At 61.3% G+C, this 178,917-nt stretch carries 173 protein-coding genes, 1 tRNA gene and 18 pseudogenes; 104 read left to right on the forward strand and 88 right to left on the reverse strand.

Going from position 1 to position 178,917, the window contains the following annotated elements; all coding sequences use genetic code 11:
- Window positions 1-262: 262 nt before the first annotated feature.
- From ABIA90_RS42370 to ABIA90_RS42385, 4 genes and pseudogenes are all read left to right on the forward strand, one after another.
- The gene (locus ABIA90_RS42370; protein WP_247314859.1) at window positions 263-682 is read left to right on the forward strand and encodes a hypothetical protein; all 420 of its coding nucleotides are present in this window, start codon (window positions 263-265) and stop codon (window positions 680-682) included.
- A gap of 17 nt (window positions 683-699) precedes the next feature.
- Window positions 700-963: pseudogene (locus ABIA90_RS42375) on the forward strand (efflux RND transporter permease subunit); the annotation flags it as partial.
- A gap of 130 nt (window positions 964-1,093) precedes the next feature.
- A complete protein-coding gene (locus tag ABIA90_RS42380) occupies window positions 1,094-1,738 on the forward strand; it encodes a c-type cytochrome (protein ID WP_354121984.1) in 645 nt (214 codons plus the stop codon).
- A gap of 81 nt (window positions 1,739-1,819) precedes the next feature.
- Window positions 1,820-2,431 (forward strand): class I SAM-dependent methyltransferase, encoded by a 612-nt coding sequence (locus tag ABIA90_RS42385; RefSeq protein WP_354121983.1) that lies wholly within the window; start codon window positions 1,820-1,822, stop codon window positions 2,429-2,431.
- A 99-nt stretch (window positions 2,432-2,530) separates the two neighbouring features.
- Here ABIA90_RS42385 and ABIA90_RS42390 read toward each other — a convergent pair whose 3' ends face one another.
- The 3 genes and pseudogenes from ABIA90_RS42390 to ABIA90_RS42400 all read right to left on the reverse strand — a co-directional run.
- Window positions 2,531-2,878: an ATP-binding protein gene (locus tag ABIA90_RS42390; protein WP_247314865.1), complete on the reverse strand. Its 348-nt coding sequence runs from the start codon at window positions 2,876-2,878 to the stop codon at window positions 2,531-2,533.
- Window positions 2,830-3,282, reverse strand: coding sequence for a histidine kinase dimerization/phosphoacceptor domain -containing protein (locus tag ABIA90_RS42395; protein WP_354121982.1), 453 nt, complete (start codon window positions 3,280-3,282; stop codon window positions 2,830-2,832). The genes ABIA90_RS42390 and ABIA90_RS42395 overlap by 49 nt, the downstream gene beginning before the upstream one ends.
- Window positions 3,283-3,382: 100 nt before the next feature.
- A pseudogene (locus tag ABIA90_RS42400) lies at window positions 3,383-3,643 on the reverse strand (PAS domain-containing protein); the annotation flags it as partial.
- A gap of 87 nt (window positions 3,644-3,730) precedes the next feature.
- Between ABIA90_RS42400 and ABIA90_RS42405 the strand changes: the two are divergent.
- The 3 genes from ABIA90_RS42405 to ABIA90_RS42415 all read left to right on the forward strand — a co-directional run bounded on the left by ABIA90_RS42405 (window position 3,731) and on the right by ABIA90_RS42415 (window position 4,910).
- Complete coding sequence (locus ABIA90_RS42405; RefSeq protein WP_354121981.1) at window positions 3,731-3,970, forward strand: hypothetical protein; 240 nt, start codon at window positions 3,731-3,733, stop codon at window positions 3,968-3,970.
- A 316-nt stretch (window positions 3,971-4,286) separates the two neighbouring features.
- Window positions 4,287-4,487, forward strand: coding sequence for a hypothetical protein (locus tag ABIA90_RS42410; RefSeq protein ID WP_247314869.1), 201 nt, complete (start codon window positions 4,287-4,289; stop codon window positions 4,485-4,487).
- A gap of 18 nt (window positions 4,488-4,505) precedes the next feature.
- Entirely contained in the window at window positions 4,506-4,910 is a 405-nt protein-coding gene (locus ABIA90_RS42415) for a hypothetical protein (RefSeq protein ID WP_354121980.1), read from the forward strand.
- A gap of 254 nt (window positions 4,911-5,164) precedes the next feature.
- Here the strand turns inward: ABIA90_RS42415 and ABIA90_RS42420 are convergent.
- Together ABIA90_RS42420 and ABIA90_RS42425 are read right to left on the reverse strand one after the other, a co-directional pair.
- Window positions 5,165-5,392: pseudogene (locus ABIA90_RS42420) on the reverse strand (adenylate/guanylate cyclase domain-containing protein); the annotation flags it as partial.
- An 82-nt stretch (window positions 5,393-5,474) separates the two neighbouring features.
- A pseudogene (locus ABIA90_RS42425) lies at window positions 5,475-5,600 on the reverse strand (hypothetical protein); the annotation flags it as partial.
- A 170-nt stretch (window positions 5,601-5,770) separates the two neighbouring features.
- Here ABIA90_RS42425 and ABIA90_RS42430 point away from each other — a divergent pair.
- Window positions 5,771-5,872 (forward strand): annotated as a pseudogene (locus tag ABIA90_RS42430) (thiaminase II); the annotation flags it as partial.
- 473 nt (window positions 5,873-6,345) lie between these two features.
- Here ABIA90_RS42430 and ABIA90_RS42435 read toward each other — a convergent pair.
- Entirely contained in the window at window positions 6,346-7,344 is a 999-nt protein-coding gene (locus ABIA90_RS42435) for an AraC family transcriptional regulator (protein WP_354121979.1), read from the reverse strand.
- Window positions 7,345-7,636: 292 nt separating this feature from the next.
- On the opposite strand from ABIA90_RS42435, the gene ABIA90_RS42440 reads away from it, so the two are divergent.
- The 12 genes from ABIA90_RS42440 (at window position 7,637) to ABIA90_RS42495 (ending at window position 17,525) form a co-directional block, all read left to right on the forward strand.
- Window positions 7,637-8,116 (forward strand): helix-turn-helix domain-containing protein, encoded by a 480-nt coding sequence (locus ABIA90_RS42440; protein ID WP_354121978.1) that lies wholly within the window; start codon window positions 7,637-7,639, stop codon window positions 8,114-8,116.
- A 56-nt stretch (window positions 8,117-8,172) separates the two neighbouring features.
- Complete coding sequence (locus ABIA90_RS42445; protein WP_354121977.1) at window positions 8,173-8,322, forward strand: hypothetical protein; 150 nt, start codon at window positions 8,173-8,175, stop codon at window positions 8,320-8,322.
- Entirely contained in the window at window positions 8,310-9,290 is a 981-nt protein-coding gene (locus ABIA90_RS42450; protein WP_354121976.1) for an HlyD family secretion protein, read from the forward strand. The genes ABIA90_RS42445 and ABIA90_RS42450 overlap by 13 nt, the downstream gene beginning before the upstream one ends.
- A 257-nt stretch (window positions 9,291-9,547) precedes the next feature.
- On the forward strand, window positions 9,548-10,228 hold the full coding sequence (locus tag ABIA90_RS42455; protein ID WP_354121975.1) for a hypothetical protein: 681 nt from the start codon (window positions 9,548-9,550) through the stop codon (window positions 10,226-10,228).
- Window positions 10,229-10,498: 270 nt separating this feature from the next.
- Window positions 10,499-11,941 (forward strand): DUF1254 domain-containing protein, encoded by a 1,443-nt coding sequence (locus ABIA90_RS42460; protein WP_354121974.1) that lies wholly within the window; start codon window positions 10,499-10,501, stop codon window positions 11,939-11,941.
- Between the two features lie 259 nt (window positions 11,942-12,200).
- Window positions 12,201-13,166 (forward strand): helix-turn-helix domain-containing protein, encoded by a 966-nt coding sequence (locus ABIA90_RS42465; RefSeq protein WP_354121973.1) that lies wholly within the window; start codon window positions 12,201-12,203, stop codon window positions 13,164-13,166.
- Between the two features lie 360 nt (window positions 13,167-13,526).
- Complete coding sequence (locus ABIA90_RS42470; protein WP_354121972.1) at window positions 13,527-14,270, forward strand: outer membrane protein; 744 nt, start codon at window positions 13,527-13,529, stop codon at window positions 14,268-14,270.
- A gap of 80 nt (window positions 14,271-14,350) precedes the next feature.
- On the forward strand, window positions 14,351-15,067 hold the full coding sequence (locus ABIA90_RS42475) for an outer membrane protein (RefSeq protein ID WP_354121971.1): 717 nt from the start codon (window positions 14,351-14,353) through the stop codon (window positions 15,065-15,067).
- Window positions 15,068-15,093: 26 nt separating this feature from the next.
- Window positions 15,094-15,570, forward strand: coding sequence for a DUF992 domain-containing protein (locus tag ABIA90_RS42480; RefSeq protein WP_354122500.1), 477 nt, complete (start codon window positions 15,094-15,096; stop codon window positions 15,568-15,570).
- Between the two features lie 55 nt (window positions 15,571-15,625).
- Window positions 15,626-15,982: an HdeA/HdeB family chaperone gene (locus tag ABIA90_RS42485; protein ID WP_354121970.1), complete on the forward strand. Its 357-nt coding sequence runs from the start codon at window positions 15,626-15,628 to the stop codon at window positions 15,980-15,982.
- 51 nt (window positions 15,983-16,033) lie between these two features.
- Window positions 16,034-16,183 carry a DUF992 domain-containing protein gene (locus tag ABIA90_RS42490; protein WP_502916683.1) on the forward strand — a complete coding sequence of 50 codons (150 nt, stop codon included), beginning with the start codon at window positions 16,034-16,036 and terminating at the stop codon, window positions 16,181-16,183.
- A gap of 4 nt (window positions 16,184-16,187) precedes the next feature.
- Window positions 16,188-17,525, forward strand: a complete 1,338-nt coding sequence (locus ABIA90_RS42495; protein ID WP_354121969.1) for a TAXI family TRAP transporter solute-binding subunit — start codon at window positions 16,188-16,190, stop codon at window positions 17,523-17,525.
- Between the two features lie 665 nt (window positions 17,526-18,190).
- Here ABIA90_RS42495 and ABIA90_RS42500 read toward each other — a convergent pair.
- The gene (locus ABIA90_RS42500) at window positions 18,191-18,688 is read right to left on the reverse strand and encodes a winged helix-turn-helix transcriptional regulator (protein ID WP_354121968.1); all 498 of its coding nucleotides are present in this window, start codon (window positions 18,686-18,688) and stop codon (window positions 18,191-18,193) included.
- A 206-nt stretch (window positions 18,689-18,894) separates the two neighbouring features.
- On the opposite strand from ABIA90_RS42500, the gene ABIA90_RS42505 reads away from it, so the two are divergent.
- From ABIA90_RS42505 to ABIA90_RS42555, 11 genes are all read left to right on the forward strand, one after another.
- Window positions 18,895-19,533, forward strand: a complete 639-nt coding sequence (locus ABIA90_RS42505) for a 2-hydroxychromene-2-carboxylate isomerase (RefSeq protein ID WP_354121967.1) — start codon at window positions 18,895-18,897, stop codon at window positions 19,531-19,533.
- A 61-nt stretch (window positions 19,534-19,594) separates the two neighbouring features.
- Window positions 19,595-21,142, forward strand: a complete 1,548-nt coding sequence (locus ABIA90_RS42510; RefSeq protein WP_354121966.1) for a class I adenylate-forming enzyme family protein — start codon at window positions 19,595-19,597, stop codon at window positions 21,140-21,142.
- Window positions 21,143-21,187: 45 nt separating this feature from the next.
- Window positions 21,188-21,925: an SDR family oxidoreductase gene (locus tag ABIA90_RS42515; protein WP_354121965.1), complete on the forward strand. Its 738-nt coding sequence runs from the start codon at window positions 21,188-21,190 to the stop codon at window positions 21,923-21,925.
- A 12-nt stretch (window positions 21,926-21,937) separates the two neighbouring features.
- A complete protein-coding gene (locus ABIA90_RS42520) occupies window positions 21,938-23,119 on the forward strand; it encodes an acyl-CoA dehydrogenase family protein (protein WP_354121964.1) in 1,182 nt (393 codons plus the stop codon).
- Between the two features lie 23 nt (window positions 23,120-23,142).
- Window positions 23,143-24,273 (forward strand): acyl-CoA dehydrogenase family protein, encoded by a 1,131-nt coding sequence (locus ABIA90_RS42525; protein WP_354121963.1) that lies wholly within the window; start codon window positions 23,143-23,145, stop codon window positions 24,271-24,273.
- A 15-nt stretch (window positions 24,274-24,288) separates the two neighbouring features.
- A complete protein-coding gene (locus tag ABIA90_RS42530) occupies window positions 24,289-25,479 on the forward strand; it encodes an acetyl-CoA C-acyltransferase (protein ID WP_354121962.1) in 1,191 nt (396 codons plus the stop codon).
- Between the two features lie 19 nt (window positions 25,480-25,498).
- Complete coding sequence (locus ABIA90_RS42535) at window positions 25,499-26,509, forward strand: NAD(P)H-dependent flavin oxidoreductase (RefSeq protein WP_354121961.1); 1,011 nt, start codon at window positions 25,499-25,501, stop codon at window positions 26,507-26,509.
- Window positions 26,510-26,606: 97 nt separating this feature from the next.
- Window positions 26,607-27,767: an iron-containing alcohol dehydrogenase gene (locus ABIA90_RS42540; protein WP_354121960.1), complete on the forward strand. Its 1,161-nt coding sequence runs from the start codon at window positions 26,607-26,609 to the stop codon at window positions 27,765-27,767.
- 73 nt (window positions 27,768-27,840) lie between these two features.
- Window positions 27,841-29,040 carry an ABC transporter substrate-binding protein gene (locus tag ABIA90_RS42545; RefSeq protein WP_354121959.1) on the forward strand — a complete coding sequence of 400 codons (1,200 nt, stop codon included), beginning with the start codon at window positions 27,841-27,843 and terminating at the stop codon, window positions 29,038-29,040.
- A 599-nt stretch (window positions 29,041-29,639) separates the two neighbouring features.
- Entirely contained in the window at window positions 29,640-29,903 is a 264-nt protein-coding gene (locus ABIA90_RS42550; protein WP_354121958.1) for a hypothetical protein, read from the forward strand.
- 33 nt (window positions 29,904-29,936) lie between these two features.
- A complete protein-coding gene (locus ABIA90_RS42555) occupies window positions 29,937-30,611 on the forward strand; it encodes an SDR family NAD(P)-dependent oxidoreductase (RefSeq protein WP_354121957.1) in 675 nt (224 codons plus the stop codon).
- 989 nt (window positions 30,612-31,600) lie between these two features.
- Here the strand turns inward: ABIA90_RS42555 and ABIA90_RS42560 are convergent.
- Window positions 31,601-32,770: an MFS transporter gene (locus ABIA90_RS42560; protein ID WP_354121956.1), complete on the reverse strand. Its 1,170-nt coding sequence runs from the start codon at window positions 32,768-32,770 to the stop codon at window positions 31,601-31,603.
- A 24-nt stretch (window positions 32,771-32,794) separates the two neighbouring features.
- Entirely contained in the window at window positions 32,795-34,186 is a 1,392-nt protein-coding gene (locus ABIA90_RS42565) for an FAD-binding oxidoreductase (protein WP_354121955.1), read from the reverse strand.
- A gap of 114 nt (window positions 34,187-34,300) precedes the next feature.
- Between ABIA90_RS42565 and ABIA90_RS42570 the strand changes: the two genes are divergently transcribed.
- The 6 genes and pseudogenes from ABIA90_RS42570 (at window position 34,301) to ABIA90_RS42595 (ending at window position 39,146) form a co-directional block, all read left to right on the forward strand.
- Entirely contained in the window at window positions 34,301-35,884 is a 1,584-nt protein-coding gene (locus tag ABIA90_RS42570; RefSeq protein WP_354121954.1) for a winged helix-turn-helix domain-containing tetratricopeptide repeat protein, read from the forward strand.
- Window positions 35,885-36,634: 750 nt separating this feature from the next.
- Window positions 36,635-37,177 carry a hypothetical protein gene (locus ABIA90_RS42575; RefSeq protein ID WP_354122501.1) on the forward strand — a complete coding sequence of 181 codons (543 nt, stop codon included), beginning with the start codon at window positions 36,635-36,637 and terminating at the stop codon, window positions 37,175-37,177.
- Between the two features lie 78 nt (window positions 37,178-37,255).
- Window positions 37,256-37,459, forward strand: a complete 204-nt coding sequence (locus ABIA90_RS42580; RefSeq protein WP_354121952.1) for a hypothetical protein — start codon at window positions 37,256-37,258, stop codon at window positions 37,457-37,459.
- A 34-nt stretch (window positions 37,460-37,493) separates the two neighbouring features.
- A pseudogene (locus ABIA90_RS42585) lies at window positions 37,494-38,054 on the forward strand (superoxide dismutase); the annotation flags it as partial.
- Window positions 38,031-38,450, forward strand: a complete 420-nt coding sequence (locus ABIA90_RS42590) for a thiosulfate sulfurtransferase GlpE (protein WP_354121992.1) — start codon at window positions 38,031-38,033, stop codon at window positions 38,448-38,450. The pseudogene ABIA90_RS42585 and the gene ABIA90_RS42590, both read left to right, overlap by 24 nt.
- Before the next feature lie 99 nt (window positions 38,451-38,549).
- Window positions 38,550-39,146: a 3-keto-alpha-glucoside-1,2-lyase-like domain-containing protein gene (locus tag ABIA90_RS42595; protein WP_354121951.1), complete on the forward strand. Its 597-nt coding sequence runs from the start codon at window positions 38,550-38,552 to the stop codon at window positions 39,144-39,146.
- Window positions 39,147-39,169: 23 nt separating this feature from the next.
- Here ABIA90_RS42595 and ABIA90_RS42600 read toward each other — a convergent pair whose 3' ends face one another.
- Genes ABIA90_RS42600 through ABIA90_RS42610 form a run of 3 tightly spaced genes read right to left on the reverse strand, consistent with a single transcriptional unit; the run spans window position 39,170 to window position 41,608 of the window.
- Entirely contained in the window at window positions 39,170-39,976 is an 807-nt protein-coding gene (locus ABIA90_RS42600) for an ABC transporter permease (protein WP_354121950.1), read from the reverse strand.
- Entirely contained in the window at window positions 39,973-40,569 is a 597-nt protein-coding gene (locus ABIA90_RS42605) for an ABC transporter ATP-binding protein (RefSeq protein WP_354121949.1), read from the reverse strand. The genes ABIA90_RS42600 and ABIA90_RS42605 overlap by 4 nt, the downstream gene beginning before the upstream one ends.
- 4 nt (window positions 40,570-40,573) lie before the next feature.
- Window positions 40,574-41,608: a Cj0069 family protein gene (locus tag ABIA90_RS42610; RefSeq protein ID WP_354121948.1), complete on the reverse strand. Its 1,035-nt coding sequence runs from the start codon at window positions 41,606-41,608 to the stop codon at window positions 40,574-40,576.
- A gap of 306 nt (window positions 41,609-41,914) precedes the next feature.
- Here ABIA90_RS42610 and ABIA90_RS42615 point away from each other — a divergent pair, with 306 nt between their 5' ends.
- From ABIA90_RS42615 to ABIA90_RS42650, 8 genes are all read left to right on the forward strand, one after another.
- Window positions 41,915-42,775: a chromate resistance protein ChrB domain-containing protein gene (locus ABIA90_RS42615; RefSeq protein WP_354121947.1), complete on the forward strand. Its 861-nt coding sequence runs from the start codon at window positions 41,915-41,917 to the stop codon at window positions 42,773-42,775.
- Entirely contained in the window at window positions 42,772-44,163 is a 1,392-nt protein-coding gene (gene chrA, locus ABIA90_RS42620) for a chromate efflux transporter (RefSeq protein WP_354121946.1), read from the forward strand. The genes ABIA90_RS42615 and chrA (ABIA90_RS42620) overlap by 4 nt, the downstream gene beginning before the upstream one ends.
- Before the next feature lie 53 nt (window positions 44,164-44,216).
- The gene (locus tag ABIA90_RS42625) at window positions 44,217-44,453 is read left to right on the forward strand and encodes a PepSY domain-containing protein (protein ID WP_354121945.1); all 237 of its coding nucleotides are present in this window, start codon (window positions 44,217-44,219) and stop codon (window positions 44,451-44,453) included.
- 15 nt (window positions 44,454-44,468) lie between these two features.
- Window positions 44,469-45,380: a DUF1259 domain-containing protein gene (locus tag ABIA90_RS42630; protein ID WP_354121944.1), complete on the forward strand. Its 912-nt coding sequence runs from the start codon at window positions 44,469-44,471 to the stop codon at window positions 45,378-45,380.
- A 27-nt stretch (window positions 45,381-45,407) separates the two neighbouring features.
- The gene (locus ABIA90_RS42635; RefSeq protein WP_354121943.1) at window positions 45,408-46,004 is read left to right on the forward strand and encodes a superoxide dismutase; all 597 of its coding nucleotides are present in this window, start codon (window positions 45,408-45,410) and stop codon (window positions 46,002-46,004) included.
- Window positions 46,005-46,216: 212 nt separating this feature from the next.
- On the forward strand, window positions 46,217-46,612 hold the full coding sequence (locus ABIA90_RS42640) for a hypothetical protein (protein WP_354121942.1): 396 nt from the start codon (window positions 46,217-46,219) through the stop codon (window positions 46,610-46,612).
- A 109-nt stretch (window positions 46,613-46,721) separates the two neighbouring features.
- On the forward strand, window positions 46,722-47,876 hold the full coding sequence (locus ABIA90_RS42645; RefSeq protein WP_354121941.1) for a YncE family protein: 1,155 nt from the start codon (window positions 46,722-46,724) through the stop codon (window positions 47,874-47,876).
- A 25-nt stretch (window positions 47,877-47,901) separates the two neighbouring features.
- The gene (locus tag ABIA90_RS42650) at window positions 47,902-48,717 is read left to right on the forward strand and encodes a hypothetical protein (protein WP_354121940.1); all 816 of its coding nucleotides are present in this window, start codon (window positions 47,902-47,904) and stop codon (window positions 48,715-48,717) included.
- Between the two features lies 1 nt (window position 48,718).
- Here ABIA90_RS42650 and ABIA90_RS42655 read toward each other — a convergent pair whose 3' ends face one another.
- A complete protein-coding gene (locus ABIA90_RS42655) occupies window positions 48,719-48,952 on the reverse strand; it encodes a hypothetical protein (RefSeq protein WP_354121939.1) in 234 nt (77 codons plus the stop codon).
- Window positions 48,953-49,331: 379 nt separating this feature from the next.
- On the opposite strand from ABIA90_RS42655, the gene ABIA90_RS42660 reads away from it, so the two are divergent.
- The gene (locus ABIA90_RS42660; protein ID WP_354121938.1) at window positions 49,332-49,568 is read left to right on the forward strand and encodes a hypothetical protein; all 237 of its coding nucleotides are present in this window, start codon (window positions 49,332-49,334) and stop codon (window positions 49,566-49,568) included.
- A 790-nt stretch (window positions 49,569-50,358) separates the two neighbouring features.
- Here the strand turns inward: ABIA90_RS42660 and ABIA90_RS42665 are convergent.
- From ABIA90_RS42665 to ABIA90_RS42690, 6 genes are all read right to left on the reverse strand, one after another.
- Window positions 50,359-51,831, reverse strand: coding sequence for an MFS transporter (locus ABIA90_RS42665; protein ID WP_354121937.1), 1,473 nt, complete (start codon window positions 51,829-51,831; stop codon window positions 50,359-50,361).
- Window positions 51,812-55,087: an efflux RND transporter permease subunit gene (locus tag ABIA90_RS42670; protein ID WP_354121936.1), complete on the reverse strand. Its 3,276-nt coding sequence runs from the start codon at window positions 55,085-55,087 to the stop codon at window positions 51,812-51,814. Before ABIA90_RS42670 ends, ABIA90_RS42665 begins: the two co-directional genes overlap by 20 nt.
- A 3-nt stretch (window positions 55,088-55,090) precedes the next feature.
- Window positions 55,091-56,251 (reverse strand): efflux RND transporter periplasmic adaptor subunit, encoded by a 1,161-nt coding sequence (locus ABIA90_RS42675; RefSeq protein WP_354121935.1) that lies wholly within the window; start codon window positions 56,249-56,251, stop codon window positions 55,091-55,093.
- 11 nt (window positions 56,252-56,262) lie between these two features.
- Window positions 56,263-56,544 carry a metal-sensing transcriptional repressor gene (locus ABIA90_RS42680; protein ID WP_354121934.1) on the reverse strand — a complete coding sequence of 94 codons (282 nt, stop codon included), beginning with the start codon at window positions 56,542-56,544 and terminating at the stop codon, window positions 56,263-56,265.
- Between the two features lie 100 nt (window positions 56,545-56,644).
- Window positions 56,645-57,703 carry a nickel/cobalt efflux transporter gene (locus ABIA90_RS42685; protein ID WP_354121933.1) on the reverse strand — a complete coding sequence of 353 codons (1,059 nt, stop codon included), beginning with the start codon at window positions 57,701-57,703 and terminating at the stop codon, window positions 56,645-56,647.
- 5 nt (window positions 57,704-57,708) lie between these two features.
- Window positions 57,709-57,987, reverse strand: a complete 279-nt coding sequence (locus ABIA90_RS42690) for a metal/formaldehyde-sensitive transcriptional repressor (protein ID WP_354121991.1) — start codon at window positions 57,985-57,987, stop codon at window positions 57,709-57,711.
- A 48-nt stretch (window positions 57,988-58,035) separates the two neighbouring features.
- On the opposite strand from ABIA90_RS42690, the gene ABIA90_RS42695 reads away from it, so the two are divergent.
- Window positions 58,036-58,458 (forward strand): hypothetical protein, encoded by a 423-nt coding sequence (locus tag ABIA90_RS42695; RefSeq protein ID WP_354121932.1) that lies wholly within the window; start codon window positions 58,036-58,038, stop codon window positions 58,456-58,458.
- Window positions 58,459-58,867: 409 nt separating this feature from the next.
- Window positions 58,868-59,107 (forward strand): annotated as a pseudogene (locus tag ABIA90_RS42700) (DUF6538 domain-containing protein); the annotation flags it as partial.
- Here the strand turns inward: ABIA90_RS42700 and ABIA90_RS42705 are convergent.
- The 8 genes from ABIA90_RS42705 to ABIA90_RS42740 all read right to left on the reverse strand — a co-directional run bounded on the left by ABIA90_RS42705 (window position 59,080) and on the right by ABIA90_RS42740 (window position 70,680).
- Entirely contained in the window at window positions 59,080-59,610 is a 531-nt protein-coding gene (locus ABIA90_RS42705; protein WP_354121931.1) for a hypothetical protein, read from the reverse strand. The pseudogene ABIA90_RS42700 and the gene ABIA90_RS42705 overlap by 28 nt on opposite strands.
- 232 nt (window positions 59,611-59,842) lie before the next feature.
- Entirely contained in the window at window positions 59,843-60,709 is an 867-nt protein-coding gene (locus tag ABIA90_RS42710; protein WP_354121930.1) for a DUF7007 domain-containing protein, read from the reverse strand.
- Window positions 60,706-61,182, reverse strand: a complete 477-nt coding sequence (locus ABIA90_RS42715; RefSeq protein ID WP_354121929.1) for a UCP036055 family protein — start codon at window positions 61,180-61,182, stop codon at window positions 60,706-60,708. The genes ABIA90_RS42710 and ABIA90_RS42715 overlap by 4 nt, the downstream gene beginning before the upstream one ends.
- Window positions 61,183-61,272: 90 nt before the next feature.
- Window positions 61,273-62,949, reverse strand: a complete 1,677-nt coding sequence (locus tag ABIA90_RS42720) for a ParB/RepB/Spo0J family partition protein (RefSeq protein WP_354121928.1) — start codon at window positions 62,947-62,949, stop codon at window positions 61,273-61,275.
- Between the two features lie 254 nt (window positions 62,950-63,203).
- Complete coding sequence (locus ABIA90_RS42725; RefSeq protein ID WP_354121927.1) at window positions 63,204-68,297, reverse strand: helicase-like domain-containing protein; 5,094 nt, start codon at window positions 68,295-68,297, stop codon at window positions 63,204-63,206.
- Between the two features lie 166 nt (window positions 68,298-68,463).
- Window positions 68,464-69,069, reverse strand: a complete 606-nt coding sequence (locus tag ABIA90_RS42730) for a DUF1419 domain-containing protein (protein WP_354121926.1) — start codon at window positions 69,067-69,069, stop codon at window positions 68,464-68,466.
- Between the two features lie 321 nt (window positions 69,070-69,390).
- Complete coding sequence (locus ABIA90_RS42735; protein ID WP_354121925.1) at window positions 69,391-70,299, reverse strand: DUF3991 and toprim domain-containing protein; 909 nt, start codon at window positions 70,297-70,299, stop codon at window positions 69,391-69,393.
- Window positions 70,300-70,503: 204 nt separating this feature from the next.
- Window positions 70,504-70,680 (reverse strand): hypothetical protein, encoded by a 177-nt coding sequence (locus tag ABIA90_RS42740; RefSeq protein WP_354121924.1) that lies wholly within the window; start codon window positions 70,678-70,680, stop codon window positions 70,504-70,506.
- 622 nt (window positions 70,681-71,302) lie between these two features.
- On the opposite strand from ABIA90_RS42740, the gene ABIA90_RS42745 reads away from it, so the two are divergent.
- Entirely contained in the window at window positions 71,303-71,689 is a 387-nt protein-coding gene (locus ABIA90_RS42745; protein WP_354116204.1) for a response regulator, read from the forward strand.
- Window positions 71,690-71,726: 37 nt separating this feature from the next.
- Here the strand turns inward: ABIA90_RS42745 and ABIA90_RS42750 are convergent, their stop codons facing one another.
- From ABIA90_RS42750 to ABIA90_RS42795, 10 genes and pseudogenes are all read right to left on the reverse strand, one after another.
- Complete coding sequence (locus ABIA90_RS42750; RefSeq protein WP_354121990.1) at window positions 71,727-72,935, reverse strand: sensor histidine kinase; 1,209 nt, start codon at window positions 72,933-72,935, stop codon at window positions 71,727-71,729.
- Between the two features lie 311 nt (window positions 72,936-73,246).
- Complete coding sequence (locus ABIA90_RS42755) at window positions 73,247-73,771, reverse strand: hypothetical protein (RefSeq protein ID WP_354116205.1); 525 nt, start codon at window positions 73,769-73,771, stop codon at window positions 73,247-73,249.
- Window positions 73,772-73,845: 74 nt separating this feature from the next.
- Window positions 73,846-75,738 carry a response regulator gene (locus ABIA90_RS42760; RefSeq protein ID WP_354121923.1) on the reverse strand — a complete coding sequence of 631 codons (1,893 nt, stop codon included), beginning with the start codon at window positions 75,736-75,738 and terminating at the stop codon, window positions 73,846-73,848.
- A gap of 29 nt (window positions 75,739-75,767) precedes the next feature.
- Entirely contained in the window at window positions 75,768-77,249 is a 1,482-nt protein-coding gene (gene kaiC / locus ABIA90_RS42765) for a circadian clock protein KaiC (protein ID WP_354116207.1), read from the reverse strand.
- Window positions 77,246-77,536, reverse strand: coding sequence for a circadian clock KaiB family protein (locus ABIA90_RS42770; protein WP_354116208.1), 291 nt, complete (start codon window positions 77,534-77,536; stop codon window positions 77,246-77,248). The genes kaiC and ABIA90_RS42770 overlap by 4 nt, the downstream gene beginning before the upstream one ends.
- Before the next feature lie 169 nt (window positions 77,537-77,705).
- Complete coding sequence (locus ABIA90_RS42775; RefSeq protein ID WP_354116209.1) at window positions 77,706-78,377, reverse strand: helix-turn-helix transcriptional regulator; 672 nt, start codon at window positions 78,375-78,377, stop codon at window positions 77,706-77,708.
- A 592-nt stretch (window positions 78,378-78,969) separates the two neighbouring features.
- Window positions 78,970-80,169, reverse strand: a complete 1,200-nt coding sequence (locus ABIA90_RS42780) for an IS256 family transposase (protein WP_354121922.1) — start codon at window positions 80,167-80,169, stop codon at window positions 78,970-78,972.
- Window positions 80,170-80,969: 800 nt separating this feature from the next.
- A pseudogene (locus ABIA90_RS42785) lies at window positions 80,970-82,289 on the reverse strand (beta-ketoacyl-ACP synthase).
- Window positions 82,286-83,140: pseudogene (locus tag ABIA90_RS42790) on the reverse strand (beta-ketoacyl synthase N-terminal-like domain-containing protein); the annotation flags it as partial. The pseudogenes ABIA90_RS42785 and ABIA90_RS42790, both read right to left, overlap by 4 nt.
- Complete coding sequence (locus ABIA90_RS42795; protein WP_354121919.1) at window positions 83,109-83,843, reverse strand: spermidine synthase; 735 nt, start codon at window positions 83,841-83,843, stop codon at window positions 83,109-83,111. The gene ABIA90_RS42795 and the pseudogene ABIA90_RS42790, both read right to left, overlap by 32 nt.
- A gap of 268 nt (window positions 83,844-84,111) precedes the next feature.
- Between ABIA90_RS42795 and ABIA90_RS42800 the strand changes: the two genes are divergently transcribed.
- The 3 genes from ABIA90_RS42800 to ABIA90_RS42810 are packed head-to-tail and all read left to right on the forward strand — an operon-like array spanning window position 84,112 to window position 85,821.
- Window positions 84,112-84,432, forward strand: coding sequence for a helix-turn-helix transcriptional regulator (locus ABIA90_RS42800; protein ID WP_354116215.1), 321 nt, complete (start codon window positions 84,112-84,114; stop codon window positions 84,430-84,432).
- A 42-nt stretch (window positions 84,433-84,474) separates the two neighbouring features.
- A complete protein-coding gene (locus ABIA90_RS42805) occupies window positions 84,475-85,368 on the forward strand; it encodes an SMP-30/gluconolactonase/LRE family protein (protein WP_354122502.1) in 894 nt (297 codons plus the stop codon).
- 54 nt (window positions 85,369-85,422) lie between these two features.
- Window positions 85,423-85,821: a DUF983 domain-containing protein gene (locus tag ABIA90_RS42810; protein ID WP_354116217.1), complete on the forward strand. Its 399-nt coding sequence runs from the start codon at window positions 85,423-85,425 to the stop codon at window positions 85,819-85,821.
- 13 nt (window positions 85,822-85,834) lie between these two features.
- Here ABIA90_RS42810 and ABIA90_RS42815 read toward each other — a convergent pair whose 3' ends face one another.
- From ABIA90_RS42815 to ABIA90_RS42870, 12 genes are all read right to left on the reverse strand, one after another.
- Entirely contained in the window at window positions 85,835-86,056 is a 222-nt protein-coding gene (locus tag ABIA90_RS42815; RefSeq protein ID WP_354121917.1) for a hypothetical protein, read from the reverse strand.
- A 90-nt stretch (window positions 86,057-86,146) separates the two neighbouring features.
- A complete protein-coding gene (locus ABIA90_RS42820) occupies window positions 86,147-86,395 on the reverse strand; it encodes a hypothetical protein (protein WP_354121916.1) in 249 nt (82 codons plus the stop codon).
- A gap of 187 nt (window positions 86,396-86,582) precedes the next feature.
- Window positions 86,583-86,942, reverse strand: coding sequence for a DUF983 domain-containing protein (locus tag ABIA90_RS45660; protein WP_502917527.1), 360 nt, complete (start codon window positions 86,940-86,942; stop codon window positions 86,583-86,585).
- 104 nt (window positions 86,943-87,046) lie between these two features.
- Entirely contained in the window at window positions 87,047-88,645 is a 1,599-nt protein-coding gene (locus ABIA90_RS42830) for a phosphoenolpyruvate carboxykinase (protein WP_354121914.1), read from the reverse strand.
- A gap of 22 nt (window positions 88,646-88,667) precedes the next feature.
- The gene (locus ABIA90_RS42835) at window positions 88,668-89,420 is read right to left on the reverse strand and encodes a methyltransferase domain-containing protein (RefSeq protein WP_354121913.1); all 753 of its coding nucleotides are present in this window, start codon (window positions 89,418-89,420) and stop codon (window positions 88,668-88,670) included.
- A 632-nt stretch (window positions 89,421-90,052) separates the two neighbouring features.
- The gene (locus ABIA90_RS42840; RefSeq protein ID WP_354121912.1) at window positions 90,053-90,586 is read right to left on the reverse strand and encodes an NADH-quinone oxidoreductase subunit B family protein; all 534 of its coding nucleotides are present in this window, start codon (window positions 90,584-90,586) and stop codon (window positions 90,053-90,055) included.
- Between the two features lie 13 nt (window positions 90,587-90,599).
- A complete protein-coding gene (locus tag ABIA90_RS42845) occupies window positions 90,600-92,111 on the reverse strand; it encodes a hydrogenase large subunit (RefSeq protein WP_354121911.1) in 1,512 nt (503 codons plus the stop codon).
- 18 nt (window positions 92,112-92,129) lie between these two features.
- A complete protein-coding gene (locus ABIA90_RS42850; protein WP_354121910.1) occupies window positions 92,130-93,581 on the reverse strand; it encodes a hydrogenase 4 subunit F in 1,452 nt (483 codons plus the stop codon).
- Window positions 93,578-94,240 carry a hydrogenase-4 component E gene (locus ABIA90_RS42855; RefSeq protein WP_354121989.1) on the reverse strand — a complete coding sequence of 221 codons (663 nt, stop codon included), beginning with the start codon at window positions 94,238-94,240 and terminating at the stop codon, window positions 93,578-93,580. The genes ABIA90_RS42850 and ABIA90_RS42855 overlap by 4 nt, the downstream gene beginning before the upstream one ends.
- 5 nt (window positions 94,241-94,245) lie before the next feature.
- Window positions 94,246-95,202, reverse strand: a complete 957-nt coding sequence (locus ABIA90_RS42860) for a respiratory chain complex I subunit 1 family protein (RefSeq protein WP_354121909.1) — start codon at window positions 95,200-95,202, stop codon at window positions 94,246-94,248.
- Window positions 95,193-97,208 carry a hydrogenase 4 subunit B gene (gene hyfB / locus ABIA90_RS42865; RefSeq protein ID WP_354121908.1) on the reverse strand — a complete coding sequence of 672 codons (2,016 nt, stop codon included), beginning with the start codon at window positions 97,206-97,208 and terminating at the stop codon, window positions 95,193-95,195. The genes ABIA90_RS42860 and hyfB overlap by 10 nt, the downstream gene beginning before the upstream one ends.
- Window positions 97,209-97,257: 49 nt before the next feature.
- Window positions 97,258-97,527 (reverse strand): helix-turn-helix domain-containing protein, encoded by a 270-nt coding sequence (locus ABIA90_RS42870; protein WP_354121907.1) that lies wholly within the window; start codon window positions 97,525-97,527, stop codon window positions 97,258-97,260.
- A gap of 154 nt (window positions 97,528-97,681) precedes the next feature.
- Here ABIA90_RS42870 and ABIA90_RS42875 point away from each other — a divergent pair.
- Window positions 97,682-98,315 (forward strand): annotated as a pseudogene (locus ABIA90_RS42875) (FAD-binding protein); the annotation flags it as partial.
- A gap of 358 nt (window positions 98,316-98,673) precedes the next feature.
- On the opposite strand, the gene ABIA90_RS42880 reads toward ABIA90_RS42875, so the two are convergent.
- From ABIA90_RS42880 to ABIA90_RS42890, 3 genes are all read right to left on the reverse strand, one after another.
- Window positions 98,674-98,865 (reverse strand): hypothetical protein, encoded by a 192-nt coding sequence (locus tag ABIA90_RS42880; RefSeq protein ID WP_354121906.1) that lies wholly within the window; start codon window positions 98,863-98,865, stop codon window positions 98,674-98,676.
- Between the two features lie 356 nt (window positions 98,866-99,221).
- Window positions 99,222-99,455: a hypothetical protein gene (locus tag ABIA90_RS42885; protein WP_354121905.1), complete on the reverse strand. Its 234-nt coding sequence runs from the start codon at window positions 99,453-99,455 to the stop codon at window positions 99,222-99,224.
- A 33-nt stretch (window positions 99,456-99,488) separates the two neighbouring features.
- Window positions 99,489-99,689: a hypothetical protein gene (locus ABIA90_RS42890; protein ID WP_354116230.1), complete on the reverse strand. Its 201-nt coding sequence runs from the start codon at window positions 99,687-99,689 to the stop codon at window positions 99,489-99,491.
- Window positions 99,690-100,011: 322 nt separating this feature from the next.
- Here ABIA90_RS42890 and ABIA90_RS42895 point away from each other — a divergent pair, with 322 nt between their 5' ends.
- The 3 genes from ABIA90_RS42895 (at window position 100,012) to ABIA90_RS42905 (ending at window position 101,310) form a co-directional block, all read left to right on the forward strand.
- Window positions 100,012-100,281, forward strand: a complete 270-nt coding sequence (locus ABIA90_RS42895; protein WP_354116231.1) for a helix-turn-helix transcriptional regulator — start codon at window positions 100,012-100,014, stop codon at window positions 100,279-100,281.
- A 68-nt stretch (window positions 100,282-100,349) separates the two neighbouring features.
- Window positions 100,350-100,625, forward strand: coding sequence for a hypothetical protein (locus ABIA90_RS42900; RefSeq protein WP_354116232.1), 276 nt, complete (start codon window positions 100,350-100,352; stop codon window positions 100,623-100,625).
- Window positions 100,594-101,310, forward strand: coding sequence for a tyrosine-type recombinase/integrase (locus tag ABIA90_RS42905; protein ID WP_354121904.1), 717 nt, complete (start codon window positions 100,594-100,596; stop codon window positions 101,308-101,310). The genes ABIA90_RS42900 and ABIA90_RS42905 overlap by 32 nt, the downstream gene beginning before the upstream one ends.
- A gap of 407 nt (window positions 101,311-101,717) precedes the next feature.
- On the opposite strand, the gene ABIA90_RS42910 is transcribed toward ABIA90_RS42905, so the two are convergent.
- Entirely contained in the window at window positions 101,718-101,945 is a 228-nt protein-coding gene (locus ABIA90_RS42910; protein WP_354121903.1) for a hypothetical protein, read from the reverse strand.
- Window positions 101,946-101,964: 19 nt separating this feature from the next.
- Entirely contained in the window at window positions 101,965-102,807 is an 843-nt protein-coding gene (locus ABIA90_RS42915) for an NAD(P)/FAD-dependent oxidoreductase (protein WP_354121902.1), read from the reverse strand.
- Between the two features lie 213 nt (window positions 102,808-103,020).
- On the opposite strand from ABIA90_RS42915, the gene ABIA90_RS42920 reads away from it, so the two are divergent.
- The 3 genes from ABIA90_RS42920 (at window position 103,021) to ABIA90_RS42930 (ending at window position 104,633) form a co-directional block, all read left to right on the forward strand.
- On the forward strand, window positions 103,021-103,536 hold the full coding sequence (locus tag ABIA90_RS42920; protein WP_354121901.1) for a YciE/YciF ferroxidase family protein: 516 nt from the start codon (window positions 103,021-103,023) through the stop codon (window positions 103,534-103,536).
- A gap of 76 nt (window positions 103,537-103,612) precedes the next feature.
- Window positions 103,613-104,128, forward strand: coding sequence for an inorganic diphosphatase (locus tag ABIA90_RS42925; RefSeq protein WP_354121900.1), 516 nt, complete (start codon window positions 103,613-103,615; stop codon window positions 104,126-104,128).
- A gap of 325 nt (window positions 104,129-104,453) precedes the next feature.
- Window positions 104,454-104,633, forward strand: a complete 180-nt coding sequence (locus ABIA90_RS42930; RefSeq protein WP_354116236.1) for a hypothetical protein — start codon at window positions 104,454-104,456, stop codon at window positions 104,631-104,633.
- 156 nt (window positions 104,634-104,789) lie between these two features.
- Here the strand turns inward: ABIA90_RS42930 and ABIA90_RS42935 are convergent, their stop codons facing one another.
- On the reverse strand, window positions 104,790-105,398 hold the full coding sequence (locus ABIA90_RS42935; protein ID WP_354121899.1) for a cysteine hydrolase family protein: 609 nt from the start codon (window positions 105,396-105,398) through the stop codon (window positions 104,790-104,792).
- 2 nt (window positions 105,399-105,400) lie between these two features.
- A complete protein-coding gene (locus ABIA90_RS42940) occupies window positions 105,401-105,964 on the reverse strand; it encodes a phosphatase PAP2 family protein (protein ID WP_354116238.1) in 564 nt (187 codons plus the stop codon).
- Between the two features lie 455 nt (window positions 105,965-106,419).
- Here ABIA90_RS42940 and ABIA90_RS42945 point away from each other — a divergent pair.
- From ABIA90_RS42945 to ABIA90_RS42960, 4 genes and pseudogenes are all read left to right on the forward strand, one after another.
- Window positions 106,420-106,636: pseudogene (locus ABIA90_RS42945) on the forward strand (divalent metal cation transporter); the annotation flags it as partial.
- Between the two features lie 41 nt (window positions 106,637-106,677).
- Window positions 106,678-106,833, forward strand: coding sequence for a hypothetical protein (locus ABIA90_RS42950; protein ID WP_354121897.1), 156 nt, complete (start codon window positions 106,678-106,680; stop codon window positions 106,831-106,833).
- Window positions 106,834-106,865: 32 nt separating this feature from the next.
- Window positions 106,866-107,207, forward strand: coding sequence for a DUF3147 family protein (locus ABIA90_RS42955; protein WP_354121896.1), 342 nt, complete (start codon window positions 106,866-106,868; stop codon window positions 107,205-107,207).
- Between the two features lie 5 nt (window positions 107,208-107,212).
- Complete coding sequence (locus ABIA90_RS42960; RefSeq protein ID WP_354121895.1) at window positions 107,213-107,635, forward strand: DUF3147 family protein; 423 nt, start codon at window positions 107,213-107,215, stop codon at window positions 107,633-107,635.
- A 364-nt stretch (window positions 107,636-107,999) separates the two neighbouring features.
- On the opposite strand, the gene ABIA90_RS42965 is transcribed toward ABIA90_RS42960, so the two are convergent.
- Complete coding sequence (locus tag ABIA90_RS42965; RefSeq protein ID WP_354121894.1) at window positions 108,000-108,797, reverse strand: IS110 family RNA-guided transposase; 798 nt, start codon at window positions 108,795-108,797, stop codon at window positions 108,000-108,002.
- A gap of 710 nt (window positions 108,798-109,507) precedes the next feature.
- On the opposite strand from ABIA90_RS42965, the gene nhaA reads away from it, so the two are divergent.
- Both nhaA and ABIA90_RS42975 read left to right on the forward strand, forming a co-directional pair.
- A complete protein-coding gene (gene nhaA / locus ABIA90_RS42970) occupies window positions 109,508-110,848 on the forward strand; it encodes a Na+/H+ antiporter NhaA (RefSeq protein WP_354121988.1) in 1,341 nt (446 codons plus the stop codon).
- 779 nt (window positions 110,849-111,627) lie between these two features.
- A pseudogene (locus tag ABIA90_RS42975) lies at window positions 111,628-111,827 on the forward strand (hypothetical protein).
- Window positions 111,828-112,207: 380 nt separating this feature from the next.
- Here ABIA90_RS42975 and ABIA90_RS42980 read toward each other — a convergent pair.
- The 3 genes from ABIA90_RS42980 to ABIA90_RS42990 form a co-directional block, all read right to left on the reverse strand.
- The gene (locus tag ABIA90_RS42980) at window positions 112,208-112,465 is read right to left on the reverse strand and encodes a rhodanese-like domain-containing protein (protein ID WP_354121893.1); all 258 of its coding nucleotides are present in this window, start codon (window positions 112,463-112,465) and stop codon (window positions 112,208-112,210) included.
- Window positions 112,466-112,697: 232 nt separating this feature from the next.
- Entirely contained in the window at window positions 112,698-113,900 is a 1,203-nt protein-coding gene (chrA, locus tag ABIA90_RS42985) for a chromate efflux transporter (protein ID WP_354121892.1), read from the reverse strand.
- A 22-nt stretch (window positions 113,901-113,922) separates the two neighbouring features.
- Window positions 113,923-114,225, reverse strand: a complete 303-nt coding sequence (locus ABIA90_RS42990) for a PadR family transcriptional regulator (RefSeq protein WP_354121891.1) — start codon at window positions 114,223-114,225, stop codon at window positions 113,923-113,925.
- A gap of 103 nt (window positions 114,226-114,328) precedes the next feature.
- Between ABIA90_RS42990 and ABIA90_RS42995 the strand changes: the two genes are divergently transcribed.
- The 4 genes and pseudogenes from ABIA90_RS42995 (at window position 114,329) to ABIA90_RS43010 (ending at window position 116,148) form a co-directional block, all read left to right on the forward strand.
- Window positions 114,329-114,547 (forward strand): hypothetical protein, encoded by a 219-nt coding sequence (locus ABIA90_RS42995; RefSeq protein ID WP_354121890.1) that lies wholly within the window; start codon window positions 114,329-114,331, stop codon window positions 114,545-114,547.
- A gap of 40 nt (window positions 114,548-114,587) precedes the next feature.
- Window positions 114,588-115,061 carry a DoxX family protein gene (locus tag ABIA90_RS43000; protein ID WP_354121889.1) on the forward strand — a complete coding sequence of 158 codons (474 nt, stop codon included), beginning with the start codon at window positions 114,588-114,590 and terminating at the stop codon, window positions 115,059-115,061.
- Window positions 115,062-115,184: 123 nt separating this feature from the next.
- Window positions 115,185-115,313 (forward strand): annotated as a pseudogene (locus tag ABIA90_RS43005) (MFS transporter); the annotation flags it as partial.
- Window positions 115,314-115,884: 571 nt separating this feature from the next.
- Window positions 115,885-116,148 carry an MFS transporter gene (locus tag ABIA90_RS43010; protein ID WP_354121888.1) on the forward strand — a complete coding sequence of 88 codons (264 nt, stop codon included), beginning with the start codon at window positions 115,885-115,887 and terminating at the stop codon, window positions 116,146-116,148.
- Window positions 116,149-116,153: 5 nt separating this feature from the next.
- On the opposite strand, the gene ABIA90_RS43015 is transcribed toward ABIA90_RS43010, so the two are convergent.
- Window positions 116,154-117,641 carry a multicopper oxidase family protein gene (locus tag ABIA90_RS43015; protein WP_354121887.1) on the reverse strand — a complete coding sequence of 496 codons (1,488 nt, stop codon included), beginning with the start codon at window positions 117,639-117,641 and terminating at the stop codon, window positions 116,154-116,156.
- 145 nt (window positions 117,642-117,786) lie between these two features.
- Between ABIA90_RS43015 and ABIA90_RS43020 the strand changes: the two genes are divergently transcribed.
- Window positions 117,787-119,268 carry a multicopper oxidase domain-containing protein gene (locus tag ABIA90_RS43020; RefSeq protein ID WP_354121886.1) on the forward strand — a complete coding sequence of 494 codons (1,482 nt, stop codon included), beginning with the start codon at window positions 117,787-117,789 and terminating at the stop codon, window positions 119,266-119,268.
- A gap of 12 nt (window positions 119,269-119,280) precedes the next feature.
- The gene (locus ABIA90_RS43025; protein ID WP_354121885.1) at window positions 119,281-119,643 is read left to right on the forward strand and encodes a VOC family protein; all 363 of its coding nucleotides are present in this window, start codon (window positions 119,281-119,283) and stop codon (window positions 119,641-119,643) included.
- Window positions 119,644-119,929: 286 nt separating this feature from the next.
- Here ABIA90_RS43025 and ABIA90_RS43030 read toward each other — a convergent pair whose 3' ends face one another.
- From ABIA90_RS43030 to ABIA90_RS43060, 7 genes are all read right to left on the reverse strand, one after another.
- The gene (locus tag ABIA90_RS43030) at window positions 119,930-121,162 is read right to left on the reverse strand and encodes an arsenic transporter (RefSeq protein ID WP_502916686.1); all 1,233 of its coding nucleotides are present in this window, start codon (window positions 121,160-121,162) and stop codon (window positions 119,930-119,932) included.
- 51 nt (window positions 121,163-121,213) lie between these two features.
- The gene (locus tag ABIA90_RS43035; protein ID WP_354121987.1) at window positions 121,214-122,497 is read right to left on the reverse strand and encodes an MFS transporter; all 1,284 of its coding nucleotides are present in this window, start codon (window positions 122,495-122,497) and stop codon (window positions 121,214-121,216) included.
- A gap of 52 nt (window positions 122,498-122,549) precedes the next feature.
- Window positions 122,550-123,155, reverse strand: coding sequence for a hypothetical protein (locus tag ABIA90_RS43040; protein ID WP_354121883.1), 606 nt, complete (start codon window positions 123,153-123,155; stop codon window positions 122,550-122,552).
- 44 nt (window positions 123,156-123,199) lie between these two features.
- On the reverse strand, window positions 123,200-123,835 hold the full coding sequence (locus ABIA90_RS43045; RefSeq protein WP_354121882.1) for a hypothetical protein: 636 nt from the start codon (window positions 123,833-123,835) through the stop codon (window positions 123,200-123,202).
- 196 nt (window positions 123,836-124,031) lie between these two features.
- A complete protein-coding gene (locus tag ABIA90_RS43050; RefSeq protein ID WP_354121881.1) occupies window positions 124,032-125,402 on the reverse strand; it encodes a sigma-54-dependent transcriptional regulator in 1,371 nt (456 codons plus the stop codon).
- Window positions 125,387-126,334 carry a sensor histidine kinase gene (locus tag ABIA90_RS43055; RefSeq protein ID WP_354121880.1) on the reverse strand — a complete coding sequence of 316 codons (948 nt, stop codon included), beginning with the start codon at window positions 126,332-126,334 and terminating at the stop codon, window positions 125,387-125,389. The genes ABIA90_RS43050 and ABIA90_RS43055 overlap by 16 nt, the downstream gene beginning before the upstream one ends.
- Window positions 126,331-126,840 carry a hypothetical protein gene (locus tag ABIA90_RS43060; protein WP_354121879.1) on the reverse strand — a complete coding sequence of 170 codons (510 nt, stop codon included), beginning with the start codon at window positions 126,838-126,840 and terminating at the stop codon, window positions 126,331-126,333. Before ABIA90_RS43060 ends, ABIA90_RS43055 begins: the two co-directional genes overlap by 4 nt.
- Before the next feature lie 300 nt (window positions 126,841-127,140).
- Here ABIA90_RS43060 and ABIA90_RS43065 point away from each other — a divergent pair, with 300 nt between their 5' ends.
- The 3 genes from ABIA90_RS43065 (at window position 127,141) to ABIA90_RS43075 (ending at window position 128,564) form a co-directional block, all read left to right on the forward strand.
- Window positions 127,141-127,527 (forward strand): response regulator, encoded by a 387-nt coding sequence (locus ABIA90_RS43065; protein ID WP_354121878.1) that lies wholly within the window; start codon window positions 127,141-127,143, stop codon window positions 127,525-127,527.
- 380 nt (window positions 127,528-127,907) lie between these two features.
- The gene (locus tag ABIA90_RS43070; RefSeq protein ID WP_354121877.1) at window positions 127,908-128,090 is read left to right on the forward strand and encodes a hypothetical protein; all 183 of its coding nucleotides are present in this window, start codon (window positions 127,908-127,910) and stop codon (window positions 128,088-128,090) included.
- Window positions 128,091-128,306: 216 nt separating this feature from the next.
- On the forward strand, window positions 128,307-128,564 hold the full coding sequence (locus ABIA90_RS43075) for a response regulator transcription factor (protein WP_502917528.1): 258 nt from the start codon (window positions 128,307-128,309) through the stop codon (window positions 128,562-128,564).
- A 311-nt stretch (window positions 128,565-128,875) separates the two neighbouring features.
- Here the strand turns inward: ABIA90_RS43075 and ABIA90_RS43080 are convergent, their stop codons facing one another.
- The gene (locus tag ABIA90_RS43080) at window positions 128,876-129,757 is read right to left on the reverse strand and encodes a helix-turn-helix transcriptional regulator (protein WP_354121876.1); all 882 of its coding nucleotides are present in this window, start codon (window positions 129,755-129,757) and stop codon (window positions 128,876-128,878) included.
- A 74-nt stretch (window positions 129,758-129,831) separates the two neighbouring features.
- Here ABIA90_RS43080 and ABIA90_RS43085 point away from each other — a divergent pair.
- A pseudogene (locus ABIA90_RS43085) lies at window positions 129,832-130,324 on the forward strand (peroxiredoxin-like family protein).
- Between the two features lie 64 nt (window positions 130,325-130,388).
- Here ABIA90_RS43085 and ABIA90_RS43090 read toward each other — a convergent pair.
- The 5 genes and pseudogenes from ABIA90_RS43090 to ABIA90_RS43115 form a co-directional block, all read right to left on the reverse strand.
- A complete protein-coding gene (locus ABIA90_RS43090) occupies window positions 130,389-131,600 on the reverse strand; it encodes an MFS transporter (protein ID WP_354121875.1) in 1,212 nt (403 codons plus the stop codon).
- 112 nt (window positions 131,601-131,712) lie between these two features.
- On the reverse strand, window positions 131,713-132,195 hold the full coding sequence (locus ABIA90_RS43095; protein ID WP_354121874.1) for a cupin domain-containing protein: 483 nt from the start codon (window positions 132,193-132,195) through the stop codon (window positions 131,713-131,715).
- Window positions 132,196-132,245: 50 nt separating this feature from the next.
- A pseudogene (locus tag ABIA90_RS43100) lies at window positions 132,246-132,560 on the reverse strand (oxidoreductase dimerization domain-containing protein); the annotation flags it as partial.
- Window positions 132,491-133,633, reverse strand: a complete 1,143-nt coding sequence (locus tag ABIA90_RS45665) for an FAD-dependent oxidoreductase (RefSeq protein ID WP_502917523.1) — start codon at window positions 133,631-133,633, stop codon at window positions 132,491-132,493. The pseudogene ABIA90_RS43100 and the gene ABIA90_RS45665, both read right to left, overlap by 70 nt.
- Window positions 133,634-133,726: 93 nt before the next feature.
- On the reverse strand, window positions 133,727-134,221 hold the full coding sequence (locus ABIA90_RS43115) for a DUF302 domain-containing protein (RefSeq protein ID WP_354121871.1): 495 nt from the start codon (window positions 134,219-134,221) through the stop codon (window positions 133,727-133,729).
- Between the two features lie 228 nt (window positions 134,222-134,449).
- Between ABIA90_RS43115 and ABIA90_RS43120 the strand changes: the two genes are divergently transcribed.
- Window positions 134,450-134,731, forward strand: coding sequence for a hypothetical protein (locus ABIA90_RS43120; protein ID WP_354121870.1), 282 nt, complete (start codon window positions 134,450-134,452; stop codon window positions 134,729-134,731).
- An 84-nt stretch (window positions 134,732-134,815) separates the two neighbouring features.
- The gene (locus ABIA90_RS43125) at window positions 134,816-135,532 is read left to right on the forward strand and encodes a peroxiredoxin-like family protein (protein WP_354121869.1); all 717 of its coding nucleotides are present in this window, start codon (window positions 134,816-134,818) and stop codon (window positions 135,530-135,532) included.
- Between the two features lie 42 nt (window positions 135,533-135,574).
- Here the strand turns inward: ABIA90_RS43125 and ABIA90_RS43130 are convergent, their stop codons facing one another.
- Window positions 135,575-136,462, reverse strand: a complete 888-nt coding sequence (locus ABIA90_RS43130) for a LysR family transcriptional regulator (RefSeq protein WP_354121868.1) — start codon at window positions 136,460-136,462, stop codon at window positions 135,575-135,577.
- A 191-nt stretch (window positions 136,463-136,653) separates the two neighbouring features.
- Here ABIA90_RS43130 and ABIA90_RS43135 point away from each other — a divergent pair, with 191 nt between their 5' ends.
- The 3 genes from ABIA90_RS43135 to ABIA90_RS43145 all read left to right on the forward strand — a co-directional run bounded on the left by ABIA90_RS43135 (window position 136,654) and on the right by ABIA90_RS43145 (window position 139,044).
- On the forward strand, window positions 136,654-137,478 hold the full coding sequence (locus ABIA90_RS43135; RefSeq protein WP_354121867.1) for a 3-hydroxybutyrate dehydrogenase: 825 nt from the start codon (window positions 136,654-136,656) through the stop codon (window positions 137,476-137,478).
- A 68-nt stretch (window positions 137,479-137,546) separates the two neighbouring features.
- Window positions 137,547-138,698: a patatin-like phospholipase family protein gene (locus tag ABIA90_RS43140; RefSeq protein WP_354121866.1), complete on the forward strand. Its 1,152-nt coding sequence runs from the start codon at window positions 137,547-137,549 to the stop codon at window positions 138,696-138,698.
- A gap of 106 nt (window positions 138,699-138,804) precedes the next feature.
- On the forward strand, window positions 138,805-139,044 hold the full coding sequence (locus tag ABIA90_RS43145) for a DUF2798 domain-containing protein (RefSeq protein WP_354121865.1): 240 nt from the start codon (window positions 138,805-138,807) through the stop codon (window positions 139,042-139,044).
- 80 nt (window positions 139,045-139,124) lie between these two features.
- Here ABIA90_RS43145 and ABIA90_RS43150 read toward each other — a convergent pair whose 3' ends face one another.
- The 4 genes from ABIA90_RS43150 to ABIA90_RS43165 are packed head-to-tail and all read right to left on the reverse strand — an operon-like array spanning window position 139,125 to window position 141,668.
- Window positions 139,125-139,643 carry a DoxX family protein gene (locus tag ABIA90_RS43150; RefSeq protein WP_354121864.1) on the reverse strand — a complete coding sequence of 173 codons (519 nt, stop codon included), beginning with the start codon at window positions 139,641-139,643 and terminating at the stop codon, window positions 139,125-139,127.
- A complete protein-coding gene (locus ABIA90_RS43155; protein ID WP_354121863.1) occupies window positions 139,640-140,422 on the reverse strand; it encodes an HvfC/BufC N-terminal domain-containing protein in 783 nt (260 codons plus the stop codon). The genes ABIA90_RS43150 and ABIA90_RS43155 overlap by 4 nt, the downstream gene beginning before the upstream one ends.
- Window positions 140,412-141,320, reverse strand: coding sequence for an MNIO family bufferin maturase (gene bufB / locus ABIA90_RS43160; RefSeq protein ID WP_354121862.1), 909 nt, complete (start codon window positions 141,318-141,320; stop codon window positions 140,412-140,414). Before bufB ends, ABIA90_RS43155 begins: the two co-directional genes overlap by 11 nt.
- Before the next feature lie 42 nt (window positions 141,321-141,362).
- A complete protein-coding gene (locus tag ABIA90_RS43165) occupies window positions 141,363-141,668 on the reverse strand; it encodes a BufA1 family periplasmic bufferin-type metallophore (protein ID WP_354121861.1) in 306 nt (101 codons plus the stop codon).
- Between the two features lie 320 nt (window positions 141,669-141,988).
- Between ABIA90_RS43165 and ABIA90_RS43170 the strand changes: the two genes are divergently transcribed.
- The gene (locus ABIA90_RS43170) at window positions 141,989-144,100 is read left to right on the forward strand and encodes an adenylate/guanylate cyclase domain-containing protein (protein ID WP_354121860.1); all 2,112 of its coding nucleotides are present in this window, start codon (window positions 141,989-141,991) and stop codon (window positions 144,098-144,100) included.
- A 265-nt stretch (window positions 144,101-144,365) separates the two neighbouring features.
- Here ABIA90_RS43170 and ABIA90_RS43175 read toward each other — a convergent pair whose 3' ends face one another.
- From ABIA90_RS43175 to ABIA90_RS43190, 4 genes and pseudogenes are all read right to left on the reverse strand, one after another.
- Window positions 144,366-145,229, reverse strand: a complete 864-nt coding sequence (locus ABIA90_RS43175; protein ID WP_354121859.1) for an NmrA family NAD(P)-binding protein — start codon at window positions 145,227-145,229, stop codon at window positions 144,366-144,368.
- Between the two features lie 158 nt (window positions 145,230-145,387).
- Window positions 145,388-146,198 (reverse strand): annotated as a pseudogene (locus ABIA90_RS43180) (alpha/beta fold hydrolase).
- 736 nt (window positions 146,199-146,934) lie between these two features.
- A pseudogene (locus ABIA90_RS43185) lies at window positions 146,935-147,399 on the reverse strand (nitrilase-related carbon-nitrogen hydrolase); the annotation flags it as partial.
- A gap of 677 nt (window positions 147,400-148,076) precedes the next feature.
- Complete coding sequence (locus ABIA90_RS43190; protein WP_354121858.1) at window positions 148,077-148,517, reverse strand: hypothetical protein; 441 nt, start codon at window positions 148,515-148,517, stop codon at window positions 148,077-148,079.
- A gap of 139 nt (window positions 148,518-148,656) precedes the next feature.
- Between ABIA90_RS43190 and ABIA90_RS43195 the strand changes: the two genes are divergently transcribed.
- From ABIA90_RS43195 to ABIA90_RS43210, 4 genes and pseudogenes are all read left to right on the forward strand, one after another.
- Window positions 148,657-148,839 carry a hypothetical protein gene (locus tag ABIA90_RS43195; protein ID WP_354121857.1) on the forward strand — a complete coding sequence of 61 codons (183 nt, stop codon included), beginning with the start codon at window positions 148,657-148,659 and terminating at the stop codon, window positions 148,837-148,839.
- Window positions 148,840-148,935: 96 nt separating this feature from the next.
- Complete coding sequence (locus tag ABIA90_RS43200) at window positions 148,936-149,136, forward strand: hypothetical protein (RefSeq protein WP_502916682.1); 201 nt, start codon at window positions 148,936-148,938, stop codon at window positions 149,134-149,136.
- Window positions 149,137-149,791: 655 nt separating this feature from the next.
- A pseudogene (locus ABIA90_RS43205) lies at window positions 149,792-150,245 on the forward strand (thiaminase II/PqqC family protein).
- Window positions 150,224-150,310: transfer RNA gene (locus ABIA90_RS43210), tRNA-Met, on the forward strand. Before ABIA90_RS43205 ends, ABIA90_RS43210 begins: the two are co-directional and overlap by 22 nt.
- Before the next feature lie 51 nt (window positions 150,311-150,361).
- On the opposite strand, the gene ABIA90_RS43215 is transcribed toward ABIA90_RS43210, so the two are convergent.
- The 3 genes from ABIA90_RS43215 to ABIA90_RS43225 all read right to left on the reverse strand — a co-directional run bounded on the left by ABIA90_RS43215 (window position 150,362) and on the right by ABIA90_RS43225 (window position 151,808).
- A complete protein-coding gene (locus ABIA90_RS43215) occupies window positions 150,362-150,763 on the reverse strand; it encodes a hypothetical protein (protein WP_354121856.1) in 402 nt (133 codons plus the stop codon).
- 227 nt (window positions 150,764-150,990) lie between these two features.
- On the reverse strand, window positions 150,991-151,182 hold the full coding sequence (locus tag ABIA90_RS43220; protein WP_354121855.1) for a hypothetical protein: 192 nt from the start codon (window positions 151,180-151,182) through the stop codon (window positions 150,991-150,993).
- A 449-nt stretch (window positions 151,183-151,631) separates the two neighbouring features.
- Entirely contained in the window at window positions 151,632-151,808 is a 177-nt protein-coding gene (locus ABIA90_RS43225) for a hypothetical protein (protein WP_247458543.1), read from the reverse strand.
- 214 nt (window positions 151,809-152,022) lie between these two features.
- Between ABIA90_RS43225 and ABIA90_RS43230 the strand changes: the two genes are divergently transcribed.
- The 11 genes from ABIA90_RS43230 to ABIA90_RS43280 all read left to right on the forward strand — a co-directional run bounded on the left by ABIA90_RS43230 (window position 152,023) and on the right by ABIA90_RS43280 (window position 170,017).
- Entirely contained in the window at window positions 152,023-152,685 is a 663-nt protein-coding gene (locus ABIA90_RS43230; RefSeq protein WP_354116245.1) for a response regulator, read from the forward strand.
- Window positions 152,686-152,742: 57 nt separating this feature from the next.
- Entirely contained in the window at window positions 152,743-154,512 is a 1,770-nt protein-coding gene (locus ABIA90_RS43235; protein WP_247314875.1) for a hybrid sensor histidine kinase/response regulator, read from the forward strand.
- 293 nt (window positions 154,513-154,805) lie between these two features.
- Complete coding sequence (locus tag ABIA90_RS43240) at window positions 154,806-158,759, forward strand: autotransporter domain-containing protein (RefSeq protein WP_354121854.1); 3,954 nt, start codon at window positions 154,806-154,808, stop codon at window positions 158,757-158,759.
- Window positions 158,760-158,828: 69 nt separating this feature from the next.
- Window positions 158,829-159,002 (forward strand): hypothetical protein, encoded by a 174-nt coding sequence (locus ABIA90_RS43245; RefSeq protein ID WP_354116247.1) that lies wholly within the window; start codon window positions 158,829-158,831, stop codon window positions 159,000-159,002.
- 91 nt (window positions 159,003-159,093) lie between these two features.
- A complete protein-coding gene (locus ABIA90_RS43250) occupies window positions 159,094-159,825 on the forward strand; it encodes a sulfite exporter TauE/SafE family protein (protein WP_247314876.1) in 732 nt (243 codons plus the stop codon).
- Between the two features lie 1,197 nt (window positions 159,826-161,022).
- Window positions 161,023-162,291: an NHLP bacteriocin system secretion protein gene (locus ABIA90_RS43255; protein WP_354121853.1), complete on the forward strand. Its 1,269-nt coding sequence runs from the start codon at window positions 161,023-161,025 to the stop codon at window positions 162,289-162,291.
- A gap of 12 nt (window positions 162,292-162,303) precedes the next feature.
- Window positions 162,304-164,520, forward strand: a complete 2,217-nt coding sequence (locus tag ABIA90_RS43260) for an NHLP family bacteriocin export ABC transporter peptidase/permease/ATPase subunit (protein ID WP_354121852.1) — start codon at window positions 162,304-162,306, stop codon at window positions 164,518-164,520.
- Between the two features lie 38 nt (window positions 164,521-164,558).
- Complete coding sequence (locus ABIA90_RS43265) at window positions 164,559-167,411, forward strand: NHLP bacteriocin export ABC transporter permease/ATPase subunit (RefSeq protein WP_354121850.1); 2,853 nt, start codon at window positions 164,559-164,561, stop codon at window positions 167,409-167,411.
- A gap of 63 nt (window positions 167,412-167,474) precedes the next feature.
- On the forward strand, window positions 167,475-167,984 hold the full coding sequence (locus ABIA90_RS43270; RefSeq protein ID WP_247314881.1) for a cyclic nucleotide-binding domain-containing protein: 510 nt from the start codon (window positions 167,475-167,477) through the stop codon (window positions 167,982-167,984).
- Between the two features lie 125 nt (window positions 167,985-168,109).
- Window positions 168,110-168,289 (forward strand): hypothetical protein, encoded by a 180-nt coding sequence (locus ABIA90_RS43275; protein ID WP_247314882.1) that lies wholly within the window; start codon window positions 168,110-168,112, stop codon window positions 168,287-168,289.
- Window positions 168,290-168,658: 369 nt separating this feature from the next.
- A complete protein-coding gene (locus ABIA90_RS43280; protein ID WP_247314883.1) occupies window positions 168,659-170,017 on the forward strand; it encodes a tyrosine-type recombinase/integrase in 1,359 nt (452 codons plus the stop codon).
- A gap of 99 nt (window positions 170,018-170,116) precedes the next feature.
- On the opposite strand, the gene ABIA90_RS43285 is transcribed toward ABIA90_RS43280, so the two are convergent.
- The gene (locus ABIA90_RS43285; RefSeq protein ID WP_354121849.1) at window positions 170,117-171,088 is read right to left on the reverse strand and encodes a GlxA family transcriptional regulator; all 972 of its coding nucleotides are present in this window, start codon (window positions 171,086-171,088) and stop codon (window positions 170,117-170,119) included.
- A 166-nt stretch (window positions 171,089-171,254) separates the two neighbouring features.
- Window positions 171,255-172,211 carry a GlxA family transcriptional regulator gene (locus ABIA90_RS43290; RefSeq protein WP_247314885.1) on the reverse strand — a complete coding sequence of 319 codons (957 nt, stop codon included), beginning with the start codon at window positions 172,209-172,211 and terminating at the stop codon, window positions 171,255-171,257.
- Window positions 172,212-172,358: 147 nt separating this feature from the next.
- Here ABIA90_RS43290 and ABIA90_RS43295 point away from each other — a divergent pair, with 147 nt between their 5' ends.
- From ABIA90_RS43295 to ABIA90_RS43330, 8 genes are all read left to right on the forward strand, one after another.
- Entirely contained in the window at window positions 172,359-173,231 is an 873-nt protein-coding gene (locus ABIA90_RS43295) for an alpha/beta fold hydrolase (protein WP_354116252.1), read from the forward strand.
- A 301-nt stretch (window positions 173,232-173,532) separates the two neighbouring features.
- Window positions 173,533-173,676, forward strand: a complete 144-nt coding sequence (locus tag ABIA90_RS43300; RefSeq protein ID WP_247314888.1) for a hypothetical protein — start codon at window positions 173,533-173,535, stop codon at window positions 173,674-173,676.
- Window positions 173,677-173,718: 42 nt separating this feature from the next.
- Window positions 173,719-174,093 (forward strand): hypothetical protein, encoded by a 375-nt coding sequence (locus ABIA90_RS43305; RefSeq protein WP_027568291.1) that lies wholly within the window; start codon window positions 173,719-173,721, stop codon window positions 174,091-174,093.
- Between the two features lie 162 nt (window positions 174,094-174,255).
- Window positions 174,256-174,654 (forward strand): hypothetical protein, encoded by a 399-nt coding sequence (locus tag ABIA90_RS43310; protein WP_354121848.1) that lies wholly within the window; start codon window positions 174,256-174,258, stop codon window positions 174,652-174,654.
- Between the two features lie 114 nt (window positions 174,655-174,768).
- The gene (locus ABIA90_RS43315) at window positions 174,769-175,779 is read left to right on the forward strand and encodes a nitrilase-related carbon-nitrogen hydrolase (protein WP_354121847.1); all 1,011 of its coding nucleotides are present in this window, start codon (window positions 174,769-174,771) and stop codon (window positions 175,777-175,779) included.
- Window positions 175,780-175,913: 134 nt separating this feature from the next.
- The gene (locus ABIA90_RS43320) at window positions 175,914-176,735 is read left to right on the forward strand and encodes an alpha/beta fold hydrolase (protein WP_247314893.1); all 822 of its coding nucleotides are present in this window, start codon (window positions 175,914-175,916) and stop codon (window positions 176,733-176,735) included.
- 87 nt (window positions 176,736-176,822) lie between these two features.
- The gene (locus ABIA90_RS43325; RefSeq protein WP_247314895.1) at window positions 176,823-177,761 is read left to right on the forward strand and encodes an NmrA family NAD(P)-binding protein; all 939 of its coding nucleotides are present in this window, start codon (window positions 176,823-176,825) and stop codon (window positions 177,759-177,761) included.
- Between the two features lie 265 nt (window positions 177,762-178,026).
- Entirely contained in the window at window positions 178,027-178,530 is a 504-nt protein-coding gene (locus ABIA90_RS43330; RefSeq protein WP_354121846.1) for a DUF8737 domain-containing protein, read from the forward strand.
- Window positions 178,531-178,917: the final 387 nt, after the last annotated feature.

The following is a 178,917-nucleotide window of genomic DNA, read 5'->3' on the forward strand; positions in this document are numbered from 1 at the left end:
AGCTCCGACGACCCGAGCGCTACCAGCAGAGCACGCCGATCAAAGGGGTCCCTTTTGGATGCCGCTAGGGGGTCCCAGTCGAACGCCGATTGACAAGGAGCAGCTCGAGTGTGCGACCCACATCCGATGGAACGGCCGCCGCCCGGACCGATTGATTTGTACGGAAGGGCCGCTCTCAAGGAGCGGTCATCCGTTCGGCACGATTTGAGCGCGCTGTGACTCCGGTGGACATCGCTGGCGGCAACGTCAAGGAGGAATAGCCATGAGCGACCAAGTGCGGCAGGCCATTCATCGGACGGCGCGGATGCTCGCCCTGTACCTCGTGCTCGGCGGATCCGGCCTGGGACTCCAAAACCAGGCGCTCGCAGGCTCCCGCTTCGACGGGACTTGGAATCTGGTCTTCGTCACCCAGCGCGGCGCTTGCGACTCGACCTACAATTTTACGGTCAATGTCGTGAATGGCAACGTCAGCCACCCGAACATCCTGACCTTCAGAGGCCGTGTGACGCCGTCCGGGGCCGTTCGCGCCTCGGTCAGAGTCGGACAGAAGTACGCATCGGGATCGGGCAGGCTGTCCGGAGCGTCGGGCAGAGGCATCTGGATGCGGTCGCGCGGACGGGTCGCGCTGTGCAGGCACTTGGACCGCGCAGAGGAATTGATCCGACGCTCCGGACAGCCTTGAGCTCGACTAATGTTCGTGGAATGACGGTGGTCGCCATCGTGGCCGGCCTGCTGCCGATCATGTGGAGCACCGGCACCGGATCCGAGATCATGCAGCGCATCGCGGTGCCGATGATCGGCGGCATGACCTCCTCGACGCTGCTGACGCTGATCGTGATCCCAGCGATCTTCGGGCTGATCAAGGGCGTCGGTCTGCCGCCCGAGTCGCCCGCGGAAGTTGTGCCTCTGCCGCCGATCAGGTCCACACGGCGTCGGGAGCCGATTCCCGAGCGAGCCGAATGAGGTGAACCATGATGAACGACATGACGTCAGGAATGATGGGAGGAATGGGGCTCACGTTCGCCCTGGTCGTCATCGTTCTGGTCTTGGCGGCTGCGGCGCTGATCAAATATCTCTCCAAGGGAGATTGAGGATGCGTCGTCCCGTTCTTGCAGCATTGGCTGCCACCCTGATGTGCTCACCTGTTCTCGCGGAGCAGGATGCGGCCGCGCGAGGCGAACGGGATTTCCGGGCCTGTATGCCCTGTCACTCCCTCGAGCCGGATCGGAACATGACCGGCCCCAGCCTCGCAGGCGTGTGGGGCCGCAAGGCGGGTAGCCTGCAAAGCTTGGAGCGCTACTCCGACGCGCTCAAGTCGTCCGGAATCATTTGGGACGACCGCTCCCTTGACGCCTGGCTGACTGCCCCGGATCGCATGGTGCCGGGCAACGAAATGCCTTTCAATGGCATCAAGGATGGCCGCGCCCGTGCCGATCTGCTCGCGTTCCTTAAGGAAGCCACGAAACCCGGCGGCCCGGCCCAGCGGAATGCCCAGGCTCCGATGGGCAGTATGGGAGGCATGATGGGCGGAATGATGGGTGGGGGCGGCCGCGATCCCAACTTGAAAAGTCTCGATCCGAACATGCAGGTTAAGGCGATCACCTACTGCCACGACACCTATCGCGTCACCACCGCGGACGGCAAAACGCGCGCATTCTGGGAACGCAATCTTCGCATGAAGACGGATTCCGGCAAAGATAGCCCGCAAAGCGGCGCGCCTGCGCTCGTGCGGGAATGATGGGCGACCGCGCCGATGTGATTTTTGCCGCGCCCGCCGAGATCAGCAAGACAATCGAACCGCACTGCTAGGAGATTCCCAATGGGCTTCTACAACGACGTCATTTTGCCGCGGCTCTGCGATCTTGCGATGCGGAACAAGGATCTACTGCCCTACCGCGAGCGGGCGATCCGTGCGGCACGGGGCCGGGTGCTCGAGATCGGCATCGGATCTGGCCGCAATCTCCCCTTCTACGGGCCGGCCGTGAAGCAAGTCGTGGGGCTCGAACCCGGTCCGAAGCTCCTCGAGATGGCGCGCCACGCCCGACAGCCGGATATTCCCGTCGAATTCGTCGAAGCTTCGGCCGAGGCGATTCCGATAGAGGACCGCAGCATGGATACCGTTGTGACGACCTGGACTATGTGCAGCATCCCGGATATCGACCGCGCTCTCGCGGAGGCCCGCCGGGTGCTGACGCCGGGCGGCAAGTTGGTCTTCGTCGAGCACGGCCGCGCGCCCGAACCGCGCGTGCGGTGGTGGCAAGATCGCCTGACGCCCGCATGGAGGCGCATCTCAGGCGGTTGTCATCTCAATCGAGACATTGCTGACGTGCTTCGCAGAAACGGCTTTGATATCGAAGTGATGCACACCGGTTACATGAATGGACTGAAACCTATGACCTTCATGTATGAGGGCCAGGCGAGCCCTCGTTGATGCCGCCATCGATTCGGGCAAATGGCGTCCCCAAGCCCGCCGAACTTTCAGTTGTTCTCGCTGGCGGACGATCCCGACGGACTCTGGGTCGCGCCAACATTAGGAAGGATTTCGCGCCACGAGCTTTCGATCGACATTCATCGTCACCCGAACGCCCCGGCCGGGCGCGGACTCGACATTGAAGTCCGTTTTCGCATTTTCCTTCAACGTTTGAACAATAAGTGCGCCGATCTTTCCCGGAACCGGCCAGCAAATGCCTTCCGGCAATCCAACTCCATCGTCCGCGACGAAGACGCGATACCGGTTGTCGCTCCGGCGCAGACATTCGATCGTGATCACGCCCTGTTCGCGACCATCGAATGCACGTTTGAAGGAGTTGGTCAGGATTTCATTTACAACTAGTCCGACCGACAGCGCGGTGTTGACGGAGACAGGCGCATATTCCATTTTCTGCTCGAGCCTAATTCCTCGACGGCGCAGGTGTTCATGACCGCGGCGGCGATCTGGCTCAAGTAGTGGCCGAGGTCGATCTCATCGCCGGCGCCGTCGTTCGAAAGCGTCTGGTAAAGCAGATGCAAGGACTCGATGCGACCGGCAAGCGTCTGCAGGTTGACCTTTTCGCCCCGTCTTTCGTTGCGGGCCTCGAGCCGCATCAGCGCGACGATCAGTTGAAGATTGTTCTTCACGCGGTGCTGCAGTTCCCGGAGCAGGATATCCTTGTCGCGAATCTGCCGTGCGTACTCCTCCCGTTCCGCGCGCGCCCTGTCGGTTATGTCGATCAGCGCGGCGATGCGATAATTTCTCGGTCCCGTCCTCGTTTTGAATGAGACCGGAGAACGCTTCGACGACAAGCGCCCTTGGGTGCTCCGCCCGGAAGGTGCCGAGAAACTCTTCTTCGCTTTTCAGCACGGACAGATCCAGCGTGACGTTTGAATCGTTTTCGTCCCTGAACCCAGCCAGAATCGACCAGCCCTTGCCGCGGCAATCGTTCACGTCCTGGCCGATTAGAGTTTCAAATGCTTTGTTCGCGTAACAGATGCGCTGATCGCCGCGAAAGAACTTCGACACCACGATGGCAATGGGGATGCAATCGAGGAACTGCTTGAACTCTTCCGTCTCGAGCGCCCTCGAGAGTTCCGCCGAGTCGAAGAGATCGTTGATCTGCTGCGCCGTGGTTTCCGATGGCTCTGGATCGGGTTGCTCGGATGACATGATCGGTCCCTTTCTTCAGCCCCATGGCGCTGCTGAGGCGGCGGCACTATGGCCAGCATCTTTACCGGCGCCGGTGGGAAACGGCCAATGATGGCACAGGTGAGGGACCGGCGTCGCCTGCGTAATCGGGAACGGAAAGTCATCCCCTCGACGACCGGAATGACCGAACGACTCATGCACGAAAGCAACAATGGCGACGTTTGGGCGCGCGCGTGCGATCTGGCCTCGAAGCCGTCCGACGTGAAACACCAGGCCGTTAGCGAGCGGTCCGCCGCGAACGGAGCCGAGGAGCAGGGCTCGTATACCATTGCCGCTCGGTCGCACTGAGTGGCCGGCCTGCGCGCCAGCCCCGGTGGCTGCGAAGTCGAACAGAGGGTGCTCCGCCGGTGGCCGCCCCACCGCGCTTCACGAGCTTTCGATTGCGCTCTCCCGGAGGTTGCGCTGAATGAGAGCAATATTGCGAACCGGTTTTCAGCGCAGGTCCGCCGGTAGAGACGACCTTGTCCTCCGTGGTTTCGGGACTGGGTCGCCTGTCTTTGGGGGAATTGGGGCAGCTACTCTGACCGCTCACCTTGTTCAAGATTCCGAATCCCAAAATCGAAAAATTGCGCTAGGATCGGGCTTTCCCGCATAGGGGCATTTCATGTTCGACACCTCCACCACCGCGCTTTTGCGCGCGGTTCTCGACGAAGTCTGCGAGAGCGTTTCGCGCCGCGAGATCGGAGCGCGCACCCACGTCGCCACGAAGATACTGGAAGCCGCCGCCCGCGGAGAGGTGTCGCCCGAAACTCTCAAGCAGGTCGGGCGTCAAGCTCTCTCGCAAGCCCCGACCATGTGGCGCTGACCGGGCGAGGAGGCGGGGGTGAATTTTCAGGTCACGGTGCTGAAGATCCTGGTGAGCTACCCGGATGGATTTGCCGTGATGGCCGACCTCAAGCGCGACATGGCGATCCTGGCGACCAGCGGTCGGGACTGGGCCGACCGCACCAAGCGGCTGGCGGCGCGCGTGCCGGACCTGGACATCTTTTCGCAAGGCCTCGTCGCGCGCGAGAGTGGCGGCTGGAAGATCACTGCCGAGGGGCGGACGGTGCTGGAACTCATGGAGGCGCGCCCGGTCGCCGACCTGGCGATAGAGACGGTACCGGCCGTAGATGCGCCGTTGCCGCCGCTGCCGCAGCCGGCCGAGCGGGCGAAGCGCCGTCGCGAACGTCGCGAGCGTGCGCGCGAGGCGCGTGAACGGGCCCGGGCGAACGCTTCCTCTGCGTAATGGCGCCCTGCAGACGTTCCTGGATCGAAGCCGTAGGTCATTGCGGCGAGAGAGCGACGCGAGCCATCGCGACTTAACGCAGCGCGCATCGTGCTCTTGTACTCTCGCAACAGGTTCTTCCGTGAGAACCGTCGGCCTTCGCCTCGCCGCATTGCTGCGATCGCGTATGTCGGCATGGGACTGATTGTTATGCGATGGACTTCCATCTTTTGACCGATGCCCTTCAGGTTTTCGTAGTTGCGCGACACCGAGCTTGATTTGACGATATCACCCACGCCTGGCGCCTCCATCACCGTTGCACTGATGCAAACTTCGTCGACTTCTGCGAGACCTTGCACGCGTGCGGCGATATTCACGTCCTGTCCGAAATAGTCGATCCGGTCGTTGAGCGTCACCGCAATCGCCCGCCCCCTGTGGACACCGACCTTGAGGCCCAGCGGTCGCGAAGCAGTCCGGTTGAATCGCGACAGCTCTTCGATCATCTCGATGGAGGGCGCACACCGCGTCCTGGGGACGCTCGAACCCGGCCATGACCGCGTCGCCAATCGTCTTGATAATGGTGCCGGATCGCTCACTGATGATCCTGTTCAAGATCTCGAAGTGTTGGCGAACCAAGAAATACGCGTTCACATCACCAACGCTTTCATACAGCGGGGTCGACTGCTTCAGATCGGTGAACAGAAAAGTCATGTCTGAGACTTTGATGCTCTCGCCCTCATCCACCAGCTGCGCCTTGTAGAGTTCGCGGAAGCTCGGGGTGAGCAGCAACCGCTTGCCCGAAAAAAACGGTTCATATTCGACCAGATGGGGCGCGAAACCGAAGGGATACTGGACGAACCAGAAGCGGCCGCGATCGCCGGCCGGCCCGCGAGGCAGAGTTGATTGCGATCTTCAAGGAAGCCACCCGACTCGAGGCAGACTTCTGGGAGATGGGCTGGCGCGCGGGCCAGCGTGTCGAATAGCCCCTTTGGTAGTTGTCAGGCTCATAACCTGAAGGTCATAGGTTCAAATCCTATCCCCGATTTGAACCTACCGTTCGACAAGGTTTTGAGTTTTAGGCGGACGATCGGAGGAAATATCGCAGATTCGCTCCGTGTGGGGAAAGGCGGTAGGGTCTTCCGCCACCAATCTGCGATATTGCTTGCGATCCTACGACTTTCAGCGATTTCGTGCGCCCGTCGAAGTGGGCTGACCTCCATCAACGCGACCAAATCGTCCCACGACTCGAGGTCTTACGGGAACGTTGAGCCCCACTTGATATTGCCGGTGGCCGTCCACCAAGGCGTCGGTTCGCAACTGTAATATCTTTGGTTTTGCATGCGGCGACAGGCCGAGGCCTCACGCTCAGCAGCGGACATATGCTGCCGAAAATTACCAGTATACGCCGATCGAAAGCCGAGCTTCGCGTTGGAAGCTCATATCACGGGACCGACGCCTATTGCGGCTTCCATTTGCCGCGAAACTCTCTCGGTGTAATTCCGGAAAATCGACGGAAAGCGCGAGTGAAATGCGCAGGGTCGGTGTAGCCCGAGGAAAATGCGACATCGATAATCTTGGCATTCGTGTCGCGCAGAAGTTTAGCGGCATTCTCAAAGCGGACGCCATCGAGCAAGTCAGAATATGTAACGCCCGCGCTTGAAAGTTTGCGCTGAAAGCTCCTGATGCTGATGCCGGCCATCTCTGCGATTTCTGCGATAGTTGGAATTCTATCGTCCAGGTAGGACGGCAGCATCAATTTGACTGCTGAGACGATTTCGTGGCCGGACGGCCCAACGTCGTCGCTATGTGAAGGCGCCGACGTCTCGACGGCGAGATTGGGGAGATCCAGAAATGAAACGGGAATATCGATCCACGAGGAATCCTGATCCGACATGAAGCGGGTATTTTGCCAGAACGACCGAGTCTCAAGGCTCGGTTCATAGCGGGCCTCGAAGGCCATGGTCGCCGGAACCCAATGGGGGCCGGAAAATTGCCTTACGATCTGCATCATGTAAACATTCTGAAGCCACTGCGAATGCTCAAGATGCGGCATCTTGGCCGTGCCCGCGATCTTGCTGCAAATTCTCACGTGATCGCCGTTGCGCTCCAGCCACACACTCACAGTCGTGTCTTCAAGCGACGCCCATTTGCACAATTGCCGCAGGGCAACAAGTAGCGTCGGTGAGAAGCGGATGATGGCGCGCATCTTTTCGCTCACGTGGCAGAATTGCAGCCGGCGCGCAGCTTGAAATCCAATGTCTGTGATGGCTTGCGACCGCTGTGCGGCTTCCGCGAAACGTACCGCTTGCAGGATTGGGATATAGCGGTCGGCCTTCTCTTCCAAAGAAGCTGGAAGGCGAAACTTGGTCAGCAACGCTTCTGTTGGAGCCCCGATCTCGTCACAAATGGCAGCGACAGGAATGATGAATTGGCAACGGGTCAAAGGAATGGTCATTTTCTGTCTTTCGTGCAGAATTTGAGTTTCGGCGGCCTCTCCCGTTTCGAGATGCGGCTTGGCTGAACTGTCGAAAGCCTAACAGTTCTCGGTTGGCGCGTATTGCAAAATGTTGCCAGATGCATTTGGAGGCGGAAGGGGGGAGGGTCTGGGTTGACCGCTGGGAGCAGGCGCGCTGTTCGGTTTCGGCTTGGCGGCTTATGGCAAGACCGCTCACGATTCCCCACTCATGCTCCAGCAAGAAGAAGGCTAGACGAGGCGTCACGGCTCTTCACCAGATGTCTTCGGTCCCATGAAGCCAGTTCAAATACCTTCCCGATACTCGGTGCGGGCAGCGATTGCTGCCTCACTGTGTCACGGTGACGCAGCCCTTCTACACACAGCACTCCAACTGGGGTTGAGCCCGCGCTCGTTGCAGCGTCATCTCGCCGGAATGGGCACCAGCTACAGTGACTTGGTTGCGGAAGTGCGCCTCGATACAGCCTGCTTCCTGCTTCTAGATTCCAACGAGCGTATATCGGACATCGCCTTGCGCCTCGGCTATGCGGGAACGAGTAGCTTCAGCCGTGTCTTCATGCGTTTGACAAAGATACAGCCTGTCATCTATCGGCGGCAGCGAGCTGTTCAAAGAAATGACAAGTCCCGACTCGGCAAGGAGCCGCATGCGGGCAATCAGCAGAAGCCGTCGCGACTGGCGCGAAATGGCAAGACATCTTCCCAGCCAAGCCGGAGTAACGTCGTGCGCCCTAGACAAGGGAAAAAACCGTTCTAATGGCACTGACTGAAGAACGTTAGCGTCAGCCCGCCACCGCTACGACAGGACAAGCGATGTTCATCATTCTCGTCAGCTACCTTGTCTTGATTTGGCTGGCATTTTCGAAGTTCAAGCTGATACGCCTGACCTGGTCGTCCGGAGCCGTCGCGGCCCTTGCAGGCATTGCCATTCTCGCCGTCTTCACGTCTTCATGGCGATGCTGAATTATCTCAGCCCGAACGGGCGCGTCGTGGTCGTATCACGTGTCGTGGAGGTGACGCCGAACGTCAGTGGCGAGGTGATTGCGATCCCCGTCAAACCAAACGTGCCGATAAAGGCCGACGCGGTCTTGTTCGAAATTGACCCGACGCCGTTTCGATACAAGGTCCGTCAGCTTGAAGCTGCACTAATCGCCGCTCAGCATCAGGCTGAGGTGCTGAAGGCGAATTACGATCAGGCCAATGCCGACGTGGCGGGTCTTGAAAAGCAGGTCGCCTTTCATGAAAAGAGGCTGAACGATATTGCCTCCCTGACGAACAGCGGAGCCGCCACGTCGTTTCGTGAACAGGATACGCGCGAGCAACTCGATATTACGATTGCCCAGTTGCAGTCCGCAAAGGCGCAACAGCGGAGCGCGAGGGCCTCGTTCGAATCGTCGATCGGCGGTGTCAACACCACCGTGGTGCAGACTCATGCGCAACTCGATGACGCAAAATGGGAGCTTGAGCAGACGACGGTCAAGGCGCCCTCGGACGGCTACGCCAGCGTCGTGGCGCTCGCGGTCGGTGCGCGCGCCCTGCGGGCGCGTGCGGCGATGTCCTTTATCGTAGAGTCCGACATTTCCATTGTCGGTGTGTTTTCGCAGAATGGCTTTGGCACCATCAAGCCCGGCGCGCGGGTGAGACTCGTTTTCGACAACGACCCTGGACGCATCTACGAGGCCAGGATCACGGAGATTCCGGAGGGGGTCGGGCAGGGGCAGATTGCGGTATCAGGGACGCTCGCTCGTGTCGGATCAATCGGCGGTACGAGCGCGTATCCCGCGGTGATTTCGCTTCCAGCGGACGCCAACCGCTCCATCTTGCGCCTCGGTACGTCGGGCGCGGCGACAGTGTTCGCCGAAAATGCGGGTCCCATCGGGCTCATCGCCCGTATCGTGCTCTGGGTCCGGTCCTATGCGGCTTATCTGTAAGAATTCGATAGCGATCCGGCAGCAAGAATTAGCGAAGGCCGCAGCCATTGGCGTGAAATGGCAAGATATCGTCCCCGGTTGCCGCGAAATAGCGGCGTGAAAACCACTTCCCGGTGCTCACCGGATGCCGGCAACGATGGTCTGAGTTGGGGCGGAGAGCATGACACGGGACACAGGGATCCGGCAGCCGAGGGGCCCCGTTTGAGGGCACGACTTCGGCCTGCCGCCGTGCGGACAGGATATAGAAAGGTGAACCAATGACGATACAGCGTGCCGCTCTTCTCGCCATTGCCGCTGCTGGCATGGCGTGTGTGCCGACGTTCCTTTCCGCTCAATCGGCAGCCGAGCCGAAGCCGCACATGCCGTTGGAGAAATCCATCGGACAGTCGAAGCCCGAGGTCGTTCCGTCGTTGTTTGTTCTCAACTCCAAGGGCGCCAGCCTGAAGGATGGAAAGCTCGTTCTCGCCGGAGTTTCTCCGAGTGCCATCGTATTTGCGGATCGCCCCGTGCGGGCTGCCGGACATGATCTGACGGCGCGGATCGTCGAGGATTGGGGCAACGGCAGCGACAATTTCGCAAAGGATCCGCCGAACGCTACGGTGTCCGGATTCAAGAAGGACGGATCGGCTGTCTTCGACGCGGTGGTTGTGCTGAAGTCGCCGAAGCTCGAAGGCGACAAGCTGACTTTCGACGTCGATGTGCTCGAAGGTGATCTGGCAGGAGCGGATGGGCCGGCATCGATCTTCATCGACATCATTGGCCGGCCGCTGACGCCGCTGTCGTTTGCTGGTGTCGCCCGCAGAACGGCCTGGCGCGGCGCTTACTATCGCGGCGCTGCTGTTGCTGGGGCCGCGGCTGTCGGAGCGGCTGCTGTGGCTGCCTATCCTTATTACTACCCGCCGCGCTGTGGCTATTATCCCTATCCGCCTTGCTACTAGGGATCCGCGCGACAATTCGAAATGACCTGATGGCAAGCGCAGGCGGGGCGTCGCTATCATGAGTATACTGCAATCTTGCAGGTTCTTCGCTAGCGCGTCGATCGCAAGCGCGAATGTGCCGGTCGCAGGCGTGACTGCCGGCTGCTGCGCAAGACCGAGGCCGCGGCCAATATGTTGGTCGGTACATCACCATTAAACCGCAATGGATTTCCTGACATCGACTGCGGATAGTTTCGAAAACTCAATCGAACAGCAAAGGAGCACCGGAAAATGTTGACGAAGCGAGAGTTACTTCGCTCTACCGCGGCGATCGCCGCGCTCGCCGCCATGACGGCGAAGTACAGCCCGGCAGTTGCGCAGAACAAGGCCGATTGGCCCAGGCTGTTGGAGGCCAAGGACATCGCCGAGGAAGGCTTCATCTACGGTCTGCCGATCGTGATGAACTATGCCATCATGTACGAGTACGCGGTAGATCGGAATTCAGGGCAGTTCAAAGCGCCGTTCAACCAAATCAAGAACGAGCCCAACGTTTACACCTACAAGGACACGGCAATCGTCACGCCGAACAGCGACACGCCTTATTCCTTCGTCTGGCTGGATTTGCGGGCGGAGCCGGTGGTGCTCTCGGTGCCGGCGATCGACCCGAAGCGCTACTACTCGGTCATGCTCTGTGACGGCAACACCTACAATTACGGCTATATCGGTACCCGAGCCACAGGGAGCGATGCAGGCGACTACATGGTGGTCGGGCCTGACTGGAAGGGTGATACCCCGGCGGGCATCAAGCAGGTGTTTCGCTCGAGCACAAAGTTTGCCCTCGCGGGCTATCGCACCCAGCTCTTTGGCCCGGATGATCTCGACAACGTCAAGAAGGTGCAGGCTGGCTACAAGGTGCAGATGCTCTCGGCCTATCTGAAGCAGACGCCGCCAGCGGCCGCGCCAACCATCGAATTTCCCAAGATCGACAAGGAACTCGTGAAGACCAACTTCTTCGATTATCTCGACTTCGCTCTGCAATTCGCGCCGGCGCAGGGTAATGAGAAGGAGATACGCGTCAAGCTGGCGCGCATCGGCGTTGGTCCTGGGAAGAGCTTCAACTTCAAGGACCTGCCAATGGAGCATAAGCTGGAGCTCGGCCTCGGCATGAAGGAGGGCCAGCGAAAGGTCGACGAGGCCGTCGCCAATGCAGGCAAGGCGATCAATGGCTGGCGGGTTAGCGGTCTCCCAGGAGATAGCGCCCACTACAATGGCGACTGGTTGAAGCGTGCCGTCGCCGCTCAGGCCGGCATTTATGGCAATGACCCGGCGGAAGCGACCTATCCGTTCACGCGGGTTGACAGCGACGGCCAGACGCTTGACGGCAGCAAGCACAATTACACACTGACCTTCCCGGCGGGACAACTGCCGCCGGTGAACTCCTTCTGGTCGGTGACGATGTATGACGGCAAGAGCCAACTCCTGGTCAAGAACCCGATCAATCGCTACCTCATCAACTCTCCGATGTTGCCGGCGATGAAAACGGACGCAGACGGTTCTCTGACGCTGTACATTCAAAAAGACAGCCCCGGCGCGGACAAGGAAGCAAATTGGCTTCCGGCGCCGGCTGACAAAATCTATCTCGTGATGCGCCTGTACTGGCCGAGGCCCACGGCACCTTCGATTCTGCCGCCCGGCAACGGCACCTGGCAGCCGCCTGCTATCAAGCGTGTTTGATGGCATCTGGACCAGTCATGCGGCCCTGAAGGTTGCTTGAGCGTCCGAACTCGTACTGGCGTCGTTGGCCGGCGCGAGTCCGAGCGTGACTCACGGGCTCTCAAGCACAATCGGAAGGGAAGATGGTGAGCAACGGGCGGAGCGCTGATCCTCGCGGCAATACTCGGCTTGGCGGAACAATCGGCGCCCACAGATCGACCTTTGCGCCTGCGCAGACAGCGAAGGAGCCCGCAGGAAACCGGGTGGGAGGACTCTTCCGTTGGCGGCTGCTAGCGACGTAGCATCACACAGCCTTAGCTTTGACGAATATTCCGACATGGTTGTTGGAGCGACGGGGAATTTCCTGCTGACTAGTGCCAGTCAAGCTCCCTGGTCGGTCGATCATTGCAAATTGGGCTCGATCGTCTTGCAGTTTGGCCTGGAGGGTGGCTCCAAGATCTTGCACGGCATTTCGTGTCCAGATGCTTTGAGCTTTATCTTTCAGGATGAGAAAATTGCTGATCGCCTGATTTTTGATGGTCAAATCCTTCAGCCTCACGACTTCGTGGTGCTTCCGCCTCGGAGCGAGTTTACGTTCGCGTCGTGCGGCATCCATCGTTGGATGTCGATTTCGATGCCTGTTGGGCTCTTTGAAACATTTGTTATCAGGACCGGAAGAAGCGATCTTACATGGCTCGAGAAAGAGAAGTGCGCCATTTCGTCCCCGAAACAATTTCTCAATTGCTTGACTGCGGCAACAGCGAGCACAGCGACCCTCGTGCGCAAGGAGCAAGCGCCGACGCTCCACGGATTTGGTATTGATCGGTTGTTAAACGCATTGATCGGTGCAATTGCGGGCTCGGACAACGAAATGTGTCTCCCAACGGAGAAGTCCCGATTGTCCAGCGACACCGTGGCAAAAGCTTTGAAGTATGCCCGTGGTCAGAAATGGGGAGGGCTTCAGGTTGCTGACCTGGCCCTCGCTGCTGACGTAACAAGCCGGACGCTGTTGAGGACGTTCCGGCAGCAGCTGGGCGTCGGGCCGGCAAGCTATCTTAAGCTACGTCAACTCAACAAGGTCCGCCGTGCACTCCGCGGAAAATGTGTGCCGTCAAGTAAAGTCACAAACATCATGAGCGAACACGGCGTTACTGAATTCGGTCGTTTTGCCTCGGAATACAAAGCCCTTTTTGGAGAGCGCCCATCGGAGACGGTGGCGAGGTCGCGGGTGCAAAGAGCGGGATGACGCGATGCGCTTGAGCCGGCATCATCGGCCGCAGCGCGCAAATTCGCTAAGTGCAATTCGCGCCTCCGAGCGCGCCTAAAAGAAGCGCGGACGCAACCGCCTGCGAAATGGCATTCGACCACATGGTAGGCCGCCTTGTTCAGTGACCGGTTTCCGACGAAGCATGTGGCTTCAAGACTGGCCTTGAGGTCGGTTGATGCTGCCGAAACGGAAGCGTCGCGCTGCAGTGTACCGAATTTGCAACGGGCCAACTTCTTTCGAAGGTTGTCCGATTTTACATAGCGACCGGTAGTTGACCCAAATACTTTCGGTACAGGCCCGCGAACTTGCGGCTGATGTGTGTTTCCAAAGGATTCAAAAATGAAAAAGATCGTACTCGCCGCTGCTGCGTTCGCTGCATTCGTAGCCCCTGCGTTCGCTGCCGACCTGCCGCAGCGAACTTACGCCCCGGTCAAGGCCCCCTTGATGGCTGCGGTCTACGACTGGACCGGCTTCTACATCGGCGGTAACGGCGGCTATGGAACGAGCCGTAATTGCTGGGGTGTCGTACCGGCAGGTGGCGCGGTCATTCCCGACGGTTGCCACAGTCAGTCGGGAGGCGTCATCGGTGGACAGGTCGGCTACCGTTGGCAGGCTGGTCAGTTTGTGTTCGGTCTGGAAGGCCAGGGCGACTGGGCAAGCATGCGCAGTTCACACGTGAGTGTTGTTGATCCGCTTCTTGCCGATTCTTCCAAGGTTACTAGCTTGGGCCTTTTCACCGGCCAGGTTGGCTACGCCTGGAACGCAGCGTTGCTGTATTTGAAAGGCGGCGCGGCGGTGACGAACAACAACCTTCTTCAAGCGACCACGTTTGGAGGCGTTGGCCTGAACTATGCGACCTCAACCCGTTGGGGCGGCGCCATCGGCGTTGGGTTCGAATACGGCTTCACGCCGAACTGGTCGGCCGCCATTGAATACGATCGCTTGATCATGGGTAATGCCAACAATTCCTTCTCGGTACCGGCAGGCGCTGCTGCTGTGGTCAATCGGATCAGCCAAGATGTGGATCTGATCACCGTGCGAGTGAACTACAAATTCGGTGGACCCGTCGTTGCGGCATACTGATCTTTGCTAGCTAACGCAAAGGCCGGCTTGGCAGCTGGCCCTCGTCGGCCTCTTGGCCATTTTGGAGCGGAGTTTTCGTGATGAACGACATGAAGAAGTTTATTATTGGAGCAGCGTTTGCTGCAGTCAGTGCTACCGGCGCCTTTGCGGCAGACCTTCCTGTGCAGGCCTATAGGAGCGCGCCCGTGGTGGCCCAGGTCTATAACTGGACCGGCCTCTATGTCGGCGTGAACGGAGGTTACGGCTGGGGCTCGCAAGATCCGCTGACGCTCGTCTCCAACAGGTTCGACCGTACAAGCTTCAATATCAGTGGCGGGATGCTCGGCGGCACCATGGGCGCCCAGATCCAGCAGGGATATGTGGTGATCGGCCTCGAGGGTGATCTCGATTGGGCGAACATCAAGGGCAACGGCATCTCAAATCCGGCTATCGCTGGCATCGGGCAGGGTATTACGCTCGATATCGCGTCCAAGGTCAGCGCCATTGGAACGGCAAGAGCACGCGTTGGCGTCGCTTTGAATAACTCGCTGTTCTACGTAACCGGCGGTGCGGCATTTGTGAAATCGAGCGCCAATGGCACCTCAGTTGCGGGCTTGCCTTGCGGTACGCTTGGTGTGCTCCTGAATTGCGCGGCCTCCGCCTGGCGCCCTGGCATCGTTGCAGGCCTGGGCATCGAATATGGCTTCACACCTAACTGGTCCTTGAAGGGTGAATATCTTTTCACGCAGGTGGTCGGCACGGGCGTAAGCACTGACAAGCTCAATACCTTCCGCGGCGGCATCAATTATCGATTTTGAAATGGAAGATGCGGGGAGGGTTTATTATGAGTCCTAAGGCATTGGCTCTTTGTGCAACGTTGGTTGCACTTGCCGGTCCTGCTTCGGCCCAGACGCCGACATGGACCCAGACTGGTATGCTTAGCTGTAGGCTTAACCCGAGCATTGGCTTCATTATCGTTGGACACCAGTCGATGGAGTGCCGCTTCGTGCCATCCATGCCCGGTCCCCCACAACTTTACGAGGGTGCCCTCAACACGGTGGGAATTGATATTGGGATCATCGGTGGCGGCGTCTTGGCGTGGGGCGTTCTGGCGCCCAGCGCCGGCGTTCCTGCCGGCGCTCTGGCTGGCACCTATGTTGGTGCAAGCGGTGATGTGGCGTTGGGCGTTGGTGTTGGGGCAAACGTTCTGGTCGGCGGATCCAACAGAAGCTTCGCACTGCAACCTGTGTCAGTCGAGGGCTCGGTCGCGCTGGATGTCACACTTGGTCTGTCAGCGCTTCAACTGCGATCGGTTCCTTGAGCAAAGCGCGCCTGCCGCGGAACACCCAAGTCGAACAAGAGATAGAGGATTCAGAATGCGGTATTGTTACCTTCTTGCAGTTGCTATGACAATCGCTTGCTCCGGTGCTCTCGCCCAGACGCCGCTGTCGACCTACGTCGACAGCAACGGCTTCATCGATGTGCAGAAACTGACATGCGCCCAACTCGCGGGCACCTACCAGGAAGACGCGGACGCCCTGACGTCCTGGTACAGCGGTTGGTACAACGGTCTGGCCAAGAAGCACTACCTGGATCTCAGGAAGGGAAAGGTCGTGGAGCATGAGGTGATCCAGTACTGTAAGGCAAATCCTGACAAATTCATCATCGAAGCCATCGCTGTCGTATTCAAGGATGAGCGGGCGAAACTGGGAGTTCGGATGAAGGCCGATTGAGAGAAGAGCGCCATTCGTTAGGTCTAGTGTTCGATGATAGGAGACCTGCTGATGTTGCCCATTGCGAAGCGTACAGTTGCCAACGGGCTATTTGGTGGTTCAAACCGCACCATTGCACTGCAGCCGCTCTCGGTGGAGGGGCAGGCGGGCATCAATGTTTCCTTGGGGGTATGCGGCCTGATCCTGGCGTTCGTATCGTGATGTCATGAGCACGCTCGCAATCAATCTGTGGCCGCGATGGCTCAGGATATTGATTGTCGGAGCAGCCACGGCCGCGGCGATCGGCAGCGGATGGTTCGCGTATCGGTACTTCGCAAAGCCTGTTGTGCTCACCGTGGCTGCCGGGTCGGCCGATGGCGAGTCGCTGGCGCTGATCTCGGCGATATCAGCGCGCCTGTCGGCGTCGAACTCTCATGTCCTGTTGAAGGTCAGCGATGCCGGAAGTTCAGCGAAGGCCGCCGAATTGTTGGCGGCGGGCAACGCCAATCTTGCAGTCGTTCGCGGCGACACCAGAGGCCTGGCGGACGCGCGGAGCGTTCTGGTCCTGACCCATGGGGTGGTCCTGATCGTGACGCCCGCGGCTGTCAGCGCCGACAGCCTCGGTGACTTGCACGATACGACCATTGGTGTCGTCGGCGGCGCCGTCAACGCTCCGACAGTTGAGGCCCTCAAGCAGGTGTATCAATTCGACCGCGCCAAGGTCACCTTTCAGAATGTTGCCATCAACGACGCTGCGGCGTCGCTCGCATCAGGAAAAGTTCACGCGTTGCTGGCCGTTGTTCCGCTAACGGAGAAATACCTCGCCAAAGTCAGGCAGTTCTTTCACCAGGAACGCGCTAAAGGGTCGGGGCCAAAACTGATCGAAATCGAGTCGGCTGGCGCGGTCGCCAACATCGCGCAGTATTACGAGAGCTATGACATCCCGAAGGGCACCTTGCGGGGCGCTCCGCCGGTTCCCTCCGATGACCTGACGTCGCTGCGCTTGTCGTATTTTCTCGTCGCCAACAAGTCAGTCAATGTCGACGCCATTACCGATCTGGCGCAGTCGCTGGTCGATGCAAAACGGGATCTGCTGTCACAGTTTCCGATATTGTCCCAGGCCGCGGCGCCGAGCACGGATGCGGACGCGTTGATCCCGATCCATCCGGGGGCTGCGACCTATTACAATGGCAACCAGCAGAGCTTCTTCGACAAATACGATGACAAGCTTTACTACGGGTCGCTGCTGCTCGGCTCTCTGATCTCCATCCTCGTGGCAGCCTGGCGTTTCGCCCGCTCAGGCAGCGGACCGGAAAGTATGCTGGAGCCGCTTTACGAGCTTGGCAACGAAATCAGGATGGCGAAGAGCGAGGCCGAACTGGACCAAATTGAACGGAGAATTGACGGCATCCTCAAGACTGAACTCGCCAGAAATGCAGGCGGTGAGGGCGCCGACGGCGCCGAGATGGCCGCGCTAGGTCTTGCCTCTCAACGGCTCCAATATCTGATGAGCCATTGCCGGATCCGGCTCGGCCACACATCGGCTCGCCCGGCGAGCAACTAGCGCGTGCACGAACACTCACCCTGCTGGGCAAGCGCCGCATCCTTGATCTGGATCAGCGCGGGCGGCGACTATACTCCGGCCGCCATGTCGGCTTGCTCGTCGCACGAGCCGTGCCAGGCATACTTCCCCGTCCGTGCAATAGGGATCGCTTCGCCGTTCCGGCCATCAAACGTGGGATCGATTCCTTCCATAGATGACCGTCCGTTCCGAAAAAGCGGCGGTGTCCTCAGCGTTTGATGGACGATCGATAAAGGCATTCCGACAAAGAGAAATTCTGTAGTGATCTCAATCGCCTGGAAAGCGGGCAAAACGTCCGAATGAGTGCTGAAAGCACTCCGGAAATTCGAAGACTTCCAAGCTGAATACCGCAAGTCGCAGGGATCTCAAGCCGCTGACTCGAAGAGTAATTTGAGATGGTTGCAGGTCCGGGATTTGAACCTGTCGGAGACGCAGGCAGGCTTTCCGCCTCTCGAGACTCGACCAACGTACGTGCGTCGCCGGCCACAAGGGCCGTCGTTGTCGCACTGGCAAGCACCTCGGTTGGTGTTGGAACTCCCGACCGATACCTGAACTCCTCGTTCTGGTATTCGTGCGTCTCGCCAAGCAGAAGAGCAGCCGCTACATCGAAATCTATCAGGCCGCTGATGCATTTGTTCGGCCGGCTGTCATTTCGTCTCGTGCGCGACGGCCTTCGCACGCGCAGGTGAGGATTTCCGCGCGCCGGGGCCCGGATGCACGTGGACGGCTTTTGCGCTCAGCGGCTCACCGCATTCGGAGCAGACCATGACGGGGTCGAACATCTTGTGGCAGTTCTTGTGTTCGTGCAGCAACGGCCGTCCGCGCGAGTCGACCATGTGGATGTTGCCCCAGTGCACGATCGACATGATGATCGGATAGAGGTCGAGACCCTTCTGCGTCAGGATGTATTCGTAGCGCTTGGGTGCATCCTGATAGGGAATTTTGCGAAGCACCCCGAAGCGAACGAGTTTCTTCAGCCGGTCGGCTAGCAGGTGCCGGGTGACGCCAAGCGACGACTGAAATTCGTCGAATCGGCGAATCCGAAGAAAACCTTCGCGCAGGATGAGCAGGCTCCAGCGGTCGCCGATGACCGCCACGGTGCGGGCCAGCGAGCATGGCTCCTCTTCGAGAGCATCCCATTTCATCAACGTCTCCGACGAATCTGCGGCATCTACGAGAGTAAATTTTAAATCAGAACTCGCTGCATTTCAATAGGATGCGGCATTTTCCGCGAGATTTTCGATGTTGAATGATGATTATCATATTGACAGTTCTAAACTAGAACTTTAGGACTCGCGCAACGGTCAATCAGGTGGCGAACGACCACCGCCATCGAAGGGAAGGGCGTTCCATGGCAGCTCCGCTCAAGGTCGAGTTTCACTTCGATTTCGGCAGTCCCAACGCCTACCTCGCCGAGCTTGCACTGCCCGCCATCGAGCAGCGAACGGGAGTCAAGTTCGACTACGTGCCGGTGCTGCTCGGCGGCGTCTACAAGGCGACCGGCAACATGTCGCCCGCGGAGTCGCTGCGCGGGATCAAGAACAAGCCGGAATACAATGCGCTCGAGACCGAGCGCTTCCTGCGGCGTCACAACATCACGACGTTCAAGTCGAACCCGTTCTTCCCGGTCAACACGCTGATGCTAATGCGCGGCGTCGTTGCGGCCGATTTCGAGGGCCTGTTCGAGCCCTATTTCCGCGCTGCGTATCACCACATGTGGATCGAGCCAAAGAAGATGGACGATCCGCAGGTCTTCCGCGAAGCGTTCCTGTCATCCGGGTTGGACATCGACCGCATCACCGCCCGCGCCCAGCAGGACGACGTCAAGAAGAAGCTGATCGAGAATGCAAGCACTGCCGTGGCGCGCGGTACGTTCGGCTCTCCGACGTTCTTCGTCGGCAGCGAGATTTACTTCGGCAAGGACAGTCTGCGCGATGTCGAGGATGAAATCCTCGCGCAATCGACCGCGCAGCAGCGCAAGAGCGCCTGACCGCGCGGGAGGCATCCAGAACGAACCGAGCCCGCAAAGGGCCTTTCAACGGGAGGTGTCATTGTCGAACTGGCAGCAGGCTGCGGCCGAAATAACGAACGCATTGCCGCATCGCATCCATGAGGTGGTGGACCACTATGTTGACGCCACACCTGACCGAACGGCTCTGATCGAAGACAATGCCACTCTGACCTATCGCGAACTCGACCGGGCGGTTGGTGCCACGGCGGACGCGCTCCGCGCGCTCGGTATCCGCGCTGGCGATCGCATGATGATCGTCAGCGAGAACTCGATCGCGCTCGCCTGCCTCCTGTTCGCTGCAAGCCGCCTCGATGCCTGGGCGATCGTCGCCAATCCGCGGCTGTCGCCGCGTGAGCTCGATCAGATCAGGGATCACAGCGGCGCCCGGCGCATGTTATTCACGGCCGAGATTTCCGAAGAGGCGGCCGCGCACGCGATGCGTTACGACGCTCGGGTGCAGGACGTCGGGCCGCTCCGCGACATCGGCGTTTCTGCCCTGAACCGGGAGACGCAGGCCGAGCCGGTCGAGGCCGACGGCGCGCGGCAAGTGGCGGTCCTCATCTACACGTCCGGTACGACCGGAACGCCGAAGGGCGTCATGCTCACGCACCGGAACCTGCTGTTCTCGGCCAGGACCACGGCGACCTTGCGCAACATGACGGCGGACGACGTGCAATATTGCGTATTGCCGATCTCGCATATTGTCGGCATCTCGCTGCTGACGATGACGCTGATGGTCGGCGGCGTGACCCGGCTGGTTACCAAATACAATCCCGCTGCACTGGCCAAGGCGCTGGCCGAGGAAGGCATCACGCTTCTGAACGGCGTGCCCGCCACCTACCAGCGGCTGCTGGAATACATGCAGATGGCGGGCTTACAGAGGCTGGAGCGCGGTGCGCTGCGTCTGATGAGCGTCGCCGGCGCCCCGCTCGACCTCGAACTCAAGGCGAGGGTCGAGAACGAGCTCGGTCTTCCGCTCGGCAACGCCTTTGGCATCACCGAATGCTCGCCCGGCATTTCCGGTGTGCGGCCCGCGGCGCCGCGCAGCGACAATTCTGTCGGCACCCTCGTGCCGGGTATCGAAGCCAGGATCGTGGCGCGGGACGGCGCTATCGTGACGAACGGCGAGATCGGCGAGCTGCATGTCCGCGGACCGAACGTCATGCGCGGCTATTACCGCGCGCCCGACCTCACGGCGAAAGCGATCGACCCGGACGGGTGGTTCAACACGGGCGACCTCGCGCGCTTCGAGGGCGATGCGATGTTCATCGTTGGCCGCACCAAGGAGATGATCATCCGTTCTGGCTTCAACGTCTATCCGGCAGAGATCGAGGCGGTGCTCAGCACCCATCCCGACGTGGTGCAATGCGCCGTGGTCGGGCGGCCGGTCGTGGGCAATGAAGAGATCGTGGCCTTCGTCCAGCTTCTCAAAGGCTCGTCGGCCACTGCGCAGGACGTGATGGCGCATGTCGCGCCGGAGCTCACCTCCTACAAGCGGCCGTCAGAGATCATCCTCATGGACGCGCTGCCGGCCACTTCGACTGGCAAGCTCCTGAAGCACAAACTGGCGGAATCGCTGCGCAACTGAAGCGGGCGAGATCGCCTCAATAACTCACAAGGCTGGAGAAGTCCCTTGCAGAAGAGAAACAGGACGGTTGCGGTGATCGGCGCCGGCGACTTCATCGGCGGCGAGATTGCCAAGAAGTTCGCCTCGGAAGGCTTCACGGTCTTTGCTGGTCGGCGCAACGGCGACAAGCTCGCGCCCCTGGTTGCGGACATCGAGGCCGCCGGCGGCGAGATCCACGCCCGCTCGCTCGATGCGCGCAAGGAGGAGGAGATCATCTCCTTCCTCAATGACGCCGACAAGCAAGCGCCGCTCGAGGTCTGCATCTTCAACATCGGCGCCAACGTCAACTTCCCGATCCTCGAGACCACCGAGCGGGTGTTTCGCAAGGTCTGGGAAATGGCCTGCTACTCCGGCTTCCTTGCCGGGCGCGAGGCAGCGCGGCTGATGCTGCCGCGCGGAGGCGGCAACATCTTCTTCACCGGCGCGACTGCGTCCTTGCGCGGCGGTTCCGGCTATGCCGCCTTCGCCAGCGCCAAGTTCGGCCTGCGGGCCGTCGCGCAGGCGATGGCGCGCGAACTCGGACCGAAGAACATCCATGTCGCGCACCTCATCATCGATTCCGGCGTCGATACCGAATGGGTGCGGCAGCGCCGGCTCGAAGCGCTCGGCCCCGATGCGCTCGACAATCCGGACCTGTTGATGCCGCCCGCGTCGGTGGCCGCGTCCTATTGGCAGCTCTACCAGCAGCCCAAGAGCGCCTGGACGTTCGAGCTCGAGATCCGTCCCTTCGGCGAGAAGTGGTAGGGAGCGCATCCGATGGAGCTCGCGCTATCCCCTGAAGACGCGGCGTTTCGCGACGAAGTCCGCGCCTTCATCAAGGACAATTATCCGGCCGCGATGCGCGTCCCCAATCCGGAGACCGACCTTTCCAAGGAGCAGATGCTGCTATGGCATCGCATCCTGCACAAGAAGGGTTGGATCGCGCCACTCTGGCCCAAGGAGCACGGCGGGCCTGGTTGGTCGATCACCCGCCGTTTCCTGTTCGAGCAGGAGACCAGCCGTGCCGGCACGATGCCGCCCCTGGCGTTCAGCGTCACCATGGTCGGCCCGGTGATCTACACCTTCGGCAATGAGGGGCAGAAAAAGAAGTTCCTGCCGCGCATCCTGTCGGGCGAAGACTGGTGGTGCCAGGGCTATTCCGAGCCGGGCTCGGGCTCGGATCTCGCCACCGTCCGCACCAAGGCGGTGCGCGACGGCGACCACTACATCGTGAACGGCCACAAGACCTGGACCACGCTGGCCCAGCACGCCGACTGGATCTTCTGCCTGGTCCGCACCGATCCGACGGCCAAGCCGCAATCCGGCATTTCGTTCCTCCTGATCGACATGAAGTCGCCGGGCGTCACCGTGCGTCCGATCATCACCATCGACGGCTCGCACGAGGTCAACGACGTCTTCCTGGAGAACGTCCGCGTTCCCGTCGAAAACCTGATCGGCGGGGAAAACAAGGGCTGGACCTACGCAAAATTCCTGCTCGGCAATGAGCGCACCAGCATGGCCGGGATCGGCCGCTCGACGCGCTACATCGAGCGGTTGAAGGAGATCGTGAAGGCCGAGATTCCGGAGGACGATCCGGCGCATCTGGAATTCATCAGGGACATCGCCCGCGTCGAGCTCGACGTGCTGGCGCTGGAAGCGACCGAGCTACGCGTCGTGGCCCAGATGGCGCGCGGCATCGATCCCGGGCCGGCGGCTTCGCTGTTCAAGATCCGCGGCACCGAGATCTTCCAGAACATCACCGAATTGACTCATCGCGCGATCGGCAATTACGGCCTGGCGATCCGCGAGCATCCGGTCAGCGCCAACCATTTCATGCCGGGTCCGGACTACGGCCACACCGCGGCGGAGAAATATCTCAACGCGCGCAAGCTCTCCATCTACGGCGGATCGAACGAGATCCAGCGCAACATCATCGCCAAAGCAGTGCTCGGTCTCTAGCAATAGCGCCACAAGAGGATCGGATGGATATCCAGTTCACGGAAGAGCAGGAATTGTTGCGGTCCAGCGTCCAGCGCCTGTTGCGCGACAAGTATGATTTCGATGCGCGCCGCAAGATCGTCGCGAGCGAGGACGACATTGGCCGCAAGCAATGGGCGGAATTCGCCGAGCTCGGCCTGCTCGCCGCGCCGTTCTCGGAAGATGTCGGCGGGCTCGGGGGCGGACCGTTGTCGACCATGATCATCATGCAGGAGTTCGGCCGCCATCTCGTCGTCGAGCCTTTTGTCGAGACGGTCGTAGTGGCCGGTGGCTTGATCGAGCAGGCGGGTTCCGACAGGCAGAAGCAGGCCTACATCGCCGACATTATTGCGGGAGCGAAGCTCTGGGCACTGGCCTGGACCGAGAAGGGCTCGCGCTTCGATCTCGCCACCGTGACCACGACGGCGCGCCGGGACGGCAACGACTATGTTCTCACCGGCGAGAAGACCGCGGTGCTGGCCGCACCCTGGGCGGATTATCTCATCGTCTCCGCCCGGACCTCGGGCCATCGTCATGATCGCGGCGGCGTCAGCCTGTTCGTGGTCGATCGCCGCGCCGCGAACCTCGATCTGCAGAGTTTTAGGACCATCGATGGCCGCCAGGCAGCCGAGGTTAGCCTTCGGGGCGTGCGCGGGGAGTTGTTGGGCAAGGAGGGCGAGGGCGTTGCCGCGCTGGAGGCCTGCCGCGACCGCGCGATCGGCGCGCTCTGTGCCGAGGCGGTCGGTGCGATCGGTGAGCTGAACGCGGCGACGCTGGAGTATTCCAAGACGCGAAAGCAGTTCGGCGTCACGATCGGCAGCTTCCAGGTCCTGCAACACCGGATGGTCGACATGTTCATCGCGCATCAGGAGGCGCTGTCCCTGATGCAGCATCTCAGCCTCAGCCTTGGCGAGGATGAGGCCGGCGTCTCGCGGCTCGCCTCGGGCGCCAAGTCCAAGATCGGCTATGCCGCAAAATTCGTGGCCGATCAGGCCGTGCAGTTGCACGGCGGCATGGGCATGACCGACGAGCTCAATGTCGGTCATTACTTCAAGCGGATCTCTTCCATCAATATCCAGTTCGGCGATCCCGCCTACCACGTGTTGCGTTACGCGCAGCTCGACGCGGCCGCCTGAGACAGAGAGGCAAGCATGTCGTCACCCGAAGCAGTCATCGTCTCCACCGCACGCACCGGCGTCGGCAAGGCCTATCGCGGCGCGCTCAACAACACTGACGGACCGACGCTCGCCGGCCATGTCATGGCCGAGGCGGTGAAGCGCGCCGGCATCGCGCCCGGCGAGGTCGAAGACGTGGTGATGGGCTGCGCGATGCAGCAGGGGACCATGGTGATGAACGTTGCGCGCAAGGGCGCGATCCGCGCCGGGCTTCCGGTGACCGTTGCCGGCACGACGATCGACCGGCAGTGTGCGTCCGGCCTGCAGGCAATCGCGGTGGCCGCCCGCTCGGTAATGCTCGACGGCGTCGAGATCGCGATCGGTGGCGGCATCGAGTCGATCAGCCTGGTGCAGAACGACCACATGAACCGCTTCCACGCCGTCGACGATGAGTTGATGGCGATGAAGCCGGAGATGTATATGTCGATGCTGGAGACTGCCGAAGTGGTCGCCGAGCGTTACAAGATCGGGCGCGACAAGCAGGACGAGTACAGCCTGGAGTGCCAGCGCCGGGTCGGCGCCGCGCTGCAGGGCGGCCGCTTCAACGACGAGATCGTACCGATCACGACCAGGATGGCCGTGGTCGACAAGGACACCAAGCAGGTCAGCTATCAGCAGGTGACACTGAGCCGGGATGAAGGTCCGCGGCCGGAGACCACGGCGGACGGCCTCGCCAAAGTCAAGCCGGTGTTCGAAGGCAAAACCATCAGCGCCGGCAACGCCAGCCAGCTTTCGGATGGCGCTTCGGCCTGCGTGATCATGAGCGACAAGATCGCGGCACAGAAGGGTTTGAAGCCGCTGGGCATCTTCCGCGGCTTCGTCGCCGCTGGCGTCGAGCCCGACGAGATGGGCGTCGGCCCGGTCGCGGCGATCCCGAGGCTCCTCAAGCGCCACAATCTCAAGATCGACGACATCGATCTCTGGGAGCTCAACGAAGCCTATGCGGTGCAGGTGATCTATTGCCGCGACAAGCTCGGCATCGATCCCAACAAGCTCAACGTCAACGGTGGCTCGATCGCGATCGGCCATCCCTATGGCATGACGGGTTCGCGGCTGACCGGCCACCTCCTGATCGAGGGCCGGCGGCGCAAGGCGAAATACGGCGTGGTGACCATGTGCATCGGCGGCGGCATGGGTGCCGCGGGCCTGTTTGAAATCGTCCACTGATCGGAAACGGAGTTTTGGCGTGAAAACAGCAATCACTGAACTGTTCGGCATCCAGCATCCGATCATCCAGGGCGGCATGCATTATGTTGGCTTCGCCGAGATGGCGGCGGCGGTGTCCAATGCCGGCGGCCTCGGCATCATCACCGGCCTGACGCAGAAAACGCCGGAGCTCCTCGCCAAGGAGATCGCGCGCTGCCGCGACATGACGGACAAGCCGTTCGGCGTGAACCTGACCTTCCTGCCGACGCTGTCGGCGCCGCCCTATCCGGAATACATCGCAGCCATTCGCGAGGGCGGGATCAAGGCAGTCGAGACCGCGGGTCGCAGCCCGGAGGCGTACATGCCGGCGCTCAAGGCGGCCGGCATCAAGGTGATCCACAAATGCACCTCGGTACGGCATTCGCTCAAAGCCGAGAAGATCGGTTGCGACGCCGTCAGCGTGGACGGTTTCGAGTGCGGCGGCCATCCCGGTGAGGACGACATCCCGAACATGATCCTGCTGCCGCGGGCGGCGGATGAGCTGAAGATCCCCTTCGTGGCTTCCGGCGGCATGGCGGATGGACGAAGCCTCGTCGGGGCGCTCGCGATGGGCGCCTCTGGCATGAACATGGGTACCCGCTTCGTCGCCACCAAGGAAGCCCCGGTCCATGACAATGTGAAGCGGGCGCTGGTCAAGGCGACCGAGCTCGACACCGTGCTTGTCATGCGTGCGCTACGCAACACCGAGCGGGTGCTGAAGAACAAGGGCGTCAACGAGCTGCTCGAGATCGAGCGTGAGAAGGGCGCAAGCCTGAAGATCGACGACATCCTCGACCAGGTGGCTGGCGTCTATCCCAAGGTGATGGTCGATGGCCAGATGGATGCGGGTGCGTGGAGCTGCGGCATGGTGGTCGGGCTGATCCATGACATTCCGACGGTCAAGGAGCTGATCGATCGCATCATGGCGGAGGCCGAAGCGATCATCCGCCAGCGGTTGACCGGCTTTCTCGACGGCGAGATCGAGACGCAGCGGGCGCGCGCGGTCGCCTGACGAGCGGCGAAGAGCACGCCAAGACCGGGGATAGCTGGCGGCGTCGGGATGCTGACGCCGCGGCGGTGCGGAGAGAAGTAAACCAGGGAGGAAGAGCATGCCCGTCGTTGGTAGCCATCAATATCCCACCATGGAATCCGTGATCTACGGCAAGCCGGCGGCCGAGGCGCTGCGGGAGGAGGCCGAACGGCTGGGCGCCAAGCGCGTCTATCTGATCGCGAGCCGCACGCTCAACACCACGACCGACGAAATCGAGAATATCCGGACGGCGCTCGGTGAACGCCATGCCGCGACCTTTGACGGCGTGCCGCAGCATACGACCCGGGACGTGGTGACGCAGATTGCCCGGCAGGCCAAGGATGCCCAGGCCGACCTGGTCGTCGCTATCGGCGGCGGCTCCGTGGTCGATGCGGCAAAGATCGTGCTGATGTGCATGGAGCACGAGATTTTTGGGCCGATGGGGCTCGATGGGTTCGAGACCACGCCGGACCGCCGCTTCGGGCCATTCCGAACCCCGAATGTGCGGATGATCGCGATCCCGAGCACGCTCTCCGGCGGCGAATACAATTCGGGTGCGCTGGTCACCGACACTAGCCGCAAGCTGAAGCAGATATTCAATCATCCGATGATGATGCCGCGAAGCATCATCCTCGATCCCGCGATTACCAAATACACGCCGGAGAAGCTCTGGCTGGGTTCCGGCACACGCGCGATGGACCATGGCATTGAGGCGATCTGCTCCAGCCGTCCCAATGTGCTCGTCGATGCCGTATGCCAGCAGGGATTGCGCTATCTGTACGACGGGCTTCGGCGCACCAAGGACAATCCAAACGACGAGGCGGCGCGGCTGAGCTGTCAGTTGGGGTCCTGGATGTCAGCCTTCGGCTTGCAGTCGCGCGTTCCGATGGGCGCCAGCCATGCCATCGGCCATGTCCTCGGCGGGACCTGCGATGTTCCGCATTATTTCTGTACGGCGGTGATGATGCCGAGCGTGCTGCGGTACAATCTGCCGGCCACGCAAACGGCGCAGAGATCGGTCGCCGCCGCACTCGGCGCGCCCGGTCGCGATGCGGGCGAAGCCTTTGCAGCCTTCATCGCGGAGCTCGATCTGCCGCGGCGGCTCGCCGACGTCGGCGTAGCCGAGGACCGTTTCGAGCTCATTGGCAAGAACGCAATGTTGTCGATCTTCACGCGGGCCAATCCGCAGCCGATCCGTGAGCCCGGCGACATCGTCAAGATACTCAAGCTGGCGGCCTGACGCGGCCGCTGAATGTCTGTCACGCCTTGCGGCAAGCACCACGTGCGTAAATCAATAGTGGAGGGAATCTGCGATGTCCTGGAGCACGCGACTCGCCTGCGCACTTGTGATTGCGATTTCTACTCCTTGCTGGGCAGGCGATGCGTCGGGTGTCACACCGACGAAGATCAAGATCGGCGGCATATTTCCCCTGAGCGGACCGGCGTCCTCGATCGGTCAGGTCGGACAGGGCGTGCAGGCCTACGTGCAATCGATCAACGATCGCGGCGGCATCAACGGCCGCAAGATCGACTACGTCATGATGGACGATGCCTACAGCCCGCCCAAGGCCTTCGAGCACGCGCGAAGGCTGGTGGAGAGCGACGAGGTCGCCTTCATGTTCAGCCAGCTCGGCACGGCGGGCAACTCGGCGGTGGCCAAATATCTCGCTACGAAGAAGGTGCCGACGATTGCGATCGTCACCGGCGCGAGCAAATTCACCAACGTCAAGGACTATCCGCTGACGACCACAGGCCTCGTCAGCTATGACACCGAAGGCAAGATCTACGCAAGATACCTGACGCGTGCATTGCCCGCGGCGAAATACGCAATCCTCTACCAGAACGATGATCTCGGTCGCGACTACGTCAACGCCTTCAAGGCGGTGCTGGGCGCGGATTTCGACAAGCGTGTGGTCACCGCCAGCTACGAGGTCACGGAGCCGACGGTCGACTCGCAGGTCGTCGCACTCAAGAGTTCCGGCGCGCAGGCACTGTTCGTGGCCGGGACGCCGAAATTCGCGGCACAGGCGATCCGTCGCGCAGCCGAGACCGGGTGGAAGGCGACGATCCTGATCAACTTCCCTTCGTCTTCGGTCGCGGGCACGCTGAGACCGGCGGGCCTGGAAAACTCCATCGGAGTCATCGTCGGGACCCCGAACAAGGATCCGAATGACCAGAAATGGACTGACGATGAGGCGGTCAAGGCCTATCGCACCTTCTTCGAGCGATATCTGGTTGGCTCCGACATCACCAACACCAGCTATCTGACCGGGTACCAGCAAGGCATGGTGCTCGAGCAGATCCTCAGGCAATGCGGCGACGATCTTTCGCGCGAGAACATCATCAAGCAGGCAAAGTCGCTGAAGGACTTTGTTTTGCCGACCGCCTTGCCCGGCGTCAGGATCAATACCAGTGAGAGCAACAACATGATCTGGACGCAGCTTCAGCTTCAGCGCTGGACCGGTTCCCGCTGGGAGCCGTTCGGCGACATTCTCGACGCAAGCTCGGAGTAGAGCATCCGGCTGCTCCGACGCTTAGGCCGTGAGGACGAAGTTCATCAGGAGAAATCCACGATGGCCGACTTGCGCATATTCTCCTATCTGCCGAACCCGCCTGTCTGGAAGGCAACCATTGCCGCACGGTTCTGCGGTGTGGATGTCGAGGTCAGAGGGGCGCCCGCCAGGGAGCTCAAAGGCTGGCTGTGGGATTATGACGCACGTCCTCTGGTCGAGGAGGAACGCCAGTCGCTGTCATCTCTCGCACGAACGGGGCGGGTCGGGCTGACCGGCGCGCAGCTCTTCAAGACCGATGCTTTTTTGGCGGCGCAGCCGTTCGGCAACGTGCCGGCCGCCTTCGGGCCTGCCGGCAAGGTCGGAATCTTCGAATCCAACAGCATCATGCGTGCTGTGGCGCGCCTTGGCGAAGCGACGTACCAGCTCTACGGAAGGGACGCCTATGAAGCGTCCAGGATAGACGGCTTTCCCGATGTCAGCCTGGTCTTTGCGAGGGACAGATCTATCTCCTTGCGCTGTCGGCCGGCACGGTCGATGCGACCATTCACGCGCGCGCGAAGGAGGCGTTTGCGATCTATGCGTCGGGGATCGAACAGGCCTTGTCGCCGCGGCGGGATACGCTGGTGGGGAACGGGATCACGTTGGCCGACATCTGCTTTGCCGCCGAACTTGCGCTGTTCGCGAACGAGCATGCGTGGGTTGAACAGTTGAACAGACTGAGCCTCGACAAGATCCTGCACGCCGGTGTTCGGAGTGAGTACCCTCTGGCGTTCGCTCATTTTGACCGGCTCGTCGCGCATGAGCACTTCCGTCCTGATCTCGGGCCATATGTCGAGAAGTTGCTGTCCAGGGCTGCGGCGTAAAGGCCGCCGGCTGCACGAAGGAGGTCTGCCCGCATGACCGCGCCAGTTTGCCTAATCTCAGGTGTCGGCCCCGGTACGGGCTCGGCCCTTGCCAGGAAGTTTGCAGAGGGCGGCTATAGCGTAGCGCTGCTCGCGCGGAACGAGGAGCGTCTTGCGACGCTCGAAGCGCAATTGCCTGGCGCGAAGGGATTTCGCTGTGATGTATCGGATCCCGCGCAGGTGGATGCGGTGGCATCCGCTGTGGAGCGTGATCTCGGGCATCCCGCCGTCGTCATCCACAACGCCGTCGGCGGTGCCTTCGGCACCTTCCGGGAGATTGACCCGGCGATCCTCAATCGCAATTTTCAGGTCAACACGATGGGGCTTTTGTTCCTGGCCCGGCGATTTACCCCAGCGATGGTCGCAGCCGGTGCGGGGTCTATCATTGCGACCGGCAACACCTCGGCGCTACGCGGCAAGGCCGGCTTCGCCGGCTTTGCGCCGACCAAGGCGGCGCAGCGGATTTTGGCGGAGTCCATGGCCCGGGATCTGGGGCCGCAGGGAGTCCACGTTGGCTATGTCGTGATCGATGCCGTGATCGACCTCGAATGGACGCGAAAGCGGTGGCCGGAGCGGCCGGACGGCTTCTTCATCAAGCCGCAAGCGATCGCCAGCGAGATCTGGCACCTCGTACACCAGGATCCAGGATCGCAGCGCATGGTCGTTTAACGTTGAAATTCGGCCCTTCGGCGAGAGCTGGTAGCGGGCGTGCAAAGCAGCAAGAGCCGATCTAGCGCGATCGAGCTGTCGCGGCTCCTTCTGACACAATCTGCGGCCCGTCCACCCCTCCGGTCTGCCATCATGATCCAGCTGTTCCGACAAGACGAAATTCCACTGCGGGTTCAATGAAGGTTTATTGACGCATGTGTCGGAACGACCGTTGATTTTCAAACTAAATCACACCTCTCTTTCATCAGCGGGTCCTAACTGCGCTTTGCCTTTGTTTCTGCACCCTTCACACCAACGAGATACTGCGCACAGACCCACTGGTACAGGTCGCCTACGTGCGCGTCGTAGATTTGAATATCGGGGCGAGCAAATCGGACATCTGCGCGATCAGAGTGGTCACCATTTCAAGCGCGCCAGCAGAACTCGAGCCTGCGAGCGCGGATCGGTGTAGAAACCGCTATGGAAGACGTTGAGTCTAGCGGTCGTCCGGCGGCTGATCGCTAAAGGGAACAACACCACGGTCGGGGTTCGAGTCCTTCCCCCTTTGCTGAAGGCGGTTGACGCCTCGCGGCCAATCGACCGCGTCACGGTAGCGTTGGTCAACGTGATTGAATGATCGCGATGCAACGTTTTCGTTGAAAGCGCGATCGACCTGCGGGCCGTTGCAAGTTTGCCTATCGCTTTTCCGATGCACATTCGGATTTGCTCTCCGCCGCAAATCGGTCGCTTTACGAGTAAGGCGGAGAAATCAGAGTTTTCATCCTGTCGTCAGCAGCAGTGTGTTTGGGCCGCTCCACCCCTGCGACCCGTCGAACCCCGCGAGTTGGCGTAGGTCCCCGCCCAGGCAGCCTCCTACTCGGCCGGCGCAAAGCGCGACAGCAACGCCTAGACGAAATGGCGGTCAGCCTCGGCCCAGTATCGGCTTGCTCACCTCGACAATGATGGAACGTCGGCTGAGGCGTTAACTCACAGGCTTCCGTCCCGCGCGTTCAAGTCGGTGAAACGGCCGGCCGATACCGGCCGATACGGCGGAAGAGCCACAGGACGGCAGGGCAAGCCAGGAGCACGACGGCGCCGAAGTCGAGCGCGGCGCTCGCGGAGCCGACCGACGTGGAGAGCTTTCCTCCGACCGCCGGTCCAGCCAGCATGCCGGCGTAGAAGACCGTGTAGAATACTCCCATTCCGATCGGCCGCGTCTTCTGCTCGAGCACACGCGCAGGCAGGCTCATGATCGCACCGGCGGGCAAGCCGCAGAGGATTCCAAGGGCAACGACGATGGGAAGCACCGTGCCGCTTCGCGACAGGAGAAGTGTCAGGAGGGCGAAGGCGATGCAGCCTGTGACGAGGATGGCCTCGCCGCGCTTGGTCCGATCTGCGAGGAAGCCGCCGAAGGGAACCGAAAGCGCGGCGAGCCAGAGCACGATACTGACGGTTGATCCGGCTGCTGCACTGGACCAGCCTTGTTCAACGAGCATCGATGGGCCGAAACTGAAAATCATCGCAAACCCGATATTGTAAAGACACCAGATCAAGCCGGCGGCAATCACGGCGCAGATCGTGTCGGCGGTCAGGTTACTGCGCTCGCCTTCGACCGCAACGGACGCATCTGGCGCGCGATAGACTAACGCGATGAGGCAGAGGCCGATCAGGATCAACCCTGCGACGGCAAGGTTGACGGCATGGAGCCCGAGCATGGCTCCGATTGCCGGCAGCAGCATGAGAGAGAGTGCGATGCCAGCCGGCCAAGAGTTGATGAAAATGGCCATCGCAGTGGCGATTTCCCGACCGGCAAACCAGTCCGCGAGCATCTTGGTCATCAGAACGTTCAGGAGAACACCGCCGATGCCGGCAGTCAGCCGGCCAGCGATCTGCACGCTCCACGACGTTGACGCGGTCATCAGCAGTTCGCCTGCCAGCATCATCAGGAGTCCGGCAAGGACCGTCACCTTGTCGCCGTAGCGGCGGCCGATCTCGCCGCCGGGCAGCGCAAGTACCGCGCCCGGCGCAAAATAGAGCCCGATAAGAACACCGATATCGGCCAGACTCGCATCGAGACTCTGGCCGAGCTGTGGCGCGACGGCCGCGACGCTCTGAAACTGAAAGGCGATGGCGGCACGAGCGACGAACAGGGCAGCAAGAATGGTCCAGCGGCTTCGCATTTGGATTTTCCCCGACGCCGTGAACTATACCGTTGGCTTGATATTCTGGTTCAGGCGGAAGAAATTAGTCGGATCGTATTTGTTCTTGAGCGCGACAAGGCGTGCGTAATTTTCACCATAGGCGTCACGCACCCGGTCCTCGCCCTCATCACCCAGGTTGTTGGCATAGACGCCCCCGGTCGAATAGGGCCTAACGGCGCTCCACAGCTCGCGCGCCCAACGCACGTTCGCGTCGTCATCGGCCGGATCGTCCCAGATCGCGATCGGAAAGCAGTCGAACGCCGCATCGCGGTTTGCGTAGGGTGAGTCCGATACCGGAACCCGTGCAATTGTGCCGCCGACGTGCTGGAAAACCAGCAAAGACGAGGTGTTGGGGGCTATCGCATAGGCGTCGAGCAGCGCGTCGATCGCACCAGCACTGATCTCGCGCAGGAACTGCGCCTTCCAGTAATAGCGACGTCCTCGCGGAAACAGGGCATCGCCGCTCGACTGAATCTCAACATAAGGGACAGTTGCGAGGCGCGTCTCAACGGGCGAGCCGAATTTGGCGATCGGTGAAAGGGCGCGCTCACCGTCATGATGCGAACCAACATAGCAACCGGAGATGCTGAAGAACCGATCGCCCGACGGCAGCCTTACGAGGGCTGCATCGACGTTTATCTCGTCGGCAGCGCTTCGGGCGAATTCATCATAGAACCGCATGGCCTCGTGCGCCTGATCGTAAGGATGAAGCGCTGACGCGACGAGCAGTGACCTGCCGATCGCATGCAACTGGTATTCGAACGCAGTCACGATGCCAAAATTGCCGCCGCCGCCTCTTAAGCCCCAGAACAGGTCGGGGTGTTCGGTCGCACTAGCCCGTAGGATCTTTCCCTCGGCTGTCACCACGTCGGCGGCAATCAGGTTGTCGCAGGTCAGTCCGTATTTGCGTCCGAGCTTGCCGAAGCCGCCGCCGAGCGTGAGTCCCGCGATGCCGGTATCGCTGTTGACGCCCATGGTGGTCGCCAGGCCGTGCTCTTGTGTCGCCCTGTCGAATTCGCCCAGATCGAGGCCTGCCTCCGCGCGCGCGGTCCGACGGACCGGATCGACGTCGATGCGTTTCATCCGCGACAGGTCGATGACCATGCCGCCGTCACAGACCGACAGGCCAGCGACATTATGGCCTCCGCTGCGAACGGCCACCGGGAACGCGCGGGATCTCGCGAACGTCACGGCCTCAACCACATCCTGGGCATCCGCGCAGTAGGCGATCATGGCCGGCTTTTTATCGATAGCGCCATTCCAGACCTTGCGCGCCTCGTCGTAGCCGGCGTTCCCCTCGATGACCACATTGCCCTTGAGCCGTAGCTGTGGGGTGGACCGAGGTTCGGAGTGCGATTTGCCCATCAAGTCGTCATATGTCTGCCGCCGCTCCATCCGATTTGCTCCGCGCCACCAATGCCCATGCCATCATCTCACGGAGCGCCAAATCGTTTCCTGAATCCGATCGGAAAAAGTTGCAAATTTCGCTAAAAATGGTGTCTCTAGGCAATGGCGACGATCTACGCGTTTGGTCCATTTCGTCTTGAGGCAGACGCTGACACGCTGTTTCGCGGGGCCGAGCCGGTTGCTCTCGGAGGGCGAGCGGTCGCGCTACTTCGGCTGCTTCTGGAAAAGGCGGGTAAGCCGGTTGCCAAGGACGCATTGATGGAGGCGGCCTGGCCGGGGCTGGCGATCGAGGAAAGCAATCTGACCGTGCAGATAGCGGCTCTGCGCCGGGCGTTTGCAGCCGTCGAAGGGGGCAGTACCTGGATCGAGACGCTGCCGCGTCGCGGTTACCGCTATGTCGGCCCGCCGGCCACCAACTTGTCCGATGCTAGCCGGCAAACATGGCTCCTGTCCGCGACCTCCGACAAACCATCGATCGCCGTGCTGCCATTCTTGAATTTGAGCGGCGATCCCGCGCAGGACTACTTTTCCGACGGGATCACAGAAGACATCATTACGGAATTATCGCGTTTCCGGTCCCTCCTCGTCGTGGCCCGCCATTCCAGCTTCGCTTACCGGGCCAGGTCGTCCGACATCAGAGAGGTCGGCCGCCAACTCGGCGTGCGATATGTAGCGGAAGGGAGCGCGCGCAGGATTGGGAAGCGGGTGCGGGTGACCGTCAAGCTTCTGGATGCTGCGAGCGGCTTCACCCTTTGGACCGAGCGCTACGACCGCGAGATCGAAGACATATTCGCCATCCAGGACGAAATCGTAGGCAAGATCGTTTCGGCGCTGCCCGGCCGGCTTGAGGACGCGGGCCGCGAGATCGCGAGAGGCAAGCAGACCTCGAACATCACGGCCTACGATCTCGTCCTATTGGGGAACGAGAAATGGCGTCAATTGACCGTCAGGAGCATGGAGGAGGCGCGAGGCTACTTCCAGAAGGCCATAGGGCTCGATCCAGCCTATGCTCGCGCTCACGCCAATATTGCCTGGACGGTAGTCTGCGCCGCGTTTCTGGAATCACCCGCCGCGCCCTCGCTGGATGAGGCTCGTAGCGAGATCGAGATCGCGCTCGATCTGGATGAGCACGACGCCTGGTCGCACAGCGTCTTCGCACAGCTTCTTTTCCTGCAAAACCGTGATCAAGAGGCCGAGACTCATTTCAAACGCGCTCTGGCGCTCAATCCGAACGACGCTGATGTCGCCGCCGCTTTTGCAAATATTCTAATCTACTGGGGGCACTGGCAGGAAGCGCTTACATGGATCAAATCGGCCAAACGGCTAAACCCATTTCCACCCAATATCTACCATTGGTACCACGCGCTGGCTCTTTATTCGGCTCGCGAATACGAACAGGCGATCAAAGTTCTCAGGGAAGCGCGATCGAGCGACCGCTGGTCGCGCGCGCTCCTTGCGGCGTGCTACGCGCAAACAAATCGACCGAGAGAAGCAAGTTTCGAAGCGGACGCATTCGTTCGAGAGAGATATCTGGAATTGACTGAGAATGGTGAAGCTCTGCCCCTAAACACGCTCGAACTCGCTCGGATGCGCGCCGATAGGTATAGAGATCCCATCGACCGGGATCATTTTCTCAACGGACTTCGCAAAGCCGGCCTAAGTGATGGACTCTCCAACCTTGTATAGCGCCAACGTTGTTGGCAACGGCGACGGACGTTGCGGAGAGTACTCCGATCGAGTGACGCACCTTTTGCGCTAGTCGCCTGATGGCAGCGTTGTCGATGACGGTCCATTGGACGGGACAGACTTTCGTCGAAGGCGGAATTCCATTTCCGGCGGTAGCTCAAACGGTGGGTTTTGGTCTAAGAAGATCGAAAATGCATTATCTTTCAATGGGGATTGACTGACACTCTCTCCGCCATGTGTACGATTTTGTGCGCCAACCTACGATTTTTGGGCGCTTTCGTGCGCGATAGCGCGCTCTTGGGCCTCGACGCTTGCGCGGGGCACAATAATGCAGGACTGGATGCTCATACATTTGTGGTTCAGGACAGAACGCAACCGTGCGATCAGAACGGCCGGACACTCTTAGTTTCAGGAGTCATCTCGAACAAGTCGCCGCAGCGCTCGGCGTCGTTTCTGGTGCGGTGCCGCTTCGGAGTTGCGAGGGGCCGCTTCTGGCGCAAATCGGACATTCACGCGTACCGTTCTCTCAAATTTGTTTTCACTGATCATTATAGAAGATGCTGCGCGGTAGCGCCGCTTGTGCTCATCAAACTTTTGCGTGCAGCGGTGATAAGGAACATCTTTGGCGATAACAGCTATGTTGCATTTATCGCTTTGCTGAATTATGACGTCTTTAGGGGAATTGCAGTCTCCCCTTGAGGCTTCGGTCCAAGAACTGTGCATCGCTCGACTTGTCGAGGAATTGCACACATGGACGAAACCCGGCCTCCCATTCCTCCCATTGATTTTCTTTTGCGGTCTGCTTCTGAGCGGACGTCTGCGGATGTCGCTCCGCCACCAATGGCGTCGGCCAGGTCCGACGAACCCTCGGCTGTCGGGTGGCAAACCACACCCCGAGCCGGCAACGCCTCCCTTCAGGGGCGCAAAGCCGTGAAGACGTGCTCTTCCCTCTGCCTGCTGCCGATTTGCGTGCTCTTGTTTGCGTGCGGACCGACGGCATCGCGCAGTTCGGCCGATGCCATCATGTTCGATATGGCAGAACGGCTTGCCGATTTCGATTTCATCGCCTCAGGCGACGGCGGCCCTGGCAATTGGTCGGTCGTTGATAACGACGCCGGTCGTGGGTTGGCGCAGACCGGCCCCGAGCCAAATGAAAACCGTCTGGCGTTCGCCTTTTACCGGCCCTTCTCCGAACGTGACGTCTACGTGTCGACGCGCTTCCTGACCAATACCGGCAAGAACGACCAAGCGGCCGGCCTGGTCGTTCGGTTCAGATCGCCTGGCGACTACTAGGCCGTTCGCGCCGACGCGCTCGAGAACAAAGTCATCCTGTATCGCGTCGCCGCCGGGCGGCGAGAAATTATCGGAGGCATGGACGTCAACGTGTCGGGCGAGGCGCGGCATACGCTCGGTGTCGCTGCCAACGAGCACCGCCTCACGGTATTTTTCGACGGCAAGGAGCTTTTCGTCGCGAACGACAGAAGGTTTCCGGGTCCTGCCGGGAAGGTCGGCTTGTGGACCCAGGGCGACAGCATGACCCTGTTCGAAAGCCTCGAAGTATCAACCATCCATTAGTTGAAAAATCCAGACGACCAAAAGGAGAATTACGATGCGCTACCAACTGGCACCGCTTCATTGTCGTCCCTGGACGTTGAACGGGATCTCCGCACGCCTCATCGAAAGCCACTACGAAAACAACTACGGCGGGGCCCTCAATCGCTTGAACACCATCTCCGAGGAGATTGAGCGCCTCGATCTCGGTGACGCTCCCAACCCGACTCTCGCCCGGCTGAAGCGCGACGAGATTGTCGCGCTCAACTCGACGCTTCTGCACGAATTGTATTTTGCAAGCCTCGGCGGCGACGGACGCGTCGTGCCGGACGACCTTGCAAGCGCGATCGCAAAGGATTTTGGATCGGTGGATCGCTGGCGCCAGGAGTTCGTCAGCATCGCGTCCGCGCTGGCCGGCGGCTCGGGTTGGGTGCTGCTGACCTATGTTCCGCGAGACGGTCGGCTCATCAATTAGATCGCGTCGGAACACAGTCAAAGCATCGCTGGCGGCGTCCCGATCCTCGCCCTCGATATGTACGAGCACGCCTTCCACCTGGCGTTCGGCGCGAACGCCGGCGCCTACGTAGCCGCCTTCATGCGCAACATCGATTGGTCCGCCGTGAAGCAGCGCTACGAGGATGCCAGCAAGGTCGCGCCACCGCGGCCCCTCGAGCAAAAGGAGTTTGCCGACGTACCGTCGATCTCCGTCGAGGAAGTGCGGGAGATGATGAAGTCGGGGACGCCGGTTCAGATCATCGATACGCGCCCGAAGCACTACACCACGAAAGCCCAGGACATCATGGACGGAGCCGTATGGCGCGACCCCGAACGCCTCGACGATTGGATCGGCACCTTGTCGAAGACCGAACCCGTCGTCACGTTCTGCGTCTACGGCTTCCACATCGGGTGTCAGACGGCTTCGGCACTACGCAAGGCGGGATTTGATGCCCGGTACATGGCGGGCGGACATTACGCCTGGAAGGCAATCAAGGGCCCGGTGAAACTCTTCGAGTGACCCGGTCGGTCCGATAGCGCGGGTACCCGCCCAATGCCTTACCTTCAACGCCGCAGCGCCATCATCGCAACCATGCTTTTCTTCATTGGAGTGAGTGACATGTCAAACCATGCGATCAGCTTCGAGAGCACGCAGACGGGTGCCGCCCCCGAGGGGTGGACCTCGACCCTCACGGGATCGGGCGACCCAAAATGGACGGTCGAAAGCGACGAGACGGCGCCGTCGAAATCGAAGGTGCTCAGGCAATCCGGCCGGGCGACGTACCCGCTGCTGCTGAAGAACGACAGCAGCATCAAGGACGGCTTTGTCGAGATCAAATTCAAGGCCGTCGCGGGATCGCAGGACCGCGCCGCCGGTATCGTCTGGCGGGCAAAGGACGCGAACAACTACTACGTGACCCGGGCCAATGCCCTCGAGGACAACGTCGTTCTCTACAAGACCGTCAACGGCGTCCGAAGCCCGCTCGACATCGTCGGCCGCAAGGGAGGATACGGAACCGATGTCAAGGTTCCGGCCGACACCTGGCACAGCCTGCGCATCGACTTCAGCGGCTCGCGCTTCCGCGTCTCCTTCAACGGCAAACAACTGTTCGAGGTCGAGGATTCAACCTTCGCCGGCGCCGGCAAGATCGGGCTGTGGACCAAAGCCGACAGCGTGACGCTGTTCGATCAAATCACCTACGGCGAAGCGAAATAGGCAGGGGAGAGTGACCGGCGCTTTTAAGCGGACTTTTCAGCGGGAATTCGATCGAGGCGTAATCGATGTCGGTGATCGGTGAACAGGCGAGCGCCTCCCATCACAGCAGCGAGGGTTCCCAATCCTGTTCCACCGGCGATCAAGAACATGATTAAGAGCTGATATTTAACAGCGTCTACTGGTTCGAAGCCCGCAAGAATCTGGCCGGTCATCATACCCGGCAGGGAAACAAGGCCGATCGCCGCCATGCTGTTCATGATCGGCATGAAGCCGCTTCTCAACGCGTCCCGTATGACCGGCAGCAGGGCCTGATGCCGGGTGCCGCCGAGTGCGAGACAAGCTTCTACGGCGGCTCGTTCGCGCACCAGGCTATTTGTCAGTGCGTCCAGACCCAGGCTTATCCCGGTCATGGTGTTGCCCAGGATCATGCCCAACAAAGGCAGCGCATAGCGCGGGTGATACCAGGGATCCGGGCGCAGCTCGGTCAAAAGTGCAAACATCGTGACGGTACCGGCGGCGAGCAGCGTGCATCCCGCGCCCAAGCCGTAGCTCCAAATGGCCGGTAGGCGCCGCTTCTGCCGCGCGACGATCTCCCGCGAGGCGAAGAGAACCATGATGAAGGCGGCGAGGGCGGTCCAGAGCGGCGACACCGCAGCAAACAAGAACGTCAGCACGTATCCAACGAGAACGAGCTGAAGCACCATCCGCACGGTCGCGATGGCCAGTTGTTTTTCAAGCTTGAGGCGGAGGACAAGCGAGAGAGCGCCGTCCATGACGACAAGGAGGGCGGGCAGCACCAAATCACCGTATGCCAGTTGGATGTAGGTCACGGCCGATTTTCCACGATGCTACCATCGGCACTCATCGCAAATATTCTCGCCCCGATGCGGCGGGCTTGAGCGTTGTCGTGGGTGCTCCAAACGACGCTCGTTCCATCCGCAATGCGTTCGGCTATCAAGGATTCCACGGCCGTAGCGGATGCAGAGTCGAGCGCCGAGGTTGGCTCGTCCAGCAGAAGCACGCGCGATCGCAGCATGAGCGCCCGCACAAGCCCCAATCGCTGTCTCTCGCCGGTCGAAAGTCTTTGGATCGGCCAAGGTCCGCAGTTGTCCGGTAGCCCTAAGCGCGTGACCAGGGGTAGGGCATCATCCCAGACCGTGAAGTGCTCCTGCACGATGTCCGACCACCAGCCAGGCTCGGCGGCGAGGTAGGTCACTCGCTTTCGCCAGGCGGGGGCCGGCATCGCCTCCCTGAGCGCTCCGTCCAGCTTGACAGTTCCCTCGTTGGGATCGAGATCCGCGATGGAGCGAAGCAGCAAGGTCTTCCCGACCCCGGAAGGCCCTTGCAGGGCGACGCATTCGCCGTCCTGCAAGTCGAATGACACGGAGATGTGCAGGCGCTTGAGCCCGCTGACCGTCAGCATGGCGTCAATGCTTGCGCTGCAAGCGGTCGGCAACTCGCCTCGCGATCTCCGCCGGCGCCTCGCCCGGGTAAGGATGCACCGAGCTGACGTTGATCTCACCGAGCACGTAGCTGTTGCTCCCATCAGCCTGGACGGGGCCGAGCATGAAGTCGGCGTCCCAGATCATGGGCAAGTCGTCTTGCGCGATATCGAGCAACGAGGTTAGCTGCGGCGTCCACTCGTCCTCCATCAACCGACGCAGCCGCTGGAAGCGCGGGTCTGCGTTGGACGAATAGAGCCGTGGTCCAGCCTCGGAACGCGCGGCCGGCGAATCGACCAAGGCTTTGACTTTGTGGTGGCCGAAGCCGGCGCAGCGATCGCCTGCCATGTAGCAACGCACGACGCCCTCGCTCAGGCGAGGCTGGAACGGTTGGTCGATCACGCTGCCGTTCTCGAAATACTCCGCGCAGCGACGGAGAAAATCGTCCAACGACAGTTCCTCGGGCGTGTCCTTGGTCGCGTCCAGCACCCTTATCGTGGAGGAGGCCGGCAGACTCTCGACCTTCCAGACGCCTTGGCCGCCATTGCCCCGGTTGCGCTTGATCACGCGCGGACCGGCGGCGAGCCGCGTCGGTAACTCGGCGCGCATCGCCGCAGCGGTTTGATACAGCGCCGTGTCGCTTCCCCAGCCCATCGAGCGGGTACGGTACAGAACCTCCTTGGTGCCCATCTTCAGGATGACATCGGGATGGGCACTGACCCAGACGCCATGCGCCGCGACGTCCCGCAGCAGGGCGTCGAGAGCGGCGCGGTTTCGGCCATCTTGAATGGGGTTGACCCAGACGAGCACTCCATCCACTGTGAGCAGTTGTTCCCGGACGGCGTCCGCAAAGCACTCGTCGTAGATCGTGGGACGCGCATCGACGCCGACGGCGGCGAGCGCTTCGAATACGTCAACAAAGCGGCTGATTTTCGGGGGAGTATCTCGACGCGCGACGGCATCTCCTCGCGAGAGGATGGCGACGGTACGTCGGGGAGAGGGTCGTTTTTCGGTGTCCATGCGCGAGCTCCACGAATTGCGTGCTGCGCAGAGCTTGGACCGAAGTCTCACGGGGAGTCTGCTTTTCCCCTCGGAGACACTCTACGTGAATCCGTCCGGACGTTTCAAGATGTCCGCCGCGGCGAGCCGTCGAATGGCCTCGATGGTGCCAGCAGGCTGTTCCGAATCGTGGTTCCGATAGGGATTGAAATCTTCGTGACGTCGTCTCGATGATTCTCGGAGCGCTCGCGAAGACGCGGGTTGACAGTCCGGCCGTCTGGGCTTTTATTCGGGGCTCGGGGATGTGCGATCTCCCCGCGAGGCGACATGCCCAAGTATCGCGTCCTGGATCACCAAGGGCGCAGCATGTCATCATCATACACCACGATTTCACCCGACAAATTGTCTCGACTGATAGGTACGGCGGCGGCGCCGACGCTTGTCGACGTTCGCATCGACGAGGACTTTTCGGCCGACCCGCGACTGATTCCGGGGGCCGTGCGGCGCTCGCACCTCGACGTTCAGGATTGGGCGTCTCGCCTGACGGGCAAATCGGTGGTCGTGGTCTGCCACAAGGGCAAGAAGCTCAGTGAAGGCACCGCGGCATGGCTGCGGTGCAGCAACGTCGCCGCCGAAGTCCTCGAAGGCGGCCACGTCGGCTGGAAGGAAGCGAACCATCCGACTGTTCCGGCCAGCAAGATCCCTAAACGAGACGGGCGAGATCGCACGGTGTGGGTCACGCGAGCTCGTCCGAAGATAGACCGGGTCGCCGGCCCATGGCTGATCCGCCGTTTCGTCGATCCCGCCGCCGTTTTTCTGTTCGTGACGCCTGCAGAGGTGGACGCCGTGGCCGAACGCTTCGACGCCACGCCTTTCGACGTCGAGAACGTGTTCTGGAGCCATTGCGGAGAACTCTGCACCTTCGACGTGATGGTCAAGGAGTTCGGTCTGTCGACGCCGCCGATGGAGCGGCTCGCGACGATGGTCCGCGCCGCCGACACCGGACGTCTCGATCTCTCTCCGGAGGCGCCCGGGTTGCTCGCAGCCTCGCTCGGTCTATCGCGCATGTTCGACGACGACCTCGAACAGTTGAATGCCGGCTTTCTCCTCTACGACGCGTTCTACAGATGGTGTCGCGACGCGACGAAGGAGACCCACAACTGGCCGACCAACAAGGTGAAGCAATGACCGATTTCGCGGCAAACCAGAAGGTCGGCGCGCAGGAGCACGCGCACGGCATCTCCTTCAATGAGGCGCTTCTCGTCTGGATGCGGGTCGCGATCCTGAGCTTCGGAGGGCCGGCCGGCCAGATCGCGGTCATGCATCGCATCCTGGTCGAGGAGAAAAACTGGATTTCAGAGAGCCGATTCCTTCATGCGCTGAACTACTGCATGCTTTTGCCGGGTCCCGAGGCGCAGCAGCTCGCCACCTACATCGGCTGGCTGCTACACCGGACCACGGGCGGCATCGTGGCGGGAGGTCTGTTTATCCTGCCCGGCATTTTCGCGATCATGGGGCTCAGCTACATCTATGCCGCCTACGGCAATGTCGGATTCGTCGAGGCGTTGTTCTTCGGCCTCAAGGCGGCGGTGCTCGCCATCGTGATCCAGGCCGTGGTCCGCGTCGGCAAGCGCGCGCTCCGCAATCCGATCATGGTTGCGCTGGCGGCTATCGCCTTCGTCGCGATCTTCTTCTTCGGGGCGCCGTTTCCGCTGATTATCGCCGCCGCCGGCCTCATCGGCTTCGTCGGCGCCCGGCTTGGCCGGCCGGAGTTCGCTGCGCTTGAACATGGCGGCAAGAACTCCGCCGTGATCGACAGCATGCTCGGCGAGGGGTTGCCTGATCACGTCACGCCAAATACCGCGCGCACGCTTCGAGTGGGCGCCGCCTGGCTTGCGATCTGGCTCGTTCCCGTTTTCGCGATCCTCATCGCGCTGGGGCCGAACGACGTCTTCAGCCAAATCGCGATCTTCTTCAGCAAGATGGCGATGGTGACGTTCGGCGGAGCGTACGCCGTGCTCGCCTACGTCGCGCAGCAGGCCGCCGAATACTATCACTGGGTGACCCCGCGGGAGATGCTCGACGGTCTCGGCATGGCGGAAACGACCCCCGGGCCTCTCATTATGGTCGTTCAGTTCGTGGGCTTCATCGCCGCCTTCCGCGAGGCGAGCGGGTTGTCGCCGATGCTGGCGGGAACGCTCGGCGGACTTCTGGCGACCTGGGTGACGTTCGCTCCCTGCTTCCTCTGGATCTTCGTCGGGGCGCCGTACATCGAGGCGCTGCGGGGCAACAAGGCGCTCGCCGGCGCGCTCTCGGCCATTACCGCCGCCGTCGTCGGAGTGATCCTCAATCTGTCGATCTGGTTCGCGCTCCACACGATCTTTCGACAGACGGTCGCAGTGCACGAATTCGGGCTGTCGTTCGACGCGCCGGTGCTGACCAGCATCGACTGGCCGGCGCTCGCCCTGTCGCTCGCGGCAGCCACGGCCATTTTCCGCTTCAAGGTCGGGATGCTCGTCGTTCTGGCCGCTTCCTGCATCACGGGGGTTCTGTTGCGCTTGGTGGGCGTCATCTAGGGGCAGCACAGACCGACTTCACCTGGGGCTGGGACATGACCAGGAGAACGAACATGCGGACACTGACGATATATCGGGTAGCCACCTTGCTGGTGGTGATGGCGGGGCTGTCGCCTGCCCATGCCCTGACTCAGGAAGAGCTCGTCGCCAAGATTCAGGCGGCCGGCTACTCGCAAGTCAGCGACATCAAGTCGACCGCGGAAGGCACCACCGCGAAGGCGGTGAAGAACGGTAAGGAAGTGCGGCTCGTCGTCGACAGCAGCGGCCAGATCAAAGAACAAAAAGACTGAGCAAGGAACATCGCGATGAGAATAGCAATCTTGGCAGTGATCGGCATCGGCGCTTGTATCCTAGCGCCGACTTCGGGACCGTTCATCCCGGCGGCCCATGCGCAGAACGTCGACTGGCAGAAGGTCGATGAGACGCTCGGCCGCAAGCCCGCCATCTCGGACGACGTCCACCGCTTCGGTTTCCCGCGCACAGACCTCGCGGTGACTCTGGACGGAGTGACGATCAAGCCGGCGCTGGCGCTGGGCGGCTGGGTCGCGTTCAAGCCCGCACATGGCGGTGCCATGGTCATGGGTGACCTTGTACTGCTCGAAACCGAGATCAATCCCGTGATGGCGAAGATGATCGCGAGCGGTCTCGAGATCACCGCCGTGCATAATCACCTGCTGCGGGCGAGTCCGGCGACCTTCTACATGCATGTCGCCGGCCATGGAGACCCCCTCAAGCTCGCCTCGGCCATCCACGACGCCCTGGCCGAAAGCAAGACGCCGCTAACCGTCCCGGCGCCGGCGAGCCCGCCGCCCGCCGTCGATCTCGACACGGCGAAGCTCGACCAGATCATCGGCGTTAAGGGTCAGGCCAATGGAGGCGTCTACCAGTACAACGTGAAGCGGCGCGATCCGATCACGGAGGACGGCATGCCATTGACCCCGGTCGGCGCCATGGGCGTCGCCATCGGCATCAATTTCCAGCCGACGGGGGGAGGCAAGGCGGCCATCACCGGCGATTTCGTCCTGACCAGCGACGAGGTCAATCCAGTCATCCTGGCGCTGCGGACGCACGGCATCGAGGTGACGGCGCTGCATAGCCACATGCTGGACGAGCAACCGCGGCTTTTCTTCATGCATTTCTGGGCGAACGATGATGCGGTCAAGCTCGCAGAAGGCCTGCGCGCGGCGCTCGACAAGACCGCCAGCACGAAGAGCTGAGCCAAAGAGCGAACGGAGGATTCGAAGATGCCCTACCAAGCCAAACCCATGCCGTTCGATCCGAAATCGATCAGCGGCATCTCCGAAAAAGTGCTCGTCAGTCACTACGAAAACAACTACGTCGGCGCCGTCAAGCGGCTAAACGCCATCGGGGCGCAGCTCGCCGAACTGGACTTCGCCCAGGCGCCGAATTTCGTGATCAACGGTCTGAAGCGTGAAGAGCTGATCGCGTCCAACTCGATGATCCTATATGAGGTCTACTTCGACGGGCTCGGCGGCGCCGAGAGCCCCAGCGGTGCTCTCGCCGACGCGATCACGCGGGACTTCGGCAGCATGGCGCGCTGGCGAGCGGAGTTTTCGGCGATGGGTAAGGCGGAAGGCGGGGGTTCGGGGTGGGTGATACTTTCCTACTCACCCCGCGACGGACGGCTCGTCAACCAGTGGGCCGCCGATCATACGACGACGCTCGCCGGCGGTCGTCCGGTCCTTGTGCTCGACATGTATGAGCATGCCTATCACATGGATTTCGGCGCAGCTGCAGCGCGCTACGTCGACGTCTACATGGAAGCCATCCGGTGGGACAACGCTGCCGGACTGTACGAACAGTACACCAGGCAAACCTGAGAAGCACATGATGAGGAGACCACTAATGCGAAATCGAATTGCAGGGCTGTTCGCGCTGGCTGCTCTGTTTGCAGGCGGACAAACTGTCCAGGCGCAGACCTGCAAAGTGTGCGCCGAGCAGCGGGCCGCATGCATGAAGAACTATGCGGGACCGGCATGCAAGACCGAGTACCAGATGTGTCTCAAGTCCTGCAAAAAGTGAGGGCGGTCCGGTGAGCAACTTGGCTACGACGTGTCTCATCGCGGCACTCGCTACCGGTGTGGGCGGCTTGGTCGCCCTCGATGGCTTTGTCGCGGCCGAGACCCTTCGGACGTTGACCGGAGGGCAGATTCGCAAGGCCTTCACGGGAAAGCAGCTTACGGATGAGGTTCACTATCGGTTCGTCTATGAGGGCGATGGGACACTGCGGAGTTACTCGATGGGTGTGAAGCAGGTCGGCAAATGGCGTATTGAGAAGGATGAGCTCTGCCTCTTTCTCAAAGAAACGGAAGATAGCTGCTATCGGGTTACGCAGAGCGGCAAACACTTCGAATTGACGCCGACCGGGCTTGGCGGACCACTCGACGGTATCTTGGAGCCCGCATTTCACGGTGATGGTGACAGGTGATGACGACGACAACGACGAGCATCGAGCGCGGTAGGATGGGCGAGCTTGTGCGCTATTTCCTTCGACTTGGCTTCTCGGCTTCGGCGGTCCCGTGGCCCGGGTCGGCCAAATGGAGCGCGAGCTCGTCGACGGCAAAAAGTGGCCGACCAAGGGGCAGGCGCTCGAGGCTATCGCAATCTGCCGGTCGGTCGGCCTGATCGCCTATCCGGTGCTGCAACCCGACTTCGGTGACGGTGCACTAGGTGAGCGCAAGGGAGCACAGATGTCCCGCTGGTTTCGGTTATTGGTCGTGGTGCTGACCGGCATTGTGCTCGACGGTACCGCGACGTCCGCTCAATCGGAAGACGGCGGCCCCCTTCAACTTGAGGCCAAGATCCCGCTCGGCCACGTGCGTGGGCGTATCGATCACATGGCGGTTGATCTGAAGCGACAACGATTGTTTGTCGCCGAGCTCGGCAACGACAGTGTCGGTGTCGTCGATCTCGCCACGCGGAGCGTGATGCGCCCGGTATCCGGGTTCAGCGAGCCTCAAGGTGTTGGCTATGAGCCGTCTACCGATATGCTTTTTGTAGCCAATGCGGGGGACGGCTCCGTCCGAGTCCTCGACGGCAATGACTATAAAGCGAGGGGGCAAATAGAGCTGGGCAGCGACGCGGACAACATCCGCATCGATGCGGCTGCGCAACGCGTCATCGTCGGCTATGGCGATGGCTCATTGGCATATCTCGATGCCACGACCCACAACAAGGTCCAGAGCACATCGCTGAAAGCGCACCCGGAAAGCTTCCAACTCGATCCGAACTCCGGCCGAATTTTCGTTAACCTTCCCAATGCTCGCGTCGTGGCGGTGGTGGACCGGAAGTCCGGAAAGCAAGTCGCGAACTGGCCAGTAGACAAGGGCGGCAACTATGCGATGGCTATCGACCTCGAGCGAAATCGGCTCCTCTTGGCGTTTCGCAATCCGCCGGCGCTCGGCGTTCTGGAGCTAGCCGACGGCAGATCGATCTCGACCGTCGACACCTGTGGAGATGTCGACGATCTCTTCGTCGATGCCAGGCGCAACCGCACGTATGTTAGTTGCGGCGAAGGTTACGTCGATGTGTTTGAAACCAACGGCACGGCGTACCAGAGAATCTCGCGCGTTCCGACCGCAGCGGGCGCGCGAACGTCGCTATTCATTCCGGAGTTGAATCGGTTGATCGTGGCCGTCCGAGAGAGCTTGGCTGAACCCGCTGCGATCTGGATTTTCAAGCCGGTACCCTGAAGAAGCTGGCAGCCGGGAGTTCGGCATGTCCATGCGCAATCGACTTACGCAACGGACCTCGAAGGGCCTTGGAGGGGCATGGGTCGCCGCGCTGTGCCTGATGATGTGGTCCCGGCCCGTATCGGCGTATCGTCCGTTCGATGGCACCGATGCCGCGGTCGCGGCGAAGGGCGAAGTGGAAATCGAGCTACAGCCTGCCGGTCGCTTACGTGATGAGAGCGGCACCAGCTTGATCGCACCGGCCGCTGTGATCAACTATGGCTTGACCGCTGATTGGGAGGCCGTGCTCGAAGGCATTGGTCAGACGCCGCTTTCGCCATCTGGATCAACGAACGTGACCGCTGCGGGAGCGTTCCTGAAGCACGTACTGGTGCCGGGAAGCCTCCAGGATAAGACAGGCCCGAGCGTTGCGACCGAGTTCGGTGTCCTGTTGCCCGACAGTACCGGCGCTTCGGGTGTGGGCGCAAGCTTGGCCGGCATTGTCTCCCAACGCTGGGACTGGGGAACGATCCACCTCAACGCCGAGACCGCGTTGACCCGCGATCATCGCGCTGATGTCTTCGTTGGCGCGATCCTCGAGGGACCCTCGAGCTGGACAGTCCGTCCGGTCGCGGAAGTCTTCTACGAAAATGAATTCGGCAAGATGGCGACGGTATCCGGCCTAGTCGGCTTAATTTACCGAGTGAGCGACAATCTCAGCTTCGACGTGGGCATCCGTCACGCGTCAACGAACGGGCACCCCGTGAACGAAGTCCGGGCCGGTCTGACCTTCGGCTTTCCGCTGTCAGTTATCGGAGGGCGCGCCTCGCATCGAGGCCCATCGCCGGGCTTGCCGAGATAGCTCAGCGATCCAGACGATCAGGATGTGCACGCCAGTCGCGGCCGACGGTCTCATGATCCTTGTCCGCGCCGACGGACCCAACATTGTCGCGATTGCCTTCCTGCGCCTTCCAGTCTCGGCCGATCGTCTCGTTCGCGGCGCGGTTCCGGTCCTGTTCGCGAGCCTGATCCGCCTGCGCGGGCGTTTGCGCTGGTTGCACCGCAGTTTGTGCCTGCGTCGGTACCGTCATTGCCATAAACGCGAGTGCGCCTACGAATGTGGAGAGCGTCGAAGTCGGTATTGAACTCTTCATGGAAATCTCCTCGCTTGGTCCTTGAAGCTAACGGAACGGTTTCGAGTTTGTTCGAGTTTCACGCAGAAGATTCTCTCGGTGCGACGCGTCTGGGGATCACGGGATCACGATGTGCACCTTGCCGTGCTCATCCGGTACTGTTACCTTGAAGTTCCGGGGACGGGCAGACTCCCCGACAGACGGCTTCCGTCCAAGCTCTGCGCAATGCTCGGTATTCGAGGAGATTGCGCATGGACGACCACCTCCCTGACCATAAATCGAGTTGGACGCGCGTGCTTTCGTAGCGCAACGAGCGAGCCGCTCATGTGTCAGCGCAGCGCATTTGCGCAACCGCGCATTCGAAGCCTTCCCGCCGGATGGACGTCCATCCAAGCGTTTGGGGGCCCGACCAATGGATGGTCTTTTCTTCGTCTTTGCTCTCGCAGCGCTCGTCGGCGGCCTCGTTAGCGGTTTTTCCGGATTTGCGATGGGCTTATTTGTGTCGGGCGTGTCGCTGCTGTTGTTCGCGGGTGCGTCGTTGATCGCATCGACGCTGCCTTTGTCCTTCCACCCGTTCTAGAGAACCACATGCCCCTGAAAACGCATGGCGTCATCGCCATACCGAACGGCTTGAACAGCGACTTCGATCACGCCGCGTTCGCCCCGAAGACACGCCGAGTCTTTATCGCCCACACCGTGCGAGACTGCCTCGAAGTCATCGATCACGACTCGCAGTCGCACGTTGCCACCTGCCGGGCTTTCCTGGGGCCGCCGGGGCGGTCGCTGACGAGGGGGAATTCTCGCGACCAACCGCGGTGCCGCGACGATCACGTGGCTGGACGCTGCGACCCACGAACTTAAAGGCGTCTTTCCGTAAGGGCAGCGGCCCAATGGTGCCGCCCTCGTCAAGCGCAAGGGCATCGGGATCGTGGCCTGTATAGGCGACGCCCAGCAAGGTCCATCGCTGCAATTCATCGATCTGAAGGAGATCAGGCAGCGGGCGATCGACCTGCCGGGTCGCCCGCGGTGGTGCGTGACCGACGCTGCTGCGGAGCGGGTTTTCGTCTGTATCCGTGAGCCATCGATGATCGTGAGCGCTCGACTGCCCGATCTCGGCGACGTCATCCATTGGCCGCTGCCATCAGGCGGCGCCACGGATTGGATATCGATCACTTCAACCACAGGCTACGCTGCCTGCGACGACGGCGCCCTGGTGGAGGTCGACAGCACCTGCGGAAAAATTATGAACGTCTGGCCGATCGCCGGCCCTCCCGACGTGACGTTCTTCAACCAACACTCCGGTCGCGCACACGTTGCGATCGGAGAGCCGGGCGTGATCGAGACGATCGATCCGAAGACTGGTGAACATATTAGGACCCCGACGGCATCGGGAGCACACACCACGGCTTTCGTGGCGCCGGATCGGCTCTACGTGATTTCGCCGAGCCACGGGGTGTCATCGTGCTGGAGGACACCTGACTTTTCATGGCAATGGCGGACATACCGGCGCTGGCGCGTTGGATCACGGCCGCCGCATGTGGAGATCGTCGATGACGAACGCGTGGGCGTGGTTCTGCTTCTCGCTTTCCAGGTGCGGATGATCGGGAGGCAGGTTTGCGTGTTCGTGCCTGATCACGTCCGGATCCGCTGCGGGGCCGCCAAGCGAGGCCCGCGCCGGCGAGCGCGACGATGGCGAGCGCAAACAACGTCCCAGCGAGTCCGATCGCCGGGCCTAGCCAGCCCGCGAGAGGGTAGGTCAGCAGCCAGCACAGGTGCGACAGCGCGAACTGAGCGGCGAACACGGCCGGTCGGTCCGCAGCGCCGGCCGACCGGCGCAACAGGCGCCCGGACGGCGTCATGACGGCCGAGTATCCGATCCCCAATAGTGCCCACGTCGGCAGAAGCGCGTACCTGACGCCTCCGTTACCTCCGGATATCGTCATGATCGATCCGAAGACGACCAGCACTGCAGCCAGCATTCCCGCCGACGAGAGCATGATCCTTCGGTCGGGCAGCCGATCGAGCAGGCGAGGCAGCAGGAGCGCGGCCGCCATCGAGCCGCCGCCGAAGCAGGCGAGTGCGAGCGCGACGTTGCCGTCAGTTCCGCCCAGCGCGCCCTTCACCAGGACCACGGTGTTGACGAATACCATCGATCCAGCTGCGGCGACGGCGAGATTGAGCGCCAACAAGCCGCGCAAGCGGGGCGTCGCCAGGTAGATGCGCATGCCGCGCGTCGTATCGTCGTAGAAGCCGTGGCGGCGACGCGTTGCCGGCGCTTGCGGAATCGTTACCGAGACCACCAGCGCGGCCGAGCAGAAGAAGCCAATCACGGTTCCGAAGAAGAGCCCGTTGAAGGTGACCAGGGTCAGCAAGGCGGCCGCAAGCGTCGGGCTCAGAAGACTTTCCAAGTCATACGCCAGGCGGGACAGAGAAAGCGCCTGCGTGTAGTCGCGCTCCTCCGGAAGCACGTCCGGGATGGTCGCCTGAAATGTCGGAGTGAAGGCGGCAGACGCGGACTGCAGCACGAAGATGAGGACGTAGACCTCCCAGACTTGGTCGATGAAGGGCAGCGCGATCGCGACCGCGGCACGGGTCAGGTCCATCGCCACCAGGAAGGTTCGCCGCGGCAAGCGGCCTGCGAGACCGCCTACGACCGGCGCGACGAGCACGTAGGCGACCATCTTGATGGCGAGCGCCGTCCCCAGCACCGCCCCGGCGTTCTCGCCGGCGATACGGAACGCCAGCAACCCCAGCGCTACGGTCATCAGTCCCGTCCCGATCAACGCGATGACCTGGGCGGCGAACAGATGACGGTAGGTGCGGTTAGCAAGGACTGACAGCATGGGCCGTTACTCCGCTGCGCGGTCGTGGATGAGGGGCGCGACCGAGCCGCTGCGCCTGCCCGCCCGCGGCGGGGACGGCGAAGCGGGCGTACAACGCGGGTAGAACGACCAGCGTGAGCAGGGTCGCGGTCAGGAGCCCGCCGATCACGACGGTCGCCAGCGGCTTCTGGACCTCGGCGCCCGTACCGGTCGCCAGCGCCATCGGCACGAATCCGAGAGAGGCGACGAGCGCCGTCATCGCGACGGGTCGAAAGCGGGTCAGCGCCCCCTCGCGGATCGCCGTTCTGTGATCTACCCCCTCGAGGATCAGCCGCCGGATCTGCGTCAGCATGACCAGACCATTCAGCACGGCCACGCCGGACAGCGCGATGAAGCCGACGGCCGCCGAGATCGAGAAGGGCATACCGCGAAGCCACAGCGCAGCGATTCCGCCGGTCAGCGCGAGTGGAACCGCGCTGAAGACGAGCGCCGCGTCCCGTGCCGAGCCCAGGGCCCCGAACAGCAGCATGAATATCAGCGCAAAGACGCCGGGCACGACGAAGACGAGGCGCTGGCGCGCGACCGCGAAGTTCTCGAACTGGCCGCCCCAGGCGAGATAGCTACCCGGCGGCAGCTTCACCTGTTCGGCGACCTTCGCTTGCGCCTCCGTCACCAGCGAGCCGATGTCCCGACCTCGGATCTCGGCCGTCGCCACCACGCGGCGCTTGCCGTTCTCGCGACTGATCTGGTTGTAGCCGACGGTCTGATCGAACGAGGCGACGTTCCGGAGCGGGATGGACGCCGCGGGTGCGTTCGGATTCGCATGCGGGAGCGGGACCGGCAGCTCCTCGAGCGCCGGGATGCTGTCCCGCAATTCGTCCGGAAGCCGCACCACGATCTTGAAGCGTCGGTCGCCCTCGAAGACCAGACCGGCGTCGGTGCCTCCGATCGCGGTCGCGATCAGGTCCTGCACCGAGGCCAGACTCAGGCCTCGCCGCGCGATCTCCCCCTTGTCGATATTGATATCCAGGAACGGGAGACCGGTCGTCTCCTCTGTCTTCACGCTCTCGGCGCCGTCGATCTTGCGGATGACGTCGGCGATCTGGCCGGCGGTCTTCTGCATCCGCTCGAAGTCGTCGCCGAAGACCTTGACGGCCAGATCCTCGCGCACGCCGGCGATGAGCTCGTTGAACCGCATCTCGATCGGCTGCGAGAAGCCGATCCTGTTGCCGGGCAGCTTTGCGGTCACCTCCTCTATCTTCTTGATCAGATCTCCCTTCGTCATCGAAGGATCGGGCCATTCGTCCTGCGGCTTGACGATGATGTAGGTGTCCGACGAGGACGGCGGCATCGGGTCGGCGGCAAGATCGGGCGTGCCGGTGCGCGAGAAGACGAACGAGACTTCTTCCAGCGTGCTGATCTGCTGCTCGATGAGAAGCTGCATCCTCTGCGACTGCGCGAGCGCGGTCGACGGCACGCGCTTCACCTCCATGACGATGTTCTTCTCGTCGAGGGTCGGGGTGAATTCTTGGCCGAGACGCACGAACAGGAGCACGGCGCCGACGAAGAGAAGCCCGGCGCCGGCGACGACGGGCAACGGCCTTGCGATCGAGCCCGCGAGGAGCGGGGCGTACCAGCGCTTCAGCGTCCGGACGATGACGTTCTCGCGCTCGGTGACGCGTCCGCGGATCGCGATGGCGACGGCCGCGGGGACGAACGTCAGCGAAACGACGAAGGCTACGGCCAGCGCGATCATCACGGTGAGCGCCATCGGCTCGAAGGTCTTGCCCTCGACGCCGGAGAAGGCGAGCAAGGGCGTGTAGACCAGTATGATGATGATCTGACCGAACACGGAGGGACGGATCATCTCGACGGTGGAGGCCGTCACGGTGTCCAGGCGCTCCTGCAGCGACAGGGCGCGGCCGAACTCGCGTTGGCGCTCCGCGAGGTGCCGGAGGCTGTTCTCCGCAATGATGACGGCACCGTCGACGATGAGGCCGAAGTCTAGCGCACCGAGGCTCATGAGGTTCGCGCTGATCCGTCCCTGCAGCATCCCGCTCGCTGTGACGAGCATCGTGACCGGTATGACGAGGGCGGTGGCGAGTGCGGCGCGGAAGTTTCCCAGCAGGACGAAGAGCACGGCGATCACCAGGAGCGCGCCTTCCGCGAGATTCTTGGCGACCGTGTGAATCGTCGCGTCGACCAGTTGGGTGCGGTTGAGAACCGTGTGGGCGTAGATTCCTGGGGGCAGCGTCCTGCCGATCTCCTTGATCTTGGTGTCCGCCGCGGCCGCTACCGTCCGGCTGTTGCCGCCGATCAGCATCAGCGCGGTGCCGAGAACGACTTCGCGCCCGTCGACGCTCGCGCTGCCGGTTCGGAGTTCTTTTCCGATCGCGACCTCGGCAAGGTCCCTGACGCGGACCGGCACGCCGCCACGCGTCGCGACGACGATGTTCTCGATGTCTTCGATGTTCTCGACGCGGCCGGCGGCGCGTACCACGTATCCTTCCCCGTTCTGTTCGATGTAGTTCGCGCCTCGGCTGGCGTTGTTGGCCTCGATCGCGTCGATGACTTGCTTCAAGGACAACCCGTAGCCAACGAGCTTCGCCGGATCGGGCTGCACCTGGTACTGCTTGACGAAGCCGCCGATGGCGTCGGCGCCGGCGACGCCGGGCACGGTCTTCATCTGCGGCCGGACGATCCAGTCCTGCACGGTCCGGAGGTAGACGGTGCGCTGGAAGTCGTCGGTCAGTCGCTCGCCTTCCGGAGTGAGGTAGCTCCCGTCGGCCTGCCAGCCTGGCTGCCCGTCACGTATCGGGGCGTGGGTGCCCGGCTTTTCGTATTCAACGGCCCACCAGTAGATCTCGCCGAGGCCCGTCGAGACCGGACCCATCCGGATGTCGACGCCGGGCGGCATATTGGCCTTGGCTTCGTTGAGACGCTCGGAGACGAGCTGCCGCGCGAAATAGATGTTGGTCCGGTCGGCGAAGACTGCGGTGATCTGCGCGAAGCCATTGCGCGAAAAAGAGCGTGTCGACTCCAGACCGGGCATGCCGGCGAGCGCCGTCTCCAGCGTGACCGTGACCTGCTTCTCGATCTCGACCGGCGTCAGTGCGGGCGCCACCGCGTTGACCTGCACTTGGACGTTCGTGACGTCGGGCACGGCGTCGATGGGAAGCTTGGTCAGCGACCAGAAGCCGGAGGCAGCCGCGGCCAAGGTGATCAGCACGACAAGCCATCTACGGCGCACTGAGAATTCTACGATGCGTTCGATCATCGCTCAGTCCTCGTCGCCGGGCTTGGATACCTCCGCCTTGAGCGGGAAGGTGTTCGAGGCGGCGACGGTCTCGCCGACAGCCAGGCCGGAGACGATCTCGACGACCGGTCCGTCCCGTCCGCCGAGCACGACATTGCGCGCTTCGAAACCGCCCTTGGTCCGGACGAAGACGGCCTTGCGCCCAACGACGGTCTGGATCGCGGCGAAGGGGACGGCGACCGCCGCATCATGCCTTTCGACGGCAATGTTCGCCGTGACGAAGGAGCCGGGGCGCCATCGGCCGCCGGCGTTGTCGAGCGAGACCACGACGCGGGCCGTGCGCGTGTCCTTGTCGAGTAGCGGGCTGACGAACGTGATCTTGCCCGAACCGGTCTCCGCGATTCCACGTACGGCCACGGCGACATCCTGGCCCTCCCTGACCAGGGGCAGGTCGATCGACGAGACCGCCAGTTCCACCCAGACCCGGCTGAGGTCGACGATGACGAAGAGCTCGGTCTCCAGACTGTCTCGTCCGACCGCGGTGCCGAGTTCCACCTTTCGCTCGACGATGCGTCCGGAGATGGGGGCGCGGACGTTCTGGCTGCGCAACGTCCCATCCGGCGCCTGCGGTAGACCGGCGATCTCCGCATCGCTGACGCCGAGCGCCATCAGCTTCTGGCGAGCGATGCCGAAGCGCATTTCGATCTGCGCCGCCGCGTTGCGCGACTTGATGTACTGCTGTTCGGGGACGGCGCGGCCTTCCCATAGCGATTTGTCGCGCGCGGTGAGGTCCTGCTGCAGTTCGTTCGAGAGTTTGGTGGAGAGAAATTCGCTTTTGGCGTCGGCGACCTCGCGGCTCTCCAGAACGCCCAGGATTTCGTCTTTCGCGACGTCGTCGCCGATGTTCTTCCGCAAATCCGCGACCGTGCCCGAAACTTTGATGGAGACGTGCGCGACCCGGCCTGCATCGGGAACGATCGTGCCGGGGACCGTCAGCCGCTTGGCAATCGAAGCAGGCCCCGCCTGACGGACTTCGATGCCGGCGAGCTTGATGCGTTCGTCGTCCATGACGATGGCCGCCCGCTTCGCGGAACCCGACTGCGCGCTTGCCGGCACGATGGCGCCTGCAATCGCCGCAAGCGTCACGACGAGAATCGTGGAAGCCGTCCGTACACGCAGGACCATTTGCTGCTCCGCTACAGGTAGCGCGAGATCGCCTTGAACTCGGCGAGAACGCTCTTGGTCGACTTGCCCGACCCGCCGTTGGCGGCAGCGTCCAGGCAGTTGTCGACGTGATCGTGGATCAGGGTCTTCTTCGCCTCGGAAATCGCCTTCTCGACGGCGTGCAGTTGCTGCGCCAGGTCGAGACATGGTCGACCATCAGCGAGCATCGCGATGACTTTCTGGAGGTGCCCGTCGGCCCGCTTCAGCCGCTTGACGATTTCCGGGTGGCTTTCGTGGACGTGGTCCTTGCTCATGGTCCGATATCCTATCCTCTGGGAGGGGATACCTGAGACCAAAGGTTCCTGCAACGAGCCCGTGGGGCCGCTCGGCACGGCAAATCGACGCGGCCGCGGTTCAGATCATCAATTCGTGCAGGCCCGACCAGCCCGTGTAGAGGCCGACCAGGACGATCAACGCGGCGGAAACATAAGGCGCGCGATGCGCGAAGCGGCTGAAACCACTCCAGTGGCGTTCGACGTGCCGGATGCTGAGAGCGGCGACGACGCCTGCGGATACCATCGTGATGGCCAGGCCGATGCCGAAGCAGAGCACCAGCACGAAGCCGAGGCTGAACTGCTTCAACTGGATGCAGAGCAAAAGAACGGTGATGGCCGCCGGGCACGGGATCAGGCCGCCGGTGAGACCGAACAGTACGATCTGCGGCGTGGTGACGGTGCGTCCCGCGAAGCGCTTGCGGATGTCGGCGGCATGAGCGCGGGCGTGCGCGTCGTCCTGTTCGCCGAGATCCATGTGGTCGTGATCGTGCTCCTCGAACAGCACCTCGGCGACGTCGCCGGCGAGCGCGAGGCGCGCCTTGAAGGCGTGCGGCTCCGGTATCTCACCGAGGCTTTCCACGTATCCGTCGCGGTCGGCGAACGCGAAGGTCTGCTCGGTGCCGTCGGCGCGAACGGTCGTCACCCGGACGTCGGCGGAGGATAGGCCGCCGGCCTTGCTGCGGATCCGCCAGCGCGGCGGAACGCCTTTCTCGAAGATCTCGATCGACAGAGTCCGGCCCGCGAGCGTGACGACCTGCGGTTCGTCGTGATGATCGTGAGCGTGTTCCTCGTTCTGCTCATGCCAGGTGCGCCAAACCATCCAGGCGGCGACCCCGAGGATGACGGCCGCGGACACGATCTGAAGATAGGCTTCGCTGCGTTCTCCGGAGAGATCTTGGCCGAAGTAGAGGCCGAGAAGGGCGATCGCCCAAACGACGGCGGTGTGCGAGGTCGTCGCCGACAGCCCGAGAAGCACGGCCTGGAAGACCGTGCCGCGGATCGCGACAATGAAGGCGGCCATCATGGTCTTGGAGTGACCGGGCTCAAGCCCGTGCAGCGCGCCGAGCAGGATGGCGCTGGGGACGAACAGCCAGGTGTGTGCGCTGCTCTGCTGGAGCAGTTGCGACAGATCGATCATGCGATTCACTTCAGGTAGGTTCTGACGACGTCGATCAAGTCCGCGGCGCCCTTGGCCTTCTCGGGATCCTTCTCTCGATCCGGATCCACGACGTGATGCCGGATGTGGTCTTCGAGAAGTTCAGTGGTCAGACCGCCGACGGCGCCCCGGACCGACGCGACCAGCATTAGGACATCCGTGCAGCCGAGTTCGGCCTCCAGCGCACGCTCGATGGCCTCCAATTGTCCTTTGATGCGTTTCACCCGCGCCAGGAGCTTCGATTTCTGCTTGATCGTATGTGACATGACCATAATATAGGGGGGTATCCTATTGGCGTCAAGTTGGAGCGGTCCATGGCGATCGGATCGTGGTCTGGGAAGTTGAGTCTGGGACTACAGCGTGTTTCGATACTTCGGTCGTCGGCACGCGGTGCTTTGCTGTATTGCGCCCTTCTGATGTGTTCGACACTCGAGGCCAACTCCAGAGGCAGCGGCGTTGGCAAAGACGACCCGTGGAATCCCCATCACATCGACGGGCTGCCCGCCGAGGTCAGGCAGTACATCGCCGCGATTTGCAGAGGGCCGGCTGCCGCCCAGCATGATTTCGCCACCTACCTCCCTCAAGAGAAGCGCTGGCGCATCAACCTCGAGTACCTCCACTGCGACGGTCTGGAGGACAGATATCGGCAGGGTGGTCAATGCTTGGACGTCGACTTCGTCGAGGTCGGGTCGCACTTTCGTCTCGCCAGCAAGCAATACAGGAGCTGCGGGTTCTGAGCAGGACGTTTTACGGTCGTCGCAGGTCCAACCACGCCAGCGTTCTCTTACTCCGCGCCACGTTGCCCTGCGAAGCCGCGCTATGGCTCTTTCATGGCGTCGACCGCCGGCGGAAATTTAAGGGTTGGGCCAGAACTCGAATGAGTCACTAGATTCGGCGACTGACGGCGATCAGGCCGTGCGGTGCCACTGCAAATTGCCTTTGGCTAGTCGCTTGACGGCACTGTTTTCGATGACCGATTTATTGGACGGGCTTTTGTCGAAGGCGAAATCCCCTTTCCCGGTAGCTCAAACGGTGGGTTTTGATGTAGGAAGGTCGAAAATGCTTTATCTTTCAATGGAGATTGACTGACACTCTCTCCGCCACGGACCCGCGCAAGCGCCTTGGAAGAATCCGCGCAGCAAGGTCTGGTGGTTTCGTCGCCGCGTTCCCTCGAAGTACCGAGTTCTCGGGCTTCCCGCCGAGATCAAGCTCTCGCTCGAGACCAAGGACTGGGACGATGCCGACGATCTGTGTCAGAGCATAAACCTCGATATCGAGCGTCGCTGGAAAGCCGGTCTCGAGAATCTAGAAAGACCGCCGATTGACACTCGCGCTCCAATTGGTGGGCCCTTCGCCTCTCACCGCCACGCAGCGGAAACGCGATGACGCGTCCGAAACTGGGCGATCGCCGTCTCCTGCCGATCGAGCTTGCGCGTGAGAGCGTCGATCTCGCCGCGACGAGCCAAGGCGAGCTCCGCGACATGCTGCTGAAACAGCCGCTCATCCGCATTCGTCCAGCTCGATGCGTTACGGCCGCGCTGCCTTCGCTTCGTCCGGTCGGTGATCGTCAGCCGTTCGGCCCGTGACGCGATCTGGCGCTCGATGAGGCCGAGACGGCGCTGCGTCTCGGCTTGCGCGGCTTTCATGCGCGCGAGTAGGAGGCGTTGGTCTTGACGCTCAATCATCGCTCCGTCCTCACGGGCCATAGAGGAGGCGGACTCGTCGGGAGTGTTGTCGTCCGGGAGGGACACCGCGGCGATGGATGAAGCGACGTCGTCGCCAGCGACGCCCCGCGCCGAATCGATGCCAGCGTGCTTGCGCATGCCTGGCGTAAGGATGCCGTCGAGTGCGTAGGCGATGGCGCTCTCGGGATAATGGTGCACGTGCATGAGGAGATCGACGGCGACAAGGCATTCATGGCTGAATCTCCTTTCTGTCGACGTCAGCCGGGCAGGGCTTCGGCGCGTGGATGGATACGCGCACGGCGCACCTCCAAGCATCGGTGCCGGTGAAATGCCGTCGGAGCCGCGGATGCCAGACGACGAGGACCGGCGTTTCGCCGTCCTCGGCAGTGGCCGTGCGCCAGCCGAAAGCTTTGGCAATGAGGCGCCATGGCATGGATCACCTCCATCCGACGATGTCGGAGGGGCCGCCGTAGACCTGGTGGCGCGCCTCATCGATCACGAAGCCGAAGCGGCTGACCTGATATTCGTCGGAAGGGACGAGGAAGCGACGCTCCTCAGTCCCGGGCCCGCGCTTGCCGCCCGGCGTGGCGACAGTTTCGACGAAGCCGGCCGCGTGCTTCGAGGTGATAGCCGACACGACGATCCAGTCCCGCGCGTGCGCCTGCTCAAAGGCGCGGCGGTCCTTTTCGTAGAACTCGCCCGGCTTGAGGATCGCGCCGAAGATCGTCTCCCAGGCGTCCGGCCAACTGTCCTTGATCGTTCTCTCGGCGCAACGGCGTTCGAACGCCGTGAAGACATGCGGGAAGGTGATCGCCACGATCGCCCATTCGGCATCTTCCTCGTACCAGCCACCCTTCGAGCGAAGCATGGGGTGGACCTTGCGGTTTCGCTGGGCCGAGAGCTTGAAACCGCCGTGCCCAGCCGCGGAATGCGCCGCAACGCCTTCAGCGTAGACGGTCGCGCCCTGCGAGGCGCCCCAAGGCGTGTGGTCGCGCGAATGGACTTCGACGCGACCGAGCATCCTGCGCTCGCGTTGATGCTCGGCGTTTTCGAGCACGCGGGCGCGGAATGCGACCTCGTCGGCGAGCTCACCGGAGTGTCCGTAGAAATTGGAGCGCGTCCATTCGCCCATCGGGCGAGAGATGCGCCAGCCCGTCACGAGAAAATGCCGGCCGTCACGGATCGGCGCCATCGCAAAGGCCGTCTCGCCGACAAGCGCGACGAGAAGGCCGTCAGCGCTGCGGCCAAAAGAGACGCCCTGGGTTTCTGGGGCTTGGTCGGAAGCGGGAGACAACGCGTTCATGCCGCGGTCCTCCCCTCGATGATGTCGGCGCCTGCCTCGTCGGCCGTCACTTCTTGCAGCACGGCGTGCGGATAGCCGTGGCGTGTCAGCCACTCCTTCGCGTCCGCCTCGTTCGTGGCGAGATAGACGAGTTCGGCGTCATCACCGGCGCGGTCGAGCACGCGGACCGAGCCGATGGCTGGACGTTCGACGACGGTGAAGTGGAGCTTCGACTCGAGCGAAAACGTCCGGTGGACGCGGATGGCGATGACGCCGCCGGCGCCATAGTCGACCTCGTGCAGGGTGAAACAGGCCGACAGCGAGACATTGCCGACGCCTCGTCCGCCCCGCTTTCGGATCAGGCGGCCCCCGCTATTGCTGGACTGCCAGGCGGCGAGTTTCTTCCTGAAGCGCGCCGGCGGCTGCGGCGTTCCGTCGGACCAGGCGATAATCGAGCCGATGGGTGCGTTGTCGAAGATCGTGTGCGCGGACATCGTGTCCTCCTCAGTTGCGTGTGCGTGGAAACAAAGCCGCCGCCGGCTGGGCCGGCGGCGGTGGATCATTCGAAGAACAGGCGCGTTCCTCTATTCGGCCGCCTCCCTGAATGCCTCGGTTTCTTCGTCAGAGAGGTCATCTCCCATGCCGGCGGCGTCCTCTTCAGCCTCATCGGCGTCTGCCGGCGTCTCGCTCGACGATAACCATTGCGAAAGCTTCACGGCGTCCGGCGCGAAGAGCGCTGCGGGATGGACGAAGTGGCCTTCCTTGAAATGCTCAACGAGGGCAGCGCGCGTGTCCTTCACCCGCTGGCGCGGCAGGACTGGCGTCTCCTTGCACGACGCCTCGAGCGCTGTGCGCGACAGGCAGGAGAGGAAGTTCTCCGTGCCCATGTTCGGCAGGAAGGTGTCCGCGCCAATCACCTCGCCGGCGACGCGGGCGACGATGCCGCTATTGGTAGCGTTCTCCCGGCACGAGAATACGTCGACCAGCATGGTGCGCGCCGCGACACGAAGCGTGTCCATGTCGAAGGAGAGCTTGCCGGCGCCGTCGAACAGTGCCGCCGCGTTCTTCGCAAGCCGGCTGTGGCCGTAATAGGTCCCGCCGCTTCCCGTCGTCACGGACACGTTCTGGCCTGCGAAGGCGAGGATCAGGAGCGCCATCAGCGTGTCGTCCTCGATCGGCGTCCGGCCGAGCGCCTCGCGCAGCGCGTCGGTGCGGTAGTCGCCGATCATCTCGACGCCCTTGCGCGTCACGTCGGGACGTGGCTTCGAGACTTCGCCGACATCGTCCGGAGCGTTGTCAGAACCGGAGCCGGTCTTACCCTTCGGATTCTTCGCCGCAGGCATACGGTAGTGCACCGTCTGCACGCGGCCGTCGCGGTCGAGATACATCGCGGTGCAGTCCGACTTCGCCGGCTTGCCGTGGACGCGCTCGGCCTTCGGCGGCAGCTTCACCTCGCCGTAGTTGGTGGTCTCGGCGATAATGTCTTTCTTCGGCAGGTTGGCCGCCATCCACTCCTGCTGCGCGCCGAGGAACGCCTCGACGTCTGTGGTGTAGCGGCTGTCTTCGTCGGCGGGAGCGAAGAGATCCTCGACCCAATGAATGCCGTAGGCCTTCGCGAGGTCGTCGCCGAAGCTGGCGTGACGAGCAAACATCCGGGTCTTCTGCAACGCCTGTGCGACGCTCCACCACGAGACCTGCGGATCAGCCTTCGACGGCTTGTGCTTCTTCCAGACCTCCTTCTGCTCATCGAGCGAGGCGGCAGCGATCGTGCGGAGCTGGCGCTCGTCGGGCATGTCGCCCTTGGCCATGTGGTCGAGCATCGCTGGCAGCACGTTGGCCAGCAAACGAAGTTTCCTGATCTGACGCACCGGCAGCGCGAGCGCGACGCCGATCGCCTCCTCCGTCCAAGCGAGCGCGACCAGACGCTCGATTGCGCGCCACTGGTCGATCGGGTTCAGCGCCTCGCGGGCGATATTCTCGACCATCGAGCGCATGGCGCCGTTATCGTTCGCCGCCTCGTCGACGAGCACGTCGATCTCCTCGAGGCCGGCGGCGATCGCCTGCTTCACGCGGCGGTGGCCGGCATTGATGACGTAGCCGTTGCCGCCGCCTGTCTCAGGCGTGATGACTGGCGGCTGGACGATGCCGACGGCCTTGATCGTGGCGAGCAGTAGAGCGTCGGCCTGGGGAGTCGATTTCGTCTGGCGCATGCGCTCGGGGTTCTCCTTCAGCGCGCGCGGATCGACCTTGATCAGTTGCATGGGAAGGCTCCTTTTGGGGTTGCGGACCGGCGTCGCCGGCCCTTGCTCGTCTTCTTCCCGAAGACACCCCTGGGCCCTGCGGAGCGGACGGGCCGGTGCAACTGCGGCCGTGCATCCCTGGCCGGCAGGCCGAGCGGGGCAAAGCCCTGCGCAGGACGACGGGCAGGGATCGCGCAGGCGGCGGTTGAGCGCCAGCGTCGGCGGCCCGCCCGATCTGCGAGCGGGCCTTCTCCCTTCCTCTCTCCTCCCTTTTTTCATGCGGCCGCGGCCAGCTCACCAGAGCTTTCGCTGTCCTCCGCCAAGGCCTTCTCCACCTCGCCCAACTGCCGGCGCTTTTCGGCAAGCTCGCCGGCGAAGGCGAAGTCCCCGCCATCGCGGGACTCGTAAGACGCAAGCCGTCGGCGGGCGTCGGCGAGGCGCTGGCGATAGCGCTCCCGTTCGCCCTCGAACTCGGCCAGCGCGTGCTCAAGACGGGCGATTGCGCCGATCGGCGTGACCGTCACCGGCAACTCGATCTCGTACTCGGCGCCGGTTCGCTGCAGCATGGTGGTGTAGCGGTAGCCGTCGTGACCGATGCGCTCGCCGCTGTACGCGACGCCGAAGCCTCCGATCGAGGCGATGACGGTCTCGCCCTCGTACTGAAGCTGCACCAGCGTCAGGATCTCCTTCATCAGCGCGCGGCCAGCGAGCTTGCGCTCCGCGTAGGGCGTTCCGGTCACCGCCGCGGAGAAGGCGTCACCGGCGGTCGGGACACGACGCTTGATGTCCCGGCCGATCTCGCCGATGCGACGGCTGGAGAGCTCGATGTCGCACTCGGCCTCGCGCATCTGCCGCCGCACAGCGTGCTGGTGGTCGATGTGCGCAGCCCTCAGCCGTTCGAGCCGCGCGATGTCGGCTTCGAGGCCAGCTTTCTGCATCAAGCGCGGGTCACCCGACGCGATCGCCTTTGCCATGGCGAACTGGTTGGCCTGGCTCTCCCCCATGTCCTCGAGCCGGCGGATCGAGGTATCGCCGGAGAGCGCGGCGGCGATAAAGCGGGCCTTGCGCTCGTTGTTCTGCCACATCTGCGCATCGAGGCTGCCTTCGGTCCCATAGGCGAAGATGTCTATCTCATCGTGCTGGTTGCCCTGCCGCACGATGCGGCCCTCGCGCTGCTCGATCTGCGACGGAAGCCAGGGCACGTCGAGGTGGTGCAAAGCCTTCAGGCGAAGCTGCGCGTTGACGCCGGTGCCCATCGTATCAGACGAGCCGATCAGGAAGCGGACCTTGCCGGCGCGCACATCACCGAACAGGCGCTGCTTCGCCTCCGACTTCTTGTAATCCTGCATGAAGGCGATCTCGCCCGGTGGCACGCCGAGACGGACCAGCTCGTCGCGGATCCAGCGGTAGGCGGAGAAGCCGCGGCTCTTCTCGACGCTGATGGTGCCGAGATCGGAGAAGATCATCTGCGCGGCGCCGGGCAGCTCGAAGGGCTTGCCATCCGCGCGCGTGTAGCTGCTCTCGGCTGTCTCGCTCCAGATCCGGAAGGCGTTGCCGACGAGCAGATTCAGCTTGTTGTCGGCCTCGTTGTCGCCATCCGGATCAACCAGACGCAGGTCGATTGCAGCGTGGCGGCCGTCGGTGATGACCGAAAGCAGGATGTCATCGCCAGGCTCCGGTGCGCGGTCGCGCTCCTCGATCGCCTTGATGCGCTCGCCGAGCCGGGCCTGGTAGCCCTTGAACGCCGGCGATGGCTTCGCGGTAAGGATCTGCCGTTTGCCGGTCGAGACCGCCGGCACCTTTACGCACTGGCGTAGGTCATCCGGCATCACCACGTCCGCGAAGGAGCGGAACATAGCGATGAGCTCCGGCACGTTGACGAACGTGGCGAAGCGCGTCACGGGCTTGTACTTCCCGGAGGGCTGCAGCTCAAGTTCGGTCGTGACGTCGCCAAATGTGCTCGCCCAGGCGTCGAACTCGTGCAGGCCGCGCTCGACGAGCGCCTCGTAGCCGAGGTAGCGCTGGACCGAGAACATCTCGCCGAGCGTGTTGGTGATCGGCGTGCCAGAGGCGAGCACGAGCGCGCGGCCAGGGTTCTTCGTCTCGATGAAGCGGGATTTGACGTAGAGGTCCCAGGCGCGCTGCGAGCCGTTCGGATCCACGCCCTTCAGCGTCGACATATTGGTCGCGAAGGAAAGCTTCCTGAACTCCTGCGCCTCGTCGACGATGATCTGGTCGACGCCAATTTCGGAGATGGTCAGCAGGTCGTCCTTGCGGATCGAAAGCGATTCCAGGCGCTCCCGCAAGCCCTCCTTCAATCGCTCGAGGCGCTTGCGCGAGACGCGATCGTCACTTTCGACCTTGGTCAGCAGTGCTTCGTAGAGCTCGAGTTCGTCCTGGATCAGCTGCTGCTCGAACGCCGACGGCACCGCGATGAATCGGAACGCGCTGTGCGTGATGATGATCGCGTCCCAGGTTGCAGTTGCCGCGCGCGACAGGAAGCGGTGTCGCTTGTCCTTGATAAAATTGGTCTCGTCGGCGACGAGGATGCGGGCGTTCGGGTAGAGCGCCAGGAACTCGCGCGCGGCCTGCGCCAGGCAGTGCCCCGGAACGACCAGCATCACCTTGGCAACGAGGCCAAGCCGGCGCTGCTCCATGACGGCGGCGGCCATCGTCATGGTCTTGCCGGCGCCCACCGCGTGCGCCAGGTAGGTCGAGCCGGCCGAGATGATGCGCCAGATGCCGCGCTTCTGGTGCCCATAAAGAACGAAAGCGCCAGAGGCGCCCGGAAGCTTCAGGTGCGAGCCATCGAAAGCTCTCGGCGCAATGTTGTTGAAGCGGTCATTGTAGACGCGCGCAAGACGGTCCGTGCGATCGGGATCGGACCAGATCCAGCGCAGGAACGCGTCCTTGATCTTCGAGAGCTTCGTCTTTGCGGCTTCGGTGTCGACGACATTGAGGACGCGGCGCTCGCTGTCGCCATCCTTGACCGTGTCGAAGATCTGGGGGACGCGGCTGTTCAGCGCGTCGGCGAGAAGCTCGCCGGCGTGCCGGCGGTCGGTGCCCCACTCCGACGTGCCGGCCGCCATCCAGGCAAGCTGACGTGCCTCCACGGTCCACGATGCGAGCTCCGGCATGTGGTGGATTCTGATCTCGGCGTCCATGGTTTCCTTCACGAAGGCGACGACATCGGCGGCCGGAATCCACGGCGCGCCCAGACGCGCGGTGATGTCGGAGGGCTTAAGGTCTGCGGGCTGCACGCCTTGCAACGCCGTAAGGTTCGGCTCGTAGGAAGGGTCGAGCGCGGCAGCGGCCTCCGCAATCTTCAGCTTGTCCCGCACGTGGCCAGAGAGGTAGGCGTCGGCCGTCTGCCACGAGCCGTCAGCGGGGTCGCGAAAGATGGCGCTGCCGAGTTCGGCGACGACGTCGTCGCGGTCCCGGTGCAGCAGCTCGGCGATGTGGTCGATGTCGACGCGGCCGCGCTCGTTAAGGACGACGGCGAGCGCGTCTGCCGCGCTGGTGATTTCCGGGGCTGCCGGCGGCGCGATCACCCGCTCAGTGAAGATCGGCCCGGGCTTCGTGGTGTTGGTCTCGAGGTCGTAGTCCTCGATCGAGGCGACCAGCCAGCAGTCGGGGTCGTCGAGGAAGGGCTGGATGTTCAGCCGGCGGTGCGTTTCGCGCACCTCGCCGGTCTCCTCGTCCTCGGCGGTCGAGACCTTCGTGAAGTTGATCGGGCCGAAGTCCCGAACGAAGTTCGACCAGGCGATGCGCAGCCTGACCTGGGCGTCCTTCCACGGCCGGTCGAGCTCCTGCGCCTTCAACACCTCGCGCACGGCGTCGCGGACCGGAATCAGCTTCCGGATGATGCGCACGTGCTTTTCCGGGATGCCGTCGGCGCTGCGGCCCTTGCGCGCTTTCACCGCGACCGGGTCGCCGTCCAGGACCTGCATCAAGCCGTGGGCCTTGTCGAAGAAGTAGCTGCCCTCGCGCACGTGGCTATCAGCAGGCCACTCGGCGTCAGATGGACCGCCGGCTTCTTCCAGGTCGGGATCGATCACCTCCGGCTCGCCGTCGTAGACGGCTTCCGGAAGGAGGTCGATCGCGGCTTTGAGCATCGCTTCGAGATCCTCGTCCTCGCGCGGCAGGCATGTGTAGGCCTCGCCGAAAGGACCGGACGCGAGCGCGTGCGCGCCGAGCACGAAATCCGGGCGCTGCGCGAACCATCGGTTCACGCGGATCGCGCTCTCGTCTTCCGCCGCCAGCCGAACCTCGTCGAGGTCGAGCCACGACAGGTCGCCTTCCGCGTCGCCGATCTTGCGCTTGCGGAAGAACAGGATGTCGACGACGACGTCGGTGCCGGCGCTGGCGCGGAAGCCGCCCTCGGGCAGGCGAATGGCTGCGATCAGGTCGGCCGACTTCGCGATGTGCTGACGCGCCGATGCGTCCGCCTTGTCCATCGTGCCGGAGCTCGTGACGACGGCGGCGAGGGCGCCGGGCTTCAGGAGGTCGATTGCCCTTGCGATGAAATAGTCGTGCAGTCGAAGGCCCATCGACCTGTACAGGCGATCCGAGCGCACGGTCCGGTCCGAGAATGGCGGATTGCCGACGGCGAGGTCAAAACTCGCCGGCAGCTCGGTGCGCGCGAAATCGCCTGTGACGATCCGCGCCCGCGGCTGCAGCAGCCGGGCGATGCGCGCGGTGACGGGGTCGAGCTCGACGCCCGTGACGTGGGAGGTCGCGCGTAATTCGTCCGGCATCAGCGCCGGAAACAGCCCGGTGCCCATGCCCGGCTCGAGCACGCGGCCGCCGCGCCAGCCGAGGCGCTGCAGGCCCGACCAGATCGCGCGGACGATGAACTCAGGCGTGAAGTGGGCGTACTGGGTGCACCGCGCAAGCGAGGCGTAGCCGGCGTCGTCGACCGCGTCCTCAAGGTCGGCGCCGATCTCCCCCCAGCCCTGCGCGAACTCGGATTCACCCGGCTTGCGGAAGACGCCGTTGGCGAGCTCGGAAGCGCCGAAGCCCGTGAAGCGGATCAACTGCCGCTGCTCGTCCGGCAAGGCGGGCCGCTGCTCCGCCTCGATCTGCGCGGCGAGCCGGATGGCGGCAACACTGTCGCGGGCGCGCTGCTTCCAGCCCGTTGCCAGACCGCGCTCGCTGGCGAGGTGGACGTTGTCGCCGCGCATACGCGTCTTGGGCGCACAAGGCCGCACAGGTGCGAGCGCCGGCGCGGCGGCGGCCGGCGGCGGCGGGTCGCGGTCATGGTCGTCGCCGTCCAAGTCGGCGGCGAAGGCGGTGACGCCGAGGCCGAGGCCCGACGAGAGGGCGGTGATGCCGAAGAGGTCGATGGTGAAAGGGTCGTCCTGCGCCATTGGAAATGTCCTTCTGCTGGGCGCGCGCGACCGCGCCGCCGTCGCGAGCTGCGGCGGACGGCACGGCGTTGCGGGATTGACGAGAGAGCCGGCGGGAGCCCGGGTGCCGAATTGCGCAGCCCGGCGCAGGGCCGGGCTGTTCGCAGCTTGAGGAGAGCGGGTCCGGCTAGGCCGCGACCGCCTCCGGCAGGTGGCGGAGCTGCACCGGCAGTTTCGCTGCGATCTCCATTTCGGTGAGGTCATCCAGCAGCTTCAGCGCGGTGCCATGCTGGCCAGCGTAGACGAGCACGGTGCGGCGGCCGCGCACGGCGGCGGGCCAGCGCTCGCCGGCGTAGCCGCGATAGTCGTCATGCGTGCTCGACCAGATGTGCTCGAGCCGCTCTTCGCGCGTCATCGCGCGGACAGGACGCGACTCGCGCTCGATGATCGCGGCCTTCATCCGCTCCGGCGACGCTCTGTCCGACAGGTCGCAATAGCCATGGAACCAGCGCATCTGGCCGTCAATCGACAGGGACAGGAAAACGCTTGTCACGCTTGCCGTCATGAATTCGCGCATTGCGAACATGTCGCCTCGCATCCACAGTGGCGGCAGGATCTCGAGCGTGTAGTCATGCTCGGACTCAGCAATCTGGAACCACTCGCCGGCGAAGAAGTGTCCTGCCTCGCCCTCGGCCATGGCCGGATTGCCCCGATGGCGGTTGAACATACGGTGCATCTCGTGGCGCGTCGCGACGCCTTCGAAGATTTTGCGAATGGTGGGTAAGATGTGCATTGGCGGCTCCTCTTGGCCTGGCCGGACTGAAGCGCGAGCGATCCGCCTGATCTCCTCGTCACTTCAGTCCTTCATCACACCTCCTCGGCGGCCGCCTCACCGGTCCGGCGAGTCAAGGGCCGCGGAACGCGGGCGAAGCTCACCCTTGACGCGCCGGCCGGGCATGTGGCAGCGGTTTACCCCCTTCGTTCTTTCTCCCTCCTTATTTCGGACTTCCTGTCGCATCGCTCAGGGGCATAGCCCCGCCATTGCGATCATGCGGGAGCCTTCGCCGCGCCGCCCGCGAGTTCGCGCGTCGGGCGGGCCTCCGGCATCGATTGCTCAGCTGTTCTCCAGTCTCTTCGCCAACTCCATCAGATCCTCATTCCAGTCGCCGGCGCACGGTCGCAATCGCGCATACTGCCCGCTCGTGTCCGCGGCGATGGCACGAACGCGATCGGCGTAGATGTCACCCTGTCGATTGTTGTCGGTTGCTGCCACAAGCCGGGCGTTGGCGCGCTTGGCCAAGCTGCGGATGGCTTCCTCGGTCGCCGGCGACCAGCCACCTCCGGTGCTGACATAGAGGGTATCGGGGAGTCGGACCTCGATCGCGGCAAGGCTCATGGCATCGATGGCCGCCTCAGTGATGCAGATCCGCTCGGACCCGGGCGGTCCGAAGCGGAACAGATCCTTGGCGCCGTCACTGGCGAAGCCGCGCCATGCCGGCCCACGCTCCTCCCAGCCCGTGAGCGCTCCAGCAGAATCGCTATGTGCCGCCCACATGCTGCCTTTTGGCCCCTCACGCAAACGATCGCAGGCGACCGCCTGCTCCACGATTTCAGCCGGCAGCCCGCGTTCATCGGTGAGATAGCGCCAGGCTCGCGAGCCCGAGCGCGGCTTGAAGCGATGTCCCCACCGCTCAGCAATAGACTCAAGCACCTTCAGCCTTGCCGGACGCTGCCACGCCGGCGTGCTGGGGACGAAGCCAATCGTATCGGCAACACGGTCGCATGCGTCAGAGAAACCTACAGATCCAAGATGTCCGGCGAGAGAAAATACGTCCCCTTTCGCCGGCGACAACGGGTCGAACCAGCCGCGCCCTCCGTGGATGACAATGATGATATTGCTGTCGCGGCGATACTTGATCGCGCGTCGGGTGCTTTCCTTGACATCGACCTTCCAACCGTCCTTCTCCAGCAGGGCCGCGCAGCCGACCTTTTGGCGCAGCTCTTCGATTTCTCTCTTGTCCATTTGTCTGCACCGGACTCGCGCAAGGGAGTCCGCCTCCTTCTTCTGTTGGTCTCACTCGCTCCTAGACTTCCGGAACATCCCCGACCGGCCGCGAAGCCTGCCGATTGCAAGGGCGCGCTGACCAAGGGCCAGTCGTCGCATCGTCCGACGCGGCGAAGCCTCCCTTGCAGCCGGCATGGCGCCAGCGGCAGCCGGTCACCCGGCTCAATGAGCCGGGCTCCAGGGGTCGTACTCGTGAACGATGGCGTCTTGATCGCCGTCGTACTCGCTGGAGACCATCACGCTAAATTCGTTATCAGCCTGGAAGAGAATGACCGGCACCATGAGCGTGCGGGCCAGATCGAAGGCGTGGTTCTGAGCGAGAGTGAGATTGTGCGACATTGAAGGCTCCCGTCTTGCGGCGGGGACCATCCCCGCTCGACAGGCGCCGACGTGTTCGGGGGCGGCTGCGGTCACCTCGAGAGGCGAAGCCGGAGAGGTCGCACGCTTGCGTAGCGAACCCCTTGCGGGTTGATCGTGGAAGGCCGCACCAGAACCAAGGAAAGCCCATTCGAGAGCGGGGTTGGTACTTCACCGGGAGCATGAGCCAAAACGCACATAGTTGGTCCCGCGGATAACCCAAGCGCAGGCTGCTTCGCGAATTGTTCATTCAAAGTATTGAAGGTCGTCGGCATCGCGCGCACACATGGATTAGATTCCGTGCCTATTACCTGAGTTTTTCGGATTGGGCCAAAGACGAGAGCTGCGCGATCGTCCGGAATTGAGAGAGCATAGCCGGGTTATTTTTTGGCATACTTTCGAGCCGCCTGCAGGCCCTTCGCCAGGGCTTGATTTCTCAGGGCAAGGATCGGTGCCGCCAGCAACTCGGCGCAGGGGCCTACCGCGCTCGAGGGGCGAGGGCCGAGCATGGAGACCGTCTTGTGTTCACTTTTGGACCTTTCTAAGGGAACCGATCCTTGTGTTTCGAGTCATCCCGCAGGCAATGAAGCCCAGGAGCTGGTGCTTGGATCAACCCCTTCCCATTCTGGTGGTCGAAGACGACCATTTGGTCCAAGAGATCGTCAAAGACGCTCTCATCGAAGGCGGCTTCGAAGTTGTGATCGCTTCCTCCGGCGAGCAGGCAATGAGTTCGCTCGATGCGAGCAAGCCCAAATACCGCGCCCTGGTAACTGACATCAAATTGGGTGGGAAGATCGAGGGTTGGGAAATCGCGAAGCGTGCCAGAGAAATCGATCCGGCGCTTCCGGTCGTCTACATGACCGGCGACAGCGCGGACAATTGGGCTGCCAACGGCGTCCCCAACAGCATTCTTCTGACCAAACCCTTCGCGCCGGCGCAGCTCATCACCGCCGTTTCCCAGCTTCTCAACACCGGCACGTCCACCACTTAGGGGCGCCTTAACGCCTGTCGCCCAAACCGATCGCTCGTTATGAGAGAGAGGTGTCGAGTGGCACGTCGAGTTGAATTGTAGCGCCCTTTGGTTCGGTCGCGGACACAGTGATACGCGCGTCAAGCTGGCCGACGAGGCTCTTGATCACCTTGAAGCCAAGGCTCGCGCGAGGCTGGTCAAAGTCGAAATCTTTCGGGAGTCCGATGCCTTGATCGGATACCTCGACATGAAGGTCTTGGCCGCGCTGTTCCCCGGAGACGCGGACCTCGCCCGAACCCGAAGGGTAAGCATGCTTGGCAGCGTTGGTCACAAGCTCATTAATAAGGAGTCCGAGCGGTATCGCCTTGTCGGCTGAGACCATCAGATGGGCGAACTTGCAGCTTACGTTGTGGCCTGGCGAGGTTTCCTGCAGCTTGTGGCAGAGCTCGCCAGCGAAGTCGGCGATGTCAACAAAGCCGATCTGGTTGCTTCGCCAGAGATGGTCATGCACCTGCGCTATCGTCGTGATGCGCGAAGCAGCGTCGCTGAGCGCGTTTTGAACGTCCTTCTGCGCGTTGTGGCCCTGCACGCGCAACAGCCCGACGACGGACGCCAAGCTGTTCTTGACGCGATGGCTCATCTCGCGCGTCAGCATGGCCTGATACTCCAGGGAATCGCGGAGTTGGGCGTCGGCATGTTGCCGCTCGATGGCGATGCCGAGCAATCCGGCGAAACCCGCAAGGAAATCAGCATCGGCAAGGTCGAACTGGCCTGCATCGGGACTGTCGACTTCGAGTACGCCGAACGGCAGATGGCCTTCGCCGCCTCGCGCGATCAGGACGTTAATAGCCCGTTTGACGCCATGGTCCGCCAACAATCTCGGCGTGCGGAACCGGGTTTCTTCCTGAAGGTGGTTCGAGATCACGATTTGCCCGGTATGGAACGCGTACCCCGCTGGCGATTCCATATCGATCCCAAGAGAGACGTTGCCTATCGTTTCCGGCGCCCACCCGACGCCTGCACACACCAGCAGCCGTTTTTCGTCCGGCATATATTTCAGGACCTTCGCAAACGGAGCATCGAGACCTTGCGCGCACAGTTCGGTGGCACGCTGGAGGATCTGTGTGATGTCGCGGGTCTGCAGGGCGGAACGTCCGAATTCGCCCAGCAGGGACTGCTGCCGCAAACGGTACGGAAGCTCCTCTCTCGACCTCGCGGTCGATGCCGCCGGAGAGGATACCGACTCCTTTCCCGGTGAGATGGACATAATTTGCCAGTCCTTATTGCCGATCTCGACCAAGGTCGAGCGCCTGGACCCTAGCATGCCCAGGTTTGGCGGACACAGGAATCCGGCGGGAGCGTTGCAAGTCGCCGCCCCCGGGCTCGTTAGCGCTGGAAAATCAACCCGAACAAGGGTGGGAGAGTCGGAAACCCACGTCGAGAAGCAAAATCGTCAAGTGCCGAACATCTCCAGGCTCAAGCATGCCTTCGAGTTAGGTTCTTGCATATCGGACTCACCGTTGTGGCCGAATAGATGAACGGCACGACAACGACGGCTCGCGCTCAGCGTCGCTCTATTTAAGGCTTCCGGTCGGGTGCCACGAACGGATTGGTCTCTGCACCCTCTCGACTATTTTTCTCGAAACAAGCTTCGAGACGCTCAAACGCTGCAGAACTGCCGTCCAGCGGGATACGCAGCGTAGCGCCCTCTCCGCGGACATCTAGAACGTTAGCGGATCGAAGTTTTCCGTTAAACGGACGATCGGCAAGCGCGACCGTCACACCCTTCGTTTCAGCGAGGGCTTTGGCTTCAACGGACTGCGAACCCGCGACCAAGCGGACGGGGTAGGCTTTACCCCGATCGAGCTTCCATTTCGGGGAATCCAGAAGAAGCAGAAGCCCGTCTTGAGTCCGCGTAAAGCTGATGCCGAGGCCGCCTGTTGAACGATTCATGACACAGGAATCGAACTTGTCGGCCTTGTAACTCGTCGCAATTTCCCACGAGCCAACGGTCACGGTCTGGCTGTTCTGGGATTGAGCGACGGACGACGAAGTTGGACAGATGGAAATTACCAGAAGTGAAAGTGCAAGCACCGTGCGCATGGCTTACCCTCCATTTTACGGGTCCTGGATCTTTGCGTTCGTCCGAAGCGAAGGGAAAAGGCCTTCTAGCAACATCATTGTTTTGACCATAACCGAATGCCAAATCTTTGAAGCGCGGCCAGGAGTTCCTTAGGAACAAATGGCTTTGACAGAACCGTCAATCGGTCATCCTGTGCAAACCGACTACGAACGTTATCGTCGGCATAACCGGTCGCAAGGACAATGGGCAGGTCAGGCCGGACTGCGCGAATATCTGCGATCAATTCATCGCCGCGCCGATCAGGCAATCCGAGGTCGATAATAGCGCCGGCAAGCTCGTCCTGCTCAGCGCGAAATTTGGCCCATCCCTCTGAGGCGCTGGCGGCTTCGATGGAAACGCATCCGGCGTCAGCGAGAGTGTCTGCGACAAACATTTGGAGCAGAAACTCATCCTCAACCACGAGAATTCGAGTTTCTCCCCGCTCTTTATGACGATCTAGCAATTCCCGAATTCGCGTTGCGAGTGCGGAGTAGGAGAAGGGCTTGCTGAGCAATTCGATCTGGGCATCGAGCCTGCCCTCGTGGACCAAGGCGCCGGCGGCATAAGCCGTCGTCATTAATATTTGAATGGAGGCGTGGATCGCCCGAGCGCGTTCCGCCAACACGCGTCCATCCATTCCACCCGGCAGTCCAAGGTCGGTAAACATCAGGCAAATGTCGTTCTCACGCCTAAGAATATCCAACGCGGACGCGCCATCGATGGCTTCGAACACCCGATAGCCCAGTTCCCGCAGGCTGTTGGCCGCGTAGTTACGAACGTCCGCCTCGTCCTCAACGACAAGGATCGTCTCGCTTTGTTTGCCGAGCGGCACAGCAATTGCTTGGGGCTCGGCAATAGGGGTCCAGGTGGGAACAGCCGCATCTAGGACCTTCGGCAGATAAAGTTTGGCTGACGTGCCGATACCCGGTTCGCTGTAAAGCTTCACGTGGCCGCCGCTCTGTTTGATGAATCCGTAAACCTGGCTCAGCCCCAAACCTGTTCCGCGTCCACCGGTCTTTGTCGTGAAGAACGGCTCAAAGACCTGCTGGAGCACATCGGGCGTCATGCCCATTCCCGTGTCTGTAACGGTGATGAGAACGTAAGATCCTCTGCTGACATCGATATCGCTCGTTGCGTACGCAGCATCGATCTCGACATTGTCCGTCTCGATCACAAGTTGCCCGCCCGATGGCATCGCATCTCGCGCGTTGACCGCAAGATTCAGAATTGCCGCTTCGAGTTCGGTCGGATCGATTTCAACGCTCCAGGCGTCTTCGACCAATCTGGTCCGCACGACGATCTGCTCGCCCAGCGTACGTTGAAGTAAATCGGACATCCCAGAAACAAGAAGGTTGACGTCAAGCAACTGAGGTTCGAGCGGTTTCCGCCGCGCAAAAGCCAGCAACTTCTCCGTGAGCTTTGCCGCCTGTCGCGCGCCGCGGCTGGCGTTTTCGAGCGCGCGTGACAAGGCAGGATCGGTGATGGCGCATCGGCGCTGAACGCTTTCCAGATTGCCAAGCACGACAGTCAGCAGATTATTGAAATCGTGCGCTATCCCAGCCGTCAGCTGTCCGACCGCCTCCATTTTTGCCGAATGCCTCAGACGTTCCTCGGCTGCCTTGCGGGCCGAGACATCTCGAAGGCTTGCAAGGCGGACAGGCTGACGATCCCAGGTTGTTTCGACGATCCGAATTTCTGCGTCAATTTGATCGCCATCCGGCTTGTGAATAGCGATCTCGGCCGTGTCTCCGGCGATAAACGGTATTCCGATCGGACTCCCGATTAATAGCTCGGCGTGCCGCCCGAAAATCTCCTCGGCAGCGGGGTTGGCAAACAAGACATTCCCGCCCTCGTCAATGACAATAATCCCATCGGCATTCTTCTCGACGAGGAATCTGATCTCGGCTTGATCGATGCCGCTACGAGACTTGGCATCCGCACTATTCATGGTACCGACCTTGCCGTGGGTTCACCGCTTCATTGTCCAACGTCATCATTGGTGAACACATTTGGCACGTCTTTGAAGGTTTCGCCAAAGTGCATACCGGCACCGTCGATTGTGAACTTCCGAATTTCCTTGGCATGTTCGCTGCCACGCATCTTCAGCACCATAAGACCTCGATGCATGGTGTTCTGCTCCTGGATGTAGCGCAGCAAGATGATGGAATCAGTCAACGTCGAAATGTGTTGCTCGCTGACGCTCTCGCCGCCGATGAGGGATTTGCTGGTGGCGGTGCAAAGCCCGGCGATTTCGCGCTTCTTGATGAAGGAGGTGAGGCTGATCAGAAATTCGCGGAACCCGGTATCTGGAGCGATCCGTTCCAATGCCGACAGGCTGTCCACGGCGATTCGGTTCGGCTGGAATTCATCGACCAGGCTCTGGATCGTAAGCAGATGATCGGGCAGCCCCTGAGCCTCGGGATAAAGACAGACGATTTTGAGCTTTCCCGCGGCTTCCATCTGGGCAAAATCGGCGCCCCAGCCGCTCGCGTTGCGGAAGAGCTGGCCTTTGCTTTCCTCGTATCCAAACAGAATGGCTTTCTCTCCGGCTGTTACGCCCCCGGCGAGAAAATTGGTGACGAGCAGGGTCTTGCCGGTGCCAGTGGCCCCGCTCACTAGGGTCACGCTATCGCGAAAAAGCCCGCCCCCGCACATTTTGTCGATTTCAGAATTTCCGCTTGTGACACGCACCGTGCTCGATTGCTGTTCGAGACGAAGCGAGGAAAGCGGGACGGCGACGACGCCTTGGTTCGCCAGCAGGGTGAAGGGTGCCTCACCCTCGGCGTGGTGGCTCCCGCGCATCTTGAGGACTTCGATGGTGCGGCGACGCTTTTCTCGATGAAGCACGTTGCGCAAGATGACAACGTTATCAGCAACGAATTCTTCCAAGCGATGTCGAGTGATCTCTCCATACTCACTGTTACGTTCCGCCGTCATAAGCACGGTGAGGCCGGTCTTTTTGAGGGCGCTGCTAATATGAAACAGCTCGCGGCGAAGGATCTTCGGGTCGCCAATAAAATGGTCAAAAAGTTGAGTAAGCGAATCGAGAACGACACGCTTGGCATTGACCGTCTTGACCGCGTGCTGAATGCGTGAAAGCAGACCAACCAAATCGAAATCGCCGATAATCAGTTCGTCGCTTGCTGGTGGGCTGGCGTCCACAAACCCCAAGCGGCCTTCCTTACGCCATTTCGCGAGTTCCCAGCCAAATCCCAGCATATTGGCTTCAATATCCGCCGGAGGCTCCTCAAACGTTACAAGCACGCCATTCTCACCAAACGTGGTAATTCCGTGAGCGAGAAATTGCGTGGCAAAGACTGTCTTGCCGCTCCCGGGCGTGCCGCCAACCACGGTGGTTCGGGCGCGAGGCAATCCGCCCATGACCAGTTCATCGAAGGCCTGAACGCCGGTCTGCACCCGATCCAGCACGGCAGCAACGTCGACATCCTCGGTGGTCATGCTTTTTTTCCTTCAGATTCGATACCGAGAAAATCGAGCACTCTCTCCACGTCGCTGAGATCACCGATTATCCGCCGCGGGCGAACAGGGTGTTCAAAAGCGAGGGTCGGTGTGGCGATGATCGCAGCTTGCTCGGCTAGTTCTGGATTCTTGAGCACATCGACAATTTCGACTTCCAGCTCGTTGTGCGACTTTGCGACGTCTCGCAGGCGCCGCAAATTCTGCTCCGCTCGGCGAGAGGTCGCTGACGGTCCGGCGATGTAGAGTCGAAGCACGAGGTTGGTCACGTCGGAATCGCCTTCTTGGCGCTGAAAACATCGGGCGTCGCCGATGAAGCCGCAGCGGACCTCGCACCGCGCGTGCGGACCATGGCGGCACTTCCGAATGCCACCGTGAGTCGTCTTAGAAGACACGGTGAGCCCGCTTCCGGCAAGAGAGAGAGAAATACCAACCCTACTAGTAGAGTCCGCCGCCTTGTGGCATTTGGCCCGGGCGTCTCGACGAACGTCGCGGGCTCAACGCGTCGTCTCTTGTAACCGCACGCTCGCGCGCCCAGATAACGGCCGCACTACGGCGGTTTACGCCAATTTTGCGGTACAGGGACGCAATATGATTGCGAACCGTGTTCTGGGAAAGATGGAGCGTCTCGCTCATCTGGGAATCGCTTCGCCCTTCGCAAATTAGCCACAGCACTTCGCGTTCCCGGCCCGTTAAAATATCAATGTCGGACGATCGCGGGGCCGATCGCGTGCCTTGGCGCAGAGCGCTGAATTTCTCGACGATCATACGGGTGAGCCAGGAGCTGTCGGCCATGATGGCCTCAATCGCGGCGATGAACTGCCACGGCTCCTTTTGATCGCCGGTCTGTTGAATGACGCACACCGGGCGCGGCTCATTATCAATCATGACGTCGGCGGTCGTAATGAAGCAATCCAGCGCCGGGCGCTCAGACCTGCGTATTGGCAACTCAAGCTTATGGAGGCCACCGTTAAGCCGACGGCGCAAGTTGTCGTCGATCCAGACGATTTGTCCTGAGGCATCTACAAGAATGGCGCCATCCCCGAGAGCAGAAGCGATTGGCTTCAACTCTTCATCATCTCGCGCAAAATCCTTCGTCACCTGGTCCATGACGGCTCCCTGTGTTGATAAATGACAGGAAAGAATTGGAATGTGCCGAGATAACTTTACGAGGCTAAACTGGTTCCGACCTACTAATTCCCTAGTAGATCGGAACTATTTCCGGTCTAACGGCACGGAGAAGGGCAAATCTCAATCGCTGGCCGCCCACTATCTTTGAGCAATCGGTGGACAGGCGTGAGAAATGGCCTTCAACAATTCGCTCGCTTCGGGCCAGAAATTCATTTGCGACGATCAACGCGCAAATGGTGGACTGCATTGTTGCCGCCACACGCCGCGATGGCTTAATTTACCGCAGCCTCCAGCCCGTCTGAGCTCCTGGCAAAGGGGCCTTGAGGTCGCGCACGGCTGGCTTTCGACGCCGTAACGTCACTGAACCAAGCTCCCAACGAGGCTGATTCAAGGTGGCGGTTATATTCGTTTCGGCTAGGCTAGAATCGGATGAGAACAAACGGTGACGAACACCGATGTACGCGGAAGGGCCTATTTTTCAAGGGCTTCCGAGCACTGCGCGGAGATCGTGTCCCGTTGCGTGGTGTAGCTGGCGGTGGGTCACCGCGTTCACCGGCAAGAGCCGGGCAGGTCAGCTGGCGATCGCCGGAAGGCTGACGGTGGGATCATCGCTCAACGGCGCGATGGTTTCCAGCGTCATGTAGCGGGCGCGCTGGACGGCCCATTCATCGTTTTGCTCGAGCAGGATCGCGCCGATGAGGCGGACGATGGCGTCTTCATTGGGGAAGATGCCGACGACCTCGGTGCGGCGCTTGATCTCGCCGTTGAGGCGCTCGATCGGATTGGTCGAGTGCAGCTTGGTCCGGTGTTGCGGGGGGAACGTCATATAAGCGAGCACATCGGTCTCGGCCTCGTCGAGGAAGCCGGCAAGCTTGGGCAGCTTGGGGCGAAGCTGGTCGGCGACCTTGCGCCACTGCGCTGTTGCGGCCTCGGCATCGTCTTGGGCGAACGCGGTGGCGATGAAGGCAGAGACGACGCGCCGCCCGCTCTTGCCGGCATGGGCCAATGCATTGCGCATGAAGTGCACGCGGCAACGCTGCCAACTGGCGTTGAGCACCTTGGCGACGGTGGCCTTGATGCCCTCATGGGCGTCGGAGACGACCAACTTGACGCCACGCAAGCCCCGGCGGGCGAGCTTGCGCAGGAACGCCGTCCAGAACGTCTCGGCCTCGGAGGGACCAATGTCCATGCCGAGCACCTCGCGTCGGCCGTCGTTGTTGACGCCGACCGCGACAATCACCGCGACCGACACAATGCGCCCGTTCTGGCGCACCTTCACGTAGGTGGCGTCGATCCACAGATACGGCCAGTCGCCCTCGATCGGCCGGGCGAGGAACGCCTTCACCTTGTCGTCGATCTCCGCGCAGAGCCGGCTCACCTGGCTCTTGGAGATGCCGCTCATCCCCATCGCCTGGACGAGATCGTCGACCGAGCGGGTAGAGACGCCCTGCACATAGGCTTCCTGAACCACGGCGGTGAGTGCCTTCTCGGCCATCCGGCGCGGCTCCAGGAAACCCGGGAAGTAAGAGCCCTTGCGCAGCTTGGGAATGCGCAGTTCGACCGCGCCGGCGCGGGTCTCCCATATCCGGTCGCGGTAACCGTTGCGCTGGGCCAGACGCTCGGGGCTCTTCTCGCCGTAAGCCGCCCCGGTCTGGCTTTCGACCTCGAGCTCCATCAGCCTTTGGGCAGCAAAGCCGATCATCTCGCGCAACAGATCGGCATCAGGGGTCTTCTCCACGAGCGTGCGCAGGTTCATCATATCGTCGGTCATCGGTGGTTCCTCGGTTGCGTTGGCGTGTCGCAACCCGATCCTACCGGAGAACTGCCGGTGACCACCGCAAAGCCGCCCGCCCGCTACGGCGCTAGTTGAGGCGCGCGTCCGGGCGGCTTTGCTCTACCGAGCTACACCACCGCCGGGGACACGACCCTGCGCGCGGACGGCTGCGGACGCTTTGGAACGGGCTTGAACAGCCTAGTTGGCGCCCCTGGCCGTCAATCGCTTAATACCATAACCGATTGAATATAAAGCAATTTTTGTCTTCGTGTTCGGGCGATACCAACAGGAATACCAACAAACTGACGCGCTGTCTTAGCTAGCAAAAATAATTCGCGCGCTCCCTAGCAGCAGGGCATGAGCCAAGTGGCGAAATCCGCCTCGTCCTTCGTGCGCGCTTTCTTGGCGATACTGGTGTTGGAGCTAGAGGCCATGGTGGTCCGATTGGTTCGCCCGCCCAAACTCGCCGGCGTTATGGCGATCGTTGGACAGTTCGCTTGGGCTTAGTGGTCGGCCGCGTCTACCAATCTTAGCCATTCCGCTGCCATCTCGCGCAGAATCTTACGCGATTCCCGATCATTTGTTTGTCTCGCTAACTTCACGCAATGCTCGGCGTAGCCGACGTATTCCTCGCGTTTTTCAATTGTCGGAATTGACATGGATGACCTCGCTCGATCTTGCGGTAGTCCGCGCCATACGCTGTCAAGCTTCTCGAACTTCATCAGCATTCTTCGAGCCCCCACCTCCGAATGTGTAAGATGATCGGACGCTCAATATTTGCCGAGTCTCCCGGATGTCTACCCCGGCTCACGTCGCATGATGAGCGATACATTTTGGCCGCCGAATCCGAACGAGTTCGACATTGCCGTAGCGACCCGCGCGTCTCTTGCCTTGTTGGGCACGACGTCAAACGGAATTGCCGGATCCGGAACATCGTAGTTGATGGTGGGTGGAATGCGCTGGTGTTCCAGCGTCAACAGGGTGAACACCGTTTCTATGATACCGGCGGCAGAGAGTGTGTGTCCGATCATCGACTTGTTGGACGAGACGGGGATCTTGCGGGCATGATCGCCAAAGACGGCGGCGGCGCCGAGATATTCCATCTTGTCGTTCTCTGGCGTACTGGTTCCGTGAGCGTTGATGTAGTCGATCTGATCGAAGGTCATGCTTGCATCGGCGAGAGCGTTGCGGATGCAATCGGCGATCGGAACTCCGTCCGGTTTGGGACGGGTACGATGGAAAGTGTCCGCCAATTCACCGCAGCCGGCGATCACGCCCAAGATTTTCGCGCGGCGTCCAGGCTCTCCAGCACGAGCGCGCCGGCACCTTCAGCCATCACGAATCCTTGCCGGTTCTTCGAAAAGGGCTTCGATGCGCTGCGCGGGGTCATCGTTCTGAGTGGATAGCGCCGACAGGAGGGAAAATCGCACCATTGCCTCGGCATTGATGGAACCATCGGTTGCGACGCAAAGCGCGGCGTCGGTTTCTCCGCGCCGAATGGCCTCGACGCCAAGCTGGATCGCTGTTGCCCCCGACGCGCAGGCCGTTGAGACCGAGATGGGCGATCCTTTTGTGCCGAAGGTCTCACAGAGGTGGTCAGCAACCGAGCCGAACAGATAGCGAGCGTGGACGTGCGTGAAACGCCCGCCGCCGCTGGTCTGGAGCAGGATGTCGTAGTCTATGGAGCCTGATTCGCTGGAGGCTCGCGCGATTTCTTCGCGTTGCGGCCACTCGACTTCGACCGGCGCCAGACCGAGAAACAACGGGCCTGGAAAATCACCCTTTCGTCCAATTCCCGATTGGCCGACAGCCTCTTCGATGACGATATCCGCCAGACGCTCGGCCAGCTTTGTCGACGAGAACGGCTTCACCTCGACGAAGTCGATAGTGCCGGCGATACGCGTCTTCAAACCATGGGTGGAGAACCGCCGGATGGTGCTTATTCCAGACTCTCCGGCGGTAATTTTCGCCCAATTCTCAGCCTTGCCTTCGCCAAGCGACGTGATCACGCCCATACCGGTAACGACGACGATGGGACGATTGTGGCCGTCACGCGTCTTCGTCTTCGCGCTCCGCAGCTTTGTGGATGCCAAGCCGGTTTCAAGGAGTGCCGTCATGCGACGGCCTCTATGAGCGCCATTCCCTCTCCGCGCCAATGACCGACGCCGATGGCCACTATCTGGGCCGGCATCACGCCGATCTCGGTCTCTCGGCCGGATGTGTCGTTTGGAGGGACCAACGCGCCGCGGGACACGCTCAACGAAGCAAGCGCCAATGCTAACGGGAATTGCGCTTCGCTGAGATGTCCGAAGGACGTGCCGATCGCGCGGACGGGGACATCCCCGTGTGCCGACAGGAAGGCTGCTTCTTCCTCGGTGGCAATGGCAGCGCCGGTCGCTGCCGTGTAGATCGCGGTTGAATCTTCGGTGATCCTCAGGGACGCCCAGAGGCCTTCCAGAACGCCTTCGACTCCGCCCGCGGCAGATCGAGAGGAATGACCGGAGACGACGTTGACGAGCCGTGCAAACGGCTTGGCGCCTCGGCGCTCCGCATGAGGTCTCGACTCAAGCACCAGAAATACGCCACCCGATCCCAAAGCAAAGCCACCGCCGGTCCGCGACCAGACCGATGCGAAGTCCTTCTTGAGATTGAAGCCGCCGCATTCGTAGAGCATCAGCATTTCCTTGCGCTCGCCGTTGTGCGCGGCGCCGACCAAGGCAACCTCGCTCTGTCCGGAGGCGATCTTCGCCCACGCAATCCGGACGGCGTCCACGCCGGCGGCTGCCTCGCCCATAAAGGTCCGCGACGATCCGGACACACCGTGGACGATCGATATGTTGCCGGCGAGCAGATTGGATAGCTGCGTTCCCCCAGGGAGGAGACGAGCCCGACGCCTGTTATCCACGTCTCGTGTCGGTCTGCCGAAAGCTGCGACATTAGCGCAATCCACAGGCAAGATCGCGGCTTCGCAATCTTCCGCGGCGGATTGCCCAGCGTTCATGGCTATGGCGCATCACGCGATCGAGCGCCGCCCGTGAACCCAAGGTCTTCTCGGGGATGCAGGCGATGACGGCGTTGCGATCCTCGATGAATTGCTCGTCGACAATCCATGTCCGCAGTTCTTCACCGGCGAGCCTTGCTGCGATCCGGTCGGGTGTCGGATCAATGTCGTGGGCGACCATTACGTTCATCACGATCCGGCCGCCCGGTGCCAGGCGGGCGCGGATGGCGTCGCAGGTCTCCGCATCAAACTCTTCCGTGAAACGGAAGCCCGGTCCACCGACGTCGATCGCAATGCCGTCGTAATATGCGCGGTCATCGAACACGAATTTTCGAAAGTCGGAGACGATGCATGGCAATTCGTCCGGAAGATCGAAATACCTGTGCGCGAGCACGAAACTGATCGGGTTGATGTCGACGATGGTCAATCTCTTGCCGAGACGCCACAGCCGTGTCGCAAGATTTCCGCCGCCACAGCCCAGGACGAGGACTTGTTCGGAGCGGGATAGGAGTTCGTCCATGAGCTTGACATAGGTGAAGACGCTTTCGCCGTCGGGCGTTGCCTGACTTTGCCTTACGCCTTCTTCGAAGTACACGCGCGTACCGTCCCAAGAACATTCGACGATATCGATCTGTCCGTTCTTTCCTTGATAACGCCCCAGCAGTTTCACGGCAGGCAACTATCCTAAGATTAGAGTATCAGAATACATGCATTAAACATCTCTTATCATGTAATTTGCGGGGCACCAACGATTTCGGGTCCTGCTGGTAATGTTTCCGCATTCTCCGATAGAAATTCGATACAAGTCTCCGGCCGCAATCCAGTTCACGCCATTGAGAATTCGGCAATGATATATTCTTTATCTAGATTGATGCTTGAGACAGTAATTTGGATGGTGTAGATCTCTCCATGAGAAACTTACCGGAGCTCGCCATTTCATGATCACGGCCAACCAACTTAGGGCCGCCCGCGCGCTTCTGAATATTGACCAGCGGCAGACGGCCGAACTCGCTGATCTTTCAGTCCCCACCATTCAACGCATGGAAGCAAGTGACGGAGTTATCCGCGGGAACGTCGATTCTTTGATGAAATTGGTTTCTGCATTGGAGAATGCCGGGATCGAATTGATCAATCCGGGAGGGCAGAGTTCGGCCGGTGGTCGAGGCGTCCGTCTCAGGGAGCACGTCACGAAGCCGAAAGTGAAGAACACGAAGCAGCCCAAGCCTTCTTCGCCGCGGACTTTGGAACGGGCGCGATGACCCCCCGAGCCATCCGAATGATGGGTTTCTCGATCGAGGATGATGAAAACGCTGAAGACAAGTGTACTCGCAAGCGGATTCTCGCGCCTTAAGGCACCTAGATGGCATCTGGGCGCCTTATGGGTGTCCGACGTACGCGCCGGAAAGATCTTCCGCATCGATCTGGACGGCAAGGTTACGATCGTCGCCGACGTACCAGATCGCCCCTTCGGGCTGGGCTTTTTGCCCGACGGTAGCTTATTGGTCGCCTCGATGACCCGGCGGCTGATCCTGAAACTCGGTGCTGAGAAGCCCGTGATCCATGCCGACATGGCCGATGTCGCATCTGGGTATCTACGGGACCTAGCCGTCGCTCGCGATGGAAACGCCTATGTGACGTCTTTCGACGCGGATGCAACAGGACCCGACGGCTTCGCGTCGGCTCGGGTCCTTCTGACAATGCCGGACGGCAATATCCGATCGGTTGCCGACAACATCGCACATCCGAACGGATTGGCAATCACAAGTTCGCATAACCTACTGGTTGCGGAGACGCTCGGAAATCGGCTTCTCGAGTTCAAGATCGGCAGCGACGGAGGATTGCTGCATCGAAAAGTTTTCGCCGACTTCGAGGGGATGAGCCCACTCGGCATCTGCGGGGACGCTGAAGGCGCCGTCTGGGCGGCTGCCGCCCGACAGTCGCTTTTTGTCCGTGTGCAACCGGGCGGGCGGATCACACATCGCGTTCACGTACCGGGCCGGCATGCGGTCGCATGTCAGTTGGGCGGACAAGACGGCCGGACGCTTTTCTGTCTGACGGTAGCCGCCAATCTTAACGACTATCCCAATCTTTACGACTATCCCAACCGTCAGCAGGCGGCCCGCGTCGAGATAGCGACGGTCGACGTGCCGGGAGCTGCGAGTTCGGTACGGTTGGCGGAAATTGGCTCGCACTAGCGTTTCGAGTTGGCTTGCTCAGTCACCACCCAATCGAAACGCAGAAAGCTGACGATGGACCTCTCGGCCGAAAAGATCTCGGAAAAAACGCCATCGCCATATACCGCTGGCCTTCTGTGTCGATGTCCGCGTTGCGGCAAGGGAAAGTTGTTTGAGGGGTTCCTGACCCTGAAATCAAAGTGCGACGTGTGCGGCCTCGATTTCAGCTTTGCCGACGCCGGTGATGGGCCTGCCATATTCGTCATCATGATCGCCGGCGCCATTGTCGTGGGAGCCGCTTTGGTCACCGAGGTCAAGTATCAACCGCCGTACTGGGTCCACGCGGTACTGTGGATCCCGTTGATCCTGATAGTCACGCTATGGCCCTTACGAGGCCTGAAAAGTCTTTTGATCGCGTTGCAGTATCATCACAAGGCGTCGCAGGGAAAGCTCGTTCCGCGAGCCGAAGAATAGCTGCCTTAGCGGATCATGCATCGACCGGCGGCGCCTCCCGCGCCACAAGCCATATATGCTCGGCCCCACTGACATTCACACATAGAATTCCAAGGGCGGTAAGCACATCCGGCCACATCGTCCCTGATGCCCAGGTCAAGAGGACGGCTAGAACGATGACGATGTTCATGACCGCATGATTGCGAATGTCGGAGAACGAACCGGCCAAATGCGCGAACAGGCCGTGCTTGGACAAGATAGGCGATGTTGGTCAGCAGGAACGCCGAGGCGGTTGCGGCCAACGGCGTCGCGGACGGGATCGCGGCGCCGCAACAGTTCGCCGCGATCATCCAAAGCAAAAACCGGTCGGAATGAGAATGATCGTTCTGGAGAATCGGGCAAATGTCTCCCGGCCCGGCATGCTCCGGTTGTATCCGGACGACATCAAGACGCTCACGCTCGTTGCTTCGAGAAAGGCGATGCTGTCCGAAAACAGCGACGCCGATCGAGCTTCGATGGCCAATATCAATTCGAGGCGGAAAAATAAAGGTTGGCCGCAACCAGAAGCGGAAAAGAACTCAAGGCCTTGCTTCACGTCTTTGTTTCCAGCGATTTCGGGCGGACCTTAAGCTTGCCTGTTTACGCCGCGACGCGGGACGATACTACCAAGTCAAAGCTCGAGCGAGATGTGAGGAGATTGGTAATGTAGAAGAATCGAACTCGCTTCTCGATATTTCGCTCCCCCAAACGAAGAAGCGACGAATTTTGTGCTTCCAGTCGCGTCATTCGAAACCCGGAGCGTTCATCGCCCAGATTGCCGCGATGAAGATGGTTTTCGCACGCGGCAGAATAGTCAATGTTAGCGCCGCCGCAGTCAGCGGCCAGACTGTTATGCTCACCCGAAGAGGCCAGCGAAACGTGGTCTCGGCATATAACGCCGACGGTACGACCAAATGGCCGACGACGAGGATTGTCAGCCAAGCCGGTCCGTCGTCGGCGTGAGGTCTTGCCGTAGTGCTCGCCGCAGGAGGTGCAGTTTTCCACCTGATGCAGATAACTCCGGAAGAGCCTCCCCTGACCGCACGCGGGACACTTTCCGGCCACTGCCCGAGCGACCGTCGGCCAGATGCGCACAGGCAAATGTGAACCGCTCGCGGACATCCGAGTTAAGTTACCCCGGCTTGAGGGCGATCGGGCAGGGAACCCGAGCACTGATCGGCTGAGGTGCTTTTCCTTCCGTTAGAACCTACGCTGACACCGCGACCACCATGACGTCCGCTTGAACGACGCTTTTGAACTTCGCAAAATTGTCCTGGAACATCTGGACAAGCTTAGCCGCAGCGGCGTCGTACGCCTCCTTGTCGTCCCATGTCTCCCGGGGCTTCAAGATACGGCTGTCGATACCCTTGACCGATGCTGGTACCTGAAAGCCAAAGTGCTTGTCGGTGTAGAATTCGCCGTCGTTGAGTGTGCCGTCGAGTGCGGCCGTCAGCAGAGCACGGGTCACCTTGATGGGCATCCGTTGTCCCACCCCGTATTTCCCCCCGGTCCAACCGGTGTTCACCAGCCAGCAGTTTACGTTGTGCTTGGCAATGAGCGAGCGCAACAGATCGCCGTAGACCGAGGGCTGCCGGGGCATGAACGGGGCACCGAAGCAGGTCGAAAAGGTGGCTTCAGGTTCGACCACGCCCTTTTCCGTTCCAGCGACCTTGGCGGTGTACCCCGACAGGAAGTGAAACATGGCTTCCGCCGCGGTCAGCTTGGCAATGGGGGGCATCACGCCGAAGGCGTCCGCAGTCAGCATGACGAGATTCTTCGGATGCCCGGCGCGCCCGGTTTTTGAAGCGTTGGGAATGAAGTGCATCGGATACGCGGCACGCGTGTTCTCCGTCTTCGAGCCATCGTCGAAATCGCAGACGCGCGTGATCGGATCGAAGGCGACGTTCTCCAGGACCGTTCCGAAGCGCTGAGTGGTCGCATATATGGCCGGCTCGGCTTCAGCACTCAGCTTGATTGCCTTCGCGTAGCAACCGCCCTCGAAATTGAAGATGCCCTTGGAGCCCCAACCGTGCTCGTCATCACCGATCAGTGTGCGTCCCGGATCAGCGGATAGAGTTGTTTTTCCGGTTCCAGACAAACCGAAGAAGATGGCCGCATCATCCTGCGGGCCGACATTTGCGGAACAATGCATCGGCATGACATTGTGAGCGGGAAGAAAGTAGTTCAACGTCGTAAACACGGCCTTCTTGATCTCGCCGGCGTACGAACTTCCCCCTATCAAGACGATCTTTCGTGAAAAATCGATCGCGATCACTGTATCGCTGCGAACGCCATGGCGCTTGGGATCAGCCTTGAAGGTCGGGCAGCAGTAGATCGCGAGCTCCGGCACGAATGTCGAGAGTTCGCCGCGGTTGGGTCTGAGCAACAGAGTGCGGATGAAAAGCGAGTGCCAGGCAAGCTCCGTGAAAACGCGCGTAGGCATTCCAAATTCCGGATCGGCGCCGGCGCGTAGATCCTGAGCATACAACGTCTTGCCGGCGGAGTGAGCAATGAAGTCCTGGTACAGTCGCGCAAATTGCGCGGGGGTCATCTTGCCGTTGTTTTCCCACCAGATGGTCTGCTCCGTCTGGTCGTCACAGACAATATACTTGTCTTTTGGGCTGCGGCCGGTGTGCACGCCGGTTTCGGCGCAGAGCGCACCGCCGGAGGTGAGCTGCGCTTCACCGTCCTTGAGGGCGCATTCGTACAGTTCGGGTTCAAGGAAATTCCAGTTCACCCCTTTGAGATCTCTGAACCCGAATTTGTCTGCCCCGAATTCCGGGTTGCGTGTGCCTTGTTCTAACATTTCGTTTCTCCCTGGGCGCGGGTTAGGACGTGCAAGTGTCGACGACGACGGGCCTATTGTCATGCCAGGGCTGACGCGGGCGCCGCAACGTCCAACCACAGCCGACGGTTTTGGAAAGCTTCGCTATGTAGCGCCGATTGGCGGCCCGGCGCCGCCTCGGCAGGCAGGCGATGAGGACATTTCGGTTTAGACGACCCGGATGGTCGAATATCCATGAAGTCATGTGACCTTCGGACAGATCGCTGCTGATCATGTCAGGCGCAGCGTCAAAATCGGTCGCGACAAGCATGTTCAGGATTGCGCGTCCGCTGGGTTTCAGCCGAGCCGTGATCGAATGACAGGTTGCCGGATCGAACTGCTCCTCGAAGCAAAATCCGGGTCCGCCGACGTCGATCGCTATGCCGTCAAAAATACGCGTCTCAGCTAAGAGATACTCCCTAAAATCCGCGACGACGCAGGGAATTTCCTTCGGCAATCCGAAGAAGCGCTTGGCGATGTCGAAGCTGACTGGGTTGTGGTCGACCACGGTCACGCTCTTTCCTTGGCGTGCCAGCATCGTCGCGAGGTTACCTCCACCACATCCGAGAAGCAGGACACTGTTGGCGTCGCTGAAAAACGCTTCCATTATCTTTACGTAGGGGAATCTACTCTCCCCGGACGTCGAGCTTTGGCTCTGGAAAATTTCGCCTTCGCGATAGAAGCGGTCGCCCGTCTGTTCGCTTTCCCAGATCGCGATCTCACCCAGCTTGCCTTTGTAATTGCCGATGATCTTCAAGGCTACTCTCGTCAAATGTGATGTGTTGTACATCAGTAGCGATCGCCCATAGATGTATACATAACGATCATATTTTCGTCTAGTCGCCTCTCCGATGCGACGAACCGTTAGTCCCGAGATTCAGCGTCACCTTCTAGATCAGTGCGTGGCGTCGACGGCGGCATGCGCGTTAGCTCCGAAACTGGCCACGCAGACGCTCAATAGCGCCGACCACAATATGGGCGCAGCCGCGTGGGGGCCGAGATGCCAGGTCATCGAGACCAGGATGCCCGGAGGCGGCTGCAGGGCAAGCGATGCGCACCCGATGGACGCAAAAAAGAGACAGATGGCGAGCGTACTGGCTGTTCGATCAGGCTCGGAGGTCGACATCAGGCGCGATGCGTGGTGGATTCGCGTGCTCGTCAACGTAACGTAGCGGTGCTTCGTCAGAGCGACCCCCGCAGCGAGCACCACGTAGATCAATGGCAGCAACGAGACCACTGACAACATCGGGGCGCGACTAGACGTGCTGGAACCATCATCCCGATATTGTGCGAAAAGGAATATCAACGGCGTCATCGCAAGGACTATTCCGGTTTGAACGCACCCTGCGATCAAGCCGGCTTGGAATAGTCGAAGGCGTCCCCAGAGCCTCAAGTGGAAGCGGCGCTTTTGGCCGCTCGATCGAGCAGGGCGAGAAGGCCCTGCAAGATCATGGTGGGCGGCGGAGGACAACCGGGAATATGAAGATCGACGGGAACCACTTGCGAGACCCCTCCTACCACTGCATAGCTGCCGGCAAAGCAGCCGCCATCCCGGGCGCAATCTCCCACGGCAACGACCCACTTCGGGTTGGGGGTCGCATCGTAGGTGCGCTCCAACGCGTCGCGCATGTTCTTCGTCACCGGTCCGGTTACCATCAACACGTCGGCATGACGCGGCGACGCAACGAACCGGAGACCGAAGCGCTCGACGTCGTAGTAGGCATTGTTCAATGCGTGGATTTCAAGTTCGCATCCGTTGCAAGATCCAGCATCGACCTCGCGTATCGAGAGGCTTCGGCCGAGACGCCGTCGCGCCGCGCGACCGACGGCAGTGGCGAGCTCGGTCACCGCGGCGTCGTCCGGTGACGGTGCTTGCTCGGTGAACGGCCGGCGAAACAGGCTCTCAAAAAGCAGCTTGCGCATCTGGTGCCGTTCCTCAGAGATCGTGGCCCGAATAGGAGCAATTGAAGGATTTGTTGCAGAGCGGGAAGTCGGCGATGATGTTGCCCTCGATTGCGGCCTCTAGAAGCGGCCATTGAAACCACGACGGGTCGCGCAGATGGCATCGTTCGACCCGGCCATCCCGCAAGCGGAGCCAAACCAGGACGTCGCCGCGAAATCCCTCGACGATCGCCATGCCTTCCCGGACTTCCCGCCGGTGCCCCGCATGCGTTCCCAGCGGGCCATCGGGAAGCTGGTCCAATATTTGGTCGATCAGCAGAAGGCTCTGTTCAACCTCGCGCACGCGGATCCAGACGCGCGCGTTGACATCCCCCTCGTTCAGGACCGGGACTTCGAAGCGCAGCGCGTCATACGGTGGATACTTAAGTGTGCTTCGCGCGTCGAAGGACCGACCGGATGCGCGGCCTATGTAGCCTCCAGCGGCATACTGCTTGGCCAATGCGGGCTTAAGCACGCCCGTATCGACCGTGCGATCCTGCAGCGATGCCGTATTGTCGTAGAGTTCGACCAAAGCAGGAAACCGCCGGCGGATGTTATCCAGCGCCGCCTGGATGGTCTCTCTCCCTTCATCGTTAAGGTCGCGGGTCACGCCACCGGGCACGATAATATCCCGCATCAGCCGATGACCGAATGCGGTATGGGATGCGCGCAGAATGCTCTCTCGCAACACGCTGCACAGAGCGTGCATCAGTGCGAAGGACGCGTCGTTGCAGATTGCGCCGATGTCGCCGAGATGATTGGCAAGCCGTTCAAGTTCAGCGAGCAGCGCTCGCAGCCAAACCGCGCGATCGGGTACGACAAGCTGTAAGGCTGCTTCGGCCGCTCGCGAAAACGCAAAGGCGTAGGCGACTGTGCTGTCGCCTGATACGCGTCCGGCGAGCTGGACAGCCCGTTCAAGATTGGCTCCAGTCATGAGGCCCTCGATACCCTTGTGGGTGTATCCCAGCCGTTGTTCCAGCCGGACCACGGTCTCACCGCTTGCCGTAAACCGAAAATGCCCGGGTTCGATAATTCCCGCGTGCACCGGACCGACCGCGACCTGATGCAGGCCGCCGCCTTCCGCCGGCAGGAAATGATAGGGCGACGCCTTCGACAATGCGTTGATGCGGTTTCCCAAGGGGAAGTGAACGGCCCAACAACCGTGATCAAGCCACGGACGAGTGTCAGGCAAGCCTTCCGCTGACAATCCAAACAGATCGTTGATGGTGTGCTCCAATCGAAGCGCCGGAGGGTGGTGTTTGCCGACTGAAGGATAAGCGCGGTCGGGGCAATCCAGGCTGACGGTGGCGACTTCTGCCGTATGTCCATCCATAATCGCCATGTGCACCGTTGAGGGTTCTCCCCAAAGGCCGAGTAGGCTCCAGCGTCCATGTGCCAGCTCGCTTGCCGCAAATGTCCAAACGGAAGCATCGACTGTAGCTCGCGGCCACGGGCTGTGTTGTTGGACCGGGCGGCCCTCCAGCATGAGATCGATCAGCGATGGCATATCCTGTTGATCTCCAAACTATCCAAGAAGGCGAGCCACGTGTTGGAACCAGGTGACGAGCGGCGCTGGAAGATAGATTCCCGCGATCAGAACCAGCGAGAGATGGGCAAACATCGGCACATAGGAAGCCTCGGCTGACTTGGTGCTGCCGCGAGGTTCTCCAAATGCGACGCTTGTCAGGCGTAACGTCAAAGCGCCGAACGCCAACAACAGCCCGAACACCAGTACAATCGCGAGCAGCGGCTGGCGTGCGAAGGTCGAGCTTACGACCAGGAATTCGCTCATGAAGATGCCGAGCGGCGGCAAGCCCGCGATCGCGACGACGCCCGTTACCAGACCCCAGCCGAGCGCCGGATGGGTCACGGTCAAGCCCCGGATCCTGGAGATTCGCTGCGTGCCCTTGATCTGCGATATATGTCCGACGGCGTAGAAGATCGCGGACTTGGTTAGGCTGTGCATCACCATGTGCAACAGCCCTGCGAAATTGGCGAGCGGGCCGCCCATGCCGAACGCGAACACGATGATGCCCATGTGTTCGATCGAGGAATAGGCGAACAGCCGTTTGATGTCGCGTCGGCGGTAGAGCATGAAAGCCGCGAAGACGAGCGAAACTAGGCCCATCGTCACCATAAGGGGACCAGGAGCGATCGCTGCCGGATGGGCGGCCAGCAATATCTTGAAGCGCAATAGCGCGTAGAGCGCGACATTCAGCAGTAGCCCCGACAGTACCGCCGATATCGGCGTCGGACCTTCGGCGTGGGCGTCGGGCAGCCATGCGTGCAGCGGCGCCAGACCGACCTTGGTGCCGTAGCCGAGCAGCAGGAATATGAAAGCGACGTTGAGAAGCGCAGGATCGAAATTCGCGGCATGTTGGATCAGAAGTGTCCAGACCATGCCGTCCTGACCCTCGCCCATGACCGGACGCGCTGCCATGTAGATCAAGATCGTGCCGAACAGGGCGAACGCTATTCCGACGCTCCCCAGAATGAAATATTTCCATGCCGCTTCCAGAGCGGCGTGGGTGCGATAGATGCCGACCATCAGCACTGTGGTGAGCGTCGCAATTTCCACCGCGACCCACATCAGGCCGATATTGTTCGACACGAAAGCTAGGTTCATGCCGAACATCATGGTCTGATACATGGCGTGGTAGAAACGCAGATAAACCGGTGTCAACCGACCAGTCTCCAGTTCATGCGCGATGTAGCTGGCGCTGAAGATGCTGGTCGTGAACCCCACGAAGGTGTTGAGTACGATGAAGACGATGTTCAGATCGTCGACGAGCACGTACGGCCCCGGCGGCGGACGTTCGATGACGAACAACGAGAGGGCCGAAAGAAATGTCGCCAAGCTCGCCACGACGTTCAACCTCGCCGTCAGCCGGTAACCCGGCAGTATGGCCAGCAACGCTGCCGAGCCGATCGGAATTATCAGGATAGCCGCCACCGGATCGAAGGAAGGTACGTTCATCGCCGTTCGCCCCGGTAGTCGTCGAGCGCAGAGACATCAACGGAATCGAAACGTTCGCGGATCCGGAATAGGAAGATGCCGATGACGATGAAGGCGATCAGGATCGAGAAGGCGACGCTGATCTCGACCACCAGCGGCATGCCCTTGGCGCCGGTTGCCGCCAGCACCAGCCCATTCTCGAGCGACATGAATCCGACGACCTGGCTGACGGCGTTGCGACGGGTCACCATGACCAGAAGTCCGAGCAGTACGACCGACAAGGCAAAAGCGAGATCCTCGCGCGCCAATGGATCGGCCTCCGCGGTCACCCGCAGCATCAGCACCATGGAGAGGGCAACCAGTGCCATCCCGGCCAGCATGGTCGGGCCGATCCCCACGGCCGCCTCGATGTCGCGATGAATCCCAAGCTGCTTGACGATGCGATGCAACGCCACCGGAATGACGATCGCCTTGAAGACGAGGGCGATTGCAGCCGTGATGTAAAGATGAGGAGCGCTCTGGACAAAGGCCTGCCAAGCGACGGAAAGCGCGAGCACCAGGGCGTGAAGCGCAAAAACGTTGAGAAGCGAATAAAGCCTGTCCTGGTACAGCATCATGAAGCTGATCAGGACGAGCCCGCCAGCCAGCGTGTGCGAGACGTCGAAGGAGAGGCTGTGCATCTGCATCAGAAGCTCTTTGACACGAACAGGAGGAGGGTGCCGAGCAGGCCCAGCATGAGGGCCGCACCGAGAAATTGCGGAACGCGAAAGACCCGCATTTTTGCCGTGGCGGTCTCGAACAGTGCGAGGAAAAAGCCGGCAGCCGCGAGCTTGATGAGGTAGGCGGCGGCGCCGATGGCATAGGACAACGGACCGGTACCGAAGACTGCTATCTTCCAGGGTAGGAACACGCACGCGATTAGCGAGATATAGAGCAATAGTTTGAGGAAGGCGCCGAATTCGATCATTGCCAGATGGCGACCGGAATATTCGAGAACCATCGCTTCGTGCACCATGGTGAGCTCCAGGTGCGTCGCCGGATTGTCGACCGGAATTCGCGCGTTCTCCGCGAGTGCCACCATGATGAGCGCGATCAGCGCCATTCCCAGCGATACTCGTAAGCCGACATAGGACGAGGCCATGAAATTCGCGACCGTCGAAAGTTGGGTCGAGCCGGCAACCAGGGCCGTGCAAAATACAAACAGCAGCATTGCCGGCTCCGCAAGCGCCGCAATCATGACTTCGCGGCTGGAGCCGATGCCGCCAAAACTGGTGCCGACGTCCATCCCGGCGAGCGCAAGAAAGAAGCGTGCACTTCCCAGCAGCGCCACGATGGCAATCAGGTCCGCCGTCCAGTTGAAGAGGAGGCCGGTGGCGAACGTCGGCACCAGGGCGGCAGCAACCCAGATCGCAGCAAAGGTCACGTAGGGCGTCACGCGGAACAGCCAGGAGGCGTTGTCCGCCAGCACCACTTCCTTGCGGAGCAATCGCAGGAGGTCCCGATACGGTTGAAAGACCGACGCTCCCTGTCGACGCAGCAGGCGGGCCTTCATCTTGCGCACAAAGCCGGTCAGCAGCGGCGCCAGCAGCAGCACCAGAAGCATCTGCATGCCTTGCACAAGAATGTCCGACATCACGACCATATCGCGAGGACCAGAAGGAGTGTGACGAGGGTCGCAAAAACCAGACTGAGATACCGCCGGATGGTCAGGAACTGCAGGCGATTGAGTTTATCGGCAGAGAAGCCAACCACGTCTGCTATCGGCTCATACATTCGCTCCCAGATCAGATCGTGCAATTCGATTCGCAGGCGCGCGGGCCTGATATCCCCGGGGGGCGGCATCTCGACATGATCGCGAGCGTGGAACACGAGCGTACCGAAAACGCGGCGAATAGGCTGAGCGAAGCTTCCGGCCGAATATTGGGCCGCGGGTGTCGGATCGGAAAAGCCACAGCCCCAGGCCGGCCCCCGCCTTAACGCACGAGAGGCAAAGCGATGAATAAAGACGACGGCCGCCGAGGCGGATATCGCGATGAACACCATAACAAGCAGCCCGTTGTATGAACTGCGACTCTCCGCAATCGGCGCGATCGAAAGCCAGGGTTCGTTGGCCTGGATCGGCATGCGGCCCCCGAGGATTTGTAGCGTGATCGGCGAAAGCGCGTCGATCACCGGCCCCGGCAGAATTCCGGCCAGCAAGCAAAGTGCGGCGAGGATGAACATTGCCGAAAGCGAGTAGCGGTCGACTTCCTCCGCGGTTTCCGCCGCCACGTCGCGCGGACGCCCGAGAAAGGTCACGCCGTAGGCCTTGACGAAACACGCCGCCGCCAACGCAGCAGCCAAGGCCAATAGAGCTCCGACCGCAGGCACGGTGATCTTCAGCGCCCATTGCGGCAACTCCGGGCTCTGCAGCACGGCCTGGAACATGAGCCATTCCGAGACGAAACCGTTGAACGGCGGAAGCGCTGAGATCGAGACACAGCCGACGAGAACGGCGAAGCTTGTGTACGGCATGCGATGAATGAGGCCACCCAGCTTGTCCATGTCCCGCTCGCCGGTCACTGTCAGGACGGCGCCGGCGCCGAAGAAAAGCAGACTCTTGAAGAAGGAGTGATTGAGAACGTGAAACAGAGCCGCCGCAAACGCGAGCGCGGCCAGTAGTTTCAGGCCGTTGGCCTGGAAGGCCAATGCAAGGCCGAGGCTTGCGAAGATGACGCCGACATTTTCGATCGTACTGTAGGCGAGCAGACGTTTGAGGTCCTTTTCCATCATCGCATACAAGATCCCCATTACGGCGGTGATGCCGCCAAGAGAAAGCACGATCACGCTCGCCCACCAGCTCGGCTGCCCCAGTAGATCGAATACCACGCGAATAAAGCCGTAGATCGCGACCTTGGTCATGACGCCGCTCATCAGTGCCGAAACGTGGCTCGGAGCCGCGGGATGAGCGAGTGGCAGCCAGACGTGCAGCGGCACCAGGCCGGCCTTTGAACCGGCGCCGAGCAACATCAGGATCAACACCAACGTGGCCACGTAGGGCGTATGTTGAGCCGTGCGAATGGCGACAAATTCGTAGTCCCCCGCCGGCCCCGCCAAAAGGCCGAAGGCCAGCAGCAATGTGAGCGTGCCGAAGCTCGCCATGACGAGATAGACGTAACCGGCTTTCGCGTTGCCCGGTTCACGATGGTGCGCCATTACGAGCGCCCAGGACGCGAGCGACATGAATTCCCAACAAAGCAGATAAGAAAACGCATCACCCGCCAGCACCACAAGATTCATGCCGGCTAGAAAGGCCGGAAAAAAGGGAAGCACGCGCTGCGGCGTCGGCTCGTGGTGGCCGTAGCCGAGGCCATAAACACTTGCCGCGGCTCCTCCGAGATTGACAACGATAAGGAAAAACGAGGCCAGCGGGTCGAGGCGGAAATGGGAGCCAAGCCATGGCAATCCGATTGGGAGGGTCAGATCGGAGGCGCTCGCCGTGGCGCCAAGCAACCAGTGGATGGACCCAGTCAACGCGATCGCAGACGCGGTCAACGTCGCGCTATAGATGATGGCCGTGGCCGTCTTTGAGCGGCTCAGAACAATCGCCAGAACTGCCGATCCAAGCAATCCGGCAACACACAGCATTTGGACAACGACAGCCGACATTATGTGCGCGCCTTCCTTCCGCTTGACGCTTTGTTTTCTGTCCGATTGTTCAAATAGATTTTTCCGATCCGGAGTTGAGTTTCAGCCGCACCCCGCGTCCCTCGGCGTTACTGACCGCCCCCTCGTCGATCAACTCAATGCCGGCGGCGTCGAGGGCTGTAATCAGCTTCACCAGCGAATCGACATTGCCCCGAACCATCGCCTCACTAGCCTCCATACGTTGGATGGTCGGCACCGATAGCCCGGACATTTCTGCGAGCCGGCGCTGATCGATACCGAGGAGCACCCTGGCCGCCCGCAGTTGAGCCGCTGTGATCACCGGATTGCCCCATCACCCCGTTTTCGACGACGACCAAGCGTCATCCTTGCATCCTAACTAGTCATGTTATATTGTCAATTAGTGATATCTAAAACATCTAATCTAAACGTTCCGCGAATTGCCGGCACCCAATCCTGGTGCGTCGAGGGACAGCATGAGTTCGACAACCGCTTACGAATTTATCGACCATACATTTGATGTGGTCGTCGTCGGTGCCGGGGGAGCCGGTTTGCGGGCCACCCAGGGCGCTGTCGAGGCTGGCTTAACGACCGCCTGCATCACAAAAGGTGTTTCCGACACGCAGCCATACGGTCGCGGCCCAGGGTGGCATTGCTGCCAGTCTCGGCAACCTCGGCGAAGACAGTTGGCAATGGCATATGTATGACACGGTCAAAGGAGCCGATTGGCTCGGCGACCAGGACGCCATCGAATATATGTGCCGGCAAGCCGTCCCCACCGTCATCGAACTGGAGCATGCGGGGATGCCCTTCTCCCGCGCCAACGACGCATGGTCAATGATGGATGGAACGCTGCATCGCTTCCGAGCGCAGACCGTCATCCGGGCGACCGGCGGTTACGGCAGGATCTACTTTTCCTGCACGTCGGCGCATACCTGCACCGGCGATGGAGGCGGCTTAGCCTTGCGTGCCGGCCTGCCGTTGCAAGACATGGAATTCATGCAGTTTCATCCGACTGGCATCTATGGGGCGGGCTGCCTCATCACAGAAGGCGCGCGCGGCGAAGGCGGCTACCTGGTGAATTCCGAGGGCGAACGTTTTATGGAACGCTAGCCTTCCGCCCGGGATCTCGCATCACGCGAATGCTAGCGCGACCATCGAACTCTCCACGCCTTTTTGCGCACGGTCTGGCCTGCGCGCCGGGGGCTGCAATCCGATTATCCGCAACGGCGCTCTTCACGTCCTCCTCCTCAGGGAGTCCTCGGTGGACAACCTCGGCAAGTGGGCTGCACGCCACGACCCAGCTGGCGTCATGCGCATAGAGTACGCCCGCTCGGTGTGGGCGAAGCGGACTTCGGATGACGACATCCTGCTCGGCGCCCGACAGTAGCAATATCCGCACGACCGCCGAAGCCCGCCTCACTCGTTGGGGCGGGCTATTACTGTCCCAGCAAGACAGCGCCGCACTTCAACGGGTCGAGGCTGCCGGTATTGTACCAATCACGCGCATGTCCTCGTTGCGCACCGTGACAGAGCGCCCGGTTTCTTGAGCGATCTTTCTAGCCGCTTTCATCGCGGCATTCTCATCTATGTATTCGAGCAGGATGATGCTGCCTTGCCCCGAGAACGCGGCGGGGTTCGATACGACCAAAACTATCACGGCCGCCTCCAAGTTCGTCACGGACTCAAGATCAGCATCGACGCAAGGATGGCCGAAAACATGAACAGACCAAAGATGGCGATTTGAAACAGTCGCTCGGCCTTCATTTGCGCTCCCTCGCAAATCTCTTCGATCTGCGAAACGCAGAATGGCGCGATCAGTTCCGAAGGACCTGAACACCTAACAATACCACGCCGCCTGCTTGAAAAGATTGCAGACGGCGCTGGCCTTAGCCCCAGGAAGGCGATGCAAAATCCTGGCAGAAGGTGGGTCTTACCGGGGCGAGGGAAGGTTCACAGAAAGTTTGGCGATCAGAGGCAGGCCGCGGATGCCCGCTCCAGCGGCGGCTCGGGGCCTCATCCATCCAGCTTGTAAACGTCGCCTGGCTGAAGGTTGAGTTCCTCGAACATTTTCTGCTGCTTCGGCGTCAGGGCAACATTCAACACTTCCGCAGTCGAACCTTCTGAGGCGGCGGCGAGGACCAATGTGAGCGCCTGGCCTGGCTTGGCCAGCGCAATCCAAATCTGGGTTTCTGTGTCGTCTGCAGTCACTTCAACGACAGTAAATGCGTTGCCAAATGATTCTGCCATGACCGGCTAACAGGCGTGCCTGCTTTCCTGATCTCAATCAGGAGGCCGCAATCCCGGCGAGGTCAACCATTCGCTCAGGTGCGAGCCGGTTTCGGCCTGTCTGGCCTTTCTCAGAATGAGATCCCGTTCGAGACCTGGCGGAAGCGCTTTGGCTTCTTCGCGGAGGCGCTTCGCTTCTTTAGCAAGGCGAGCTTCAAGAGAGATGGTTTGCTTGAAACGACGACGTTGCTGCATGGCACACCCTCGTCTTTACGGGTCCTAACCGTTGGGGTTTGAATTCTCGATTCCTAATATGCCGACGCCGGGGCACCGGTTCCTAAATTCAGTTTGGGCTATTTGCCGGCTGCGGCCTGACCCCAGTCCCGCCACGCCGCAGCGGCCCGCGTCTTAGCCGGCGCGGGCCTTCTACTTTTTTGGAGTGCAAGTAACGAATTGTTATAAATCGATTACAATGTCGGTTTGTGCCGCATTTGTTCGAGGCGACCGTGTATAAACCCAGCAAGTGCGTCGGCTCCAGCCGGCGAGGTTTACAGAGCAACTACTCAGGGGCGCGATTTTGCCCATTCCCGCCAACGATAACAACCGCGTTCAGCCGCGCGGCCTGCGCCGTGCAGAGGCTGCGCGGTACCTCGGAATCTCTCCCAGCCATTTCGACACCCAGCGCAAGGCCGGTGCAATCCCGGCCCCTCGCCAAATTCTAGGTGTAGTATTGTATGACAGGCGGGAATTGGATTCTATTTTCGGCGGCGCCCAGCCGGCGGCCGCCAATGACAACGCATCTGACTATTGGGACAAGGCGTGCGGCAGCGAAAACCCAAGTATGTGAATGAATAGGTGGATAGACATGGGCAACCCCGTGTCTACCTGCGCCGGCCGGGCAAGCCTCAACTCGCATTGCCCGCGCTGTTGTATTCGCCCGAATTCTGGACGGCGTACCGCGCCGCGATGAGCACCGACGCGCCAACGCCGGAGGTGCGGCGTATCAAGGCCGGCACGATTGCTGCCGCTGTCAAAGGGTACGGCGACAAGGATAAGGGGTACTACGGCAGCGCCGAATTCAAGGCGCTGGCCGAGAGCACGCAAACCACTTATCGCAACGTCCTGAACCGTTTCGTGGACAAGCACGGCGACGGCCCGATTGCTGGCCAAGCACGTCAACAACCTGATTGACGCGATGGCAGACACGCCGAGCGCCGCAAGCAATTTCAGAAAACGCCTTAAGGCCGTGATGGACTATGCGGTATCGGCTGAGATGCGCAGCGATAACCCGGTTGTTGTCGCCAAGCGCGTGAAACTCAAAACCACCGGCCATCGCACCTGGACGGAAAAGGACATCACCGCGTTTCGCGGGCGCTATAAAGTCGGCACACCGCTACGGCTTGCCTTCGAGGTGCTATTGCATACCGGCCTGCGCCGCTCCGATGCCGTGCGGCTTGGCTGGGAGCACCTGACGAAGGACGGCTTCGTCATCACCACCAAAAAGAGCCAAGGTCATGTGGAGTTATGCATTCCGGTGCACACCGACTTGGCCCGCTACATTGCCGACTGCCCGAAGGATGGCCCGGCCTTCATTGCAACCATTCACGGCCGAGCGCACAGCGAGAAAGCATTCTCGGCTTGGATTAGCGAGGCTGCGGCGGACGCTGGCCTGCCTCCACGCTCCTCTCCGCAAGGTGTGCGCAAGGCTGCGTGCCATCGCTTGGCTGAATCCGGAAGCACAGCGCTCGAAATCATGAGCATTACCGGCCACACAGATATCCGCGAAATCGAGCGCTATTGCCGCGCCGCTGCGCAGGGGTTTGGCAGTTGCGGCGATGGCGAAGCTGCAAGCCGGTTTCGATATCAGATTGCCTAACCCATCAGAGAAGTTAGGCAAAACTGCCCGCAAATCATTGAAATCATTGACGACAAAATCTAAATGGCGATCCCAGCAGGACTCGAAGCTGTTCCAGTGCAGATGACAACCGATATGCGTGCAGCTTGCCGAATGAAGGTGCAGTTCGCCGGCCTTGTCCCTGTAGGCGGCGATCTTTTCGAAACCCCGACGCAAGATTGCACCCTCACCCGGCTCGATCTCCCGAAGGGAGGTGATTTCACCGGGTGCCACATACTCCGCGAGATTTTGTGGGACGGTCAGGTTCTCGCGTAGGAAATTCCTGGCGGCCGCAAGCGGCGTACGATCCGGCGCATAAACAGACCTCCAGGGGCTGTCCTCGCCGAGAATAAGGGAGGTGTTCAGCATCGCCCCCATCACACCATGCGTCAGCCCTTGACCCGAGTCGCCCATCGCGAGGTAGATGCGCTGGCTGCCAGGCTCGAGGCCGATGAAGCCGGCATAATCACATAATCAATGGTATCGAGAACCTGACCTGACCAGCGGTGTGTGACCCTGCCAAGGCCCCGGATCAATTCGCGGGCCCAGCTTTCCAGCCGGGCAAAGCGCTGGTCGGCGTCATTTGCCTCGCCGCTCTTGCGGTCTTCGCCGCCCATAAGGACGAGATCATGATCGTCAGGACCTGGCTGCAGCCGCACGTAGTGATAAAGGATCCTCAGTGTCCCAATAGAGCGCGTCGGGGAGTTCGCCCCGTGCAATCGCGAAAGCTAGCACGTAAGTGTGGTAAGGAGCGACCTTGGAATGCAGTTGAAAGCGGTCGGCAATTGAGGCATTGGTCGCGACCACGGCGTGTCCGGCCGTGATCTGCCCTTGTGCGGTTCGGAGCGTGACGGCGCCATCCCGTTCGGCAACCTCTTCGACCGGGCTGTTAGCGAAAAAACGGACGCCGCTGGTCGCGCAAACCGCGGCCATGCCGGCGAGATATTTGAGAGGGTGGAAGGTCGCCTGGCGCGGATACCGCAGCACGTGGCGATTCTCGCATCCCTCGAGTGGAACGCCGACTAGGCGGTGGACGGGCGCGCCGACCTCGCGCACCGCTTCCAGCTCCTCATCGAGAACATCGGCCGGCATGCCGTGGCCCTGAAAGAGATACCCTTCCAGACGTCGAAAGTCACAGGCGATCTTTTCGCCCGCCTGGATTTCCTCGATACGATCGACGGCCGCCGCCTGACTTTGGTAGAACAGCTTGGCGATTTCCGCACCACGCAGCTTCCTGAATTCGCTCATCAGATCATCGCAAAGCGGCGCAAGACGCGCCGAGGTACGGGCCGTCATGCCGCTCGCGATGCCCTTGCGGTCGATGACGATCACCGACTGACCACGCTTGAAGAGTTCATAGGCGGTCGACATGCCGGCAACCCCGGAGCCGACAACGGCCACATCACAATGCACATTGCCTTTGAGCGCATTCGCCTCCGGCAATATCTCGGCATCCATCCATAGCGAGGTGCTGACCATGCAAAACTCCACAAAAAGGCAAACGCCGGCTTCATGTGGGGGTTCCTTTCTGCCCGCGCGGCAGGCCGTCGCTAATTCGTTCTTGCGGCGGGAAATTAGCCAATCTGGAAGCCGCGCGAGGGACAGTCCTTGCGCCGCCGGTGATAGCATTGGCTCAGAGGAACAAGGTTCGCACGCGCGCGTTCCCTCGCTTTAAGAACGAGGAGCGAAGCCATGGGATTTTTCACAAAAGACATCAAGACAATGGATGACCTGCTCCTGCACGGCTTGCAGGACATCTATTACGCCGAGCAACAGATCACCAAGGCGCTGCCGAAAATGATCGAGAAGGCGACCAACCGCGATCTGGTGACAGGCCTCAATATCCATCTGGAGGAAACCAACAAGCAGATCGAGCGTCTCGAAAAGGCTTTTGAGAAGCTCGGCAACGCGCCGAGCGGCACGCAATGTCCGGCGATCGACGGTCTGATCAAGGAAGCGAACGAGACAGCCGGCGAGATCGAAGATAAGACGGTGCTTGATGCGGCGATCGTCGCGAACGCGCAAGCCGTCGAGCATTACGAGATATGCCGCTACGGCACGCTGATTGCCTGGGCGGAAGAACTCGGCCACGACGATGTCGTGCGCTTTCTGACCACGAATCTGAACGAAGAGAAGGCGGCGAACACCAAGCTCAATACCGTCGCACTGCGCAAGGGCGTGAACAAGAAAGCGTCCACCGCCGCGTGATGCAAAGAGCCTCGCGGAAGCGATTTCGCCAGGCCCGCCCTCATTGTCGATGCGAAAGGCGTAATCGACTGTTGCCATGACAGATCTGACGAAACTACCGAGTTGGGCCGACGACAACAGCATCTTCGCCGTGGTCGAAACGCCACGGGGCAGCTCGTGCAAGCTCGATTTCGATCCCAAGCTTGGTGTTTTTGCCCCGGCGAAACCGCTGATGGCAGGTCTGACTTATCCTTACGATTGGGGCTTCATTCCCTCGACCAAAGCCGAGGATGGCGATCCGCTGGATGTGCTGATCTTGCATGACGCGCAGACCTATCCGGGTGTCGTGCTCCGCTGTCGCCCGGTCGGCATTCTCGAAGTCGAACAAAAAGGCAAAGGCAAGAAAGAGCGAAACGATCGGGTGTTTGCGGTGCCCGACCGATCGCCGCTCGAAGCGGATCTCAAGGATATCCGCAAACTTCCTACCCATGCGCGCGACGATCTTGAACAGTTCTTTCGGGCGACGAATGCGCTTGAGGGCAAGGAGCTGAAATTTCTCGGATGGCATGGTCCAGGCCGGGCGGCCAAAGCCATCCGGCGCCTGGCCCGCTAGAGGCGTAGGCTTGCTGAACACAGTCTGATGCTTACCGCAATCGGGGTTCGTCCGAACCCTTTGCGTGGTTCGCTTCTGTGAAAGCGCTGAGCGTCGCAGCGCGCCTCTCATAGTCCTCAGCCAGCGCCTCGATCTTCGCAGCCGCATCTCGATCATTGATGGATGCAGCCAAACGCCGACATCGCGAAGCCTCCTCAAGCAAACGGGTACGTTCGTCCGGCATTTCTGCTTAACATGCAGGCCGGCGACTTGTTTCAGGTCTCGGAAGGAACGTTTCGCCTTCTGTCAGCTTGGTGGGATCGGTCTATTTACGTGCGTAAATCTCATGTTTTCAGCCAACGGTTCATCCAACGACCACAGCCGCGCGTTAGGTTACCGAAAGCTTGCCATGGCAGAGCAGGATCGCGCCAAGGCAGCTATCCTCAATCGCATCGCGGATGAAGCGGAACGCGGCGTGCTTTGCACGGCAACTGCCGCGCCGCTGCGGCCGGCCACGCAGAATTAAGCGTCGATAAGGCCGACGGTTGCCCTTGGTACCCCGAGAGGACCCAGTCGGCGGTCGGAGCTGCGCGCTGTCACGCTTCTCAAATACCTAATGGGCAATACTGGATCACGATCGGTTCGTGATGAAATCCCGTCGACTTCTCGTCGGGAACCGTGGTCAGTCGTCGACGATCCAGCTCGCAATGATACTGACAACTGGTGCCACCTCGATCTGCAAGCTGAAACGCCGGGTATAGAGATTGATCAGCGCGTCGTGGCTTTCATCGGACGAGCTGCAGAGCGCATCCTCCGCCAGGATGACGCGGTAGCCGGTATCGACGGCGGCCAGCACCGTCGCGAGCACACAGACATCGGTTTCACCGCCAGAGACGATCAATGTCTCGACATGGTGCTGATCGAGGAAGGCTTGCAGCCGGCTATTGGAAAAAGCGCAGTAGGCTTGGCGATCGATTACCGTGGCAGGCGGCACGAAGCGCGCCAAAGGAGGCACGAGCTCAAGCAGCCTCGGATCGACCTGGTCGCGTGTCACGCATTCCCATTTCTCGTAATAGGCTTTCCAGACGCCCCGCGCCTCGGCCTTGTTGCGGACCGGAATGAAGCGCGTGAAAACGGTGCGCTGCGGGGCATGCGCAGTCAGCTTGAGCGCTTGCGGTAACGCACGTTCCATCCAGGGCGTTGCCCATGGGGCACCCGGGGCGAACAGTCCCTGCATGTCGATGCAGAGATGAATGGCGTGCGGACCGGGAGATGCGATCAGTTGGCCCATGACTAGCCCGATCTTCCCTGATGGCCAAATCCCATCAACCGCCGCAGCATGCGCTCGAGCGCGGCCCCCATCGCCAGACCCGCAAGCACGTCGCTTGCCCAGTGGGCCAGCAGGAGCACGCATGTCGACACCAGAACCGCCCCGATGGCCCACACAAAATTGCGCGTAGTGCGCGGCAGGACCGTGGCGGCGGAAGCGAGCGCTCCAACATGCACGGCGTGGCCCGATGGGAACGCATCGAGAGCGCGGCCGGAAAGCGGGATACCATGCAGGTGGCCGCGCACGGTGCGCCGGTCCGGCCGCACCTGATCGAAGTGCGCTTTCAAAAGGTGAGGCAGCAGAACCGTAGTGAACGTCGTCAGCAGCACATGATTGCTTGCGTGACGCTGTGGGAGCGGTTTGGCGCGAGACCAGAGCCACCATCCCAGGGCGAGCGCTGTCAGAACATGTTCGTCTGCTCCCCACGTCAGGGCGGCCGAGATCCGTTCCGGCAGCGGACGGGTGTTTCGCGCTATCGCGCGCGCGAGTTCGATATCGGCGGGTAGTGGACGCACTCTTACAGTCATCGACTGTCTCTGCCTCCCTTCACACACTCACATTACCGCCCTGCAGCAATTACCGAAAAAACGATCGGAAAGGTAGAGCCCTCAGTCTTTCAATCAGCAGCCTCGAAAACCGTTCCCTGACAGGAACCGTGCGCAGGAGGGATGCGTTGGAAGCGAAGGAAATCAATTGAGGAGAGTGCCATGGGCTTTGGACGAGGCGCATTGTTGTGGTTGTTGGGCGTACCGCTGCCGATCATTCTGTTGCTCGCGATCTTCTGGCACCATTAGAGTTAGTAACCACACGAGGACCATCGAGCTGGATGGGCCGGCGCAGATATGACCAGCGCATCCAGAGCTTAGGCTGCGCGGGATTTCTAGTCCTGCATCGAGCGTTGAGTCCGAACCGGTGAACCCCTCACTGCTTCTCGGCGTGGCCAACGGGACCCTCCTGGGGCTGCCCCAATCCCGAGGAGCACATGGCAAGATCCGACGCGAAAGAGATGAAGGCGCAGAGCAGCCTTCTGAAGCGGCTTGGTCCCGGGCTGATCACGGGCGCATTGGACGACGAACCGTCAGGTATTGGTATCTACAGCCAGGCCGGCGCGCAGCTTGGCTTTGGCATCGGCGGACGATGCTCCTGAGCTATCCCTTGATGGCGCGGCAATCCAAGAGATTTCGGGCCGCATTGGTCGCGCTTTACTGGAGCGCGGTTATCAACGGGGTGCTGGCTCGTGATGACCATGCTGATGTTGCTGGTCAGGAGGCGTGACGTGATGGGAAAGCTTGTTGTCGAAGGCTGGCTGTACTGGCTCGGCTGGGCATCAACCGCGGCAATGGCCCTTTGTATCGTTGGCATGGCGATCAGCATGCTGATGCCAGGATCGTGCTAGATGCCGCTCATCGAATCGAAGAGCACGGGGGAATGGTGGACTACGCGCTGCGCTTTCTGATTGGCGGTTTGGTCGTCTCGCTGTTTGCAGCGATAGGCGACGTACTGCGCCCCAAGAGCTTTGCGGGATTGTTTGGCGCCGCGCCTTCCGTTGCGCTCGCGACGCTGGGCCTTGCATTCTGGAAACATGGCGGCGAATACGTTGCAATCGAAGGTCGCTCGATGGTCCTCGGCGCTTTCGCGCTCACAGCTTACAGTCTTGTTGTCTGTCAGTTGCTGATGCGGGCCAACTGGTCCGCGCCGAAGGCCACCCTCGTCGCTCTCGCGATCTGGCTTGCGGTGGCGGCAGGCCTCAAGCAAGTTCTGATTGGGTGATGGTCATGGTGGTCCATTTCAAGTTATCTGCGCTAAGGCAGGGACGGCCTTACGAATATGTCGTGCGTTTTGTATTGGGCGGACTGGCGACCGTCGTGGCGGGCCTTGTGGCCGATTGGGCCGGGCCGGTGGCCGGCGGGCTAATGTTAGCCTTTCCAGCGATCTTCTGCGCGAGTGCCACCTTGATCGAAAAGCATGAGCGCGAGCGCAAGCAACAAAAGGGCCTGCGTGGCGAAGAGCGCGGCAGGAGTGCGGCGGCGCTTGATGCCGCCGGGGCCGGCTGGGGAAGCCTGGGCCTTGCTTGTTTCGCGCTCGTGATCTGGTGGCGGGCGTCCGACTCACGGCCCGCCCTCTGCCTCGCCGCTGCTTCGCTGATCTGGTTCGCAGTCGCCGTCTTAATGTGGCGCCTGCGGCGCGAATTGCGCTAAGCGGCGCTCTCGTCATTCGGTGAAGGTGCCGGATTTCTCATCAAGGTTGAGCGCGGGATCCGGCTGTCTGAGCTCACGCTCAGCTTCAAACCAGAACTGGTTCTGTTGCCCCTCGGTTTGCCGGCAGCCTCCCAAAGCTCGTGGGCGCGCGGGCGTATCTCTGCTCCTCTGTTGGCTTTTCCAGGCTGTCCTTCCACGATCGTTGCGCAAGCGCAACGCGACCATCCGTTGTGGGTGTGATTCGGCGCAGGGGTCAGGCCGTTGCAGGTATCGGCAGTAACGTTTTGAAGGCAATTAACAAACGCCGGTCGAGATGGGGTCACCGTCGGCGCCGATCGGGACCCCCACCCCAACATAGATTCCCCTATTCGCCACAAAGGATTATCGGCGTTAGTTCAAGGGGCTCAGTTCGACGCCGATTCACAGCAAAATTTCTTGCCGACTTGAACCCGCGTGCATCCACGACCTTGATCGACAGCAGCGTCGCGCCGATCGGACCAACGCCCGGGATAGCCGCCAGCCGTCGGCTCATCTCGTTACTCCGGTGTAATTGCATGAGCTTCTTGTCGAGCTTGGCGATCGGGTCATCGACGCGCGCCAGTTCTGTTGCCAAAGCGTCCACCAACTCCTTCGTCAACTCGGGGACTGTCGCGTCAGCCCGAATGTCGATCAGCAATTGTTGGAGCCACGAAAGCCCCTTGGGCGCTGTAAAGCCGAACTCCGCAGCGTAGCCGCGGATCGAGTTGGCGAGTTGGGTTCGCCTGCCGATGAACTGGTTGCGCACGCGCGCCAGCATCTGTGCACCTTGCTGCTCGGGGCTTTTGACAGGCACAAAGTTCTTGCGCAGTTTCGGCCGGCTTGCCACCTCGCAAATCGCCTCGGCGTCCGCAGCGTCGGATTTTCCGCGCTGCACATACGGTTTGACATATTGCGGCGGAATCATCGCCACCTCATGCCCGAGCGATTGCAGCTCCCGCGCCCAATAGTGCGACGCCCCGCAAGCCTCCAGTGCGACAAGCACGGGCGGCAAACGACTGAAGAACTCCAAAACCTGTCCGCGCCTCAACTTACGCGGTAAAACCGGCTGCTCCGTCCCGTCAACGCCATGCAGCTGAAATACACTCTTTGACGTATCCAAACCGATGCGAACAATCGTTTCCACGGGCGGCTCCTTCGTTTGGGGTCAGGGACGACCTCATCTTGCCACGCACTGTGGCGGAAGGGGGCCGTCCACCCCAACACGGGAGCCCGGTGCGGCACTTGCCGCACGCGCTCAAACGAAAAGCCAGGGAGACTAAGTTCAGGGACTGGGTGTCTGCGCGTCAAAGATTCGAACCAAAGGCGCCCAGTCTGTCCCTCGCGGGCTTCCGGTTGGTCATTGCTGACCACGCCATGGGGCTTCCCGTGTTGCGTACGCTTTCCTTGTGTACATGCTGTCGCCACTACCCCGGCGCAGCGGCTGGGCGTACTCTTCGCTCTGCTTCACCCAGCCGTATCAGCCTTCCCCGAAAGGGTTGTCGGGTCGGCCTGCGCATCGTCCTTTTCGAGGATTGCTCAGCGTTCACTCGCGTTACGGCCTGCACACTCGCGCTATCACCAATTCGTGACACGCTAATCGAAGGCTTCAGCCACTTCGTTACCTCCATGACTGCTCCGATTGCTTCCGGCTGGAGCGGTTGCCGGGTGGGGTTCGCACCCACTGGAAAGCGCCGCCTTGTCACGGCGCACACCCAGAACAGACATTGCTGACCGATCACTCCTGCGAGGTTGAATTGTCGCCATCGCCATGTATAACGGCGTTCGGGTGCTCGCTGCATGGAGCAGCGACAGGCTGAGCGATGGTCGGGCCGCCACGCGGAAGGCGTGCGCCCCATGAATGATAGCCCTTCATTTGACGATCTGCCGAAACCCCAGCGGCTCGCGGAACAGGCCCTCAGCACCCTTCATCGGTTCCTGCATGTCGAGGCCGTCAGCGGTGCCGCGCTTCTCGTTGCCGCCGCCGCTGCACTAATCTGGGCCAATTCTCCGTTCGCTCATAGCTATTACGCGTTTTGGGACCTTCCGCTCACAATCGGTGTCGGCGAGTACGTTTTTTCCCGGTCGCTGCATTTCTGGGTCAACGACGCGCTGATGACAGTCTTCTTCCTCGTCGTGGGCATGGAGATTCGGCGCGAGGTCTATGAAGGCGCACTGAGCAGACTCGACCAAGCCATTCTGCCGCTGGTCGCCGCGACTGGTGGCGTCATCGTTCCGGCGCTCATCTATCTGAGTCTCAACAGCGATCCGGCTAGAGGGCAAGGCTGGGCCGTGCCAACCGCGACAGACATCGCCTTTGCCGTCGGGGTGCTCGCGCTGCTTGGACGAACGATCCCGGTCAATGTGCGGGTCTTCCTACTTGCTCTGGCAATCATCGACGACATCATTGCCGTACTGATCATTGCCCTCTTCTACACCGCCAGTCTTCAGCCTGGCGGTTTCATCATCGCGTCAATTGGCGTTCTCGCGGCTTTAGGATTTCAGCGGATCGGCATCGGTTCCGCGCCGTTTTACATACTGCCCGGCTCTTTGGTTTGGATTGGGTTCATGATAGCTGGGATCCATCCAACCCTTGCAGGTGTCGTGCTCGGGCTAATCACTCCGGCACGCGCCATACCTATGCGGGAGCCGCCGCTGGAAGTCGTGTCGCGAGTGCTGAAACAGTTGCGAAGCAGCGATGCGGTGAAGGCAAGGGATCCGCACCTGTTGGAGCAACCGCTGCGAGACCTTCGCGTAGCTCACCGCGAGTTATTGCCGCCGGTGTCACGGGTGCAGATGGCAATGCATCCGTGGGTGGCTTACGGTGTCATGCCGATCTTCGCTCTCGCGAATGCCGGCGTCAGCTTAACGGGCGCTGATCTCTCCGCAGGGGGCCATCTGGTGATGATTGGCACTGCGCTTGCTCTGGTTGCTGGGAAACCGCTTGGCGTTGTCGGCGCGACTTGGATCGCGGTACGACTGGGCTGGTGTCGCCTGGCTCCTGGAGTTACGTGGGGTGGCGTCTGTCTGGTCGGCCTGCTGGCTGGTATCGGTTTTACCATGTCGATCTTCATCTCGATGCTCGCCTTCTCCGATCAAGGATTATTGAGGGCGGCGAAACTGGGCGTACTCTTCGGTTCGCTTGTCGCCGCCACACTCGGCCTTGGCTGGGGCGCGACCTACGTTCGACGTCAGTGAAAGCAGCTCAAATGTCTTTCAAAGCTCCCCGCGTATCGTTTGTATCGTTTGCCGTCGAGATTCTGCCCTCTGGGGTTACCCAAGTGATGATCATAGAAACTGGCTTGCACCTAAATCCGAAGCATTCCTCATACAATAATTCCGCCGTGGAAGCTCTCATTTCGGCCGCGCAGCAATATGTTAGCGCCAACATAGAAGGTCCTGCCGCTATTCGGCTTGTTTCGACTCAAAGCGGGGAGATCTGACTGTCTGCTACCGCTGTTCGTCAGGCATTGGCTCTATAGGCTTCGCTATCTCGTCAAAGGTTTGATCCGCCAGTAGATCATCAATGAAACATGATGAACTCATATTCTTGCTTTCAGTAGTCATGGGCCTCCTTGTGATCGGCTACTCGCTCTACGTTCTCTATTTCATTTTCGGTTGAGAATGGACCTTGTGGTTCCCTTGTTGCGATGTTTGGAGATGTCGGCTGTTGTGCTCATCGCTTCCGTTGACTCGATGCAGCTACATGTCGGTTCATAAGGGCAGACCGGAAGTTTGCGGCCGAGCGCCAAACCGCCGCTCAAGACCCAGAGCTGACTTTCTTAGTCTGTTCTTGAAACGTGCCGACGCTATGTTCCCATACACAGGGCGGGCGCTGGCCTGTTTCCGACCTCAGTGGCCTAGTTTGAAAATCACGGTGGCCTGATTTGAAATGTTCACTTCGGAACTGAAGGCCGCTCATCGGCATATTAGGAATCGGAATTCAAACCACACGGTTATGACCCGAGGTAGTGCCCATGCAGACGCGCCGACGATTTAAGCAAACCGTTTCCCTTGAAGAACGCGTTGCCGAAGAAGCCAAACGCCTCCGCGAAGAAGCCGAACTCCTGCACCACGGACCTGTACGTGAAGCCGCTCTCCGCGAGGCCCGCCAAGCCGAAACCGGCTCTCACATAAGCGATGGCTGAGATCGCCCGGGCTACAGCCACCAAAATAGTAGGCCCCAGGCAGCCGCGAGTTGCCCCGCGTATATCCGAACGCGGCCGTTTGTGGTCATTCGCAGTCTACCCGCTAGAAAGACCATGTAGCCCAAAGCAATGAGCCGATCACTGTGTGCGGCGGGGATTATGGGCGCGCGGCCGTTTGGGGGCACATTGCCAACCACAAGCAGCGAAGCGAACTCTTCAGCGGTTAGGGCGTCTGTTTTCCGGGCCATCCCTCACACTGAACCGCATCGACAATCCCGCCTGTTCAATTTTGCTCAAGACAGGATCGCCTTGGCCCATTTCGGACCCTTTCCTTAGTCCCCCGGATGTCTGCTATCAGGGTAGACTGAGAAATGATGTCTGCGCGGCCAGCCCTTCGGCCGGTCATGCTCTAGTCTCGGGCATAGACCCGCGACCGGAGCCACCGTTGGCTAGCGTCTCCGCACATTCGGGTAACGATCGTTGCCGCATCTGGGTCACAGGCGGCTTCCGAAACGAACCCGCGCAGGCCTTCGCGGTTCTGAATCGCCGGCCATCCGCCGTTGAGGATGAGCGCCGTGGCGCCGAAATATTGCAGAATGAACCAGACCCGCGCCGCCTCGGTCATGCGCCCATCATCATAGACGATAGCCGGCACCGAGCCGTCCACTCCAGAGCACCTATCGCTGTTTTCCAATAGCCAGTGTTCTCGAAGGAGGCCTCACCAGATTTCGCCGCAGCTTCCCAGACTTCGATCGGTACGCGGGCGGCATCTGACCGATGCCCCGCTTCGAAACTCGTTATGTCCCGCACGTCGAGGAGGCGAATCTTGCCGAGACCGGAAAGTGCAGCGGGTTCAATTACGGGGTCACTGGGCATGGAGTCTCCACAGAGCATGACGTTCAGATCATTCGTGACAAGGGACCGGCAAACGCCAAAAGCACCACCACGACCCAGGGCGGCCACTTCCAAACTGTGAGGAGCAGGAAGCCCGCGAGCGCGAGGGCAAAATCGCGCGGCGTCAAAACCGCACTGGTCCAGACCGGGTTGTAGAGCGCCGCACCGAGAATGCCGACCACGGCTGCATTGGTGCCGCGCATGGCGGCCTGAGCGGCGGGCCGTGTGCGCATCGCATCCCAGAACGGCAACATGCCATATACGAGCAGCATGCCTGGAAGGAGCAGTGCGACGAGGGCAATTGCTGCACCGGCAAAACCGTTCGGCGGAGGACCGGTCACTGCGCCAAGATAGGCGGCGAAGGTGAAGAGTGGTCCCGGCACGGCCTGAGCCAGCCCGTAACCTGCCAGAAACGTCTCGTTGCTGACCCATCCCGGCGTGACGACCTCGGCCTGAAGCAGAGGCAGCACGACATGGCCGCCGCCAAAGACCAGCGCACCCGATCGGTAGAACGCGTCGAACAGCGCGAGCGCCTGCGCGCCGGTCACGCGCACGACGATCGGAGGAATCAAGAAAAGTGCGGCGAATAGAACCAGCGCAATAATGCCTGCGCGCCGGGTCACCGGAAAATTCAGATGTCCGAACACCGGCGCGGCTTCACCGCGGCAGAGCCAAAGGCCCGCGCAAGCGCCGAGCGCGATGGCCGCGATCTGCCCGAACGATCCAGCGAAAATGACAACGATCCCAATCGCGGCGAGCGCGATGCCGGCGCGGGTGCGATCGGGGGTGAGGGTTCGCGACATGCCCCAAATGGCCTGCGCGACCACTGCGACCGCGACCAGCTTGAGCCCGTGCAGAAAACCTTCAGCAACCGGCCCCGTAAACACGGCGGCGCCCATCGCAAAAGCGAACAGGATCAGCGCCGAAGGCATGGTGAAGGCGAACCAGGCCGCAAGCCCGCCCAAAAGTCCGTTGCCGCGCTGAATGCCGAGGGTAAAGCCGACCTGGCTGGAGGCCGGGCCCGGTAGGAACTGGCAAAGCGCGACCAGATCAGCATAGGACGTCTCGTCCAGCCATTTGCGGCGTTCGACGAACTCGTGGCGGAAATAGCCGAGGTGCGCAATCGGGCCGCCGAAAGATGTCAAGCCCAGCTTCAGGAAAGCCGCAAACACCTCCGCAACCGAGCCCTTCGCAGATTCGCGGCTCATCGGGCAGCTCCGGCAACGAACGTCAGTGCTTCATGGCCTCGCCGGTGAACTCGCGAACCCGGACTTTGGCGAGCGCCAGTCCCTGTTTGCCCAGCTTGGTTGCCTTGTAGAGCTTTCTGGCGATACGTCCCTCGCGCTGCACGCGCGACGTCAGATACCCCTTGCGTTCCATCGCATGCAGCATCGGGTAAAGGGTGCCAGGGCTGAGACGGTAGCCGTGGTGCGCCAACTCGTCGATCATCCACTGCCCGTAGATTTCGTGTTCCGCGGCGTGATGCAGAATATGCAACCGAATGAAGCCGGTGAGGAGATCGTCGAATTTCATTGCTCAAATTCATGTGATTCGGCCCCAATATCGTCCAACGATATCGGGAACCGATACTGTCGCCAAGCGTTTCCGCCATCAGCGTAACGCAAGGAGAACGATAATGGCTTCAGCGCCCGACCGAAACCCACAACATCACACCCAGAAGATGAAAACCCGCCTGCAGGAGACCGTCACCCATTTGCGGGAAGACATCCAGAAGGTCGACGAACCGCAGCTCAAGGCAATGTTTGAGACCTCAGCCGAGGTGCTCGGCGGCCTGATCAAGGCTTTCGGCGATTACGAAAAGAAGAACGAAGCGGCCTGGCGCAAGACCGCATAAACGATCTCGCCCTATTCACACCGCGTTGGCGGCACTGAAAATGACGATCAGGTCGGCTGACCTTTCCAGCACCAACGTTTCCGGCTGGACCATCCTGGTGCGGCTTCTGGTCGGCATTGTCTTCCTGCCGGAAGGGATTCAGAAGCTGGCATTCCCGGATCTTCTGGGAACGGGACGCTTTGCCAAGATCGGGATTCCCTTCCCCGATTTGATGGGGCCTTTTGTCGGCGTCGTCGAGACCGTATGCGGCTTGCTCATCATCATTGGGTTCTTCACCCGTCTCGCGGCAATTCCGCTGATCATCATCATGATCGTGGCCCTGATCTCGACCAAGCTTCCGATCCTGCTCGGACATGATGTCGGGATGTTTCACATCGCCAGCGACATCAAGCGCACCGGTTTCTGGAGCATGATGCACGAAGCGCGCGCCGATCTCACAATGTTGCTCGGCTGCATCTACCTAGCCATTGTCGGTGCCGGGCCGTGGTCGGTCGATTGGCTGAGGAAGGAATAGCGCGCCATGGTCAGATCGGGCCTCAGTTCGTCGTCCGCCTTCAACTTCGTGCTGACAATGGGGGTCGTGAACCTGTTCGGCGACATGACCTATGAGGGCGGTGGGGCCATCAACGGCCAGTTCATGGCGACGCTCGGCGCCAGCGCTGCCGTCGTCAGCATCACCGCGGGGCTTGGAGAATTTCTGGGCTACGCCATACGCTCCGTCTCCGGCTATATCGCAGACAGGACCGGGCGCTACTGGCTTGTCACGTTTGTCGGCTATACCATCAACCTGCTCGCCGTTCCTGCAATGGCGCTCGCCGGAAACTGGCAGGTCGCTGCCCTTCTCATCCTTGCTGAACGCATCGGCCGTGCCATTCGCAAGCCTACGGTCGAAGCCATGCTCTCCTATACAACGGGCAAGCACGGCAAAGGATGGGTGTACGGCGTGAACACAGCGCTCGATGAGACGGGTGCCACGCTTGGCCCCCTGATCATGGCGCTGGTGCTTTTGTTGCACGGCGATTATCGGACCGGCTACGCGCTGCTTTTGGTTTCGAGCGTGTTCACGCTCGGTGCGTTGACCGTTGCGCGCATCAACTTTCCCGTTCCTTCGCGTCTGGAAGAGGGAAGAACGGCACGAGCGGGCGGGTTAAGTCGATCCTATTGGCTGTATATGGTAGCGGCAGCCTGCTTCGCGGCCGGGCTGATGAGCTACGAACTGGTCGCTTATCACCTGGTCACGGCCAAGATCGTCACCGAAAACTGGATACCGGTCTTTCTAGCGTTTTCGACGGCATGCGGCGTGATCGCCAGTCTCGTTCTCGGCGGTTCTGGTCGGAATGGTGTTCTGGGGTATTGGATACGCAGCGCAGGACACGTTGCTCAAGGCACTGGTGGCCGGCGTGCTGCCCGAAGGCAAACGCAATCTGGCGTTCGGTCTGTTTTATACAGGGTATGGAGTGGGGTGGCTGATCGGCAGCGTCGCGACAGGGCTGCTGTATGACCAATCGCGGGGGGCACTTGTCGCGTTCGCAGTAGCCACCCAGCTCATCTCCCTGCCTCTGTTTGCAATCGCTAACCGACAGGAGCCATCGTCGCGCTAAGGCGCTCAGGTTGTCGCATAGGTGATCAGTCCAGCAAAACCCTCGTCCATGTGGTCTTGATGATGGCAATGGAACAGTGTGTCGCCGCGATCATTGGCCACGAAGTCGATCTCCGCGGTGGAGTAGCGCGGCATGCTGATCGTGTCCTTCATTAGCCCCGATGTGGTCTTGTCACCAACCTTGGTGACCTCGAAACTATGTCGATGCAGGTGAACGGGATGCTCATCGCCGCTGTTATTGTTCATAACCAGGCGATAGCGCTTGCCGCGCTGCACTTTGAATAACGGATTGGTATTGGGCCAGGATTTGCCGTTAATGGTCCAGCGGTTGTAGCCGCCACGGCCTCCCGGGATTTTCTCGAACTTCAGATTGATGGTCTCGTCCGGCGCCGCGGCCGGATTGCTCCGACCAAAGGCGGTGTAGTCCCATGCCGCTTTGGAGAGAGGAGACCAGACCGGGCCTCCGCTTCGATTTTCGTACTCGACGACAACGCCCATACCCATGTTGCGGTCATCATCGTCTGTCGATCCAAAAACCCAAACGCCGGGATTGTTCATTTCAACGATGACGTCCGCACGCTCGGCCACGTCCATCTTCAACACATCCACGGTTGTTGGCGCGGGCACGGGATTGCCGTCCAGTGCGATAACGGTGAACCGATGTCCCGACAGCGCCAGTGAAATGCCCATGCTGCCGCTGGCGTTCAGCATTCGGAACAGCACCCGCTCGCCCTGGCGCACACGGATTGGCTCACCGTGCCCCAGCATCCGATCGCCGAGAGTAGCCGAACGATACATAGCCTCCAACCCGTTATCGGGTGGCGGCCCCTTGTGCATGTCCTGCATACTCACCCAGGAGCCTTCCCAATGATGGGCGGCGAGCATGACCTCGCGGTCGTATCGACCGCGATCGCCCGCCGCTGGATCGATAATGAGGAAGCCGAACTCGCCGGAATACGTGCTGCGATTGAGGTCCGTCATCGCCATGGCGTGGCTGTGGTACCATCGCGTGCCCGAGGGTTTGGGTGCGAAGCTGTAGAGCAGCGACTCCCCGGGCGCGATGATCGGCGACCCCTCTTCGATGGCGCCGTCCTGAAGCGGCGGGACGAACAGCCCGTGCCAGTGGATCAGGTTGGGATAGCCGGAATCGTTGATGACATTGATGGTTACTGGCATGCCCTCTTTTAGTCGGAGCGGCGGTCCCGGAACCGTATTGTTGTAGCCTGTGGTCTGGATGACCCTGCTCGGCCCTATTTCCAGAGAGATAGGGGCAATCCGGATGGTATGATCGGCAGAGCTCTGCGCAGCTTGTGCGCAGCAAGACCGGTTCGCGACCGCTGCCAAACCCGCAGTACCGGCTCCCAGCAACAGTGCTCGACGACTGAAGCGCGTTTCCCGCAAAAAACGGTGATCGACTGAGTGCTGGGGCAGCCGGTCGGCGGAGGATGTCATCCTGCTTTCTCCCTCGTCAGGCGAAGAAACATCTGCCATCATTATCGGTTTCCGATACCGTCAGTCAAAGCACGAGACGTTTACTGGCCGCTCCCCAATAGTGCGCCCAAAATGCTGATGGCCCCTTATGTGGTACCATCTCATCGTCACGTTGGTTCGAATGGAATAGAGGCGAGTTCTGCAATCGATGCTGACCCGACGCCAATTTACAAATGGATCTGCCGCAATCGTATCGGGCGGTCTCGTCGGCGGAGTCATCGGCGCTCACGTCGCGCAAAGCGAGTCGGTGCGCTTCAACACGCGCTTGCCCATTCCTCTGCTGATCGATGCGGCCAAGCAAGGCAACGCAGTAAAACTGAAGGTCGCGTCCGGACGGCATTCCTACCTCCAGGGCAAGCCGACACGCTCCTATGGCTATTCGGGACCCGTCCTCGGACCGGTCATCCGCCTGCGCCGTGGCGATGAGGTGGAGATGACGATCGAGAATGCGCTTGACGTTGATACGACAGTCCATTGGCACGGGCTTCTGGTGCCCGGGAATGTTGATGGCGGACCGCATCAGATCATCAAGTCGGGCAGTATGTGGCGCCCGAGACTCAGGATTGAACAGCCAGCTTCAACTGCATGGTTTCATCCCCATCTGCACCATGACACGGCCCGGCAAATCTATATGGGTCTCACCGGACTGATCATTGTCGACGACGGCTCGGACATCAGCCTCGGTCTGCCGCACACATACGGGTTGGACGATTTATCCATAATCATTCAGGATCGATCGTTCGATACCGACGGGTCGCTTTTGTACGATCGCGATCCCGATCCTCAAACGATCCAGTATGGCAGCCGGGGCAGCACCATCATCGTCAATGGCGTGGTTCGTCCCGTCGCCCAGGTCCCATGCAGTTTGGTGCGGCTACGAATTCTCAATGCAGCCAACGCGCAAAATTTCGACCTGCGGTTCAGCGACGGTCGCGAGTTTCGTGTCATAGCGTCAGACGCCGGATTCCTTTCAGCGCCGGTCGCGGTGAAGCAGCTCAGAATTTCTCCCGCGGAACGATTCGAAATCCTAGTCGATTTCGCCGACCGCAAACCAGTCATGCTTGAGACCGGCCCTGACACACTCATGGGTATCTTTGGCGCGGTGTCGCCGGACGGGAGCGCCGCGTTTGTCTCGATCCTGCGCTTTGAACCGACGGCGGCGGCGGCAACAGTAAGAGATTTTCCGACGCATCTAGTTGAGCCTGCTGCAGCCGATTCAGCCAAGGCCGTTCGCCGCCGCCAGTTCGTGCTGGACAGCGGGATATGCGGAGGTCAACGACCGACGGAAATGGGCATGCTGCCCGGCATGTGCATCAACGGCAAGACCCATGATCTGGCCCGTATTGACGCCGAGACCCAGCTTGGCACACTTGAAGCCTGGGAAATCGTCTCGGTCGGCATGGCTCATCCGTTTCATGTGCACGGCGCGTCATTTCGGATTCTGTCGCTGGCGGGCGCGCCACCTCCTGCTCATCTAGCGGGGTGGAAGGATGTGGTTCTCGTCGAGGACAAGGCCGAACTTTTGGTTGCCTTCAATCACCCCGCGACGCGGGAGCATCCTTTCATGTATCACTGTCACATTCTTGAGCACGAGGATGCCGGGATGATGGGGCAATATGTCTGCGCCTGAAAGGAGGCCAAAATGAAAAACGTAAGCGTCCGCTACATTGTGGATGACGTCGCCGCGTCGATTGAATTCTACGTCACGCATCTCGGCTTCACGTTAGAGCAGGATGCTCGGCCGGCCTTTGCCTCCGTTATCCGCGAAGGCCTTCGATTGTTGCTGAGCGGTCAAGGTAGCTCCGGAGCGCGCCCCATGCCGGATGGCCGGCGTCCGGTCCCCGGTGGCTGGAACCGGATCCTGCTTACGGTTAGCGATATCGAGGCGGAAGCAAATCGACTGCGCACAAGCGGGCTGGGCTTTCGTAACGAAATACTGAAAGGGGTAGGCGGTTCGCAACTTCTGCTCGACGATCCGTCGGGCAATCCGATCGAACTGTTTTAGCCGGGGCATTAATGTGTGCGGGGAACGCGCTGCACGGGATTCGGCATATCGTCCCGCTACCATCAGACCGTTCCTCGAACGACTGTTCTGTTCCGATGACAGAGTTGCTGTCCTAGTGGCGAAGATGTTGAGTGATGATAGCTGGGGATAGCATCCGACTGGGCTCGAAGGGTGTCAGACCATGGTTGAACAATCGATGGCACCCTTTCCTCGGCGAGCACGGTTTTTCCGGTAGTTGTCGGTTTTTGGTGCGAAGGCGCGGTTGGTTTGGCGAGCACTTGACCACTCACCAGATCGCGGCGGCCAAAGCGGCGAGCAGCGCTGGCGGCGCCACCAACAGACCGAGCCGCAGGAAGCGCCAGGCGCTGACATCCATCTTCTCCCGGCGCAGGGCCACCAGCCAGAGGATGGTGGCGAGTGAACCCGTGACCGACAGGTTGGGTCCGAGATCAACGCCGATCAGCATTGCGCTCATCACGGATGCAGGAAGGTGATCGTTGGTCGCTACCGATCCTGCGACCAGGCCGACCGGCAGATTATTCGCGATATTGTCGGCGATGCTAGTGGCGATGCCCACTGCCCATGCCGACTTTGCTACGGAATGGTCGACCGAGCCGCGAAGCATCTCACTTAGATGCGAGATCGCACCGATGCGCGTCAGGGCTTCCACCATCACGAACAGGCCGGCCACCAGCGGCAGAACACTCCAGGAAACACCCTTCAACACGGGCCACGGTGATTGACGGCTCAGCAAGAGCACGGCGACAGTCGTGGCCACCCCGCAGATGAACGTCGGCAATCCCGATCGAACGTCGAGCGCGGAGGCCCCGATGAGCACGATGCCGATGGTGGCGATACCGCAGGCGGTCAGCCGACCGCCCCGGCTGAGCCGGGCGTGCGTCACCCGGCGTTCAATGTTTTCGGCTTTCAGCGCGCGGTGCTGAGTCAGCCGCAGCACGACATAGGTGACCGCGATCGACGCCACGGAAGGCAGCGCGAACTGGCGCAACCATTCTGCCAGATGCGGCATGCGTTCGCCGAACACCACCAGATTGGCGGGGTTCGAGATCGGCAGCACGAAGCTCGCCGCATTGGCGATGAAGGCGCAGACGAACAGATAGGGCAGTGGCGAAGCCCCTGCGGCACGGGTTGCCGCATATACCGCGGGCGTCAGCACGATGGCTGTGGCGTCGTTTGACAGCAGGACCGTGACGATCGTGCCAACCAGGTAAACCAGCAGGAAGAGCCGCTGCGGCGAGCCCCGCGCGTATTCGACCGCGAGCCCCGCAAGGTAGTCGAACAGGCCCTCTTGCCGGGCGAGTTCCGCGATCAGCATCATGCCGGTTAGGAATAGATAAACGTCGAGACCCTTGCGGATTCCATCGAGCGCGCCGTCCCAGGGCAGAAGCCCAAAGAGCACCAGCGCAACGGCGCCGGCCAACGACCAGATGGCTTCTGGCAGGCGAAACGGCCTGACGACGACCCCCGCGGTAGCCAGGATGATGATGCTCGAGGCGATGGTTGTTTGGTACGCAGCGACTAGCAAAGGAGACCTCGATGGATGTGGTGACTACTCCGCCGCGACGCCGGTGGTCGATCCCGCCACCCGCTGCCAACGACGCGACCTTCGACTAAAATTGCGAGTTTCCGGCAAGGTCAGGAAGCAAATCGCCGCTCCAATGGCCGCCACCGCGCCGAGCGTGAGGAAAGCTGCGCTATAGCCCGCCCCGACGACGACCAGTCCCGAAAGCGATGTCGAGAGCGCCGCGCCTATGCTCTGTGCCGTGATGACCGCGCCTTGCGCGACGTTGAACCGCCCGGTGTTGCGCATGAGATCGGCGACGATGACCGGAAAGATAGCGCCGAAAATTCCAGCTCCGACGCCGTCGAGAAGTTGCACCCCGACGAGCCAAGCGGGATTGTCCGACAGGGTGTAAAGCGCGCCACGGATGGGCAAGATCAGGAGCGCGGCGAGGAAAAGCCGCCTGTGACCCCAGTCATCGGCTTTCGCACCGACCAACATCGCCATCGGCACCATCATGATCTGAGCCGCAATGATGCAGGCCGACATCAGGCTGGTGCCGAGATTCTTGTCCTGAAGCGCAAGCTTCTGGCCCACGAGGGGCAGCATCGCTGCATTCGACAGGTGGAAAAGCGTTACGCAGACTGCGAAGATCAGCAGCGGCCGGCAAGTCAGGAGGACGTTTAGCCCGGCTGGTTGGTCTTGCACCTGCGCGGTCCCAGGCCCGACGTCGTGCAGCCCGCGCGCGAGGTCATGGTCGATGGCGCTTTCCGGTATCGCCCATACGCTTACGATGCTAGCGAGCGACATCATGGCCAGAAGGTAGAAAACGACGGTCGGACCGAACAGGTAGGCCGAAAGACCTGCGATCGCGGCGGCCGTAGCATTGCCGGCGTGATTGAAAGTCTCATTGCGGCCGATCCGCGCGGTAAAGGCACGATGGCCGACGACACCCAGCGACACGGCGGCAATCGCTGGCGGGAAGATCACGCCCGCCGCGTGCGCAGCGCCTTGCGAGATCGCGACCGCCCAAAAGCTCGGAAACATCGGCAACAACAGCGACGCCAACGTTACGACCAGGGCGGCAGTCACCATAACGAGGCGCTTGGCTTTCGTTGTGTCGATTAGCGCGCCCGCCGGTGTCTGCGCGACGACACCAGCAAGGCCAGCGATTGACATCACCATGCCGATCCGGGCTTCATCCCATTTTTGCTCGGTCAAGAGATAGATCGCGAGATAGGGCCCCAGCCCATCGCGAACGTCGGCGAGGAAGAAGTTGGCGGCATCAAGCGCGTGGTTTGCTTGTCGGTTCTGATTGGCTCTTTGCGCCATTTGGCAAACCTCGAGGTGATTCCGGCATCTTCTCCCGACGGGCATGCCGGCTTTAGCCGTGTGCCGCGTGATCGTGCTTAGGATGCTTGGGCTTCGGCCTCTCGACCGGCCGAAGCTCATCCATTGCGATGCCGATCGCTCCCACCGCGATGACGCGACCGTGCCCGGTCTCAACGCCATCGCCGCTCGCGGCAACTCTTGCGCCCGGCGCGAGCAGTACGGCAATCCGCTCGGCCTCCTTCGGACCGATGCACAGAATGTCGCCGTCGGTCAGAAGCGCGCCGCGAAGGTCGCCCTTCGGACCGAACAGCGAGAGCCGCACGATTCCTTCGACCTTCATTTTTCGATGGTCCGGCTTGCGGGATTTGCGGTCGTGAGGCGGACCCTTATCAATGATCTGCGCTCCGTTCTCGGCACTAACGGCCACTGCCGCAATGAGCTTCGCGCTGCGCGGCCGCACGCCGCGCACGCCGACCTTTCCGCCGATCTTCACATGGCGGGTGAGCTCGTCTTCCAGGTGCGGGGGCGTGTGAACGAGGATGGGCGCGTGTTTGTAGTCCTGCATGACAAAGCCATCGACCTCGCCATGAGAATTGAGGATGAAGCGTTCGACAGTGCCGGCGACTTCCGGCAGGCTCTCGGGGTCAATCCAGTGCATCAGTGTCTCCTGTTTGGTCTGTTGAGTGCGACTTGCCGGTGTGATCAGCCCCGCGGCGGGGCAGGCGGCCCAAAGCCGGGCGGCGGGGGAGGCGGACCGGGCCGGTCGGGGCCGTCCTTGGGGCCTCGTGGCGGACGAGGCCCGGCGAGTTCGGTCATCTGATCCGGCGAGCTACCGAGTGCGCGCACGTCGATCACCCTGCCAAGTGCGGTATCGAGCATGTCGCCGCGGACGGAAACCATTTGTCCCGGCCGCAGCCACCCTTCGAAGCGCTCTGCCTCGGGTGGGGAAAGGCGGAGCACGGTGCCGTCCTCGAGCAGCGCCCCATTCACTTCACCCCGCTTGCCGTGCAAGGTCGAGGCAATCCTGCCGCTGACGGCTTGTGTGTCCCCGCCGCGATCGCGGCCGCCGCCCGGCGGTCCGTTGTCGACGACGCTCTTGCCGGTCGCGACATTCGTGATCGCCGTTGCATCGATCAGCGGAATGGCGCGTGCGCGCAGCCCCCTGATCGAAACCGCGTCGCCCGGCCGGATAGCGAAGACGATCTGCCCAGTGAGATGCGGCGGCAGCTTGACTTCCGTACCGTCGATCAGAATCAGGCCGTCGACGTCGCCGCGCGGGGTAAGCGTGTACTGTCTGACCGTGCCTCGTGTTTCCGGAAGCTGCGAGGAATCCCACACTGTTCCCACGGTCTAAGCGCAGGGGCTCGCACCCACCGCGGTCGTGGCGAGAAGCGCATACCGCAGCATACGTGTTTTGTTCATCTGAAAACTCCCTCAAGTTTGCGACGAAGTCGCCGATGCCTAGGGTTCAGCAACCGCCGTGCCAAGCGATGACATCGTTGATTTTGAAGGAGTTTTCTTGAGCGCGGCGACTTTAGCTGTCGTCTTTCCCGACGGGGGGTGTCGCCTTTCCTGACGGCTCGCCGTCAGCGAGACCATAGCGCTGCATCTTGGTGTAAAGCAGCTGGCGGTTGATGTTGAGACGGCGCGCGGCTTCCGTCCGATTGCCGCCGCAGGCTTGGAGCGCTGTTCGGATCATGATCTCTTCCAGCTTTGCCACGGCTGCAGGCAAGTCGGCCTCGAGCTGAGAGGTGGCCGTCGGGGATTGTCCTCCCCCCGCGCCGGTGTCGATATCCAAGGCATCGATGATGTCGCTCCTCGTCAGCACGCAAGCGCGTTCGATGACGTTGCGAAGCTCCCGAACATTGCCGGGCCAATCGTATCGCGAGAGCGTCTCGATTGCTGCAGGGGTTAGCTGCTTGCCCGAAGATCCGAACGAAGCGGCGAGAAGAAAATGCTCGGCCAGCGGCATGATATCGGAGGGCCGCTCGCGCAACGGCGGAATCGCGATCGGCACGACATTAAGGCGATAGTAGAGATCCTCGCGGAATTGTCCGGCTGCCACGAGCTTTGACAGGTCCCGGTGGGTTGCCGCGATCACGCGTGCGAAGATCGGGACCGGCTTGCCGCCGACGGGTGTGATGATCCGCTCTTGCAGGGCACGAAGAATTTTCGCCTGCATGGCAAGAGGCATGTCGCCGATCTCGTCGAGAAACAGTGTTCCGTTCTCAGCATCGCGGAAGGCGCCGGCGCGGTCGCTGGTCGCGCCGGTGAACGATCCTTTCACATGGCCGAACAACTCGCTTTCAAGCAGGTCCGCGGGGATCGCAGCGCAGTTGACCGCAACGAACGGATGATCCTTGCGCTGGCTATGAACGTGCAGAGCGCGAGCCACCAGTTCCTTCCCCGTACCCGTCTCGCCACGGATGAGAACCGTGGCCTGGCTGTCGGCGGCAAGGCCGATCGCTTTCTGCACACGCCGCATGCCGTCACTCAGCCCGACGAGCGCGTCTGGGCTGCTTTGCCTCGTGCTGAGCGCCGAACGCGTGCGCGAAGGCAGGCGATCGAGCAGGGTTCTCAGTTCGTCTCGTCCGATCGGCTTGGTGAGATGGTCGAAGGCGCCGAGCCGCATGGCTTCGATCGTGTTCTCGGCGCTCGCAAATGCGGTTAGCACCACGACCGGCGGCGCAGCGGCCTGCGAACGTATGCGGCGGAGAACGTCGATCCCATCGAGCCCGCCCGGCATCCTAAGATCAAGGAGCACGGCATCGATTGCCCCCGAGAGGGCAGCCAGTCCTTCTCGGCCGGAGGATGCCGTCCGGGGCGTGTGGCCGAGATCGGTCAGCGTCTCCGATAGCCCATCCCGCAGGGCTGCGTCGTCATCGATGATCAGGACGGTCGCCATGGCACTTCGATCTCAAAGGTGGCGCCGCTGTGACTGCGGGCAAGCCGGGCATCTCCATGGTGGGCGCGGGCGATTTCACGGACAATAGCAAGCCCGAGCCCCGTCCCGTCTGGCCTGGCCGTTACGAACGGCTCGAACAGGCGGTCGCGAACCTCCTCGTTCACGCCCGGGCCGGTATCGCTCACGCGCAACAATAGCTTGTCTCCTTGACGAAGAGCATCCACGCAGACCCGTCCGCCGCCGGGCGTATTCTGGATGGCATTGAGGATCAGATTGTCGAGAGCCCGCTGCATCTGAAACGGATCAAGCTGAGGTAACGGACTATATTGGTCCTCGGTTCCAGCCTTCAAGGACAGCCCCTTGGCAGTTGCCAACTCCCGGTGGCTCTCCAGGGTGCTCTTCAGGAAGGACGAAAGTTCGACATCCGCAAGTTTCGGCTCGCTGGCCTGGGTCATTGCAAGAAGATCGTGTAACAGACGGTCAAGCCGGCCCACCTGGTGCAGGATTGCTTCGAGCGCATTCGCTTTTCGGGCGTCATCGCTGGCGGCGAGCGCATTCTCGGCTTTCAGCCGCATCGCCGCAATTGGGTTGCGGATTTCATGGGCAAGCCCGGCAGAAAGCCGCCCGACGGCGGCAAGGCGCTCGGCACCGGTGGCGCGCTGTCGCTCGTGCGCAAGCCTCTCGCCCGTGTTGTTCAATGCGTCCACCAGCCGGTCGAGTTCTTGTTCGCCCGTCCGCGGTAGCGTCGGAAGATCGACCAAACCGCTCTTGCCTTTGCCGAGCGTGTCCTCAATCAGCGCGATCTTGCGCGACCAAGAGAGCAGCACGCGCGCGAGCCATAGCGCGGAACCGAAGATCGTCAGGACCAGCACGGCCAGACCCGTGAGCAACTGCTTGTAGGCGGGCCCTTCGGCTGTAAACGTTCGAGTCATGGTCCAGGCCGTAACACCTTGGAGGGGCCCTCGCAGCGGGCACGCCTGCACCAGCAGTACTTGTGACCGACCGGTTTGGCGAATGATGGCGGGGCGGCCGACCGCAAGGCTTCTGCGTTCACCTCGCGGATGGTGTCCGATTCCGCTGCCGGAAGGTCGGTCTTTGGGCCGGTGCCTTCATAGGTGGGGAATGCATAAGCGAGCGACCCTGTATCGGCCTGCCAGACTCCGCCCTCGACACCCACGGCATTAACCAGGGCTGTGCGGACCAAGGTGACGAACTCCTGTTTCAACCGGTCGTCGATCGGCCCGCCGGACCAGCCCGAGACGAAGAACTGGTAGCGGTCGGCGATGTCGCGGCAAGCGCGCGCCACCAATTCCTCCGACCGGGCAACCCGTGCATCGGAGGTCTGTCGGAACGACTCGAACAAAAGGTAGGCGGTTGTCGCGCCCGAAACGACCAACATGATCCAAAGGGCAAGCAGCCGGGACCGAAGAGATCGCATCAAAGCTCCGACCCAATTGAAGCAGTCTACCGTCTGGTCGGATCCTACCATCCAGACGGTCCTGAAGCGACCGTCTGAATTAAACACCTTAGGCGGACGGATTTCTCGGGGCGATTAAGGCCGAAGGCAAGGATCGGTGCCGCCAGCACCTCGGCGCAGGGGGGCCTACCGCGATCGAGGGGCGAGGGCCGAGCATGGGAACCGCGGGTGGGGTCTTGTGTTCACTTTTGGACTTTTCTAAGGGAACCGATCCTTGTGTTTTGCGTCATCCCGCAGGCAATGAAGCCCAGGAGTTGGAGCTTGGATCAACCCCTTCCCATTCTGGTGGTCGAAGACGACCATATGGTCCAAGACATCGTCAAAGACGCTCTCATCGAAGGCGGCTTCGAAGTTGCGATCGCTTCTTCCGGCGAGCAGGCGGTGAGTTTGCTCGATGCGAGCAAGCCCAAATACCGCGCCCTGGTTACTGACATCAAATTGAATGGGAAGATCGAGGGTTGGGAAATCGCCAAGCACGCCAGAGAAATCGATCCGGCATTTCCGGTCGTCTACATGACCGGCGATAGCGCGGACGACTGGGCCGCCAACGGCGTCCCCAACAGCATTCTCCTGACCAAGCCCTTCGCGCCGGCGCAGCTTGTCACCGCCGTGTCCCAGCTTCTCAACGCCGGCACGTCCACCACTTAGGGCGCCTTAACGCCTTCGCCCAAATTTCATTTGATTGTCAATCGACGTGGCTGCCGACGCTGATCGGCACAACAATCGCTTCGATCCGCTTGGCGTTGCGGGGCCTCCTTCGGCGCCGATTCACACAAAGCATGCGTCCGTCGCGCCGGAGCATGATCCGGCCGCGGCCGGATGGTTCGCGCATCTCGCTTGTGGTTATCAGCCGCGGATTGGATCGTCGGAAATAGGACGCTGCGCCGTTTTTCGACATCCCTCGATCGCGAGGGACTGCTATTGGCGCATAACTACCAGGGACTTAGTGGAAAGGAACTAGGTTTCTTTGTCGACGTTAGTACTGCGACCCAACCATACAGAGACATCAAGCAACGCAGGGGACAGCCATGGACCAGGTGGTGAGCGATGATGCGCGCGATAATGAGCGACGGGAACAAATTGCTTCAGCATTGAGCGGCGGCGTTATTCTTGCCGATGCCGATGGACAGATCGTTTGGATGGACGAGAAAACACGCCGCCGTGTGAACGGCGAACTGCAGGAATCTGGTCCTGCCGCTCCAAAAGTCTGATTCGATAGCGATCGACTGCTTCGTGGAGGCTGCCAGTTTGACGATTAATGGCGAGCCGTCCGTCGTCTGCGTGATTCAGGAAACCAAGGAGGCCAACCGTGACCTGTTGGCGGCGTTCGAAGCGGTTTTGGCCGATACCTCATCGTTTACTCGCAATGTCATCGACAAGCTCAGAGGTCTCCGCCAGACGGCTCAAAGAACCATACATCTCAAGACCTGGACTTTCTCAGCGAGCGGGAGCGCGAGGTCCTTGCCCTGATATGTCAGGGAAAGAGCGATATCGACATGAGCGAACATCTGAAACTGTCGGAAAATACCGTACGAAATCACGTCGCATCGCTCTATCGGAAGATTGGCGTCAACCGTCGCAGCGCTGCGATCATATGGGCGCGTGAGCGCGGCATCACGGCGGATGCACTGGGCGCCAAACGACGCAGCCGCCACCCGCTCGATTTCCGGGATCAGGAAAGATGATGCGCTACTAGGAGCTTGGTATTTTTCGCTCTCTTGCGCCGCAATGGAACCTATTGTTTCCTGCATCACTCATCGTATCATTTCGATGAGGCTTTCCGTCCCCCGAACCGCCGCGGGGGACGGTGCCGCAAGAACGGGCGCCGTGAGAATCCCTGCGGCGTTGTGGACGAGGTATGTTGGGGCCAATGGGAACGTTAGCGAATTTACCTCTCCAGTGCGCTGGGCATTCGCGCTACCGAAGTAGAGCGTGCTATCCGGCCGGATAAGATGGACCGCCGGCTGGGAGAAGCTCGCGGGCTCTTCCACGCCGATCAAGGTCCTTCTGCGCCTGGCGCGCTCGAATCGGGCCGACGTAGACTCACCGATCTGGCGCCAATCGACCACCCTTCCGCACTTGGGCCGGCACTGCCGATGTCCTGCTGCGCACCTCGCGTAGACATCGGAGAATGGCCAAACATCCTGGAATAGGCCCGCGAGAAGGCGGCGGCACTCCCAAAACCCACACGACGAGCCACCGATTTCACGTGCCCGCCGCGCATAAGTTGCCGCTGGCCGAGCGTGAGGCGCCAGGCGTTCAGATAGGCGGCGGGCGTCGTGCCTAGGACTTTAGGAAAGAGCTCCATGAACCGGCTGCGCGACATGCCGGCGATTTCGGCCAACTGCTCGACGCTCCAAGGTTTCGCCGGCTCGTCGTGTATCGCGACGATTGCCTTGTGCAGGGAGGGATGCGAAAGGCCGGCAAGGAGACCCGGGTTCGTCGCGGCCGTGTCGATCGCTTCCCGCAGCACCAAGAGCACGATCAATTCGCAGAGCCGCTTCAGGGCGACCCGCCGCCCGCAGCGATTGCCCTGTCCCTCGGTAACGAAGGCCTCGACCAAGGCCTGCAAGGCTGGGCGCCCGTCGAGGTCGACATCGACCGTTTCAGGCAGGGCATTCACCAGAGGGTTCGTTGTTCCTCCGAAGTCGACCGCCGCGGCGACGAGCAGGTCGGGATCGGCGAGGGTGTCGCCTCGCGAATGGAAGAGCACCCGCTCCGCCACGCCAGCCTCGCCGGCCACGACAAGGTTGGCTGTCGCGCCCGGTGCTTCGGTCGAAACCACGACCACCGACAGGTCGAAGGTCTCGAAGAAAGCGGCGAGCCGGTCGCGTTTCGCGGCAATTGGACTTTCAATCATGTTTTCTGGATATTTCATATCTTAAAATCTGGCAGAAAGAGCTCGTTGTCGCAAGAGGCCAGGAGATGGCCCCCTCGCAAAAAGGACCTCTTATGCTGATCCCCCGCCAGAAGGCTCCCGAACTTTCCGTCGAAACGCTCGACGGTGGCCTCTTCGATCTCGCCAACGAGGCGCCACAGCGCTTCACGCTCGTCTGCTTCTACCGCGGCCTGCACTGTCCGATCTGCGCCAACTATCTCAAGGAGCTGGAACGCCATTCTCCAGCCTTCGCTGAGCGCGGCGTGAGCACGATTGCGATCAGCTCCGACAACGAGGAGCGGGCGCGGGCAATGGCCGAGAAGGTGAGTGCCTCGAAGCTTCGCTTCGGGTATGGACTTAGCCTTGCCAGGGCACGCGAATGGGGCCTCTACATTTCCGCCTCGTGCGGCAAGACCTCAATTGGTATCGACGAGCCGGCGCTCTTCTCCGAACCCGGCGTCTTCCTGATCCGACCCGCGGCCGAACTTCGGCGAGATGGTTCAGGCGTTCGACTTCATCATCAAGAACGACTATCCGGCGCGCGGCGAATATATCGGCGCTGTATGAGAATGCCGAACGTCGGGCTCGCTGGGCTGCCGCAACTTGCCGCTCTAAATCGCCCAAGCCCGTGTCAGCGCAATTTCGGTTTCAACGCCAGCGTGAGCACAGCGGCTAGAGCAAGAGACGCTCCAACGCCGATCACGCAAGCGGTCCATCCCAGTGAGTCAAAGAGCCGGCCTAGAACCGCGGTACCGACAAGCCCCCCAAGGAAGTAGCAGGCGAGATAAGTGCCGCTGGCAATTCCCCGGCTCTCGCTGGCGGCCTGGCCGACGAATCCGGTCGCTGCGGCCTGCGCAAAGAACGTTCCGACGCCGACCAGTACCATTCCAGTCAGAACTTGAGGCAGATGCGACGTCAGCATCAGAGGGAGGCCAATCACGGCAACGCCGAGGGCGGTCCAGATCGTTGGGCGAGTCCCGAGCCACGCGACGGCCTTTCCTGCGAGCAGCGTGGTGAAAATCGACGGCAGAAACACGAAGTAAACAAGGCCCAGGTCCATCATGCCGACCGATAGTGGTGGCCGTACCAAAACGAAGTTCACGAATGTGAAAGTACCGATGAAAGCAAACAGGATGCAAAAGCCGAGACCGTAGGCTGCGCGTAGCCGAGGATTTCGCCAATGCGCGAGCATGGCGCCAAGTGGCGAGTCGATTGCCGTCATCGCCTGCATTGGCTGCACGCGATGTATGGAGAAGTAGACCAAGGCAGCGCCGGCGAGATTCAGGGTCGCGAAGAAATAGAAGTTCCAGGCCAGGCCCAGACTGTCGGCAACTGCGGCGGAGACCAGCCGGCCAATGAGATTGCTGGCAACGTTGCCGGTGATGTAGGCGGCAAACGCGCCGCCGGCGTCCATAGCACTGCACTGCTCACCAAGGTACGCAAACGTCAAGGTAAATGCGGAAGCCATGCACAGACCCTGCGCTACGCGCAGTATCGTGAAGACGGTGATATTAGGCGCGATCGCAAGCAGGCTTGTGGGGATCGCGAGTAGCGTCAGGCTGAGAAGGATGCCGAGTCTTCGGTCAATGTGCGGGCTGAAGAAGCCGACGACGAGACCTGCGATTGCCATTCCGAATGTGCTGGCATTGACTGCAAATCCCATTTCCGCCGGGGTCACGCCGTAGTGGCGCGTCAGGGAAGGGAGGATCGCTTGCGTTGCGAACAGATCGACGACGGTCAGGAATGCGGTCAGTCCGATCACGAGGTAGCGAACCACGAGGCCTGACGAATGCTCCTGCATCTTGATCGCAACCGACTTCATGCGGGCGGACATTTCGGTCATTGCGCGACCTCTCATAGGGCTTCAAAGGAGGATGTGACGCCCGGCGTGCGGGGCGGCACGGGGGATCCCGGGTCATCACATCCGGTAACGAGGCTGGGGCTGGGAGCGCTCGTTACATGTTGTGGTCGCGCGGATCCTTGCGGACGTCGCCGACATAGAGAATGACGGTCTCCTTGCCGAGGTTCTTCCACCAGTGCGAGGTGCCGAAGACCTCAGGGCGGAGATCGCCGGCCTTGTGCACGATCGGGTCGATGCAGTTGGAGGCGTATTCGACGATCTCGCCCTGCTGCACGAAGATCAAAGCCGGGCGATCGTCATGGCTGTGCCAGGGCACGATGCCGCCAGGCTCGATGGTCAGCTTGCGGAAGCGCAGCTCGCGGCCCTCGATGTGCGCAGGCTGCTTGCCAAGGTCTATCGAGCCGAGCGTGACGTCGGTGACGCCGACCGGCTTGTAGTCGACCATCGGCTGCGCGTTCGGCTTGACCTTGCCGGCCGGGCACTCGCCCGCGAGCACGGGCTGCATGGTGAGCGTGAGCGCGCCGATGAGGGCAAGGCCAGGCCAGACAACGCGCGCTAATTCGAAGTTCTTGAACATAGGGAGGTCTCCTCTGTTGGCCGTAACCTCACTGGTCGCCGGCTATGAGATCAGCTTCGCCGAAGTTGAGCGTTCCTTGAAATGCCGTGTGTCTTTCGAAACGATAGCGAGCCGCTATGCGTGCCCAGCATGTGCTTGATGTCGGCCGAAAACGTCGGATAGGCGTAGACGTTGTCGCGCAGTTGCTTTGCGGTGATGCCGACCTTGATGGCGAGAGTGAAGACGTTGATCAGCTCCTGGCCGGCATGGCCGACGAAATGCGCGCCGAGGATGCGATCTGTGGCGCGATCGACGATCACTTTCGACCAGGCGATGGTCTCGGCATATGATCGCGACGAGAACCAGTCGCGCATGTCGTTGACGTGAACGTCGACTGCATAGCCAGTCTGCCGCGCCGCTTCCTCGGTGAGGCCGACGGCGGCGGCGCCGGCACGGTGTAGACCGACGTCGCCATGCCCGCGTAGTCGGGCGTGTGTTTCGGTCCGTCGACGATTTTGCGGCCGACTATGTCGCCTTCATAGGTTGCAATCGGCGACAGTTGCGGCGAGATCGGCATGGCATCGCCGCAGACGTGGACTCGAGGGTTCGAGGTCGAGCGCAGGTGTCGATCGATGGCGATCCGGCCGTTTACGTGCTCGACCTGACCTCTCGCCAGATCGAGTGAGTCGACATTGGCGATCCGGCCGGCGCCGTTGACAACACGATCGGCTTCGAATGACTGTTCGATACCACCATGGGTGAAGACCACCCGAAGCCGACCGCCGGCCGCCTCGATCCGCTGGACGGCGACGCCGGTCCTGATCTTGATGCCGATCCGCTCACTCTCCGCCTGCAGTTGCGCGACCGCATCAAGGTCCATCGCCGGGGGGAGCTGCGGCAGCGCCTCGAGAACCGCCGCGGCACCGGCGCGTGCAAAGACATGACCGAATTCCAACGAGATCACGCACCGCCGATGAAGACCACGGATACCGGCAGCTCGTGATCGCTCAGCATCTCGTCCGAGGTGATCATGTGCTCGGCGCCAGGAATTGGCAGCGATCGCGGCTTGGATCCGGTGACGATCACGACATGCCGGGCCTCGAGCACGCGATCGCCCGACGCGGATTGCGTTGGAGGCGACGACGGCGCCATGGCCCCCGATCACGTCGACGTTCCGGCGCGCCATCGCGCGGGCGAGGTTCGTAGGAATATCCTTGATCATCGCCTTCTCACGGTCGATCAGCGCGGCCCAATCAAGCCAGGGTTTACCGACCGTGATGTCATGAGCGGACGCGCGTTCGATGTCGTGCAGGGCCTGACCTGCCGCGTTCAGAATCTTCTTGGGTGTGCAGCCACGGTTAGGGCGAGTGCCGCCAAGATCGCGAGGCTCAATCATCGCGACCGAAAGGCCGGCGTTGCCGCCGCCCAGGATCACCACGTCGAATGTCTCGCTGGTCATAGGACGGGTCTCCAATGCCGGATGAGAGCGTCGCTTGGGCGACCGGGCCGCGCTTTCGATGCGGTCCGACGCCGGGGCATTCTTCGCTGCGTGCTACTTGGTTGTGATGGTGGAGGTGATGGACTTGACCACCATGGTCGCCATCTTGAACTGCGCTTCGCGATTCCCGATGTTGTGCCGCTTGGCGATCCAATCGAAATCGGTCCATACGGCCCAGACGTCGCCATTGTCGTCTTGCGTGAGCAGCAGGCGAACCGGCCAGTCCAGCCCCGCGTTGGGGTTAGCGGTGATGAATTGAGTACCGAGCGGCGGATTGCCGAAGATGAGCAGGGTGGAAGGCCGGAGCTTGATGCCGGCGTCAGCGGCAAGTTTCGACTGATCGACCTCCAGGAAGAACTTGATGCCCTTGGCGGCAATGTCCGACTTGATGCGGTTGATCGCTTCCGACATTGGTACCGCGCTCTTCAGGCGGACGATGCCATCATCGCTGTCGGCCCGCGCGACGGATGTCGCTGCCGAAAACAAGAGGAACAACAGCAGAAGCGAGGTCGCGAAATTTGTAAGACGTGAGGTGATGAGACGATTCATGGCGTTTCCTCCTCTAAATGGGCCGCTCGGGATTGCGTGCAGGATGGGCGCCGACTTCAAGGAGGTGAAATGCCGTCTGGCTCTTGAGGCGATAGCCCCACGCTATCGCGTGCGCGATAGGCAGCGGCTATCAAACCGATTGGGCATCGGCATTTCCGTTCCTCTGTGAACGGGCATTCGATGGCAGAGCGCCCGATCAGCGGGCGTTCATGTCAGGAGGAACATCCAATGACGAAGCTGCCCAAGAGCCTCATCGCCGCCGGCGCATTTGTGATCGCCACAGCCGCATTCGCGCAGACGCCGTGGGAGTTCAAGTCCGGTATGGCCTATCTCTATGATGGGCCGGGCAAAATGTCGGCCATGGCCTTGGCCTCAACTGAGAAGAACCACGAGTCCATGATGAAGCACGCGAAGAAGGTGCCCGAGAATACGGTGTTCTTCATGGACAACGGCTCGCTTTACTACACCTCCGGCAGGCTCGATCCGACCGGCAATTTTTACGTGAACTGACTATAGCGCCTCGCGCGATGGTCGCCCCTTGCGGGGCGGCCGAAATGCGAAATAATAGGTCCAACTCCTGTGCCGGAGCGGAAGATGACGTCCCTTTCACCAGTCGATGCCGAACGGCTCAAGCTTGCCTTCCAGCGCTGCCGTGACATGGAGGGAACGCTGAACGAGCAGCTTCGAGCCTATGCCGATGCCGGGCGCGAGATCTTTCCGGCCTATGGCGAGGCGGTCGATCGCCTAGTGGCAAGACTTACCGAGAACGGCGGCGGCGAGGATGCGCCGCGTCCGGGCGAGGTGATGCCGCCCTTCATGTTGCCCGACCACAAGGGGCGGCTGGTCACGCTGCCGTCGCTGCTCGCGCGCGGCCCGGTGGCGGTCATGTTCTTTCGCGGCCATTGGTGCCCTTTTTGCCGGCTGAACGTGCGCGCGGTGATCCAGGCGCAAGACCGCATCAGGGCGATGGGCGCGCACATCGTTGCCATCATGCCGGAGACGCAGGAATTCACCGGAACTTTCAAGGCGGATTCCGGCGCGCCGTTCCCGGTGCTGACCGATCTCGACAACGGCTATGCACTGTCCCTTAACCTTGCAATCTGGCTGGGAACCGAGATCCAGCGGCTGTTGTCCTATCAGGACATGGCGCGCTTTCACGGCAATGATGGCTGGATGTTGCCGATCCCGGCGGTGTTCGTCGTCGGTCGCGACGGCCTCGTGAAAGCACGCTTCGTCGATCCCGACTTCCGCAAGCGTATGGAGATCGATGATCTACTCAAGGCGCTGGAGCAGGCGAGCAGGGAGCATTGATCTTCACCTCGCCCCGCTTGCGGGGAGAGGAGTCGGTAAGCGCTATCCCGCAATCTCGCGCCAGTCCGCGCCGCGCAGCATGCGCATCACGGCTGATGCGACGGCGGTGCGCTGGCGGCCGGCGACGCCGTAGAGATTGACGGTGCGGCGGGCGTCCAGTCCTGCAACCGCAGCCCGCTTCAGGCTCGCCGGCACCGGCGAGGTGTGCGGTACCATAGCGACGCCGATGTCGGCCTCGACCAGCTCGATTAGATCGCGCTCCGAGGAAATCTCGTGGCTGTGATCGACGTCGATGCCGTGCTCGCGCAGGCTCGCCGAGATGCGCTTGGCATGCTCGCAATAATTCCGGCTGAGCAACTGCTCCGAGCGCAGATCGTCGAATTCGATATTGCTGTGTGCTGCCAGCCGATGGCCCTTGCTGACGACGAGCTCAAAATCCTCGGTGAACAGCGGCCAGACATCGAGCCGCTCCCAGGCCTCATCGATCTCGGCGGCGATGCCGAGCTCGGCCTCGCCCTTCTTCAAGTATTCAGCGACCTCGCGGCCCGAGCCACGCAGGAAGCGGAATTCGAGCCGGTTGAACTGGCGCTTGATCTGGTTGAGATGGGGAATGAGCAGCGCCAGATCGATCGAATGCGTCAGCGCGACGCGCAGCGCGCCGATTTCGCCGCTTTTGAACGAGGAGGCCAGCGACCGGGCACCGGCCGCGGCCTCGTAGCATTGCTTCAGGAGCGGATGCATGCGTTGGCCGAGCTCGGTCAGCTGCGCCGCCGGCCGCTCCCGGCGGAACAGGTCGCCGCCGAGCTCCGCCTCGAGCTGCTTGATGGCGCGCGTCAGCGAGGGCTGCGTCACATTGCACTCCTCGGCGGCGCGGGTGAAATTCAAGAGTTGCGCCACCGCGAGGAAATAGCGGACCTGGTGCATTTCCATGGATTGGCTCCCGGCAAGATCGACCCGGAATCTACCCGATAGGGGCCGCGAATGACATCCCAACCGCAATAGCGTCCACGTATGGTTTCGGAAGCCAACCGGCATTTCCGTTTGAGCAGGCGATCCCTCAGAGTTTGCGAAAGTCAGAGGTCGGTCATCAGGCCGGCCATCGCCAACGGAGGGTTTCGGCCATGGACATTCCCCTCAAACCGCAGACGTCTCAGTCCTTACGGGCACTTGCCGGCAGGGTCGCTCTGGTTACGGGCTCGACCAGCGGCATCGGGCTCGGTATCGCGCGGGCGCTGGCCGCGGCCGGCGCCGACGTCGTGCTGAACGGCCTTGGCGTTCTCGCCGAAATCGGGAAGGTACGCGAGCAGATCGCCGCCGAGTTCGGCGTCAAGGCGAGCTTTTCGCCGGCGGATATGGCCAGGCCGAACTCGATCGCCGAGATGATCGCCGCCACCGTCGCACAATCCGGCCGGCTCGATATTCTCGTCAATAATGCAGGCATCCAGCACGTCGCGCCGCTCGAGCAATTCCCTGTCGAGAAATGGGACCAGATCCTCGCGATCAACCTGTCGTCGGCCTTCCACACCACGCGGCTGGCGCTACCGGCAATGCGCCAGAACCGTTTTGGGCGGATCATCAACATCGGCTCAGCTCACGGCCTCGTCGGTTCGCCCTTCAAGGCGGCCTATGTTGCGGCTAAGCACGGCATCGTCGGCCTCACCAAGGTCACGGCGCTGGAGACGGCCGAAGAAGGCATCACCTGCAACGCGATCTGCCCTGGCTATGTCTACACACCGCTGGTGGAAGCGCAGATCGACGGCCAGGCCAAGGCGCACGGCATTTCCCGCGATCAGGTGATCCGCGACGTGCTGCTCACGCAGCAACCCAACAAGCGCTTTGCCACGGTGGAAGAGCTCGGCGCGCTCACCGTGTTCCTATCGACCGAGGCTGCGGCCTCAATCACCGGAACCGCGCTGCCGGTCGACGGCGGCTGGACCGCGCATTGATGGGCACGCGTAACAAATCGCAGCGATTTGCGAATATTCGACAGCTGCAAGCTCACCGGGAGCAGAACATGAACGGCATGCAAGGCAATACGCAGAGCATCAGGTCAACGGACCTGCCGGGCCAGGTCGTGCTGGTGCTGCAAGGCGGCGGCGCGCTCGGCTCTTACCAGGCCGGCGTCTACCAAGCGCTGCACGAAGCCCTAATCGAGCCGGACTGGATCATCGGCACCTCGATCGGCGCGATCAACGCCAGTCTGATCGCCGGCAATGAGCCACAGGCCCGGCTCGCACGGCTCAAAGAATTCTGGAAGCGGATGGAGCAGAATCCGATCTGGAATCTGCGCACCGCCTTTCCGGGCTTCAACGAGAAGCTCGCCTACTGGTCGACCGTCACCAACGGCATTCCTGGCTTCTTCCGGCCCAACCCGCTGGCGCATGCCGGCGATTCCTATCCGCTCGGCGCCGATCACGCGGGCTTCTATTCGACCGCTCCGCTGGAGAAGACGCTGCGCGAGCTCGTCGACTTCAGCCTGGTCAATCGCTGCACGCCGCGGCTCACCGTCGGCGCCGCGCATGTGCGCACCAGCCAGATGCGCTATTTCGACAGCCGTGATGGCGAACTGACGGTGAAGCATGTGATGGCGTCCGGCGCGTTGCCGCCGGCTTTCCCGGCGGTGCGGATCGACGGCGAGTTCTACTGGGACGGCGGCATTCTCTCGAACACGCCGACGGAGGCCGTGTTCGACGACAACCCGCGCCAGAACTCGCTGATCTTCGCGGTGCACTTGTGGAATCCCGTCGGCGCCGAGCCGACCACGATGGCGGAGGTGCTGAACCGGCACAAGGACGTGCAATATTCCAGCCGGATTGCGAGCCAGATCGCGCGCCAGCAGCAGGCGCATCGCCTGCGCCACGTCATCAATCAGTTGGCCGCGCGACTTCCCGAAAGCGAGCGCAGCAACCCGGCAGTGCGCGAGTTGATGAGCTACGGTTGCCCGACCCGCATGCATGTAGTGCGGCTTCTCGCGCCGCAGCTCGATCACGAGACCCACACCAAGGACATCGACTTCAGCCCGTCCGGCATCATGCGGCGCTGGGACGCCGGCTATGCTCACACCAGGTCTGTGCTCAAACGCAAGCCGTGGGTCGGCGAATTCGACCCCCTGTCAGGCGTGGTGTTGCATGAGCACATGGAAGAGATGCCGATGGCGGCGGAGTGATCGCACAGCCGGTTCAGCTGTTCGAAGTCGGAGGCTGGTTGAACCTATTGAAATTGCAAGAGAGAAAAGTAGCATAGCCTCCCACCGCATCAGGTCTGGGCCACCTATGTTTGCTATTCCGCGGCGCTATAGCCATTTCGTTTTTGGAGCCATCCAGTCTGGCTTGACTTGCTTCATTGCCGCAGGGATCGCGAGCAATCCATCGATTGCAACCGGTCATTTCCTTTGGAATTGGTTCGCCTCGTGGCTGATTTCGTGGGCAGCGATGTCGCCGGTGGTTCTGCTCGCCGCGCCCGCAATAAGGTCGCTATCGCTCGCTCTGACGCGGGACGAGCCTGCGAGCTAAGTGAAACTGGGTCGCCGCTATTCCACTGCGAGACCGATGCGCAGATCCGACCTTGGCCCGCGCACCTACGGATTCAATTTTTAAGCGCGCGATTTATCCGGCAAGACCATAAGTTTGCCCACCAAGTGATCGAGCGAGACGCGCCCCGGTCCGTAAGCCATGATGGCGAGCGCCATGGCCGCCCAGGTGATGTGAACTGGCCAGCCGTCGGGCACGGTGAGCTCGACGATGACGGTCATGAGCAGCAGTCCGAGCGCCGCGAACCGCGTGCCGAGGCCGAGGACCAGCAGGATCGGAAACAGGATTTCGCCACATCCCGACACGAACGCCATCACCGTCGGCGTCGGGTAATGATAGGGGCCGCCCGGAAGATGCAGCATGAACTCGTCGCTGAACAAAGTCACGGCGGTATTGCTCAGCTTGAGGAAGCCGTCCCATTTGAGAATGCCGGAGCGCCAGAACGGCACCGCCAGCGCCACGCGCAGCACGAGCTGGACGATCGACGGGGCGGCGATCGTCTGGACCAGGTGACTGGCCTTCTCGGCGAAGTGCCCGAGCGATGGCTGGCCGCTGCCCGCCGCGATGCGTTGTTCCGTCATCTTGCGTCTCCGGAAGTCACCGAGGTGAAGGCGCCGGCCTCGATCAGGCCGGCGATGTTGGTGGCAAGGTCGAAAGCCGGGAAATCCTCCAGCGCCGCCGCGGCAGCTTCGCCGAGAGGGCGTCCCGACGTCAGGCAGGCCAGGAAGATCGCGCCGCCAGGCGGAAACCGTCGCACCGTGACGTCGAAGTCCGGTCGCGTGATCAACGCGTCTTCCGGCGTCGCGGCGTCGATGGTGCCTGCGGGTTCCGTCCCGCGGTTGGCGGAAAAGATCGTCACCGCTGCGGAAGACGAGCGTATGATCCGCGTCGCCGGGTGCGTCGTGAAGACGAGATCGGCCAATTGGTCCGGCGCGACTTTGGACAAAGGGATCGGGGAAAACGCCGCGGCGTCGGCGGCGTGATAGGCATCGAGCCAGGCCCGTTCGATCCGGGCGACGTCGGCGAGCCAGGGCAACGATTGCGCGTATTCGTAGCGTTCGATGAAGGCCGGAAAATCACGACCGTATTCGAACAGAAGCGGTGATGTCGGCGGTGTCTCGCGGATGTGGAAGCGCGCCATGGCGCGGAAGAAATCGGCCCCGGTGATGCGCTGCACCGCCGGATAGGTCGCGGCGAGCGCGTCGATCAGGCTGACCGTGACATTGTTGCGGTAGACGTTGTAGCGCTTGGCCGCCGCCTTGCCGTTCGGCCCGGTGACGACGGATGGCACCTCGTGCGCAGGATCGAGCAGCGCCGGCGCGAAGGCGGCCGCATAAGAGGCGTGCTGCTCAAGCGGCATGGCGATCCCCCACGGTATCGCAGCAATCGAGGATTGCCTGGGCTGCCTCCGCCTCGGCTTTCAAGATCGGCCAGTCCGGGATCTTGCTGTCCCACTCGATCAGCGTCGGAATGGGGCCGCAGCGCGCGATGACGATTTCGAACAGCTTCCATACGGCGTCCGCAACCGGACCGTCATGGCTGTCGATCAGCAGCACGTCGCCTTCGTCGTCGCTCTGCTCGGCATGGCCGGCGAGATGAATCTCGCCGACGCGCGCAAGCGGGAAGTCGGCGAGATATTGCAAGGCCGAAAAGCCGTGATTGGTCGCGGAGACGAAGACGTTGTTGATATCGAGCAAAAGGCCGCACCCGGTGCGCTGTGCGACGCTGCGGATGAAATCGGTCTCGCTCATGGTCGAAGCGCGAAACGCGACATAAGTCGACGGGTTCTCCAGCAGGATCGGTCGCCGGATCACCTCCTGCACCTCGTCGATATGATCGCAGACGCGATCGAGCGTCGCTTGTGTGTAAGGTAGGGGCAGAAGATCGTTGAAATAGCTGGTCTCATGCGTCGACCACGCCAGATGTTCGGACACCAGCGCCGGCTGATAGCGTGCGACAAGACCGCGGAAGCGCGCCAGATGCGCGCGGTCGAGCGGCTCTGGCCCTCCGATCGACATGCAGACGCCGTGCACCGAGACTGGATGATCGCGGCGCAGGCGTTCCAGCGTTCGATGCGGCGGACCGCCCGCGCCCATATAGTTCTCGGCATGGACTTCGAAGAAGCCGCGCTGCGGACCCTCGCCGATAATTGCGCCGAGATGCTCGTGCTTGAAGCTCGTCCCGGCGACGCCGCCGAGGGGCAAGGAAAAGCGGAGGGGAATAGTCGCAGACGCCCGAGCCTTGATCGCCGCGTTCATGTCGCTCCCTCCGCTGTTGTGGTGATGTGTTGAATTGCCGTGTCAAACCGGCTTCAGCGAACCCTTCTTGCCGCCCGGCAGTTCGATACTAGTGCAGGTGCCGCCCTGGACGAATTTCCACGCGTTGCCCTGGAAATCGACCGTCGAGGTGCCCTGACAGGTCGTGCCCGGTCCCGCCGCGCAGTCATTCTGGCCTTTCAGCGCGACGCCAAAGCACTTCTCCTTCTTGGCGGCGACGGCCGCATCGGCCTCCGCCTTGGTCAGGGGGGCGGCGGAGGCCAGTGTCGCGAGCGCGGTGGAGACGGCGCCGGCGAGGACGAGCGAACTGATGGTGGTTTTGGCAGACATGAGAATTCTCCTCTCGGGGTTGCTTCGCCTCGACAGGCGAAGGCGCATGGCCTCATTCGTTCCCGCTGCAGCCTTCGTTACCGGGTCAGCCGCTCACGAGTCTGTGAGACCGTTGCGCGCCGCGCACGACAGGGTGCGCTTGGGGCGGATTAGCGGGGAAGCGGCCGGACAAGGCCAATGCCTTATCCCTATCGAGACGTTAGCCAGCGGGCATTGGAGGGGGCTTCGGGCATTTGCGAGATGTAACGAACGGGCGCGCACCGCGTATAGCCATACCAGTTGGCGTCGCCATCGCCCCAGCTTGCGGAGTGGAAACAACAATGATGGCCAGTCCCGGACGACGATATGGCCCCAACCCGCTTCAACCGGTCGCCAAGCGGCTCACGGTCAGCATCCGACTTGCGGTCTCGGCGCTGGTCTTGACCGCGATCCTGCTGACCGCGGCACTGTCCAGCCTGTTGTGGTGGCGGACCGCGGAGGCGACCAGCCGGCAGTTGGCCTCGACCATCAACGCGCAGATCGTGGCCGCCGTCCGCAAGGAGGTCTCCGCGATCGTCGACGAGGCGCGTGCCGCCCACACCGCCATTCGCACGCTGTTCCTGCAAAACGTGCTCGACACCCGCGAGGCGGACAAGCGCGAATTCGTGTTCCTGTCGCAATTGCAGTCGCAAGCGACGATCTCCTGGGTCGCCTTCGGCTGGCCCGACGGCGCGTTCTTCGCCGCTCACAAGCTCGGCGACCGCCGCATGGAAATGATGGAGATCTCGCTGACCGATCATCCCGGCCAGCGCCGGATCGACGAATATGACGTGGTACCGGGCGATATCGAATTCGCCAACCGCCGTTTCGAGCCGACCGATTTTCGCGTCGCCGAACGGACCTGGTTCAAGACCGGTCTCAAGGCGGAGGAGCCGGAGTGGTTCAAAGTCGCCGATCACCCGATCGGAGAGCGGCCGTCGATTGCGTATGCCGGGCCGATCGACGTCTACCAGGAGCGTCAGGGTGTGCTTGCAGTCATCATCGAATACACGAGGCTCGCGCGTTTTCTGTCGCAGCTCGAGGTCGGCCATACCGGAACCGCATTCATCTTCGATGGCGCCGGCGAGCTCGTGGCGGCGCCGGACAAGGACGCCGACGAATTGCATCCCACGCGTGGCGAGCAGAAGCTGCTGCCGCTGGCACAGATGGCGCTGGCAAAAGCCGGCGCCGAGGGCCGCAAGGAGGCCTGGCGAAGCCGGCTTACCTCAGGCGGCGCAGCCTATGAAGTCGCGCTCACGCCGTTGCCGTTTCCCGGCTGGCGGCTTGCAACCGTCATTCCAGAGGCCGAGTTTCTCGGACCAGTCGAGACGACGCTGCGACGATTGATCATCGGCCTTGCCGTGGGCGCGGTATTCGCGGCGTTGGCTTCGGCGGTGCTGGCACGTACGGTGATTGCAGCACCCCTGTCCCGCGTCGTTGGCGAGATCCGCCACGTCGAGACCTTTGCGCTGGAGCTGGTCCGCCGGCATCCCTCGCGGCTCAAGGAGATCGCGAGCCTGTCCGGGGCCATTGCTGAGATGGCTGCGGGGCTGTCCGCCTTCCGCAAATTCATCCCGGCCGATCTCGTCCGCGGGCTGTTGCGCCAGGGCGTCGAGGCAAAGCCCGGCGGCGCCATTCAGGAGCTGAGCGTGATGTTCATCGACATCGCCGGCTTTACCGGCCTGTCCGAACGCATGGGCGATCGCGTCGTGCCGCTGTTGTCCCGCTATCTCGATCTCGCCTCGGAGGCCATCGTCGCTAATGGCGGCACCATCGACAAGTTCATCGGCGATGCCGTGATGGCGTTCTGGGGCGCGCCGCAGCCGCAGCCCGATCACGCGCTACTGTGCTGTAGCGGGGCGCTGGCCTGCCGCCAGGCGATCGAGGACTCCGGCTTGGTCGATGACCAGGGCAAGCCGCTCCAGATCCGGATCGGTATCAATTCCGGCCGCATGCTGGTCGGCAATATCGGCTCAGAGCTGCGCCTGAACTACACCGTCATCGGCGATGCCGTGAATGTCGCGAGCCGGCTCGAGAGCGCCAACAAGAGCTACGGTACGCAAATCCTGATCGGCGAAGAGACCGAACGCCTGGCGCGCGGCGCGATCATCACCCGCGAAATCGACAGCATCGCGGTCTATGGACGGGAAGAGGGGCTAGCCGTTTACGAACTGGTTGATCTTTCAGAGGAACGCGAAGCGAGCCGCCGCGCATCCTGGATAGCACACTATGAGCGAGGGCTCGCGAAATATCGAGATCGGGACCTGACTGGCGCGATAGTTGAATTCGAGGCTGTACTGCGGGACCGACAGCAAGATCAACCTGCCGAGGTGCTGCTAGAACGCTGTAGGCAGTTGCAACGGAGGGATGCACCCAAAGACTGGCAACCGATTGCGGTGTTGAAGTCAAAATAGTACTTGCGCGTCGTGGCGGTGGCGGTCAGATTCGAACCTTCCAAATCTGCTTTCGGTGTAGAGGCTACATTCGCCGAACTGACCAAGCCACTCGACACTTCCATACGCTGCTGCCTATCGCGAGAAACGTTTCCCAACGTTCCCGAGCCAGGGCACAAGACGCCTTAGACGCAAATCGCAACCTGGAGCGAATGTCGGTATCGGTGGTTGGCCTCCCCGCAACCACGCTCCAATGCGACGACGTACTCCGGTTACGGCGTCGTGATTATTCAGCCGCGCTCGAAGGCGCGACCGGTGCGAACGCATACGCGTTCTTCTGCACGAACTCTCGAACGCTCATCGGGGGTATGCCGGTCAGCCCTTCGACATCCTTGCTGAACCGATCGTACCTGTTGTCCCGATGGAGTTGGGCCATTGTCACGACGTGCGAGATAACATGAGGTGGTATCTCGAAGGCGGCAAGTTGGTCCTTCATCATCTCGGGCGGAACGTCAACATACGAAATCGTACGGCCAAGCGCGGCCGAGAACTCGCGTGCGACCGCGTCCAAGTCCTGCGAAACATGGCCGGTCAGGTGATAGGTCTTGCCGATATGCTCTGTGGGATCGCTCAAAATTTCAGCGATCACTCGAGCGACATCGAAGGCGGCAATCGCTGAGTTCTTTCCCTTTCCCAAGGGCGCCATAATCTTATTCTGCATGGTAACGCCCGTGACGCTTTGAAGGAAAAGTCCTTCCATGAACGCAGTTGGTCTTACCTCCACTACTGGAAGCCCGGACCAGGACAATATCTGCTCCGCCAACCAATGCTGCTTTTGTTGGGGCTGGCGGACGTGTTGAAGATGTCCATCTCGTTGACGGTCATCTGGGAGAGATTGACGAATGCCTTCGCGCCATGGTGCTTTGCAACGCCAGCGACGTTGGCAGCGGCTTCGAGATAGCTCGGCGAGACCGACATCCCGAAGAAGACGTTCGCACCCCTCGATCGCCCGATGTGCTGCCGTAAGATCGAGCAGATCGCCGACCACGACCTCGGCGCCTAGATCCCGCAGTGTGGCGGCCCGCTCGTCGTCAACCCGAACCTGTGCCCGTACCCGGACTCCGTGAGCGAGAAGCAGCTCTGTCACCATACGGCCCACCGAGCCGATCCGCCCCGCCGCCCCCGGTCACGAGGATCGGAAGTTCTTGCTGTGTCGCGTTCATCTTCGCCTCGCATTGGAATGCACATGCATTGCCGCACCACGAAGCCTCAAAGCCGCGGGTCGATCGGGAATATGACGTCGCCCCGTCATCCTTTGAGGAAAGCCAACAGATCTGCGTTCACTTGGTCCGCGTGGGTGACGCACATGCCATGCGGAGCGCCAGCATATTCCTTCAAGCTTGCGTTTGGCAGAATTTTCACCGAGCGCCGGGGGCAATGTCGATAGGAACGATCTGATCGTCATCGCCCTGCAGGAGCAGGGTTGGGATGGTCATCTTCTTGAGATCATCCGTAAAATCGGTCTCGGAGAAGGCCTTGATGCAGTCGTACTCGCCCTGGAGGCTTCCCATCATGCCCTGAAGCCAAGAAGAATCGATCTGGCCCTGCGAAATCTTCGCGTTGGGGCGGTTATAGCCAAAGAACGGAATCGCCAGTTCTTTGAAAAACCCAGCCCGATCGGCTACCAGGCTCGCGCGGAGGCCGTCGAAGACACTCATAGGCGCTGTCGCGGGTGTCTGCACCATGTGCGGAGGCACCGCGGAGATCAGAACCGCTTTCGACAGACGCGACGTGCCGTGACGGCCGACATAACGGGCGACCTCGCCACCGCCGGTCGAATGACCGACCATCGTCGCGCCCTTGATGTCAAGTGTTTCAAGGAGGCCGCGAGATCATCGGCGTAGGTATCCATATCGTTGCCGGTCCATGTCTGGTCCGATCGGCCATGGCTGCGGCGGTCATGGGCGATGACGCGATAGCCGTTGTTCTGCAGGAACAGCATCTGGGCGTCCCAGGCATCGGCGGTGAGCGGCCAGCCATGGGAGAAGGTCATGACCGGACCGGCGCTCCAGTCCTTGTAGTAAATCGTCGTGCCGTCTTTCATCGTTACCGTCGACATGTGATCAGATCCTTTGTGAGAAGCGTGGTGGGCGGCTGGTTTGGCATCGCTCGCCGTCTTGGCGAGCGTCACCTTCGGGAGGCCGAGAGCCGCCACAACACCGCCACCAGCGAGGAGCAGATGGCGTCGTGAGGTCGCGGAATTGATGGGTGCACTGGTCGTCATGTCGACTCCCCGGTTAAGGACTCTGCTGAGGGTGGCCAACCAGCACGTTGAAGTCCTCCGTGCTCATCCAGTAGCAAAACGGGCTCTCCCGTTCGCCTCACACACGACATGCCTGCAGATTGATCTTCTAAGCTGACAACGTCGTTCCTCGTCAAAATTCGGGCAACGCCGATCGACTGATTATCGAGAAACAGCTTCGATGCTGCCGCATAGTTGTTTTCGTTTACGAGATCACGGAATCGCAAAGCATTAGGGAGTATTCGAAAGCCGCAAGCTTCTCCCATGGCTTTGAATGTCGTTTCTGCTGCCAGGCCAGTTGCCGAGGTTGAGGCCATGGCGGCGACCGCGATCCATCTGGAGTAAGAAAGCATGCCAAATACCTCGCTGCGTTGCCTAGGCGGCAAGCACCGCCCCGAATGTCTTCTGAGAAATCTCCAGCCACCGCACCGGCGTCGCGAACGCCTCGCGCCACCGCCAAGGCTCTTGGTCACTGCGCATTTACGACGCGTCGCCGATCATCGATATCCGCGACGTCATCGACGGAAGCGATCGCCGGGTGCGGTTTGCGTTCGCGCTTGCGCTTGTCGATGGCCCAGAAATCGAGATCGGCAATAACCTCGCCTTCGCCCGATCGCAGCGGTGCGCCCATGAGTTTACGCTCTGGAGAGACGATCGCGGTGAAGCAGCCGCTGGAAATCGGCTCGATTCTGCTACCGGTGTCCTTCATAATCCGGGCTTGCTGCTCGGCATTCAGCCACGCTGTCGCACAGACAACGAAACACCCGGCCTTCAGCGCGTGTTGGCGGATATTGATGGCTATCTGCTCGGAGAAGCCGTCGCCGGCGAACGAGCCGGGATACATGGCCGAGTGGATCTGCTCGCCATCGGCCATCAGGGCATAGCGGGCCAGCGGGTTGTAGTGCTCCCAGCAGGCCAGTTGACCGATGCGCCCCACGGCGCTGTCGACACAGCGCAGCCCGGAGCCATCGCCCTGACCCCAGACCATGCGTTCATGATAGGTTGGGGAGATCTTGCGGCAGTGCTGAATGACTACCTGAATTCACGCAAGTTTCTGTCGTCGATTGTTGCCGATACCAACAGAAATACCAACAAGCAGACGTGCCGTATTAGGTGGCAAAAATAAAACAGCAGGCTCCCCGGCAGCAGGGCAGGCACCATGCCGTTCCGGTCTCCACAATGTCCCGACCGGAATCGAACCTGGCTCTGACTCGAAATGCCGGAGGCTGGGACGATTTCGGGGGCGACTCTGTTGCCTGGACGCGAGACCGACGCCAAATGCGCTGATCGTGCGCCGCTGATCCGCGATCTGCTGGACGTCCAATGACGATGGCGTGCCAATGTCCGACAACACACCGAACGCGGCTCTGCGGACATGGGCTGCGATACTGCCCCGGCGGTGACCATTGCGCGCACGGTTTCCACTCGACCGCGTCGGCCCCGCTCAACGAGGAGGTCGCGTTCGACGGCGTTGTAGTGGAAGTCCAACTCGCCCACGACTCTGAGAGAGAAGCGCTGGTGGCGCGACGAGGTTGTGCGGCGCCGGCTTGGCAGGGGCCGACAAGAACAAGATCCGCGGATCTATAACTGTGCTGCCTATTGGGCCGGACGCATGCGTTTAATGCAGCGTTGGACTGATCGCCTCGACAGCCTGCGCGACGGTGCGCCCGCCGTCCCGCTGCGCAGATCGGCGGTCTAGCTTGCTCTCGCTTCGACCCTCGGCAGCGAAGCATGATATTCATCCACGCTGTCGAGGTCGATCATGGTCTTACCTCCCATCTTGTAGGCCCTGATCCTCTCGTGGGCGATCAGCAGCTCATAAGCCTTTGCCTTTCCGAATTTGCCATAGCGGCAACCATCCTTGAACTCGACGAGCCGGCGCCGCTTGTTGTCATGATTGTCAACCACGGTTCCTGCGTGTGCTTCGATGATTTTCCGCCACAATCGGATCAAGTCCCGCTGAGCGAGATCGGCATAGGCACTTCCATGGCGCGACCTTGGTGTCGATGCGGGGTTACCAGGAAGGCACTGCTTTTGTGGTAGCTGATGAGGTTCATGCTGACTTGTTTCGACGCCATCTGCGCGTAGCCCAATTGCCCGAATGCGTCGATCTATGTCGCCTGCGGTGCCAAACAAAGGGCTCTCTGATGCCGCGACTAACTCCTGCGCGCTGTAGCGTAGAAATGGGACAGACCGTATGCGCTGTTGGCAAGTTCGTAACACGCCGTCCCCGTGCTCACTTCGCCCCGTGTGCAAAGAAAAGACGAAAGTCGGCGTGAAGGCGCGCCAGCGCCCGGCCCGGGGCCTTTCCAAGCGTCTGGATGCCGCGCTCGTCGTGGATGAATTTGGCAGCACTGGTGGTCATACCCGCCGCCAGCAGCGCATCAATGCGTGCTTGAACCTCGGGCAGGGACCGAATCTCTCCGGCATCAAATCGCCGGCAAAACTGACATCATGAGCGAGTTCACGGACCAGCCTATAGAGTCAACTGATGGAGAGTTGCGCCTCAATGCGGCTGTGCTAGTACGCCCACTCTCGAATCGAGGAGCTAAAAGTGACGAAGAAGGCAAAGAAGACGGCTACGAAGAAGAAACCAGTGCGTCGCGAATACACAAAGGCTGACGTGAAGGAGCTGCGCGCTCATTCGAAAGCGAAGACTCCGGTTGCAAAAATTGCGAAGCTCACAAAGCGCTCCGAAGGCTCACTCCGCCAAAAGGCGCTCAAGCTTGGAATCCGGCTCGGTCACCAGCGCTAGAAGGCGGCATCATGACGCTCTTCAATAGAGTGTTCTCGACGAGAACGTTGTTGCAAATCATCTGCGTTCTTGTCGCTGTTGTCGCAATGAAGTTGTTGGGCGCTCACTATGACTTTAGCTGGGCAGCCGCAGTTGCGGTTGACTAGAAGAGCACCTTAGCAGGCTGAGCAGAAAAGAAGTACGCCTAGTGGCGAGCTATCACGCGGCGTTCAAGCGTACGAAGTAATGGCGCCTTCAGAGCCGCAGGGCGAAGGAGCCTAGTCAAAAATCTAGCGCGGGCAATTTCCCGATATATGTGCGGCAGGACTCGAACCAGCAACCACGCCGTTATGAGCGGCGGGATAATGGCCGCCGCCGTTGATTTTCCTGCGCTTTACGTGGAATTCGGCCACGTTCGTTGCGCTTCGTGCGGGTTGTTTCTGGTGCGAAACTGGTGCGGTTCGTCCGCAGTTGAAACTTGGATTTAGGGCATATGCTGTTGGTGATAACGTGAGAACGCAAGACAGTCCCGGCGACCGACGGCAAGCGAATTTCGTGCGCCATGGTGCCGGCTGATCGCGGCGGCCTGTCAAGGTCAGCCTCAACCCGGTTCGCAACGCGCTATCGGTAGCGAGCCAAAGACGTTCATGGGAAAGCAAGCCAGGCGAAAAAGATCGTGAGTTTCTTCGAGCGTCTAAAGACAGAAGCATCCGCCGAGTGGCGGGCCTACACCGAGCATCCCTTCACGAACGGGTTGGCAGACGGCTCGCTCGCCGAAGCGGCGTTTCGTTACTACCTTGCTCAGGACTACCTGTTCCTCATCGAGTTTGCTCGCGCTTACGCGCTCTCGGTCTACAAGTCGCCCAAGCTTGCCGACATGCGTGAAGCGGCGGCCGGCCTCTCGGCCATCCTTGATGTCGAGATGAATCTATCGCGTTTGGATCGCCGAGTATGCCGGCGAGCCATACCAGGAGGGCGCGGCGAAGGCGCGGGCGCACCTGGAGCGTCTCGCCGATCTCTACGCCACGCCGGCCCGCGAGGCAGAACTGATTGCGATCTTCAAGGAAGCCGCCCGACTCGAGGCAGACTTCTGGGAGATGGGCTGGCGCGCGGGCCAGCGTGTTGAATAAGAATTTAGGCTATCGTCAGGCTCATAACCTGAAGGTCATAGGTTCAGATTCTATCCCCGCAACCAAGATTGATACTGAAAACCCAGCAACCTCAATGGATTGCTGGGTTTTTGTTTTTAAGATCGAACCGTTGCCCTAGCAAAATCAATGACTTGCTTTCGTAGGTTCAAATCACCCGCAACCAGTTGCGGAATGCATAAGCGCGTCGGGCAAACAGCGACGATTGCGTATTCCTTGATGTTGGGGAGGAGGACGGATCGTTGACGCGCAATCCGATCATCCTTGTCGTCGAACAGTGTGAGGGAGGCGAGGCCGCACAGTCCCGGCCGGCCCATGGGGCGTGAATAGAAGTCTCGCGCGGCCTGCCGCGCGAGTATCCTGACCAAGGCGACAAGGCGTGGGTCGGGCTTCGATGAGGTGGGCAACGCAAGCTCGTTGGGCGCCTTGAAGCCCACACCGATTGCTTTGGGTGCTGTTTTTCCGGGTCTTTCGATTGCGTGCCCGAACACTGCGCGCATGATTGCGTCCTCCGTGGCCACCCCGCATTCATCCGAAGAGCGCGGTCGCGTGGACTGGCGTCAGCTCCGTCGGAACGTTCATCCACGGCAGTTTGACGTTCTACAGAGTCCGGTTTGCGCCAAGTGCAGCAGCCAACAAGAACGAAATGACCAATGCTCTGCCCGCAGGAGCATCGGTCACTGTAAAGGCCCGGCAAGATCCAAACCGATCCCGCCGTTGCTCAAAGTCAGATGGTCGGACTGACCTGAGCAGAACTCATCGTTGCGTACGGCCAGCCACCGCCCGACACTTTGTCCAGGGAGCTGTCGACGAGCGCATCCTTGTCAGGCGCCGTCGAGATCTGGGATGCATTGTTCTGAGCCGTGTCCTTGAGAGCTTCGGCTTCACCTTTTGAATTCGTATCCTGCGTGTCGGTCATCTCAATCTCCAAATTCATCAATGCAAGTGTTGTATTCGACGTTGTAGCTGCTCGCTAACCCCCTGGGCCGTTGACCGAGTAGGAGGCTCGCGCTGCTGAACTGAACGGCCAAGAGCCGCCTGACACATCGTCCAGGGAGCTATCGCTCAGCCCATCTGCCGTCGTCGAGATCTGGGATGCGTTGTTCTGAGCGGCGTCCTTGCTGCTCCCGAGAGGCTCCGCCGTCGCCGTTGAATTCGCATCCTGCCCATTGGTCATCTTCAATCTCCACTTTGATCTATGTTGATCAGTCAAACCCGACGTCGGAACCCTGCGCTCGGTGAATTTCGGGGATATGGCGGTCCGAAGGGACCGCGGTCTCTGAGCTGTGTGCTCAAAAACCAATCATGTCCGCTTCCCAGGAATGGAGCGAAGCGGACATGCCAAACCAGGCCATCATGCCCGGAACGTCACCATGCCCCGTGGGTGGGAGGCACGCGACCGCCGGACACATCGTCCAGCGAGCTGTCGTTGAGTGCATCCTTTTCAGACGTCGAGATTTGGGGTGCCTTGTTCTGAGCGGCATCCTTGAGGCTTTCGGTCGATTCGGCCGGCGCTTTCGAATTTGTGTCCTGCCTATTGGTCATATTCAATCTCCACTTTCATCAAAGCTGATCGGTTAAACCCGACGCGGCAATCTTAAGGTGAGAAACCGCAGCGAGATTACCGAAGCGACCACGTGCAAAAAATACGGCAGGTGGCGTATTTCGCATTAAAGTGATCTGGCAAATAGATTTGTGGATCCAGATCCTGGCTTGGCGTTGATTGAGATCTTAAGGCCGTTATGGGCGGGTGCGATACATGGGTGGACTGGTGAGGACGATCATTGCTGACGATCACGCCGTCGTTCGGGAAGGCCTGAAGCAGCTTCTGTCGACCGTGGACGGGCTTGCAGTCAGTGGAGAGGCGGCGGACGGTGAAGCCGTTCACCGGTTGCTGAACGAAAGCTCCGCCGATCTTCTCATACTCGATCTCGGCATGCCCGGTGTGAGCGGATTTCAGTTCATCGCCAACCTGAAAGCCGAATGGCCGGAGCTGCGCGTTCTGGTCCTCACCGCCAATGTTGAACCACGTTCCGTCCGGGCCGCTTTCTCCGCAGGCGCGAATGGCTATTTGACCAAGAGCGGCGATCCTTCCGAACTCATCTCTGCCATCGATGCCATCAAAAGAGGCAATGCCTATGTGGCGGAGGAGGTTCGCTTTGCGGTGGACCAGCATGACGGCCCGAATGAAACCCCGGAGCCCACGGCTGCGATAATGTCTCCGGTCGCGCTGACAAGGCGCGAGCGGCAAATCCTGGGGATGATCCCTCACGGCGCAACCAACCGCGACATCGCCAGCCGTCTCGGCATCAGCCCGCTGACCGCCCGGAAACATCGCGAGAATCTCATGCGGAAGCTCGATCTGCACAGCGGCGCCGAATTGACTGCCTACGCGGTTCGTCTCGGCCTTCCAGCGGGCTAGCGCAACGGCAACTCGCAAACGAAGCCGCCGCATCTGCCGGCGCGCGGAGAGGTTTCGATGCAAGAAGACAAGATACGCGCGGCGCTCGTCGAGCTTTTGTATCGCAATTCCTATGGGGTGGTGGTCGCCAACATCCTCATCTCCCTGGCGGCGGCGTACGTCCTGAGGAGCACGGTATCGGCGAGCTGGTTGATCGGATGGCTCAGTGCAGTGTATCTGCTCACCGCCACACGCGTCCTGGCCGCGCGCCGGTTCTTCAGCCGAGATCGAGAGCCTGGGTCCGTGTTGCGATGGGCCTGGCTTGCGGCTGCGTTTTCCTGCGTGTCAGGCCTGCTGTGGGGAATGCTCGGCTGGGTTGGGTTCCTTCCCCAGGAGCCTGTTCTTTTTTCATTCACCGTCATTGTCTTGACCGGTCTGATCTGCGGCACGGTGCCGTCGCTCTCGGCGTTTCCGCCTGCTCTCGTCGGCTCGATCATCGCTACGGTGCTGCCGATCACGGTGCGCTCGATCACCAATGGAGGTGACATCTCCGGCGCATATCTCTCTTTGCTTGCCGGGCTTGTGACCATCAATTTCTATTACTGCCGCACAACGTACCGCATGCTGCGCGAGTCCATCAGGTTGCGCCTGGAAAATGTCGAGCTCGTCGGTCACCTTGAGGAAGAACGCGACCGCGCACAAGCCGCTGATCGTGCCAAAACGCGTTTCCTTGCGGCCGCCAGTCATGACCTGCGCCAGCCGATCCATGCCTTGAGTCTGCTGATCGCCACGCTCGCGGCGCTGGGTCACCGCGGCGCTGTCCAATCCGGCGATGCACGCGATCTGGCCGGCAAGGCAAAATCCATTGTCGGCAACCTCAGCGCCCTTCTGAATGGGTTGCTCGACATCTCCCGGCTTGATGCCGGCGTCGTCACTGTTGCGAGGGAGACGGTGAATCTGTCCCAACTGTTCGACCATCTCAGCAACGAATTCGCTTCAGTGGCGAAGGATCGCGGCCTTGATTGGCGCGTTGTTGAAAGCAGTCTGAAGGTGGACAGCGATCCCATGATGCTGAAGCGGGTCCTGGGCAATCTGCTGTCGAACGCCTTTCGATACACGGGATCCGGCGGCGTTCTGCTCGGCTGCCGCAGGCGCGGCGCTGCGGTGGAAATCCAGATATGGGATACCGGACCCGGCATCCCCGCAGATCAGCAAGCAATGGTCTTCGAGGAGTTCGTGCAATTGCAGAACCCGGCGAGGGATCGCACGCTAGGCCTTGGCCTCGGCCTCGCCATCGTTCGCCGCACCGCCTTGCTGCTTCAACATCCCCTGAAGCTCGTCTCCGTCACCGGGCGCGGTTCGATGTTTTCGGTGACGGTTCCGCAAGCCAGTGCGGTGGCAACTCCTTTGCCCGATAACAAGGCATCGCCCGCAGGCATCGCCGTCAGCATCATGGTTGTGGAAGACGAAGGGGATGTCCTCGATACCATGGTGCAGTTGCTCACGCTCCAGGGGCATCGCGTGTATGGCGGCCGATCTGCCGCCGAGGTGCAACAGATTCATGCAGCGGCGATGGTGGCCGGCGATGCGCCGGTCGATCTGATCATCGCCGACTATCGCCTCGGAGACGGTGCTACGGGGCTGGATGCGATCGAGGCTCTCTGCGCCCATCTCGGCCGCGCGGTCCCCGCCGTCATCGTGACCGGAGATACCTCGCCGTCGCGCATCCGGGAAGCCACCGCCGGCGGTCATCGCATTCTGCACAAGCCGGTCACCGGCGAGGAATTGCACGAAGCGATCGTTGCCGCCTGCGTCGGCGGCAAGGAATCGATCGATAGTGGTCGCTAGAAGGATGTGTGACTGCCCCGAGCTTGGCGATCGTCCCGCCACGGCTGCGATTGTGTCTCGGCGCTGATCTCCACGCCACCATCTGCTGGGCGGGCCCTTCGACATTGGCCTGCCTGCCGGCGACGAAATACGACATCTGCCGTATCGCTCGTGAATCGACCCGGCGATATCTTTCGCCCCGACTGGACGCGCTTGGACAGCAGCCGGTTGGTCAGCTTGACCGGCGCGGCCTCCGATTGGCGCGCTCACATCTCTGTTTGGAAGCGCAGTTGGGTCTGCGGGCTGGAAAAGAATTGCCAACAAGAACCACTTCCGACCCGAAAGTGCGCCGGCGCGGCTTGCTCGCAAGCACCGCACTTGTCGGCGCGATCGTCTCCACCTCCCTCGTTGTTGGCGTCGTCTCCACCTTCGCCGCGGGTGGCGATGGCGGCGGCAATGCCGGATCGGGTGGCGCAGACAGCACGACGACCGCGGGTGGCAACGGTGCACCGGGGGTGGCGGCGGGACAGGGCGGTGGCGGCGGCGGCGCCGGCAGGGGGCCCGGACTTTTCGGCGCCGGCACTGGTGGCGGCGTTGGCGGAACAGGCGACAATGGCGCCGCGGGTGGCGCCGCGGGCAGCGATACGACAGCGGGCAGCGATGGCAGCGCCGGCGTGGCGGCCGGCGATGGCGGCGGCGGTGGCGGTGGCGGCGGCGCAGGGAATGCGCTCGTCACCGGAAGCGGCAGTACGATTGGTAATTTTACTGCGAGCGCGGGTGGCAAGGGCGGCGACGGAAACGGCTCTGGCGGCGGCGGCGGAGGAGGCGCCGGCGGTGCTGTCTTCATTATATCCGGCTCGGGCTCGATAAGTGTCTCTGCCTTCTCTCAGAGCCTGGGAGGCGCGGGTGGCGCGGGTGGCGCAAGTGCGGCGGGGCTGGGCGGTTCGGGCGGCTCTGGCGGTGCAGGCTTTATCCTGTCGACCAGCACCGTGGCGCTGGCCGCGGCTTCCCTTGTCGGCGGCGGCGCAGGTGGCGCGGGCGGTGTTGGCGGCACGGGGACAGGCGCTGGAGGCGCCGGTGGAGCCGGCATTTGGGCCGGTTCCACAACCATCAACAATTTCGGTGGCACGATTACCGGCGGCAATGGCGGTGCGGGCTCGACCAACGGTGCCGGTGGCGCAGGCATCATCGGCTCCGACCTGACGATCACCAACACCGGAACCATCGCGGGCGGACTTGCCGGCGACAGCGTGACGCGGGCCAACGCCATCACCTTCACCGGCGGCACCAATACGCTGGAGCTGCGGGCGGGATCGACCATCACCGGCAATGCGGTGGCGTTCAGCAGTGCCGACACGTTGCGGCTCGGCGGCAGCACGAATGCGACGTTTGACGTGTCTACGATGGGCGCGGCAGCACAGTATCGCGGCTTCGGCATTTTCGCGAAAGCCGGCACCAGCACCTGGACGCTGACCGGCACGAGCGCCTTTAGCGGCACGACCCTCGTCAGTGCCGGGACGCTGCTGGCCGGCAATGCCGGCGCGTTCAGCGCCACCAGCGCGATGACGATCAATGGCGGCATCGTCGATCTCGGCGGGACTGCGCAGACCATCAACAATGTGGCGCTGGCGGGCGGCGTGTTGAGCAACGGCGCGTTGACCGGCGCGGTGACCTCGACCGGCGGCACGCTGAGCCACGTCGGCGGCAGCATGAGCCTGACGGCGAACGGGGGTGTCACCAATATCATCACCCTCAACACGTATACCGGCGCGACCACGGTGAACAACGGCGCAACCTTGCTTGGCGCCAGCCCCGATGCGTTCAGCGCCGCCAGCGTGACGACGATCAACACCGGCGGCACGGTTGATCTCGGCGGTTTTGCGCAGACCATCAACAATGTGGCGCTGGCAGGCGGCCGACTAAGCAACGGCTCCTTGACCGGCGCGGTGATCTCGATCGACGGCGATCTGGTCGATGTCGGCGGCGGCATGAGCCTGACGACGAACAGCGGCACCACCACCCTTGGCGGCACCAACACCTATACCGGCGCCACCACGGTCAACAACGGCGCGACCCTGACGGGCTCCGGTATCAACGCCTTCAGCGCCGTCAGTACGACGACGATCGCCATCGGCGGCGTCGTCAACCTCAACGGCTTTTTGCAGACGATCAATACGGTGGTGCTGGCGGGCGGCCGGCTGGGCAACGGCGCGCTGACCGGCGCGGTAACCTCGACCGGTGGCACCATCGCCAGCGTTGGGGGCAGCATGAACCTGACCGCGAATGGCGGCACCACCATCTTCCTGGTCGGCAACGCCTATACCGGGGCCACCACGGTCAACGACGGTGCCACCCTGTTCAGCGTTGTCGACAATGCGTTCAGCACCGCCAGCACGATGACGATCAACACCGGCGGCACCGTCAATCTCGGCGGCACCGCGCAGACGATCAACGCGGTGGAGCTGGCGGGTGGAACGCTCAAGAGTGGCTTGTTGAACGGCGCGGTGACCTCGACCGGAGGCACGCTCGACGGCCTCCGCGGCGGCATGAGCCTGACGACGAATGGCGGCACCACCACCGTCACCGGCCCCAATGCCTATACCGGTCCCACCACCGTGAATAGCGGCTTGTTGTCGGTCAACGGGTCGATCGTCAGCGACGTGACCGTCAATGCCGGCGGAACGCTCGGCGGCAACGGCACTGTCGGCAACACCACCATTAACGGCGGCGCGTTGGCGCCGGGCAATTCGATCGGCTTGCTCACCGTGCAAGGCAACCTCGTCTTCACCGCGGCTGCGAGCTACATGGTGGAGGTTTCGCCCGTCAGCGCCGACCGCACCAACGTCACGGGTGCGGCGACGCTTGGCGGCGCGACGGTGAACGCGAGCTTTGCGCCGGGCACTTACGTCGCCAAGCAATACACGATCCTCAATGCGGCAGGCGGCGTGAACGGCACATTTTCGTCGCTGGTCAACACCGATCTGCCGTCGGGCTTTACTTCAAGCCTCAGCTACGATGCCCATGATGCCCATAACGTGTATCTCAACCTCGTGCTCGCCTTCATTCCGCCGCCGGGTACGGGGCTGAACGCCAACCAGCAGAATGTCGGCAATGCCCTCGTCAATTCTTTCAACAGCACTGGCGGCATTCCGATCGTGTTCGGGGCGCTGACGCCGGCAGGGCTGACGCAGCTTTCCGGCGAAGCCGGCACCGCGCCGCAGCAGACCACCTTCAATGCGATGAACCAGTTTATGGGCGTGATGACCGATCCGTTCGTCGCTGGACGCGGCGACGGCGTCCCGGTCGGCGGGACGGCTGTCGGTTACGCCGATCAGGGAGCCTTGGCGTATGCGCAAACCCGCAAGCCAAGTGACGCCTTGGCTGCGATCTACACCAAGGCGCCGCCGCGCGCGCCTACGTTCGAACAGCGCTGGAGCGTGTGGGCGGCGGGCTTTGGCGGGTCGCAGACCACCGACGGCAATGTGGCTCTCGGCTCGAACAACACCACAAGCAGCATCTATGGCACGGCGGTCGGCGCCGACTACCGTTTCTCGCCGGATACGCTCGTCGGTTTTGCGCTCGCCGGCGGCGGCACCAATTTCTCGGTTGCAAATAATCTCGGCGGCGGTCGCTCCGACCTGTTCCAGGCCGGTGCGTTCATTCGGCACAATATGGGTGCGGCTTATCTGACCGGTGCGCTTGCCTATGGCTGGCAGGACATCACCACGGATCGCACGGTGACAGTTGCCGGCGTTGACCGGCTGCGCGCCGAGTTCAGGGCCAATGCCTGGTCAGGCCGGCTCGAAGGCGGTTACCGCTTCGTGGCGCTAGGTTTTGGGCTCACGCCTTATGCCGCTGGACAGTTTACGACCGTCGACCTGCCAGCTTACGCCGAAGCGGCCATCGTCGGTAGCAACATCTTTGCGCTGACCTACAATTCGAAGAGCGTCACCGATAGCCGCAGCGAACTCGGCCTGCGCGCTGACAAATCCTTTGCGATGCAGGCCGGCATCTTGACGCTGCGCGGGCGCACGGCGTGGGCGCACGATTTCAACGCGGACCGTTCGATCGCGGCCACCTTCCAGACGTTGCCCGGCGCGAGCTTCGTCGTCAGCGGCGCGGCGCAAGCGTCCGACTCTGCGCTTGCCACCGGCGCCGTCGAGATGAAATGGCTGAGTGGCTGGTCGACAGCGACGACATTCGAGGGAGAGTTCTCCAACGTCACGCGCTCCTACGCCGGAAAAGTTGTCGCGCGATACCAATGGTGACCATCTGCGTATCGTTTGTGGGCATCCGGGGACCGCGCAACGGGCCGCCTACAAAAAGGAAATTTGGACATGGCAATTACCGATAGCTCCCACACCCGGCGACCATCGCCACCTCTCAAGGCGTGGACAATCGCCGTCCTGGCTGGCTTCGGCATTTTACACGTCGTCGGGGGATACGTGCTGCATCACGCGTCGAGTATTCGGCCCATCGAAATGGCAGCAACGGCGATCCACGGCGATTAGTTGGATTGGTCGTTGTCGCTCGAGTGAGTTCAGGCGACCTCATGTTGTCCTGCCATTTGACGACGATCACCATTTTTGAGGAAGCGGTACTATGTCAGACATAGCGGCCTATTTGGTACTGAGTGGGGCGGTTTTCGCGGGCGCGTTCGTGTCCGGCCTTTCCGGGTTTGCGTTCTCGGCGGTCGCCGGCGCCATCCTGCTACACGTTTTTCCGCCCATGGAAGCTGTGCCATTGATGATGGCTTGCAGCATCACCGTGCAAGCGGCCACGCTGATTGCGCTACGCAAGAGCATGCAATGGAAAACCAGCCTCGTTTTCATCGCTGGTGGACTATTAGGAATTCCGATCGCGGTCTATCTCCTGCAGAAGGTGGATACCGGGATCTTCAGACTGGGTTTTGGAACTCTCTTATCCCTTTACGCGACATATGCCTTCTTGCGGCCGACGCCTGCCTTCTCGCGTCGGATGGAGAGCCGGAGCCGGAACGTGCTGGTAGGGTTTGGTGGGGGACTGGTCGGCGGGTTGACCGCGATGCCCGGCACACTTCCTGCGATCTGGTGCGACATCCATGGTCTCCCCAAAAATCAGCAGCGCGGCCTGGTTCAGCCCTTTATATGGGTGATGCAACTGTTCGCCCTCGCTCTCATGCTTTCGCACCACAGCCTCTCGTTAAAGGTCTTGATCGACTTTGGCATTTCTCTGCCCGCCTTAGCTGCTGGAACGGCTGTGGGTATCGTCCTGTTCGGACGGATCAACGAATCAGCCTTCAAACGTATTATCCTGGGCTCGCTGCTGTTTTCGGGACTTTGCCTTGTGATCTAGCAGGGGGGCTTTGTGGAAAGGTGTGAGTGGCTTCTGGCAGGACATCTCACACTTCGCCGCCACCTGCGGCGGCGCAGGGCGTCTCGACATTAGCCTCCTGACCGACGACGAAATACGGCATTTGCCGTATCGCCCAGCGACGGAGATAAAGATATGAAGCTCGGTCATGGGGACGAATGTCGTCTCGAGCATTCGCATGAGACGCTTGGCATTGATGAAACCGGAGATGGAATATGACCGTTGCGCAAGATGCGAATAAACAAGGGGAAGCTGAGGGCCTCGCGGACGCCGCTCAGGACAGAAGTTCCCAGACGTTGTTGACGTCTGAAAAGGATGAGCTCGGCGATAAGTCCCTGGACGATGTTTCAGGCGGCAGCTCTGGGCGGCCATTCACTACCACTGGCAAGGGGGGCTAGAAGGCACCTGAGCCGACGACGGCTCGAAGAGGTCACCTCTGCCGCCGCCCATCGGTCCGGAAATGGTCCATCTCGATATAGGCATGTCCGCTCTACCCATTCCTGGAAGAGCGAACATGCAGTGAGCGCGGGTTGCAATGTCGGGCCCCGATCAGCATGGATGAAACATGGAGATTGAATATGACCAACGGGCAGGACACGAATCCGACAGGGCAGGCCCAGCCTGGTGAGAGGCCCAAGGACGGCGCCGCGAACACGATCTCGTCGACGTCTGACAAGGATGCACTCGGCGAGGGCTCCCTAGACGATGTAGCAGGGGGCGCTTGGCCGAGCAGCACCACTAAAACCACGGTCGTCCCTCCGACTATCTGACCTCAGGGTTCATAGCGTGACCGGCTTGGATATTGCCGAGCCTTTGCGATGACCGATGGTCCCGCGCGCGGGGCGTCGGTCATTTTGCCTTTGGTGCGCCATTGCGGCGGCGGCATTTGACCGCCTCGAGACAGCCATGCCTGCCAATCAGGCATTGTGCTTCGTATGACGCGGCGGGCTGCGGCCAAAGCGAGCGGACGATGTCGAAAAGCTGTTCGCGTGGCCCGATATGAGCGAGTTCGGCGTGGCTGCACGAATGCCAGGCTGCGAGCTGAAGGTTTGGGTTTCAAAAAGCGCGCGGTCAAAGAATTTGCCAGCGCGGGCAGGCGATATCCTGCTTGAAAAGATGAAAGCATTCCGGCTCAACTTGAGCCCAGCCGAAGTGGGTTCGGCATTTGCGGGAGCCTGTGTGAAGCGGGGGACGGAGCGAATCTTTCGGGACGCGGCCATCGAGCGGCTTTCGAATCCCGAACAGCTCGATCATGTCGTCGGCGTCACGCGCCCGTTCGACTGGATGGCCGCAGCGGCGCTGGCGCTGGGTCTTGCCGTGCTGCTCGCCTGGAGCGTGCTGGGCCGCATTCCGACCCGCGTGTCCGGCGATGGCATTTTGTTGAGCAGCGGTGGTCGCCTGGTCGACGCCGTGTCCGCGGTCAGTGGAAGGCTAGCCTCGCTCGACGTCGGTATCGGCGACGAGGTCCGCCGTGATCAGGTGATTGCCCGGGTCGCGCAGACCGAGACCGAGCAGCGGCTTCAGCAGGCGAGGGACGTCCTGCGCGAGCGCGAGCGCGAGCATGCCGAGCTCACCGGGGCGATCTCGCGCGAGATCGATGCCAAGCTTGCGAATTATGCGGCTCAGGAAGCCGGCCTTGCCAACGTGATTGCGGCCGCCGAGCGGCGCACCGCCTATCTCACAGACGAGGTGGCCAAGCTCGAGCCTGCCGCGGCAAACGGAACCGTCACGCGCAGATATCTCGAGGACCGCCGGGTCGAGCTCAACAATGCGCGGGAGCGCATCACCGACGCGAAGAACGACATCCTCAAGCTCAACGCGCAGCGGCTGGATCTGCAGAGCCAGCGTGAGCGCGATCGGCTGCAGTCGGAATTCAAGGTGAACGATGCAAGGCGGACGGTCGAGCAGATTGCAGCCGACCTGGAGCGGGGGTCGCGGATCGTCAGCCCCGCTGATGGCCGCGTCGTCGAGGTCAAGGTATCCGGCGGCGCCGTGCTGACAACGGGGATGCCGATCGTGGAAATCGAGACCGCGGGCCAGGTTCTGGAGGCGACCGTCTATATGCCGCCGGACCGCGGCAAGAACATCAGGCCGGGTATGGAGGTTCGTGTCGAGCCGACCACCGTCAAGCGGGAAGAATACGGCGCGATTGTCGGCAGGGTGGTGACGGTCTCGGATTTCCCTGTGACGCCGCAGGGCATGTTGGCGGACCTGCACAACGACGCGCTGGTGAAGCGCTTTTCGCAGGACGGCGCGCCCTATGCGGCGAAGGTGACCCTGGAGCGCGATCCTTCTACCGCCAGCGGGTATCGCTGGACCTCCGGCAAGGGGCCGCCGATCCTGCTCTCGAGCGGCACGTTGACCCGCGCCGAAGTCACGACGCGCGAGCAACCGCCGATCGATCTGGTGATCCCGCTGATGAAGCGGCTTAGTGGCATTGGTGGCTAGGAATACCAGTGCATGACCGGGTTATCGCATCAAGCTGACAATCGGCCGGGTTTGCTCGATCGCCTCGGCAACAAGATCGGCCGCATGCGACGGCGCCGGGTCACCCCCACGGTGTTCCAGATGGAAGCACTGGAATGCGGCGCAGCCTCGCTCGCGATGATTCTGGCCTATCACGGTCTTTGGGTGCCGCTGGAAAAGCTGCGCGAAGCCTGTGGCGTTTCGCGGGACGGCAGCAAGGCCAGCAATGTGCTGAAGGCTGCGCGACAGTTCGGATTGACCGCAAAAGGTTTCAGGAAGGAGCCGGCGACGCTCCATGAGCTGCCGATGCCCTCGATCATCCACTGGAACTTCAATCATTTCGTGGTACTGGAAAAGCTGGATTCGGATTGCGCCTATGTCAACGACCCTTCCGTCGGGCGTCGCAAGGTCGGCCACGAGGAATTTGACGCAGCCTTCACCGGCGTGGTCCTGGCGATGGAGCCGGGTCCCGGGTTCAAGGCAGGCGGCCGCGAGCCCGATTTCTTTCCGCTGCTGCTGCGGCAACTGTCGAATTCATTCGGGGCGGTGGTGCTGCTGGTTGCACTCAGCATGGCGCTCGTGGTGCCTGCCATACTGGTCCCGGCATTCGCGAAGATCTTTGTCGATGACGTGTTGATCAAGCGCGCCGAGGGCTGGTTCACGCCTTTATTGATCGGCATGGGGATCACCGCGCTGGCGCGGGCGCTGATGACCGCGTTTCAACAATCGTTGCTCCTGCGCATCCAGACCAAGCTCACGGTGACGATGGTCAGCCGGTTGATCTGGCACGTCCTGACCCTTCCGATGGAGTTCTTCACTCAACGGCGTTCGGGCGATCTCGCCAACCGCGTCGCTGCCAGCGAACAGATCGCCCAGCTCCTTTCGAACGGGGTGGCCGCCAATGCGCTGAATCTGGTCTCGGTCATCTTCATCGCCATCACGATGGCGTTCTACGACGGCCTTCTGGCCGCGATCAGCGTCGCCATGGCTCTGCTCAATGTCGTCGTTCTCAGGCTGGTTGCGCGCCAGCGCGAGAACCTCAACCGCAAGCTCGTCATCGAACGGGCCAAGCTGAACGGAAGCACCATCGAGATCATCCGCACGATCGAAACCATCAAGGCCGGCGGTCTGGAGGATGACGCCTTCGCGCGCTGGGCGGGATTTCAGGCAAAAGTCCTGAACGCCGAGCGCGATCTCGGCGTCTACTCGACTTTCCTGGACGCCTGCCCGATCTTCCTGACTGGATTGACCATCGCGGTCGTGCTGGGCGTGGGCGGCTTACGGATAGTCGATGGCGCATTGACCATCGGCGGCCTCGTCGCGCTGCAGGCGCTGCTTGCGAGCCTGGTCGAGCCGGTCAACGCGCTCGTACAGCAGACCACTGCGTTCCTTACCATCAAGGGCAATTTGTTCCGGATCGAGGACGTCTTCAACTATCCCGCCCGTCCCTTGGTGCCGATTGAGCACGCGCCGGCAGGCATGCCGCCGAAGCTCTCGGGCCGGGTCGAGCTCAAGGATATTTCGTTCGGCTATTCCGCGCTCGAGCCGCCGCTGATTGAGGATTTCTCGCTGGTCGTCGAGCCCGGCCGCCGGGTGGCCCTGATCGGGTCATCTGGCAGCGGCAAATCCACGATCGGACGGTTGATCAGCGGGCTCTACCGGCCGTGGTCCGGCGACATCTGCATCGACGGCTGGCCACTTGCGGAGATTCCCCAGGAGATCTTCACCAACTCGGTCGCCTATGTCGATCAGGAGATCCTGCTGTTCGAAGCGACCGCCCGCGATAACCTCACGCTCTGGGACGACACCGTGCCCGAAGCCAGCGTGTCGCGCGCGCTGAAAGATGCGGTGATCCATGAGGAAGTCGCTGTCCGCGCCGGCAATTACGATTGCCAGATTGCCGAGGACGGCAGGAATTTCAGCGGCGGCCAGCGACAACGGCTTGAAATCGCGCGGGCGCTGGTGGGCAATCCTTCCGTGATCGTGCTCGACGAGGCGACTTCAGCGCTGGATCCGATCGTCGAAAAGGCAATCGACGATAATCTCCGGCGCAGGGGCTGTACCTGCATCATCGTCGCCCACCGGCTCAGCACGATTCGCGACTGTGACGAGATCCTGGTGATGAACAACGGGCGGGTCGTGCAGCGGGGGACGCATCAGGAGCTGCTTGCCGAGGGCGGCGAATATGTCCAGCTGGTATCGGCCGAATGAACAGTGCGTATCAGCCTCCACATCTCGAAATCCCGCCCTTGAGCGAAGTCGCCTCGTCCGCCCCGGTGGCGCTCGAGAGCCATCGACCGCTACCGATCGATGACGTCGATCGCGTCCTTCACGTCGTGCGTGGCTATGTCGACATTTTTGCGGTGAGGGAGACTGCCGCGGGCGAGCCGAGCCGGCGGCATCATCTGTTTCGGGTCGAGCAGGGCGGCGTCGTTTTCGGCCTGCCCGGTATCTGCGATGCGAGCAGCAATTCGCTTGCCGCTATTGCGGTTGGCGGTCTCGAGACGGAGATCGTGATCGGTCGTCGCGGCCGTTTTGCGGATCGGGACAGGATCGACGCATGGACTGCGCAGGTCGCAGGACTCATCGCAGCCTCCCCTGCAGGAGCACTCGTGCAGCAGGCCGCGATCGGATCGCAATACACCCTGGCGTCGACGGAGTTTCTCCGGTTGTCCGGCCGGCGGGTCGGCTGGATTGGGATCGAGCGCGGGACCATCGGCGTGATGGCGATGCCGGAGAGCGATGCCTCAGACGTCCCCGTGCCGATGCCGCCGGGAACGTGGATCGTCGCCCGTGAGGAGGCCACCCTGACGGTTCGGGAGAGCGGGGCGTTTCCGCTTGCCGAGATATGGGCCGGCCTCGATCGATTCCATGTACGCGTGATGGAGAGCCTGCGTCGCAGGATCGACGAGGACGCCGTCGCGGAGGCCGAGCGCCTGCGCCAGCGTTCGAATCTCAACCGGATGCGGACCAGAAGCGTTGTTGGTCGTCTTGCCGGGATCATCGCCGCCGAAGCCGGATCGCAGTCCGGCACGGTTGGCGCCAGCCATCTGCTTGCCGCCTGCCGGAAGGTCGGAGATGCCATGGGCATATCGCTCGAAGCTCCGGCCAGCATGCTGTCCGGAAGCGACGATCTCGCGAACGCAACGATCATCGCAAGGGCGTCGCGGGTGCGGAGCCGGCGCCTGTTGCTGCGAGCGGAGTGGTGGACAAACAGCGCCGGTCCGTTCGTTGCGTTTCTCGGCGAAGACCGACGGGCTGTCGCGGTCCTGCCGGGGCCAAGCGGTCGCCACATCATCGTCGATCCCGGTGCCGGCACGCGCCGCGACCTGACGCGGGCGACCGCATCCGAGCTGGCTCCCGAAGCCGTGACGTTCTATCGGCCGCTGCCGTCGCGGGCCCTGATGGTTCGCGATCTCTTCACATTCGGCGCCGCGATGGTTCGGGCCGATCTCCTGCGCATCATGCGGGCGGCCTTGTCCCTCGGCCTTCTCGCGCTGGCGCCGCCCCTGGTCACCAAGCTTCTGATCGATTCCGTGCTGCCGCGCGCGGAAGCCGACCAGCTCCTGATCTGCACCATCGCGCTCATTGTCGTGACTTTGGTCGCCGGCGGATTTCAGATGATGCAGGGGATCGCCATGCTCCGGCTCGAGAGCCGGCTGGATTGGGCGTTTCAGGCGGCGGTCGTCGACCGTCTGCTGCGGATGCCGGTCGCGTTCTTCCGCGACTTTTCCGTCGGCGATCTCGGCGACCGCGCGCTTGGGATCGAAGCCGTGCGCACGATCGTCACCGGCCGCGTCATTCGCGGATGCTTGGCCCTGGTACCCTGCTTCTTCAGTTTTGCCGTGATGCTGTACCTCGATGTCAGGCTTGGCATGTTGGCTGCTGCACTCGCCGTGCTGCGCGTCGCAATCGTGGTGGCGATCAGTCTGGCCCGGCTGTCGCATGAACGCGAGAGCCTTCATCTGCAGGGACTGCTGGAGGGATTGGTTCTGCAGTTTATCACCGGCGTCGGAAAACTGCGGATCGCCAATGCGACCATGCACGCGCTGGCCATCTGGGTCGAGCGCTTCGCCGAACAGAAGCGCAATTTCGTCACGTCGCAGCGCGCGCGAAATCTGCAGAAGAGCCTCGAAGCGGCATTTCCGCCATTGGCGACGCTGCTGATCTTTGCGGTGGCTGAGAATGTGTCTGGCCTCAAGCACGACCTCGGCACCTTCCTCGCGTTCTATGCGGCATTCGGCCTGTCGCTCGCTGCGGTCGGCGAGTGGGCGCAGGCCGTCGGCGAACTGCTGGTCGCCATCCCGAGGATCGAGCGGCTCCGGCCGATCATCTCGACGGCGACTGAAATCAGCGACGACCGGAAATCGGTCGGCGACATCAGCGGCGCGATCGAGTTCGCCAATGTGTCGTTCCGCTATGGTGGCGACGGGCCGCCGATTCTCGACGACATCAGCCTCAGCATCGGCGCAGGCGAGTACCTCGCCATTGTCGGCCCGTCGGGAAGCGGGAAATCGACACTTTTCCGTCTGCTGCTCGGCTTCGAGAAGCCTCAAGCGGGCGTAATTTTTGTCGACGGTAAGTCACTCGAGACTATCGACATTGGACTGCTGCGTCGGAAGGCCGGTGTCGTGCTGCAGAATTCCAGGCTCGCATCCGGCAGCATCTATGACAACATCTGCGGCGGAGCCCAACTGTCGATTGACCGCGCCTGGGAGATTGCACGGCTGGCGGGACTCGATGCCGACATCGAAACCATGCCCATGGGCATGCAAACGATCATTGCCGAAGGCATCAGCCCGCTTTCGGGCGGTCAACGCCAGCGACTGCTGATCGCGCGGGCGCTTGCCCACGGACCGAAGCTCCTGCTGATGGATGAGGCGACCAGCGCGCTCGACAATCCGACCCAGGCCGTTGTCAGCGATTCGATATCGCGGCTCAATCTGACTCGCATCGTCATCGCACACCGGCTCAGCACCGTTCAGTCGGCGGACCGGATTGTCGTCCTGGGTGGTGGGAGGATCGTACAGACCGGCACCTTTGCCGAGCTGATGGCGCAGCCGGGCCTGTTTACGGATTTCGCAGAACGTCAACTGGCTTAGGGAGCCGATATGCGCAAGGTCCTCTTCATATTTGGCGTGCTGAATGATTCCGACATCGACTGGATGGCGCGTACCGGCTTCCGCCGCGGAATTGGACGACAGGAAGTCTTGATCCGGGAGGGCGTGCCGATCGACGCGATGGTCCTGCTGTTGCAGGGAAGGATGGGCGTGAGCGTGTCCGGCGCCGGTGAGATCGCCCAGCTCGAGGCCGGTGACTTCATTGGCGAGATGTCGCTGGTCGATTCGGTGCCGCCCTCGGCCACGGTTGCTGCGAAGATCGATTCCGTCGCCCTTTTTCTCGACAAGAAAATCCTGCTCCGGAAGCTCGCGGGAGACCACGCGTTCGCCAGCCGATTTTATCGCGCTCTCGCAATCCTGCTGTCGGATCGCCTGCGGGCCACCGAGCGCAGGATGGCCTACGGCGAGCAGGACCATGGACTGGGTGACGAAGCGATACGCCTGAAGGATGAGCTTGATCCTGGCGTCCTCGATCAGGTGTCGGTGGCAGGCGAGCGATTTGACCGTCTGCTCAAGTTTGTCGAGCAGGTCGCGATGAAGGGTGCCAAATCCTGAGGTCGAGGCAGGGCCTTTCGGAATTTCCCGCTTACCGACGACGAAGTACGACATCTGCCGTATCGCTCGCAAACGAATCCAACGGTACCTTTCCCCCTCAAGCGCACCAAGCAAAGGAGCATTTGATGACGGACGACAAGTTGCATCAACAAGCGAACAGCGCTCCGACTGGGCAGCAAGTGAGCGAGCAAAAGATCTCGTCAAACTCGCATAAGGATGCGCTCGGCGACAGCTCGCTGGATGACGTTTCAGGCGGGCTTTGGCCGTCTGTAATGTCCGGCAGCACATACAACCGGACCATCTGATTTCTTGCTGACCAACAACGCGCGTCATCCGATGGCGTGATCGAAGAGTTCGGCCCGGCCGCGGTGCATCGGGCCGGAAATAGCCATCGCGTAAATACTCGCTTCTCCGCTTTGCCCATTCCCGGTGGAAAGGGCGTCAGGTCATCGTGCGCCCGACACGGTTCGAACGTGTGACCTCTGCCTTCGGAGCAAGATAACGTACCCATCCGAAAAATGCGATAGGGCACGCTATGCTACGCTATCCACCTGAAGCAACTGGGTATTCTCAACAACAACAGCGACGTTCCTATCCGAAACCCCGCACCGATTTTCTCCCGCCTGCTTACGCGTTGCTTACTTGGGAGATCGCGCCTGGAACGAAGGAACGTCATGGTCAAGATCACGAAGAGGGTTGTCGAGGCGGCGGATGCCCGAGAGAAGGACTACCTCATCTGGGACGACGAGCTACCGGGCTTTGGACTCCGGGTTTTTAGCTCCGGAAAGCGCAGCTACGTCATCCAGTATCGATCGAGAGGTCGGTCTCGTCGATACACAATTGGGCTTCACGGAGCCTGGGCACCAGAGACGGCACGCCGAGAGGCAAGGGTGCAACTCGGCCGGGTCGCTGGGGGTGATGATCCCGTCGAAGATCGCCAACTCGATCACAAGGCGATCACTGTGAGGGAGCTGTGCACCCGCTATCTCGCGGATCTGCAGGCCGGCCTCATCCTTGGGAAAGGCGGGCGACCGAAGAAGGCCTCAACGATCACCACAGACACGGGCCGCATTGAGCGGCACATCATTCCGCTCCTAGGAACCAGGCGGGTCAAGGATCTCACCAAGACCGACATCAACAAGGTCCTCAAGGACATCATGGCCGGAAAGACCCGGGTGTCGGTCAAGACTAAGAAGCTGCGCGGCAAGGCCATCGTCCGGGGCGGCGCTGGAACGGCCACGCGTACCGTGGGCCTTCTCGGCGGCATCCTTACCTACGCCGTCGAAGCAGGGATCATCGAGAGCAACCCGGCCCATGGTATCCGCAAGCCAAAGGACAATGTGCGAAAGCGTCGACTATCGGAGGCGGAGTATCGAATACTCGGTCGGATGCTCCGCGACGCCGCCAAGCAGCAGAAATACACCACGATCGGGGACATTGTCCGTCAGATTGCGCTGACCGGCTCCCGGCGAAGCGAAATGATCGGCTTGAAATGGACGGAGGCTGATACCGAGGCGAGTTGTTTGCGACTGGAGGACAGTAAGGAAGGTGAATCGATCCGCCCCGTAGGATTGCCTGTCGTCGAATATCTCGAGCAGCGTCGCACCGACCATGTCGGCACATTTGTTTTCCCGGGGCAGGGCGAGGACAACGCGTTCGGCAGTTTCCCGAGCCATTGGAAGCATATCTTCAAGGACTCCCCGCTATCCGATGTGACGCCGCACGTCCTCCGTCACAGCTTCGCGAGCATGGCCAACGATCTCGGCTTTACCGAGGTGACCATCGCGGCTCTGGTCGGTCATGCCAAAGGTTCGGTGACGAGCAAGTACATCCATACGCTTGACACCGCGCTCATCATGGCTGCGGACACCATCTCGGGCTATATTCAGGGGCTCCTTGACGGCATCGAATTCAAGCAAACCGCCTACGCGTTGGACCGCGATTCACGAAAAGCCGCGCTGGCCCGCTTCTTAAAGAAGGCATCCAACGGCGACCACGAAGACGGCGAAGAGGATCGCCGCTTGGCCGCCTAGGTATAATCGGCGCTTAGTGGGGTTGCAGGCGACTTATCCCCAAAGAGAATGCGCTCCGTAGATGCCAATCCTGACAGAAAACCTCGGCCAGACCCAAAGTCAGGCAGTCGCCACCGCCTCCCGTCGAGCAATCCTGCGCAACACCTCCGGGGGCACACCGAAGGCCCGGAGAAACGCCCGCCGCATGCGTTCGCGGTCAGCAAAACCCGCTTCCTGCGCTACGACGTTAACCGTGTGCCGCCCTTCCTCCATCATGAACCTGGCAGCTTCCAGCCGAAGTCGCTCGACAGCCTTCGCCGGGGGCTGACCCGTCTCGGCCAGAAAAGAGCGGCTGAACTGACGAGGGCTGAGGTTGGCGACGGCCGCAAGCTCCTCGATTGTGAGCGGATTCCGCAGATTTTGACGGATGTACGCCACGACCAATTCTATGCGATCGGATTTCGGCGTCATGTCGAGGAGAGCGGAATGCTGTGTTTGTCCGCCCATCCGACGTTGATTAATGACCATAAGCTTGGCAGCGACCTTCGCAACTTCGGGACCCAGGTCCTTATCGATCATCGCTAGGACAAGGTCGATTCCTGCGGTCATTCCAGCCGACGTCCAGATCGGACCGTCATTGATGTCGATCCGGTCCTCCTCCATCCTGACATCCGGAAACCGAGCCTTGAAACTTGCCGCTTGAATCCAATGCGTTGTCGCACGGCGACCATCAAGAAGTCCGGCTTCAGCGAGAACAAACGCCCCGTTGCAAAATGAAGCGGTGCGCCTCGACGCCCTCGCAGCTTCTTGCACGAAGGCAATCAAGTTTGCGCTCGATGGGGCCATTTCGAACGCGGTGATCGCGCCGACAATAATTGTATCAAAAGCCGGATCGCCGAATGCTTCGGTGTCAACGGTCAAACCACAGGAAGATCGAACGGGACCGCCGTGCTCTGACAACAGATGGAGGTCATAGTGGGTATCGGCCGGAGGCGGCTTCGCAAGCCCGAATCCCGTCATTTCGAATGCCGTCATGGGCGCAAGACTCAAGAGCTGGAAGTCGTGCGGGACAATGAGACCTACCCGATGCATGGCTGCTCCTACTGTCCGAAATGTGGATGATAGTCCAGACGGGTATCATCCAGGAGGCATGCTCTGCTGTCGAACCCGGATGCTCACGCACGGGCCGGATGGCCGAGAGCGCCGTTCGGCCCCGCATTGAGAGCCAGACTCAAGCCTACATTTTTTATAGCCCAAGTCAGGCAGCCGCCACCGCCTCCCGTCGAGCGTTCCTGCGCAATATCTCCGGTGGCACGCCGAAGGTCCGGAGGAACGCGCGCCGCATGCGTTCTCGGTCCACAAAGCCCGTTTCCCGCGCCACGACGTTAACCGTGTGCCGTCCCTCTTCGATCATGAACCTAGCGGCCTCCAGCCGGAGCCGCTCCACGGCTTTTGCTGGTGACTGGCCGGTCTCAGCCAGAAAGGCGCGGCTGAACTGGCGGGGGCTCAGGTTGGCGACCGCCGCAAGCTCTTCGATCGTCAATGGGTTCTGCAAATTTTGGCGGATGTGCGCCAGGACCAATTCGATGCGATCGGACTTCGGCGTCATATCAAGGAGTGCGGAATGCTGTTTTTGTCCACCCATCCGACGCTGGTTCATGACCAGAAGCCTAGCGACCATTTTCGCGGCTTCGGGACCGAGATCATTATCGATCAACGCCAGAACGAGGTCGATCCCCGCGGTCATTCCCGCCGAAGTCCAGACCGGTCCGTCATTGATGTAGATGCGGTCCTCCTCCGCCCTGACATCCGGGAACCGAGCCCTGAAACTATCTGCATGAGCCCAATGCATCGTCGCGCGTCGACCATTCAGAAGGCCCGCTTCAGCCAGCACAAACGCGCCGCTGCAGATCGAGGCGATCCGCCTGGATGCTTTGGCTGCCTCCTGCACGAACGCGATCATGGTCGCATCGGACGAAGGCATGTCCATCTCGGTGATCGAACCCACGATAACTGTGTCGAAGGCGGGATCTCCGAACGCCTCGGTTTGCAGCGTCATTCCTGACGAAGACCGAACCGGACCGCCATGCTCTGACAACAAATGGATGTCGTAGCGCTGGTCGGCGGGAGGCAGATTGACGATTTCGAATGCCGTCAGAGCCGCAAGGCTCATCAGCTGAAACCGTTGCGGCACGATGAAACCGACCCGATGCATTTTCGCTCCTGTGGCACGAATGGTGGCAAGAACGACCTACGTCAGCCCCGCCGTAATCGCTAGAGTCCGAGCAACAAATCTCGCACTGGCTCCTCGCCGCTAAGCGACACCCATGTCAGCGCTTCCGTGAGGAAGAAAGGATGATGCATGTCTTCCGATCACGCCGCCTTCGTCGAGCATCGCATTTCTAGGGGCGAAGGAAAAGTCTACGCTCGAGATTATGCGGGTTCTGGCCCGGCCTTCGTACTCATGCACGGCTTCCCCGACAATCTGCACATCTGGGACGACCTGATTCCGCACTTGGTCGCCAGCGGGCGGCGCGTGGTGACGTTCGATTTTTTGGGCTTTGGCGCCTCCGACAAGCCCGCCGGCACCGTCTATAGCTTTAAGCAGCAACTTGGCGACCTTGAAGCGGTGGTCGAGGGTCTGGGTCTGGGGACGATCGTCCCGGTCGCTCACGATTCCTCGGGGATGGCGGCGCTCAACTACGCGCTCACCCATTCGGACGGTGTCGATTCCGCGATCATGCTCAACTCGGCCTATAGCGAGGACTCCACGGTTCTTTGGCCCGAGATGATCACGCTGTTCGCGACCCGGAGCATGCAGCCCCTGGCCATGGCGATCGCCCAGAGCCCCGAACAGTTTGGCTGGCTGCTGAGATGGCAGCAGAAGAAATTCCTGGATTCTTTGCCCGAGGCGCAAAAGTCCCATTTCAGCGCGTTCATCGGTCCGCTGATCAGCGACAACTTTATCGTCCAACCTGGCGCCGGTCCTGCCTTCGTCCAGTTGGCGGCGGAATTCTTCGATGAACATGCCCGAAACGCAAAGCATCTGACGGCGCTCAAGACGCTGGATATTCCAGTCAAGCTGATCTGGGGACGGTACGATCCTTACTTCCCCGCCGCCATGGCCGAGCGGCGCCAGTCTCAGCTCAAGAATGCGTCCCTCACCGTCATACCGGCAGGTCATTGGCTGCAGGCCGACGAGCCCGCGCAAGTGGCGAAGGCGATGCTGTCATGAGCCGCGTCCTCGACAAGCTCGCTGTGAACGCGACCCGCATGACCAGGCTCGCCTGCTTCGGCGCCCTCGTCGCGATGTTCGTAGCGATCAGCCCGGCCACTTCGTCCGCTCAGTCGGCACCATCTTCGGGCCTTGACGTACCGACCACCAAGCTGCTGGCGATCGGACCTTCACAGCCAAAGGGACGCCGGACCAGTGGAAGCCGCTCCTTCCTTCTGAAGTGCGCGACACCGTACGGCTCTATCTCGCTGGGAGAATCGACCAATGGTACCTCAAGCAGGACCAGAGCGGTGTCGTGTTCATGATGAACGTCACCGATCCGAAGGAGGCTCTGGAACTGCTGGGCAGGTTTCCTTTCGGCCAGGCGGGGATGATGGAATTCCAGATCATCCCGCTCGGCCCGATCGCGCCGCTTCGCGTGCTTTTGACCGAGCCTGCGAAGTAGTTCGCGGCGCTCCGGACCAATCTATCAAAAGGAATTAGCAAAATGCCCGACAACAAGAATCCGCGCGTTCATGCCGAGATACTGCCCGCGCTTGCCGCCGTCGTCGTTCCGACGACCAAGATCCTGGCGATCGGGTCGGTCACGGCCAAGGGCACGCCCGCGGCAATCGCACCGGTTCTGCCCCATGAGGTTCGTGCGACGGTCCGCAATCATCTCGCTGGAAAGATCGAGCAGTGGTTCTTCCAGACGGAGGGCTACGGCGTCGTCTTCATCGTGAACGCGACCAGCACTGCGGAAGCGCACGAACTCCTAGAGAAGCTTCCTCTTGGTGTGGCCGGCATGATGGAATTCGAGCTGATCGCTCTCGGCCCGCTTGCGCCGCTCGCCATGCTCATCGGTGAGCCTCCGCGTTCGTGATGCGATCCGCAAACCGCGTTGGGAACTTGGTAGCGCCCCAGACTCCGTCAGACCGCATTCGTAGCTTCGTGACTACCCGATCGCTCCGCTTCGGATGCTTTTTACGGATACTGCGAAGTCGTTCGTGGTCCCCCTACCGATATGCCGAGAGCAAGCAGTAAAATGCCTGACGTCAAGAATCCGCGCGTCCATGCCGAGATATTGCCCGCGCTCGCCGCCGTTGTCGCTCCGACAACCAAGATCCTGGCGATCGGCTCGGTCACGGCGAAGGGCACACCCGAGGCGATCGCCTCGGTCCGCCCCCATGAGGTTCGCGCCACGGTTCGCAATCATCTCGCTGGAAAAATCGAGCAGTGGTTCTCCCAGACAGAGGGCCGCGGCGTCGTCTTCATCGTGAACGCCACCAGCACGGCAGAGGCGCACGAACTCCTGGAGAAGCTTCCACTCGGCGTCGCCGGAATGATGGAATTCGAGTTGATCGCTCTCGGGCCGCTTGCGCCGCTCGCCATGCTCATCGCCGAACCTCCGGGTTCGCAAAGCGATCCGCGGGTTTCGTTGTGAGCTTGGTGGCGCTCCAGGTTCCATCGCCAACCGATTGAGGTCGACCGGGGTATGGTGAAGCCATGTCGGGGACCAAAGATTACATCAACAACCCGCCAAAAAGGACCCGCCACGATGCCTGTTGTCAAAGCCGCGGCCGTGCAGATCAGTCCCGTTCTCTACAGCCGGGAAGGCACTGTTGGCAAAGTGGTCAAGAAAATCATCGAGCTTGGGCGCCAAGGCGTCCAGTTCGCGACCTTCCCGGAAACGGTCATTCCTTACTACCCCTATTTTTCCTTCGTCGAAGCGCCCTACCTTATGGGCGCGGAGCACTACAAGTTGCTCGATCAGGCTGTGACCGTGCCGTCTGACGCCACCAGGGCTATCGGTGAGGCCGCAAAGCAAGCCGGCATGGTCGTCTCCGTCGGCGTCAACGAGCGCGATGGCGGCACGATCTATAACGCGCAACTCCTGTTCGATGCCGACGGCACACTCATCCAGCACCGTCGCAAGATTTCTCCGACCTATCATGAACGCATGGTCTGGGGTCAGGGCGATGGCTCCGGGCTGCGCTGTGTCGACAGCGCCATAGGGCGCATCGGTCAACTGGCCTGCTGGGAGCATTACAACCCGCTGGCCGGCTACGCCTTGATGGCCGACGGCGAGCAGATTCACTCCGCTATGTATCCTGGCTCGTTCGCCGGCGACGGTTTCTCCGAGCAGATTTCAGTCAATATTCGCCAGCACGCACTGGAGGCCGGGTGTTTCGTGGTCTGTGCGACCGCCTGGCTGAACGCTGAGCAGCAAGCTCAGATCATGAAGGATACCGGCTGCAGCATCGAGCCGATCTCTAGCGGCTGCTTCACCGCGATCGTCTCTCCAGAGGGCGCATTGATGGGCGCGCCGCTGCGATCGGGCGAAGGCGAGGTCATCGCCGATCTCGATTTCTGGGCTATCGACAAGCGCAAGCGCCTGATGGACTCGCGCGGTCACTACAGCCGCCCGGAACTGCTCAGCCTCCTGATCGACCGTACGCCGAAGTCCCATGTGCATGAGCGCAACGCGCATCCAGCGCTGAAATCCCTAGACCCGGCCGATCGGCTGGAAGAAGTCGACTCGCGTCTGGTAGTGGCAGCTACCTCATGACTTCACGCCGGCATCTTCTTCTCACTGGCGGCGGTCTCGTCGCCGCGCTCGGCCTCCCGAAAGCGGCGCTCGCGGACGCGACGAAGGTCGCCAGGCCGCCAGCCCACCAACCTGCTCACAAAGGATCAAAGCTCATGACGACCGCGACAATGAAAGACGGCGCGAAGATCTACTTCAAGGACTGGGGTGCCGGTCCGGTCGTAACCTTCTCCCATGGCTGGCCGCTCACCGCAGACGCCTGGGACGCCCAGATGCTGTTCCTGGCGAACCACGGCTACCGCGTTATTGCTCATGATCGACGCAGCCATGGTCGATCGGATCAGACCTGGACCGGCAACTACATGGATACCTATGCCGACGATCTCGCCACACTACTCGAGACGCTCGACGTCAAGGGTGCGACGATGATCGGCCATTCGACCGGTGGAGGCGAGGTGGCGCGCTATATCGGCCGCCATGGCACATCGCGTGTATCGAAAGCAGTCCTGATTTCCGCGGTACCTCCCCATATGGCGCAGACGCCCACCAACCCTAACAGCGCGCCGATGAGCGTCTTCGACGGTCTGCGCGCGAGCCTGCTTGCCGATCGGGCGGGGTTCTTCAAAGAACTGGCAATGCCGTTCTTTGGCTATAACCGTCCCAATGCAAAGGTTTCGCAAGGCCAGATAGACTCTTTCTGGCTTCAGGGCATGATGGGGAGCCTCCAAGGCGAGCATGACTGCATCAAGGCCTTCTCCGAGACCGATTTTACGGATGATCTCAAGAAGATGACGATCCCAACCCTGCTGCTGCAGGGTAATGACGATCAGATCGTTCCTATCGACATCGCGTCCCGGCGTTCGGTGAAGATCCTGCCAAACGCGAGCCTGAAGGAATATGCCGGTGCTCCACATGGCATGTGCGTCACCCACGCCGATCAAGTGAACGCAGACCTGCTGGCCTTCCTCAAAGGATGACGGGGACGAAATCCTCCTGCCGATCGACCGGCGGCAAAAGCGGATACGTCGCGCGGCAAAGCATATTCATTCTGAGTGAGGCGAAAGATGAGCAAGGCACAACACGAACTTCCGATTCTGGTGACCGGGGCGGCTGGACGGATCGGCTCGGTGGGCCGCTGCGTGACGGAGCTGCTTCTCGCCCGTGGGTTCCGGGTACGAGCGCAGGTTCGTGTGGACGACGAGCGGGCCACAAGGTTGCGCGCGCTCGGTGCAGAAGTCGTGGTTGGCGATCTGCTTGATCTTATGGCGGTACATCGGGCGATCGAAGGGTGCGAACGTCTCTGCTTCGCAATGTCGGTCGCGCCGACCTATCTCGAAGCGGCTGTCAACGTCGCCGTCGTCGCGAAGCACCGCGGCGTAAAGGCGTTCGTCAATCTCTCCCAGATGACCGTCAACGAGATGGACATTTTCAATACGACCCCTAGCCCACAGCAAAAGCAGCATTGGTTGGCGGAGCAGATATTATCCTGGTCCGGGCTGCCAGTGGTGGAAGTACGACCAACGGCCTTCATGGAAGGGCTACTGCTTCAAACCGCGAAAACCGTCTCCATGCAGGACAAAATCATGGCGCCCTTTGGTAGGGGCAAGAACTCAGCCATCGCTGCAGCCGATGTCGCTCGGGTGATCGCCGAGATCTTGAGTGAGCCCGCCGAGCATATCGGCCAGGCCTACCATCTGACCGGCCCGGTTTCGCAGGACATGGACGCGGTTGCACGCGAGTTCTCGGTCGCGCTTGGTCGCACGATCTCGTACGTCAACGTTCCACTTGAGGTCATGAAGGGGCAACTCGCCACCTTCGGAATGCCGCTTCATGTCGTTGCGCACGTGGCGACCATGGCGGAACTACATCAGGACAACCGGTACGATCGGTTCAGCAATGATGTCGAAAGGCTGACCGGCATACGTCCGATGAGCGTTCGGGAATTCGTGCAGAAGAACGCACATGCGTTCGCACCGGTCGCGCCTTCGAGCGCGGCTGAATAAGCACGGCATCGTAGACAGGGGTCCGGCTTCGCTAAGGAGCGTGGTTGCGGGGCCAAGGCGAATCGCGGCCATCACGCTCGCGCCTCTAATTCTACCAGGCCGTTCATCACGAATGAGCCTTATCACGTCGCGCTTAAGTTGGCGGTCGATGTATGGCCCCTAAGTGCGACGAACTTTGGAGATGCAGGTTAGAAGTTCAACGCGTTTGCGATGCGGACCAGGGTTGCTTTCTAGTCACATTGAAGTCATTCATTGGATGAATCTCATGACCGACCTTATGATTTTCGGAATCAGCGTCGCGTTCAGCTTTGTAGCTTGGGGAGCGGTTTGCTCCCGCTACATTTGGCCATTTGTCCGATCCCGCTCATTGCCCGACGCGGCCACGCCGCTGCTTTATCTCAACGTATTTCGCTTCGTTGGGGCGTCTTTCTTTGTTCCTGGTGTCGCGGGCTCATTGCCCAGAGCCTTCGCGGCGCCCGGTGCTTTCGGCGACTTGTTTGCAGTTGTACTCGCTGGGGTGGCCCTAATGCTCCTGCGGAGACCGGCCGGATACGCCGCGCTCTGGCTCTTCAACCTGTGGGGAGCGGGCGATCTTCTATTTGCATTCTACCAAGGCCTCTTTGATGAAGACTTTCACCCCTCGGCACTGGGCGCCACGTTTTACATTCCGACCGTATATGTGCCCCTTCTTCTGTGTGTACATTTTATGCTTTTCGCGCTTCTCCTGAAGGCCCGGTCAATGTCGACCAACGCAGCCGCCGGAAGCTAATAAGGTGAGTCCGCGAAGGAGCGCTTCTGGCGGATATTGTTGAAAAAGTCTATTTGGCGACAAACGAAATTTCTCAGGGCCGCCGATGCATTTCGCATCCAGGGACCTGGGCCCACATCGTTTCACACCAAGACGGCCACCAGCCTTCGTACCAGCGCTGAAGAGCGCTTTAGCGTTAGAGACGGCCAAGAGTGGACATTCGCGCGGTTTCGATGTCGTTCGGGTTTCGTTTTTCAACAGTATCGGCGCGAAGCGGTCGTTGTGGATGTCTCGCTAGCTCCCGCTATCCTGACCTAGCCCGGATATCTCACACGGATCGAGCGCATCGAGGCGCCGAATCAGCGAAAGTTGTTTTGCGAGAACGACTTTGAGATGATTCGAGAGGCG

The organism is Bradyrhizobium sp. LA6.8 (assembly GCF_040547935.1).
GTDB lineage: Bacteria > Pseudomonadota > Alphaproteobacteria > Rhizobiales > Xanthobacteraceae > Bradyrhizobium > Bradyrhizobium barranii.

Excerpts from the sequence above, each read along its gene's own strand:
- ABIA90_RS42370 (WP_247314859.1), top strand. The coding sequence starts at position 263 with ATGAGCGACCAAGTGCGGCAGGCCATTCATCGGACGGCGCGGATGCTC.
- ABIA90_RS42380 (WP_354121984.1), top strand. The coding sequence starts at position 1,094 with ATGCGTCGTCCCGTTCTTGCAGCATTGGCTGCCACCCTGATGTGCTCA.
- ABIA90_RS42385 (WP_354121983.1), top strand. The coding sequence starts at position 1,820 with ATGGGCTTCTACAACGACGTCATTTTGCCGCGGCTCTGCGATCTTGCG.
- ABIA90_RS42390 (WP_247314865.1), bottom strand. The coding sequence starts at position 2,878 with ATGGAATATGCGCCTGTCTCCGTCAACACCGCGCTGTCGGTCGGACTA.
- ABIA90_RS42405 (WP_354121981.1), top strand. The coding sequence starts at position 3,731 with ATGATGGCACAGGTGAGGGACCGGCGTCGCCTGCGTAATCGGGAACGG.
- ABIA90_RS42410 (WP_247314869.1), top strand. The coding sequence starts at position 4,287 with ATGTTCGACACCTCCACCACCGCGCTTTTGCGCGCGGTTCTCGACGAA.
- ABIA90_RS42435 (WP_354121979.1), bottom strand. The coding sequence starts at position 7,344 with ATGACCATTCCTTTGACCCGTTGCCAATTCATCATTCCTGTCGCTGCC.
- ABIA90_RS42440 (WP_354121978.1), top strand. The coding sequence starts at position 7,637 with ATGAAGCCAGTTCAAATACCTTCCCGATACTCGGTGCGGGCAGCGATT.
- ABIA90_RS42445 (WP_354121977.1), top strand. The coding sequence starts at position 8,173 with ATGTTCATCATTCTCGTCAGCTACCTTGTCTTGATTTGGCTGGCATTT.
- ABIA90_RS42450 (WP_354121976.1), top strand. The coding sequence starts at position 8,310 with ATGGCGATGCTGAATTATCTCAGCCCGAACGGGCGCGTCGTGGTCGTA.
- ABIA90_RS42455 (WP_354121975.1), top strand. The coding sequence starts at position 9,548 with ATGACGATACAGCGTGCCGCTCTTCTCGCCATTGCCGCTGCTGGCATG.
- ABIA90_RS42460 (WP_354121974.1), top strand. The coding sequence starts at position 10,499 with ATGTTGACGAAGCGAGAGTTACTTCGCTCTACCGCGGCGATCGCCGCG.
- ABIA90_RS42470 (WP_354121972.1), top strand. The coding sequence starts at position 13,527 with ATGAAAAAGATCGTACTCGCCGCTGCTGCGTTCGCTGCATTCGTAGCC.
- ABIA90_RS42475 (WP_354121971.1), top strand. The coding sequence starts at position 14,351 with ATGAACGACATGAAGAAGTTTATTATTGGAGCAGCGTTTGCTGCAGTC.
- ABIA90_RS42480 (WP_354122500.1), top strand. The coding sequence starts at position 15,094 with ATGAGTCCTAAGGCATTGGCTCTTTGTGCAACGTTGGTTGCACTTGCC.
- ABIA90_RS42485 (WP_354121970.1), top strand. The coding sequence starts at position 15,626 with ATGCGGTATTGTTACCTTCTTGCAGTTGCTATGACAATCGCTTGCTCC.
- ABIA90_RS42490 (WP_502916683.1), top strand. The coding sequence starts at position 16,034 with ATGTTGCCCATTGCGAAGCGTACAGTTGCCAACGGGCTATTTGGTGGT.
- ABIA90_RS42495 (WP_354121969.1), top strand. The coding sequence starts at position 16,188 with ATGAGCACGCTCGCAATCAATCTGTGGCCGCGATGGCTCAGGATATTG.
- ABIA90_RS42500 (WP_354121968.1), bottom strand. The coding sequence starts at position 18,688 with ATGAAATGGGATGCTCTCGAAGAGGAGCCATGCTCGCTGGCCCGCACC.
- ABIA90_RS42505 (WP_354121967.1), top strand. The coding sequence starts at position 18,895 with ATGGCAGCTCCGCTCAAGGTCGAGTTTCACTTCGATTTCGGCAGTCCC.
- ABIA90_RS42520 (WP_354121964.1), top strand. The coding sequence starts at position 21,938 with ATGGAGCTCGCGCTATCCCCTGAAGACGCGGCGTTTCGCGACGAAGTC.
- ABIA90_RS42525 (WP_354121963.1), top strand. The coding sequence starts at position 23,143 with ATGGATATCCAGTTCACGGAAGAGCAGGAATTGTTGCGGTCCAGCGTC.
- ABIA90_RS42530 (WP_354121962.1), top strand. The coding sequence starts at position 24,289 with ATGTCGTCACCCGAAGCAGTCATCGTCTCCACCGCACGCACCGGCGTC.
- ABIA90_RS42540 (WP_354121960.1), top strand. The coding sequence starts at position 26,607 with ATGCCCGTCGTTGGTAGCCATCAATATCCCACCATGGAATCCGTGATC.
- ABIA90_RS42545 (WP_354121959.1), top strand. The coding sequence starts at position 27,841 with ATGTCCTGGAGCACGCGACTCGCCTGCGCACTTGTGATTGCGATTTCT.
- ABIA90_RS42555 (WP_354121957.1), top strand. The coding sequence starts at position 29,937 with ATGACCGCGCCAGTTTGCCTAATCTCAGGTGTCGGCCCCGGTACGGGC.
- ABIA90_RS42560 (WP_354121956.1), bottom strand. The coding sequence starts at position 32,770 with ATGCGAAGCCGCTGGACCATTCTTGCTGCCCTGTTCGTCGCTCGTGCC.
- ABIA90_RS42565 (WP_354121955.1), bottom strand. The coding sequence starts at position 34,186 with ATGGAGCGGCGGCAGACATATGACGACTTGATGGGCAAATCGCACTCC.
- ABIA90_RS42570 (WP_354121954.1), top strand. The coding sequence starts at position 34,301 with ATGGCGACGATCTACGCGTTTGGTCCATTTCGTCTTGAGGCAGACGCT.
- ABIA90_RS42575 (WP_354122501.1), top strand. The coding sequence starts at position 36,635 with ATGGACGAAACCCGGCCTCCCATTCCTCCCATTGATTTTCTTTTGCGG.
- ABIA90_RS42580 (WP_354121952.1), top strand. The coding sequence starts at position 37,256 with ATGGACGTCAACGTGTCGGGCGAGGCGCGGCATACGCTCGGTGTCGCT.
- ABIA90_RS42590 (WP_354121992.1), top strand. The coding sequence starts at position 38,031 with ATGCGCAACATCGATTGGTCCGCCGTGAAGCAGCGCTACGAGGATGCC.
- ABIA90_RS42595 (WP_354121951.1), top strand. The coding sequence starts at position 38,550 with ATGTCAAACCATGCGATCAGCTTCGAGAGCACGCAGACGGGTGCCGCC.
- ABIA90_RS42605 (WP_354121949.1), bottom strand. The coding sequence starts at position 40,569 with ATGCTGACGGTCAGCGGGCTCAAGCGCCTGCACATCTCCGTGTCATTC.
- ABIA90_RS42610 (WP_354121948.1), bottom strand. The coding sequence starts at position 41,608 with ATGGACACCGAAAAACGACCCTCTCCCCGACGTACCGTCGCCATCCTC.
- ABIA90_RS42615 (WP_354121947.1), top strand. The coding sequence starts at position 41,915 with ATGCCCAAGTATCGCGTCCTGGATCACCAAGGGCGCAGCATGTCATCA.
- chrA (WP_354121946.1), top strand. The coding sequence starts at position 42,772 with ATGACCGATTTCGCGGCAAACCAGAAGGTCGGCGCGCAGGAGCACGCG.
- ABIA90_RS42625 (WP_354121945.1), top strand. The coding sequence starts at position 44,217 with ATGCGGACACTGACGATATATCGGGTAGCCACCTTGCTGGTGGTGATG.
- ABIA90_RS42630 (WP_354121944.1), top strand. The coding sequence starts at position 44,469 with ATGAGAATAGCAATCTTGGCAGTGATCGGCATCGGCGCTTGTATCCTA.
- ABIA90_RS42635 (WP_354121943.1), top strand. The coding sequence starts at position 45,408 with ATGCCCTACCAAGCCAAACCCATGCCGTTCGATCCGAAATCGATCAGC.
- ABIA90_RS42645 (WP_354121941.1), top strand. The coding sequence starts at position 46,722 with ATGGAGCGCGAGCTCGTCGACGGCAAAAAGTGGCCGACCAAGGGGCAG.
- ABIA90_RS42650 (WP_354121940.1), top strand. The coding sequence starts at position 47,902 with ATGTCCATGCGCAATCGACTTACGCAACGGACCTCGAAGGGCCTTGGA.
- ABIA90_RS42655 (WP_354121939.1), bottom strand. The coding sequence starts at position 48,952 with ATGGCAATGACGGTACCGACGCAGGCACAAACTGCGGTGCAACCAGCG.
- ABIA90_RS42665 (WP_354121937.1), bottom strand. The coding sequence starts at position 51,831 with ATGCTGTCAGTCCTTGCTAACCGCACCTACCGTCATCTGTTCGCCGCC.
- ABIA90_RS42670 (WP_354121936.1), bottom strand. The coding sequence starts at position 55,087 with ATGATCGAACGCATCGTAGAATTCTCAGTGCGCCGTAGATGGCTTGTC.
- ABIA90_RS42675 (WP_354121935.1), bottom strand. The coding sequence starts at position 56,251 with ATGGTCCTGCGTGTACGGACGGCTTCCACGATTCTCGTCGTGACGCTT.
- ABIA90_RS42680 (WP_354121934.1), bottom strand. The coding sequence starts at position 56,544 with ATGAGCAAGGACCACGTCCACGAAAGCCACCCGGAAATCGTCAAGCGG.
- ABIA90_RS42685 (WP_354121933.1), bottom strand. The coding sequence starts at position 57,703 with ATGATCGATCTGTCGCAACTGCTCCAGCAGAGCAGCGCACACACCTGG.
- ABIA90_RS42690 (WP_354121991.1), bottom strand. The coding sequence starts at position 57,987 with ATGTCACATACGATCAAGCAGAAATCGAAGCTCCTGGCGCGGGTGAAA.
- ABIA90_RS42695 (WP_354121932.1), top strand. The coding sequence starts at position 58,036 with ATGGCGATCGGATCGTGGTCTGGGAAGTTGAGTCTGGGACTACAGCGT.
- ABIA90_RS42705 (WP_354121931.1), bottom strand. The coding sequence starts at position 59,610 with ATGCACGTGCACCATTATCCCGAGAGCGCCATCGCCTACGCACTCGAC.
- ABIA90_RS42710 (WP_354121930.1), bottom strand. The coding sequence starts at position 60,709 with ATGAACGCGTTGTCTCCCGCTTCCGACCAAGCCCCAGAAACCCAGGGC.
- ABIA90_RS42715 (WP_354121929.1), bottom strand. The coding sequence starts at position 61,182 with ATGTCCGCGCACACGATCTTCGACAACGCACCCATCGGCTCGATTATC.
- ABIA90_RS42720 (WP_354121928.1), bottom strand. The coding sequence starts at position 62,949 with ATGCAACTGATCAAGGTCGATCCGCGCGCGCTGAAGGAGAACCCCGAG.
- ABIA90_RS42725 (WP_354121927.1), bottom strand. The coding sequence starts at position 68,297 with ATGGCGCAGGACGACCCTTTCACCATCGACCTCTTCGGCATCACCGCC.
- ABIA90_RS42730 (WP_354121926.1), bottom strand. The coding sequence starts at position 69,069 with ATGCACATCTTACCCACCATTCGCAAAATCTTCGAAGGCGTCGCGACG.
- ABIA90_RS42735 (WP_354121925.1), bottom strand. The coding sequence starts at position 70,299 with ATGGACAAGAGAGAAATCGAAGAGCTGCGCCAAAAGGTCGGCTGCGCG.
- ABIA90_RS42740 (WP_354121924.1), bottom strand. The coding sequence starts at position 70,680 with ATGTCGCACAATCTCACTCTCGCTCAGAACCACGCCTTCGATCTGGCC.
- ABIA90_RS42750 (WP_354121990.1), bottom strand. The coding sequence starts at position 72,935 with ATGTCCATCTCACCGGGAAAGGAGTCGGTATCCTCTCCGGCGGCATCG.
- ABIA90_RS42755 (WP_354116205.1), bottom strand. The coding sequence starts at position 73,771 with ATGCGCACGGTGCTTGCACTTTCACTTCTGGTAATTTCCATCTGTCCA.
- ABIA90_RS42760 (WP_354121923.1), bottom strand. The coding sequence starts at position 75,738 with ATGAATAGTGCGGATGCCAAGTCTCGTAGCGGCATCGATCAAGCCGAG.
- kaiC (WP_354116207.1), bottom strand. The coding sequence starts at position 77,249 with ATGACCACCGAGGATGTCGACGTTGCTGCCGTGCTGGATCGGGTGCAG.
- ABIA90_RS42775 (WP_354116209.1), bottom strand. The coding sequence starts at position 78,377 with ATGGACCAGGTGACGAAGGATTTTGCGCGAGATGATGAAGAGTTGAAG.
- ABIA90_RS42780 (WP_354121922.1), bottom strand. The coding sequence starts at position 80,169 with ATGACCGACGATATGATGAACCTGCGCACGCTCGTGGAGAAGACCCCT.
- ABIA90_RS42800 (WP_354116215.1), top strand. The coding sequence starts at position 84,112 with ATGATCACGGCCAACCAACTTAGGGCCGCCCGCGCGCTTCTGAATATT.
- ABIA90_RS42805 (WP_354122502.1), top strand. The coding sequence starts at position 84,475 with ATGAAAACGCTGAAGACAAGTGTACTCGCAAGCGGATTCTCGCGCCTT.
- ABIA90_RS42810 (WP_354116217.1), top strand. The coding sequence starts at position 85,423 with ATGGACCTCTCGGCCGAAAAGATCTCGGAAAAAACGCCATCGCCATAT.
- ABIA90_RS42830 (WP_354121914.1), bottom strand. The coding sequence starts at position 88,645 with ATGTTAGAACAAGGCACACGCAACCCGGAATTCGGGGCAGACAAATTC.
- ABIA90_RS42840 (WP_354121912.1), bottom strand. The coding sequence starts at position 90,586 with ATGCGCAAGCTGCTTTTTGAGAGCCTGTTTCGCCGGCCGTTCACCGAG.
- ABIA90_RS42845 (WP_354121911.1), bottom strand. The coding sequence starts at position 92,111 with ATGCCATCGCTGATCGATCTCATGCTGGAGGGCCGCCCGGTCCAACAA.
- ABIA90_RS42850 (WP_354121910.1), bottom strand. The coding sequence starts at position 93,581 with ATGAACGTACCTTCCTTCGATCCGGTGGCGGCTATCCTGATAATTCCG.
- ABIA90_RS42855 (WP_354121989.1), bottom strand. The coding sequence starts at position 94,240 with ATGCACAGCCTCTCCTTCGACGTCTCGCACACGCTGGCTGGCGGGCTC.
- ABIA90_RS42860 (WP_354121909.1), bottom strand. The coding sequence starts at position 95,202 with ATGGTCGTGATGTCGGACATTCTTGTGCAAGGCATGCAGATGCTTCTG.
- hyfB (WP_354121908.1), bottom strand. The coding sequence starts at position 97,208 with ATGTCGGCTGTCGTTGTCCAAATGCTGTGTGTTGCCGGATTGCTTGGA.
- ABIA90_RS42885 (WP_354121905.1), bottom strand. The coding sequence starts at position 99,455 with ATGGCAGAATCATTTGGCAACGCATTTACTGTCGTTGAAGTGACTGCA.
- ABIA90_RS42890 (WP_354116230.1), bottom strand. The coding sequence starts at position 99,689 with ATGCAGCAACGTCGTCGTTTCAAGCAAACCATCTCTCTTGAAGCTCGC.
- ABIA90_RS42910 (WP_354121903.1), bottom strand. The coding sequence starts at position 101,945 with ATGGGCGGCGAAGACCGCAAGAGCGGCGAGGCAAATGACGCCGACCAG.
- ABIA90_RS42915 (WP_354121902.1), bottom strand. The coding sequence starts at position 102,807 with ATGGTCAGCACCTCGCTATGGATGGATGCCGAGATATTGCCGGAGGCG.
- ABIA90_RS42920 (WP_354121901.1), top strand. The coding sequence starts at position 103,021 with ATGGGATTTTTCACAAAAGACATCAAGACAATGGATGACCTGCTCCTG.
- ABIA90_RS42925 (WP_354121900.1), top strand. The coding sequence starts at position 103,613 with ATGACAGATCTGACGAAACTACCGAGTTGGGCCGACGACAACAGCATC.
- ABIA90_RS42930 (WP_354116236.1), top strand. The coding sequence starts at position 104,454 with ATGTTTTCAGCCAACGGTTCATCCAACGACCACAGCCGCGCGTTAGGT.
- ABIA90_RS42935 (WP_354121899.1), bottom strand. The coding sequence starts at position 105,398 with ATGGGCCAACTGATCGCATCTCCCGGTCCGCACGCCATTCATCTCTGC.
- ABIA90_RS42940 (WP_354116238.1), bottom strand. The coding sequence starts at position 105,964 with ATGACTGTAAGAGTGCGTCCACTACCCGCCGATATCGAACTCGCGCGC.
- ABIA90_RS42950 (WP_354121897.1), top strand. The coding sequence starts at position 106,678 with ATGACCATGCTGATGTTGCTGGTCAGGAGGCGTGACGTGATGGGAAAG.
- ABIA90_RS42955 (WP_354121896.1), top strand. The coding sequence starts at position 106,866 with ATGGTGGACTACGCGCTGCGCTTTCTGATTGGCGGTTTGGTCGTCTCG.
- ABIA90_RS42960 (WP_354121895.1), top strand. The coding sequence starts at position 107,213 with ATGGTGGTCCATTTCAAGTTATCTGCGCTAAGGCAGGGACGGCCTTAC.
- nhaA (WP_354121988.1), top strand. The coding sequence starts at position 109,508 with ATGAATGATAGCCCTTCATTTGACGATCTGCCGAAACCCCAGCGGCTC.
- chrA (WP_354121892.1), bottom strand. The coding sequence starts at position 113,900 with ATGAGCCGCGAATCTGCGAAGGGCTCGGTTGCGGAGGTGTTTGCGGCT.
- ABIA90_RS42990 (WP_354121891.1), bottom strand. The coding sequence starts at position 114,225 with ATGAAATTCGACGATCTCCTCACCGGCTTCATTCGGTTGCATATTCTG.
- ABIA90_RS42995 (WP_354121890.1), top strand. The coding sequence starts at position 114,329 with ATGGCTTCAGCGCCCGACCGAAACCCACAACATCACACCCAGAAGATG.
- ABIA90_RS43000 (WP_354121889.1), top strand. The coding sequence starts at position 114,588 with ATGACGATCAGGTCGGCTGACCTTTCCAGCACCAACGTTTCCGGCTGG.
- ABIA90_RS43010 (WP_354121888.1), top strand. The coding sequence starts at position 115,885 with ATGGTGTTCTGGGGTATTGGATACGCAGCGCAGGACACGTTGCTCAAG.
- ABIA90_RS43015 (WP_354121887.1), bottom strand. The coding sequence starts at position 117,641 with ATGATGGCAGATGTTTCTTCGCCTGACGAGGGAGAAAGCAGGATGACA.
- ABIA90_RS43020 (WP_354121886.1), top strand. The coding sequence starts at position 117,787 with ATGCTGACCCGACGCCAATTTACAAATGGATCTGCCGCAATCGTATCG.
- ABIA90_RS43025 (WP_354121885.1), top strand. The coding sequence starts at position 119,281 with ATGAAAAACGTAAGCGTCCGCTACATTGTGGATGACGTCGCCGCGTCG.
- ABIA90_RS43035 (WP_354121987.1), bottom strand. The coding sequence starts at position 122,497 with ATGGCGCAAAGAGCCAATCAGAACCGACAAGCAAACCACGCGCTTGAT.
- ABIA90_RS43040 (WP_354121883.1), bottom strand. The coding sequence starts at position 123,155 with ATGCACTGGATTGACCCCGAGAGCCTGCCGGAAGTCGCCGGCACTGTC.
- ABIA90_RS43050 (WP_354121881.1), bottom strand. The coding sequence starts at position 125,402 with ATGGCGACCGTCCTGATCATCGATGACGACGCAGCCCTGCGGGATGGG.
- ABIA90_RS43055 (WP_354121880.1), bottom strand. The coding sequence starts at position 126,334 with ATGACTCGAACGTTTACAGCCGAAGGGCCCGCCTACAAGCAGTTGCTC.
- ABIA90_RS43060 (WP_354121879.1), bottom strand. The coding sequence starts at position 126,840 with ATGCGATCTCTTCGGTCCCGGCTGCTTGCCCTTTGGATCATGTTGGTC.
- ABIA90_RS43070 (WP_354121877.1), top strand. The coding sequence starts at position 127,908 with ATGGACCAGGTGGTGAGCGATGATGCGCGCGATAATGAGCGACGGGAA.
- ABIA90_RS43080 (WP_354121876.1), bottom strand. The coding sequence starts at position 129,757 with ATGAAATATCCAGAAAACATGATTGAAAGTCCAATTGCCGCGAAACGC.
- ABIA90_RS43090 (WP_354121875.1), bottom strand. The coding sequence starts at position 131,600 with ATGACCGAAATGTCCGCCCGCATGAAGTCGGTTGCGATCAAGATGCAG.
- ABIA90_RS43095 (WP_354121874.1), bottom strand. The coding sequence starts at position 132,195 with ATGTTCAAGAACTTCGAATTAGCGCGCGTTGTCTGGCCTGGCCTTGCC.
- ABIA90_RS45665 (WP_502917523.1), bottom strand. The coding sequence starts at position 133,633 with ATGACCAGCGAGACATTCGACGTGGTGATCCTGGGCGGCGGCAACGCC.
- ABIA90_RS43115 (WP_354121871.1), bottom strand. The coding sequence starts at position 134,221 with ATGAATCGTCTCATCACCTCACGTCTTACAAATTTCGCGACCTCGCTT.
- ABIA90_RS43120 (WP_354121870.1), top strand. The coding sequence starts at position 134,450 with ATGACGAAGCTGCCCAAGAGCCTCATCGCCGCCGGCGCATTTGTGATC.
- ABIA90_RS43125 (WP_354121869.1), top strand. The coding sequence starts at position 134,816 with ATGACGTCCCTTTCACCAGTCGATGCCGAACGGCTCAAGCTTGCCTTC.
- ABIA90_RS43130 (WP_354121868.1), bottom strand. The coding sequence starts at position 136,462 with ATGGAAATGCACCAGGTCCGCTATTTCCTCGCGGTGGCGCAACTCTTG.
- ABIA90_RS43135 (WP_354121867.1), top strand. The coding sequence starts at position 136,654 with ATGGACATTCCCCTCAAACCGCAGACGTCTCAGTCCTTACGGGCACTT.
- ABIA90_RS43140 (WP_354121866.1), top strand. The coding sequence starts at position 137,547 with ATGAACGGCATGCAAGGCAATACGCAGAGCATCAGGTCAACGGACCTG.
- ABIA90_RS43145 (WP_354121865.1), top strand. The coding sequence starts at position 138,805 with ATGTTTGCTATTCCGCGGCGCTATAGCCATTTCGTTTTTGGAGCCATC.
- ABIA90_RS43150 (WP_354121864.1), bottom strand. The coding sequence starts at position 139,643 with ATGACGGAACAACGCATCGCGGCGGGCAGCGGCCAGCCATCGCTCGGG.
- ABIA90_RS43155 (WP_354121863.1), bottom strand. The coding sequence starts at position 140,422 with ATGCCGCTTGAGCAGCACGCCTCTTATGCGGCCGCCTTCGCGCCGGCG.
- bufB (WP_354121862.1), bottom strand. The coding sequence starts at position 141,320 with ATGAACGCGGCGATCAAGGCTCGGGCGTCTGCGACTATTCCCCTCCGC.
- ABIA90_RS43165 (WP_354121861.1), bottom strand. The coding sequence starts at position 141,668 with ATGTCTGCCAAAACCACCATCAGTTCGCTCGTCCTCGCCGGCGCCGTC.
- ABIA90_RS43170 (WP_354121860.1), top strand. The coding sequence starts at position 141,989 with ATGATGGCCAGTCCCGGACGACGATATGGCCCCAACCCGCTTCAACCG.
- ABIA90_RS43175 (WP_354121859.1), bottom strand. The coding sequence starts at position 145,229 with ATGGTGACAGAGCTGCTTCTCGCTCACGGAGTCCGGGTACGGGCACAG.
- ABIA90_RS43215 (WP_354121856.1), bottom strand. The coding sequence starts at position 150,763 with ATGCGCGCAGTGTTCGGGCACGCAATCGAAAGACCCGGAAAAACAGCA.
- ABIA90_RS43220 (WP_354121855.1), bottom strand. The coding sequence starts at position 151,182 with ATGACCGACACGCAGGATACGAATTCAAAAGGTGAAGCCGAAGCTCTC.
- ABIA90_RS43225 (WP_247458543.1), bottom strand. The coding sequence starts at position 151,808 with ATGACCAATAGGCAGGACACAAATTCGAAAGCGCCGGCCGAATCGACC.
- ABIA90_RS43230 (WP_354116245.1), top strand. The coding sequence starts at position 152,023 with ATGGGTGGACTGGTGAGGACGATCATTGCTGACGATCACGCCGTCGTT.
- ABIA90_RS43235 (WP_247314875.1), top strand. The coding sequence starts at position 152,743 with ATGCAAGAAGACAAGATACGCGCGGCGCTCGTCGAGCTTTTGTATCGC.
- ABIA90_RS43245 (WP_354116247.1), top strand. The coding sequence starts at position 158,829 with ATGGCAATTACCGATAGCTCCCACACCCGGCGACCATCGCCACCTCTC.
- ABIA90_RS43250 (WP_247314876.1), top strand. The coding sequence starts at position 159,094 with ATGTCAGACATAGCGGCCTATTTGGTACTGAGTGGGGCGGTTTTCGCG.
- ABIA90_RS43260 (WP_354121852.1), top strand. The coding sequence starts at position 162,304 with ATGACCGGGTTATCGCATCAAGCTGACAATCGGCCGGGTTTGCTCGAT.
- ABIA90_RS43270 (WP_247314881.1), top strand. The coding sequence starts at position 167,475 with ATGGCGCGTACCGGCTTCCGCCGCGGAATTGGACGACAGGAAGTCTTG.
- ABIA90_RS43275 (WP_247314882.1), top strand. The coding sequence starts at position 168,110 with ATGACGGACGACAAGTTGCATCAACAAGCGAACAGCGCTCCGACTGGG.
- ABIA90_RS43280 (WP_247314883.1), top strand. The coding sequence starts at position 168,659 with ATGGTCAAGATCACGAAGAGGGTTGTCGAGGCGGCGGATGCCCGAGAG.
- ABIA90_RS43285 (WP_354121849.1), bottom strand. The coding sequence starts at position 171,088 with ATGCATCGGGTAGGTCTCATTGTCCCGCACGACTTCCAGCTCTTGAGT.
- ABIA90_RS43290 (WP_247314885.1), bottom strand. The coding sequence starts at position 172,211 with ATGCATCGGGTCGGTTTCATCGTGCCGCAACGGTTTCAGCTGATGAGC.
- ABIA90_RS43295 (WP_354116252.1), top strand. The coding sequence starts at position 172,359 with ATGTCTTCCGATCACGCCGCCTTCGTCGAGCATCGCATTTCTAGGGGC.
- ABIA90_RS43300 (WP_247314888.1), top strand. The coding sequence starts at position 173,533 with ATGATGAACGTCACCGATCCGAAGGAGGCTCTGGAACTGCTGGGCAGG.
- ABIA90_RS43305 (WP_027568291.1), top strand. The coding sequence starts at position 173,719 with ATGCCCGACAACAAGAATCCGCGCGTTCATGCCGAGATACTGCCCGCG.
- ABIA90_RS43310 (WP_354121848.1), top strand. The coding sequence starts at position 174,256 with ATGCCTGACGTCAAGAATCCGCGCGTCCATGCCGAGATATTGCCCGCG.
- ABIA90_RS43315 (WP_354121847.1), top strand. The coding sequence starts at position 174,769 with ATGCCTGTTGTCAAAGCCGCGGCCGTGCAGATCAGTCCCGTTCTCTAC.
- ABIA90_RS43320 (WP_247314893.1), top strand. The coding sequence starts at position 175,914 with ATGACGACCGCGACAATGAAAGACGGCGCGAAGATCTACTTCAAGGAC.
- ABIA90_RS43325 (WP_247314895.1), top strand. The coding sequence starts at position 176,823 with ATGAGCAAGGCACAACACGAACTTCCGATTCTGGTGACCGGGGCGGCT.
- ABIA90_RS43330 (WP_354121846.1), top strand. The coding sequence starts at position 178,027 with ATGACCGACCTTATGATTTTCGGAATCAGCGTCGCGTTCAGCTTTGTA.